The organism is Streptomyces spinosisporus, assembly GCF_022698145.1.
Taxonomy (GTDB): Bacteria; Actinomycetota; Actinomycetes; order Streptomycetales; family Streptomycetaceae; genus Streptomyces; species Streptomyces spinosisporus.
Genome location: NZ_JALDAX010000006.1, coordinates 171,905 through 399,320, shown reverse-complemented (window position 1 = coordinate 399,320; position 227,416 = coordinate 171,905). Strand labels below are relative to the sequence as shown.

Annotated in this window: 203 protein-coding genes and 3 pseudogenes; 104 read left to right on the top strand and 102 right to left on the bottom strand. The window is 71.1% G+C overall.

Annotated features, from left to right (window positions below):
* Window positions 1-11: 11 nt before the first annotated feature.
* The gene (locus MQN93_RS19200; RefSeq protein ID WP_242710472.1) at window positions 12-584 is read right to left on the bottom strand and encodes an Rv1733c family protein; all 573 of its coding nucleotides are present in this window, start codon (window positions 582-584) and stop codon (window positions 12-14) included.
* 280 nt (window positions 585-864) lie between these two features.
* Here MQN93_RS19200 and MQN93_RS19195 point away from each other — a divergent pair, with 280 nt between their 5' ends.
* Window positions 865-1,869: an Acg family FMN-binding oxidoreductase gene (locus MQN93_RS19195; RefSeq protein WP_242710471.1), complete on the top strand. Its 1,005-nt coding sequence runs from the start codon at window positions 865-867 to the stop codon at window positions 1,867-1,869.
* Between the two features lie 17 nt (window positions 1,870-1,886).
* Here MQN93_RS19195 and MQN93_RS19190 read toward each other — a convergent pair whose 3' ends face one another.
* On the bottom strand, window positions 1,887-2,279 hold the full coding sequence (locus MQN93_RS19190; protein ID WP_242710470.1) for an STAS domain-containing protein: 393 nt from the start codon (window positions 2,277-2,279) through the stop codon (window positions 1,887-1,889).
* Between the two features lie 240 nt (window positions 2,280-2,519).
* On the opposite strand from MQN93_RS19190, the gene MQN93_RS19185 reads away from it, so the two are divergent.
* From MQN93_RS19185 to MQN93_RS19170, 4 genes are all read left to right on the top strand, one after another.
* On the top strand, window positions 2,520-3,350 hold the full coding sequence (locus MQN93_RS19185; protein ID WP_242710469.1) for a universal stress protein: 831 nt from the start codon (window positions 2,520-2,522) through the stop codon (window positions 3,348-3,350).
* 141 nt (window positions 3,351-3,491) lie between these two features.
* Window positions 3,492-4,118, top strand: a complete 627-nt coding sequence (locus MQN93_RS19180; RefSeq protein WP_242710468.1) for a hypothetical protein — start codon at window positions 3,492-3,494, stop codon at window positions 4,116-4,118.
* 244 nt (window positions 4,119-4,362) lie between these two features.
* A complete protein-coding gene (locus MQN93_RS19175) occupies window positions 4,363-5,037 on the top strand; it encodes a pyridoxamine 5'-phosphate oxidase family protein (RefSeq protein ID WP_242710467.1) in 675 nt (224 codons plus the stop codon).
* Window positions 5,038-5,153: 116 nt separating this feature from the next.
* A complete protein-coding gene (locus MQN93_RS19170; RefSeq protein WP_242710466.1) occupies window positions 5,154-5,612 on the top strand; it encodes a pyridoxamine 5'-phosphate oxidase family protein in 459 nt (152 codons plus the stop codon).
* Here the strand turns inward: MQN93_RS19170 and narI are convergent.
* Genes narI through MQN93_RS19155 form a run of 3 tightly spaced genes read right to left on the bottom strand, consistent with a single transcriptional unit; the run spans window position 5,609 to window position 11,647 of the window.
* Window positions 5,609-6,352: a respiratory nitrate reductase subunit gamma gene (narI, locus tag MQN93_RS19165; RefSeq protein ID WP_242710465.1), complete on the bottom strand. Its 744-nt coding sequence runs from the start codon at window positions 6,350-6,352 to the stop codon at window positions 5,609-5,611. The genes MQN93_RS19170 and narI overlap by 4 nt on opposite strands.
* The gene (narH, locus tag MQN93_RS19160) at window positions 6,349-7,950 is read right to left on the bottom strand and encodes a nitrate reductase subunit beta (protein ID WP_242710464.1); all 1,602 of its coding nucleotides are present in this window, start codon (window positions 7,948-7,950) and stop codon (window positions 6,349-6,351) included. Before narH ends, narI begins: the two co-directional genes overlap by 4 nt.
* 1 nt (window position 7,951) lies before the next feature.
* Window positions 7,952-11,647 carry a nitrate reductase subunit alpha gene (locus tag MQN93_RS19155; RefSeq protein WP_242710463.1) on the bottom strand — a complete coding sequence of 1,232 codons (3,696 nt, stop codon included), beginning with the start codon at window positions 11,645-11,647 and terminating at the stop codon, window positions 7,952-7,954.
* Window positions 11,648-11,844: 197 nt separating this feature from the next.
* On the opposite strand from MQN93_RS19155, the gene MQN93_RS19150 reads away from it, so the two are divergent.
* Window positions 11,845-12,909 carry a universal stress protein gene (locus tag MQN93_RS19150; RefSeq protein ID WP_242710462.1) on the top strand — a complete coding sequence of 355 codons (1,065 nt, stop codon included), beginning with the start codon at window positions 11,845-11,847 and terminating at the stop codon, window positions 12,907-12,909.
* 295 nt (window positions 12,910-13,204) lie between these two features.
* Window positions 13,205-14,452 carry an MFS transporter gene (locus MQN93_RS19145; protein WP_372504389.1) on the top strand — a complete coding sequence of 416 codons (1,248 nt, stop codon included), beginning with the start codon at window positions 13,205-13,207 and terminating at the stop codon, window positions 14,450-14,452.
* Window positions 14,453-14,789: 337 nt separating this feature from the next.
* On the opposite strand, the gene MQN93_RS19140 is transcribed toward MQN93_RS19145, so the two are convergent.
* The 4 genes from MQN93_RS19140 to MQN93_RS19125 form a co-directional block, all read right to left on the bottom strand.
* A complete protein-coding gene (locus tag MQN93_RS19140) occupies window positions 14,790-15,035 on the bottom strand; it encodes a hypothetical protein (RefSeq protein WP_242710461.1) in 246 nt (81 codons plus the stop codon).
* Between the two features lie 173 nt (window positions 15,036-15,208).
* A complete protein-coding gene (locus MQN93_RS19135; RefSeq protein ID WP_242710460.1) occupies window positions 15,209-15,595 on the bottom strand; it encodes a hypothetical protein in 387 nt (128 codons plus the stop codon).
* Window positions 15,592-16,257, bottom strand: coding sequence for a DUF4389 domain-containing protein (locus MQN93_RS19130; RefSeq protein ID WP_242710459.1), 666 nt, complete (start codon window positions 16,255-16,257; stop codon window positions 15,592-15,594). The genes MQN93_RS19135 and MQN93_RS19130 overlap by 4 nt, the downstream gene beginning before the upstream one ends.
* 137 nt (window positions 16,258-16,394) lie before the next feature.
* Window positions 16,395-16,859 carry a pyridoxamine 5'-phosphate oxidase family protein gene (locus MQN93_RS19125; protein ID WP_242710458.1) on the bottom strand — a complete coding sequence of 155 codons (465 nt, stop codon included), beginning with the start codon at window positions 16,857-16,859 and terminating at the stop codon, window positions 16,395-16,397.
* 254 nt (window positions 16,860-17,113) lie between these two features.
* Between MQN93_RS19125 and MQN93_RS19120 the strand changes: the two genes are divergently transcribed.
* From MQN93_RS19120 to MQN93_RS19085, 8 genes are all read left to right on the top strand, one after another.
* Window positions 17,114-17,806, top strand: a complete 693-nt coding sequence (locus MQN93_RS19120) for a response regulator (RefSeq protein ID WP_242710457.1) — start codon at window positions 17,114-17,116, stop codon at window positions 17,804-17,806.
* Window positions 17,807-17,924: 118 nt separating this feature from the next.
* Window positions 17,925-18,953: a type I glyceraldehyde-3-phosphate dehydrogenase gene (gap, locus tag MQN93_RS19115; protein WP_242710456.1), complete on the top strand. Its 1,029-nt coding sequence runs from the start codon at window positions 17,925-17,927 to the stop codon at window positions 18,951-18,953.
* 122 nt (window positions 18,954-19,075) lie between these two features.
* On the top strand, window positions 19,076-20,803 hold the full coding sequence (locus MQN93_RS19110) for a sensor histidine kinase (protein WP_242710455.1): 1,728 nt from the start codon (window positions 19,076-19,078) through the stop codon (window positions 20,801-20,803).
* Between the two features lie 387 nt (window positions 20,804-21,190).
* A complete protein-coding gene (locus MQN93_RS19105; protein ID WP_242710454.1) occupies window positions 21,191-21,613 on the top strand; it encodes an Hsp20/alpha crystallin family protein in 423 nt (140 codons plus the stop codon).
* A 456-nt stretch (window positions 21,614-22,069) separates the two neighbouring features.
* Complete coding sequence (locus MQN93_RS19100; protein WP_242710453.1) at window positions 22,070-23,140, top strand: zinc-dependent alcohol dehydrogenase family protein; 1,071 nt, start codon at window positions 22,070-22,072, stop codon at window positions 23,138-23,140.
* Between the two features lie 126 nt (window positions 23,141-23,266).
* Entirely contained in the window at window positions 23,267-24,142 is an 876-nt protein-coding gene (locus MQN93_RS19095) for a universal stress protein (protein WP_242710452.1), read from the top strand.
* 43 nt (window positions 24,143-24,185) lie between these two features.
* Window positions 24,186-26,555, top strand: a complete 2,370-nt coding sequence (locus MQN93_RS19090) for a glycoside hydrolase family 65 protein (RefSeq protein WP_242710451.1) — start codon at window positions 24,186-24,188, stop codon at window positions 26,553-26,555.
* Between the two features lie 103 nt (window positions 26,556-26,658).
* Window positions 26,659-27,639, top strand: a complete 981-nt coding sequence (locus tag MQN93_RS19085; RefSeq protein ID WP_242710450.1) for an Acg family FMN-binding oxidoreductase — start codon at window positions 26,659-26,661, stop codon at window positions 27,637-27,639.
* A 68-nt stretch (window positions 27,640-27,707) separates the two neighbouring features.
* On the opposite strand, the gene MQN93_RS19080 is transcribed toward MQN93_RS19085, so the two are convergent.
* The 3 genes from MQN93_RS19080 to MQN93_RS19070 all read right to left on the bottom strand — a co-directional run bounded on the left by MQN93_RS19080 (window position 27,708) and on the right by MQN93_RS19070 (window position 29,744).
* Window positions 27,708-28,409, bottom strand: a complete 702-nt coding sequence (locus MQN93_RS19080; protein WP_242710449.1) for a response regulator — start codon at window positions 28,407-28,409, stop codon at window positions 27,708-27,710.
* Between the two features lie 187 nt (window positions 28,410-28,596).
* Complete coding sequence (locus MQN93_RS19075) at window positions 28,597-29,256, bottom strand: CBS domain-containing protein (RefSeq protein WP_242710448.1); 660 nt, start codon at window positions 29,254-29,256, stop codon at window positions 28,597-28,599.
* Between the two features lie 23 nt (window positions 29,257-29,279).
* Window positions 29,280-29,744 carry a cyclic nucleotide-binding domain-containing protein gene (locus MQN93_RS19070; protein ID WP_242710447.1) on the bottom strand — a complete coding sequence of 155 codons (465 nt, stop codon included), beginning with the start codon at window positions 29,742-29,744 and terminating at the stop codon, window positions 29,280-29,282.
* 210 nt (window positions 29,745-29,954) lie between these two features.
* Between MQN93_RS19070 and MQN93_RS19065 the strand changes: the two genes are divergently transcribed.
* The 8 genes from MQN93_RS19065 (at window position 29,955) to MQN93_RS19030 (ending at window position 40,202) form a co-directional block, all read left to right on the top strand.
* On the top strand, window positions 29,955-30,860 hold the full coding sequence (locus tag MQN93_RS19065; protein ID WP_242710446.1) for a universal stress protein: 906 nt from the start codon (window positions 29,955-29,957) through the stop codon (window positions 30,858-30,860).
* A gap of 25 nt (window positions 30,861-30,885) precedes the next feature.
* Window positions 30,886-31,770 carry a universal stress protein gene (locus MQN93_RS19060; RefSeq protein ID WP_242710445.1) on the top strand — a complete coding sequence of 295 codons (885 nt, stop codon included), beginning with the start codon at window positions 30,886-30,888 and terminating at the stop codon, window positions 31,768-31,770.
* 200 nt (window positions 31,771-31,970) lie between these two features.
* A complete protein-coding gene (locus MQN93_RS19055; RefSeq protein ID WP_242710444.1) occupies window positions 31,971-34,355 on the top strand; it encodes a phosphoketolase family protein in 2,385 nt (794 codons plus the stop codon).
* Window positions 34,356-34,519: 164 nt separating this feature from the next.
* The gene (locus MQN93_RS19050; RefSeq protein WP_242710443.1) at window positions 34,520-34,984 is read left to right on the top strand and encodes a Crp/Fnr family transcriptional regulator; all 465 of its coding nucleotides are present in this window, start codon (window positions 34,520-34,522) and stop codon (window positions 34,982-34,984) included.
* 179 nt (window positions 34,985-35,163) lie between these two features.
* Window positions 35,164-36,000, top strand: coding sequence for a sensor histidine kinase (locus MQN93_RS19045; RefSeq protein ID WP_242710442.1), 837 nt, complete (start codon window positions 35,164-35,166; stop codon window positions 35,998-36,000).
* Window positions 36,001-36,241: 241 nt separating this feature from the next.
* Window positions 36,242-38,932, top strand: coding sequence for a bifunctional acetate--CoA ligase family protein/GNAT family N-acetyltransferase (locus tag MQN93_RS19040; RefSeq protein WP_242710441.1), 2,691 nt, complete (start codon window positions 36,242-36,244; stop codon window positions 38,930-38,932).
* A 12-nt stretch (window positions 38,933-38,944) separates the two neighbouring features.
* Window positions 38,945-39,676, top strand: coding sequence for a CBS domain-containing protein (locus tag MQN93_RS19035; RefSeq protein WP_242710440.1), 732 nt, complete (start codon window positions 38,945-38,947; stop codon window positions 39,674-39,676).
* A 16-nt stretch (window positions 39,677-39,692) separates the two neighbouring features.
* Window positions 39,693-40,202, top strand: coding sequence for a flavodoxin domain-containing protein (locus MQN93_RS19030; RefSeq protein WP_242710439.1), 510 nt, complete (start codon window positions 39,693-39,695; stop codon window positions 40,200-40,202).
* 269 nt (window positions 40,203-40,471) lie between these two features.
* Here the strand turns inward: MQN93_RS19030 and MQN93_RS19025 are convergent, their stop codons facing one another.
* The 3 genes from MQN93_RS19025 to MQN93_RS19010 form a co-directional block, all read right to left on the bottom strand.
* Window positions 40,472-41,092 (bottom strand): CBS domain-containing protein, encoded by a 621-nt coding sequence (locus MQN93_RS19025; protein WP_242710438.1) that lies wholly within the window; start codon window positions 41,090-41,092, stop codon window positions 40,472-40,474.
* A complete protein-coding gene (locus tag MQN93_RS44215) occupies window positions 41,085-41,828 on the bottom strand; it encodes a hypothetical protein (protein ID WP_308404345.1) in 744 nt (247 codons plus the stop codon). The genes MQN93_RS19025 and MQN93_RS44215 overlap by 8 nt, the downstream gene beginning before the upstream one ends.
* Before the next feature lie 76 nt (window positions 41,829-41,904).
* The gene (locus tag MQN93_RS19010) at window positions 41,905-42,735 is read right to left on the bottom strand and encodes a universal stress protein (protein WP_242710437.1); all 831 of its coding nucleotides are present in this window, start codon (window positions 42,733-42,735) and stop codon (window positions 41,905-41,907) included.
* 166 nt (window positions 42,736-42,901) lie between these two features.
* Between MQN93_RS19010 and MQN93_RS19005 the strand changes: the two genes are divergently transcribed.
* From MQN93_RS19005 to MQN93_RS18995, 3 genes are read left to right on the top strand one after another with little or no spacing between them, the layout of a single operon-like run.
* On the top strand, window positions 42,902-43,807 hold the full coding sequence (locus MQN93_RS19005) for a universal stress protein (RefSeq protein ID WP_242710436.1): 906 nt from the start codon (window positions 42,902-42,904) through the stop codon (window positions 43,805-43,807).
* A 9-nt stretch (window positions 43,808-43,816) separates the two neighbouring features.
* The gene (ppdK, locus tag MQN93_RS19000; protein WP_242710435.1) at window positions 43,817-46,489 is read left to right on the top strand and encodes a pyruvate, phosphate dikinase; all 2,673 of its coding nucleotides are present in this window, start codon (window positions 43,817-43,819) and stop codon (window positions 46,487-46,489) included.
* 42 nt (window positions 46,490-46,531) lie between these two features.
* A complete protein-coding gene (locus MQN93_RS18995; RefSeq protein WP_242710434.1) occupies window positions 46,532-46,981 on the top strand; it encodes an avidin/streptavidin family protein in 450 nt (149 codons plus the stop codon).
* A gap of 94 nt (window positions 46,982-47,075) precedes the next feature.
* Here MQN93_RS18995 and MQN93_RS18990 read toward each other — a convergent pair whose 3' ends face one another.
* From MQN93_RS18990 to pflB, 5 genes are all read right to left on the bottom strand, one after another.
* The gene (locus MQN93_RS18990) at window positions 47,076-47,252 is read right to left on the bottom strand and encodes a hypothetical protein (RefSeq protein WP_242710433.1); all 177 of its coding nucleotides are present in this window, start codon (window positions 47,250-47,252) and stop codon (window positions 47,076-47,078) included.
* 375 nt (window positions 47,253-47,627) lie between these two features.
* The gene (locus MQN93_RS18985) at window positions 47,628-48,653 is read right to left on the bottom strand and encodes a 6-phosphofructokinase (protein ID WP_242710432.1); all 1,026 of its coding nucleotides are present in this window, start codon (window positions 48,651-48,653) and stop codon (window positions 47,628-47,630) included.
* A 178-nt stretch (window positions 48,654-48,831) separates the two neighbouring features.
* Window positions 48,832-49,080 (bottom strand): hypothetical protein, encoded by a 249-nt coding sequence (locus MQN93_RS18980; RefSeq protein WP_242710431.1) that lies wholly within the window; start codon window positions 49,078-49,080, stop codon window positions 48,832-48,834.
* Window positions 49,081-49,273: 193 nt separating this feature from the next.
* On the bottom strand, window positions 49,274-50,014 hold the full coding sequence (gene pflA / locus MQN93_RS18975) for a pyruvate formate-lyase-activating protein (RefSeq protein ID WP_242710430.1): 741 nt from the start codon (window positions 50,012-50,014) through the stop codon (window positions 49,274-49,276).
* A complete protein-coding gene (gene pflB, locus MQN93_RS18970) occupies window positions 50,011-52,269 on the bottom strand; it encodes a formate C-acetyltransferase (RefSeq protein WP_242710429.1) in 2,259 nt (752 codons plus the stop codon). Before pflB ends, pflA begins: the two co-directional genes overlap by 4 nt.
* 220 nt (window positions 52,270-52,489) lie before the next feature.
* On the opposite strand from pflB, the gene MQN93_RS18965 reads away from it, so the two are divergent.
* Window positions 52,490-53,017, top strand: a complete 528-nt coding sequence (locus MQN93_RS18965) for a hemerythrin domain-containing protein (protein ID WP_242710428.1) — start codon at window positions 52,490-52,492, stop codon at window positions 53,015-53,017.
* A 59-nt stretch (window positions 53,018-53,076) separates the two neighbouring features.
* Here the strand turns inward: MQN93_RS18965 and MQN93_RS18960 are convergent, their stop codons facing one another.
* Complete coding sequence (locus MQN93_RS18960) at window positions 53,077-53,991, bottom strand: PfkB family carbohydrate kinase (protein ID WP_242710427.1); 915 nt, start codon at window positions 53,989-53,991, stop codon at window positions 53,077-53,079.
* A gap of 172 nt (window positions 53,992-54,163) precedes the next feature.
* Between MQN93_RS18960 and MQN93_RS18955 the strand changes: the two genes are divergently transcribed.
* Complete coding sequence (locus tag MQN93_RS18955) at window positions 54,164-55,057, top strand: lysozyme (protein WP_242710426.1); 894 nt, start codon at window positions 54,164-54,166, stop codon at window positions 55,055-55,057.
* 41 nt (window positions 55,058-55,098) lie between these two features.
* Here MQN93_RS18955 and pepN read toward each other — a convergent pair whose 3' ends face one another.
* From pepN to MQN93_RS18940, 3 genes are all read right to left on the bottom strand, one after another.
* Complete coding sequence (gene pepN / locus MQN93_RS18950) at window positions 55,099-57,537, bottom strand: aminopeptidase N (protein ID WP_242710425.1); 2,439 nt, start codon at window positions 57,535-57,537, stop codon at window positions 55,099-55,101.
* A gap of 102 nt (window positions 57,538-57,639) precedes the next feature.
* Window positions 57,640-58,257, bottom strand: coding sequence for an exonuclease domain-containing protein (locus tag MQN93_RS18945; protein ID WP_242710424.1), 618 nt, complete (start codon window positions 58,255-58,257; stop codon window positions 57,640-57,642).
* 29 nt (window positions 58,258-58,286) lie between these two features.
* Entirely contained in the window at window positions 58,287-59,051 is a 765-nt protein-coding gene (locus MQN93_RS18940) for a TioE family transcriptional regulator (protein ID WP_242710423.1), read from the bottom strand.
* 58 nt (window positions 59,052-59,109) lie between these two features.
* On the opposite strand from MQN93_RS18940, the gene MQN93_RS18935 reads away from it, so the two are divergent.
* From MQN93_RS18935 to MQN93_RS18920, 4 genes are all read left to right on the top strand, one after another.
* Complete coding sequence (locus tag MQN93_RS18935) at window positions 59,110-60,342, top strand: erythromycin esterase family protein (protein ID WP_242710422.1); 1,233 nt, start codon at window positions 59,110-59,112, stop codon at window positions 60,340-60,342.
* A 190-nt stretch (window positions 60,343-60,532) separates the two neighbouring features.
* Window positions 60,533-61,654, top strand: a complete 1,122-nt coding sequence (locus tag MQN93_RS18930; RefSeq protein WP_242710523.1) for an MFS transporter — start codon at window positions 60,533-60,535, stop codon at window positions 61,652-61,654.
* Between the two features lie 37 nt (window positions 61,655-61,691).
* Window positions 61,692-62,003 carry a helix-turn-helix domain-containing protein gene (locus MQN93_RS18925; RefSeq protein WP_242710421.1) on the top strand — a complete coding sequence of 104 codons (312 nt, stop codon included), beginning with the start codon at window positions 61,692-61,694 and terminating at the stop codon, window positions 62,001-62,003.
* Window positions 62,000-63,490 (top strand): helix-turn-helix domain-containing protein, encoded by a 1,491-nt coding sequence (locus tag MQN93_RS18920; RefSeq protein WP_242710420.1) that lies wholly within the window; start codon window positions 62,000-62,002, stop codon window positions 63,488-63,490. Before MQN93_RS18925 ends, MQN93_RS18920 begins: the two co-directional genes overlap by 4 nt.
* A 24-nt stretch (window positions 63,491-63,514) precedes the next feature.
* Here MQN93_RS18920 and MQN93_RS18915 read toward each other — a convergent pair whose 3' ends face one another.
* On the bottom strand, window positions 63,515-63,970 hold the full coding sequence (locus MQN93_RS18915) for an SRPBCC family protein (protein WP_242710419.1): 456 nt from the start codon (window positions 63,968-63,970) through the stop codon (window positions 63,515-63,517).
* Between the two features lie 46 nt (window positions 63,971-64,016).
* On the opposite strand from MQN93_RS18915, the gene MQN93_RS18910 reads away from it, so the two are divergent.
* On the top strand, window positions 64,017-64,619 hold the full coding sequence (locus MQN93_RS18910) for a TetR/AcrR family transcriptional regulator (protein WP_242710418.1): 603 nt from the start codon (window positions 64,017-64,019) through the stop codon (window positions 64,617-64,619).
* A 27-nt stretch (window positions 64,620-64,646) separates the two neighbouring features.
* Here MQN93_RS18910 and MQN93_RS18905 read toward each other — a convergent pair whose 3' ends face one another.
* The 4 genes from MQN93_RS18905 to MQN93_RS18890 all read right to left on the bottom strand — a co-directional run bounded on the left by MQN93_RS18905 (window position 64,647) and on the right by MQN93_RS18890 (window position 67,688).
* Window positions 64,647-65,204 (bottom strand): cysteine hydrolase family protein, encoded by a 558-nt coding sequence (locus MQN93_RS18905; RefSeq protein WP_242710417.1) that lies wholly within the window; start codon window positions 65,202-65,204, stop codon window positions 64,647-64,649.
* A 67-nt stretch (window positions 65,205-65,271) separates the two neighbouring features.
* Window positions 65,272-66,693, bottom strand: coding sequence for an MFS transporter (locus MQN93_RS18900; RefSeq protein ID WP_242710416.1), 1,422 nt, complete (start codon window positions 66,691-66,693; stop codon window positions 65,272-65,274).
* Window positions 66,686-67,132: a MarR family winged helix-turn-helix transcriptional regulator gene (locus MQN93_RS18895; protein WP_016430528.1), complete on the bottom strand. Its 447-nt coding sequence runs from the start codon at window positions 67,130-67,132 to the stop codon at window positions 66,686-66,688. Before MQN93_RS18895 ends, MQN93_RS18900 begins: the two co-directional genes overlap by 8 nt.
* Before the next feature lie 79 nt (window positions 67,133-67,211).
* A complete protein-coding gene (locus MQN93_RS18890) occupies window positions 67,212-67,688 on the bottom strand; it encodes an Lrp/AsnC family transcriptional regulator (RefSeq protein ID WP_242710415.1) in 477 nt (158 codons plus the stop codon).
* A gap of 79 nt (window positions 67,689-67,767) precedes the next feature.
* On the opposite strand from MQN93_RS18890, the gene MQN93_RS18885 reads away from it, so the two are divergent.
* The 4 genes from MQN93_RS18885 to MQN93_RS18870 all read left to right on the top strand — a co-directional run bounded on the left by MQN93_RS18885 (window position 67,768) and on the right by MQN93_RS18870 (window position 70,759).
* A complete protein-coding gene (locus MQN93_RS18885; protein ID WP_242710414.1) occupies window positions 67,768-68,829 on the top strand; it encodes a Glu/Leu/Phe/Val dehydrogenase dimerization domain-containing protein in 1,062 nt (353 codons plus the stop codon).
* Window positions 68,830-68,879: 50 nt separating this feature from the next.
* Window positions 68,880-69,335: a PaaI family thioesterase gene (locus MQN93_RS18880; RefSeq protein ID WP_242710413.1), complete on the top strand. Its 456-nt coding sequence runs from the start codon at window positions 68,880-68,882 to the stop codon at window positions 69,333-69,335.
* Window positions 69,332-70,312, top strand: a complete 981-nt coding sequence (locus tag MQN93_RS18875; RefSeq protein ID WP_242710412.1) for an MBL fold metallo-hydrolase — start codon at window positions 69,332-69,334, stop codon at window positions 70,310-70,312. Before MQN93_RS18880 ends, MQN93_RS18875 begins: the two co-directional genes overlap by 4 nt.
* 222 nt (window positions 70,313-70,534) lie before the next feature.
* On the top strand, window positions 70,535-70,759 hold the full coding sequence (locus tag MQN93_RS18870; protein WP_242710411.1) for a hypothetical protein: 225 nt from the start codon (window positions 70,535-70,537) through the stop codon (window positions 70,757-70,759).
* A gap of 673 nt (window positions 70,760-71,432) precedes the next feature.
* Here the strand turns inward: MQN93_RS18870 and MQN93_RS18865 are convergent.
* The gene (locus tag MQN93_RS18865) at window positions 71,433-72,446 is read right to left on the bottom strand and encodes a LacI family DNA-binding transcriptional regulator (RefSeq protein WP_242710410.1); all 1,014 of its coding nucleotides are present in this window, start codon (window positions 72,444-72,446) and stop codon (window positions 71,433-71,435) included.
* Between the two features lie 244 nt (window positions 72,447-72,690).
* Here MQN93_RS18865 and MQN93_RS18860 point away from each other — a divergent pair, with 244 nt between their 5' ends.
* From MQN93_RS18860 to MQN93_RS18835, 6 genes are all read left to right on the top strand, one after another.
* On the top strand, window positions 72,691-74,514 hold the full coding sequence (locus MQN93_RS18860; RefSeq protein WP_242710409.1) for a glycoside hydrolase family 2 protein: 1,824 nt from the start codon (window positions 72,691-72,693) through the stop codon (window positions 74,512-74,514).
* Between the two features lie 63 nt (window positions 74,515-74,577).
* The gene (locus MQN93_RS18855; protein WP_242710408.1) at window positions 74,578-75,921 is read left to right on the top strand and encodes an ABC transporter substrate-binding protein; all 1,344 of its coding nucleotides are present in this window, start codon (window positions 74,578-74,580) and stop codon (window positions 75,919-75,921) included.
* A gap of 35 nt (window positions 75,922-75,956) precedes the next feature.
* On the top strand, window positions 75,957-76,862 hold the full coding sequence (locus MQN93_RS18850) for a carbohydrate ABC transporter permease (RefSeq protein ID WP_242710407.1): 906 nt from the start codon (window positions 75,957-75,959) through the stop codon (window positions 76,860-76,862).
* Between the two features lies 1 nt (window position 76,863).
* On the top strand, window positions 76,864-77,805 hold the full coding sequence (locus MQN93_RS18845; protein ID WP_242710406.1) for a carbohydrate ABC transporter permease: 942 nt from the start codon (window positions 76,864-76,866) through the stop codon (window positions 77,803-77,805).
* A gap of 57 nt (window positions 77,806-77,862) precedes the next feature.
* Complete coding sequence (locus MQN93_RS18840) at window positions 77,863-79,332, top strand: glycoside hydrolase family 43 protein (RefSeq protein WP_242710405.1); 1,470 nt, start codon at window positions 77,863-77,865, stop codon at window positions 79,330-79,332.
* Window positions 79,329-80,684, top strand: coding sequence for a family 43 glycosylhydrolase (locus MQN93_RS18835; RefSeq protein ID WP_242710404.1), 1,356 nt, complete (start codon window positions 79,329-79,331; stop codon window positions 80,682-80,684). Before MQN93_RS18840 ends, MQN93_RS18835 begins: the two co-directional genes overlap by 4 nt.
* Before the next feature lie 104 nt (window positions 80,685-80,788).
* Here MQN93_RS18835 and MQN93_RS18830 read toward each other — a convergent pair whose 3' ends face one another.
* Both MQN93_RS18830 and MQN93_RS18825 read right to left on the bottom strand, forming a co-directional pair.
* Window positions 80,789-82,150, bottom strand: coding sequence for an alkaline phosphatase (locus tag MQN93_RS18830; protein WP_242710403.1), 1,362 nt, complete (start codon window positions 82,148-82,150; stop codon window positions 80,789-80,791).
* A gap of 162 nt (window positions 82,151-82,312) precedes the next feature.
* Window positions 82,313-82,819, bottom strand: a complete 507-nt coding sequence (locus MQN93_RS18825) for a MarR family winged helix-turn-helix transcriptional regulator (RefSeq protein ID WP_016430514.1) — start codon at window positions 82,817-82,819, stop codon at window positions 82,313-82,315.
* A 39-nt stretch (window positions 82,820-82,858) separates the two neighbouring features.
* Here MQN93_RS18825 and MQN93_RS18820 point away from each other — a divergent pair, with 39 nt between their 5' ends.
* Window positions 82,859-83,788, top strand: coding sequence for a DMT family transporter (locus MQN93_RS18820; RefSeq protein ID WP_242710402.1), 930 nt, complete (start codon window positions 82,859-82,861; stop codon window positions 83,786-83,788).
* Between the two features lie 12 nt (window positions 83,789-83,800).
* Here the strand turns inward: MQN93_RS18820 and MQN93_RS18815 are convergent, their stop codons facing one another.
* Window positions 83,801-84,415, bottom strand: a complete 615-nt coding sequence (locus MQN93_RS18815; RefSeq protein ID WP_242710522.1) for a TetR/AcrR family transcriptional regulator — start codon at window positions 84,413-84,415, stop codon at window positions 83,801-83,803.
* A 145-nt stretch (window positions 84,416-84,560) separates the two neighbouring features.
* Between MQN93_RS18815 and MQN93_RS18810 the strand changes: the two genes are divergently transcribed.
* Window positions 84,561-85,469, top strand: coding sequence for a DMT family transporter (locus MQN93_RS18810; RefSeq protein ID WP_242710401.1), 909 nt, complete (start codon window positions 84,561-84,563; stop codon window positions 85,467-85,469).
* On the opposite strand, the gene MQN93_RS18805 is transcribed toward MQN93_RS18810, so the two are convergent.
* Window positions 85,457-86,419, bottom strand: a complete 963-nt coding sequence (locus tag MQN93_RS18805; RefSeq protein WP_242710400.1) for a squalene/phytoene synthase family protein — start codon at window positions 86,417-86,419, stop codon at window positions 85,457-85,459. The genes MQN93_RS18810 and MQN93_RS18805 overlap by 13 nt on opposite strands.
* A 32-nt stretch (window positions 86,420-86,451) precedes the next feature.
* A complete protein-coding gene (locus MQN93_RS18800) occupies window positions 86,452-87,435 on the bottom strand; it encodes a LysR family transcriptional regulator (protein ID WP_242710399.1) in 984 nt (327 codons plus the stop codon).
* Window positions 87,436-87,518: 83 nt separating this feature from the next.
* Here MQN93_RS18800 and MQN93_RS18795 point away from each other — a divergent pair, with 83 nt between their 5' ends.
* Window positions 87,519-88,280, top strand: coding sequence for a sulfite exporter TauE/SafE family protein (locus tag MQN93_RS18795; RefSeq protein WP_242710398.1), 762 nt, complete (start codon window positions 87,519-87,521; stop codon window positions 88,278-88,280).
* A gap of 50 nt (window positions 88,281-88,330) precedes the next feature.
* Window positions 88,331-88,921 (top strand): hypothetical protein, encoded by a 591-nt coding sequence (locus tag MQN93_RS18790; protein WP_242710397.1) that lies wholly within the window; start codon window positions 88,331-88,333, stop codon window positions 88,919-88,921.
* A 12-nt stretch (window positions 88,922-88,933) separates the two neighbouring features.
* Here MQN93_RS18790 and MQN93_RS18785 read toward each other — a convergent pair whose 3' ends face one another.
* Entirely contained in the window at window positions 88,934-89,878 is a 945-nt protein-coding gene (locus tag MQN93_RS18785) for a sigma-70 family RNA polymerase sigma factor (protein WP_242710396.1), read from the bottom strand.
* A 95-nt stretch (window positions 89,879-89,973) separates the two neighbouring features.
* Between MQN93_RS18785 and MQN93_RS18780 the strand changes: the two genes are divergently transcribed.
* On the top strand, window positions 89,974-91,377 hold the full coding sequence (locus tag MQN93_RS18780; RefSeq protein ID WP_242710395.1) for an MFS transporter: 1,404 nt from the start codon (window positions 89,974-89,976) through the stop codon (window positions 91,375-91,377).
* Between the two features lie 5 nt (window positions 91,378-91,382).
* Here the strand turns inward: MQN93_RS18780 and MQN93_RS18775 are convergent, their stop codons facing one another.
* Genes MQN93_RS18775 through MQN93_RS18765 form a run of 3 tightly spaced genes read right to left on the bottom strand, consistent with a single transcriptional unit; the run spans window position 91,383 to window position 94,456 of the window.
* Window positions 91,383-91,991, bottom strand: coding sequence for a TIGR03086 family metal-binding protein (locus tag MQN93_RS18775; protein WP_242710394.1), 609 nt, complete (start codon window positions 91,989-91,991; stop codon window positions 91,383-91,385).
* A gap of 33 nt (window positions 91,992-92,024) precedes the next feature.
* Window positions 92,025-92,705 carry a TetR/AcrR family transcriptional regulator gene (locus tag MQN93_RS18770; RefSeq protein ID WP_242710393.1) on the bottom strand — a complete coding sequence of 227 codons (681 nt, stop codon included), beginning with the start codon at window positions 92,703-92,705 and terminating at the stop codon, window positions 92,025-92,027.
* Window positions 92,678-94,456 carry a SpoIIE family protein phosphatase gene (locus MQN93_RS18765; RefSeq protein ID WP_242710392.1) on the bottom strand — a complete coding sequence of 593 codons (1,779 nt, stop codon included), beginning with the start codon at window positions 94,454-94,456 and terminating at the stop codon, window positions 92,678-92,680. The genes MQN93_RS18770 and MQN93_RS18765 overlap by 28 nt, the downstream gene beginning before the upstream one ends.
* Window positions 94,457-94,760: 304 nt before the next feature.
* Here MQN93_RS18765 and MQN93_RS18760 point away from each other — a divergent pair, with 304 nt between their 5' ends.
* Window positions 94,761-95,195 (top strand): ATP-binding protein, encoded by a 435-nt coding sequence (locus tag MQN93_RS18760; RefSeq protein WP_242710391.1) that lies wholly within the window; start codon window positions 94,761-94,763, stop codon window positions 95,193-95,195.
* 68 nt (window positions 95,196-95,263) lie between these two features.
* On the opposite strand, the gene MQN93_RS18755 is transcribed toward MQN93_RS18760, so the two are convergent.
* Together MQN93_RS18755 and MQN93_RS18750 are read right to left on the bottom strand one after the other, a co-directional pair.
* Window positions 95,264-96,151 (bottom strand): oxygenase MpaB family protein, encoded by an 888-nt coding sequence (locus MQN93_RS18755; RefSeq protein WP_242710390.1) that lies wholly within the window; start codon window positions 96,149-96,151, stop codon window positions 95,264-95,266.
* A 153-nt stretch (window positions 96,152-96,304) separates the two neighbouring features.
* Window positions 96,305-96,475: a hypothetical protein gene (locus MQN93_RS18750; RefSeq protein WP_037779908.1), complete on the bottom strand. Its 171-nt coding sequence runs from the start codon at window positions 96,473-96,475 to the stop codon at window positions 96,305-96,307.
* Window positions 96,476-96,669: 194 nt separating this feature from the next.
* Here MQN93_RS18750 and MQN93_RS18745 point away from each other — a divergent pair, with 194 nt between their 5' ends.
* The 3 genes from MQN93_RS18745 to MQN93_RS18735 all read left to right on the top strand — a co-directional run bounded on the left by MQN93_RS18745 (window position 96,670) and on the right by MQN93_RS18735 (window position 99,724).
* Window positions 96,670-97,614 carry a GNAT family N-acetyltransferase gene (locus tag MQN93_RS18745; protein WP_242710389.1) on the top strand — a complete coding sequence of 315 codons (945 nt, stop codon included), beginning with the start codon at window positions 96,670-96,672 and terminating at the stop codon, window positions 97,612-97,614.
* Between the two features lie 145 nt (window positions 97,615-97,759).
* Entirely contained in the window at window positions 97,760-98,800 is a 1,041-nt protein-coding gene (locus MQN93_RS18740; RefSeq protein ID WP_242710388.1) for an NAD(+)/NADH kinase, read from the top strand.
* Window positions 98,801-98,860: 60 nt separating this feature from the next.
* Window positions 98,861-99,724, top strand: a complete 864-nt coding sequence (locus MQN93_RS18735; protein ID WP_242710387.1) for an LLM class flavin-dependent oxidoreductase — start codon at window positions 98,861-98,863, stop codon at window positions 99,722-99,724.
* Between the two features lie 137 nt (window positions 99,725-99,861).
* Here the strand turns inward: MQN93_RS18735 and MQN93_RS18730 are convergent, their stop codons facing one another.
* The 3 genes from MQN93_RS18730 to paaI all read right to left on the bottom strand — a co-directional run bounded on the left by MQN93_RS18730 (window position 99,862) and on the right by paaI (window position 103,390).
* Window positions 99,862-101,394 carry a GntP family permease gene (locus MQN93_RS18730; RefSeq protein ID WP_242710386.1) on the bottom strand — a complete coding sequence of 511 codons (1,533 nt, stop codon included), beginning with the start codon at window positions 101,392-101,394 and terminating at the stop codon, window positions 99,862-99,864.
* A 221-nt stretch (window positions 101,395-101,615) separates the two neighbouring features.
* Window positions 101,616-102,875: a phenylacetate--CoA ligase PaaK gene (gene paaK, locus MQN93_RS18725; RefSeq protein ID WP_278190947.1), complete on the bottom strand. Its 1,260-nt coding sequence runs from the start codon at window positions 102,873-102,875 to the stop codon at window positions 101,616-101,618.
* Between the two features lie 83 nt (window positions 102,876-102,958).
* A complete protein-coding gene (paaI, locus tag MQN93_RS18720) occupies window positions 102,959-103,390 on the bottom strand; it encodes a hydroxyphenylacetyl-CoA thioesterase PaaI (RefSeq protein ID WP_016430494.1) in 432 nt (143 codons plus the stop codon).
* Window positions 103,391-103,558: 168 nt separating this feature from the next.
* Between paaI and MQN93_RS18715 the strand changes: the two genes are divergently transcribed.
* The 6 genes from MQN93_RS18715 (at window position 103,559) to paaE (ending at window position 108,682) form a co-directional block, all read left to right on the top strand.
* Window positions 103,559-104,782, top strand: coding sequence for a thiolase family protein (locus MQN93_RS18715; protein ID WP_242710385.1), 1,224 nt, complete (start codon window positions 103,559-103,561; stop codon window positions 104,780-104,782).
* A 153-nt stretch (window positions 104,783-104,935) separates the two neighbouring features.
* A complete protein-coding gene (paaA, locus tag MQN93_RS18710; protein WP_242710384.1) occupies window positions 104,936-105,922 on the top strand; it encodes a 1,2-phenylacetyl-CoA epoxidase subunit PaaA in 987 nt (328 codons plus the stop codon).
* The gene (gene paaB / locus MQN93_RS18705; protein ID WP_242710383.1) at window positions 105,919-106,212 is read left to right on the top strand and encodes a 1,2-phenylacetyl-CoA epoxidase subunit PaaB; all 294 of its coding nucleotides are present in this window, start codon (window positions 105,919-105,921) and stop codon (window positions 106,210-106,212) included. Before paaA ends, paaB begins: the two co-directional genes overlap by 4 nt.
* A gap of 9 nt (window positions 106,213-106,221) precedes the next feature.
* Window positions 106,222-107,055, top strand: a complete 834-nt coding sequence (gene paaC, locus MQN93_RS18700; protein ID WP_242710382.1) for a 1,2-phenylacetyl-CoA epoxidase subunit PaaC — start codon at window positions 106,222-106,224, stop codon at window positions 107,053-107,055.
* Window positions 107,049-107,564, top strand: a complete 516-nt coding sequence (gene paaD / locus MQN93_RS18695) for a 1,2-phenylacetyl-CoA epoxidase subunit PaaD (RefSeq protein ID WP_242710381.1) — start codon at window positions 107,049-107,051, stop codon at window positions 107,562-107,564. Before paaC ends, paaD begins: the two co-directional genes overlap by 7 nt.
* Window positions 107,564-108,682: a 1,2-phenylacetyl-CoA epoxidase subunit PaaE gene (gene paaE / locus MQN93_RS18690; RefSeq protein ID WP_242710380.1), complete on the top strand. Its 1,119-nt coding sequence runs from the start codon at window positions 107,564-107,566 to the stop codon at window positions 108,680-108,682. The genes paaD and paaE overlap by 1 nt, the downstream gene beginning before the upstream one ends.
* Before the next feature lie 84 nt (window positions 108,683-108,766).
* On the opposite strand, the gene MQN93_RS18685 is transcribed toward paaE, so the two are convergent.
* From MQN93_RS18685 to MQN93_RS18665, 5 genes are all read right to left on the bottom strand, one after another.
* On the bottom strand, window positions 108,767-110,458 hold the full coding sequence (locus MQN93_RS18685) for a DEAD/DEAH box helicase (RefSeq protein ID WP_242710379.1): 1,692 nt from the start codon (window positions 110,456-110,458) through the stop codon (window positions 108,767-108,769).
* A 103-nt stretch (window positions 110,459-110,561) separates the two neighbouring features.
* Window positions 110,562-110,765 carry a cold-shock protein gene (locus MQN93_RS18680; RefSeq protein ID WP_016430486.1) on the bottom strand — a complete coding sequence of 68 codons (204 nt, stop codon included), beginning with the start codon at window positions 110,763-110,765 and terminating at the stop codon, window positions 110,562-110,564.
* 156 nt (window positions 110,766-110,921) lie between these two features.
* Window positions 110,922-111,761, bottom strand: a complete 840-nt coding sequence (locus MQN93_RS18675; RefSeq protein WP_242710378.1) for a class I SAM-dependent methyltransferase — start codon at window positions 111,759-111,761, stop codon at window positions 110,922-110,924.
* 13 nt (window positions 111,762-111,774) lie between these two features.
* The gene (locus MQN93_RS18670; RefSeq protein ID WP_242710377.1) at window positions 111,775-112,653 is read right to left on the bottom strand and encodes a LysR family transcriptional regulator; all 879 of its coding nucleotides are present in this window, start codon (window positions 112,651-112,653) and stop codon (window positions 111,775-111,777) included.
* A gap of 12 nt (window positions 112,654-112,665) precedes the next feature.
* Complete coding sequence (locus MQN93_RS18665) at window positions 112,666-113,055, bottom strand: winged helix-turn-helix transcriptional regulator (RefSeq protein ID WP_242710376.1); 390 nt, start codon at window positions 113,053-113,055, stop codon at window positions 112,666-112,668.
* A gap of 121 nt (window positions 113,056-113,176) precedes the next feature.
* Between MQN93_RS18665 and MQN93_RS18660 the strand changes: the two genes are divergently transcribed.
* Window positions 113,177-113,920: an alpha/beta fold hydrolase gene (locus tag MQN93_RS18660; RefSeq protein ID WP_242710375.1), complete on the top strand. Its 744-nt coding sequence runs from the start codon at window positions 113,177-113,179 to the stop codon at window positions 113,918-113,920.
* Here MQN93_RS18660 and MQN93_RS18655 read toward each other — a convergent pair.
* From MQN93_RS18655 to MQN93_RS18640, 4 genes are all read right to left on the bottom strand, one after another.
* Window positions 113,910-114,809: a carbohydrate ABC transporter permease gene (locus MQN93_RS18655; RefSeq protein WP_242710374.1), complete on the bottom strand. Its 900-nt coding sequence runs from the start codon at window positions 114,807-114,809 to the stop codon at window positions 113,910-113,912. The two genes, MQN93_RS18660 and MQN93_RS18655, sit on opposite strands and share 11 nt — an antisense overlap.
* The gene (locus MQN93_RS18650) at window positions 114,806-115,969 is read right to left on the bottom strand and encodes a carbohydrate ABC transporter permease (protein ID WP_242710373.1); all 1,164 of its coding nucleotides are present in this window, start codon (window positions 115,967-115,969) and stop codon (window positions 114,806-114,808) included. The genes MQN93_RS18655 and MQN93_RS18650 overlap by 4 nt, the downstream gene beginning before the upstream one ends.
* Window positions 115,970-115,976: 7 nt before the next feature.
* Complete coding sequence (locus MQN93_RS18645; RefSeq protein ID WP_016430479.1) at window positions 115,977-117,221, bottom strand: sugar ABC transporter substrate-binding protein; 1,245 nt, start codon at window positions 117,219-117,221, stop codon at window positions 115,977-115,979.
* Window positions 117,222-117,304: 83 nt separating this feature from the next.
* A complete protein-coding gene (locus MQN93_RS18640) occupies window positions 117,305-118,363 on the bottom strand; it encodes a LacI family DNA-binding transcriptional regulator (RefSeq protein WP_242710372.1) in 1,059 nt (352 codons plus the stop codon).
* A 115-nt stretch (window positions 118,364-118,478) separates the two neighbouring features.
* Between MQN93_RS18640 and MQN93_RS18635 the strand changes: the two genes are divergently transcribed.
* Window positions 118,479-120,608, top strand: a complete 2,130-nt coding sequence (locus MQN93_RS18635) for an amylo-alpha-1,6-glucosidase (protein WP_242710371.1) — start codon at window positions 118,479-118,481, stop codon at window positions 120,606-120,608.
* Between the two features lie 73 nt (window positions 120,609-120,681).
* Here the strand turns inward: MQN93_RS18635 and MQN93_RS18630 are convergent, their stop codons facing one another.
* The 3 genes from MQN93_RS18630 to MQN93_RS18620 are packed head-to-tail and all read right to left on the bottom strand — an operon-like array spanning window position 120,682 to window position 124,043.
* The gene (locus MQN93_RS18630) at window positions 120,682-122,043 is read right to left on the bottom strand and encodes an MFS transporter (RefSeq protein ID WP_242710370.1); all 1,362 of its coding nucleotides are present in this window, start codon (window positions 122,041-122,043) and stop codon (window positions 120,682-120,684) included.
* Window position 122,044: 1 nt separating this feature from the next.
* Window positions 122,045-122,986, bottom strand: a complete 942-nt coding sequence (locus MQN93_RS18625; protein WP_242710369.1) for an amidohydrolase family protein — start codon at window positions 122,984-122,986, stop codon at window positions 122,045-122,047.
* A gap of 31 nt (window positions 122,987-123,017) precedes the next feature.
* Window positions 123,018-124,043 carry an amidohydrolase family protein gene (locus MQN93_RS18620; protein WP_242710368.1) on the bottom strand — a complete coding sequence of 342 codons (1,026 nt, stop codon included), beginning with the start codon at window positions 124,041-124,043 and terminating at the stop codon, window positions 123,018-123,020.
* A 176-nt stretch (window positions 124,044-124,219) separates the two neighbouring features.
* Between MQN93_RS18620 and MQN93_RS18615 the strand changes: the two genes are divergently transcribed.
* The 3 genes from MQN93_RS18615 to MQN93_RS18605 all read left to right on the top strand — a co-directional run bounded on the left by MQN93_RS18615 (window position 124,220) and on the right by MQN93_RS18605 (window position 127,668).
* Window positions 124,220-124,882, top strand: coding sequence for a response regulator transcription factor (locus tag MQN93_RS18615; protein ID WP_242710367.1), 663 nt, complete (start codon window positions 124,220-124,222; stop codon window positions 124,880-124,882).
* A gap of 3 nt (window positions 124,883-124,885) precedes the next feature.
* Window positions 124,886-126,289, top strand: coding sequence for a sensor histidine kinase (locus tag MQN93_RS18610; RefSeq protein ID WP_242710366.1), 1,404 nt, complete (start codon window positions 124,886-124,888; stop codon window positions 126,287-126,289).
* A 383-nt stretch (window positions 126,290-126,672) separates the two neighbouring features.
* On the top strand, window positions 126,673-127,668 hold the full coding sequence (locus MQN93_RS18605; protein WP_242710365.1) for a TAXI family TRAP transporter solute-binding subunit: 996 nt from the start codon (window positions 126,673-126,675) through the stop codon (window positions 127,666-127,668).
* A gap of 18 nt (window positions 127,669-127,686) precedes the next feature.
* Here the strand turns inward: MQN93_RS18605 and MQN93_RS18600 are convergent, their stop codons facing one another.
* The 7 genes from MQN93_RS18600 to mdlC form a co-directional block, all read right to left on the bottom strand.
* Window positions 127,687-128,541 carry a DMT family transporter gene (locus tag MQN93_RS18600; RefSeq protein WP_242710364.1) on the bottom strand — a complete coding sequence of 285 codons (855 nt, stop codon included), beginning with the start codon at window positions 128,539-128,541 and terminating at the stop codon, window positions 127,687-127,689.
* A gap of 125 nt (window positions 128,542-128,666) precedes the next feature.
* A complete protein-coding gene (locus MQN93_RS18595) occupies window positions 128,667-129,062 on the bottom strand; it encodes a peptidase inhibitor family I36 protein (RefSeq protein ID WP_242710363.1) in 396 nt (131 codons plus the stop codon).
* 20 nt (window positions 129,063-129,082) lie between these two features.
* A complete protein-coding gene (locus MQN93_RS18590; protein ID WP_242710362.1) occupies window positions 129,083-129,457 on the bottom strand; it encodes a peptidase inhibitor family I36 protein in 375 nt (124 codons plus the stop codon).
* Between the two features lie 143 nt (window positions 129,458-129,600).
* Window positions 129,601-130,824, bottom strand: coding sequence for an FAD-dependent monooxygenase (locus MQN93_RS18585; protein ID WP_016430467.1), 1,224 nt, complete (start codon window positions 130,822-130,824; stop codon window positions 129,601-129,603).
* Window positions 130,825-130,933: 109 nt separating this feature from the next.
* On the bottom strand, window positions 130,934-132,205 hold the full coding sequence (locus MQN93_RS18580; protein WP_242710361.1) for an MFS transporter: 1,272 nt from the start codon (window positions 132,203-132,205) through the stop codon (window positions 130,934-130,936).
* A gap of 58 nt (window positions 132,206-132,263) precedes the next feature.
* Entirely contained in the window at window positions 132,264-133,718 is a 1,455-nt protein-coding gene (locus MQN93_RS18575) for a benzaldehyde dehydrogenase (RefSeq protein WP_242710360.1), read from the bottom strand.
* A 70-nt stretch (window positions 133,719-133,788) separates the two neighbouring features.
* On the bottom strand, window positions 133,789-135,369 hold the full coding sequence (gene mdlC / locus MQN93_RS18570) for a benzoylformate decarboxylase (RefSeq protein WP_242710359.1): 1,581 nt from the start codon (window positions 135,367-135,369) through the stop codon (window positions 133,789-133,791).
* 95 nt (window positions 135,370-135,464) lie between these two features.
* On the opposite strand from mdlC, the gene MQN93_RS18565 reads away from it, so the two are divergent.
* Window positions 135,465-136,397 carry a LysR family transcriptional regulator gene (locus MQN93_RS18565; RefSeq protein ID WP_242710358.1) on the top strand — a complete coding sequence of 311 codons (933 nt, stop codon included), beginning with the start codon at window positions 135,465-135,467 and terminating at the stop codon, window positions 136,395-136,397.
* Window positions 136,398-136,962: 565 nt separating this feature from the next.
* Here the strand turns inward: MQN93_RS18565 and MQN93_RS18560 are convergent.
* On the bottom strand, window positions 136,963-137,925 hold the full coding sequence (locus MQN93_RS18560) for a threonine ammonia-lyase (protein ID WP_242710357.1): 963 nt from the start codon (window positions 137,923-137,925) through the stop codon (window positions 136,963-136,965).
* A 145-nt stretch (window positions 137,926-138,070) separates the two neighbouring features.
* Between MQN93_RS18560 and MQN93_RS18555 the strand changes: the two genes are divergently transcribed.
* The 4 genes from MQN93_RS18555 (at window position 138,071) to MQN93_RS18540 (ending at window position 141,106) form a co-directional block, all read left to right on the top strand.
* Entirely contained in the window at window positions 138,071-138,616 is a 546-nt protein-coding gene (locus MQN93_RS18555; protein WP_242710356.1) for a VOC family protein, read from the top strand.
* A gap of 49 nt (window positions 138,617-138,665) precedes the next feature.
* Complete coding sequence (locus tag MQN93_RS18550; RefSeq protein ID WP_016430460.1) at window positions 138,666-139,097, top strand: glutaredoxin domain-containing protein; 432 nt, start codon at window positions 138,666-138,668, stop codon at window positions 139,095-139,097.
* Window positions 139,098-139,108: 11 nt separating this feature from the next.
* Window positions 139,109-139,993, top strand: a complete 885-nt coding sequence (locus MQN93_RS18545) for a GNAT family N-acetyltransferase (RefSeq protein WP_242710355.1) — start codon at window positions 139,109-139,111, stop codon at window positions 139,991-139,993.
* Window positions 139,994-140,134: 141 nt separating this feature from the next.
* Window positions 140,135-141,106 carry an asparaginase gene (locus MQN93_RS18540; RefSeq protein WP_242710354.1) on the top strand — a complete coding sequence of 324 codons (972 nt, stop codon included), beginning with the start codon at window positions 140,135-140,137 and terminating at the stop codon, window positions 141,104-141,106.
* A gap of 41 nt (window positions 141,107-141,147) precedes the next feature.
* On the opposite strand, the gene MQN93_RS18535 is transcribed toward MQN93_RS18540, so the two are convergent.
* A complete protein-coding gene (locus MQN93_RS18535) occupies window positions 141,148-141,855 on the bottom strand; it encodes an HpcH/HpaI aldolase family protein (RefSeq protein ID WP_242710520.1) in 708 nt (235 codons plus the stop codon).
* A gap of 5 nt (window positions 141,856-141,860) precedes the next feature.
* Window positions 141,861-142,619, bottom strand: coding sequence for a GntR family transcriptional regulator (locus tag MQN93_RS18530; protein ID WP_242710353.1), 759 nt, complete (start codon window positions 142,617-142,619; stop codon window positions 141,861-141,863).
* A 91-nt stretch (window positions 142,620-142,710) separates the two neighbouring features.
* Between MQN93_RS18530 and MQN93_RS18525 the strand changes: the two genes are divergently transcribed.
* On the top strand, window positions 142,711-143,142 hold the full coding sequence (locus MQN93_RS18525) for a VOC family protein (protein WP_016430455.1): 432 nt from the start codon (window positions 142,711-142,713) through the stop codon (window positions 143,140-143,142).
* A 129-nt stretch (window positions 143,143-143,271) separates the two neighbouring features.
* Here the strand turns inward: MQN93_RS18525 and MQN93_RS18520 are convergent, their stop codons facing one another.
* Entirely contained in the window at window positions 143,272-145,875 is a 2,604-nt protein-coding gene (locus MQN93_RS18520; RefSeq protein ID WP_242710352.1) for a PA14 domain-containing protein, read from the bottom strand.
* 157 nt (window positions 145,876-146,032) lie between these two features.
* Here MQN93_RS18520 and MQN93_RS18515 point away from each other — a divergent pair, with 157 nt between their 5' ends.
* The 8 genes from MQN93_RS18515 to MQN93_RS18480 all read left to right on the top strand — a co-directional run bounded on the left by MQN93_RS18515 (window position 146,033) and on the right by MQN93_RS18480 (window position 156,555).
* Complete coding sequence (locus tag MQN93_RS18515) at window positions 146,033-147,046, top strand: LacI family DNA-binding transcriptional regulator (protein WP_016430453.1); 1,014 nt, start codon at window positions 146,033-146,035, stop codon at window positions 147,044-147,046.
* Between the two features lie 144 nt (window positions 147,047-147,190).
* Window positions 147,191-148,288 carry an ABC transporter substrate-binding protein gene (locus MQN93_RS18510; RefSeq protein ID WP_242710351.1) on the top strand — a complete coding sequence of 366 codons (1,098 nt, stop codon included), beginning with the start codon at window positions 147,191-147,193 and terminating at the stop codon, window positions 148,286-148,288.
* A 1-nt stretch (window position 148,289) separates the two neighbouring features.
* A complete protein-coding gene (locus tag MQN93_RS18505) occupies window positions 148,290-149,807 on the top strand; it encodes a sugar ABC transporter ATP-binding protein (RefSeq protein WP_242710350.1) in 1,518 nt (505 codons plus the stop codon).
* Window positions 149,800-150,762 (top strand): ABC transporter permease, encoded by a 963-nt coding sequence (locus MQN93_RS18500; RefSeq protein WP_016430450.1) that lies wholly within the window; start codon window positions 149,800-149,802, stop codon window positions 150,760-150,762. Before MQN93_RS18505 ends, MQN93_RS18500 begins: the two co-directional genes overlap by 8 nt.
* A gap of 23 nt (window positions 150,763-150,785) precedes the next feature.
* Window positions 150,786-151,790, top strand: a complete 1,005-nt coding sequence (locus tag MQN93_RS18495; RefSeq protein ID WP_242710519.1) for an ABC transporter permease — start codon at window positions 150,786-150,788, stop codon at window positions 151,788-151,790.
* Window positions 151,791-151,846: 56 nt separating this feature from the next.
* Entirely contained in the window at window positions 151,847-155,071 is a 3,225-nt protein-coding gene (locus MQN93_RS18490; protein WP_242710349.1) for a TIM-barrel domain-containing protein, read from the top strand.
* Window positions 155,072-155,148: 77 nt separating this feature from the next.
* Complete coding sequence (locus MQN93_RS18485; protein WP_242710348.1) at window positions 155,149-155,787, top strand: nucleotidyltransferase domain-containing protein; 639 nt, start codon at window positions 155,149-155,151, stop codon at window positions 155,785-155,787.
* Between the two features lie 231 nt (window positions 155,788-156,018).
* Window positions 156,019-156,555: a MarR family winged helix-turn-helix transcriptional regulator gene (locus tag MQN93_RS18480; RefSeq protein ID WP_016430446.1), complete on the top strand. Its 537-nt coding sequence runs from the start codon at window positions 156,019-156,021 to the stop codon at window positions 156,553-156,555.
* A gap of 852 nt (window positions 156,556-157,407) precedes the next feature.
* On the opposite strand, the gene MQN93_RS18475 is transcribed toward MQN93_RS18480, so the two are convergent.
* Together MQN93_RS18475 and MQN93_RS18470 are read right to left on the bottom strand one after the other, a co-directional pair.
* Window positions 157,408-158,175, bottom strand: coding sequence for a DUF4142 domain-containing protein (locus tag MQN93_RS18475; RefSeq protein ID WP_242710347.1), 768 nt, complete (start codon window positions 158,173-158,175; stop codon window positions 157,408-157,410).
* A gap of 114 nt (window positions 158,176-158,289) precedes the next feature.
* Window positions 158,290-158,637, bottom strand: coding sequence for a VOC family protein (locus tag MQN93_RS18470; protein WP_016430443.1), 348 nt, complete (start codon window positions 158,635-158,637; stop codon window positions 158,290-158,292).
* Between the two features lie 149 nt (window positions 158,638-158,786).
* Between MQN93_RS18470 and MQN93_RS18465 the strand changes: the two genes are divergently transcribed.
* Together MQN93_RS18465 and MQN93_RS18460 are read left to right on the top strand one after the other, a co-directional pair.
* The gene (locus MQN93_RS18465) at window positions 158,787-159,914 is read left to right on the top strand and encodes a WD40/YVTN/BNR-like repeat-containing protein (RefSeq protein WP_242710346.1); all 1,128 of its coding nucleotides are present in this window, start codon (window positions 158,787-158,789) and stop codon (window positions 159,912-159,914) included.
* A gap of 248 nt (window positions 159,915-160,162) precedes the next feature.
* Window positions 160,163-161,107 carry a hypothetical protein gene (locus tag MQN93_RS18460; RefSeq protein WP_242710345.1) on the top strand — a complete coding sequence of 315 codons (945 nt, stop codon included), beginning with the start codon at window positions 160,163-160,165 and terminating at the stop codon, window positions 161,105-161,107.
* Here the strand turns inward: MQN93_RS18460 and MQN93_RS18455 are convergent.
* The 4 genes from MQN93_RS18455 to MQN93_RS18440 all read right to left on the bottom strand — a co-directional run bounded on the left by MQN93_RS18455 (window position 161,104) and on the right by MQN93_RS18440 (window position 168,074).
* A complete protein-coding gene (locus MQN93_RS18455) occupies window positions 161,104-162,954 on the bottom strand; it encodes a glycoside hydrolase family 76 protein (RefSeq protein ID WP_242710344.1) in 1,851 nt (616 codons plus the stop codon). The two genes, MQN93_RS18460 and MQN93_RS18455, sit on opposite strands and share 4 nt — an antisense overlap.
* A gap of 105 nt (window positions 162,955-163,059) precedes the next feature.
* Window positions 163,060-165,348 (bottom strand): AbfB domain-containing protein, encoded by a 2,289-nt coding sequence (locus tag MQN93_RS18450; protein WP_372504393.1) that lies wholly within the window; start codon window positions 165,346-165,348, stop codon window positions 163,060-163,062.
* Between the two features lie 169 nt (window positions 165,349-165,517).
* On the bottom strand, window positions 165,518-167,038 hold the full coding sequence (locus MQN93_RS18445) for a glycoside hydrolase family 76 protein (protein ID WP_242710343.1): 1,521 nt from the start codon (window positions 167,036-167,038) through the stop codon (window positions 165,518-165,520).
* Between the two features lie 217 nt (window positions 167,039-167,255).
* Window positions 167,256-168,074 (bottom strand): VOC family protein, encoded by an 819-nt coding sequence (locus MQN93_RS18440; RefSeq protein ID WP_242710342.1) that lies wholly within the window; start codon window positions 168,072-168,074, stop codon window positions 167,256-167,258.
* Between the two features lie 102 nt (window positions 168,075-168,176).
* Between MQN93_RS18440 and MQN93_RS18435 the strand changes: the two genes are divergently transcribed.
* From MQN93_RS18435 to MQN93_RS18425, 3 genes are all read left to right on the top strand, one after another.
* A complete protein-coding gene (locus tag MQN93_RS18435) occupies window positions 168,177-169,352 on the top strand; it encodes a sensor histidine kinase (protein WP_242710341.1) in 1,176 nt (391 codons plus the stop codon).
* The gene (locus tag MQN93_RS18430; RefSeq protein WP_242710340.1) at window positions 169,349-170,008 is read left to right on the top strand and encodes a response regulator; all 660 of its coding nucleotides are present in this window, start codon (window positions 169,349-169,351) and stop codon (window positions 170,006-170,008) included. The genes MQN93_RS18435 and MQN93_RS18430 overlap by 4 nt, the downstream gene beginning before the upstream one ends.
* Window positions 170,009-170,132: 124 nt before the next feature.
* Window positions 170,133-170,771 (top strand): GOLPH3/VPS74 family protein, encoded by a 639-nt coding sequence (locus MQN93_RS18425; protein ID WP_242710339.1) that lies wholly within the window; start codon window positions 170,133-170,135, stop codon window positions 170,769-170,771.
* A gap of 136 nt (window positions 170,772-170,907) precedes the next feature.
* Here the strand turns inward: MQN93_RS18425 and MQN93_RS18420 are convergent, their stop codons facing one another.
* Window positions 170,908-171,828 carry a PhzF family phenazine biosynthesis isomerase gene (locus tag MQN93_RS18420; RefSeq protein ID WP_242710338.1) on the bottom strand — a complete coding sequence of 307 codons (921 nt, stop codon included), beginning with the start codon at window positions 171,826-171,828 and terminating at the stop codon, window positions 170,908-170,910.
* Window positions 171,829-171,911: 83 nt separating this feature from the next.
* Here MQN93_RS18420 and MQN93_RS18415 point away from each other — a divergent pair, with 83 nt between their 5' ends.
* Window positions 171,912-172,790: a LysR family transcriptional regulator gene (locus tag MQN93_RS18415; RefSeq protein WP_242710337.1), complete on the top strand. Its 879-nt coding sequence runs from the start codon at window positions 171,912-171,914 to the stop codon at window positions 172,788-172,790.
* Here MQN93_RS18415 and MQN93_RS18410 read toward each other — a convergent pair.
* Window positions 172,787-174,190, bottom strand: a complete 1,404-nt coding sequence (locus MQN93_RS18410) for an MFS transporter (protein ID WP_242710336.1) — start codon at window positions 174,188-174,190, stop codon at window positions 172,787-172,789. The genes MQN93_RS18415 and MQN93_RS18410 overlap by 4 nt on opposite strands.
* Before the next feature lie 78 nt (window positions 174,191-174,268).
* Between MQN93_RS18410 and MQN93_RS18405 the strand changes: the two genes are divergently transcribed.
* On the top strand, window positions 174,269-174,742 hold the full coding sequence (locus MQN93_RS18405; protein ID WP_242710335.1) for a MarR family winged helix-turn-helix transcriptional regulator: 474 nt from the start codon (window positions 174,269-174,271) through the stop codon (window positions 174,740-174,742).
* A gap of 12 nt (window positions 174,743-174,754) precedes the next feature.
* Here the strand turns inward: MQN93_RS18405 and MQN93_RS18400 are convergent, their stop codons facing one another.
* Entirely contained in the window at window positions 174,755-175,402 is a 648-nt protein-coding gene (locus MQN93_RS18400) for a DUF1062 domain-containing protein (protein ID WP_242710334.1), read from the bottom strand.
* 487 nt (window positions 175,403-175,889) lie between these two features.
* On the opposite strand from MQN93_RS18400, the gene MQN93_RS18395 reads away from it, so the two are divergent.
* The gene (locus MQN93_RS18395) at window positions 175,890-177,113 is read left to right on the top strand and encodes an MFS transporter (RefSeq protein WP_242710333.1); all 1,224 of its coding nucleotides are present in this window, start codon (window positions 175,890-175,892) and stop codon (window positions 177,111-177,113) included.
* Here MQN93_RS18395 and MQN93_RS18390 read toward each other — a convergent pair.
* On the bottom strand, window positions 177,092-178,477 hold the full coding sequence (locus MQN93_RS18390) for a hypothetical protein (RefSeq protein ID WP_242710517.1): 1,386 nt from the start codon (window positions 178,475-178,477) through the stop codon (window positions 177,092-177,094). The genes MQN93_RS18395 and MQN93_RS18390 overlap by 22 nt on opposite strands.
* A 272-nt stretch (window positions 178,478-178,749) precedes the next feature.
* On the opposite strand from MQN93_RS18390, the gene MQN93_RS18385 reads away from it, so the two are divergent.
* Window positions 178,750-179,688 carry a L,D-transpeptidase gene (locus MQN93_RS18385; protein ID WP_242710516.1) on the top strand — a complete coding sequence of 313 codons (939 nt, stop codon included), beginning with the start codon at window positions 178,750-178,752 and terminating at the stop codon, window positions 179,686-179,688.
* Between the two features lie 28 nt (window positions 179,689-179,716).
* Here the strand turns inward: MQN93_RS18385 and MQN93_RS18380 are convergent, their stop codons facing one another.
* The 6 genes and pseudogenes from MQN93_RS18380 to MQN93_RS18355 form a co-directional block, all read right to left on the bottom strand.
* The gene (locus MQN93_RS18380; protein WP_242710332.1) at window positions 179,717-180,070 is read right to left on the bottom strand and encodes a VOC family protein; all 354 of its coding nucleotides are present in this window, start codon (window positions 180,068-180,070) and stop codon (window positions 179,717-179,719) included.
* Between the two features lie 4 nt (window positions 180,071-180,074).
* A complete protein-coding gene (locus MQN93_RS18375; RefSeq protein ID WP_242710331.1) occupies window positions 180,075-180,935 on the bottom strand; it encodes an STM4011 family radical SAM protein in 861 nt (286 codons plus the stop codon).
* A gap of 10 nt (window positions 180,936-180,945) precedes the next feature.
* Entirely contained in the window at window positions 180,946-182,316 is a 1,371-nt protein-coding gene (locus tag MQN93_RS18370; protein WP_242710330.1) for an STM4012 family radical SAM protein, read from the bottom strand.
* On the bottom strand, window positions 182,313-183,158 hold the full coding sequence (locus tag MQN93_RS18365; protein WP_242710515.1) for an STM4013/SEN3800 family hydrolase: 846 nt from the start codon (window positions 183,156-183,158) through the stop codon (window positions 182,313-182,315). Before MQN93_RS18365 ends, MQN93_RS18370 begins: the two co-directional genes overlap by 4 nt.
* 159 nt (window positions 183,159-183,317) lie before the next feature.
* Window positions 183,318-184,409, bottom strand: a pseudogene (locus tag MQN93_RS18360) (STM4014 family protein); the annotation flags it as partial.
* A gap of 27 nt (window positions 184,410-184,436) precedes the next feature.
* Complete coding sequence (locus MQN93_RS18355) at window positions 184,437-185,396, bottom strand: STM4015 family protein (protein ID WP_242710329.1); 960 nt, start codon at window positions 185,394-185,396, stop codon at window positions 184,437-184,439.
* Between the two features lie 176 nt (window positions 185,397-185,572).
* On the opposite strand from MQN93_RS18355, the gene MQN93_RS18350 reads away from it, so the two are divergent.
* Together MQN93_RS18350 and MQN93_RS18345 are read left to right on the top strand one after the other, a co-directional pair.
* Window positions 185,573-185,899: a DUF8820 family protein gene (locus tag MQN93_RS18350; RefSeq protein WP_016430421.1), complete on the top strand. Its 327-nt coding sequence runs from the start codon at window positions 185,573-185,575 to the stop codon at window positions 185,897-185,899.
* A 145-nt stretch (window positions 185,900-186,044) separates the two neighbouring features.
* On the top strand, window positions 186,045-187,052 hold the full coding sequence (locus tag MQN93_RS18345) for a DUF6745 domain-containing protein (protein WP_242710514.1): 1,008 nt from the start codon (window positions 186,045-186,047) through the stop codon (window positions 187,050-187,052).
* Between the two features lie 41 nt (window positions 187,053-187,093).
* Here MQN93_RS18345 and MQN93_RS18340 read toward each other — a convergent pair whose 3' ends face one another.
* Window positions 187,094-187,723: an LUD domain-containing protein gene (locus tag MQN93_RS18340; RefSeq protein WP_242710328.1), complete on the bottom strand. Its 630-nt coding sequence runs from the start codon at window positions 187,721-187,723 to the stop codon at window positions 187,094-187,096.
* 194 nt (window positions 187,724-187,917) lie between these two features.
* A complete protein-coding gene (locus MQN93_RS18335) occupies window positions 187,918-188,139 on the bottom strand; it encodes a hypothetical protein (protein WP_016430418.1) in 222 nt (73 codons plus the stop codon).
* A 265-nt stretch (window positions 188,140-188,404) separates the two neighbouring features.
* Here MQN93_RS18335 and MQN93_RS18330 point away from each other — a divergent pair, with 265 nt between their 5' ends.
* From MQN93_RS18330 to MQN93_RS18320, 3 genes are all read left to right on the top strand, one after another.
* Window positions 188,405-188,815 (top strand): RidA family protein, encoded by a 411-nt coding sequence (locus MQN93_RS18330; protein WP_242710327.1) that lies wholly within the window; start codon window positions 188,405-188,407, stop codon window positions 188,813-188,815.
* 66 nt (window positions 188,816-188,881) lie between these two features.
* Window positions 188,882-189,736, top strand: a complete 855-nt coding sequence (locus MQN93_RS18325) for an alpha/beta hydrolase (RefSeq protein ID WP_242710326.1) — start codon at window positions 188,882-188,884, stop codon at window positions 189,734-189,736.
* Between the two features lie 242 nt (window positions 189,737-189,978).
* Window positions 189,979-190,224 carry a DUF5133 domain-containing protein gene (locus tag MQN93_RS18320; protein ID WP_242710325.1) on the top strand — a complete coding sequence of 82 codons (246 nt, stop codon included), beginning with the start codon at window positions 189,979-189,981 and terminating at the stop codon, window positions 190,222-190,224.
* Between the two features lie 21 nt (window positions 190,225-190,245).
* Here the strand turns inward: MQN93_RS18320 and MQN93_RS18315 are convergent, their stop codons facing one another.
* The gene (locus tag MQN93_RS18315; protein ID WP_242710324.1) at window positions 190,246-190,743 is read right to left on the bottom strand and encodes a pyridoxamine 5'-phosphate oxidase family protein; all 498 of its coding nucleotides are present in this window, start codon (window positions 190,741-190,743) and stop codon (window positions 190,246-190,248) included.
* A 123-nt stretch (window positions 190,744-190,866) separates the two neighbouring features.
* Entirely contained in the window at window positions 190,867-192,192 is a 1,326-nt protein-coding gene (locus MQN93_RS18310; protein ID WP_242710323.1) for a lipase family protein, read from the bottom strand.
* A 370-nt stretch (window positions 192,193-192,562) separates the two neighbouring features.
* Between MQN93_RS18310 and MQN93_RS18305 the strand changes: the two genes are divergently transcribed.
* Together MQN93_RS18305 and MQN93_RS18300 are read left to right on the top strand one after the other, a co-directional pair.
* Window positions 192,563-194,071, top strand: coding sequence for an MFS transporter (locus MQN93_RS18305; RefSeq protein ID WP_242710322.1), 1,509 nt, complete (start codon window positions 192,563-192,565; stop codon window positions 194,069-194,071).
* 56 nt (window positions 194,072-194,127) lie between these two features.
* A complete protein-coding gene (locus tag MQN93_RS18300; protein WP_372504383.1) occupies window positions 194,128-195,639 on the top strand; it encodes an MFS transporter in 1,512 nt (503 codons plus the stop codon).
* A gap of 302 nt (window positions 195,640-195,941) precedes the next feature.
* Here the strand turns inward: MQN93_RS18300 and MQN93_RS18295 are convergent, their stop codons facing one another.
* Complete coding sequence (locus MQN93_RS18295) at window positions 195,942-196,877, bottom strand: D-cysteine desulfhydrase family protein (RefSeq protein ID WP_242710320.1); 936 nt, start codon at window positions 196,875-196,877, stop codon at window positions 195,942-195,944.
* Window positions 196,878-197,246: 369 nt separating this feature from the next.
* On the opposite strand from MQN93_RS18295, the gene MQN93_RS18290 reads away from it, so the two are divergent.
* A complete protein-coding gene (locus MQN93_RS18290; protein WP_242710319.1) occupies window positions 197,247-201,521 on the top strand; it encodes a discoidin domain-containing protein in 4,275 nt (1,424 codons plus the stop codon).
* Between the two features lie 73 nt (window positions 201,522-201,594).
* Here MQN93_RS18290 and MQN93_RS18285 read toward each other — a convergent pair whose 3' ends face one another.
* The gene (locus MQN93_RS18285; protein ID WP_242710318.1) at window positions 201,595-203,154 is read right to left on the bottom strand and encodes a mucoidy inhibitor MuiA family protein; all 1,560 of its coding nucleotides are present in this window, start codon (window positions 203,152-203,154) and stop codon (window positions 201,595-201,597) included.
* A 4-nt stretch (window positions 203,155-203,158) separates the two neighbouring features.
* Window positions 203,159-205,228: a DUF4139 domain-containing protein gene (locus MQN93_RS18280; protein WP_242710317.1), complete on the bottom strand. Its 2,070-nt coding sequence runs from the start codon at window positions 205,226-205,228 to the stop codon at window positions 203,159-203,161.
* Window positions 205,229-205,400: 172 nt separating this feature from the next.
* On the opposite strand from MQN93_RS18280, the gene MQN93_RS18275 reads away from it, so the two are divergent.
* The gene (locus MQN93_RS18275) at window positions 205,401-206,195 is read left to right on the top strand and encodes an SDR family NAD(P)-dependent oxidoreductase (protein ID WP_242710316.1); all 795 of its coding nucleotides are present in this window, start codon (window positions 205,401-205,403) and stop codon (window positions 206,193-206,195) included.
* A 19-nt stretch (window positions 206,196-206,214) separates the two neighbouring features.
* Here MQN93_RS18275 and MQN93_RS18270 read toward each other — a convergent pair whose 3' ends face one another.
* Window positions 206,215-206,793 carry a TetR/AcrR family transcriptional regulator gene (locus tag MQN93_RS18270; RefSeq protein WP_242710315.1) on the bottom strand — a complete coding sequence of 193 codons (579 nt, stop codon included), beginning with the start codon at window positions 206,791-206,793 and terminating at the stop codon, window positions 206,215-206,217.
* Between the two features lie 267 nt (window positions 206,794-207,060).
* Between MQN93_RS18270 and MQN93_RS18265 the strand changes: the two genes are divergently transcribed.
* From MQN93_RS18265 to MQN93_RS18250, 4 genes are read left to right on the top strand one after another with little or no spacing between them, the layout of a single operon-like run.
* Complete coding sequence (locus tag MQN93_RS18265; protein WP_242710314.1) at window positions 207,061-207,639, top strand: (2Fe-2S)-binding protein; 579 nt, start codon at window positions 207,061-207,063, stop codon at window positions 207,637-207,639.
* The gene (locus MQN93_RS18260) at window positions 207,636-208,628 is read left to right on the top strand and encodes an FAD binding domain-containing protein (RefSeq protein ID WP_016430403.1); all 993 of its coding nucleotides are present in this window, start codon (window positions 207,636-207,638) and stop codon (window positions 208,626-208,628) included. Before MQN93_RS18265 ends, MQN93_RS18260 begins: the two co-directional genes overlap by 4 nt.
* Window positions 208,625-210,751, top strand: a complete 2,127-nt coding sequence (locus tag MQN93_RS18255) for a xanthine dehydrogenase family protein molybdopterin-binding subunit (RefSeq protein ID WP_242710313.1) — start codon at window positions 208,625-208,627, stop codon at window positions 210,749-210,751. The genes MQN93_RS18260 and MQN93_RS18255 overlap by 4 nt, the downstream gene beginning before the upstream one ends.
* Window positions 210,744-211,865 (top strand): XdhC family protein, encoded by a 1,122-nt coding sequence (locus MQN93_RS18250; protein ID WP_242710312.1) that lies wholly within the window; start codon window positions 210,744-210,746, stop codon window positions 211,863-211,865. Before MQN93_RS18255 ends, MQN93_RS18250 begins: the two co-directional genes overlap by 8 nt.
* A 21-nt stretch (window positions 211,866-211,886) precedes the next feature.
* Here MQN93_RS18250 and MQN93_RS18245 read toward each other — a convergent pair.
* Both MQN93_RS18245 and MQN93_RS18240 read right to left on the bottom strand, forming a co-directional pair.
* Window positions 211,887-213,803: pseudogene (locus MQN93_RS18245) on the bottom strand (SMI1/KNR4 family protein).
* Between the two features lie 67 nt (window positions 213,804-213,870).
* Window positions 213,871-215,388: a catalase gene (locus MQN93_RS18240; protein ID WP_242710311.1), complete on the bottom strand. Its 1,518-nt coding sequence runs from the start codon at window positions 215,386-215,388 to the stop codon at window positions 213,871-213,873.
* 319 nt (window positions 215,389-215,707) lie between these two features.
* On the opposite strand from MQN93_RS18240, the gene MQN93_RS18235 reads away from it, so the two are divergent.
* Entirely contained in the window at window positions 215,708-216,487 is a 780-nt protein-coding gene (locus MQN93_RS18235; RefSeq protein ID WP_242710310.1) for an oxidoreductase, read from the top strand.
* 36 nt (window positions 216,488-216,523) lie between these two features.
* Here MQN93_RS18235 and MQN93_RS18230 read toward each other — a convergent pair.
* Window positions 216,524-216,832, bottom strand: a pseudogene (locus MQN93_RS18230) (TetR/AcrR family transcriptional regulator); the annotation flags it as partial.
* 56 nt (window positions 216,833-216,888) lie between these two features.
* Between MQN93_RS18230 and MQN93_RS18225 the strand changes: the two are divergent.
* The 3 genes from MQN93_RS18225 to MQN93_RS18215 all read left to right on the top strand — a co-directional run bounded on the left by MQN93_RS18225 (window position 216,889) and on the right by MQN93_RS18215 (window position 218,388).
* Entirely contained in the window at window positions 216,889-217,590 is a 702-nt protein-coding gene (locus tag MQN93_RS18225; protein ID WP_242710309.1) for a hypothetical protein, read from the top strand.
* A 128-nt stretch (window positions 217,591-217,718) separates the two neighbouring features.
* Window positions 217,719-217,889 carry a hypothetical protein gene (locus tag MQN93_RS18220; RefSeq protein ID WP_016430394.1) on the top strand — a complete coding sequence of 57 codons (171 nt, stop codon included), beginning with the start codon at window positions 217,719-217,721 and terminating at the stop codon, window positions 217,887-217,889.
* Between the two features lie 187 nt (window positions 217,890-218,076).
* On the top strand, window positions 218,077-218,388 hold the full coding sequence (locus MQN93_RS18215) for a WhiB family transcriptional regulator (protein WP_016430393.1): 312 nt from the start codon (window positions 218,077-218,079) through the stop codon (window positions 218,386-218,388).
* A 242-nt stretch (window positions 218,389-218,630) separates the two neighbouring features.
* On the opposite strand, the gene MQN93_RS18210 is transcribed toward MQN93_RS18215, so the two are convergent.
* The 8 genes from MQN93_RS18210 to MQN93_RS18175 all read right to left on the bottom strand — a co-directional run bounded on the left by MQN93_RS18210 (window position 218,631) and on the right by MQN93_RS18175 (window position 226,372).
* Window positions 218,631-219,209, bottom strand: a complete 579-nt coding sequence (locus MQN93_RS18210) for a dihydrofolate reductase family protein (protein ID WP_016430392.1) — start codon at window positions 219,207-219,209, stop codon at window positions 218,631-218,633.
* A gap of 69 nt (window positions 219,210-219,278) precedes the next feature.
* Window positions 219,279-220,193 carry a hypothetical protein gene (locus tag MQN93_RS18205; protein ID WP_242710308.1) on the bottom strand — a complete coding sequence of 305 codons (915 nt, stop codon included), beginning with the start codon at window positions 220,191-220,193 and terminating at the stop codon, window positions 219,279-219,281.
* Between the two features lie 4 nt (window positions 220,194-220,197).
* On the bottom strand, window positions 220,198-221,256 hold the full coding sequence (locus tag MQN93_RS18200; protein WP_037779892.1) for a C40 family peptidase: 1,059 nt from the start codon (window positions 221,254-221,256) through the stop codon (window positions 220,198-220,200).
* Between the two features lie 236 nt (window positions 221,257-221,492).
* Entirely contained in the window at window positions 221,493-221,924 is a 432-nt protein-coding gene (locus MQN93_RS18195; protein WP_016430389.1) for a universal stress protein, read from the bottom strand.
* Window positions 221,925-222,153: 229 nt separating this feature from the next.
* On the bottom strand, window positions 222,154-223,122 hold the full coding sequence (locus tag MQN93_RS18190) for a PfkB family carbohydrate kinase (protein ID WP_016430388.1): 969 nt from the start codon (window positions 223,120-223,122) through the stop codon (window positions 222,154-222,156).
* Window positions 223,119-224,597 carry a purine-cytosine permease family protein gene (locus tag MQN93_RS18185; protein WP_242710307.1) on the bottom strand — a complete coding sequence of 493 codons (1,479 nt, stop codon included), beginning with the start codon at window positions 224,595-224,597 and terminating at the stop codon, window positions 223,119-223,121. Before MQN93_RS18185 ends, MQN93_RS18190 begins: the two co-directional genes overlap by 4 nt.
* A 54-nt stretch (window positions 224,598-224,651) precedes the next feature.
* Window positions 224,652-225,644, bottom strand: a complete 993-nt coding sequence (locus tag MQN93_RS18180; protein ID WP_242710306.1) for an ADP-ribosylglycohydrolase family protein — start codon at window positions 225,642-225,644, stop codon at window positions 224,652-224,654.
* Complete coding sequence (locus MQN93_RS18175) at window positions 225,641-226,372, bottom strand: GntR family transcriptional regulator (protein ID WP_242710305.1); 732 nt, start codon at window positions 226,370-226,372, stop codon at window positions 225,641-225,643. Before MQN93_RS18175 ends, MQN93_RS18180 begins: the two co-directional genes overlap by 4 nt.
* 203 nt (window positions 226,373-226,575) lie before the next feature.
* Here MQN93_RS18175 and MQN93_RS18170 point away from each other — a divergent pair, with 203 nt between their 5' ends.
* Window positions 226,576-227,352, top strand: a complete 777-nt coding sequence (locus MQN93_RS18170) for an SDR family oxidoreductase (RefSeq protein ID WP_242710304.1) — start codon at window positions 226,576-226,578, stop codon at window positions 227,350-227,352.
* Window positions 227,353-227,416 lie beyond the last annotated feature (64 nt).

Here is a 227,416-nt window from a genome sequence, read left to right as displayed (position 1 = left end):
GTAGGCGGGCGTCAGCCGGTCTTGTGCCCCCACCGCGGACCGATCATGGCCCACTCCCTGCTCCACATGCGGGCGCGTCGCCGGTCGAGCCCCAGCCGGGCCAGGGCGCCGGTGCCGAGCGTCAGACCCGTGACGGCGAACGCGGCGGCGGCGCCCAGTGCGGCCGATTCGAGGTCGGCCGCCGACGGGCTCGGCGGCTGGGCGGTCAGTTCACCCCGGGCGTCGGTGTGGACGACGACGTGCGATCCGGCCCGCAGCCCGGTGTCGACGAGCGTGTTCTCGGTGCGGGTGGAGCCGTCCGGGAGGGTCCAGCGGACCTTGGCCAGCGCCCGGTAGTAGCTCTTCGCCCCGGCTTGCGTCGTGTCCGAGACGAGGACGGCCGTCACGGGTATGCGCTCGGCCCGCTGCTGTGCGAAGACGGCGTCGGCGGCACGCGCGGTGACCACCCCGGCGAGCGTGCCACCCACCGCGACGATCACCCACATCGCCAGCACCAGCCAGGCCTCCAGCACGTCTTCGCGACGGCGCAGCGGGTTGGACCGCCATCGCCACAGCCACCGCTTCGTTCGCCTGCTCGCGCGCATCGGTCTGCACCTCCTCGTCGTCCCGATGCGCCCAACGTGACAGCCGCAGGCCCGGCGCGGGATGGGCCGGACAGGGGGAGTCGTGGGGCCGATCGGGCCAGGGCGGGGACGGGGGTGGGCCATTGGACCCCGGCTGCCCGCCGGGAACGTCGCCGCAAGCCTCCACAGTGACCTGTTGGGCCGCCAGGAGGGACCATCGGCCTCTGACCCGGGGCATGACGCGAGACCACGCTCGAGGGACATCAGCATTCGCTACGAGACCGTGCGGAAGGAGGGCCCCATGCGATCTGCGCCTCTCGACGCCCAGACCCTGGAAGCCTGCGTCGCCGCCGCCGTGGCCGCGCCCTCGTTCTTCAACACCCAGCCGTGGCGTTTCCGGCTGGACTCGGACACCGTCGCCTTCGAGGTGCGCGCGGACCCGGAGCGGAGCCTGCGTCACGCGGATCCGGTGGGCCGCGCCCTCCATCTTTCGGTGGGCACGTGCGTGTTCAACCTGCGTGTCGCCGTGTCCCACTTCGGCTGGACACCCGTAGTACGGCTGCTTCCCCGCCCCGACGAGCCCGGTCTGCTCGCCACCGTGCGGCTGACGGGCGGCACCGCACGGCGCCGCGCCGAACACCGTGAGGACCTTTACGACGCGATCTGGCGCCGGCACAGCAGCCGCTTGCCGTTCTCCGACCGGCCGGTTTCGCCCCAGGCACGCGCCGAGCTGGCCGAGTCCGCCCACCGGGAGGGTGCCTCGCTGAACTTCCCCGAGGCGCCCGAGACGGTGCGGTTGCTGCGAGTGACCGCGGAGGCCGAGCACCGCAACCGCCTCGATGCCGCCCGCGGCACGGAGAGTCGTCGCTGGGTGCACCCGGACGGGGACGAACGGCATGACACCGGTCTGCCGCAGACCGCGCTCGGCCCGCAGGACGCGCGGGAAGGCGTCCCCATGCGGGACTTCACCGCCGCGCGCCACCCTGAACGGCTGTCGGCCCAGGACTTCGAGACCACCCCGGTCATCGCCCTGCTCAAGACGGTCCACGACCGGCGCGCGGACTGGTTGCGGGCGGGGGAGGCACTCGAACACGTCCTGCTGGTGGCCACGGCCCTCGGCCTGCGCGCCTCCCTGCTGCACCAGCCGATGGAGTGGACCGACCTGCGCCGCGAGCTGAGCCCGGATCCCGAGCACACCGGCCATGCGCAGATGCTGATCCGGCTGGGCTACGGCCCGGAAGGCGCCGGCACCCCACGGCGTGCTCCGCGCGCCGTACTCGAAGTGGATGCCGTCCGACACGGCTGATCCCGCGGGCGGGCTGCTCAGCCCGCCGCGGCGGAGGCCTCGTCCTGTCGGACGGCACCGAAGAGGACCGCCGGCAGGTCGGGGTGGATCTCGAAGACACCTGCCAGACACGCAGCGCTCAGGATGCGCAGGAACCGGTGGCTGTCACCGACCAGCCTGACCCTGCCCTGCCGGGCCAGGACACGGTTCCGCGTCCGGCACAGCACCCGCAGGCCGCTGCAGTCGATGAATGTCACGGGACGCAGATCCAGCACGAGGTCGGGGTGGACGCCCGCGGTCAGGTGGTCGAGGCGCGCCATGAGTGGGGTTGCCGTGAAGATGTCGATCTCGCCGCGGACTTCCACCACGGTCGTGCCGCCGACGACGCGTTCCGTGTGGCAAGGCACGAGCCTTGCGTGGTTTGTGTCCATATGCAGAGCTAAGCCCCGTTGAAGAGGGGGCGGAAGGGGCCGGTCGGCCCATGCGGGAAGGCCGCCGGGCCCGCTCGGCCCCGCGCCCACCGTGCACGCGACGCCGAGGGTCGCTCTCCGGAAGGGAGGGACCGATGGCCCCGTTCCTCGCCGTACCGCCCGCCCGAACGTGGCATGTGGGCCCGTGCCGGGCCGCTCCGTGCGGATCGGCCGTACGGAGGCAGAGGAGGGAGCCTTGCCATGACATCCCCGCACGTGGCCGTCGGAGTGGACGGCTCGCTGACCGCCGTACGCGCCCTGGACCTGGCGGCGCAGGAGGCGGTGCACCGTGGCGTCGGCCTGCGCGTCGTCCACGCCGTCGCCGACCTGGACGAGGCGGGACCGGTTCTGGCGTCGGCCGTCTCGCGGCTCGACGCCCGCCATCCCCAGCTGCCGGTGACGGCAAAGCCGGTGGTGGGCGGTGCGGTGGAGGTCCTGCTGCGCGAGAGCAGGGACGCCGTGCTCACCGTCGTCGGCAACCGCGGGCTGGGCGGAATCACCGGGGCGCTCTTCGGTTCTGTCAGCCTGCGCCTGGCCGCGCACGCGCACGGACCCCTGCTGGTGGTGCGCGGCGACCACCGCTGTGACGAGGGCCGCGAGGTGCTCCTTGGCCTGGAGAGCGACGCCGACACGGACGCGGTCGCCTACGCCTTCGACGAGGCGGAGCGGCGCGGTGTCCGGCTGCGTGTCCTGCACTCCTGGTCCCACCGGCACGTCGGTCCGGAGCTGCCGTCGATGATCCCCGCGACGAGCCCGGGGCAGCGCGAACTCGCCCGGCGCGACGCCGCCGAGGAGGCCGTGCCGCGTTTCAGCATGGCCGAGCTGCGGGAGCAGCATCCCGGCGTCGGCGTCGAGTCGCACACGACGCGGACGGCCCCGGGTCACGCCCTGCTGGAGGCCACCCGCGAAGCCGGCGTCGTCGTCATCGGCGTGCACCGCCACGCGGACCTGCACGTCACACGTCCGGGCTCCGTCGCCCACACCCTGCTGCACCGTTCGCACTGTCCCGTGGTGATGGTGCCGACCGGCTGAACGGGCCCGTGCAGGAAGGACGTTCGGCCCCGGACGACGGGCCGCGCAGCCCCTCCGGCACCGGCTGCCGGAGCGGGACATTGAAGGCGCAACGAGAGACGTCAACAATCCGCGCATCACCCCTGGAAAGGGATGAACACCATGGCAGTCCACGAACACCCGCACCGGAACGTGCGGTTCCACCTCCCGTCCATGCGCCGGCCCGTGACAGCTCCGCGTCCCGCCGACGAGACGAACGCCGTCGTCCTGACGACGGCCGCCGCACACGTCCTCGCCGGGCTCCGTGTGCTGACCGGCTTCGTCTTCCTGTGGGCCTTCCTGGACAAGACCTTCGGCTTCGGCTACGCCACCGCGTCCGGCAAGGGCTGGATCGACGGCGGTTCGCCGACCAAGGGCTTCCTCAGCTCGGTCGCCGTCGGCCCGATGGAGTCCACCTTCCACGACTGGGCCGGGGCCGGCTGGGCGGACTGGCTGTTCATGCTCGGTCTGCTGGGCATCGGCGTCGCCCTGATCGCGGGCGTCGGCCTGCGGCTCGCGGCCGTCGCCGGCACCGCGATGATGGCGCTGATGTGGATGGCCGAATGGCCGCCCGCCAAGCACCTGTCCGACGGGTCGCTGAGCATGTCGACCAACCCCTTCGCCGACTACCACCTCATCTACGCCGTCGTCCTCATCGCCCTCGCGGCCGCGGGCGCCGGCGCCACCTGGGGGCTGGGCAAGGCCTGGGCGCGGCTTCCGTTCGTCAGCCGCAACCGCTGGCTGCTCTGACCTTGACGGCCACCGGCCGTCACGGTTCCCGAACGTCTCGCACCGGGGCACCGCCGCAGCGCTGCGGCGGTGCCCCACCCGTATGCCCGAAGGGGCTCGCGGTCGGCCACGGCTGTGTTCCGTCCGGTCGTGCAGGGGGGACCGACTGGCCCAAGCGCTCCCGGCCAGGTCCGGACAAGCTGAACCTACGGGGCAATCCCGGCACCGGGTCCATGCCCGGGCGGACGAGAGGAAGTGACGGGCCATGGCGGAGCAGGCACCGTCCCGAGCGACGGAGGACCAGGCGCGGGGCGACCTCGGCCGCCGTCTCGCGGCACGGCGCACCGAGCTCGGACTGAGCAGGGCGGAGACGGCCGCCCGGGCCGGTATGGTGCCCGGCTATCTCCAGTACCTGGAGGAACACCCCGGGGCCGCACCGGGCTCCGGCGTCCTGCTGAGGCTGGCCGACGTTCTGGAGACCACCGTGCGGGAACTGACGGGCGGCGACAGCGATGTGCCGCACGGACTGGGACGGCCCGCGCCGGCGGCCGGCCTCGTGGAGCTGAGCGTGCCCGAGTGCCGCGCCCTGCTCGGCACCCACGGAGTGGGGCGGCTCGCGGTGCCCACGGTCTCCGGACCCGTCGTCGTGCCCGTCAACTACAGCCTCGTGGGCGGCGCGATCGTCTTCCGGACCGAGCCCGGCAGCACACCGGCCCAGGCCGCCGGCTGCCAGGTCGCCTTCGAGGTCGACCGCATCGACGACGCCTTCAGCCGCGGGTGGAGCGTGCTGGTGCGCGGCCACGCCCGGACCGTGACGGACCCGGCCGAGGCCCGCACCCTCACCGAGCGCGCCCGCGGCGGCCCTTGGGCCGGTGGACGCCGCGACGAGTGGGTGCGCATCGAGCCGACGGTGATCACGGGGCGCCGTATCACGGTGTGATGCGGGACGTTCTCCGGCCAGACCGGGCCCGATGGTCCCTCGCCCCCGTGCCCCGGGTCCGCGGACGATGAAGGTAACGCTCCATCGCCGCACCCACGCGAGAGACGGACCGGCCCATGTATCCGAACGACGGTTTCCGCGAACTCGACCGGCAGGAGTGCCTGCGGCTTCTGGCGAAGGTGCCGGTCGGCCGCATCGTCCACACGCGTCAGGCCCTGCCGGCCGTACTGCCCGTCAACTTCTCCCTGGAGGAAGACGGCGCGGTGGTCCTGCGTACCGCGGCGGCCTCGGAGCTGGTCCGCGCCGTGGACGGGGTGGTCGTCGCCTTCGAGGCCGACGAGGTCGACGCGGCCACCCGCTCCGGCTGGAGCGTCGTGGTGACCGGCCCGGCCGGCGTGGTGACCGACCCCGGTGAGCATGAGCGGCTTGTGCGAACCGGCCCGCGCTCGTGGGTGCCGTGGCCCCAGGAGGTCTTCGTCCGCATCGAACCCGAACTGGTCACCGGTCGCGCACTCGTGGGCGGGCGCAGCCTGTACGGGGTGCGCCCGCCGAAGTGGATCCCGGCGCGGCGTTAGGCGGCGCGTCGGGAGGCCCCGGTGCTCGTCCGACGTGCCGGGAGAGGGGCTGCCGCGGGGCGCCGTCGGTAGACGAGGTACGGCCGGACCAGATAGCCGACCGGGACGCTCCAGACATGGACGAGCCGGGTGAACGGCCAGGCGGCGAAGAGGAGACAGGCGGTCAGGGCGTGCAGCTGGAACAGCAGGGGGGCACCGCTGACGGCGTCCGGCTGCGGCTGCAGAGTGATGACGCCCCGGAACCACACGGAGACGGTCTCCCGGTAGTCGTATCCGCCGCCGAAGACATTGTGCGCGGCGGTCGCGGCGATGCCCAGCAGGACGGTCGCCGCCAGCAGCGGGAAGAGCACCTTGTCACTGCGGTCGGTGGTGAGCCTGATCCGCCGCGTCAGCAGCCGCCGGGCACAGAGCATGCCGAGCCCGGTGACCATGGCGACGCCCGCGACGGAGCCCAGCCAGACCGCGACGGTGTGGTACGCGTGCTCGGAGATGCCGGCGGCCTGCGTCAAGGAGGCCGGTACGGCGAGACCGACCACATGTCCGGCGATCACCGCGAAGGCGCCGAGGTGGAACAGCGGGCTGCCCCAGCGCAGCCACCGGCGTTCCAGGAGCTGGCTGGTGTGGGTGGTCCAGCCGAACTGGTCGTGCCGGTAGCGCCAGACATGGCCGACGGCGAACACGGCGAGGCAGACGTACGGGAAGGCCACCCACAGGAGCAGGTCGGCGGTCGAGACGTTCATCGGTCGTCTTCCTGTCGGGTGGGCGTGACCGAGGTCGGTGCGGCCAGGGTCGGTGCCGCCTGCTCGGGCGGCGTGAAGGTGCCGGGCGGGGCGAACTCGCCGTGTCCGTACGGGTCCAGGCCCACCTCCTCGGCGGGCGGGCCCTCGGCGGCGAGCCGCGCCACGGCAGCCAGGTCGGCCTCGGTGGGCGGCGGCAGCAGGCCGCACAGGGCGGTCAGCAGATGCCGGTAGGGCGAGTCGGCGTCCACCAGCGCGCGCTGGATCAGTTCCAGACCGCGCCGGTGCTGCCGCAGCGGCGCCTCTCCCCGGCCGGGGCCGGCGAGCGCGGCGAACTCCAGCGCGCGCATGTACGAGCGCAGCGCGGTGAGTTTCATCAGCACCCCGGCGACCACGTCCGTGTCGCCCGCCGTGAACAGGCTCGCCAGATAGTCCAGCGGAATGCGCAGCCGGGTGACGGCGGCGAAGACGTGGTCGGGGTCGTCCTGGTCGCCGCCCGCCACGATGACGGCGTCGAGGACGGGTGAGAGGGGCGGGACGTACCAGACCATCGGGAGGGTGCGGTACTCCGGATGCAGCGGCAGAGCGACCTCGTACCGCATGACGAGGTCGTACACGGGCGAGCGCCGGGCGGCCGCCAGCCAGTCCTCCGGGATGCCCGACTCCCGTGCCGCCGCGAGCACTTCGGGATCGGTGGGGTCGAGGAAGACTCCGCGCTGGGCGTCCAGCAGGTCGTGCTCGTCCGGGGCCGCCGCGGCCTCGCCGACGCGGTCGGCGTCATACAGGAGCAGTCCGAGATAGCGCAGCCGGCCCACACAGGTCTCCGAACAGACGGTGGGCTGCCCGGCCTCGATGCGCGGGAAGCAGAAGGTGCACTTCTCGGCCTTGCCGGTGGCGTGGTTGACGTACACCTTCTTGTACGGGCATGCCGTGACGCACATCCGCCAGCCCCGGCAGCGGTTCTGGTCCACCAGGACGATGCCGTCCTCGACGCGCTTGTACAGCGCACCCGACGGACAGGCCGACACACAGGCCGGGTTGAGACAGTGCTCGCACAGCCGGGGCAGATGGAAGAGGAAGGTCTGCTCGAACTCGAACCTGACCTTCTCCGCCCATTCCCCGGTGAGGTTGGGGTCGGCGCCGGCGTGCTCCGGTGCTCCGCCGAGGCCGTCCTCCCAGTTGGCGCCCCAGGTGACGGAGGTGGGTCTGCCGGTGAGCACGGAGCGGGGGCGGGCGACGGGGATGTCCTGGCCGGCCGGGGCGCTGACGAGGTTGTCGTAGTCGTAGGTGACCGGCTCGTAGTAGTCCTCGATGGAGGGCAGGTCCGGGTTGGAGAAGAGGGACAGCAGGCGCTTCACGCGGCCGCCCGAGCGCAGGACCAGCCGGCCCCGCCTGTCGAGCATCCAGCCGCCCTTCCACTGCTCCTGGTCCTCGTAGCGGCGCGGGTAGCCGACACCGGGCTTGGTCTCGACGTTGTTGAACCAGGCGTACTCGACGCCGGTGCGGTTCGTCCACGTCTGCTTGCAGGTGACCGAGCAGGTGTGGCAGCCGATGCACTTGTCGAGGTTCATCACCATCGCGATCTGGGCCATCACGCGCATGTCAGTACTCCACCTCTTGGCTGCGACGGCGGATGACGGTGACCTCGTCGCGCTGGTTGCCGGTCGGGCCGTAGTAGTTGAAGGCGTAGGTGAACTGCGCGTAGCCGCCCGCGAGATGGGTGGGCTTGAGCAGCAGGCGGGTGAGCGAGTTGTGGATGCCGCCGCGCCTGCCGCTGACCTCGGTCCTCGGCACGTTCACCGTGCGGTCCTTGGCGTGGTACATGTACACCGTGCCCTCGGGCATCCGGTGGGTGACCACGGCCCGGGCGGCCACGACGCCGTTGCGGTTGTACGCCTCGATCCACTCGTTGTCCTGGACGCCGATCTTCTCGGCGTCCTGCGTGGACATCCAGATCACCGGTCCGCCGCGGGAGAGCGCGAGCATGAAGGCGTTGTCCTGGTACTCGGAGTGGATGGACCACTTGGAGTGCGGAGTCAGGTAACGCACCGTCACCTCCGCCCCGTCGTCGCGCAGTTCCTCGTCGCCGTAGTGGCGACGGGCGTCCAACGGCGGCCGGTAGACGGGTAGTTGCTCGCCGAGCTCGGTCATCCAGTCGTGGTCGACGAAGAAGTGCTGGCGGCCGGTGAGCGTGTGCCAGGGCTTCTTGTGCTCGGTGTTGATGACGAACGGCGAGTAGCGGCGCCCACCCGTCTCGCTGCCCGACCACTCGTAGGAGGTGATGACCGCCCGGGGCTGGGTGCGGGTGTCGGCGAAGGTGATCCGCTCGGCCTCGCGCTCGGCGGACAGCTCCACCAGGCCCTCGCTGCCGGTCTGCCGCTCCAGCGCGCGGAATCCCTCGGTGGCCAGGCGGCCGTTGGTGGTGCCGGACAGTGCGAGGATCGCCTCGCACATGTCGGACGCGGTGGCCAGGGACGGGCGACCGGCGGCCACTCCGTCGCGGACGGTGCCGCAGCGGCGACGAAGTTCGGCGAGCTCCTCGTCGGGCTTGACGGTCACGCCCTTGGTCGTCGTGCCCAGCGTGTCGAGCAGGGGGCCGACGGCGCGCATCTTCTCGGCGACGGCGGCGAAGTCACGCTCGATCGTGACCAGCCGGGGCATCGTGCGGCCGGGGACCGGCTCGCACTCGCCGGCCCTCCAGTCCCGGACCACCCCACCGGGCTGGGCGAGTTCGTCCGGTGTGTCGTGCTGGAGGGGCACCGCCAGGACGTCGGTGCGGGTGCCGAGGTGCTCGGCGGCCAGCTCGCTGAACCGGTCGGCGATCGTCAGGAAGGTGTCGTAGTCCGTGCGAGCCTGCCAGGGCGGCGCGATGGCCGGGGTGAAGGCGTGCACGAAGGGGTGCATGTCCGTGCTGGACAGGTCGTCCTTCTCGTACCAGGTCGCGGCCGGCAGGACGACATCGGCGAGCAGGCCGGTGGAGGTCATCCGGAAGTCCATGGCGACCAGCAGGTCGAGCTTGCCCTCGGGTGCCTCGTCGTGCCAGACCACGTTCTTCGGGCGGGCCTCGGGCGGGGCCTCCCGGCTGCGCACCGCACTGTCCGTGCCCAGCAGATGGCGCAGGAAGTACTCGTTGCCCTTCCCGGAGGAGCCGAGCAGATTGGCCCGCCAGACGGTGAGCACGCGCGGGAAGTTGGCCGGGTCGTCGGGGTCCTCGACGGCGAACCGCAGCTCGCCCGAGGCGAGTTGGTCGACGACGTGCTCGGTGACCGGCCGTCCGGCTGCCGCCGCCTCGTCGGCGAGGTCGAGGGGGTTGCGGTCGAAGCCGGGGTGGCCGGGAGTCCAGCCGAGGCGGACGGCCTGGGCCAGGCAGTCGGCGAACGCCTGGCCCTCGAACCGGCCCTCGCCCAGCGGGGAGGCCAACTCCTCGGGTCCGAAGGCCTCGTAGCGCCATTGGTCGGTATGGAGGTACCAGTACGAGGTGCCCGCCATGTGCCGGGTGGGGCGCTGCCAGTCGAAGGCGAAGGCCAGGTGCTGCAGGCCGGTGAGCGGGCGGATCTTCTCCTGGCCGACGTAGTGGGCCCAGCCGCCGCCGTTGACGCCCTGGCAGCCGGTCATCGTGGTCAGCGCGAGGAAGGCGCGGTAGATGGTGTCGGAGTGGAACCAGTGGTTGGTGCCCGCGCCCATGGCGATCATCGAACGGCCCCTGGTGCGCTCCGCGTTGCGTGCGAACTCCCGGGCGATCCGGGCCGCCTGCCCGGCCGGCACCGAGGTGATCGTCTCCTGCCAGGCCGGGGTGCAGGGCTGCCCGGCGTCCTCGTACGACGCCGGCCAGCTGCCCGGCAGACCGGGGCGCCCCACCCCGTACTGGGCGAGCATCAGGTCGAAGACGGTGGTGACGAGCCGTCCCCCGATCCGCCGGACCGGCACCCCGCGCATGATGACCGATCCGCCCTCGGTGCCGCCCTCGTCGAACCTGGGCAGGGCGATCCCGACCGTCTCCTCCGCCCGATCCAGAAGGCTCAACTCGGGCACCACATCGCCCAGTTCGAGATTCCAGCGGCCTCGCTCGGCCTCCCCCCACCGGAAGCCGAGCGAGCCGCCCGGGACCACCGGTTCGCCGGTGGCCCGGTCCAGAAGGACCGTCTTGAACTCGGCGTGCTCCTCTTCATGGCCGAGATCGGCGGCGGTCAGAAACCCGTCCGGGACGAGACCCCTGGCGTGCTCGCGCAGGGTCACCAGGAACGGCGCGTCGGTGTAGGTCCGCAAGTAGTCCTGGAAATAGGGCACTTCGCGATCGACCAGGAACTCGCGCAGAATCACGTGCCCCATGGCCATCGCGAGCGCCCCGTCCGTGCCGGGATGCGGGGCCAGCCACTCGTCGGCGTGCTTGACGTTGTCGGCGTAGTCGGGGCTGACCGCGACGACCTTGGTGCCGTTGTAGCGGGTCTCGGTGAGGAAGTGCGCGTCGGGCGTGCGGGTGACGGGAATGTTGGAGCCCCACATCACCAGATAGCCGGCGTTCCACCAGTCCGCCGCCTCCGGCACGTCGGTCTGGTCACCGAAGACCTGCGGTGAGGCGATCGGCAGGTCGGCGTACCAGTCGTAGAAGGAGAGCAGGGTGCCACCGATCAGCGACATGAAGCGGGCGCCGGCCGCGAACGACGCCATCGACATCGCGGGGATCGGGGAGAAGCCGGCGACGCGGTCGGGGCCGTACGCCTTGACGGTGTGGACGTGCGCGGCGGCGACGAGTTCGCTCACCTCGTCCCACTCGGTGCGGACCAGGCCGCCCTTGCCGCGGGCCCGCTTGTACGCCCGCGTCTTCGCGGGGTCGGAGGTGATCTCGGCCCACGCCGCCACGGGGTCGCCCAGGCGGCGGCGCGCCTCGCGCCACAACGTGAGCAACTCGCCCCGGACATACGGGTAGCGGACCCGGCTGGGGGAGTACGTGTACCAGGAGAACGAGGCCCCGCGCGGGCAGCCGCGCGGCTCGTACTCGGGGCAGTCGGCGCCGATCGACGGGTAGTCGGTGGCCTGGTGCTCCCAGGTGATGATGCCGTCCTTGACGTACACCATCCAGGAGCAGGAACCGGTGCAGTTGACGCCGTGCGTGGAGCGTACGACCTTGTCGTGCGCCCAGCGGTCGCGATAGAACCCCTCCCACTCGCCGTCGGCCTCGCCGAACACGGCACGGCCGTCGGCCGACACCTCGCGCCGGGTCAGCAGTCGTCGGGCGGCCAGCGGCCAGCCCTCGTCGGTGCGCCGACCGCGGGGCCGCGCTGCGTCGTCGTTCTCCATGGCACCGGACAGTAGGCGGCGGCAGACGGGAGTACCCGAGGCCGGGCGACCTCGGAAGGGGGGGGCCGAACGGCCCTACCGGCGCCCGCCTGCACGAGCAAACTCGGCACGGGTGGTGTGCGGAGACGAGCAGGGAGCGGGGGTCGAGTTCGGAGCAGTAGTCGAGTACGGAGCGGTAGTCGAGTACGGGGCGGACGATGGCGGCATCCGGGCACGCACCGATCGTGGTCGGGGTCGATCCGGGCCCGGCCCACCATCTGGTCCTCGCCTGGGGAGCCGACGAGGCGGACAGGCGTGAGGCGCCTCTCCACCTGGTCCTCGGACAGGGACGTCCGGCCGACGGGAAGCCGGCCCGGCACCTCGGGGACGGCGCGGTCCGCGAACGGCGCCGACTCGCGGAGCACGTCCTGCGAGACGCGGTCGCCTTCGTCACCGACCGTCATCCTCGGCTGGAGGTCCGCGCGCAGCTCGCCGCGGACGATCCCGTGCCGCTCCTGCGGCGGGAGGCGCGTACGGCTGCCGCCGTGGTGCTGGGCTCAGGCCGACCGAGCAGGCGAAAGGGGCGCTTCACTACGGCGTCGGTCGCACCGGCGGTCGTCGCGCGCGCCGCCTGCCCGGTGGTGATCGTGCGCCCACCATGCCGGGCCGCAGGACCGTCACGGCACTTCGTCGTCGGAGTGGACGTCGGTGTGGACGGCCGCCGTCACTCCGCGGCGGCCGTCGACCAGGCGTTCGCCGAGGCGGCTCTGCACCGCGCGGCGCTGCGGGTGCTGTACGTGTGGCAGCCACCCCTGCTGGGTGTCCTGGACGAGCACGCCGCCCTGCGGGAGTGCCGCGGGCTCCTGTCGGAGATGGTGGAGAGCCGTCGGGCGACGTACCGGGATGTGGAAGTGCGCCAGGAAGTGGTCCGCGGACGCCCCGCGCAGGTCCTGGCCCGCGAGTCCATGGACGCCCTCGGTCTCGTGGTCGGCCTCCGGGGCAGCGGTGGCTTCACCGGCCTGCTGCCGGGTTCGGTCGTGCACGGCGTGTTGCACCGCGCTTTGTGCCCGGTCGTGGTCGTCCCCCGGAGCGGGGGGCATCACCCCTGCCTGGTCCGTCCGCGCCTCAACCGGGTGGCTCGCCGGGCGCGCGCGGCCGCGGGGCGCCGCGCCCGGCTCCTCACCGGTGTGGCCCGTGCCTGGTCGGCGACGGTCCGCCGCGGCTGCCGGACACGCCTCCGGCAGGGCGGACATGTGTGCCGGGGCCTGGGAACACGCGGGTGACATGGCGTCCCGGTGCACGCGCCGGCCGATCGTCGCCTCCCGGTACCTCGCGGCAGACCCACCATGGCAAGTCCCTGAACGGCACCCCCTGCGGATCGGCCGGACGTCTGCCCAGGTGCCAACGGGCCGGTGCACCGGGACTGCCGGACCGGGTGCGGAGGAAGGTCGGCCCAGCGTGTCCAGGGGTGCGTGCAGCGGATAGTGACGGCGGATCACCGGTGCGCCGCGCGCTCCGGAGCCTGCGGACCTGTGCCGATGCCGGGGCCGCACCACCGCGAGCAGAGGAGGAGACGGCATGTACGAGCCGTCGACGAGGAGCAGCGGCACCGAGGGCGACCGGCCCGCCGTGTCCGCCAGGGCGTGGCTGATGCTGGCCCTGGCCACCGTCGGATTCGCCGTCAACTTCTGGGCGTGGGCGCTGCTCAGTCCGCTCGGCCCCCGCTTCAAGGACACCCTGCAGCTCACCTCCTTCCAGCAGTCGCTGCTGGTGGCCGTGCCGGTCGTGGTCGGCTCCCTCGGCCGCATCCCGGTCGGCGCGCTGACCGACCGCTACGGCGGGCGTGTGATGTTTCCGCTCGTCTCCACCGCCACCGTGATCCCGGTGCTCTACCTGGGACTCGCCGGGCACTCCTCACTCGGCGCGCTGCTGGCGGGCGGCTTCTTCCTGGGCATCGGCGGCACCGCGTTCGCCGTGGGCGTCCCCTTCGTGAACGCGTGGTTCCCGCCACAGCGGCGCGGTCTGGCCATCGGCATCTTCGGCATGGGCATGGGCGGCACCGCGATCAGCGCGCTGACCACCGTGAACCTGGTAAAGGCCCACGGCATGGCCGACCCCTTCCTGCTCACGGCCGCGGTGCTCCTCGCGTACGCGCTGATCGCGGCCCTGTTCCTGCGCGACGCCCCGGGCCGCACGGTGCCCGTCGAGGCGCTGTCGCGCCGGCTGGCGGACACCCTGCGCCTCGGCATCACCTGGCAGGCCACCGCCCTGTACGCGGTGGCCTTCGGCGGCTACGTCGCCTTCTCCGTCTACCTGCCGACGTACCTCAAGACCGGCTACGGCCTCACCCAGGCCGACGCGGCGAACCGCATGGCCGGGTTCGTGCTGCTCGCAGTGGCGATGCGACCCGTGGGCGGCTGGCTGGCGGACCGCGTCGGTCCCGTGCGGGTACTGGGCGTGGCCCTGACGGTCGTGGTCGGTGGTGCCGTGCTCCAGTCCTTTCCGCCGTCGCTCGTGCCCTTGGGCACCCTCGCCTGCCTGGTCATGGCCGCCGCGCTCGGCGCCGCCAGCGGCGCGGTGTTCGCGCTCGTCGCGCTCCTGGTCCCGGCGGGCAAGGTCGGCTCCGTCACCGGTGTCGTCGGCGCCGCGGGCGGCCTGGGCGGGTTCGTGCCGCCGCTGGTGATGGGGTCGGTGTACGGGGCCACGGGCTCGTACGCCCTGGGGCTGGTCCTCCTCGCGGTCGTGGCGGCAGCCGCCCTGGCCTTCACCGGCACCGGCGTGCGCAGGACGGTCGTCCGGCGGCGCCCGGCCGAGCAGGCCGGCTGAGCGTCGGACGCACGCATGGGGTTCGCCGCGGCCGCCGGCACATGAGGATCGTGACGGCACATGCGGACCGTGGCGGCCCCTGTGCACGCGATCGGCGGGGGACGGGTCCGCGCGGTGTGGGTCGCGCGGACCCGTGGCCGACGACCCACGCGCGGCCACGGCTCCTCCACGGGGGCCGTCCCCCTGGCGCGGCGCCGTCTCCGGTGGGGGACGGGGGAACTCCTCGCGGATCCGTCGGCGGCCTCCGCGCCTGATTCAAGGATCACTCTCCGGCCATGCCGAGAGGAGGGTTGACCAGACCTGTCTGCGGGCCGTTCGGCCCTTGCCCGAACCCGGGTCATCTCACATCCGGGCGCCGCCCGTTCGCGAGCGCAGCCATGCTCTCGCGATAGGCCGCCGCACCGATCAGACCGTGCAGCCGCTGCGCCACCAGCTGCCGCTCGGCCGCCTCCGGCGCGAGGCGACGCCGGCGGAGCCGGGAGCACGGCCGGCGTCGGCGCCCGGCCGGTGCCAGAAGGCGGACGGTGTCGTACAACGCGCCCGCGAGAATGAGCAGTTGGAGCACAACAACGACAGCAGTCATGACATCGGTCCTCGACCCGGCCAGGTCCGCCCGGCGGGCGGTCACTGTCAGCGTCGGCCGCCGCGGAAGCGGGGAGCAGAGGCTGCTTAGGCACTCCGAGGGCCGAACGGCCCGTGGCGTCCCTGGCCGGACCGCTGCCGAAGTGAACGCGCGCAAGACGCTGCGGTGGACGCTCAGTAAAGGGAAGCGGGCCAGGAACAGGCCACCGCGGCGATCACGCCCAGGTCCAGCAGCACGCCCACACTGAGCCACGGGTCGAACCAGACCGCCTTGAGTACCAGGCCGCTCGACGCGGCGACGAGGGCGGCCGTCGGCCACCATCCGGCGCCTGCCGCCACCCCGGAGCCGGCCACCACGTACACCACGGCCGTCCACCAGGCCAGCGTGAGCGCCGCCGTGGCGGCCGACGTCGTGGACACACCCGCGGACGTCAGCAGCCACGAATGCCCGGGAGTGAACGGTGCCGCGGCGCCGTCGGCCCGCTGCTGCGGCGCCGTCCACACTCCGGGATGCAGCAGCCCGTGCACGACGAGGAAGGCCGCCACCAGCAGGGTGATCATGCCTGGTCCTGCGGCTCGTGGGGCTCGCTTCCGCCCATGTCGAGACGGAACGGCGGATAGACGTCCGTCATCAGGCCCGCATAGGCGGCCACCCGCAGCACCCATCGGTTGAGCCCGAGGATCAGGTCGAACAGGCTCCGGGGGTACTTCTCGGTGAAGGCCAGCGTCACCCCCGCGATCACCGCCAGCACGGCGACCAGGCCGCCGTCCCACCAGCCGAAGTGGTAGCCGCCGAGGAAGAACCCGATGACGATGTAGTGGGGAATGGCCAGCAGCCACCACTTCACCAGCACCAGCCCCCGGGAGAGCCGTTCGGGATAGGCGATGTCCAGTCGCGCGGGGTAGTCGGGCTCCTCGCCCAGGCTGAACGGCGGATACCGATCCGTGCCCAGGGCGCCGTACGAGTAGTAGGCGACCCGCCAACTCCAGCGCAGGACGCCGAGGTTGAAGTCGAAGAGGGTTCGTGGATAGCGCTCGGTGAACAGGATGCCGAACAACGCGACCACGCTGACCAGGGTGAAGGCGATCCAGAGGAAGAACAGCACCACATAGTGGGGGATCACCAGAATCCACTTCACCAGCCACAGCCAGCGGGAGAGCTGCGGGTCGAGCACCGCGTTGACGCGCACGGGTCGGTCCGGCGCGCTCGCCAGGGTCGTCATGGCGATCAACTCCTTCGGCCCGTGGCGCCGCGGCGGCGACCTGGGCCCGAGTCCAGCGTGGCCGCCGTGCGCCGGGCCGTGCGAGGGTCGTTGGGGGTGGGTCCCGAGGCCAACGGTCCCGGCGGGAGCGGTTCGTCTCAGCCGGCCTCCGACCGGTTCCCCTCCGCGTCCACGAGGCGGATGCCGGTGACCAGATCGGGCCGGATACGGACGGCGTAGTCCATGGTCTGCTGCACCCAGGGATGCAGCAGCAACAGGAAGCGGGCCAGCTCCTTCGGGTCCGTCACCAGCTGTGCGTACCCGGTGGCCACGACGCTCCAGCCGAGGTGGGTGGCCGGGTCGATGGCGTCGGCCTCGTAGGCCACGACCACGCCCGGGTCGGCGGCCTCACGGGCGCGGGAGGTCAAGGCCGCGCCCTCGTGGGTGCGGATGACGATGTCGCCGTTGTCCAGCACATGGTTGACAGGCCGGATGGTCGGCAGGGCGTGCCTGGTGAAGACGACCCGGCCCAGGGACACGCTGCCGAGCAGACGCATCGCTTCGCTCCTGTCGAGCTCGATGCTCCGGCGCGGCCCCACGGGGGCTGGGTGGACGTGGCGCATGGCGGTTTTTCCGTACGGGTCGGCGGCTCGCGTCTGACGATCATTGGAACGCACCGCGGTGCACGCCGTCAGGGGCCGTTCGGCCCCTGTCCACGTCCGGTCGGCTCTGACGACGCGTTGACGGCACGGGGCGTGACAGGGGACGAGACGGGTAGCGGAAAGGACACACGCACGAGGACCGGTACCGACCGGCCCGCGCGGGTACCGGTGCCGGTGCAGGGATCCGGCGCGGAGCGCGGGAGAAGGAGCATCCGATGGCGGACGGAGAGCGGCCGGGCCCGGACAACCCGATCCGGGTCTTCCTGCTGGACGACCACGAAGTGGTACGGCGAGGAGTGCGCGAACTCCTGGAGGACGAGCCGGACATCACCGTGGTCGGCGAGGCCGACACGGTCGAGCAGGCCACGGTCCGCGTCCCGGCGCTGCGCCCGCAGGTGGCCGTGCTCGACGTACGGCTGCCCGACGGTGACGGCGTGACGCTCTGCCGGGACCTGCGCTCCCGCCTGCCCGAGCTGGCCTGTCTCATGCTGACCTCGTTCGACGACGAGGACGCCCTGCTGGACTCGATCATGGCCGGCGCGTCCGGCTACGTCCTGAAGCAGATCCAGGGCACGGACCTGGTGTCGGCGGTGCGTACGGTCGCCTCCGGCCAGTCGCTGCTCGACCCGAGCGCCACCACGAAGCTGATGGCCAGGCTGCGCGAAGGCAAGGAGCAGCAGGAGGAGCCGGAGGCACTGCCGGGCCTGACCCCCCGGGAGCGGGAGATCCTCGCTCTGATCGGCGAGGGCCTGACCAACCGGCAGATCGGCCGGCGGCTCTACCTCGCCGAGAAAACAGTGAAGAACCACATCTCCCGCCTCCTGGCCAAACTCGGCGTGGAACGGCGCATCCAGGCCGCGGTGATCGCCACCCAGGCCCAGGACCGGCAGCGGCACGAAGGCCGCTGACACGGACCGAACGGCCTCGGATCGCCCCCGTCCGGCCCAAGCCCCGCAAGCCCCGCGGTCCGCAGGCTGGCGGCAGACCCCGGACACATGCCGGGCGACGACCGGGAGGGCGAAGGACATGACCGTACGCGTGGGCATCAACGGTTTCGGCCGCATCGGACGCAACTACCTGCGCTGCGTGCTGGAGCGGGCGCAGAACGGCACCGGCACACCGATCGAGGTCGTGGCGGTCAACGACATCACCTCGCCGGCGACGCTGGCCCATCTGCTGGAGTTCGACTCGACCTACGGACGGCTGCACCGCACCGTCGAGCACGACGGGAACTCCCTCACGGTCGACGGCCACCGAGTCGCCGTGACCGCCGAACGCGACCCGGCCTCGCTCGCCTGGGGCGAGTACGGCGTGGACGTCGTCATCGAGTCCACCGGCCGCTTCCGCACCCGCGAGCAGGCCGGAGCACATCTGAAGGCGGGCGCCCGCAAGGTGCTGCTGTCCGTGCCGGGCAAGGACGTCGACGCGACCCTCGTCATGGGCGTCAACGAAAGCACCTACGACCCGGACACCGACCACGTCGTCTCCAACGCCTCCTGCACCACCAACTGCGTGGCCCCCATGGTGAAGGTGCTCCACGAGCGCTTCGGCATCGTCAAGGGCTTGATGACCACCATCCACGGCTACACCAACGACCAGGTCGTCCTGGACGGCCCGCACAAGGACCTGCGCCGCGGTCGCAGCGCCGCCGTCAACATCATTCCCACCAGCACGGGCGCCGCCCGCGCGGTCGGCCTCGTCCTGCCCGAACTGGCCGGCACCCTGGACGGTATCGCCGTGCGGGTGCCCGTCGAGGACGGTTCCCTGACCGACCTCGGTGTCGTCCTGGGCAGGCACGTCACCGCGGACGAGGTGAACGCCGCCTACCGGGAGGCCGCCGAGGGACCGCTGAAGGGGGTGCTGCGGGTCTCCGACGCCCCGATCGTCTCCCGCGACGTCGTCGGCGATCCCGCGTCCTGCGTCCTGGACGCCCCGCTGACCCAGGCGAACGGGGAACTGGTCAAGGTCTTCGGCTGGTACGACAACGAGTGGGGCTACACCAACCGGCTCCTCGACCTGACCGAGTACGTCGCGGCGCGCCTCCCGCGCGGCTGACCGGACCCGGAGCGACCGGATCCTCCCCGAACCCCGTACCGTCCTTCGCCCGGGACGATTAACGTGGCACGTGACCGGCGTGACCGGCCATGGGCAGCGTACGCGGAGCTGGAGGAACACCGGTGGGAAGCCATGAGGAGCCCCGGGACGCGCGCGTTCGCCTGCCCCAGCTGAGGCTGGACGAGCTGCTGGAGGAGCTGCAGGCCCGGCTCGACGCCGCCCGCGGCACCCGCGACCGGGTGCACAGCCTCCTGGAGGCCGTGCTCTCGGTCGGCCGCGAGCTCGACCTCGAACAGGCACTGCACAGCATCGTGGAGGCCGCGGCGACGCTGGTGGACGCCGAATACGGCGCCCTCGGCGTGATCGGCCCGGACGGCAAGCGGCTGTCGGCCTTCCACACGGTCGGTGTCAGCGAGAAGACGATCGCCCGGATCGGCCCGTTTCCCGAGGGGCACGGCATTCTCGGCGAACTCATCCGTCACCCCGAGCCGCTGCGGCTGACCAAGATCTCCCAGCATCCGGCGTCGTACGGCTTCCCTCCCCACCACCCCCCGATGAACACCTTCCTCGGTGTGCCCATCCGGGTCCGTGACCAGGTCTTCGGCAATCTGTACCTGACCGAGAAACGCGGCGGGGTGCAGTTCGACGAGGAGGACGAGGCGGTCCTCGCCACACTGGCCGTGGCGGCCGGCGTCGCGATCGACAATGCCCGGCTGTACGAGAAGTCCAGGCTGCGCGAGCGCTGGCTGCAGGCCAGTGCGGAGATCAATCACACTCTGATGTCCGGCGGTCCGGGTGCGGAGGTGCTCCGTCTGATCGCCGAGCGGGCCGGTGAGATCACCGCATCGGCCCTGGCGGCGGTGGCGCTGCCCATGGAGGACAGCGACCGGCTCTCGGTCGAGATCGCCGTGGGCGTGGACGCCGACGCGCACCGGGGCCTCGTGCTGCCCATCGACGCCAGCCTGATGGGGCTGGCCTTCTCCGAGGGCGCCCCGGTCACCAGCGAGGACGTCATCCAGGACGAGCGGATCTCTCCGGAGCCTGCGCGCTTCGAGGGACTCGGCCCCGGCGTCGCCGTACCCATCGGCTCGGCCGAGACGGGCACACGAGGCGTGGTCCTGCTGGTGCGCACGGCAGGCAGGCCGCCGTACCAGGCGAGGGAGATCGAACCCTTGCAGGCGTTCGCCGCGCAGGCCGCCGTGGCCATGGAACTCGCGGAGCGCCGGCGGGACGCCGAGGAGGTCGCGGTGCTCAAGGACCGGGACCGCATCGCCCGCGACCTGCACGACCTTGCGATCCAGCGGCTCTTCGCCACGGGAATGACCCTGCAGAGCGCGGGCCGCTTCATAGAGCACGAGGAGGCCGCCGGCCGCGTGGCGCGCGCGGTCGACGACCTGGACGAGACGATCAAGATCATCCGCTCGACGATCTTCGGCCTGCGGGCACGCGAGGACGGTGCCGGTGCGGGCCTGCGGGGCCGCGTGGTGCGCGTGATCGGCGAGGCGACCCAGGTGCTCGGCTTCGCGCCCAGCCTGCGGATGGAAGGACTGCTCGACACCGATGTGCCGCGGGAGGTCGCCGAGCACGTCGTGGCCGTCCTGTCCGAGGCCCTGACCAATGTCGCCCGGCACGCCCACGCCGACCGGACCGACGTCGTCCTGCAGGCGCACGGCGGCGAGATCCGGCTGACGGTGTCGGACAACGGCGTGGGCATCTCGCCCGAGGGCCGGCGCAGCGGCCTGCGCAACATGGCCGAGCGGGCCGAGCAGTTGGGCGGGGCACTGGAGCTCGGAGGCGGGCCCCAGGGCGGCACGGTGCTGGCCTGGCACGCGCCGGTGGACCCGCGGTAGCGGTTCTCACGCCTCCCGTCGTCGCAGGTCAACTCCGGCTGCTCCGTGGACGGTTGCGCGTTGTCGCGCAAGCTGCCGCCAGGCGGACGCGTGGCCGCCGCTCTCCGGCCCCTCGCGTGCCGGCAGCCCGAATCGGGTGATGTCGCGGTCGGCGGTTCGCTGCGGCCGGGCGATGACGTCGGTGTGCAGCGCAGGGGCGAAGAGTGCGCGAGGGCGTCGTCGACATGGACTGCGCCCCCTCGGGGCAATGAGTCGGCGCCCCAACCACCGACGGAGCAGGGGAAGTTGGGGCGCCAGGGCCGGCCGGGTCCGAGGGAGGACCGACCGGCTCATGCCTGTCCTCCGGCAGAGCGGGACGCTGGAATCAGCGAAGAAGAGGAGGGAGAAATGGCTGGCATGATCGAGCGGCTGCCGGGCTGGCCGACCCTGCCCGACCTGTTCGGCTGGGTGGAATCCGGCTTCCCCGGGGCGCACACGATCCCCGGACTGCACGGCATCCGTATCGAGGAGTTCCTGGCGGACGAGAAGTATGTGCTGCGGGCGGAGCTCCCGGGCATCGACCCCGCCAAGGATGTCGAGATCACCGTGACGGAAGGCGTTCTGACCCTGCGGGCGGAGCGCAGTGAGGAGACCACGAGGAAGCACCGCACGGAATTCCGCTACGGCACCCTCGCCCGCGCCGTCCGGCTGCCGGCCGGGGCCAAGGGCGAAGAGGCCACCGCCGAGTACAAGGACGGTGTCCTGACCGTCACGATCCTGGTGCCCGAGATGAAGACCGGCACGAAGACCATTCCGGTGCGGCAAGGCTGAGTGTGGCAGGACACTCGGACGCAACCGCCGTGCGCGGCCGGTACGCCGGCCGCGCATCCGTCTGTCCGGACCCGGGCACGTGCCCTGTCCGGGCCGGGTGTGAGCGGGGTCGGTCGTCACACGGCGGGACACGGCCGCCGGGATGCGGACATGAACGGCGGGAAGGGCGCCACCCGCTTCTCGCGGATCCTGATCGCGCGGTGCGCGGCTGCCGGCCGCTCCTCCGCGCCTCCTACGGGCCCTTCCCGTCACCTCCAGCAGAGCACGCGGCCATGGGACGCGAAAGGGCCACCAGGCCCTCGAGCCGGCCGACGCCGACCCGTCCGCCGACGGGACGCGCCGGACCCGCCGGGGCCGATCGGCCCATGCGGATCCCGTGGGTTGCGGCCAAGCTGGAAACCGCGAGGCATTCCCGGCAACTCCGGAAACCCGCCGATCAAGAGGGTGAGGTCGGACATGAAAGGCTACGTCTTCCACGGCCCGGGACAGGGCGCCTGGGAAGAGGTCGCGGACCCGGACCTCCAGGAGGCCACGGACGCGATCGTGCGGGTCGACGCCGTCACCATCTGCGGGACGGACCTGCACATCCTCAAGGGCGACGTCTCCGAGGTGCGCCCGGGCACCGTACTGGGGCACGAGGCGGTCGGTGAGATCGTCGAGGTCGGCAGCGACGTACGCAGCGTACGGCCCGGCGACCGGGTCCTGGTCTCCTGCATCAGCGCCTGCGGACGCTGCCGCTACTGCCGCGAGGCCATGTACGGCCAGTGCCGGGGCGGCGGTGGCTGGATCCTCGGTCACCTGGTCAACGGCACCCAGGCCGAGTACGTCCGCGTCCCGTTCGCCGACCTCTCTGTGCACGCGCTGCCCGGCTCGGTGGGAAACGAGGACGCCGTGCTGCTGGCCGACATCTTCCCGACGGCGTACGAGGTGGGCGTGCTCAACGGACACGTGCGTCCCGGAGACACCGTCGTGGTGGTCGGTGCGGGCCCCATCGGCCTGGCCGCGATCGCCACCGCCCAGCTGTTCGCGCCCGAACGCGTCGTCGCCGTGGATGTCGCGGCGCCCCGCCTGGAGGCGGCCCGGAAGCTGGGTGCCGAGGCGGTCGCCGACGCGAGCGAGGCGCCCGAGCAGCTCATCGCCGACCTCACCGACGGTCTCGGCGCGGACGTCGTCATCGAGGCGGTCGGCGTACCGGAGACCTTCGAGCTGTGCACACGCATGGTGCGCCCCGGCGGTCACGTGGCCAACGTCGGCGTGCACGGCAAGCCCGCGACCCTGCACCTGGAAGATCTGTGGATCAAGAACGTGACCATCACCACCGGTCTCGTCGACACGCACTCCACGCCCACGCTGCTGCGGATGGCGGCTGCCGGACGCCTGCCGACCTCCCAACTGGTCACCCACGGCTTCCCGCTCGACCGCATGGAAGAGGCGTACGAGGTCTTCTCGCGTGCCGGCGACACCGGCGCTCTCAAGGTCGTGCTCGGCGGGCCGCAGCGCGAGGTCGTACCGGTGCCCACGGCGTGACACGCCTGGGCCGAGCGGTCCCGCACGGGGGCCGAACCACCCCTGCCCGCGCCGGTCCGCCGGTGCCACGGTGAGAGTGAGTTCCGCGCAGAGTTGTTGCTCGGACCGACGAAGGCGGTGAGAAAGATGGAGCTGCCCCTGGTCGTGGGCGTCGACGGTTCGGACGGGAGTCTCGCCGCGGTCGACTGGGCCGTGGACGAGGCGGCCCGGCACGGCCTGCCGTTGCGGCTGGTGTACGCCTCGTGGTGGGAGCGCTATGAGGAGGCCGTGCCGTCCGACAGCCTGGACCGCCCCTCGGAGCGGGTGCTGGCGGAGCACATCACCGCCTCCGCCATGGAGCGTGTGAAGCTGCGCAACCCCGAGGTGCAGGTCTCCGCCGAGGTGATCCCGCACGAAGCCGTCCCCGCACTGCTGAGTGAAGGCCACAACGCGTCCGTTCTGGTGACCGGTTCACGCGGCCGCGGGGAAGTGGCGGGCCTGCTGCTCGGCTCGGTCGGCCTCGCCGTGGCGGCCCGTGCTCACAGACCGGTGATCGTGGTCCGCGGAGACAAGGCCGGCCTGGCGGGCACCCATGAGCGGATCGTGCTGGGCGCCGGGGACCCGGCGACCGGGGCCGAGGCCGTGCGGTTCTCCTTCCGGGAGGCCGAGGCCCGCGGATGCACCCTGGACGTGGTGCGCGCCTGGCGGTGCCCACCGCACGAGAGCGCCGACCGGACGAAGCCGGCTCAGAGCCCGGCGCACCGTCACGAAGAGCAGGCGTCCGCGCTGCTGGACCACCTGATCGAGGCCGCGGTCGCCGATCACCCGAAGGTCCGGGTCCGCCGGAACACCGTGGAAGGGCCCGCCCGCAAGGTGCTGCTGCACCGGTCGGGCGGCGCGGACCTGCTGATCGTCGGAGCGCGGCGCCGCAAAGGTCACTTCGGACTCCAGCTCGGCCTGGTGGCGCACACACTGCTGCACCACGCCGACTGCCCGGTGGCCGTCGTGCCGCAACAGGCGTGACGACGCACCGCCCCCGTGTCCCGGTCGTACGAGGAGGGCCGAAGTGACGGGCTGGACCTGGGAGTACGAGGGTTACGAACCCGCCGACGTCCGCCTGCGGGAGGCGCTGTGCACCCTGGGCAACGGCTACTTCGCCACTCGGGGGGCCCTGCCCGAGTGCACCGCCGACGAGGTGCACTACCCGGGCACCTATGTGGCGGGCTGCTACAACCGGCTCACCTCCGACGTGTCCGGCCGCCAGGTCGAGAACGAGGACATGGTCAACGTGCCGAACTGGCTGCCGCTGCGCTTCCGCCTCACCGACGGGAACTGGCTCACCCCTGACACCGCGACCGTGCTCGAACACCGGGAGACCCTGCGGCTGTCCGCGGGTCTGCTGGAGCGAACGACGCGGTACGGTCTGGGCGAAGGGTGTGCGCTGTCGGTGTGTCAGCAGCGGCTGGTGCACATGGCCGACCCTCATCTCGCCGCCCTGCGCACCGAGTTCACCGCCGAGGGCTTCTCCGGCCGGCTCGACGTCGAGTCGGCCCTCGACGGCTCGGTGACCAACGCCGGCGTGCCCCGCTACCGGGACCTGGACGGCCACCACCTCACGCATGTGCACACCGGTGCGTCCGCCCCGGACACCGTGTGGCTGCGCTGCCGCACCCGTACGTCGGACATCCGTATCGGCATGGCGGCCCGCATCGGCGCCGAAGCGGCGGCCACGGTCGTCCCCGAAGTCCCGCGCGCCGTGCAGCGGTTGACCCTGGACCTGGCGGCCGGACGCACCGCCACCGTCGACAAGACCGTCGCCCTGCACACCTCGCGCGACCCGGCGATCAGCGACCCGCTGTTCGCCGCGATCGACCGGGTGACCCGGGCACCACGCTTCGACGAGCTGCTGGAGTCGCACCTCACGGCCTGGGACCAGCTGTGGCGCCGGGCGGACCTGGAGGTCGACGGCGAGGCGGGCCGAATCCTGCGGCTGCACCTCTTCCACGTCCTGCAGACGCTCTCCCCGCACACCGCCGACCTGGATGTCGGGGTGCCCGCCCGCGGACTGCACGGAGAGGCCTACCGCGGCCACATCTTCTGGGACGAGCTGTTCGTACTGCCCTATCTCAACCTGCACTTCCCGGAGGTCTCCCGCGCCCTGCTCCGCTACCGTCACCGCCGCCTCGAACAGGCCTGCACCGCCGCGCGCGAGGTGGGCCGCCGGGGCGCGATGTACCCCTGGCAGAGCGGCAGCGACGGCCGCGAAGAGACCCAGCAGCTGCATCTCAACCCGCACTCGGGACGCTGGCTGCCCGACCACTCCCACCTCCAGCACCATGTCGGCTCGGCCATCGCCTACAACGTGTGGCAGTACTGCGAGGCGAGCGGCGACGCCGAGTTCCGGCACACCAAGGGCGCCGAGATGCTGCTGCAGATCGCCCGCTTCTGGGCCGACTCGGCCGTCTACGACGACGCGCTCGGCCGCCACCGCCTCAAGGGCGTGGTCGGCCCCGACGAGTACCACGACGCCTACCCCGGCGCGACGGAGCCCGGCCTCGACGACAACGCGTACACCAACGTCACGGCCGCCTGGGTGCTCGCCCGCACTCTGGAGCTGCTGGAATCCCTGCCCGAGCCGCGGCGGCGCGAACTCGAGGAGCGCGCAGGCCTGGACGGCGGCGAACTCGAACAGTGGGAGGACGTCTCCCACACCCTCCACGTGCCCTTCCACGAGGGCGTCATCAGCCAGTTCGAGGGCTACGGCGAACTGGCCGAGCTCGACTGGGAGGACTACCGCAAGCGATACGACGACATCCGACGGCTCGACCGGATCCTGGAGGCGGAAGGGGACACCGTCAACCGCTACCGCGCCTCCAAGCAGGCCGACGTCCTCATGCTCGGCTACCTCTTCGGGCCGGCCGAACTGCAGCAGCTGTTCCGGCGGTTGGGGCTGAGGCTGGACGAGGAGACCTGGCGGCGCACCGTGGACCACTACCTGCAGCGCACGAGCCACGGCTCCACGCTCAGCGGCCTCGTCCACGGCTGGGTCCTGGCCCGCGACCGGCGGGCCGAGGCATGGGAGTTCTGTGTGGAGGCGTTGCGAGGTGATGTCGCCGACGTCCAGGGCGGCACCACCGGCGAAGGGATCCACCTGGGCGCCATGGCCGGCACCCTCGACCTCGTCCAGCGCGGACTGACGGGTCTGGAGACCAGGGCAGGGGCGCTGTGGCTCGACCCGGTCCCCCTGCCGGAGCTCTCCTCGTACGGCTTCGCACTGCGCTATCAGGAGCACTGGGGAGTGCGGCTGAAGCTGGAGCGCGGGCTGCTGGAGATCGCGGTGCCGTCGTCGGACGGCTCACCGATCGACGTCCGGCTGCCGGACCGTGCCGTGTGTCTGCAGCCCGGCGACACCGTCCGGCTGGTGCTGGGGGAGTAGCGCCGACAGGGGGGAGCCCGTGCGGACGCCCCCGGGGACGGCGTGGGAGAAGGGAGCGGCCTCGATGAGCCGGAACGTACCGCCCGCCGACAAAGGTGCGCCCATGGCGGCGCAGCCATTCGACACGATGAAGGTGAGGGCCCTGGTGACCGCCGCCACGGCAGCGCCCTCGCTGCACAACGCGCAACCCTGGCGGTTCCGTCACCGCCGAGGGAGCGACATCCTCGAACTGTGTGCCGACCTCGAGCGGGCCATGCCGCTCACGGACCCCGACAACCGCGCCCTGCACCTCGGCTGCGGCGCGGCCCTGTTCAACCTCCGCGTCGCAGCGGCCGACGGCGGCCTGCACACCGACACGGTTCTCCTGCCCGATCCCACCGACCGCGAACTGCTCGCCGCCGTACGCCTCACCGGCACCGCCCGCCCCGACGGTGACCTGGCACGGCTGTTCCCCGCGATCGCCCGCCGGCACACCAGCCGCCACCCCTTCCAGGACAGGCCGGTGCCGGGGGCCGTCCAGGAGCGGCTGAGAAAGGCCGCCCGGCGGGAGGGCGCAGATCTGGTCTTCCCCGGCGAATGGCATGTGGAGGCCCTGCTGGAGCACGTCCGCGACGTCGAAGGGCGCGACAGCCTGGACCCCGCACGATTCGAGGACGTACGGCGGTGGACCCGTAGCGGGGAGGAGGCGGCAGTGGACGGAATCCCCGAGACCGCGTTCGGCCCCCGCAAGCAGGGCGGCCGCGCCCCGGTCCGCGACTTCGCCGGCCGTCGTGCCGTGCCCGGCCGTCCCGCGGCCGTCTTCGAGACGACGCCGCACCTGGCCGTGCTGGGTACCGTCCGGGACCGGCCGGACGACTGGCTGCGCGCCGGACAGGCCCTGGAACGTGTCCTGCTGCTGGCCATCCTCAACGGGCTTGCCACGTCGCTCACTTCGCACTCCCTGGAGCACGAGGACCTGCGGGAGCTGGCCCGCGACCCGCGCTCGGCCCTGGGGTTCGTGCACATGGTGCTTCGCCTCGGCTACGGCCCCGCCGGGACCAAAACCCCGCGGCGCCCCGTGGACGAGGTGCTGGAGATCCGCTGATCCGCGCCGAGGGCGTGGAGCAGGTTCAAGGCATCATCACGGTCGGCGAATTCACGGGCACGCGGCCGTCAGCGCGCGGGGCGGCCCTCCGGCTCGGGCTGGTCCAGGTGTGTGGCGAGCACCGCCGCCTGGACGCGGCGCTGGACGCCCAGCTTCGCCAGCAGCCGGGAGATGTGGTTCTTGACCGTCTTCTCGGAGAGATAGAGCCGCTTGCCGATCTCGCGGTTGGTCAGACCGTCCCCGATCAGCGCGAGGATCTCCCGCTCGCGCGGGGACAGGCCCGCGAGTTCCGGCGCGACGGCCGGTTCCTCGGCCGGCTCGGTGCGCAGGGAGCGCATCAGCCGCGCCGTGGTGGCCGGGTCGAGCATCGACTGGCCGGAGGCGACCGTGCGCACCGCCGAGACCAGGTCCGAGCCCCGGATCTGCTTGAGCACATAACCCGAGGCCCCGGCCATGATCGCGTCGAGCAGGGCGTCCTCGTCGTCGAACGACGTCAGCATCAGCACGGCCAGCTCCGGCATGCGGCTGCGCAGGTCGCGGCAGACGGAGATGCCGTCGCCGTCGGGCAGGCGCACGTCCAGGACGGCCACGTGCGGACGCACCGCGGGCGCCCGGACCAGTGCGTGCTCCACGTTGGCGGCGTCCCCGACGACGGAGATGTCCGGCTCCGCGTCCAGGAGGTCCGCCAGACCGCGTCGGACGACCTCGTGGTCGTCGAGCAGGAAGACACGGATCGGGTCCTGCGCTGAGAAGGTGCGTGCTTCGGTCATGTCGACCCCTTGATCCCGGGAGGTGTGACGCACGGACTGCGGGCCGTCCGTCACGACGATCATCACGCGCCGGGGCCGGTCGCACTAGGGCCGACCGGCCCCCACTCCGCGTCCTCACCGGCCGACGGCGCCCCTGGCTGGGACGGGAGCACGCCACCCGCTCCCAGGTGCTCCCGTGCGGCCGGGTTCAGACGGAGGACCGGTCCGGCCCGTCGAGCGCGAACTCCACGTCCACGACTCCCTCCACCGCCCGCACCAGACGCGCGGCGACCGGAACGGGCGAGGTGTCACGGACTCGGCCGGCGAGCGTGGCCACTCCGTCCCGGACCTCGACCAGCACCGAGGACTCCGGTGGGAAGAAGAGGTAGGAGACGACCTCCCGCCGGATCTGCTCGGCGATGTCCTCGTCATCGCGCAGGAAGACCTTCAGTAGGTCCGCCCGGCTGACGATGCCCTCCAGACGTCCGTCGGTGTCGACGACGGGCAGCCGCTTGACGCGAGCCCGCGCCATCTCCCGCGCGGCCTGCGCGAGCGTGGCGTCGGCCCGGGCGGTGAGGGCGGGGGAGGTCATCAGCTCCTCCGCGGTGAGCGAGCCGGCCTTGGCCAGGTCGGACAGTCGTCGCAGCTGGGTGTAGCGGTCGGGGTCGCTGTCGCGGAACTCCTCCTTGGGCAGCAGGTCGGCCTCGGAGACGATCCCCAGGACCTTGTCGCCGCGGTCCACCACGGGCACCGCACTGACCTTGCGGTCCTGCATCAGCCGTACGACGTCCTTGAAGGCCGTTCTGCGCTCCACGGTGGCGACGTCCCGGGTCATCACATCACTCACGATGTGCGGGGAGCCGTGCATCACGTCTCCTCGGCCGCTCGCGTTCACCGCGCGCCCCCACTGCCGTAGGGCCCGTACAGGTCCAGCAGCCGGATCCGGGCCGCCTGCAGCCGGTGCGCCACGACCATGCCCACCCACTCCGCCACCCTCCGGCCGAACTCGGGGTCCTCCGCGCAGATCGTCCGCACGGTGTTCGCGTCGAACTCGTACGCCCGCAGCGGGGAGGACGCCTCGGCGCCGAGATGCCAGGAGTGCGGGGGGAACAGCCAGGACCAGCCCAGGAGTTCGTTGTGTCCGAGGGACTCGATGACCGCCGCGCGGCGGCCGGGTACACGCATGTCGAGGTCGACCGTGCCGGTGCGGATGATCCAGAACCGGTCGGCGCGACCGCCCTCCTCGAACAGCCGGGCACCCAGGGGGAAGGACACCTCGTGGGCGAGCCGCATCAGCCGCTGCCGGTGCTCGGCGGACAGCGCCCGCGGCATGCTCATGGTTGCGGGAGCGTTCATGACGGGCCTCCAGTAAGGCGTACGGACATCCCACTGCCAGCGTGGTCCCGTCGCCTTCGCGGAACCAGGGGCCACTCGGCCCCGTGAACGGGCCGTCCGGCGGCCCGCGCCCCCGGGGGCCGGTCGGCCCCGGTCCGGGACCTGCGGCCCCTGCCGTACCGGCTCCCCGAGAACGCACGCTGAAGTCAGGTACCGATCAGGAGGCGAACCATGGTGCGCACCGTTGTCGCAGGTCTGGACGGCTCGACCGAGAGCCGCGCCGCGGTGGAGTGGGCGGCCCGCGAGGCGACACTGCGCGGCCTGCCGCTCAGGATCGTTCATGTCTGGGAGCCGGTCCCGCACCCCATGGCGCAGGCCCCGCTGGTCGGCGGCGAGACGGTGCAGCACTGGACCGAACGCATCCCGCGCGAGAGCGCCGAGGGCGTACGACTGCGCCACCCCGGCCTTGAGGTGACGACGCGACAGCTGACCGGCCGGCCCGCCCAGGCGCTCGCCAAGGAGGCCCAGGAGGCCGAACTGCTCGTCCTCGGCTCGCGCGCGATGGGCGGGATCGGGGGGTTCATGGTCGGCTCCGTCGGCCTCTTTGTCGTCGCGCACGCGGCACGCCCCGTCGTGCTGGTCCGAGCCGGCGAACAGGCCGCCGACGAGCACGAACCCGATCCGGCGGGCGTTCCCTCGGCCGCGGCCCCCTTCCGTCCGGTCGTGCTGGGCCTCGACACCGAGCACCCCGACGAGACGCTGCTCGGCTTCGCCTTCGACGCCGCCGTGCGCCGCGGGACGACCCTGCGGGTCGTCCACGGCTGGAACCCGCCCCCCTATTACGCCTACGGAATGTCGGGCGACCTGGCGGCGCACAACTCGATGGCGCTGCGCGAGTCCACTGCCCTGACCGATGCGCTGCGCCCCTGGCGGGAGAAGTACCCCGATGTCGAGGTCGGCGAGGAGTGCAGGTTCGGCAGCCCCGCCCTGCACGTCGTCAACGCCTCGGCCGGAGCCTCGCTGGTCGTGGTCGGCCGCCGGGTGCGCCGCAGCCCTGTCGGCGTCCACATCGGACACGTCACGCATGCCGTCCTGCACCACGCAGCGGCGCCCGTCGCCGTCGTCGCCCACCACTGACACCGCCTCGTGAGGAGCCGGACCGATGAAGGAACTTCCCCTGGCCGTGGGTGTGGACGTATCGGAGCCGAGCCTGCGGGCCGTGGACTGGGCGGCCGACGAGGCAGCGCTGCGCGGGGTGCCGCTGCGGGTGGTGTACGCCTCGCTCTGGGAGCGCTACGAGGGCGGCTCGCTCTCGGCGGACTTCGGCAAGCCGTCCGAGGAAGTGCACGCCCAGGACATCGTCGACCACGCGGCCCGACGCGCGCTCGCCCGCCATCCGGAGCTGAACGTGATCCGTGCGGTGCTGCCGGAGGAACCCCAGTACGCCCTCGTGCACGAAGGGCGGATGGCCGCCGCGCTGGTGGTGGGCAGCCGTGGCCGCAGCGGTGTCACCGAGTTCCTGCTGGGCTCCGTCAGTCTGACCGTGGCCGCGCAGGCCGACTGCCCGGTGATCGTGCTGCGCGGCAACCACGACAAGCAGGCCGTGCCGGGAACCCAGGGGCGGATCCTCCTGGGGGTCGGCGAGGAAACGGCGGACTCGCCGGCCGTGCGTTTCGCGGTCGACGAGGCGCGCCTGCGCGGGGTGCCCCTGGAGGCCGTACGGGCCTGGCGGTGCCCCGCGCACGAGACCACCGACCACCCGCTCATGGCCGGCGAACCCGCCCGGCTGCACGAGGAGCGGGCCGTGGAGGTGCTCGAGCAGGGCCTGAAGAACGTTCCGGGGGACGTCGACGTGCGCAGTCGGACCGTCGAGGGCCCTGCCCGCCGGGTGCTGGCGGACCTCTCGCGCCAGGCCGACCTCCTGGTGGTCGGGGCCAAGCGCCGCGAAGGGCCCTTCGGACTCCAGCTCGGCCGCGTCGCACACGCGGTGCTGCACCACTCCGCCTGTCCCGTCGCCGTGGTGCCGCAAAGGGCGCCGATGCAGTGAACCCTTACCGACAGGAACCGGTCGAAAGGCGCGATCTCTCCTGCGCCCGGTGGTCGTTCCCCCTACCGTTGGAACGACCACCGGGTGCACTCGCGCGGCAGCTCTTTCTCCTACGTTATGCGCGGCAACGCCGTCTCCTCCTGCCGGCCGTGCCGCTTCCCTTGCCCGTTGACCCACGTCGATGACTTCCGGAGCCTCCGATGCCCGAGTCCGCACAGCAGGACACCAGCACCGCACCGACCGACGAAGAACTGCACACCCTGGATCTGCACTGGCGCGCCGCCAACTATCTGGCCGCCGGTCAGATCTACCTCATGGCCAACCCGCTGCTGCGTGAACCCCTCAAGCCCGAGCACATCAAGCCGCGACTGCTCGGCCACTGGGGCACCTCGCCCGGACTGAACCTCGTCTACACCCACCTCAACCGCGTCATCAGGGCGCGCGGCCTCGACGCCCTGTGCATCTGGGGGCCCGGTCACGGCGGCCCCTCGGTGGTGGCGAACTCGTGGCTGGAAGGCACGTACAGCGAGACGTACCCGGACGTCGGCCGGGACGAGGCCGGCATGGAGCGGCTGTTCCGCCAGTTCTCCTTCCCCGGCGGGGTGCCGAGCCATGTGGCGCCGGAGACCCCCGGCTCCATCCACGAGGGCGGTGAACTGGGCTACTCCCTCTCGCACGCCTACGGCGCCGCCTTCGACAACCCGGACCTGCTGGTCGCCTGCGTGATCGGCGACGGCGAGGCGGAGACCGGGCCGCTGGCCGCCTCCTGGCACTCCAACAAATTCCTCGACCCGGTCCACGACGGCGCCGTCCTGCCGATCCTCCACCTCAACGGCTACAAGATCGCCAACCCTACGGTCCTGTCCCGGCTGCCCGAGCACGAACTCGACGAGCTGCTGCGCGGCTACGGGCACGTGCCGATCCACGTCAGCGGCGACGACCCGGCCACGGTGCACCGCGCGATGGCGCGGGCGATGGACACCGCTCTGGAGCACATCGCGCTGCTGCAGAAGTCGGCCCGTGAGGACGGTGTGGCGCAGCGCTCGCACTGGCCCGTGATCGTGCTGCGCACCCCCAAGGGCTGGACCGGACCCGCCGAGGTCGACGGTCTGCCCGTCGAGGGCACCTGGCGCGCCCACCAGGTCCCGCTGGCCGGCGTACGCGACAACCCCGAGCACCTTCGGCAGCTGGAGCGGTGGCTGCGCTCGTACCGCCCCGAGGAGCTCTTCGACGCCGACGGCCGTCCCGTCGCCGACGTCCTCGCCTGCGTCCCCGAGGGCGCGCGCCGCCTGGGCGGCACCCCGCACGCCAACGGCGGCCTGCTCGTGCGCGACCTGCCCCGCCCCGATCTCGACCGGTTCGCCGTACCCGTCGACAAGCCCGGCACAACCCTGCACGAGCCCACCCGCATCCTAGGCGACCTCCTCGAAAAGGTCATGGAGGACACCTCGGCCCGCCGCGACTTCCGCGTCGTCGGCCCCGACGAGACCGCCTCCAACCGGCTGCAGGCCGTCTTCGACGCCAGCGGCAAGGCCTGGCAGGCCGAGCTCCTGCCGGTGGACGAGCACCTCGACCGGCACGGGCGCGTGATGGAGATCCTCTCCGAACACACCTGCCAGGGCTGGCTGGAGGGCTATCTGCTCACCGGCAGGCACGGCCTGTTCTCCTGCTACGAGGCCTTCGTGCACATCGTCGACTCCATGGTCAACCAGCACATCAAGTGGCTGCGCACCTCCCGGCGGCTGCCCTGGCGCGCCCCGATCGCCTCCCTCAACTATCTGCTGACCTCGCACGTGTGGCGCCAGGACCACAACGGCTTCTCCCACCAGGACCCCGGCTTCGTCGACCACGTCCTCAACAAGAGCCCCGAGGTCGTACGGGTCTACCTCCCGCCGGACGCCAACACACTGCTCTCGGTCGCGGACCACGCGCTGCACAGCCGTGACTACGTGAACGTGATCGTGGCGGGCAAGCAGCCCTGCTTCGACTGGCTGTCGATGGACCAGGCCCGCGCCCACTGCGCCCGCGGGGCCGGCGTCTGGGACTGGGCGGGCAGCGAGAACGGCGGCGAACCCGACGTGGTCCTCGCCTGCGCCGGCGACGTACCCACACAGGAGGTGCTGGCCGCGGCCCAGCTGCTTCGACGCCACCTGCCCGACCTCGCGGTCCGCGTCGTCAACGTCGTCGACATGGCCCGGCTGATGCCGCGCGAGGAACACCCGCACGGGATGAGCGACTTCGAGTACGACGGCCTGTTCACGACGAACAAGCCGGTGATCTTCGCGTACCACGGCTACCCCTGGCTGATCCACCGCCTCGCCTACCGCCGCACCGGCCACCAGAACCTGCATGTACGCGGCTACAAGGAGTCCGGCACCACGACCACGCCGTTCGACATGGTCGTCCGCAACGACCTCGACCGCTACCGGCTGGTCATGGACGTCATCGACCGGGTGCCCGGGCTGGCGGTGCGTGCTGCGGCCGTACGCCAGCGCATGGAGGACGCCCGCCAGCGCCACCACGACTGGATCCGGGCCCACGGCACGGATCTGCCGGAGGTCGCTGACTGGACCTGGAACGGCTGACCTGCGGGGGCCCGCGGTGGTCGTCCCGCTGCCGCAGGGCCCCGTCGGCCCTCGTGACGGGGACCGATCGGCCCATGTGGTGTGTCCGGCCGTGACCGACGCTGAAACAGGCGACGTCCTCGCGACGACCGCCGCGCCGGTCCGGCACAGAAGGAGGCGCAGCCATGACCACCGCGATTACGCCCCGCACCACCAGGAAGCTTCCCGCCGTGTACCGGGGCAGGCTCATGGGCATGGCGCACGACGTGCGCTATCCGCCGGACACCCGGCTGTTCGACGAGGGAGGCCGGGCCGATCACTTCTGGATCATCGAGTCGGGCACCGTCTCCCTCGACATGCACGTGCCCGGACGGCGCGCCGCCGTCATCGACACGGTGGGTCCCGGCGAACTCCTCGGCTGGTCCTGGCTGTACCAGCCGCACCGGTGGCGGTTCGGCGCCCGGACGGTCGGCCCGGTGCGGGCCCACGAGTTCGACGCCGAGGCCGTACGGCGGATGTGCGAGGCGGATCCCGAGATGGGCCGCTCGATCACCCTCTGGGTCGGGGAGGCCGTGGCCCGCCGGCTCAACGCGGCCCGCACCCGGCTGCTGGACCTCTACGCGCCCTGCGGCAGCGGAGCGCGCGGCTGAGGAGAGCGGCTCTGGCTCGCGCACCCGGCACCGCGCACCCCGCACCGTGCTGCCTGTACTGTCCCCGCTCGCCCTGGTCAAGCTCGGCTGCCCACGGTGGTGCGCGTGGATACGATACGCACGGTCACACATGTCTTCCCGTGAGGCCTTTGTGTCCTTCAGCCCTGCGGGGGTGCGCTGTGGAATCTCCGACCGAACCCTGGCCGGCACTGGTCGATGAGGACGGCGACGGCGCCGGCTGGCAGTTCCGGCAGCCCGGCCTGGCCTCCAGGGCCGTGCCGTTCGGGCTCGTCGCCCTGGTCGTCGCGGTCAGTGTGCTGGTGCCGCACGGGGACGTGCGGTCGTGGCCGGAGTACGCGGCGAGCGTGACCCTTCTGGTCGCGTGCGCGGGGGCCTTCCTTCTGCCCTGGCAGCGGCTGCCTACGTGGACCCCGGTCCTGGTGCCGTTGCTCTACACCCTCTCCGTCATGGAGCTGATCCTGGCCTCGGGCGTGGCCTCCGGCGTGGGCCTGGTGCTGCTGGTTCCGCTGATCTGGTCGGTGCTCTTCCATCGCCGGTGGGAGTCGGCGTGTGTCGTGGTGGCGGTGGTGGCCGTCCAGGCCGTGACGTCGATCGCTCAGGCGACGCCGGGTGCGGTCGTTGCCCGGCGCGTGGTGCTCTGGAGTGCGCTCAGCGTGCTGATCGCGGTGGCCGCCCACGGTCTGCGGGACCGGATCAGGGGCTCGCTGATGGCCAACGCCGCGTTGCAGGCGGAAGTCTCCCTGACCCGGGAGCGGGACCGTATTGCCGCCGGCCTGCGCGACAGCGTGGTGCGCAAGATCTTCGATGCCGGACTGGATCTGCACGGCACCGCCGCGATGATCGGCGAGGGACCCGCGCGGGAACGGCTGATGCACGGCGTGGCCGAACTCGACGGAGCGATCTGGGCACTGCGCCAGAGCGTGTTCGACGTGGCCGACGACACCGACTCCGCCGTGGGCTCCCCCGAGAGACCTGAACCGGGCGAGCAACGATGACAGGCCCAGCACCGTTCTGACGTCTCCGCCATGTTCGGCCTTGGTACGTCGCAGCGGCGGGCGTCCCCGCCGAGTCTGCAATCGGTGGAAGTGGCGGCCGGACGATCGGCAGGACCGCCACTCCTCCCACCCCTGGACACCGAGGGCCGACCGGCCCCCTCGTCACCGCCGGTCAGCCCATGGGACCCCGCCTCCTTCCGCTGGACGCTCGAAGTGAACAAACACTTGGAGGAGACGGGCGATGACGGACGACAAGCGCAGTGGCCCCCCGGTCCACGCCCTGCTGGCGGACGGCACCACCGTGTGCATCCGTCCCGTGGCGGCCGGAGACCACGAACAACTGCAGGGGCTCTACGAGGAGATGTCACCGGAGAACCTGCGGTTGAGGTTCTTCGGCGTGAGCCGCCGCTCGGCCGAGATGGCCGCCGACCGCGCCTGCGCCGCCCCGCGCCCCGGATACCGGGCGCTGCTCGCCGAACGCTCGGGCCAGGTCATCGCTCTCGCCGAGTACGACACCGGCGGCACCGTAACCGAGGCCGACATGTCCATCGCGGTCGCCGAGGGGCTGCACCACCGCGGGGTGGGCACGCTCCTCGTCGAACACCTCGTGTCCGCCGCGCGTGCGGACGGCATCACGGCCTTCGCCGCGGACGCGCTGAGCGAGAACCGCGAGGTGCTCCGCCTCTTCGCCGACCTCGGCCTGCACACGGCCCGGCGGTTCGAGGGACCCGAGGTGCGCTGCACCATCGAACTCGCCCAGGACGACACCTACCTCTCGGCGGTGGAGGAACGCGGACGGGCCGCCGACGTGGCCAGTCTCCAGCCGCTGCTGCGGCCCAAGTCGGTCGCCGTCGTCGGCGCCGGGCGCACACCGGGGTCGGTGGGCCGCGCGATCCTGCACCATCTGAAGGCAGGCGGCTACACGCGCCGCCTGTTCGCCGTGAACCCCGCCGCGACCTCCATCCTCGGAGTGCCCAGCCACCCCTCCGTCAGCGCCCTGCCCGTGGCGCCGGACCTCGTCGTGGTCGCCGTACCCGCCGAGGGCGTGGCCCAGGTGGCCGAGGAGTGCGGGAAGGCTGGGACACGCGCCCTGCTCGTGGTCACGGCCGGGCTCGACGCCGAGCAGGCGCAGGCGCTCTTGACCGCCTGCCGCACCTACGGGATGCGGCTCGTCGGGCCGAACTGCCTGGGCGTGTCCAACACCGACCCGCAGCTGCGTCTGGACGCGACCTTCGCCGCCACCCACCCGCGCCCCGGCACCGCCGGTGTGGCGGTACAGTCCGGCGGCGTCGGCATCGCCCTGCTGGACGGGCTGTCGCGGCTCGGTATCGGCGTGTCCACGTTCGCCTCGCTGGGCGACAAGTACGACGTCAGCGGCAACGACATGCTCCAGTGGTGGGAGAGCGACCACCGCACCGATCTCGCCCTGCTGCACCTGGAGTCGTTCGGCAACCCGCGCGCCTTCTCCCGGACCGCACGCCGTGTGGCACGGCGCATACCGGTGCTGACCGTGGACGCCGGACGCACCGAAGCAGGCCGGCGTGCCGCCGCCTCGCACACCGCCGCGGCGGCCACCCGCACCATGACGCGCGGGGCACTGTTCACCCAGGCGGGCATCACCGCCACCCGCTCGGTGGGCGAACTCCTGGAAACAGCAGCCCTGTTGCACTCCCAGCCGCTGCCCGCGGGCTCCCGCGTCGCGATCGTCACCAACGCGGGCGGAGCGGGCGTGCTCGCGGCGGACGCCTGCGCCGAGATGGGGCTGGCACTGCCCGCTCCCGCCCCTCAACTGGTCGACGAACTGCTGGCGGAGCTGCCCGAGGGTGCCGCCGTCGGCAACCCCGTCGACGCGAGCGCCGCCGTCACGGAGGAAGAGCTCGCGCACTGCGTGGACCGGATCATGCGGCACGGAGGTTTCGACGCCATGCTGGTGGCCCTGGTCCCCACGGCGGTGGCTGCGGCCACGGGGGACGACCTCGTCCGGGCGCTCACCCGCGCCCCCGCCCGATGGACGAAGCCCGTCGCCGTCATACGGCTCGAGCAGGCCCTCCCCGTCGAGCTGCTGCAGGCCGAGTGCGGCACCGTCCCCTCGTACGCCGAACCTCACGCCGCGGCGCGGGCCCTGGCCCACGCGGTCGAGCGTGCCAACTGGCTGGCCCGGCCGGCCGGTTCGGTCCCCGTCCTCGACGGCGTCGAGACGCAGCGCGCCCACGCCGTCGTCGAGACCTACCTCGACGCACACCCCGACGGTGGCTGGCTCGACCCGCGCACCTGCGCCGAACTCCTCGGCTGCTACGGCATCCCGCAGTCGCCGTGGGCCTGGGCCGAGACGGAGGACGACGCCGTGCTCGCGGCCGAACGGCTGCGGGGCGCGGACGGACGCGTGGTGATGAAGGGCCACTGGCCCGGGCTGCTGCACAAGAGCGTCGAGCACGCCGTCCACCTCGACCTGCGGGGCGACGCCCAGGTGCGCGCCGCTTTCCGGGACCTGGAGACCCGGTTCGCCGGCCTGCTGACGGGCGTGGTGCTGCAACCGCTCGCCGACCGCGGCACCGAACTGTTCGCGGGAGTCGTCCAGGACCAGGTCTTCGGCCCACTCGTGCTGTTCGGTCTCGGGGGCACGGCGACCGAGGTGCTGGCCGACCACGCCGCCCGGCTCGCCCCGCTCACCGATCACGACGTGCACGATCTCATCACGGCCCCGCGCTGTGCCCCGCTCCTCTTCGGAGCCGACGGCGCGCGCCCCGTCGACCTCGAAGAACTCGAACGGCTGCTGCTGCGGCTGTCCCGGATGGCGAGCGAACTTCCGCAGCTCGCCGAGGCCGACTTCAACCCCGTACTCGCGACACCCGGCGGAGTGACCGTGCTGGACGCACGGGTGCGTCTGGTGCCGCGCCGCCCCCACGACCCGTATCTGCGCCGACTCCGCTGAGGAGGGAACGTCATGAAGCACAACAAGGTCGGCTCCGTGATGAGCACGGAGGTCGTCCGTGCCGAATACGGCACCCCGTTCAAGGAGGTGGCGCGCCGGCTCGGCGAGCACCGCATCAGCGGACTGCCGGTGGTCGACGAGGACGACAAGGTCATCGGGGTCGTCTCCGAGACCGACCTGATGGCCCGCCAGGCGGACACGCCCGATCCCTACGAGCCGAAGAAGCACTTCCGGCCGGTCGCCCTGACCCGGGGTGCCAGGAGGCGGGCCGCGAAGTCCAAGGCGCGTACGGCCGGGCAGTTGATGACCGAACCGCCCGTCACGGTGCACGCCGACGACACGATCGTGGAGGCCGCCCGGACCATGGTCCAGCACCGCGTGGAGCGGCTGCCCGTCCTCGACGAGGCGGACCGGCTGGTGGGCATCGTCACCCGCCGTGACCTGCTCACGGTCTTCCTGCGGCCCGACGAGGAGATCCGCACCGAGATCGTCGAGCAGATACTGGTGCGCGCCCTGTGGCTGCCGCCGCGCAGCATCGATGTCGCGGTGATGGAAGGCGTGGTCACACTCACCGGTCACGTGGAACGCAAGAGCGAGAAGGAGATCGCCCTGTCCATGACCCGGCAGATCGACGGAGTCGTCGCCGTGGTCGACAAGCTCACCTTCCGGCTGGACGACGCCAGGATCCAGCCCCAGGAACAGGCCCTGCACGGCGTGGCCGACGACTGGCTGCGCAGGCTGTGAGAGGAGGCGGACCGACATGCCCCGCACCGTGCTGGTCGCCTACGGGACGACCAACGGATCCACCGCACAGATCGCTGAGACCGTGGCCGAGGTGATGTCCAAGGAAGGACTGACCGCCGAGGCGCGACCCGCGGCATCGGTCGACGACGTGACGCGCTACGACGCCGTCGCGGTCGGCGGCGGGCTGTACGCAGGACGCTGGCACAAGGACGCCCGCCGGTTCGTGCGCCGCAATCGGCGCGAACTCACCGGACGCCCGCTGTGGTTCTTCAGCAGCGGCCCGCTGGACGCCTCGGCGTCCGAGAAGGACATCCCGGCCGTCCCCGGTGTGCGGCGCTCCATGACCCGGCTCGACGCCCGGGGGCACGTCACCTTCGGCGGCTGCCTGCAGGAGGGCGCCAAGGGACGCATCGCCCGGATGATCGTACGCAACGGAAAGGGCGGCGACTTCCGCGACTTCCCCGCGATCGAGGCGTGGGCGGCAGGGGTCGCCGGCGAGCTGATCGAGGAGCGGGGGAAGAACTGACCGCCGCAGCACGGAGTCCACGGTCACGGGGCGGCCGTCCGCCGGCGACACGACGTACGCCGTGAGCAGGCCCGGCCCCCCACGCGGGTGAGGTGGCGTACCGACCGTTCGTACCGTCGAGCGCGCCCTCGACGGCATGCGATGCGCATCGCCCGTATTCTTCTGCCACTTCAAGACCGCTGTCGGCGAATCGGCTCGTACCCGGTCCAGCCCATACTCGTCCAGGAGCCGTCGGTTCAGGACGGGATCCCGGTGCTCGTCGAGGTACTTCATCGGTGTGAGAGATCGAGCCGGACGTCCACGACCCCCTCCACCGCCCGCACTGCACGGGCCACGACGGGCACGAGGGTCCGGTCGGGCAGGGAGCCGCCCAGCGTGACCACACCCTCGGACACGCTGACGGTCAGGGGAGTGACGACCGGGAGTTGGTCGAGCACGCTGCGGCGGACCTCCGCGGCGATCTCCTGGTCGTCCCGGAGGAACACCTTCAGCAGATCACTGCGGCTGACCACGCCCTGGAGCAGGCCGACCCCGTCCACGACGGGCAGCCGCTTGACGTGCCGGCGTGCCATGATGCGGGCGGCCTCGGCGAGCGTGGCGTCGGCGTGCACGGTCACGGCGGGGGCGCTCATCAGCTCGCCCGCGGTCACCGCGAGGGCCTTCCTCCGCTCGGCGGGGTCTCCGTCCTCGATGTCCCTGAACTCCTCCTTGGCCATGAGATCGGCTTCGGAGACCACTCCCACGACTCGACCCTCGCCCGCCAGGACGGGCACGGCGCTGACCTTCCACTGGTCGAGCAGCTCGACGATCTCCTTGAAGGGCGCCTCGCTGCCGATGGCGACGACGGTGTGCGTCATCACGTCGCTCACGGTGTAAGGGTGTTCAGACATCGCGGCCTCCCGAAGCGTGTTCCGAGTCATGCACGACAGTGAGGTCGAGGAAGCGGGTGGAGCACGAGATGCACGGGTCGATGTTCCGGACCGCCCGCTCGCACAGCGCCGTCAACTCAACGTCGTCCGGGTCGTGTTCGCCGATCGCACGCGGGGCCAGCCGACGCAGGACGTCCTCGGTCGCGTGCTGGTTCTGTGCCGTGGGCGGCACGAGCAGGGCGCACCCGGGCAAGTGCCGGCGCGTCGGTGCGCAACCGCACGGCGAAGCGGACGCGGTGCGGTACACGAACGGCCGGAAGCCGACGCCCTGGACGATGCCCTGCCCGCGGAGGCGCCGCACGGTCATGCCGGCCTCCTCCTCGCGGTGCCCCGGTGCCGGGGCGATCTCGGACTCGACGGCCCGCACGAGCGGCTCCACGGCCGCCTGGACGGCGGGGGGAGAGGCAGGTGCTCGGCGAGGTGTCGGCGCCCTCCACGGCGTACACGACGAGATGCCCGCGCAATTGGCCGGGCACGCACGCGAGTTCGACCGCCTTCCGAGGCCAGGCCCGTGCGAGCTGGTGGCCGGTGGCTGCGCCACGTGCCCGCCGTCGCAGGTGACCGCCACGGTTCCCGGTGGCAGCGGTCGCCGCGTGACGCGCTCGCGCAGCCGGGCGAGCACGGCCCAGCCCACGCCGTCGTCGCGCCGGAACGCGTTGGCCACGCCGATGACGGCGATGCGTGCGGTCGTCCTCATGGTCCTCACGGTGCGCCGACGCCGTCGGACCGCGCATGGGCCGAACGACCCCAGGACCGGGGCCGACCCTCCCGGGTCAGGAGGGCACGACGGCGACCGGGCACCGAAGGTGTTCCAGCAGCCGCCGTAGCGTGGAGCCCGGAGCCGACTGCCGCCCGATCACGGCGAGTTCGGCGCCCTCCGAAGTGTGCCGGAGTGCGTCGGAAGGAGTGAACAGCAGGACGTCCTCCAGCACGGCGACGTCCGGATACTTCCTGCGCCACGGCCGCAGCGCATCGGACAGCAACTGCACCTCGTCGTCCTCCCAGGACGCGCGGTCCTCCTCCAGGGGCGGCAAGGGCGAGGCCTCCGCCCGGTCGGGCAGCTTCCAGGAGTGCACCGCGTGCACGCGTGCGCCGCGCAGTCCGGCGGCCTCGAAGGCGAAGTCGAGCGCGGCGGCCGACGGGTCGCGGACGTCCACGCCGACGGTCACACCGGTGGACCGCCCGGGGGGTGGCTCGCAGGGTTCCGCGCAGGGAACGAGGACCACCGGCGCCGCCGACTCCGCGGCCACGGCGGCCGCTGTCGAGCCCACCGCGAGCCCGGCCCCACCGCCCTCGCCGCGCCGGCCGAGCACCAGCACCTCCGCGTCCTTGCCCACGGCCAGCAGCGTCGGGGCGGGCGCGCCGGTGATGATCTCGGCGCCCGCCTGCAACGTCCGGTGCCGTTCGGTCAGTTCGGCCACGACATGATCGGCGACGGCCTCGGGCCGGTACGGCCACTGCTCCACGGGATCCATGGACGGCGGCGGCACCACGTGCACCACCCGCAGAGCCATTCCCCGCAGCCGCGCCTCCCTGGCGGCCCAGTCGGCAGCGGCACGGCTGCGCGCCGAGCGGTCGACGCCGACGATGATCTCTCGTTGCATGGTGCGCCGCCTTTCGGACCGTAGGTGCACCTCACCTTTCTCCCTCAACCCGCCGGTGCGCAGGGGCCGAACGGTCCAGGTTGCAGACCTGGCGGCCCATACTCGCCACCGGCCCACGGGACGACGCTGGTGATGAGGAACAGCCCGAGCGCTGGAGGTGCGCATCATGCTTCCGCCTGTAGTCGCCGCAGTCGACGGATCCGCCGAGAGCTTCGCCGCCGCGGAGTGGGCCGCCCGTGAAGCGGTACGCCGCGACCGGCCGTTGCGGCTCTTCCACGCCTGGAACTGGCACCCCCGTCAAGGGGACGGCGAACTGGCCACGGCCGCCCAGCGACACCTCGCCCGGCGGTTCCTGCGCGAGGCGGAGAACCGCGTCCGCCGTGCCTGCCCCGATGCCCGCCTCGTCCCGGACCAGCTGGTCGAGGGGCCTGCCACCGCCGCACTGCTGAAGGCCGCCGACGAGGCCGACCTGCTCGTGCTCGGTTCGCGGGGACTGAGCGGCTTCACCGGCTTCCTGGTCGGCTCGGTCGCGCTGGGTGTCGTGGCGCGCGCCGCCCGGCCCGTCGTCCTCGTCCGGGCTGGTGAGGAGGCCGCCGACGAGCACTTCCCGGACAGCGACGGAAGTGCGTCCACCCTCACGGGCTACCGGGACGTCGTCCTCGGCATCGACCTCGGCGACCCGTGCGACGAGGTGATCGGGTTCGCCTTCGAAGAGGCCCGGCTGCGCGGAGCACGGCTCAAGGCCGTGTACGGGTGGCAGCAGCCCGGCCCGGTCGGGCTCGGCGCGGGTGATCTCGGCCTGGTGGACCCTGCGCGACGGGCCGGGGAATGGCTCGGCTTCCTGACCGCCGTCCTGCAGACGTGGCGCGACAAGTACCCCGGGGTCGAGGTCGCCGAGACCGTGACCGAGGGCCGCCCGCAGTCCGTGCTGGTGAGGGCCGCCTCAGGAGCGAGTCTGCTCGTGGTCGGCCGCCGTGTCACCGAACGCCCCGCGGGCCCGCGCACCGGCCCCGTCACCCACGCCGCCATCCACCACGTCGACTGCCCCGTGGCCGTCGTACCCCACGTCTGAGAGGCCACCATGACCAAGCCGACGAAATACGTGTACGCCTTCGCCGAGGGAGGCCGCGACATGGCCGCGCTGCTCGGCGGCAAGGGCGCCGGACTCGCCGAGATGACTCGGATCGGACTGCCCGTCCCGCCCGGGTTCATCGTCACCACCGACGCCTGCAAGGTCTATCTGGCCACCGGCCAGGAACCACCCGAACTCGGCGTCGAGGCGGCTCAGGCCCTGGCCGGCCTGGAGCGGGCCATGGGCCGCACCCTGGGCGCCCCCGACGATCCGCTGCTCGTGTCCGTGCGCTCCGGCGCCCGTTTCTCGATGCCCGGCATGATGGACACCATCCTCGACATCGGACTCAACGACGAGTCCGTCACCGGGCTCGCCAAGGCGTCCGGGCAGGAGCGGTTCGCCTGGGACTCCTACCGTCGGCTCATCCAGATGTTCGGCCACACCGTGATGGGTGTGGACGGCGACCTGTTCGAGCAGGCCATCGCCACCCACACAGCACACGACCACGACCTCGGCATCGCCGAACTGGCGCATCTCACCGAGGAGTTCAAGGACATCATCCGCCGGGAGACCGGCGAGGACTTCCCGCAGGAGCCGGCCGACCAGCTCTCCCGCGCCATCCGCGCCGTGTTCGACTCCTGGAACACCGAACGCGCCCGCGTCTACCGTCACCGCGAACACATTCCCGACGACCTCGGTACCGCCGTCAACGTCCAGGCGATGGTCTTCGGCAATCTGGGCCCGGACTCCGGCACCGGTGTCGCCTTCACCCGTGACCCCGCCACCGGTGAGCGCGGTGTGTACGGGGACTACCTGCCCGACGCACAGGGCGAGGACGTCGTCGCCGGCGTCCGCGACGCCCTGCCCCTGAGCGAGCTGAGGACGCTCGACCCCCGCGCCTACGTCGAACTCGGTGACCACCTGCGGACGTTGGAGAACCACTACCGCGACCTGTGCGACGTCGAGTTCACCGTGGAACGCGGAAAGCTGTGGGTCCTGCAGACCCGGGTCGGCAAGCGCACCGCCGAGGCCGCCTTCCGTATCGCCCACGACCTGCGCGAGGAGCATACGATCACCGCGGACGAGGCGCTGGTGCGCGTCGACGGTGCGGAGCTGACCCGCCTGATGTTCCCCCGCTTCGACGTGAGGACCACCGACCGGCCCCTCGCCCACGGTGTGCCCGCGTCGCCGGGTGCCGCGGTCGGCGCCGTCATCTTCGACTCCGCCGAGGCCGTACGCCGTGCCGCGGCCGGCGAACAGGTGGTCCTGGTCCGCCGGGAGACCACCCCCGACGATCTGCCCGGCATGATCGCCGCACAGGCGGTCCTCACCAGCCGGGGCGGCAAGACCAGTCATGCCGCCGTGGTCGCGCGCGGCATGGGCAAGGTGTGCGTGTGTGGCGCGGAGGAGCTGGCCGTCGACACCGCCGCCCGGCGGTTCACGACTCCGTCCGGTGCCGTGGTCCGTGAGGGCGACGTCGTCTCCGTCGACGGCACCGCGGGCACCGTGCATCTCGGAGCCCTCCCCCTCACCGCCTCCGACGTCGGACGCGCGCTGGAGACCGGCGCCGCCACGGACACGCTCACCGAGGCCGTCCTCGGCGCCCTCGCCCATGCCGACTCCGTACGCCGCCTGGAAGTGCGGGCCAACGCCGACACCCCCGAGGACGCCGTGCGCGCCCGTGCACTCGGAGCGCAGGGCATCGGCCTGTGCCGTACCGAGCACATGTTCCTCGGAGAGCGCAGGCAGCTGGTCGAGGCGATGATCCTGGCCCGCGACGACGCGGCACGCGGTCGGGCGCTGGACGCCCTGCTGCCGCTGCAGCGGGCCGACTTCACCGCCATCCTCGAGGCCATGGACGGACTGCCGGTGACGATCCGGCTGATCGACCCGCCGCTGCACGAGTTCCTGCCCGACCGTACCGACCTCGCCGTCCGCCTCGCCCGCACGGGCCACCCGGACCCGCACGACCGCGAACTGCTCGCCGCCGTCGAGCGGATGCACGAGCAGAACCCGATGCTGGGGCTGCGTGGCGTCCGCCTGGGGCTGGCCGTGCCGGGCCTGATGGCCATGCAGGTACGGGCGATCGCCGAGGCCGCGACGCAGCGGCTGCGCGACGGCGGCTCACCACGCGCCGAGATCATGATCCCGCTCGTCGGAACGGTCGAGGAGCTGCGCCTGGCACGCGCGGAGGCGGAACTCGTGCTCGGTGAGGTGGAGAACGAGACCGGTACACCACTGCAGTGCCCGATCGGCACGATGATCGAACTGCCGCGGGCCGCGCTCACCGCGGGCCGCATCGCCGAGGCAGCCGACTTCTTCTCCTTCGGCACCAACGACCTCACCCAGACCACGTGGGGCCTGTCCCGCGACGACGCGGAAGCCTCCTTCTTCCCGCTCTACATCGACAAGGGCGTCTTCTCGGTGTCGCCCTTCGAGACCATCGACCGGGAGGGCGTGGGCCGACTCGTGGAGCTGGGCGTCGAAGCGGGCCGTGCCGTCAACCCACGTCTGGAGACCGGCGTGTGCGGCGAGCACGGCGGCGACCCGGACTCCATCCACTTCTTCCACCGGGCGGGCCTGGACTATGTCTCCTGCTCGCCGTTCCGGATCCCGGCGGCGCGGCTGGAAGCGGGCCGCGCGGCGCTGACCGGGACCACCGGGAGCAGCGACACGAGGTGAGTCCGCCCCCAGGAAGCGAAGGAGTCAGCGAAGGAGTCAGCGATGACCATCACCGGCGACTGGTACAACGAGTACGGCTCGCACATGCGGATCACGGCCGACCCGACCGGCTGCATCAGGGGAACCTACGTGTCGGGCGCCGGGCACGCGGTGGGTTCGTACCCGCTGGTGGGCCGCTATGAGACGGCCGCCTTCCCGGACCACGGGACCCCGCTCGGCCGGACGGTGGCCTGGCGCAACGGGAAGACCGACGCCTGCTCCGTGACCAGCCGGAACGGGCAGTACTACGCGGATGGCGGGGAGCGGATCTGCGTGACCTGGCTGCTCACGGCGTCCGCGACCGAGGCCAACACCTGGGAGGCCACGGCCGTCGGGCAGGACGTGTTCACCCGTGAACCGCCTTCCCGCGAGCAGGCCGAACGGCGTCTGCGGCAGGCCGGTGTCACCTCCCACCCGCACACCCTCAGCCTCGACGAGGTGACGCCGGTGTGAGGCACAGGTCATGCCGCACGGCCGTCGACGGACGCCGAGACGCGGCCCGGTCCCTTCGGGGACGGGGCCGCGTGCGGCATGTGCCCGCGCACCGTCAGGCGATGGTGACGCTCTCGTCCAGGTACACGTCCTGGACGGCGTGGAGGAGTTCGACGCCTTCGCGGGTGGGCCGTTGGAAAGCCTTGCGGCCGGTGATGAGGCCGGTGCCGCCGGCCCTCTTGTTGATGACCGCCGTCCGCACGGCCTGGGCGAGATCGTCCTGGCCGGCCAAGGCGCCACCGCTGCTCGGTGGTCAGCTCGCCGTACAGGAGCGGGTGGGTCTTGTCGAAGTCCAGCGCCCGGAAGCCGCTGTTGGTCTCCGGCTGCTTCTGCTTGACGATGTCGGCCTCGATGGTCACACCGAGACGCGGAGTTGCGCAGGTGGCACCACAGCACGGTGAACATGCCCGGTGCTGGACACTGCCGAGCATGACCTGGTCGTAGTGATTCGGGACGACGATGTTCTTCGGGTCGAGGTAGCGGGGGTCGGGCGCGAACGCGGAGGCCGCGGAGTGCTCGATGCCCTGGTCGACCGGCAGGATCGACATATATCCCGTGCCGGCCAGGATGTCGATCATCGTTTCTCCCCGAGAGGCGCTGAAGCGGATCAGCCGAAGAACACCTCGAATTCGTCGTACAACGACGGGTGCACCACCTTGGTCCGGCCCCTGGTCTCGTCGAGAGGGACACGGACGATCTCGGTGCCGCGCAGGGCCACCATCGTGCCGAAGGCGCCGTCGTTGACCGCGTCGACGGCGTGCAGCCCGAAGCGCGTGGCCAGCCACCGGTCGAAGGCGCTCGGTGTGCCGCCGCGCTGGATGTGGCCGAGGACCGTGGTGCGGGCGTCCGTGCCGGTGCGCTGAGAGATCTCCTGGGCCAGCCACTCGCCGATCCCGGACAGGTGCACATGGCCGTACTCGTCGCGGGTCCGGTCCTGGAGGATCATCTGTCCCTCCTTGGGGACCGCTCCCTCGGCGGCGACGACGATCGGTGCGTAGTTGGTCCTGAAGCGGTTCTTCACCCACGTACAGACCTGGTCGATGTCGAACGGCCGCTCCGGTACGAGGATCACGTTGGCGCCGCCCGCGACGCCGGCGTGCAGGGCGATCCACCCGGAGTGCCGGCCCATGACCTCCACCACGAGTGTGCGCATGTGCGACTCGGCAGTGGTGTGCAATCGGTCGATGGCCTCCGTGGCGATGCCGACCGCCGTGTCGAAGCCGAAGGTGTAGTCGGTGCCGGCCACGTCGTTGTCGATGGTCTTGGGCACGCCGACGAGCGGGACGCCCTGACGGCTCAGCTCGGTGGCCGCACCGAGGGTGTCCTCGCCGCCGATCACGACGAGTGCGTCGACGCCGTGCGTGGCAAGGGTGTCCTTGATCCGCCGCACTCCGTCCTCGTGCCGGTACGGGTTGGTGCGGGAGGAGCCGAGGATGGTTCCGCCGCGCGGCAGGATGCCCCGCACGGCGGCGATGTCCAGCGGCACCGCCTTGTCCCGGAGCGCGCCGAGCCAGCCGTCCCGCAGGCCGATGAACTCGAAACCGTACTCCTGGGTGCCCTTGCGCACGACGCTGCGGATGACGGCGTTGAGGCCGGGGCAGTCTCCACCGCCGGTCAGCACTCCGATCTTCATGGCTTCCTCCCGACAGAAGAGCTCCTGGAGAGCCATGGGGCCTCTCTCTCCATCATGGGCTCCGTCGCTCCCGGCGGCGACCGGCCCACGACCCGCCATCGAGGACCTTCGGCCACATGACCTCCTGCGGCGGACGTCCGATCATGCAGACGCCGACGGCGGATGCTCAGACGGTCTCTCACCTGGTCGCGTCCTGCGGAGGCTGCACGCGGAGCGAGGTCGTGTTCTGCTCGTGGCCGAACCGCGCGCCGGTGTCGGCCGAGAAGCAGTGGACGGCGTCCGGACGCACGGTGACGCGCAGTGCCGCGCCCTTGCCCCGGGTCGGCCGACCCGGAAGACGCACGACCACCGGGGTGAGGTCCTGGCCGACCTTCGCGGTCGTGTGCAGGCAGGCGACAGCGCCGGTGTCCTCGACCGCGTCGACCACGAGCTCCAGTCGGCGGTGAGCGGCAGCCGGAAGAGGTTCATCGCGGGCGACCCGATGAAGCCGCCGACGAACGTGTTCGCCGGGTGTGCGAAGACGTCTTTGGGCGTGCCCACCTGCTGCAGCACGCTGCCCCCCCATGGCGCCCGGTACGCGTGTGGCCGGGGCCGGAACGCCGGACGCTTCCCACCGCTCGTCAGTGAACCCGCACGCCATGTCCGCGAAACTGCTCCCGCACCCGCTCGACCGACGCCGGTGTGGGGCTCGGGGTGTCACGCAGCCGGAACGGCAGGCCGAGCGCCTCGTACTTGGCGGCGCCGAGCTTGTGGAACGGCAGCACCTCCACCCGGTCGACCGAACCGAGCCCGGCGACGAAGCGGGCAAGGCCCTCCACGGACTCCGGCTCGTCGGTCCAGCCGGGGACCAGGACGTATCTGATCCACATCGGGACACCGAGCCGGTCGAGACGAGTGGCGAAGTTCAGGGTGGGCGAGAGCTCACCGCCCGTCAGCCGCCGGTAGGTCGTGATGTCGAAGGACTTGATGTCCAGCAGGACCAGGTCGGTGCAAGCGAGCAGCTCGTCGGAGGCGCGGGCGCCGAGGAAGCCGGAGGTGTCGAGCGCCGTGTGCAGATGGGCCTCCTTGCAGCGGCGCAGGATCTCGCCGGTGAAGGCGGGCTGCAGCAGCGGCTCGCCGCCCGTGACGGTCACCCCGCCGCCGGCCGTGGTGATGAACTCCCGGTATTTCTCGATCTCCGCCATCACCTCCTCTACGGTCGCCACCCGTCCGTCCCGCATGTGCCAGGTGTCGGGGTTGGCGCAGTACAGGCAGCGGAGCGGGCAGCCGGAGACGAACAGGACGAACCGGGTCCCGGGGCCGTCCACGCCGGTGGACAGGTCCCAGGAATGGATCCGGCCGGTCCTCGTCGTCGTACTCACAACGATCCGTGGAAGGTACGGCTGATCACGTCCAGCTGCTGCTCACGGGTGAGCCGGACGAAGTTGACCGCGTATCCGGAGACCCGGATCGTCAGCTCCGGGTACCGCTCCGGGTGTTCCATGGCGTCCTCCAGGGTGGCCCGGTCGAGCACGTTCACGTTCATGTGGAAGCCCCCTGCGGCCATGTAGCCGTCGAGGATGCCGACCAGGTGCCCGGCACGCTCCGCCGGGTCGTGGCCCAGTCCCTCGGGCGTGATGGTCGTGGTCAGGGAGATGCCGTCGCGGGCCTGCGCGTACGGCAGCTTGGCCACCGAGAGCGCGGAGGCGGCGACCCCGTGCCGGTCGCGGCCGTTCATCGGGTTGGCGCCGGGCGCGAAGGGCTGTCCGGCGCGACGGCCGTCGGGAGTGTTTCCGGTGTGCTTGCCGTAGACGACGTTGGAGGTGATCGTCAGCACGGACTGGGTGTGCTCGGCGTCCCGGTACGTGGGGTGCTTGCGCACCTTCGCCATGAAGGACTCGACCAGGCCCACGGCGATGCTGTCGACGCGGTCGTCGTTGTTGCCGTAGGCCGGGAAATCGCCCTCCGTGCTGAAGTCGACGGCGAGGCCGGTGGCGTCCCGGATCACTTTCACGCGCGCGTACTTGACGGCGGACAGGCTGTCCGCGGCGACCGACAGACCGGCGATCCCGCAGGCCATGAAGCGGTGTACGGGATGGTCGTGCAAGGCCATCTCGAGGCGCTCGTAGGCGTACTTGTCGTGCATGTAGTGGATGACGTTCAGCGTGTTGACGTACGTCTCGGCCAGCCAGTCCAGGACCCGGTCGTACGCCGCCGACAGCTCGTCGTAGTCCAGGTACTCCCCGGTCAGTGCGGGCGCCGCAGGTGCGACCTGGTCGCCGGTCATCTCGTCCCGGCCGCCGTTGACGGCGTACAGCAGCGCCTTGGCCAGGTTGACCCGCGCGCCGAAGAACTGCATCTGCCTGCCCACCGCCATCGCCGACACGCAGCAGGCGATCGCGGTGTCGTCCCCGGTGCACGGGCGCATCAGCTCGTCGGACTCGTACTGCACGGCGCTGGTGTCGATCGAGACCTGGGCGCAGAACTCCTTGAAGCCGGCGGGCAGCCGCGGCGACCACAGCACGGTGAGGTTGGGCTCCGGGGCGGGGCCGAGGTTGTAGAGGGTCTGCAGGAAGCGGAAGGAGGTGCGGGTGACCAGCGTCCGTCCGTCGTCGCCCATGCCACCGATGGATTCGGTCACCCAGGTCGGGTCACCGGAGAAGAGGGCGTCGTACTCGGGAGTGCGCAGGAACCGCACGATCCGCAGCTTGATCACGAAGTCGTCGATCAGCTCCTGGGCGCGGGTCTCGTCGATGAGCCCGTCCGCCAGGTCCCGGTGCAGATAGACGTCGAGGAACGTCGAGGTGCGGCCCAGGGACATCGCGGCGCCGTTCTGCTCCTTCACGGCGGCGAGATAGCCGAGATAGAGCCACTGCACGGCCTCCTGGGCGGTGACGGCGGGGCGGGACACGTCACAGCCGTACGTCGCCGCCATCCGGGTCAGCTCGTCCAACGCCCGCAGCTGCTCGGCGAGTTCCTCGCGGTCTCGTATGACATCGGAGTCGGACGGGCACGCGTCCAGCCGGGCCCGCTCGGTCCGCTTCGCCTCGATCAGACGTTCCGTGCCGTACAGCGCGACCCGGCGGTAGTCGCCGATGATCCGGCCGCGGCCGTAGGCGTCCGGGAGGCCGGTGATGATGCCGGCCTTGCGGGCGGCACGCATCTGTGGGGTGTAGGCGTCGAAGACGCCGTCGTTGTGCGTCTTGCGGTAGGTGCCGAAGACCCGCGTCACGAACGGGTCGGGCTCGTACCCGTACGCCCTCAGGCCGCTCTCCACCATCCGCAGACCGCCATGGGGCATGATTGCCCGCTTGAGCGGGGCGTCCGTCTGCAGGCCGACGATCAGCTCGCGCTCGCGATCGATGTAACCGGGGGCGTGCGAGGTGATCGTCGAGGGCGTGGCGGTGTCGACGTCGAGGACGCCTCTGCGCCGTTCCTCCGGGAACAGTGCGCTGACCTTCTCCCAGACGGTGCGGGTGCGGTCGGTGGGCCCGGTCAGGAAGGATGCGTCGCCCTCGTAAGGCGTGCAGTTGGTCTGGATGAAGTCACGCACGTCGATGCGCTCGCGCCAGCCGGATCCGGTGAAGCCCCGCCAGGCACGCGCCGTCCGGTTGTCCAGTGTCACGGTGACGGTCATCGCCGGTCGCCTCTCGTGCTCGTTCGTGCCCGCATGCTTCCGTCCTCTTCAGCCTCGCGGTCGGCGACCACGGACGGGAGTGCCGACCAGTGCCCCGGCACGGGCCGAACGGCCCCAGGGACCCCTGGACCCCCTCAGTGGGGGCGGACGGCCCATCCGGTCAGCGTGGACGGACGGGGACAGTTGCAGCGTCGGCGCACTGAACGTGGAGGACGGCACGATGTGTGAGTACTGCGGCTGCCAGGCACTGGAATCGATCGATCAGCTGACCCTGGAGCACGAGACGGTGGTGACGCTCGTCAGCCGGGTCCGCGACGCCTACCGCTCCGGTGAGGTCACCTACATGGCCGAGCTGGCCCGCGAGATCGCGTCCGTTCTGGGTCCGCACACCCGGGTGGAGGAGCACGGCCTGTTCCCGGCCCTGACGTCCGAATTCCCCGAGAAGATCGCCGCGTTGGAGGACGAGCACCGTCGCATCGAGGCGGTGCTCGCCGAGGCGAGCGGGCCGTTCCTGACCGATCCCGGCTGGCCCGACCGGCTGATCGAGACGCTCGACCTGCTGCGCGAACACATCCTCAAGGAGCAGGACGGCGTCTTCCCCGCCGCCCTGGCCTTCCTGAGCACCGAGCAGTGGGAGCACGTCGAGACCGTACGGGTCGAGGCTGGTACGGGCATACGACAGTCCACCTTGCCTGTCGATGGAGCCCCGGCCGGTCCCACTGCGAGGACCCCGTCTCCGAGCCGTTGACCGCCGCCGGACCGTTCGGCCATGTCACTCGTGCTGCCCGACGCCCACGAGGACTGTCCTCACCCCTCCCGCATCCACGCCCGCGTCCCGAACGACGCGCACGCCCGCGAGGCCACAGCCGTCGCCCCACGCAGGGCCTCGGCGAAACCCTCCGGCGTCAGGGAATCCCGGGCCGCGCGGTGGTGGGTCCGGGACGCGAGGTGATGGGCCAGGGCACCGTGCAGGAAGTCGCCCGCGCCCAGCGTGTCCGCCACGCGGACGGCGGGCACCTCCACCGTGCCGCCGGCGCCGTCGGGGCCCGCCCATACGAGGGGCCGGCCTCCGCGGCTGACCGCCCGCCAGGTCACCCCGTGCTCGCGCAGGAACTCCAGGGTGTCGGTCACCGAGTCGGCCACGCCCGGTGGGTGGAAGTCGGCCGAGCAGACGGCCACGTCGATGTACGGCAGCAGATCCGGTGTGCCGTCCTTCCAGCTGCCCGCGTCCAGGAGGGTCAGCCGGCCCGCGGCGCGCGCGGCGTGGGCGGTGGCCAGCGCCAGTTCCATGTGGTGGCCGTCGAACTCGACGACGTCGCTCGCCGCCACGAGCGCGTCGAGCTCGCGGGGCGGGGCGAGCCGGTGGCCCGTCGCGTTGGTGGAGGCGACCGCTCGCTCCCCGCTGGACGCGGTCACCAGAATGGAGGACACGGCGGGCGGCTCGGCCGAGTCGGCCGCCAGATCGGTCACGGTCACGCCCAGTGCTTCGAGGTCGGCGGTGGCCGCGAGGCCGAGCGGATGGGATCCGACCGCGGTGAGCAGCCCGGCCCTGCCCCCCAGATGGCCGAAGGCCGCTGACGCGTTCGCCGCGGGACCGCCCGCGGCCACGACCTGCTCACGGGCCGTCAGCTTCTCGTCGGACGCCGGTACACGGTCCACCAGCTGGATGACATCCAGGGTGCACAGGCCCACGAACAGCCCGACAGGCCGCTCGCTCGCCATCGGCTCCACCCGCGCACACCTCTCTCTGCCCGGACCGGCGGTTCTCTGCCCGGACCGGCGGTCTTCCCGAATCTGCGGTCAGTGTACGAACCCGCCGCGAACGACAACACCGCCGTACCGGAACGCCCGTTGGGCGGTACCTGACGTGCGGTGCGGCCGGGCCGGGGTTCAGATGGATGACGTGCGTAGCTCTATATCCCCCCAGCTCGGCCGCTCACGCCGGCGTCTCGTCGCCGCCCTGACCGGCTTCCTCCTCGCCCTCTCCGGACTGCCGGCGGCGTTCGCGACGACCGACGCCGCGGCAGCCGAGCCCGACCCCGTCCCGTCCCCCGTGCCCCTCCCCGCCCCCGTGCGCGGCAGCGCGTACATGGGCATGGGAGTACGGGCCCACGACGGGATCGCCGCCTCGCCCGACGACATCGCCCCGACCGCGAGGGTCACCCAGGCCGAGGGCGTCGACGTGGCCAGCTACCAGGGCGATGTCGCCTGGCCCACCCTGTGGAGCGGCGGCGTCCGATGGGCCTACACCAAGGGCACCGAGGGGACGTACTACACGAACCCCTACTTCACCCAGCAGTACAACGGCTCCTACAACGTCGGCATGATCCGCGGCGCCTACCACTTCGCCACACCGGACACCACCAGTGGCACCGCGCAGGCCGACTACTTCGTCGACCACGGCGGCGGCTGGTCCAAGGACGGCAAGACGCTGCCCGGCGCCCTCGACATCGAGTGGAACCCGTACGGAGACGCCTGCTACGGCAAGTCCAAGACGGCCATGGTCAGCTGGATCCGTGACTTCCTGAAGCGCTACAAGGCCCGCACCCACCGTGACGCCGTCATCTACACGGCCACGTCCTGGTGGTCGTCCTGCACGGGCAACTACAGCGGCTTCGGCGCCACCAACCCTCTCTGGATCGCCCGCTACGCCTCCTCGGCGGGGACGCTCCCGGCGGGCTGGAAGACGTACACGATGTGGCAGTACACGTCGTCCGGCCCGACCGTGGGCGATCACGACCGCTTCCACGACACCGCCGACAAACTCCGTAAGTTCGCGACCGGTTGAGACTGGTTGCGACCGGTTGAGACCGAACAGGGCGTCGGCGGTCAGGCCGTGGCGGCCGTCCGGGAACGGAGCATCCGGCGGACGGCGTCCGAGCGTTCGAGGAGTGTCTTGCGGACGACCGGGGCCACCTCCTCGGCGGCCCGCCGGGCGGTCTCGATGTACGCGTCGTCGACGGAGAACGGCGCGAACAGACGGCCGGCGAAGACCATCGCCGGGATCATGCCGCCCTGGTCCAGCCGGGGGAGCACCTCCAGATAGCGCTGGGCGTACGGGGCCAGCAGGGCGTCCTGATCGGGGCGCCAGAAGGCCGCCATCACCTGACCGACCGCATGGACGGGGACGGCGCGGTCCACGACGACCCGCTGCCACACCTCCGCCTTGGCCGCGGCGTCGGGCCGGGCGGCCCGCACGGTGAGGGCGCGGATCCAGGCGTCGGGATCGGGGTCGCGCGCGAGCAGACGGTCGGTCTCGGACGTGACGTCCCCGCCGAGCTCCGCCTCGCGGACCAGGGCGCGCCAATGCAGGTCCACGTCGTCGCCCGCCTGTTCACGCAGCCAGGCCAGGTCGTCGCCGGCGGTCGCGGTACGGGCCAGGCCACGCAGGGCGACCTGGCGGCGGCCCGGATCGGCGGCGAGGCGCCGGCACACGGCGGCCAACTCCGCGGTGAGGGCGGGGCGTTCGGCGGGCGGAGCCCACAGTTCGGCGATGTCGGCGGCGAGTGTCAGCAGGGGCTCGATCACCGCGTCGGAGCTCTCGACCGCGAGAATCCCGGTGAGACAGCGCCCGGCCTCCACCGCCGTGGCCTCACCGGTCGTCAGCATGTCCCAGACCGTCGCGGCGGCCACGCCCCGGGAGATGGGGGTGGGCAGTTGGGCCGCCGTGGAGAGGAGCACGTCCCGGGTGGCGTCGTCGGGGCGGGCCGTGGCGAAGGTCAGATCGTCGTCGTTGATCAGCAGCAGGTCCGCGTCGGCCGGGAGGCCGGTGACGGCGGTACGGGCCCCGGTCACCTCGACACGGGCCAGCGCCGTACGCTCCAGCGCCTGTCCGTCGCGGCGGTAGGCACCGACGGCGAGCACCTGCGGACGCGCGGTGTCCGCGGCCACCAACGTGACCTGCTCACCGTCCCGTTCGAGGACGAACCGGTCGGTGCCGGCCGTGGCGAGCCAGGCCGTGCGCCAGGCGTCGAGGTCGCGCCCACTGGCCTCGGACAGGGCGTCGATGAGGTCCTGGAGGGTGGTGTTGTGCCAGGCGTGACGGGCGAAGTAGGCGGCCATGCCCGCGCGGAAGTGCTCTTCGCCGACGTACGTCATGAGCTGCTGGAGGACGGAGGCGCCCTTGGGGTACGTGATGTTGTCGAAGATCGACGCGGCCTGGGCGACGTCGTGGATGGGCTGGTGGATGGGGTGCGAGACCGGGCCCTGGTCGGCCAGATACGCCTTGAGCTTGTCGCTCACCAGATGGCCCGCCCAGGCGTCGGTGTAGCGGGTGGCGCCCTCGGCGGCCCAGTGGCAGGCGAACTCGGCGAACGCCTCGTTCAGCCAGAGGTCGTCCCACCAGCGCATGGTGACGATGTTGCCGAACCACATGTGCGCCATCTCGTGCAGCAGCACGACGGCCAGCAACTCCCGCTCGGCGGGCGTCGGATCGGCCCGCTGCAGGAACCCGTCCGACCAGGTGACACAGCCGTAGTTCTCCATCGCGCCGCCGAACTCGGGCATGAACACCTGGTCGTACTTGCGCTGCGGGAACGGCATCGCGAAGGCCTCGGCGTAGAAGGCCAGGCCCTGCCAGGTCAGGGTGAAGATCTCGTCGGCGTCGCGGTCGAGGACGTCGGCGAGCGAGCGGCGGGCGTAGAGGCCGAGGTCGTGGCCGTCGATCTCGCGGCGCAGTTCGTGGAACGGGCCCGCGTTGACGACGGTGTTGTACACGGCGAGCGGGGGAGTGTCGGGGAAGACCCAGCGGCGGGCCTTGTCCAGCTCCTCGACGCGCGCGTCACCGGAGTTGCTCGTGACGATCCACGTGGGCGGCGCCGTGACGGTGAAGGCGTGCGGGGCCTTGAGGTCGGGCTGGTCGAAACACGCCCACACGAACCGGGCCTCGTCCGGCTCGAAGCTCGTCCACACATACACCTCGCCGTCGGCGGGGTCGACCGCCTTGTGCACGCCCTCGCCCGCGGAGGTGTCGGCCTGGACGCTCTCCACCCGCAGCACGTTGTGCGCGGCCAGGTCGGGCAGGGGGATACGGCCGTCGGCGGCGGGCCGGAGCGCGGTGCCGTTGAGCGTGGCGCTCACCACCTCGGCCGCACAGTCCACGAAGGTCTCCGCCCCGGGCTCACGGCAGGTGAAGGTCACCGTCGAGACGCAGCGGACCTCGGGTCCCTCGGGCAGCGCGGTGAAGTCGATGTCCACGTCGTACCGTTCGACAGCGACCAGCGCGGCCCGGCGCTCGGCTTCACCCCGGGTGAGGCTCCTGATCCCCATGCATCCTCCTTCGACAGACAGCGGGCGCAAGCGTATGCCGCAGAACGGTGAAGGACGCAGAGGGTTTTCCCTGGACCTGCGCGGCGCGCAGATCCGTACGCGTCAGCCGGGCTGACCGGGGACGGGCGAGAGGGTGCCCTCCGGCAGGCGGTGGCCGGTGCGGGACAGATGCGTGACGGCGGCGGCGAAGGAAAGGCAGTCGAAGAGGGCCGAATGCTCGTTCCCTGCGGAGGGCTTGGGGAGTTGGAGCATCTGCCAGAGGCGGCCCACGTTGGCGTTCGCGGTGACCGGCGCGACGCTGTTCAGCCACGGCCGGATGTTCAAGAAATGGGCGCCGAGGAAGCCGTTCTTGACCTCTTCGCCGCGAGCCCTGGCCCAGCCCACGTTCTCCCCGAGGACGACCATGTCGTTGCCGTAGGAGAGCACGGCCTGTCCTTTGCAGAAGCCGAGAAAGTCACCGAGCGCCTCGGCCGGGGTCAGCCCTTCCCGGTCGACGGTCTCCTGGTCGATCCCGGTGAGTTCGGTGAAGTAGGCGGACAGCCGGGGGTTGGTCACGGGCCGGACCAGCGCCTCGTACTCCTCCGCGACGGAGAAGTCCTCCCGCAGGCGCAGCGCGCCGATCTGCACGATTTCACGGAGCTGTCCGGGCGCCGCCCAGTCGTCCTCGAGTGCCCCGGGCCAGGTGGTGAATTCAAGATCGAACAAGACGAACGTACGCAACGAACCGGTCCCTTCCGACTGGGTTGTGGTCAGGCTAGTTGCTGCTCCCGCCCGTCCCGCACATACGTTTCCAGCGCGGCGGCCCCGGTCAGCAGCGCGCGGCCGCGGGCGGACAGCCGGGCGTGCCAGTCGCGCAACGTGGCCTCCAGCGGTTCCGGCCCGCCCGCCTCCCGTACATGGGCGATCAGCGGGGCGATCCGCTCCAACGGATAGCCACCACGCCGGAGTTGGTGGGCCAGCCGGGCATCCCGTACGGCTGCCTCGTCGTAGACGCGGTACCCGGTCTGCGGATCGCGCCGCGGGCTCACCAGCCCGGCCCGCTCCCATTTGCGCAAGGTCGCGGGCCGGATGCCGAGCTGCCTGGCCAGTGATCCGATGAACCGGTCGGACGCGGCCAGGCGCACGAAGCTGTCGGCCGCGGCGGGGGCCTCGGACGCCGCGAGGGGCTTCAGGTCGCGCAGGGCGCTCTCCACGGCCCGGAGGGTCGCGCGGTCGTCGAGGAGCTGGGCATGGCTCTCGTCGATGAGGCGGAACGCCTCCTCCGTGGCGTCCTGGTTCACCGCCCGCATGATCGACGCCGCCGTCCCATGGCCGTGACCGGGCACCAGGGCGAGGAAGGCGCGCAACGCCAGCGCATGCACGGGGGTGTAGGTGCGGTAGCCGTGGGGTGTGCGGCCGGCCGGCGGGAGGATGCCGGCCTCCTCGTAGTTCCTGACCGCCTGGGTGGACAGACCGTGCCCGCGCGCCAGATCCACCGGCCGCAGTCGTCTGCCACTTTGAAGGTTCCGGTCCATGCTCCTGCCGATATCGCGCGAAAGTTTCAATCGTGGGTTCAACGATAGCGTTCAAGGCATGGCTACTCACATCACGGACACCGTCCGTCCCGTCGAGGCCGCCGCCGTCATGGAGCTGCTCCCGGCGCGTCCGCGGCTGCTCGCCCTGGGCGAGCCCGCACATGGCGAGGACACTCTGCTCGGCCTGCGCAACGAGCTCTTCCGGCAACTCGTCGAGGAGGAGGGCTACCGGACGATCGCGATCGAGAGCGACTGCTTCAAGGGCCTGCTCGTGGACGACTACGTCACCTCGGGCACGGGCACCCTCGACGAGGCCATGGAGCACGGATTCAGCCACGGCTGGGGCGCCTTCACCGGCAACCGCGAACTCGTGCGCTGGATGCGCGCCCACAACGACGGCCGGCCCGAGTCCGAACAGGTCCGCTTCGCCGGGTTCGACGGCCCCCTGGAGATCACCGCCGCCGCGAGCCCCCGGCAGACCCTCACCGCACTCCACGCATACCTCGCGGACCGCCTGGACGCGGACCTGCTGCCCTGCACCGCGGAGACACTCGACGGCCTGCTCGGCAGTGACGACCGGTGGATCGACCCCGACGCGATGATGGATCCGGCCCGGTCCGTGGGGCAGTCGTCCGAGGCCGGTCGGCTGCGGCTGCTCGCCGACGACCTGGTCGCGCTGCTCGACACGCAGACGCCGTATCTGACGACGGCGAGCCCACGGGAGACGGCGAGTGCGCGGGAGACGGCGAGTGCGCGGGACGAGTTCGACCGGGCACGCCTGTACGGCCGCACCGCCACAGGGCTGCTGCGCTACCACCACTGGATGGCCGACACCTCACCGGCGCGCATGACACGGCTGTGCGCGCAGCGGGACCTGATGATGGCCGGCAACCTCCTCGCCCTCACCGAACGGGGCCCGGCACTCGTCAACGGCCAGAGTGCCCATTTCCAGCGGGAGTTGAGCACGATGCAGATGTGGCAGGGGCCGGTCCGGTGGTGGAGCGCCGGTGCGCTGGTGAGCGCCCGGCTCGGGGACGCGTACGCCTACGTCGCCACGGCCCTCGGCACCATCCGGCACCAGGGAGTGGACACCCCGCCACCGGACACCGTGGAAGGGCTCCTGTACGCACTCCCCGAGGACCGCTGCGTCATCGACCCCCGCCGTCTGGCCACCGCCCTCGGCGACACACCGCCCGCACCCCGCACCTCCCCGTGGTTCGGCTACGCCCCGCTCGACCCGGCCCATCTCGCGGACCGGGACGGCATCGTCTTCGTCAAGGACGCCACATAGAGCAGGCGACCACCTGGGACGATCCCGTTCGCCGGCCCGAGGAAATCGGTTGCGGTGGGGCCGGTGATCCGGGTGAGGTGATGGCATGGGCGGTGCCACGGAACAGGCGCTCCGGTCGAGCACAGCGAGTGACCGGGTGCCGGAGCGGCGACCGACTCCGTGGCAGCGGCTCGCGGTGCTCGGGGCACTGATGCTGGCCGCCTTCACCTTCAACACGGCGGAGAACCTCCCGGTCGGTCTCCTGGAGCTGATCTCGCACGGCCTCCGGGTGTCCGTGCCGGCCGTCGGCCTCCTGGTGACCGGCTACGGCGTGACGGTCGCGGTCAGCTCCGTGCCCATCGCCCACGTCGTACGCACCGTTCCCCGCCGCCATGTGCTCACCGCGCTGCTGGCCGCACTCGCCGTGTCCAGCCTGGTCGCGGCACTGGCGCCGACGTACTGGCTGCTCCTCGGCGCACGGCTGCTGACCGCGCTCGCGCAGGCCCTGTTCTGGGCCGTGATGGGTCCGGTCGCGGTCGGCCTGTTCCCGCCGCGGGTGCGCGGACGGGTGGTCGGGGCGCTGTCCGTCGCGGGCTCGCTCGCCCTCGTGCTCGGCGTGCCCGCCGGAACCTGGCTGGGGCGGCGGACCGCCTGGCAGGTGCCGGTCGCCGCCCTGGCCGCGCTCGCCGCGGTCTCGCTCGTGACCGTCGCGACGCTGCTGCCGACCTCGCGCCCGGAAGAGGAGCCCGCCGCCTACGGGACCGGCCCCGACGTCCGCCGGTTCGCCACGGTGCTGACCGCCGGGGCCCTGTCCGCCACCGGCGCGTTCGCGGGATTCACCTACATCGCGAAGTTCCTCGGTGACGTGGGCGGGTTCTCGCCGGGTACGGTCGGCCTGCTGTTCGTGGTGTTCGGCCTCGCGTGTCTGGCCGGTGTGAGCATCACCGGCGCACTGCTGGACCGCTTCCCGCGCTCCGCCCTGTCCGCCGCCGTGGCGACCCAGGCGGTGGGCCTGACCGGCCTCTACGCGACCGGAGACCGGCCCGTCGCGGCAGTGGTGTTCCTGGTGCTGATGGGCGGTGCGCTCGGACCGGTCTTCATGACCACCCAGAACGAGATGCTGCACTGCGCCCCGGGCCGCACCGACCTCGCGCTCGCGGCCAACTCCGGTGCCTACAACGCCGGAATCGCAGCGGGCGCGGCCCTCGGCGGGCTGGTGCTCGCCCTGGCCGACGTACGGGCCGCGTTCCTCGCGGGCGGGCTGATGACGTGCGCGGCCGGAGCGGTGCTGCTCGTGGGCCGGCTGCTTTCCTCCGATGCGTCACGCGCATGAGGCATGAGTTCTACGTGGTAGCTTCCGCATCGTGGGCATGAGTCTTGAGGAACGTGTGCGGTCCGCGGTGGCAGCCCTGCTGCACGCGACCGGTGAGTCGCAGACCGAGCTCGCCGCCGCCCTGGGAGTGAGCCAGGCACAGGTGAGCCGTCGCCAGTCCGGCTCCGCGACGTGGAGCCTGACCGACTGCGATGCCGTGGCCGCGCACTACGGCATCGACGCCCTCGACCTCCTCGCGGGGCCCACCCGCGCCACGGAGGCGCTTCCCGTCGGACGGCGCCGCGTCGTCGGCCGTCAGACCGGGTCCCCGTCGCCGGCCGCGGCCGTACCGGACGGGGGAGCGCGATGACGGACTTCGACGCCATCGACGCGCTGCTCGCCGGGGCCAGGAAGGAGGTCCCGCTGCCGCCCGCGCAGGAGCGGCGGGCGCTGCGCGAGGAGCTGAACGTCTCGCGGGCCCAGCTCGCGCAGGCCCTGGGCGTCGGACCCTCCACGGTCGGCGGCTGGGAGTCGGGCCGCGACCCGAGCGGTGAAGTACGGGAGAAGTACGCGTACTTCCTCTCGGGAGCGCGGAACAAGCTGGCCGCCGAGGAGACGGAGGAGGCCACCGTCGAAGAGGCCGGGGACGGACCGGCCGCAGCGCCCGAGGACGCGGTGTGCGCGGACGAGGAGGGGAGTGCGGGACCGGACGGCGAGGTCGCCGTCCTCGACGCGCCCCAGCCCTGTGTGCTGTGCGGACAGCCCGCGCGGCATCAAGTCGCGGGATTCGCGCAGCACTTGGACCCCGCCGAGTGCGGCACGGCCGAGCCTCCTCGGTCCCGGCGGGAGCCTCGTTCGCCCGCACGCGCAGGAGTCAAGGTCGTTCCCGTCGGCCGTCGTATGCAGACGGCCGACAGCCCCGACCTGATCGGCGCGGCGGTCACACGCGCCCTCGACGAGCACGCAGGCGATGTGGAAGCGGCGACCAAGGCGCTGCTGAAGCGGGCGATCCCGGACGCGATGGCGCTGCTGGACCACAGCCGCAAGGGTGGCCGCTACGACGTGATCGCGCACCCCTGGCTGCCGGACATCCTGCGCAAGCAGACCGCCCGCGGCGCGGACCAGGTCTGGGAGGCCCGCCCCAAGTGGAGCAGGCCCGAACTGCCGCCCGGGGAACACGAGGTGACCGCGCTCGACATCAACGGCGCCTATCTGTCCGCCCTCAAGACCCACCTGCCGCTGGGGCAGTTGGAGCACTCCACCGGCAACCACCACGACCGGCGCCGCTCCGGCATCCATCTGATCACCCCGCCCGCATGGGAGCACGACGCGTGTCTGCCCAACCCGATCGGCAGCCGCGACGAGCCGGGTCCGCTGTGGGTGACCGAGCCGACGCTACGCATGCTGCTGCGGCTGTCGGGCCCGAAGTACGGTCTGTGCGATCCGCCGGAGATCCATGAGTCGTGGACGTCCGGGGCGACGGAAGGGCTGCTGGAGAAGTTCCGTGTCGCGCTCAAGGACGCCCGGGACCGGGCGATCGCGACCGGTGACGAGGTGACGCTGGAGTACGTCAAGGCCATGTACTCGAAGTTCGTCTCCACGCTGGGGGAGTCGAACTACAACCGCGAGCTGTACCGCACCGACTGGATGCACATCATCCGCTCGCAGGCCTTCGCGAACCTGTGGTGGAAGGCGCAACGCGCCTACGACGAGGGGTTGTTGGTGGTGCGTGCGATGGGCACCGACGAACTCCACGTCATCGGCGACTGGCGCGCGGTGTTCCCTGAGGGGCGCGGGGTCGCCGAGGTGAAGGTCAAGGACGTCTACACCGTCGGCACTCCGGACAGCGCGGGCTGACTGGGGGCCGCCGGGTACCGCGCGTCAGGAAGCGGCGTAGCGCGCCAGTTCGGTGGCCAGGCGTTGCATGACCGTACGGTTGGCGCGTCGCATCGTGGCCCGGACGACGGGAGCCAGCAGGCGGTCGGGGAGTGGGGCGCGCACCCAGGAGTAGGTGAAGGCGACCCGGCTTCCGCCGTCCGGCAGGGGCTCGATGGTGTAGGTGCCGTGGGCGAGGCGCCGGCCGGCCGCGCTGACGTTGCGCTCCATGATGCGGCGGGGTGCGTCGACCTCGACGACCTCGATGGTGACCTCGGTCTTCGTGCCGCCGAGCGCGGCGGTGACCGTGGCGGACGAACCCTTGCCGCGGTCGGGGCCGTTGTAGCGCCAGTCGGTCAGGTAGTGGTCGGTGAAGCGCTCGTGGTGAGCCATGACATCGAGGAAGTCGTAGACCTGCTCGGGCGTCTGCGGAACGTCGATCGACACGGTGACGGGCTGCATGTACCACACGGTACATGTACCGTGTACCAATTGGTACACTCGCGAAGTGACGAGTACGGGCGACTCAGGCTCCGAAGGTGCGGGCGGCAAGGACGGGGACCGGCGCGCGCAGCTGGTGGACGCGGCGGTCGACCACGTCGCGGCGCACGGCATCGGGGACCTGAGCCTGCGCGGCCTGGGCGCGGCGATCGGCGTCAGCCACCGGATGCTCATCCACTACTTCGGCTCCAAGGAGCAACTCCTCGTGGAGATCGTCCGCGCCTCCGAACAGCGCCAGCGCGATCTGCTGTCCCGGCTGCGAGCCGAGCCCGGCGTCTCACCGGTCGACGCCGCGCGACTGCTCTGGCGGCAGTTGACGGATCCGCAACTCGCCAACCAGGAACGGCTGTTCTTCGAGATCTACGGCCAGGCACTGCGCGGCCGCCCCGAGGCGGTGCCGGTCCTCGACAACCTGGTGTCGGACTGGCTGGAACCCCTCGTGGCCGCCGAAGTCACCGCCGGCACGGACCCGGCCACGGCCCACAACCGCGCCAGACTCGGCCTCGCCACCGTCCGCGGCCTCCTCCTCGACCTCCTCGCCACCGGCGACCGCGAGGGCGTGGACGCGGCGATGGAGGAGTTTTTTCGGCTGTATTACGGCCCGGGGTGACCTGATGTTTGTGCGGCCGTACGGCAATTACGCGCCCGGCGTCAGCGTCTCCGCCCACTCCTTCGTCGTGGTGACGTCGCCGCGGCGGTTGAGGAGTTGGGTCAGCAGGGTGTTGTGGAGGGCGGGGTCGGGGTCGGCGCAGGCGTCGGAGAGGACGGTGACGCCGTAGTCGAGGTCGGCCGCCTGTAGTGCGGTGGACAGGACGATGCCGCTGGTGGCGATGCCGGTGAGGACGAGGTGGTCGATGTCCTGGGCGGCGAGTATCTGCTGGAGGTTGTTGCCCGCGAAGGCGCTGACGCGGTTCTTGGCCACGACGATCTCGTCGCCGTGCGGGGCCAGGTCCGGATGGATCGCGGCGTTGGGGTCGTCCTCGGTGAACAGTCCGGAGGGCAGGGCGCCGAAGATCTTGTTGCGGGGATGGACGTCCACGTGGCCGGGGCGGAGCCGTAGGACGACGTGGATGACGGGGATTTCGGCGGCTCGGGCCGTTTCCAGTGCCCGGCCTGCGGCGGGCAGGTAGTCGTCGGGAACGTGGGCGAGGTTGGCGACCTGGTGGTCCATGGAGAGCAGGGCGGTGCGGGGCATGGTTCGGCCTTTCGCGACGGGAGGGGGTGGTACGGGTGCTGGGTTTTCGTACGGGGCCGCGGAACGGCTATGCCGTGCGCGCCGGTTCGGCCGGGTCGGCCGCCAGGCGGCGCAGGCTGCCGTCGAGGACGGTGATCAGGAGGTACAGGACCCCGGCGCCGAGCATGATCCAGGCCAGATGGTGCATCCCGGAGGTGCCGGCGTGCTGCCCGAAGGACGCGGCGGTCGCGGAGGAGGCGACCATCGAGCCCAGATAGGCGAACGTCCGCAGCAGTCCCGCGGAGGAGGCCGTGCGCTCCGGGTCGGACTGGAAGTAGACCGAGTTCTGCAGGGCCAGGTTGTTGGACCCCTGCGGCACTCCGAAGATCACGGCAAGGAGGAGCAGCGTCCACAGCGGGCTGTCCGCGGTGAGGGTCAGCATCAGCGCGCAGGCCACGATCTGGCCGGTGCCACCGAGCAGCAGCTTGCCGAGGACCCCGCGGCGGCGCCCGGCCACGACGGAGACGCCGATGCCCACCAGGAACATCGGGATCTGCACGAGCCCGGCGTGGAAGGGGTCGAGCCCGTAGCTCTCCTCCGTCCACTGGGTGAAGCCGTAGAGGAAGGCGTACGAGACGACGTAGGCCACCAGTGCACGGCCGTAGGTGGCCAGCAGCGGAGCGTTGCCGCTGAGCACCCGTAGATCGATGAAGGGTGTGGCGGCGCGCAGTTCGCGGACGGCGAAGGCGGCCCCGGCGGCGACGGCGATCACCGGCAGGTACCAGGTGCTCGCGTGCAGGTTCATCAGGAACAGCAGCAGCGAGAACAGCATGGCGGCGAACAGGGCCATGCCCGGCAGATCGATCTGCGCGGTCACCCTGCCGCGGGCCGTCGCGTCGGTGCGCGGCTGCTTCGGCAGCCGTAGCGCGCCGAGGGTGACCGCGACCACGGCCAGCGGGATGTTGAGCGCGAACGTGGAGCGCCATCCGCCGAGCCCGATCAGCAGACCGCCGAGCAGGGGGCCGATCACGGCGATGGTCTGGTTGGCGACCGCCAGCGCGGTCAGCAGACCCGCCGGGCTGTCCTTGCCGGTCCGCTCGGCCTCGCTGCGCAGCAGGGCCATGGCGGCGGGGTAGCCGGCGCAGGTGCCGAAGCCGAGCAGGACCCGCGCGCCGATCAGGACCGCGAGATTGGGTGCCAGGGTGCCGACGATGCCGGCGACTCCGACGAGGCTGGTGCTGGTGAGGAAGAGGCGGCGCGGGCCGAAGATGTCGATGAGCCGGCCGACGATCGGCTGCCCGAGCGCGGTGGCCAGATAGAGCGCCGAGACCAGCCAGGCGGTCTGTGCGGGCGGCGCCCCGAACGCGGCGCCGATGGGCACGAGCGCGACGGCGATGACGGTGGAGTTGATCGGGTTCAGGACCGAACCCAGCATCATCGGGGGTATGAGCCGACGGTCGATGCCTGCCGTGCCGGTGGCATCGCGTGTCACGGTGGTCCGGTCAGTCATGGAGCAGTCGCTCCAGTACCGCCATGGCCGTGATCACGGTCTGCCTCTCTTCCTCGGTGCACTTCTTCTGCAGCTGGTCCGCGAGCCACTCACCGCGGGCCTGTCTCGCCTCCTCGGCGCGCCGCCGCCCCTCGGCGGTGAGGGCGATCAGCATGCGGCGGCCGTCCTCCGGGTCGCGGCGCCGCTCGACCAGCTTCAGGCCCTCCAGCGCGGCGACCGTGCTCGCCATCGACTGGTGCCGCATGCCCTCGATCCCGGCGAGATCACTGACCGACAGCCCGTCGTTGTCGATGAGGCGGGCCAGCACCGATGCCTGCGTGAGGCTGATGTCCCCCGTGTCGGCGGCGGCGCGGATACGTCGCCGCAGGCGCCCGACGACGGTCCGCACGTCATGTGCGGCGCTGACGGCCGAGGGCGACGGTGCACCGTGATCGCTCATGCACCCCACTGTAGGAACGTCAGTCCAAGTTGTCCAGTTTACCTGCGCAGCTAACCTGGACAACTGGTCGGAGGCGTCGTCAGGTGCGTTGATCGGCCGTCGGAGGCAGAGGTCCGAGCACCGGATTGGTCAGGTGCTGGTAGATGATCGAGGTGCGGAAGCTGATGATCTCGCGCCTCTCGGTGAAGTGGTCCAGCAGGAACGCGTGCAGGTGGTCGATGTCCTGCGCGGTGACGTGGACGAGGAAGTCGTCGCTGCCGGCCATGGTGTAGACGGAGACGACCTCCGGCAGCTGCGTCACGGACTTCTCGAAGGCCGCGACCACCTCCCGGCGCAGCGGCCGGATCTGGGTGGCCACCATCGCCTGGACCGGGCGGTTGAGCGCGCGCAGGGAGACCTGCGCCCGGTAGCCCTGGATGATGCCGCGCCGGTGCAGAAGTCGCGTACGTTCCAGGCATGTTGAGGGTGCGATGCCGAGTTTCTCGGCGAGCGCGCGGTTGGACAGCCGACCGTCCAGCTGCAGATGGTGCACGATCGCCGAATCAACTTCGTCCATGACTACTCCCGTTCCGAACGCGCCGAATTAAATTCGGCGGATCACTGAATGGCCCGCGCATCAGCCTAGCTTCTGACGCATGAGCCAAGCATTTGCGCATGAAGAGGTCGTCATCCGGCGCGGCGGCCGATCCAGGCTGCCGCTGATCGTCGCCATCCACTCCCGGGCCCTGGGCCCGGCGGTCGGCGGCTGCCGGCTGCGCCACTACGACAGCTGGCAGGACGGACTGGCGGACGCGCTGCGCCTGTCCGAGGCCATGACCTACAAGGCCGCCGTCGCCGGTCTGGACTTCGGCGGCGGCAAGAGCGTGATCGCCCTGGACAAGGACACCGAACTCACCGCGGACCGGCGCCGGTCGGCGCTCGAGGACCTGGGCGAGCTGATCGCCTCCTTCGACGGGTCCTACCGCACCGGCCCCGACATCGGCACGGGCCCGCAGGACATGGTCGTCCTGAAGCGGTTCTCGCCGTACGCGTACTGCACTCCCGAGGAACACGGCGGCACCGGCAACTCCGGTGCCCCCACCGCCGCCGGTGTCCTGGCCGCCCTGCGCGCGGGGGCCCGGCACGTGTTCGGCGACGCGTCCTGCGCCGGCCGTACCGTGGTCATCAGCGGTTACGGTTCGGTCGGCGGCGGCGTCGCGGCAGGCCTCGCCGCCGAAGGCGCACACGTCGTCGTCTCGGACGTGGAGCGCTCGCGCAAGGACGACGCACTGGCGCGCGGGTACGGCTGGGTGGAGCCCGACGAGGCCCTGTCCGCCCCGGCCGACATCCTCGTCCCGGCCGCCGTCGGAGGCGTCCTGAACGACGAGACGGTGCCCCGCCTCGCCGCACCCCTGGTGGTCGGCCCGGCGAACAACCAGCTCACCGACGAGTCCGTCGCCGACGCCCTCGCCGAGCGCGGCATCGTCTGGGTGCCCGACTACGTCGCGGGCGCCGGCGGCATCGTCTACGTCCTCAGCCGCGAATCGGAGGACTACGGCCACGAGGCCGCCGGGAAGCGGGTGGAGGGCATCGGCGACACCGTCAGCCGTGTCCTCGACGTGGCACGCTCGACGGGTGTCACTCCGCTGCGGGCGGCCCGGCAGATCGCCGAGCGCAGGCTGGCGGTCAACGGCGGCGGTGATGCGAAGGCATCGTAGTGATGCGTGGTGAGGCGAAGTGATGCGAGGGCATCGGCGGAGGAGAGCACGTGGAAGACCAGGGGCAGCAGGAGCAGGCGAGCCCGGAGGTGCACAAGCGCATCCAGGACAGCTTCGACCGGCAGGGGCTGATGCGCCACCTCGGTGCGCGGATCTCGCACATCGCGCCGGGCCGCGTGCACATCGTGCTGCCCGCCCGCCGCGAACTCACCCAGCAGCACGGCTACTTCCACGCCGGGGCCACCAGCGCCATCGCGGACAGTGCCGGTGGGTATGCGGCCTACACCCTGTTTCCCGAGGACTCCGAAGTGCTCACCGTCGAGTACAAGATCAACCTTCTCGCACCCGCCATCGGTGACCACATCGAGGCGGTCGGTACCGTCCTGAAGTCCGGACGCACCCTTACCGTCTGCCAGTTGGAGGTGCACGCGGTCCAGGACGGTCGGCGCAAGCTCGTCGCCAACGGCCAGCAGACCCTGATCCGCGTCAACAGGCCCGAGCGGTGAACGCGCTGCCAGCCGGGGCGACTTGGTGGCAGCGGCCGTTCCCCGACGCGAACGTGCTGCTGCTCCATGGGCGGCAACCGGCCCTGGTCGACAGCGGGTTCGTCGGCCATGCCGAGGAGACCGCTGCCTGGGTCCGCGGAATGTCGGCGCGCCATGGGGGAGAGGTCGCCCTGGTCGTGAACACCCACTGGCACTCCGACCACGTCGGCGCGAACGGGCTCCTTCAGGCGCGGGGCGCCGGCATCGCGGCCGGCGCCCCGGAGGCCGAGGCCGTCGTCCGCAGGGACGCGGGATGCTGCGCGGCCGAGTACCTCGACCAGCCGGTCGCCCCGTACACGGTCGACCTGTCCCTCGACGACGGACAGATCCTCCGGCTCGGGGACACGGACTGGGAAGTCGTCCGCACCCCCGGGCACACCCCCGGCCATCTCGCCCTGTGGCAGCCGGAGGAGCGGCTCCTCGTCGTCGGGGACGCGCTGTCGGACTACGACGTCGGCTGGGTGAGCCTCGCCCTCGACGGCCCCGAGGCGGCCCGCACCGCACTCACGTCCCTGCAGCGGATCGCCGCCCTCGAACCCGCGGTGATCCTCCCCTCCCACGGCCCCGTCCCCGCCGACACCGCCGCGGCCTTCACCGCCGCGCTGCGCCGGGCCCAGCGCCTCGTCGACGACCCGGAGGGAGCGGTCTGGTACGGCGCCCGCCGGATCTTCGCGTTCGCGCTGATGATCCGCGAGGGGATGCCGTCCGCCGAGGTCGAGCCGTATCTGCAGGCACGGACTTGGCTGACCGACGCCGCCCGGCTCCTGAGCCGCACCCCGGAGACCCTCGCCGCCGAGCTGGTGCGCACGATGCTCGCGGGCGGCTCGGTCGTCCTCCGCGACGGCCACCTCCACGCCGCCGCCGACCACACCCCCGTAACGGCCGAGTCGCTACGGGTGCCCTACCCCCGCGAGTGGCCACCCCCGAAACCGCGCTGACGGGGAGCCCCTCCGGGCGGGCCCCCGGATACGCAGCGGCACCACGCGGGCCGCTCCCGCGGAACCGCGCCGTCACCCAACCGGCCGAGCCCCGCACCCGCCCCCACACCCCGGACGACCACCACGACCCGACGCCACCCGCGCTCCGCGCACGCCCCTTGGCAGGACCTTGGCACCACAGGCCCGCATGCGCGCCCCCGCCACACGGCGCACCCTGGTCCCGTGGCCAGCTCCCAGCCCGTCGTGATCTACCCGCCCGCCGAGGACGGCGGACGGCGGGTCCGCGTGGGCGAACAGTTCCGCGGCATGGCGTACGGCCTCCTGGACATCGTCGAATTCCTACGCCTGGCCGGCCTGGACGACGTCGACGACACCTGGGTACGCCAGTCGGGCCTGATCGAGTGGCGGGGCGGCGGGCCGGAAGTATGGGGGCGGGAGGCGCAGTGACGGCGCCCTTCATGGTCAATCGCGCGGTCCCGGTGACGCCAACGCACCGGTCCCCGCCGGTGGCCTCAACCGCCGGCGCCCTTCCGCATGATGACCCGGCGCCTCACCACTGCAGCGCGGCGGCCCGGGCGCACCAGGGAAGCGGTGAGCGGAGCGGGAGGGGCGGCGCCGTGACGGCGCCCTTCGGCGTCCGTCGCCCCTGCCTGGCCCGCCGCACTTACCTGCCCATCCGCGTCGATCGCCCGCACCGGAGGGGGCTTCAACCCCCCGATGGTTCTCGCACGATCGCCCGAACCTCACCACCTGGTCTGTCGACTCCACCGCGTCCGGTGCGTCGATGCGTCCCAGGAGTAAGGACCTGGCAGTCCTGCGTGAGCGAGTGGCGGGGCGGCGGCCCGGACGTGTGGGGCAGTAAGGGGAGCGGGGGCGGCGTCGTGACGGCGCCATTTGGCGCCAATCGCCAGTGGTCTTCCGCGCGATGACCCGAAACTTCATTCCTGCCTGATCGCGTGGCTGCGACGGCCGGGCGTACCGGAGGCGGTGAGGCCAGCGGGAGGGCCGACGTCGTGAGGGTGCCTTCGGCATCCGTCGCCCGTGCTCGGCCCGCCGCCCCCCAGGGGCCCATCCACGTCAATCGCCCACCCCCGGAGGGAAGCACCCCCGGAGGGAAGCCTCACCCCCCGGTGCTCTCCCGCACGATCACCCGATGCCCCACCACCTGATCCCGCAACTCCACCGCATCCGGCGCCTCAATACGTTCCAGAAGCAACGCCACCGCAGCCCGGGCGATCTGGTGTTTGTCCGGGGCGACGGTGGTGAGGCTGGGCACGCTGAATTGGGAGGCCTCGATGTCGTCGAAGCCGATGACGTCGAGGTCGCCCGGTACGGAGCGGCCCAGGTCGTGGAGGGCTCGTAGGGCGCCCAGGGCCAAATGGTCGTTGAGGCACAGCAGGGCGTCGGGGCGGGGGTTGCGCTCCATGAGGGCGGCCGCGGCACGGGCCCCGTCCCGCCAGTGGTAGGCGTCCACGGGGAGCACGAGGTCCGGCTCGAACGGCAGTCCGGCCTTCTCCATGGCCTCGCGGTACCCGTCGGTGCGCAGCCGGTCGGTGCCCTGGCGGCCGCGGACGGCGCCGCCGATGACGGCTATGCGGCGGCGCCCCCGGGACAGCAGGTGCTCGGTCGCCTCGCGGGCCGCCGTGACGTTGTCGATGCCGACATGGTCGGTGCCGCCCTCGGCCGGACGCTCGCCGAGCAGCACCACCGGCAGGCGCCGGTCCCTGGTGGCGAGGTCACGCGGGTGCAGGGCGAGCGGGCTGAGGATCAGCCCGTCGGAGAACTGGGCGTCGAAGCCGTGCAGCGCCGCCAGTTCGCGCTCGCGCACGGCGCCGGTCTGGTGGATCAGGACGGTCCGTCCGCGGGCGTCGGCCTCGGCCATCACATGCTTGGCCAGCTCGGCGAAGTACGCCACGTCGAGCTCCGGCACGGCAAGGGTGATCATGCCGGTACGGCCCTGCCGCAGCTGCCGCCCCGCGATGTTGACGCGGTAGCCGAGGGCGTCGATGGCCTCCTGGACGGCGGCGCGGGTCCGCTCCGAGACATGCTCGAAGTTGTTGATCACGTTGGAGACGGTCTTGGGCGAGACACCCGCGTACTCCGCCACGTCCTTGATCCTGGGTCTGGCCGCCACGCTGTTCTTCCTTCCGCCTGCCCGTGATCGTACCGACCACCAGAAATCGCTTGCGGGCCGAACCGGTTTCTGCCGACCCATTTACAACGATGTAATCGCCATGGTGACATAGCGCCGCACCAACCCGCACCACCCCACTACGCAAGCCCCCAGCACCACCAGGCAACGCAAGCCCACCACCCGCAACGCAACCCCAGCACCGCACGGCGCAAGCCCAGCACCACCACAAGGCGCAAGGAGACCCATGCCCTCCCCCCGTCCCTCGGATCCGCCCCGCCCGGAGTACCCCAGGCCGCAGTTCGTGCGCGAGGCCTGGCTGAACCTCAACGGCGAGTGGCAGTTCGAGATCGACCGGTCCGACACCGGGCTCGAACGAGGACTGCGCGAGCGCGAGCTCGACGACCGCATCGTCGTCCCGTTCTGCCCGGAGTCGACGCTGTCCGGGATCGGCGAGACCGACTTCCTCGAAGCCGTGTGGTACCGGCGCACCGTCACCGTCCCCGAGGACTGGGCGGACTCCCGGGTCCTGCTGCACTTCGGCGCCGTGGACCACGACACCACCGTGTGGGCCGACGGCGTCGAGGTGGCCCGGCACCGGGGCGGCTTCACCCCGTTCACCGCCGACCTCGGCGAAGTGGCCGTCGCAGGACAGGAGTTGACGCTCGTCGTACGGGCCCGCGACAGCCGCCACGGCGTCCAGGCCCGCGGCAAGCAGGCCACCTGGTACGCCAACTCCCACTGCCACTACACCCGTACGACCGGCATCTGGCAGACCGTCTGGCTGGAGCCCGTCCCGCGGGCCGCCGCCCTCGGGCGCCCACGCATCACCCCCGACCTGGCCTCCGGCTCCTTCCACCTGGAACTGCCGCTGACCGCGAACCTCCCCGGCCACCGGGTGCGCGTCACCCTCGCCGACGACCGGGGCGAGATCGTCACCACCGAGACCCGCGCGGACCTCGACCTCGCGCCCCGCCTGGTGCTCACCGTGCCCGCCGACCGGCTGCGCCCGTGGTCACCGGCCGACCCGCACCTGTACGACCTCACCCTGCAACTCCTCGACGCCGACGGGCAGATCGTGGACACGGCCACCTCCTACGCCGGTCTGCGTTCGGTCTCCGTCCGCGGCAAGCGGCTGCTGCTCAACGGCGAGCCCGTCTTCCAGCGCCTCGTCCTCGACCAGGGCTACTACCCCGACGGCCTGATGACAGCGCCCACCGACGCCGACCTGGCGCGCGACATCGAACTGGGCCTGCGCGCCGGATTCAACGGCGCCCGGCTGCACCAGAAGGTCTTCGAGGAGCGCTACCTGTACCACGCCGACCGGCTCGGCTACCTGGTCTGGGGCGAGTTCGGCGACTGGGGCTGCGAGACCGGCGTCCGCGACGACAACCAGCGCCCCGACGCCTCGTACGTCACCCAGTGGCTGGAGGCACTCGAACGCGACTACTCGCACCCCTCGATCGTCGGCTGGTGCCCGCTCAACGAGACCTATCAGCCGCTGCACGACCGCATCACCCGGCTCGACGACGTCACCCGCGCCATGTTCCTGGCCACCAAGCAGGCCGACGCCACCCGCCCGGTCATCGACGCCTCCGGCTACGCCCACCGGGTCGCCGAGACCGACGTCTACGACTCCCACTGCTACGAGCAGGACCCGGCCGCGTTCGCCAAGGCGATGTCCGGGCTCGCCGAGGACCGGCCGTACGTCAACGCCGCGCCCGACGGACGGCCCTGGTCGGTGCCGTACCGCGGACAGCCGTACTTCTGCAGCGAGTTCGGCGGCATCTGGTGGGACCCCGAGGCGGCGGCCGCGGCCGGCGACCAGCGCGACGCCTCCTGGGGGTACGGCGAACGGCCGTACACGGAGGAGGAGTTCATCGAGCGCTTCGCCGGGCTGACCGCGGTGCTGCTCGACGACGCGGACATGTTCGGCTACTGCTACACCCAGCTCACCGACGTCTTCCAGGAGCGCAACGGCGTCTACCGCTTCGACCGCTCCGAGAAGCTCGACACCGCACGGCTGCACCGGGCCCAGACGCGTCCGGCGGCGTACGGGAACACCCCGTAGCACCCCTTCGTACGAAGCACACACCCCTGCCCAGAACTTGCATCGATGTAAAGAGGGAGCACCATGACCGGCACACCCGCACCCGTCGGTCCCCCCGGCCTGACCCGGCGCCGTGCGCTCACCGCCGCGCTCGCCACCGGGACGGCCGTCCTGGGCGCCGGCGCGCTCAGCGGCTGCGGGTCCGCGCAGGCCGCCGACGCATCCACCGTCCGCCTGTGGGACCTGTTCAGCGGCGCCGACGGCGGTCTGCTCAACGACATGGTGCGCGCCGCGGGCCCCGACATGCCGGGCACGCACATCGAGCGCACCGTCCTGGAGTGGGGAACGCCCTACTACACCAAGCTCGCCATGGCCTCCGCCGGGGGGCGCGGCCCGGACGTCGCCGTGGCGCACATGTCACGGCTGGCCGGCTATGCGCCCTCCGGGCTGCTCGACCCGTGGGACCTGGACGTGCTGGCCGAATACGGCATCAGGCGCGACGACTTCACCGACGCCGTGTGGGCGCGCACCCAGTACCGCGGACACACCTACGCCGTCCCTCTCGACACCCATCCCTTCATCGTCTTCTTCCACCCCGAACCGGTCGCCAAGGCGGGCCTGCTCACCAAGGACGGCACGCTGGACGCGGACGCCTTCTCCTCGCCCGACCGCTTCCTCGCCGCCGGCAAGGAACTCGCCAAGGCATCCGGCAAGCAGGGCGTCGCCTTCGGCTACGTCAACGACACCGCCCAGGGCTGGCGCCTGTTCTACGGCCTCTACAAGCAGACCGGCGGCATCTTCGAACTGCCCGAGGGCGGTCCCGCGAAGGTCGACATCGACCGCATGACCGAGGTCATCGCCTTCATGGCGAAGCTGTGCGACGGCAAGGTCAACCCGGGACGGCTCGACTACCCGGCAGCCATCGCGGCCTTCGCCAACCGCCAGACCGCGATGATCCTCTCCGGCGAATGGGAACTCGGCACGTTCCGCGCCGCGGATCCGAAGGTGAGCGCCGCACCGTTCCCCACCGTCTTCGACACCCCCGCCATCTACGCGGACTCGCACTCCTTCGTGCTGCCCCGCCACCCCGACCTCGACCCCGAGCGCCGCCGCCGCACCCACCGCGCCGTCGCGGCCCTGCTCAAGGCCGGCCAGATCTGGGCCACCGCGGGCCACATCCCCGCCTACGGCCCCGTCACCCGCACCGCCGCCTACCACCGTCTCAAGCCCCAGTCCCACTACGCGCAGGCCCAGGACCATGTCGTCCTCGACCCCACCGCGTGGTTCGCGGGCGCCGGCTCCGACTTCCAGAACGCCATGTCGCAGGTCCTGCAGCAGGCCCTGCACGACGGCCTCGCCCCCGACCGTGCGGCGCGCGCGATGGTGCGCCGCCTCAACACCTTCCTGTCCAAGCCCAGCCCGGCCTGACCCGATCGCGCACCCCCTCGCCCAGGAGCACAACGATGTCCTCTCCGCATGCCGCGCCCCGCCCCGGGGCCACGCCCGTGCGCCGAGCGGTCCCGCCCGGCCTGCTGTTCGCGCTGCCCTTCCTCGTGCTGTTCGCCGTCTTCATGGTCTGGCCGCTGGTCCAGGGCCTGTGGATGAGCCTGACCGACACCTCCCTGTCGGCCCACGCCCCGAGCTTCATCGGCCTCGACAACTTCACCGAGGCGTTCGGGGACGCCGAGATGTGGCGCGCCCTCGGCCACACCGTGTTCTTCACCGTCATCTCGACCGTGCCGCTGGTCCTGGTCGCGCTCGTGATGGCGCTGCTCGTCCACACCGGCCTGCCCGGCCAATGGGTGTGGCGGCTGGCGTTCTTCGCCCCCTACCTGCTGCCCGTCGGCGTCGTCAGCCTGCTGTGGATGTGGCTGTACCAGCCCGACCTCGGCCTCTACAACCATCTGCTGGACGTGGTGGGCCTCGGCCAAGTGGCCTGGCTCAGCGACGAGTCGGTCGCCATGTGGGCCATCGCCCTGGCCACACTGTGGTGGACGGTCGGCTTCAACTTCCTGCTCTATCTGGCCGCGTTGCAGGCCGTCCCGGACCATCTCTACGAGGCCGCCGCCCTCGACGGCGCCGGTGCCTGGCGACGCCTGTGGTCGATCACGCTGCCCCAGCTGTCCCGCATCACCGTGGTGATCACCGTCCTGCAGATCCTGGCCTCCCTGAAGGTCTTCGACCAGATCTATCTGCTCACCAAGGGCGGCCCGAACGGCTCCACCCGCCCGATCGTCGAGTACGTCTACGACATCGGCTTCACCGGCTACCGGCTCGGTTACGCCTCGGCGATCAGCTATGTCTTCTTCGCCCTCGTCCTGATCGCCTCCGCCGCCCAGTACGCCGCCCTCCGCCGCCGGGAGAAGTGACATGACCTCCACCGAGCTGCCCGTCCGCACCGCCCCGGCCTCGCAAGCAGCGGGCCCCATCAGGGAGTTGGCCATCACCCGGCGCGCCCGCGGCGGCCGGACCAACCTCACCCTCGGCGAGAACCGCGTCAGCCGCGTGCTCGCCCTCGGCGCTCTCGCGGTCCTGGCGCTGGTGTGGCTGCTGCCGGCCTCCTGGGCGCTGCTGACCGCGTTCAAGTCGGAGGCCGACGCCAGCGATCCCGCGCACTGGTTCTGGCCCCGGCACGGCTTCACGCTGCACGGCTTCAGCACCGTGTGGGAGCGCGGCGACCTGCCGCTGTGGATGCTCAACAGCCTGCTCATCTCGGCCGCCGTCACGGTGATCACCGTGCTGGTCTCGGCGATGGCCGGATACGCCTTCTCCCGCACCCGATTCCCCGCCCGGCGCCCGCTGTTCGTGCTCACGGTCGCGGCCGTGCTGGTGCCGCCGCAGATCCTGATCGTGCCGTGGTTCCAGCAGATGCTCACCCTGCATCTGCTCGACACCTACGCCGCGGTGATCCTGCCGCAGACCGTGGCGCCCGTGATGGTGTTCATCCTGAAGAAGCACTTCGACTCGCTGCCCGACGAACTGGAGGAGGCGGCCCGCATCGACGGCGCCGGTCACTGGCGGATCTTCTGGTCGGTGCTGCTGCCGCTGTCCCGGCCGATGCTGGCGGCCGTCGGGATCTTCGTGTTCATCGGGGCGTGGAACAACTTCCTGTGGCCGTTCGTGTCGACGTCCGACCCCGCGCTGATGACCCTGCCGGTCGGCATCACCTCGGTGAAGGACGCCTACGGCATCCAGTACGCCCAGACCATGGCCTCCGCCGTTCTCGCGGCCCTGCCGCTGGTCGTGGTCTTCGTGTTCTTCCAGCGACACATCGTCAAGTCCGTGGCCACAACGGGTCTGGGCGGTCAGTGAGGTCGCTGGGACACTTCGAACCGTGCACTCGCCTACATCGATGTAAAGGAGCCGTCCATGCGCGTCAGACCGCGCATCACCCCCCTCACGGCCGTCCTCTCGCTCCTGGCCGTGCTGCTCGGACTCGTCGCCGTCGCACCGGCCTCCGCCCGGCCCGCCGCGCCCCCTTCCGCGCCGGCGAAGGCGGAGGCCGCGGCGGGCACCTTCCGCAACCCGCTCAACACCGGCCCGGACCCGTTCATGACGAACTGGAACGGGAACTACTACCTGACCACCACCCAGGGTGACAGCATCCGCATGTGGCGCTCGCCCTCGCTCGGCACCCTGCTGACCGCCGACCCCGTCACCGTGTGGACGGACAGCGACGCCTCCCGCAACCAGCACATCTGGGCACCGGAGTTCTACCGCTTCGGCAACCGCTGGTACCTCTACTACACGGCCGACGACGGCACCGACGACCACCACCGCATCTACGTCCTGGAGTCCGACGGCGACGACCCAGCCGGCTCCTACCACTTCAAGGCCAAGCTGGCCCCGCCCAACCACGCCTCCGACTTCGCCATCGACCCGGGCATCCTGCAGCACAACGGCCGTCTGTATCTCGCCTACGCGGGCATCAACCAGTACCAGCACAACGGCATCAACATCGCCCCGATGTCCAACCCCTACACGGTCTCCGGCGACGCGGTCGCGATCAACGCCGCGGGCGGCTGCGCCGAGGTCCGCGAGGGACCGGAGTTCCTGAACCGCAACGGCCGTACGTGGATGACGTATTCGACCTGTGACACCGGCAAGCCCGACTACCAGGTCTGGATGATGTCGCTGGCCGACGGCGCCGACCCGCTCGTGCCCGCCAACTGGCAGCAGCACTCGGGCCCGGTCTTCTCGCGCGCCGACGACCACGGCGTCTACGGCCCCGGCCACCACGCCTTCTTCCGCTCTCCGGACGGCACGGAGGACTGGATCGTCTACCACGCCAAGTCGACCTCGGCGTACACCTACACCGACCGCACCACCCGCGCCCAGAAGATCACCTGGAACGCCGACGGCAGCCCCAACCTCGGCCGGCCGCTCGCCATGGGCGCGACCCAGGACCTGCCGTCGGGCGACCCCGGCTCGGGCACGTACTGGATCAACGACGACGGCCGCTCCAGCGGTGACGGCACTCTCGCCTACACCGGCACCTGGAACTCAGGCACCGGCTGTGCCACCCAGTGCTTCTGGGGCGACGACCACTGGATCGACCAGGCGGGCGACACCGCGACCTTCACCTTCACCGGCACCCGGATCGCCCTGCTCTCCGTCCGCGACACCGGCAACGGCATCGCCGCGATCAGCGTCGATGGCGGCGCCGAGCAGCGCGTCGACTTCTACGGCTCGATCCGCACCGGAGAGACCCTGCAGTACCTCAGTCCCAAGCTGGCGTCCGGCCGGCACACCCTGCGGGTCCGGGTGACCGGCGAGCGCAACGCCTCCTCCCAGGCGGCGTTCGTGAGCATCGACAGAGCGGAGGTGTACACCAAGTGAGCGCATTCATACGGCACTTCGGACGTCTCGCCGCGACCGTGACGGTCCTGGCCGCCGCGACGCTCGGCCTGACCGCGTCACCCGCGGCCGCCTCGGACGGCGCCCGCCTCGTCATGGACCGGGACTTCGCCGACCCCGACGTGGTGCAGGTGGGCGGCACCTATCACGCCTACTCCACCAACTCCGACGGCAAGTACATCCAGCACGCCACCTCCACCGACCTGCTGCACTGGACGATGGCCTCCACCGACGCCCTTGCAGGAGTGGGTAGTTGGGCGAAGCCGGAGCGCTCCCTGGTGTGGGCGCCCGACGTCTTCGACAACGGCGCCGGCTTCACCATGTACTACGTCGCCCGGGACCGGGCGAGCGACCGGCAGTGCATCGGGGTGGCCCGATCGGCGTCCCCGGACGGCCAGTTCAGCCCGGTCGGTGACGCTCCGCTGGTGTGCCCGGCCGCACAGGGCGGCGCGATCGACCCGTCGACGTACACCGAGAACGGCCACCGCTATCTGCTGTGGAAGAACGACGGCAACTGCTGCGGCCAGGACACCTGGCTGTATCTGCAGGAGGTCGCCTGGGACGGCACCCGCACCACCGGCAGTGCCGTCCCGCTGATCCGCCAGGACCGCTCCTGGGAGGGCGGCCTCGTCGAGGCGTCGACCCTGGTCAACCGGGCGGGTCACTATGTGCTGTTCTACTCGGCGGACTTCTACGGCGACGACCGCTACAAGACGAGTTACGCCGTGGCCGACAGCCTCACCGGCCCGTACACCAAGGCCGCCGCCCCGCTGATGACCACCGACTCCTTCTCCGGGACCGTCCACGGACCCGGCGGACAGGACGTGGTGACCGGACCCGACGGCCGCGACCGGATCGTCTTCCACGGCTGGAACGCCGACCGCACCCACCGCTCCCTGTACGTCGCGGACCTCGGCTGGGCGAACGGCTATCCGGTCGTCGACGGCAGCAAGGTGATCTACCAGGCGGAGAACGCGTCGGTGCACGACGCCGCCGTACGGGACGCCGCCGGTGCGCTGGACGGCCGGGCCGTCGGGCACATCGACAACGACGACAGCTATGTGGAGTTCTCGGTCTTCACCCCCGCCACCGGATCGCACACCCTCACGGTCCGCTACGGCAACGGCTCCCTGAACTCCGCCGGTTCACCCGCGAGCTCCTCGCACCGCCTCACCGTGAACGGCACCGCCGCGGGCGAGGTCCGCTACCCGTACACCGGCTGGGACAACTGGCAGTACACGGCGGTCTCCGTCGATCTGCACGAGGGCTGGAACACGATCCGTCTCGGCAAGGGCGAGCTGTACGCGGAACTGGACAGCATCGAAGTCGCCTGACGGCGGATCGCACCCGTCCGACGTGACAGGACGGGCATCTGCCTGGTGCGGCAGGACGAGGGGGAGACCAACGGCAAGTCGCCCCCTCGTCAGCTCCACCGGCCTCAGCGCAGACGCAGGGCCTCGCGCATCGTCGTGAACAGGTCGGTCTGGTTGGTGACGGCGAGGACACGGTAGGCCAGCGGGCCCTGCGCGGCGATACGGACCTCGGTGCCCGTGTGCTCCTGGGACTGACCCGGGGTGTTGGTCGAGTAGTTGACCTTCAGCTGCTGGCCCTCGTCGGTGACGAGGGTGGAGGACAGGCCGGGCGGGGTGGCCTCCAGCGGCACGATCTGGCTGGTGTGGCCGTGGTCGGCGGAGGTGACCACCAGGGTGTCGGGGTGCTTGGCGGCGTAGTCGCGGGCGACCTTCACCGCGCGGTCGAAGGCGGCGGTCTCGCCGATCTGGCCGCAGGGGTCGGCGGCGTGGTCCTGCTTGTCGATCGAGGCGCCCTCGATCTGCAGGAAGAAACCCTGCTTGGAGTGCTTGGACCGCTGCTTGGCCTCCAGCAGCTGGATCGCCTTGGCGGCGGAGTCCGCGAGACTCGGGGTCGTCGAGGGGCGGCCCGGGTTGGAGGTGACGCACCGCTGCGGGTCGGTGCCGCCGACCGCGGCGGCCTTGCCGGTCCACTCCACGGGCACGTTGCCGGAGGCGAGCAGGCCCAGCACCGGCTTGCCGGACTTCACGGACTTCAGGCCCGCGCTGTCGGTGACGACCTGGTAACCGAGCCGCTGCGCCTGCTCGGTGACGGTCAGGCCCTTGTACGTGCCGTCGGTGACCTTCTGGTCGAAGCGCTGCTTGCCACCGCCGATCAGCACGTCGACCTTGTGGTTGACGGACTGCTCGGCGATCGAGCCGGGTCCGCCGGCCGCGATGGTGTCGGCCGGGCAGTTCGCCATGTCGGCCGGGCCCTGGCAGGACCGGTCGGTGACGTGCGAGGCGAGCACGGCCGGGGTGGCGTCGGTGAGTTCGGACGTCGTCACGCTGCCGGTGGCGTAGCCGTTCTTCTGCGCCAGCTCCAGGATGGTGCGCACGGGCCGGTCGCTGCCCGGGGTCTTGGAGATACGGCCGTTGACCGTCTTGACGCCGGTGGCCCAGCCGGTGCCGCTGGCGGCGGAGTCGGTGACGTAGTCCGGCGTGCCGTCCTGGTGCACCGCGTACGTCGTGTAGGCGCCGGTGAGCGGGAACCTGTCCATGTTCAGGCGGCCGTCGGCGCCGACGGTGTAGTCCCGGGCGAGGGTGATCTCCGAGTCGCCCATGCCGTCGCCGATGAGCAGGATGACGTTCTTCGCCTTCCCGCCCTGGATCGCGTTCCTCACGTGCTGCGAGCTGTCGAAGGCGCCGGCGGCGGTCGTGACGGCCACGGCGGCGGAGGTCGCGGTGACCACGGCGGTGGCGATCGTGAGGCGGCGGGTGAGTCTGGGCATGAACTGCGCTCCTTGAAACGTCCGGCGTCCCGCATGAGTGCGTGCGGTGACCAACGACGGCCACACCACCAGGCATGGGCAAAGCAGGGGTAAATGGATGGTCGAGTTCCCACAACCGGGACATGACACAAGCGCGGGACCGCGCCGGACGCGGCGGGGGCGCTACGACTGCGGCGGCTCCACCCGGCCGAGCCAGGCCGTGAGGAGTGCCTCCAGGTGTGCCGCCTCCTCGGCGGTCAACGCGTCCAGCAGGCGCCGTTCGTTGCGCATGTGCTCGGTGAAGGCCGCGTCGATCAGCTCCCGTCCGGCATCGGTCAGTGCGACGACGCGGCCCCTGCCGTCGGTCTCGGAGCGCCGTCGGCTCACCAGGCCCGCGCGCTCGAGCCGGTCGATCCGCTTGGTCATGGCGCCGGTGGTCACCATGGTGTGCTCCGACAGCTCGCTCGGGGCCCGCTCGTAGGGCTCACCGGCGCGCCGCAGCGTGGCCAGTACGTCGAAATCACCCTCGCTGAGGCCGAACCGCCGGTAGACGACGCACAGTTGCTCGGTGAGCAGCCCGCCGAGGCGATGGAGGCGGCCGATCACGCCCTGCGGGCGCACATCGACGTCCGGGCGTTCGCGCGCCCACTCCGCCTGGATCCGGGCCACATGGTCGAGGTCGTCAGCCATGGCTTCACTATATCTTCCAAGGAAGCTATATTACCTTCCATGGAAGCTACCTTGCGCTGGACGGCCGTCACGGCGATCGCTCCCGTGGCCTGGGGCACCACCTATTACGTCACCCACGAGTTCCTCCCCGAGGGAGATCCGCTCTACGGAGCGGTCATCCGGGCGCTGCCCGCCGGCGCCCTGCTGCTGGCGGTCGCCCGCCGGCGCCCGCACGGCTCCTGGTGGTGGAAGTCGCTGGTCCTCGGCGCGCTCAATACGGGCGTCTTCTTCTTCCTCGTCTACGTCGCCGCCCAACTGCTCCCCACGAGCCTCGCCTCGACGATCATGGCGACGTCACCGCTGGTGATGATGCTGACGGCGTGGCCGCTCCTGGCCGAGCGCCCGGCGCCACGCCACCTCGTGGGCTCGGCCGCCGGGATCGTGGGCGTGTGTCTCATGCTGCTCACCGGTGTGACGCGAGTGAACGCGCTCGGTGTGCTCGCCTCGGTCTCGGCGCTGATCCTGTCGTCGCTGGGATACATCCTCGCCAAGCGCTGGAGCCACCAGGTCGACGTCCTCGCCGCCACCTCCTGGCAGCTCATCGCGGGCGGCCTGCTCCTGCTGCCGGTCGCCGTCGCCGTCGAGGGAGCGCCCCCCGCCCTCGACGCGTCCGCCGCTCTCGCCTTCGGGTACGTCACGACGGTGGCCACGGCGCTCGCCTTCGCCGCCTGGTTCGCCGGACTGCGCCGACTGCCCGCCGCGACCGTCGGACTGGTCGGGCTGCTCAACCCCGTCACCGGTGTCCTGCTCGGTACGGTCGTCGCCGGTGAGGCCCTGACCCTGCAGCAGGCGGGCGGACTTGCCCTGGTCCTGACCGGGGTCGTGCTCGGCCGACCGGTGGGCGAGCGCGCGCGGGAGACGGTGGCTGTGCCCGACCCGGCGCCCCGCGCGCCGGCGTCCACCGGCGCCCGCACCGGTCACGGCGCATGACGGTGACGCGGCCTACGTCCCGGCCGGAGCGGTCTGCTTCCCCGGTCGGCGTGCTGCGAGCGGGCGGTCGCTGATGGCCGCGTCGAGGACGGCCTCCGCCTGCTCGCGGGCGTGACCGATGGGGTCCGGGAAGATGGCCAGGCCGTGCGCGACCAGCGCCCCCTCGTGGAGCAGCATGAGCGTCCGGGCCAACCGGTCGGAGCCCGCCGGTACGGCGTCCGTCAGGAGGTCGGTGAACAGGCCGAGCATCCACTGCTTCTGCCCGACGATGATCGGGTGCGCCGGATGCGAGGGATCACTGATCTCCGCATGCGCCTTGACCATGCTGCAGCCCTTGGCGCTGTGCCGGCGCACCCAGTCCCGGGAGGCGTCGAAGACGGCCGCCACGCGGTCCCGCGGCTCGGGTCCCGCCTCGTCGAGCCGTTGTGCGAGGAACGCCCTCCACCGCTCGTCGCGGTCCGCGAGGTACTCCACGACGATCTGTTCCTTCGAGCCGAACCGGTCGTAGAGGGTCTTCTTGGTGACCCCGGCCTCCGCCGCGATGAGGTCCACGCCGACGGCGTGGATCCCGTGCTCGTAGAAGAGCCGCGCCGCGGCTTCCAGCGCCCGGCGCGCCGCCGGTGTCATGTCGATCCGACGCACCCCCTGCACCTGCATCGCTTCCGACCGCACTGCTTCCGGTCCATCCATGCCTCCCGAGTATACAGATCTGTATAGTGGGCGGCGAGTATACCGATCTGTTTAGTCGTCTGGTCCGACGTTCGGAGGCGAAGTGAACATCCTGCTCTCGGTCGCCTTCGTGCTCTGCTGGAGTTCGGGGTTCATCGGGGCGAAGCTCGGCTCGGGCAGCGCACCGGCGGCCACCCTGCTGATGTGGCGGTTCCTGCCGCTGGTCGTGATCCTGCTCGCCGCGAGCGCGGCCCGCGCCGCTCGCTCCGCCCGCGCCGCTCGCTCGGCCCGTCCCACGCTGCCGGACCTCGGCCGCCAGTGCCTCGTCGGGCTGCTCTCGCAGAGCGGCTATCTGCTCACCGTCTACTACGCCATCCAACTCGGCGTCTCCAGCGGCACCACGGCCCTGATCGACGGCGTCCAGCCCCTGGTCGCCGGTGCCCTGGCGGGACCGCTGCTGCGTCAGTACGTCGCTCCCCGGCAGTGGGTCGGCCTGTGTCTGGGGCTCACGGGAGTCGCGGTGGTCACCAGCGCCGACGCGGCCACCGGGACCGCCGACGCGTGGTGGGCGTACCTCATCCCGCTGCTCGGCATGCTCTCCCTGGTCGCGGCCACCTTCATCGAGAACAGGTCGCGTACGCCGGTCGCACCGTCGGTGTCGATGACCGTGCACTGCCTCACCAGCGCCGTGCTCTTCACGGCACTGGCGGCCTGCACCGGCACCATGACGCCGCCTTCCGACATCGCGTTCTGGACCGCCGTCGCCTGGCTGGTCGCCTTGTCGACCTTCGGCGGGTACGGGCTCTACTGGCTCATCCTGAGGCGGTCGGGAGTCACCGAGGTCAACACGCTCATGTTCCTGATGGCCCCCGTCACCGCGGTCTGGGGAGCCCTCATGTTCGGCGAACCGCTCGGCCTGCAGGCCCTGTTGGGGCTGGCCGTGACGCTCGCGGCAGTCGTCGTCGTGCAGCGCGGCAGGTCAGGCCCTGTCCGCCGGCCTCACCCGGACTGACGCCGCGGTCCCGGTCGACGCCGCCGTCGTCGAGCAGCTCGGTGTTGGCGCACCAGCAGCCCTACGGTCGCGAGTACGTCCGGACGCGCGCCGTGTGTCAGCAGCGCGGCACCCCTGCGCTCCACGTCCCGCAGACGCAGGTGCTGGACCGCGATCAGCGTTTCGAGAAACGGCTGCTGCTCCGGTTCGACGAGGTGCGGGAGGTCCCGGCAGGAGTCCAGCGCGGAGGCGGCCAGACGCGCCTGGGCGGTGACCAGACGTTCGACGGCGGGGAGATGATCGCCCGACCCGCGCGTCAGGTCCGTGGTGTCGAGGCCGAATCGGGCCAGCGTGTCACACGGAACACCGATCCGGCCCTCGGCGGCGTCCTCGGACAGATCCGCCAGGAAGTCGATCCGCTGCATGGCCTCGATCAAGGTCCTGCAGCCGTCCCGGAACGTCAACTTGTCGGCGGATGGCGACAGTTCGAGCAGCGAGGCCGTGAGCATGAGGGCGGGCAAGGAATAACTGTCCACGTACGCCTGGAATGCGTCCTCGGTGTCGAAGCCGGACCAGGCGACCTCCGTCGGCGCACCGTCGAGGAAGTCCCGCACGCGCGCCGCCATGAACGGATGCCGGCGAGCGGTGTCCCCAAGGGCCCTCAACACGGGCAGCGCGGGCTGCTCGGCGCGGACCTGCTGCCCGAGCGCGGCCGTGACCTGCTCGTCCCAGGAGCGCAGCGCCGCCTGCCGGGCGCTCGTCTCCCCACTGTCGATGCGCTCGTCGGTCTCGTGCATGAACGCGACGGCCGCGACCACGGAGGGGTGCAGCCGCGGCGGGAGGAGCAGCCGGACCGCGAGGTACTTGGCCGGTGCGAACCGCCGGACCGCCGAGCGCTGCAGGCCGTAGTCCCTGCGCAGAGCGGGATCACTGATGCCGCACTGGTCCAGGGCGGTCGACCACCTGCTCACATGTCTCCTTGGCTTGCGGGCCGTTGCGTCGGTCAGGGGCGCGTCAGCGTATCGGGCTCCTGCCGAGCGCCGGGAGCCACGTCCCGGTCCGCCGGCTCTCGGCGGGCGGTACGGCCGGACGGTTCGGAAAGGGCCGCCTCACGCAGATGGCGGGCCAGAGCCCGGGTGGCGGTTGCACGGCGGTCGTCCTCCTTGACGCCCCAGGCGAGCAGGTGGTCGCGGTGGGCCCACGGATCCTGCAACTCGCAGACGTCGAGCGACACTTGAGGGTCGATGGCACGGCGCGGCACGACGGCCAGTCCGACACCGGCGGCGGCGAGCGCGACCACCTGGTTCAGCCCGGCGACGGTGGTGCGATGGCGCACGGCCGGAGCATGCGGACCCACATGCGTCTCGATCCAGCGGCGCAACGACGAACCGGCGGCGAGACCGACCATCGGATGCTCCGCGGCCTCGGTGTACGTGACCGCGCTGCGCCCGGCGAGGATCCCGCCGGCCTGCCCGATCACCACCAGCGAGTCGTCGCCGAGGAACTCCGTCCGCAGACCGCAGTCACGGGCCTCGTCACCGACGAGCACCCCCAGATCCGCCTCACCGTCGGTGAGCAGGCGCACGGTGTCCGGGGTGCGGCTCTCGGAGACCGCCACATCCACGTCCGGATGCGCCCGCAGGAACGAGACCAGCGCCTGCGGCACCAGCTGGTGCATCGCCGAGCCGCCGCCCAGCAGGATCAACGGGGCTGCCGGAGAACGGGTGTAGCTCGCCACGGCGCTGTCGAGCCGCGCCGTCTGGGCGAGCACCTCGCGCGCGTGCCGGGCCAGCGTCGTCCCGGCCGGCGTGGGCCGCACACCGCGTCGACCGCGGACGAGCAGGTCCACCCCTGCGTGATGTTCCAGGGCCCGCACCCGGGCGCTGGCGGAGGGCAGGCTCAGATGCATCCGGCGGGCGCCACCGGTGATCGACCCCTCGTCCACGATGCCGAGGAAGAGCCGAAGGTCGTCCAGGTCGTAACGCACTCCCTCAGCCTAAGGCACAGCCTTAGGCTGCGTGCGCGGATTACGCATTGTGAGCGCTGCCGTCACGGGGAGATGCTCGGCAGATGTCGCCGTTGCTGCTCCTCCTTCTTGCCGGTTGTGTCGCCGGTGCACTCAACGCCGTGGGCGGGGGAGGCACCTTCGTGGCCCTGCCCGCGCTCGTCTCCGTCGGTCTGTCACCGGTGACGGCGAACGCGTCCTCGACCATCGCTCTCGTGCCGGGCGCGGTGGCCGGTGCCTGGGTGTACCGGCGTGATCACATACCCGTAGGGCCAGCGCCCACCTGGGCGTTGACGTGTGTGAGCGTGGTGGGCGGGGGCATCGGAGCGGGCGTCCTGCTGTTGCTGCCCGCCTCGTCGTTCGAGGCTGCGGTGCCGTGGCTGCTCGCCTTCGCGACGGTCCTCCTCGCATTCGGACGCCATGTCTCGCGCGCCCTGAGCGATGCGCTGGGCCGGCCGCTCGGCATGAGTTCCACGGCCGTTCTGATCGGTCAGCTGGTCCTCGCCATGTACGGCGGATACTTCGGCGGAGCCGTAGGCATCATGATGATGGCCCTGTGGAGCATCGGCCTCGGACTCGACACGGCCGCCGCCAACCCGATGCGGATCACACAGCTCGCGGCCGTGTATCTCAGTGCGACCGCGCTCTTCGTCGTCGCCTCCGACGCGCTGAGCAGTGCGCACTTCCTCGCGGCCCTGCTGATCGGAGCGGTGGCCGGCGGTGCGGGCGGAGCGCACCTCGCGCGCCGGCTTCCTCCCTGGCTGCTGCGGAGCGTCATCCTGACCAGCGCCGTGACCATGACCGTCCTGTATTTCGTACGCGGCTGACGCTCGGGGGAGCGGTGACGGCATGAGCGAAGGTGGGGTGTTGAAACACCATGAGCGCAGGTGACATCGAAGCCGCGGCGTCGTTCTCGGACGCGGCGCGGGCACGGCTGGCGATGGCCTACGAGGCCTGCGAGCTGTCCGACCTGGCACGCGCCGCCGTGCCGATCGACGAGCGGGAGCTGAGCCGCGACGGCACCCCGGGCACACCGGGTGCCGCGCTGGCCCGCGCAGCCCAAGTCCTGCTGGCCGCCCACCGGTTGCTCGACGCCGCCGTCGTGTTCGAACGCGCCGGAGGCGCGACCTGGGACACCGTCGGCGCCGCGACCGGCACCTCGGCCCACGCAGCACACCAGCGGTTCGCCCCGGCCGAGACCCGCTTCCGGCAGGCGCTGCACCCGACCGCGAGCCCCGACGCCGCGAGCAGCACTGGCGCCACGAACGCCCCCGACGCCGCGGGCACGCCCGACGCCGCAAACGTCCCCGGCGACCTCGCATGGTGGCGGTCCCACCTGATCAGAGAACCCCTGGAAGCGGCCCTGGACCTCGACGACTGGGTCCTGCGCCACAGGGACGGGGACGACGACCTCGGTGCCGCGCCGGTGTCCGGGGGCCTGGGAGCAGGCCCGCTAGCGACCGCCTAAGGCAGGACGCGGTCAGTGCCCGATACGCGCGGGCAGCCCGAAACGGCGTACGAGATCGGCGTCATGGAAGGCCGTGACCTCGGCGATCGCCGGACCGCGCAGGGTGAGGACCTGAACGGAGAAGGCCTCACCTGCTGCATACATGGCGAATCCGGGCTGGCCGTTGGCGCGCACGGGGATCAGCCGTGCCTGCTTGCGATGCAGTCGGGCTGTGAGCAGTCCGACGACCTGCGAACGCCCGGAGAACCAGGACGGGTTGGGCGGCATCTGCCAGACCGCGTCCTCCGTCAGCAGGCGGGTCAGTGCGGGGATGTCGGCCCGTTCGAAGGCGTCGGCGTAGCGGTCGAGCAGCTCGCGCTGCTCCTGTTCGGTGGGCTCGGCGATCTCGTCGGCGTCCGGGGCCAGCCGGTCCAGCCGCGCCCGGGCACGCTGCAGCGTGCTGTGCACCGCGGCCGGGCTGACCCCGAGCACCTCGGCGGCCTCCTCCGCCGACCAGGCCAGCACGTCACGCAGGATCAGCACCGTCCGCTGCTGCGGAGGCAGATGCTGCAGGGCGGCGATGAGGGCCAGCCGCAGACCGGCCCGTCCGTTCACGATGGCCGCGGGATCGGCGCGCTCGTCGGGGATCGGCTCCAGCCAGGGCAGTTCCGGCTGCCGCTGCGCCAGTGCGGTCGGATCGGTGGCGGGGGCGCCGAGACCCGCGGGCAGCACCCGGCGGCTGCCGTGCCGCAGGGCGTTGAGACAGGCGTTGGTGGCGATCCGGTACAGCCAGGTGCGCAGCGAGGCCCGGCCCTCGAACTCGCCGTACGAGCGCCAGGCCCGCAGATAGGTCTCCTGCACCAGGTCCTCGGCGTCCTGCAGCGACCCCAGCATCCGATAGCAGTGGGTCAGCAGTTCACGCCTCAGCGGCCCGGTCAGGCGGACGAACTCGTCATGCTGCTGTTTGATCACGGTCACGCGCTTTCCTCCCTTTCTTGTACAGACCCGCCGGGCCCGCGGAATTCGTCGGGTCGGGCCCGGCCAATCGAAAGAGGCCGCCGGTCGGTACTGGCATGGACAGAAAATGGGTTCTGGGGCTCGCTTCCGCGGCCTCGGTGATGGTGGCGCTCGACGCCACGGTCGTGACGACGGCACTGAGCCGGATCCGGCTCGATCTCGACACGTCGATCGAACAGCTCGAATGGACGGTGAACGCTTACAGCCTGACCTTCGCCGTTCTCCTGATGACCGGTGCCGTACTGGGCGACCGGTTCGGCCGCAGGCGCATCTTCACGATGGGGCTCGTGCTGTTCACCGCCGCCTCGGCGGCCTGCGCGCTCGCGCCCGGTGCGGGCTGGCTGATCGCGGCCCGGGCGGCGCAGGGCGCCGGTGCCGCTCTGGTGATGCCACTGGCGATGGCCCTGCTCAGCGCCGCCTATCCGCCGGCCGAACGGCCGCGCGTGCTCGGCCTGTTCGCCGGGCTGACGGGACTCGCGGTGGTCGCGGGTCCGGTGGTGGGCGGCGCCGTGACCCAGCGGCTCGCCTGGCAGTGGATCTTCTGGCTGAACCTGCCGATCGGCCTGACCGTCATCCCGTTGGTCCTGCGCCGGGTGCCGGAGAGCCGGGGCGCCGCGGGACGCGTGGACGCGGCAGGCCTGGCAGTGGTCACGGGTGCCGCGCTCGGGCTGGTGTGGGGGCTGATCCGCTCACAGGCCGCCGGCTGGGGCAGCGCGGAGGTGATCGGCACCCTGCTCGGGGGTGCCGCCTGCACGGCCGCGTTCATCGGCCAGCAGCGGGTCGCCGATCAGCCGATGATGCCGCTCGGCCTGTTCCGGCTCCCCGGCTTCGCGGCGGGCAACACCGCCGCGCTGTTCCTCTACGCCTCCCTCTACGGGTCGCTGTTCTTCGCCGCGCAGTACTTCCAGACCGGGCGCGGCGACCGGCCGCTGGCGTCCGGGCTGCATCTGCTGGCCTGGACCGCGTCGGTGACGGTCGTGGCACCCGTCGCGGGACGGCTGACCGGCCGTGTCGGCGCCCGACCGCTCGCCGCGCTCGGGCTGGCCCTGCAGGCGGCCGGCATGGGATGGCTCGCGCTCACCGCCACCCCCTCCGTGCCGTACTGGGAGCTGGTCGCCCCCATGCTCATCGCCGGTGCCGGCGTGAGCATGGCCATGCCTGCCACGCAGACCGCCGTGCTCAACGCCGTCGCCCCCGACCAGATCGGCAAGGCGTCCGGCGTCTACAACACCGGCCGCCAACTGGGCGGCGTGTTCGGCGTCGCCGTACTGGCGCTGGTGTTCAGCAGGTCCGGCGGCTACTCGGCACCGACCGCCTTCACCGACGGATTCACCGCGGCCATGGCGGTCAGCGCCGCCCTCTCCCTGGCGGGTGCGATCGCCGCCCTGGGCATCCCGTCTCGTAGCCGCACCACATCGTCGACCAAGACTCCGGCACCGGTGCTGACCGCGAAGCGCTGATCCGCTCAGTGCTTGGGCACCCTCCCCAACAACCGCAGCGTCTCCTCCAGCGGTCCGGCCCCCGCGGGCACTTCCACCGCGGGGGCGAAGGCGAAGCCGGGCCCCCTGCGAGCCGGGTCGGTCGGGACGCGCCGGGCGACGGCGAGTGCGGCACGGAGCACGTCGTCCGGCAGCTCCACCCCTACGCCGAGGGTGGTGGCGACGTCCCAGGAGTGCACCACGTAGTCGACGAAATGGAAGCTGATCGCCCTTTGTCCCGGAAAGCTCCCGCCCAGTTCCGGCAGCGCGAACTCCAGCTCGTCCGCCCCCGGTTCACCGAAGGCGTCGAGTACGTCCGCGGCAGCCGACCGATGAATCCGCGCGGGCTCGCTCATGTCCTGCGGTTCACGCCAACGGGCGGCATCCTGCCCCGCACCCCGCGCGGCGGCCGCGAAGCCATGGTGTTGAGCCGTCATGTGCGCCACGAGCCGGCGCAACGTCCACCCCGCACACGGAGTGTCCCGCTCCCAGTCGTCGCTCGCCGCCAGATCCACCACCCGGACCGCCTCCCGCACGGCGATCCGGTCCAACTCGACGATGTCCGCTCCGGTGATGTCCGCTCCAGTGACAGTCATGGGCCCGAGCGTAGAACTGTACGAACGGTCGTGCTAGTTGTTTTCGTCGACCGTCACGCTCCGAAGACGTGCCGCGATCCCCGTCCGCGCCCGGCGGTAAGCCGTCTCCTCGCCGTGCAGGACGGCGACCCCGTTGGCCATCTCCATCAACGCGACAAGTTCGAAGGCGAGTTGGGGTACGTCGAGGTCGGCGTGCAGCTCGCCCGCGTCACGCGCCTCGGCGATGGTGCGCTCCACGTAGGCCGACCAGTCCCGCTGGGCCTTGACGACCGCGTCGTGCACCGGCCCCGTTCTGGCGTCGAACTCGGCGATGATCTCGTAGAAGAAGCAGCCGCCCGGAAAGACCCGGCCCCGCGAGTACTCCAGCCATGCCTCGCACAGCCGCCACACGCGCCGCACGCCCGCCGGCTCCTCCTCCACCGGCCGGATCACCCGCTCGGCGAAGATGCGTCCCGCTTCCCGGACGGTGGCGAGCTGCAGCTCCTCCTTGGAGCCGAAGAGCGCGAAGACGCCGCTCTTGCTGAGCCCCAGCTCCGTCGCCAACCGGCCGACGGACAGCGCTTCGAGTCCCTCCACCGACGCGATCGCGACGGTGCGCTCCAGCACCGACTGCCGTGTCCGGTTGCCGCGTTCGACCCGCCCGTCCGGTCGGCCGTCCGGACGCCCCGTGGATATGCCCTCGCCTGTCACGCCGGGAACAGTAACGCGCGGCATCGCTCACCGCCTGCGCGCGGGCCCCCCGGATTCCGGCCCCGGTGAGGGGTGCGCAGGGCGAGAAGCGCGACGTCGTCGTCGTTGCGTGCGGGGCGGACGCGGTTCAGGAGCTGGTCGGTGAAGGAGGTCAGGGGACGGTGGACGAGAGCGGCGGCATGCCGCCGCAGCCGCTCCAGGCCCACGTCCAGGGTGAGGCCCGGGTCCTCGATGAGACCGTCGGTGTACAGCACCAGGGTGGATCCGGGCGCGAGGGAGGCCGTGGCGTCGGTACGCTGCCGTCCGGCGCCGGTGCCCAGCAGGATGCCGTGACCGTCGGTGAGATAGTCCGCCAGACCGTCGCGGCTGATCAGCAGCGGCGGAGGATGACCCGCGTTGGTCCAGGTCAGCTGCCAGGTGCCGTCGTCCATCGCCTCGATCCGGGCGAAGATCATGGTGGCCATGTCGACGTCGGTGATGTGCTGGACCGCCTCGTCGAGCCGCTCCACGATCCTGCCGGTCGGCTCCTCCTGGGCCCAGGCGTAGGCGCGGAGCATGTTGCGCACCTGCGCCATCCCCGCCGCGGCCTCCAGGTCATGGCCGACCACGTCCCCGATGGCCAGCGCGGTGGACCCGTCGGCCAGGGGGAAGGCGTCGTACCAGTCTCCGCCGACCTGGGAGGCGTGCGGTGCGGGCAGATAGCGGGCGGTCATCTGCAGGCCCGGGACGCCCGGCATCTGGGGCAGCAGATGGTTCTGCATGGTCTCGGCGACCTTGCGCTGGCGCTGGTAGAGCCGGGCGTTGTCCAGGGCGAGTCCGGCGCGGCGCGCGATGTCCTCGATCAGGGGCAGGTCCGCGGGGTGGAAGGCCACCGGGTTCTCGGAGCGGCCCGCGGTCAGCGCGCCCAGTACCTCACGCGTGCTGCGGATGGGGGCGATGGCGACGGAGTGCATCTTGGTGGCCTCGAACAGCTGGCGCTGCTCGACCGCGATCCCGGAGTCCGGCACCCCTTCGTAGGTCTGCGGCCCGGCCAGGGTCGCGGCGACGCCGCGCAGGGCCCTGGACAGGGGCATCTGCGAGGTCTGCGGGACCGGCGGCATGGGGCCCTGCAGATCGTCGCGGTGCACCAGGACGCCGTCCTCGGCGTGGACCACGACGGCGCGCCACACCTCGTCGAGGTCGGTGATCAGGTCGATGACCACCCAGTCCGCCAGCCTGGGCACCAGCAGGGCCACCAGCCGGCGCAGCGCCTCGTCGACGTCGAGGGTGGAGGTCAGCTGGGTGGTGGTCTCGGCGAGCAGCGTCAGCCGTTCCAGTTCGTTGAGGGTCCCGGTCACCGGCTCCGGCCGCGGGCCGTCGTCCTTGTCGGGCTCTGCGCCGTGGAAGACGACCAGCGTGGCGCTGATGTCGCCGAAGGCGTACGGGGTGAGCAGCCAGGAGATGCGCAGCAGCGAGCCGTCTGCGCGGGCGAAGTAGTCCTCGTCGGACTGCGCCGTGTGCCCGGCGTGGAAGGCCTGGCGCATCGTGCACTGGGTCCTCGGCAGCGGGCGGCCGTGCGGCCCGCGGTGCAGCAGGTCGTGTGCGTCCTGGCCGACGAGCTGCTCGACGGAACGGGCCAGGAGCCGTTCGGCGCTGCTGTTGGCCGCGATGATGCAGCCTTCCTCGTCCACGACGTAGGCACCGGCCCTGATGGCCTCCAGAGCACTCGTGAGGTCGCCGGAGACTGTGCCCGCAGGGTGCTTCCGCGTGCTCTGCGCGTCCTTCCGCCCTGCCATCGTCTCGCCTCCCTGCCGATCGGCCGCTGCCCGTTCCCGCCGCACACATCCTCGTGCCCTTTCATATGTGCCCCTCCGGGCGGCTGAAACGTCATGGTGGTGCGTCGAGACGCCCGTCTGCAGTCGGTCCGGGGACGTACGCAGAGGTCACACCCGACCCGCGCGGCCCAGCCCGCGTGTGACGGCGCATACATTTTCCTGTGGCTCAGGAGTACCGCGGATATTGCGGGGTAGCCGCGCGCCCATGAACGGGGTACTGCAGATGATCGGCAGGGAGCCTGTGCCGCCCGAGGAGTGTCTCCACATGCCGGATGCCGCGCCAGCGGATGTGACCATCGCCCTCGACGGGGCGCACGGCTGTATCGCCGACGCGCGCAACGAGACGGTGAAGTTCCTGACGCGGGCCCGGGCCGAGTGGGGGCTGCCGGTGGCGTCCCGCGCGGTGGACCTGGCCCAGCTGGTGGTCAGCGAGCTGATCACCAACGCGCTGAAGTACGCGCCCGGACCGGCGCTGCTGCATCTGCACATCGACGGCGCCACGGTGGAGATAGAGGTGTGGGACACCGATCCGGCGCTTCCCTGGGCCCGCGCCGCCGACGCCGGACGGATCGGGCAGCACGGCCTGGAGATCGTCATGGCGGTGGTGCGCGACTTCGAGGCGCGGCGTGAGCCCGTGGGTAAACGCATCACGGCCCGCCTCGCGCTCTTCGACGAACCGCCGCACGGGCTGGGCGGCTGAACGGGGGTTCGGACTCTGCCGCCGTGACGACCGAAGCCGTTCACTGCCCCCGTGACGACCGAAGCCGTTCAGCCCCCACTTGAGACCGTCGCCGGACGAAGAGGTGCCATTGCCCAGCGCACCGCGGAGGTGACGGCCACTCCCAGAGGTCGTACGCACCACTCGTCCAGGATCGGCAGCCGTGGCAGGTTCAGCTCCCGGGCGGCCCAGGACGGCAGCAGGGAGACGGCGTTGGCGGCCAGGACGGCGTAGGGGAGCCGGGCCGCCGCCGGTACGGGCGGATTCAGGAGCAGGAAGCGTGCGGCGTCCCGCGCCTGCGCCGAGGCCCGCAGCTCCGGACGGTAGTCGGCGAGCAGCCGCGCCAGCTCCGCGCGGTTGCGCGGCGGATCGAGTACGCCGAGCTCGGTGGCGACGCGGGCCGTGTCGGCGACGTATGCGTCGCAGCCCTCCTCGGAGAGGGGCTGCGTGCCGTAGCGCTGATGCGCCCGTAGAAAGCTGTCGATCTCGGCGGCATGCACCCAGGCGAGCAGATGGGGATCGGCGGCGTGATAGGCGTCGCCGTCGACGGTGACCCCGCGGATCCGCTCGTGCACGGCCCGGACCTGCGCACAGGCCTGCTGTGCGTGTGCTTCAGTGCCGAAGGTGGTCGTGGCCAGGAAGGTGCTGGTGCGCTGCAACCGGCCCCAGGGATCTCCGCGATACCCGGAGTGGCCCGCCACCGCCGCCATGGCGAGCGGGTGGAGGGACTGCAGCAGCAGGGCGGACAGTCCGCCGATGAACATCGAGGCGTCGCCGTGCACCCGGCGTATCGGGCGTTCCGGTCCGAACCAGCGCGGGCCCGGGGCGCCATGGATACGGGCGCGGTTGCGGGGGCCGTCGGGGCCGGCGACACGGGCGAACAGGCCTTTGCCCAGCTGCTGTCGCAGGTCGGGTCCGCCGGATCGTATGAGTCTCATCTACGCGGGGCCTTCCTCCTGGTCGGTCCTCCTGGTCGGTCGCGTCACCGCACGGCGCGGGGCCGGTCTCCAGTGTCGCGCGGACACGCACGAGCGGGTCCCGCGGGCTCAGCGCCCGCGGGACCCGCTCACTCGCCGCTGTCGGTATCGGCTCTACCAGCGATACCAACGGCTCTTCCGGCCACCGTGCCCGGCGGGCCTGACCACGAATCCCAGCAGCCACACCACGAGAACGATGACCGCAATCCACCACAGTGCCTTGAGTGCGAAACCAGCACCAAAAAGGACCAGGGCAAGCAGTAGAACGAGAAGCAAGGGCAACATTGTTTATTCCACCTCCGCCGCATCTAGTGCCCCGGCGAATGCGCCTCACGCACGGAATTCCGGCTGTTTCTCGGGGGAGTTTCCGGGAATTCGAGATTGTTTCGCGGTCGTTCGGACAGCGGCCTGCCGGGCTGCGCGGAAGGGGCCGGAAAACGGTTCGAGCGCTTCGCGCCGTCCTGGCACAGTGGCCCACCATGGATGACTCCGGGCGCGTGACCGCTGCCGATGTACAGCTCATGCAGGGCCTTGCCCGGCACGTGACGGCCGTCCGGCCCGACCTGGTGAACAGCGACGCGTCGGTGGGCGAGCTGGCCTGGATCTGGGGCAAGGGGCAGGCGAGCGACGGCGGGAGCTGGCGGCGCCGACTGTGGTTCTCCGGCGGCGAGTTGGTGGCCTGGGGCTGGGCGACTCTGCCGCGGCGGATACGGCGCAACGACGGTTCGGTGAAGGACGTGACCAGCGCCTATCTGGCCCACCAGATCCATCCCGGCCACAGCGGGCTGCTGGACGAGGTGATCGAGTGGTACGACGGCGTGGCGGCCGGCGTCCGCCGCACGGTGATGGCGCAGGCCGCCGACGAGTCCGCCCTCGAACGCTGGGCGGCGCACGGCTACGAGACCGATCCGTCCTCGCTCGGCGCCACCGGCTCCTGGACCCAGCTCAACCACCGCGACCTCACCGACCTGGAACAACCGAAGCTTCCGGAGGGATTCCGGTTCCGTACCGCAAAGGAGGCCGGACCCCGGGCCGCGGTCCAGGCCCATGTGGACGCCTGGGCACCCACGGGGTACACGGCCGAGTCCTACGAGGGCGTACGACGCACACCGCCCTACCGCGGCGACCTCCACGTCCTGGTGGAGGCGCCGAACGGCACCATGGCCGCGTCGACGATCATGTGGCTGGACGAGGACAACAGGACCGCGGAATTCGAGCCCGTCGGAACCCACCCGGACTACCGGCGCCTCGGGTTGGGCCGGGCGATGCTGCTGCACGGGATGCGTCTGGCCCGGGACGCCGGGGCCCGGCACATGACCGTCGCCTGCCTGGGCTCGCCCGGGCACCCCGCGGCCCGCGGGCTGTACTACAGCGTCGGATTCCGGCAGTTCACCCGGGACGCGCCACTCGTCAAGGCCGGGTGACCCCACCCACCCCGGCCGTCCGGCCGCCTCTGTCCGGGCCGCCCCACCCACAGCACACCGGCCCGCGATGCCCCGTGGCACCGCTCCCGGAATGCTGTGACGATGGCGTACAGCCCGCAGACCCGACGGCAGCGTGGGAGATGACATGCCGATCAGCCGGTTGGGACTCGTCGTGCACGGAGGCCGCCCCGAGGCGGTGTCCGGAGGGGAGACCGTGCGCCGGTGGTGCGCACGGCAGGGCATCGGCTGCTTCGACATCGACGTCTGGCAGGGCCAGGGGAGCCGCCGCAGCGGGCGCGACGAGGTGCGGGCCGCGGGCAGCCCCGACCTCATCGTGACCCTCGGCGGAGACGGCACCTTCCTGCGCGGCGCCCGGATCGCCGCGAAGAAGAACATCAAGGTGCTCGGCGTCGACCTGGGCAAGGTCGGCTTCCTGACCGAGACCGCCGTGACCGAGGTCGAGCAGGCACTGGACGCCGTGCACGCGGGGCGGTCCGAGTGCGAGGAGCGCATGACGCTCACCATGCGGGCGTCGAAACTGCTGGAGCTCCCCACCGACCTGGAGCAGTTCCTCTGCTACGGCCGCGGGCCCGCCCTTCCGCCGCCACCCCCGCAGCCCGATCCCACCCAGGACGACGGCTGGGGCATCGCGCTGGACGTCACCGCCCTGAACGACATCGTCGTGGAGAAGCTGGCGCGGGACCACCAGGTCGCCCTGGGCGTCTACATCGCGGGCCGGCTGCTGGCCTCGTACTCGGCCGACGGCGTCATCGTCGCCACCCCGACCGGTTCGACCGCCTACAGCTTCGCCGCGGGCGGACCGGTGCTGTCACCCCGTATGCGAGCGGTGATCTTCACCCCCGTCGCCGCGCACATGGCCTTCAACCGCACGGTGATCGCGAACGCGGACGAGCCGGTCGTCCTTCGCGTGCTGCCGCACTCCGGGCGCGCCGCGGTGAGCGTCGACGGGCAGCCACGGGGCATCCTCGACCCCGGGGACTGGATCGGGGTGACCGCGGCACCGCAGCCCCTGCGCCTGGTCAGACTGAACCCCGCCAACTTCTACGGCCGCCTGCGCGAGCGCATGCGACTGACCGACGCACCCGCCACGGCCGCCGACGGCGAGGCGCCCCTGTTCCTACCCGGCAAGCCGGCACCCGACGACCGCCACCCGCGGGTGCGGTAGGTGTGCGCATGATGGGCACGGAGTGCGTCACGACGTGAGTCGCCTACGACCGGAGGAACGATGGACATCGGAATCGGCCTTCCCAATACAGTTCCCGGTACCGAACCGCAGAGGCTGCTGGACTGGGCCCGCCAGGCCGAGGGGGCGGGGTTCAGCACCCTGGGCACGATCGGCCGCCTCGTGTACCAGGGTTACGAGGAGCTGATCGCTCTCACCGCTGCCGCCGCCGTCACCAGCAGAATCCGGCTGACGACGAGCGTGCTCCTCGCCCCGCTGTACGAGAACGCCGTCCTGCTGGCCAAGCAGGCGGCGTCCCTCGAACGCATCTCCGGCGGACGCTTCGTGCTGGGCGCGGGGCTCGGTGGCCGCGACGACGACTTCGCCGCGAGCGGGCTGTCCACCAAGGGCCGAGGGCGCCGCTTCGAGGAACAGCTGCGGGAGATGAAGCGCGTCTGGTCGGGGGAGGAGCGTGGATTCGCCGGCGGGATCGGGCCGAGGACCGTGCGCGACGGCGGCCCCGAGCTGATCCTGGGCGGTGGGACCGCGGCCAGTTTCCGGCGCGTGGCGGAGTTCGGCGACGGCTGGATCATGGGCGGCGGCACACCGGAGATGTTCGCCGAGGCGGCGGTCGGCGTGGACGCCGCGTGGCGGGAGGCCGGGCGCCCGGGCAGCCCCCGCAAGCTGTCACTGGCCTACTTCGGACTCGGCCCCGACGCCCGCGCACAGGCCGACGGCTACCTCCTCGACTACTACGGCTTCCTCGGCGACGTCGCGGGACAGGTGGCCGCGGGCGCGGCGGTGAGCCCCGACATGGTCAAGTCGTATGTCTCCGCGTTCAAGGAGAGCGGCTGCGACGAACTCATCTTCGTCCCCACCGGTTCGGGGCTGGAACAGATCGAACTGCTGGCGGCGGCGATCGCCTGACGACCGACGCGGCTCGCGGGCCAGCGCGCCACGTCATCCGGGCCACGTCCGCCTCAGCAGGAGACCGTGCCCCTGCGCAGGTGAACGCTGAACGAACCGGTCCGACGACCGCCGTCGGACCGGTTCGATGACCGCGGTCAGAAGAACAGCAGGCTGATCGGCTGCAGCAGGATGATGGCCACGACCGAGGCCAGGGACACGCCCATCGTGCAGGTCTTGAGGGTGCCGCGGGTGGTCTGCCCCATCAGTGACTGCAGCAGCCAGAACGTGTTGCTGGTGACGTGCACGGCGAACAGCGAGCCGGTGCCGGCCGCGAGAGCGATGAGCACGGGGTCGATGCCCAGGCTCGGGGCGAGCGGCGCGAGGATTCCGGCGGCGGTGATGGCGGAGATGGTGACCGAGCCGACCGCGATGTGCAGGACCGCGGCGATCGCCCAGACCAGCAGCAGGGGAGCGAAGGACTCGGCGCCGAAGTAGCCGCGCAGGATGTCGCCGAGGCCCCCGGCCGCGACCACGGCGGCCAGCGATCCGCCGACGGCGGTGAGGATGAGGATCTGGCCGCTGTCCTTGAACCCGCGGGCGATCGCGTCCTCGACGCGCTTGCGTCCCATGCGGATCCGGCCGACGACCACGGTGCCGACCAGGCCGACGAGGAGAGCGACCACCGGGTCCGCGAGGAAGGCGAGCACACGGTTGTGGAGGTCCGCGGCATCCGCGATGGCGCCGGTCGCGATCATCAGCAGGGCGAGCAGGAGCGGGGCGAAGCTCAGCAGCAGATGCGGGGCCTCGGAGGCGGACTGCGACGGGTCCGTGTTCTGCCGATCGCCGTCGGCGGGGGTGTCGAGCGTCGCGGTGGCGGTCGCGCCGGGCGTGTCCGCTCCGTTGGCGTCCGGCCCGTTCGTGGTGCTGGTCGTGGCCGCGGCGTGCTCGGAGGTGTGCGGCACCGACGAGTGCCGCTGCTCGGACGAGGCGGCCTCAACGCTCGTTCCGGCATCACCGGCCTCGATGTGTGCGGTGTGCGTCTGAGCGGCCTCGTCGGTGGCCACGTTCCAGAGGCCCTTGCGGAACAGGAAGGTCATCAGGGCCACGGAGATCAGGATGGTGGGGATGATCAGTACGAGGCCCCACAGCAGCATCGTGCCCAGCGGCACGTGCAGCAGGGCCGCCAGGGCCAGCGCTCCGACGCCGGGGACGACCAGGACGATGCCGCACTCCAGGCCGATGGCCATGGCGACGGCCATGCGGGGAGTGCCGAGCGGACCGATGCGGCGGGAGGCGGAGCGGGCGAGCGGTGCGGAGATCACCAGCAGGACGTCCAGGTAGATGGACTGCAGCAGAGTGCCGATGGTCAGGGACAACGAGTACGGCAGGCGCTTGGGTCCGAACAGCCCGATCAGCCGGTGGACCAACTGCTCGATCGTGCCCATTTCCTGGAGTATCGCGCCCATCAGGACGCCGAAGGCGATCAGCAGACCCACCTCGGCCATGATGTCGCCGAAACCCTTGGTGATGGTCTGGACGGTCTTGTCGAGGCCGAGTTTGGTCGTGAGCCCCAGGTAGAGGGAGCCCAACACGAGGGAGATCACCGGGTTCACGCGGAATCTGACGATCAGTACGACCGTGGCGACGATCGCCACGGCGGTATTGACCAGGACCGGAACGTCTGACATACCGCTCGCTCCTTGCGGGGACGGGGGCGCGGTGGCAGACGGTCGCTCGGGGATGTGACGCCGGTGTCACTGCGGGGGACGGGGCACTGCATCAGACCTTGTGGGTTGAGGACTCATCATGAGGGTGGATTTCGGCCAGGTCAATGGTTGTTCTCGAATCCAAATTGACCAAAGGTTCGATCCTGTTACTCGCATGATGGATCTCGAACCCACATTCTGGGTCACACCCCGCGTTCGTCCTTGACCCTGCGGAGCTTGCCGAGCGAGCGCTCCAAGGTCTCGGGATCCACGATCTCGACGTCCACGCTCACGCCGACACCGTCCTTGACCCCCTGGGCGATCGCCCTGGCGGCCGACTCCCGCTGCCCGGCCCCCGCGTCGGGCTGCGCCTCGACGCGGACGGTCATGTGGTCCATCCTGCCGCGCGTGCCGAGCCGGATCTGGAAGTGCGGCGCCACACCGGGCGTGCGCAGCACGACCTCCTCGATCTGGGTCGGGAAGACATTGACCCCCCGCAGGATGATCATGTCGTCGCAGCGACCGGTGACCTTCTCGATACGACGGAAGCCGGTACGGGCCGTGCCGGGCAGCAGACGGGTCAGGTCCCGGGTGCGGTAGCGGATGACGGGCAGCGCCTCCTTGGTGAGCGAGGTGAGGACCAGCTCACCGCTCGCGCCGTCGGCGAGCACGTCGTCCGTGACGGGGTCGACGATCTCCGGGAGGAAATGGTCCTCCCACACGTGCAGGCCGTCCTTGGTCTCCACGCACTCCTGCGCGACGCCGGGGCCCATCACCTCGGACAGGCCGTAGATGTCGACCGCGTGGATGTCCATGCGCTCCTCGATCTCCCGGCGCATCTCCTCCGACCACGGTTCGGCGCCGAAGATGCCCACCTTCAGGCTCGTGGAGCGCGGGTCGACGCCCTGACGCTCGAACTCGTCGAGCAGGGTGAGCATGTAGGACGGCGTCACCATGATGATGTCGGGCTCGAAGTCCCGGATGATCTGCACCTGGCGTGCGGTCATGCCGCCCGAGGCGGGGATCACGGTGCAGCCGGCCCGCTCGGCGCCGTAGTGGGCGCCCAGGCCGCCGGTGAACAGGCCGTAGCCGTAGCTGATGTGGACCTTGTGCCCCGGACGTCCGCCGGCCGCGCGGATGGAGCGGGCGATCAGGTCCGCCCAGGTCGACAGGTCGTTCTCGGTGTAGCCGACGACGGTGGGACGGCCGGTCGTACCGCTGGAGGCATGGATGCGCCGCACCTCGGACATGGGGACGGCGAACATCCCGAAGGGGTAGGTCTCGCGCAGGTCCGCCTTGGTGGTGAACGGGAAGCGCGCCAGGTCCTCCAGAGTCCGGCAGTCCTCGGGCCGCACATCGGCCTGGTCGAACTTCTTGCGGTACAACTCGACGTTGTCGTAGGCGTGTTGAAGGGTCTGGCGCAGCCGCTTCAGCTGGAGGTCCCGCACCTCCTGGCGTGTCATCCGCTCGGCGTCGTCCAGCAGGTGTGCCGGAAGCGGCTCACCGCGGCGGGCCGGGCCCGCCGCCGACGTCTCGATGTCGCTGATCACTGCGGCTCCTCGGGTTGCGCGTCGCGGAAGGTGCGGCTGCGGCCGCGGAAGACCGCGACCACGGCGTCACCGCGCCGCACGCTCACGTCGTAGACGCCGCTGCGGCCGAAGCGGGTGACCTCCTCGGCGGTGGCCGTCAGGACGTCGCCCTCGTACGCGGGCGCGACGAACGTGACGTCGGCCCCGGACGCGACGGTGACCGGGCCATGGCTGTTGCAGGCACAGGCGAAGGCGGAGTCGGCCAGCAGGAACACATAGCCGCCGTGGGCGATCCCGTGGCCGTTGACCATCGCCTTCGTCACCGTCATACGGAGTACGGCGGTCCCCTCGCCCACGTCGACGAGTTCGATGCCGAGGCGTTGCGAGGCCTCGTCCGCGGCGAACATGCGCTCCGCGGGTGCCGGAGACGCCTGCGCGGCTTCCGTCATGTTCACACCACCTTGTCTACCGACCGACCATTCGGTTAGCGTGCGGCACGGCCAAGAAATCAAGCCGCCCCATGGGCTGTCAAGGGGCGGGCCACAGGGCGGACGGTGTCCCGGGATGCCCGACTCCCACGCCCGGCCCGTCGCCGCCACGACCGAGGAGTCCGCCTGATGCCCGAAGACGTCTATCTGATCGACGGAGCCCGCACCCCGCAGGGCCGCTACGGTGGTGCCCTCGCCTCCGTACGCCCCGACGACCTGGCGGCGCTCGTCGTCGGCGAGGCCGTGCGCCGCTCCGGCATCCCGGCCGAGGCCGTGGACGAGGTGATCCTGGGCGCCGCCAACCAGGCCGGTGAGGACAACCGGGACGTCGCGCGGATGGCCGTCCTGCTCGCCGGGCTGCCGCACACCGTGCCCGGCTACACGGTCAACCGGCTCTGCGCCTCCGGGCTGACCGCCGTGGCCTCGGCCGCCCAGGCGATCCGCTCCGGCGAGGCCGACCTGGTCGTGGCGGGCGGCGTGGAGTCGATGACCCGGGCCCCTTGGGTCATGGAGAAGCCGGGAACCCCCTGGGCCAAGCCCGGAGAGGCGTACGACACCTCGCTCGGCTGGCGCTTCACCAACCCCCGCTTCGCGGCCGCGGACCGTGCCGTCCCCGCCGAGGCCGGGCCCAAGGCGCCGAAGGTCACGCTGTCGATGGGGGAGACGGCCGAGGAGGTCGCCGCCCTGGACGGCATCACCCGCGCGGACTCCGACGCGTTCGCGCTCCGCAGCCACACGCGGGCCGTCGCCGCACGGGAGGCGGGCCACTTCGACCGAGAGATCGTGTCCGTGCCGGTACGCGACGGTGAGGTCGGCCGCGACGAGGGGCCGCGCCCTTCGACCTCGCTGGAGAAGCTGGGCACCCTGCGGACCATCTTCCGCAAGGACGGCATCGTCACCGCCGGCTCCTCCTCGCCCCTCTCCGACGGCGCCGCGGCCCTGATCGTGGCGAGCGCCTCGGCGGTTCAGCGCCACGGACTCACCCCGCGCGCCCGGATCGTCACCTCCGCCTCGGCCGGAGTCCAGCCCAACCTGATGGGGCTCGGACCGGTGCCCGCCACCGAGAAGGCCCTCGCCCGCGCCGGGTGGCAGACCGGCGACCTGGACGCCATCGAGCTCAACGAGGCCTTCGCCGCCCAGGCCCTGGCCGTCATACGCCGCCTGAAGCTGGACGAGGACAGGGTCAATGCCGACGGCGGCGCCATCGCGCTCGGCCACCCGCTCGGCTGCTCCGGAGCCCGCATCCTCCTCACCCTCCTCGGCCGCCTGGAACGCGAGCACACCACCCGGGGCCTCGCCACCCTGTGCGTCGGAGTGGGCCAGGGGGTGGCGATGCTGGTGGAACGGGTCTGAGGGCGGTGCCCGCCCCGGGGCGGGCACCGCAGACGGCAAGGTGGGGGCCGTCGAACCGCACGGCCAATTGATCGGCCCCCGGCACTTGCCGAAACCCGGGATGCTCGGCATATCATGGACCGAACGAACGGTCGGTTGGGATTGGTGGTAGGGATGACGGCACAGCAGGCCGACTCGTCGGCCGCGCACGATGCACCTCCGGCGCTGCAGGAGCACTTCGAGGCGACGATCGCGCGGGACCAGCGGATCGAGCCGCGTGACTGGATGCCTGAGGGCTACCGCAAGACCCTGATCCGTCAGGTGGCCCAGCATGCGCACTCGGAGATCATCGGCATGCAGCCGGAGGGCGAGTGGATCACGCGTGCCCCGTCGCTGCGCCGCAAGGCGATCCTGTTCGCCAAGGTGCAGGACGAGGCGGGACACGGCCTGTATCTGTACTCGGCGGCCGAGACCCTCGGCGCCGACCGCGCCGACCTCACCGAGCGGCTCATCGAGGGCCGCCAGAAGTACTCCTCGATCTTCAACTACCCGACACTGAGCTTCGCCGACGTGGGCGTCATCGGCTGGTTCGTGGACGGCGCCGCCATCTGCAACCAGGTGCCCCTGTGCCGCTCCTCCTACGGGCCGTACGCGCGCGCGATGGTCCGGATCTGCAAGGAGGAGTCCTTCCACCAGCGGCAGGGCTACGAACTGCTGATGACGATGATGCGCGGCACCGACGCCCAGCGCGAGATGGTGCAGGACGCGGTGAACCGCTGGTGGTGGCCGTCCCTGATGATGTTCGGCCCGCCCGACGACGCCTCGCCCAACTCCCGCCAGTCCATGGCCTGGAAGATCAAGCGGCACAGCAACGACGAACTGCGCCAGCGCTTCGTCGACATGACCGTCCCGCAGGCCGAGAAGCTCGGCGTCACCCTGCCCGACCCGGACCTGACCTGGAACGAGGAGCGCGGCCATCACGACTTCGGCACCCCGGACTGGGACGAGCTGATGCGCGTCATCAAGGGCGACGGCCCCTGCAACAGCCAACGGATCCAGCGGCGACGGACCGCTCACGAAGAAGGCGCCTGGGTGCGCGAGGCAGCCGTCGCACACGCTGCCAAGCAGGCCGCCCGCGCCGAGAAGGGAACGGCGGCATGACCCCCGACACACACGGCTGGCCGCTGTACGAGGTGTTCGTACGGGGCAAGCGCGGCCTGAACCACGTCCATGTCGGCTCCCTGCACGCGGCGGACGACACGATGGCGCTCACGCACGCACGCGACCTGTACACCCGCCGCAACGAGGGCGTGAGCATCTGGGTGGTGCGCTCCGAGCACATCGCGGCCTCCACCCGCGACGAGAAGGACCCCTTCTTCGCCCCCAGCGCCGACAAGGTGTACCGCCATCCCACCTTCTACGACATCCCCGACGACGTCCCCCACATCTAGGAGCTGGGCATGAGCGACGACCACGTCTACATGTCCCTCGCCGAGGGACACGACGACGGCGACGCCCGCTGGGCCTTCGGAACCGGCTTCGAGGACCCGCTGCACGGCATCAGCACGGCCGTCCCCGACGCCGTCGACCGGGGCGAACTGGCCGCGACCTGCCTGGAGTTGGCCGACGACGCCCTGGTCACCGCCCAGCGACTGGCCGAATGGACCACCCGCGCACCGGAGTTGGAGGAGGAGGTCGCCCTCGCCAACATCGGGCTCGACTTCCTCGGCCAGGCCCGTCTCCTGTACGCCCGCTGCGGCCAGGTCGACGGCAGCCAGCGCGGCGAGGACGCCTACGCGTACTTCCGCGACGCGGACGACTTCCGCAGCGTACGCCTGGCCGAACTGCCCAACGGCGACTTCGCGTTCTCCATGGCCCGGCTGCTGGTGTTCGCCGCCTGGCGTCTGGCCCACTTCGAGCAGCTCGCCACGCACGCCGACCCGGTGCTGGCCGCCATCGCCGCCAAGGGCGTGAAGGAGATGACGTACCACCGGCAGTACGCGGCCGAGTGGGTCGTCCGGCTCGGCGACGGAACGGACAAGTCCCACCGACGGATGCAGGCAGGCCTCGACCAAGTGACCGCCCACCTCGGCGAGTTGTTCGCGGCCCACGACGCCCGTACGGCCGTGCTCGCCGTGCTGCGGCAGGTCACCGAGGCCGCCGGCCTGACCCTGCCGGACGTCCCGCCGACACCGGTCGGCCACGGACGCGAAGGCGACCACACCGCACACCTCGCCCCGCTCCTCGCGGAACTGCAGAGCGTGGCCCGCGCCCATCCGGAGGCGACATGGTGACCACGCTCACCGACGCCCGGCGCGCCCGCCGCATCGCCGAGCAGGTGCCCGACCCCGAGCTGCCCATGCTGACCCTCGCCGACCTGGGCGTGCTGCGGGACGTCACGCTGGCCGCCGACGGCACGGTCGTCGCCGAACTCACCCCGACCTACTCCGGCTGCCCCGCCATGGCCGAGATGCGCGCCGGTGTCGCGGCCAGGCTGGCCCAGGCGGGCTACGAGCACGTGGAGGTCCGTACGGTCCTGGATCCTCCGTGGTCCACCGACTGGATCACCGCCGAGGGCCGCCGCAAGCTCGCCGAACACGGCATCGCACCGCCCGGACCGGCACCGCGCCCCTCGGCCGGACCGGTACCGCTGGTCCTGTCCACCACCCGGCGCGCGGTCCCCTGCCCCCGCTGCGGTGCGACGGACACGGAGGAGACCTCCCGCTTCGGCGCCACCTCCTGCAAGGCACTGTGGCGCTGCCGCGCCTGCCGGGAACCGTTCGAGTACGTCAAGGAGATCTGATGGAAGCCCTGCCGGCATCCGGCACCGCCGCTCCCTCACCGGTGCGGCGAGTTCGTCGCCGACCGGCCTTCCACGCCCTGCGGGTCGCGGACGTGCAGCGGCTGTGCGAGGACGCGGTCGCCGTGAGCTTCGACGTCCCCGGAGAACTGGCGGAGGAGTTCGCCTTCGAGGCCGGACAGTCGCTCACCCTGCGCCGAGAGATCGAGGGCCGGGACGAGCGGCGCTCGTACTCGATCTGCTCCCCGGCGGGTGCCCGGCCGCGGATCGGGGTCCGGGTGGTGCCCGGCGGACTGTTCTCCTCATGGCTGGTCAACGAGGTCAGGCCCGGCGACACCGTCGAGGTCATGGGCCCGGTCGGCGGCTTCACTCCCGACCTGAGCACGCCCGGACACCATGTGCTCATCGCGGCCGGCTCGGGCATCACACCCATGGTCTCCATCGCCGAGTCCGTCCTCGCCGCCGACGAGAACTCGCGCGTCACGCTCTTCTACGGCAACCGCCGCACCGACTCGGTGATGTTCGCCGACGAACTCGCGGACCTGAAGGACCTCCACCCCGCCCGGTTCCAGCTCGCGCACGTGCTGTCCCGGGAACCGCGCGAGGCCGAGCTGCTCAGCGGCCGCCTCGACGCCGACCGTCTGAGCGCGCTCATCGACGGCCTGGTCGACGTCTCCGCGGCCGACCACTGGTGGCTGTGCGGACCCCACGGCATGGTCCTGGACGCCCAGAAGGTCCTGGCGGAGCTGGGGGTGCCCGAGGACCGGGTGCACCAGGAGCTGTTCTTCGCGGGCGAGGAGCCGTTCGCGCCGGTGCTGCACGAGGAGGGCAGGGCCGACGGTCCCGTCAGCCAGGTCACCGTCGTCCTGGACGGCCGCTCCACCACCTCCGCGCTCTCCCGGGAGTCCACCATCCTGGACGCTGCCTCCCGCGTACGCCCCGACCTCCCGTTCGCCTGCAAGGGCGGCGTCTGCGGCACCTGCCGGGCCCGGATCACCGACGGCGAGGCGGACATGCGGCGCAACTACGCGCTGGAGACCGCCGAGGTCGACGCCGGCTATGTGCTGACCTGCCAGTCGTTCCCGGTCTCCGAGACGCTGACGGTCGACTACGACACCTGACGCCGCGAAAGGCCTGTCGCCGAGCCCGGAACGAGCACCGCGCGGCAAGCCGGACCCCGTCACGGACGTGCGGCGGATTGCACCCTAGGTGGCGGAAGCGCGCCGTCCGCCACCTCGGCCCCCGGTCGTGCCGGTGCCGCCCTTGCCTCCTGCGGACGTGGCGCGTCGGCCCGAGCCGCGCGCGGGTTTGCCGGACGTACCGCTGGTTGCTTTGCCGGGCGTGGACTGGCGCTCCGGGCCACGGCCGCCCGCGCCGACGGCACCGCTCTTGGTGCCGCCGGACCTGGCTCGGCGGGCGGGGGCACCGGAGGTTCCGCCCTGGGCTGCCGCACCCTCTGTGGTCCGACGGCCCGAGCCGCGGCTTCCTGTCGCGGGGGCTGCGGAGGTTCCGCTGCCGTTGCGGCGGCGCCCGGATCGTCTGCTCGGGGCGGTACCCGGCTTGCGGGCCGGGCGGGAGGCCTTCGGGGTCTCCTGCTGGGGGACCTCGATGGTGACGGCGACGCCGGACGGCTCGCGGGCGCCGGTGATGGTGGACAGTTCCGCGTCGCTCGACGTGACCCGGGACGTCCTGGGGCGGATGCCCGCGTCCGACATGAGCCGGGTCATCTCCCGCTTCTGCTCGGGCAGGACGAGCGTGACCACGCTGCCGGAGCCCCCGGCGCGGGCCGTGCGGCCGCCCCGGTGGAGGTAGTCCTTGTGGTCGGCGGGGGGATCGACGTTCACGACGAGGTCGAGGTCGTCGATGTGTATGCCCCGGGCCGCCACGTTCGTCGCCACCAGCGCGGTGACCTGGCCGTTCTTGAACTGTTCCAGGGTGCGGTTGCGCTGCGGCTGGGAGCGGCCGCCGTGCAGGGCCGCCGCGCGCACGCCGACGGCCAGGAGCCGCTTGGCGAGCCGGTCGGCGGATCTCTTGGTGTCGAGGAAGAGGATCACCCGGCCGTCACGGGCCGCGATGCGCGTGGTGACGGCCTTCTTGTCGGTCTCGTCCTGCACATGGAGCACATGGTGCTCCATGGTGGTCACCGCGCCCGCGGACGGATCCACGGAATGCGCCACCGGATCGGTCAGGAACCGCTGCACCAGACGGTCGATGTTGCGGTCCAGGGTGGCCGAGAACAGCATCCGCTGCCCGTCGGGCCGCACCTGCTGGATCAGCTTGGTGATCTGCGGCAGGAAGCCCATGTCGGTCATCTGGTCGGCTTCGTCCAGCACCGTGATGCGTACGTCGCCGAGGACGCAGTCCCCGCGTTCCACGAGGTCGTTGAGCCGGCCGGGGGTCGCCACGAGCACCTCGGCGCCGCGCCGCAGCGCACCGGCCTGCTTGGTGATCGACAGCCCGCCGACCACGGTGGCCAGCCGCAGGTTCACCGCCGTCGCGTACGGAGTCAGCGCGTCCGTCACCTGCTGGGCCAGTTCCCGGGTGGGCACCAGCACCAGCGCGAGGGGCGCCCTGGGCTCCGCACGCAGCCCCGCAGTGCGGGCCAGCAGCGCCAGCCCGAACGCGAGGGTCTTGCCGGAGCCGGTGCGTCCCCGCCCGAGCAGATCACGGCCGGCGAGCGAGTTGGGCAGGGTGGCCGCCTGGATCGGGAAGGGCGTGGTCACGCCCTGCGCGACCAGGGTCTTCAGCAGCCCCGCGGGCAGGTCCATACCGGCGAAGTCCTCGACGGCGGGAAGTGCGGGCGTCGTGCTCTCCGGCAGCCGGAATTCCCGACGCGACGACGCGGACGGCTGGGGCGACGAGACGCGTCGGTTCGGCTTCTGGGACCTGCGGGACATGCGGTTGTCTGCCTTCCTGGAAACAGCGCAAACCTGGGAACAGCACAAACCGGGGTCCGCACCGCGACGGTGCGGACCCCGGTGAGCGGATACGCGTCCGCGATCAGGCGGGAACGATGTTCTCGGCCTGCGGGCCCTTCTGGCCCTGCGTGACGTCGAAGGACACCCGCTGGCCGTCCTGAAGCTCACGGAAGCCCTGGGCGGCGATGTTCGAGTAGTGGGCGAAGACGTCCGGGCCGCCGCCGTCCTGCTCGATGAATCCGAAACCCTTTTCGGAGTTGAACCACTTCACGGTTCCCTGTGCCATGACATTTCTCCTTCTGTAGGCAGAGGCCCCATCCGGAGATGCCGGAAACAAATAATGCGCCTGAAGGAGAAACATTCCCGTCAGGCGCACATAGGTTCATGGGTACCACAACTGCAACGCGTGAAACTCTACCACAATCCGGCGGTCGGCGCGTGATCAGCGCTGTTCGGTCCGGAAGAGCGTGATGTTGAACATCCCGCGCAGCAGCCGGTCGGCGAGGGGCAGCAACAGCCGGAACCGCAGCGGGAGTCGGGCACGGAACGCGCGAGGCGGCCGGGTGACGGAGGCCGCCTCCACCACCCGCATCCCGAGCCTCTCCAGCGACCGCGGATCGTCGCAGGACCAGGCCCAGCGGGCCTCCATCTGCTTGTGGACCGCCTGCTCGTGCTGCTTCTCCAGCAGCCGCTGAGGATAGGTGTCGAGGGCCACCAGCGCGCCGGGAAACCGATGCGCGATGCGCGTGAGCGCCTGGGCCGCCTCGTTCTGAGGGAGATAGACGAGTACGCCCTCGGCGACGAAGAAATAGGGGCCGGGGCATTCCTCCACCGTGCGCAGCCATTCCTCGTCCAGCACGGACGCGGCGACCGTACGGCGGCGCTCGCTGTCCGCGAAGAACCTCCGGCGCAGCGCGATCGTGTCCGGGAGATCGAGGTCGACCCAGTGCACCGTGCCGTTGTCCACCCGCTCGAACCGGGTGTTGAGCCCCGTGCCGATCTCCACGACCGTCCCCGCCGGATGCTCGGCGAGGAACGCCCGCACCCAGCTGTCGACGATTGCCGTACGCAGGACCGTGATCGACGAACCGGGGCCCGGCCCGTACTTCTCCACGGGGTAGTCGATCTCGCCGATCATCTCCACGGCCTTCGGATCCCGCAGCAGCGGTCGTCTCTTGGCCGTCTCCCGGGCCCGCGCGGCCAGGGGGATGAACAGCGTCTCCTGTACGGCGCCTAGTTCCACCGGACGCTTCCCGCCGCTCGCGTTGCTGGTACCAGGCATGGTGACCATTACCTCACAGTTGTGCCGCCGGCAGGGCCGCTTCGGCGAGCGCCGTGAGTACGGCGGCCACGGCGGGCGGATCGGGCGGGTCGCCGTACGTGGCGGCGTAGATCCGGCGGTGGAAGCCGGTGAGTTCGGTGGCGTGGACGTCGGGCCGGCGATGGGCCCGGAGCGCGAGGCCGGGCAGGATGGCGACACCGATGCCGGCGGCGACCAGGGACTGCACCACGACCATGTCGTCGCTGAGCGAGGCGATCCGAGGGGTGAAGCCTTCGCGCCGGCAGACGGACGACAACTCCGCCTGGCATCCGGCGCACCCGCCGATCCAGGCGGAGTCGCGATGGTTCGCGAGGCTGTCGTCGGGCTGCCGGCTGATGAGGTGGATCGCGTCGTCGCCGATGTGGAGGAGGCGGAATCCCTCGTCCTCGGCGGGCGCGTCGGCGTACCGGAAGACGAGCGCGATGTCGATCTCGCCGTGCCGTAGGGTCTGCAACGCCTCGACCGGGTGACGGTCGATCAGGCTCAACTCGATGCCCGGATACGTCTGCCCGAGTGCGGTGGCCGCCCTGGGCACGATGGTGCTCAGCGTCGAGGCGTTGGCGGCCAGCCGGACCCGCCCGGCCTGCAGGCCGACCTGTGCCGCGAGTTCGTTGGTCGCCGCGTCGACCCGTCCCACGATCTCGGCGGCGCGGTTGGCCAGCAGCCGCCCCTCCGGTGTCAGCCGGATCCCGCGTCCGGCCCGCTGGACGAGCTTGACTCCGGTGGCCGCCTCCAGACGGGACAGATGGTGGCTCACCGACGGCTGCGAGTAGTGCAGCTCTCTGGCCGCCTCGGTCACCGACTCGTGTCGGGCCACCGCGGCCAGGACCTTGAGATGAACAAGGTTGAGCATAGACAGAAGATTTTAATGTGGGGCGCGGTCGCGGGCATCGTACGAGGCGCGGGCCGCGTCGATGTGGGCCAGGTGCTCGATGCTCCACTCCAGCAGGGGCGCGGTGGCCTCGCGGAGCGTCCTGCCCATCGGGGTGAGCTCGTAACTGACGTGCGGCGGCATGACGTTGCGGACGGTCCGGGTGAGGATCCCGTCGCGTTCCAGGCCGCGCAGGGTGACCGTGAGCATGCGCTGGCTGATGCCGTCGATGGCCCGCTTGAGTTCGGTGAAGCGGCGCGGCCCCTGGCTGAGATGGCGCACGACGAGCAGTGACCACTTGTCCCCGACGATGTCGAGCACCTCACGGGTCCGGCACCCGTCCTGCTGCTCGCCGGATCCCGGCGTGCTGTCCGCTGCGCTCATGGTTACCTCCTGGGAACCGGGGCACCGAAAAGTGCCTTATTGATCTCCACGCGGTCGGCGCACCACGATGAGGACGGTTCACGGTTCTCAAAGAGTACCGAGGAAGGAAAGGTAACCGTCCATGTCGACATTTCTGCTGGTGCACGGAGCCTGGCACAGCGGTCGCTGCTGGGAACGGGTGGTCCTGCTGCTGGAGTCGGCCGGGCACCGGGTGTGCGCGCCGTCGCTGACCGGCTACGGCGACCGGGCACATCTGCTCGGCCCCGAGGTCGGGCTGGACACACACGTCGCGGACGTCGTCACACTGATCCGCGAGCAGGACCTGACCGATGTGGTCCTCGTCGGACACAGCTACGCGGGGCTGGTCGTCTCGTCCGTGGCCAACCAGGTCCCCGACCGGATCGCGGAACTGGTGTACCTCGACGCCATGGTCCCCCGGGACGGCGAGACGGCGGTCGACGTCCAGCCCGTCACGCAGCAGCTGATCGACCTCGCGGCGCGGTCCGGGAGCGGATCGCGCATACCGCCGCTGCCCGAACAGCCCGCGCCCCTCGGCCTGTTCGGGGTCACCGACCCGGCGGACGTCGCATGGCTGCGCTCCATGCTCTCGGACCAGCCGGTGCGCTGCCTGCAGCAGCCGGTGCGGCTGGACAACCCGGCCGCGGATGCGATCCCGCGCACCCACATCCACTGCGTCGGCGGTCAGCCGGAGGGCATCACCCGGCGGCCCGTACCGCCGATGCAGCCCAATGGCACACCGGCCCAGGTGTGGGAGCTGCCGACCGGGCACGACTGCATGATCACGATGCCGGTGGAGCTGACCGACCTGCTGCTCAAGCTCGCCCCCGAGCCGGCTACTCCTTGACCGCCCCGGCATTGGCGCCCTGGACGAAGTAGCGCTGGAAGCAGAAGAACAGCGCGGCGACGGGGAGTGTGGCCAGGAGGGCCGCGGCCAGTTTCAGCGGGTACTGCGTGCCCCCGCCGAGGCCACCGGAGACAAGGCGGGCGAGACCGGTCGTGAGGGTCTCGTACCGGCTGGACTGGGTGGCCACGAGGAAGTGCGTGAACTCGTTCCAGGAGCCCTGGAAGGAGAGCACGGTGAGGGTGAGCAGCGCGGGCCGGGCCATGGGCAGGACCACCGACCAGAAGATGCGGAACACTCCGGCGCCGTCGACCCGGGCGGCCTCCTCCACCTCACGCGGGATCGACTCGAAGAACTGCTTCATGATGAAGATGCCCGCCGCGTCGACCAGCAGCGGCAGGATCATGCCGGTGTAGGTGTCGAAGAGGCCGAAGGTGTTGAGGACCAGGAACTTGGGGATCAGCAGCGCCACACCGGGCACCGCCATCACCGAGAGCACGAAGGCGAAGAGCACGCCGCGGCCGGGGAAGCGGAGCCGGGCCAGGGCGTAGCCGGCCATTGAGTCGAACAGCACGCGCCCGGCGGTGACGACGACGGCGACGAAGGCGGAGTTGCCCAGCCAGCGAAGGAAGGGCACCCCTTCACCGGCCTGGCTGAGCCCGAACAGGCGCTGGTACGCGGCGGTCGTGGGCGTCGTCGGGATCAGGCCCAGCGGATGGGCGGCCGCGTCCGGGTCGGTCTTGAAGCCGGTGACCAGCTGGAGCACGAACGGCACGACGTAGAGCAGCCCGAGGGCGATCACGGCCGTGTAGCCGAGAATGCGCAACGGCGGGGAGAAGCGGCCGAGTACGGGACGTCCCTGGCTGCGGACGGCCGGGGTCTGCGTGCTCATCGGCTCCTCCGGAAGCGGGGCGCGCGCTCGCGCAGCGCCAGGCGCTGCAGGGCGGTCATGACGAGGATCAGGGCGAGCAGGATGAAGGCGATGGCCGCGCCCTGGCCGTAGTCGGCGTCGCCGAAGGCGCTGCTGTAGGAGAGGAAGGCCGGGGTGAGGGTCGTGTTGCCCGGGGCGCCCTGGCTCATGACGTACACCTGGTCGAAGACCTGCCAGGTGGCGATCAGGCCGAGGGTGAGGACCAGGAAGAGGACGGGCCGCAGGGCGGGCAGGGTGACGTGGCGCAGCAGTTGACGCCGGTTGACGCCCTCGATGGCCGCCGCCTCCTCCAGCTCGCGGGGGATGTCCTGCAGCGCGGCGAGGAAGATCAGCATGAAGGTGCCGGAGGTCGTCCAGACGGCGAGCAGGATGATGGTGCACATCGCGACCGACGGTCCGGACAGCCACTCGAACCAGGACAGACCCATGAAGGAGTGGTCGGCGAGCACACCCGAGGGGTGGCCGGTGTCGACCAGGCCCACGCCGCCGAGGAGCAACGACAGTACGCCGCGCGGGTCGTTGAACCAGTTCGGGCCCTTCACCCCGACCCAGGACAGCACGGTGTTGACGGCGCCGCTGCCCTGGAACAGGAACAGGAAGATCGTGGACACGGCGATGGAGCTGGTGACCGAGGGGAAGAAGAACGCGGTGCGCAGGACGCCGCGGCCGCGCAGCATCCGCTGGTTGACGACCAGGGCCAGGGCCAGCGCGAGGATCGTCTGCAGCGGCACGGTCAGCAGCACGTAGTACAGGTTGTTGCGCAGGGCGGTCGCGAACAGGGTGCGGTCCAGGCCGTCCCGGGTCAGCAGGGCCCGGTAGTTGTCGAGCCCGACGAACTCGGTCTGCCCGTTGAACGGGTTGGACTGTCCGTCCCAGTGCAGCAGGCTCACCCACAGCGCCATCAGAATCGGCAGGACCAGGAACAGGCCGAGCACGATCACCATGGGGCTGACGAACAGCCAGCCCCAGCGGCCTTCGGCGCGACGCCCCACGCGCGGGGCTGACGTGGTGCGGGGCGTCGCGCCCGGGCCGGCGGCACCGGGCGTGTCAGGTGGGCCCGGCCGGGCGGCCGCCGGAGCGGCGCCTGCTGCCGTCGTGGGGGTGGTGTCTTGGCGTGGCATCGGTGGTTCAGTCGCCCTTCGTGAGGGCCTGTTCGCCGTTGCGCTGGAGGTCGGCGAGGATCTTCGCGGGGTCGGTGCTGCCCAGTGCCGCGAGGTCGGTGTTGAACTGGGCGAGGACCTTGTCGAACCCGGCCACGGTCACCGGGCCCTGCGCATACGCGCCGGCGTCGACCCAGGCCTTGGCGGCGGGGTTCTTCGCCGCGTACTCCGCGAGGGCGCTGGTGCGGGAGGGCATCACCCCGAACGCGGCGGCGTTCTTGACCTGTTGGGCACGGGTGGTGAGGTGTTCGATCAGGTCCACGGCGGCCTTGTGGTGGGCGCTGTCCTTGGCCACGCCCCAGCACTGGCTGAAGGCGAGCGTGCCCTTGCCCGCGGGGCCCGCCGGCAGCGGAACCACCGTGTATTTCACCTTGGGGTAGTCGGCCTGCATGCCCCCGGCCAGCCAGTTGCCCTCGATGGTCATGGCGGCCTTGCCCTTGCCGAGGGCCTCACCGCCCCAGTTGGTGTCGACTTGGGTGGCGTACTTCATGGAGCCGGACTTCAGCAGCGAGCGCACATAGGTGAGGGCCTCGATGTTCTGCTTGCTGTCGGCGGTCATCTTCGTCTGGTCCTTGTCGGTGATCCAGCCGCCGGCCTCCTTCATGAAGACACCGAGGCGCGCGTACTCACCGTTGACGACCAGCCCGGTGACGCCGCCCTTCGTCAACTTCGCTGCCACGGACTTCAGTTGGGCCCAGGTGGTCGGGTAGTCCGCGGCGGTCAGCCCGGCCTTCTTCCACAGCTCCGTGTTGATGGCGAGGGCGAGGGTGGAGGTGTCCTTGGGCAGACACATCAACTTGCCGTCGTAGGTGAAGGAGTTGCGCAGCTGGGCGGCGAAGTCGTCCGTGTCCTTGATTTGGTCGCCGTAGGGGTAGAGGGAGCCGGCCTTGGCGTAGTTGGCGAACTGGTCCGAGTTGACGTAGAACGCGTCCGGCGGCTTGTGCCCGGCGAACGACTGGGCGAGCTGCTGGTTGATGTCCTTGGCGACGTCCACGGTCACGGTGTTGCCGGACTGCTTGGCCCAGGCGGTCGCCGCCTCCCTGACGGCCTTCGTCTCCGCGTCTCCCGAAGAGGCGATCAGTACGTTGAGGTGCTGTTTGCCGGCGGAGTCCTGGGCCGTCTTCTGATCACTGCCGAAACTCGACGAGCAGCCGGTGGCGGTCAGGAGTGCCGCGGTGGTGACGAGGGCGGCGGCAGCCGTGCGGTGGGGCATGGAATCCTCCGAGGATTCGGGGAGTGCGGGACGGGAGGCCGGTTCAGGGGTGCGGCGGGCGGGGGACCGCCGCTCGGGGTCGCTCAGCGTGCTGCGCCGTGCGGTGCGGCCGCGGTGCTGTCGCGTACGACCAGGGACGGTTCGAGCAGGAGCCGCTCGGGCGGCGCGTCGGGGGAGGCGATACGGGCCAGCAGCAGCCGTACGCACTCCCGGCCGACCTCCTCCAGCGGCTGGGCGAGGGAGGTCAGCGTCGGGGAGAGGAGTTCGGCGGCGGGCGAGTCGTCGAAGCCGACGACACTGACGTCGCGGCCCGGCAGGGCGCCTCGCTCGCGCAGCATCTGATAGCAGCCGAGGGCCAGCATGTCGCTCGCGGCGATGACGGCGGTCGCACCGCCGTCCAGCAGGGGTTTGACGGCCATCCGGGCCGCGTCGGTGTCGTTGACGCTCTGTCCGCGCCGTCCACGGGTGGACAGGCCGTGCCGGCGCATCGCGCGCTGCCAGCCCTCGGCGCGGTCGTCACCGGCGCCGGAGACGCCGCGCTCCCAGCCGAGGAAGGCGATCTTGCGGTGGCCCTGGGCGACCAGGTGCTCCACGGCGGCGTCCGTGCCCGAGGCGCCGTCGACGTCGACCCAGTCGCCGATCTGCCGTCCCGACCACATCCGGCCGAAGCCGACGAAGGGCACACCGCGCCTGGTCAGCCAGGCCTGGCGCGGATCGCCCCGCTCGGTGCCGCTGAGCACGAACCCGTCGACCTCGTGCTGACCCAGCAGTTCCTCGTAGCCGTCCAGGGCGGGGCCGCCGGACGGGGAGGCGAACAGCAGGATCCGGTAGCCGGCCTCGTCCGCCGCCTGGGAGAGCGCGTGCAGAAAGCGGTCGAGCACCGGGCTGCTCGACAGCGCGGGCTGGATGCCGTAGCCGATCAGTCTGCTGGAGCGGGTGCGCAGGGTCTGGGCGGCGCGGCTGGGGCGGTAGCCCATCTCGTCGATCGCCCTGCGCACCCGCTCCAGGGTCTCGGGCCGCAGCATGTCAGGGGAGTTGATCGCGTTGGAGACGGTCTGCGCGGAGACCCCGGCCCGGCGGGCGACCTGGGTGAGCGTCACCGGGCCGCCCTTGGCGGCGGACGGGTTGCTGGAGCGGGGCATACGGTCTCCGGCGTTCACTTGCATCGGCGGTTTTAGCGTTCCAAAAGCATTGCAAGCGCTCTGACGAGTCACTTAATGTCTTTGGAACGTTCGAATGCTGAGAGGTTCTACTCCTTTGGACTCCACTGTCAAGCCCCAGGACACCGACGCCTCGACGGCCGAGGCGCCCTCCGCGGCCGGAGGTCTGCAGCCGTTCCTGCACGACGCGGTCGTCACGCTGCATGCGCCGAGCCTTGCGATCTCGTCTGCGGACGGGCAGTTCAGAGGAGGCGTGGACGGCTTCTACCACGCAGACCGCAGAGCGCTGTCCGAACTCACCGTCGCCGCCGAGGACATCCCTCTCGCACCCGTGCAGGGCGCGTTGAGCGGTGCGGACCGGGCGGACTTCAGAGCGGTCCTGCGCGGTCTCGGCGAGACGAGCCCGGACCCGGCCGTCGCCCTGCACCGGCGCCGGGTGACGGGGGCCGGACACATGGAGGAGGTCCTCGAGGTCACCAACTCCGGTGTCCGGCACGTCGGTCTGCGGCTGACGGTGACCGCGGGAACGGACCTCGCCACCATGGAGCAGGTGAAGTCCGGGCGGCCCCCGCAGACGCTGACGCCGCAGGCCGCCGACGCCGACCGGGTCGGACTCTCCTGGGCGGCCGACGACTTCACCGTCCAGCTGACCAGCGAACCCGCACCTCACGCGGTTCATCTGCCGGCGGGACGGCTGTCGTACGACATCGAACTGCCGCCAGGCAGTTCGTGGAGCGTGGCGCTTCACTGCAGCGCCGACTATGCGGACGGCGATCAGTTCCCCGCCCCGCCGGAGGGCCAACTCCCTTGGCGCACACCCGCCTTGCGCAGTGCGGACCGGGGCCTCGACCGATGGGTCACCCAGTCGCTGGCCGACCTGGACCGGTTGCGTCTGACCGATCCCCGCTCGCCCGACGCGGACCGACCGGACACCTTCCTGGCCGCCGGAGCGCCCTGGTTCCTGACGCTCTTCGGCCGCGACTCGCTCTGGGCCGCTCGCATGCTGCTGCCGCTCGGCACGGATCTCGCCGCGGGGACCCTGCGCACGCTCGCCCGCCGCCAGGGCGCCGTGACCGACCCGGCCACGGAGGAACAGCCGGGCAAGATCCTGCACGAAGTACGCCGGGAAACACTGAAGGTGGGCGACCAGCTCGCCCTGCCGCCCGTGTACTACGGCAGCGTCGACGCGACCCCTCTGTGGATCACCCTCCTGCACGACGCCTGGCGCTGGGGCCTCGATTCCGGGGAGGTCGAAGCGCTGCTGCCGCACGCCCAGGCGGCGCTCGACTGGATGCGCAGCCAGGCCGACGCGAGCGGCGACGGCTTCCTCAAGTACGTCGACCACAGTGGCCACGGCCTGTCCAACCAGGGCTGGAAGGACTCACACGACTCCATCCGCTACCGCGACGGCCGCCTCGCCGCCGCCCCGATCGCCCTGTGCGAGGTGCAGGCGTACGCCTACGAAGCGGCCCGCGGCGGGGCCGCGTTGCTGCGCGCCTTCGGCCGCCCTGGAGCCGATGCGTGGGAGGAGTGGGCCGAGCGGCTGGCCGACCGGTTCCGCAAGCACTTCTGGGTGGAGGACGAGCACGGCCCCTACCCCGCCGTCGCCCTGGACGGGGACGGCCGCCCGGCGGACGCGGTGACCTCGGGGTTCGGTCATCTCCTCGGCACCGGACTGCTCGACGCGGACGAGAGTGCCCTGCTGGCCGCCCGGCTGACCCGCCCCGACCTCGACGCGGGCCACGGCCTGCGCACGCTGAGCGGCGACGCGGTCGGCTTCAACCCCTTCGGCTACCACACGGGTTCCATCTGGCCGCACGACACCGCGATCGCCGTGCACGGCCTGGTCAGGTCCGGATTCCCGGACGCCGCCGCCTCCCTGGCGCAGGGACTGCTGACCGCGTCGGCCGCGTTCGACTCCCGTCTTCCCGAACTGTTCGCCGGGCACGGCGGCGAGACCGGCTCCCGGCCCGCCCCCTACCCGGCGTCCTGCCGCCCGCAGGCCTGGGCGGCCGCCTCCTCCGTCCTCGTGCTCCGGTCCGCCCTCGGTCTCGACGCGGACGTCCCCGCCGGGACGGTCACGGTGGCGCCCGCCTTCGCCTCGGCCTACGCGCCCCTGACGGCCACTCAACTCCAGGTCGGACAGGACCGGTTGGACGTCACGGTCGCCGCCGACGGGAGGGTGGACGTGAGCGCGCCCGAAGGGCTGGACGTGGTCACGCGATAAGAGGGACGGGCCGTCCCGAGGTGCTCGCATCGCGCCTCGGGACGGCCCACAAAAGCTTCAACACACTACGCCGCTACGGCACTTGCACGACCTCCTGGCGCGGCTTCTGCGTCGCCCCGCGGGCCTGGCGGGTCAAGGGGCCGAAGACGGCAAGGGCCACGGCGCCGAAGAGCCAGGTCGCGGCGATGAAGTAGAAGACGCTGCGATAGCCGTGCCCCTGGTAGAGGGACGCGACGATCAGGGGACCGGCGGCGTTCGACAGCCGGCCGAGGCCGTAGGACACACCGGTGCCGAGCGATCGGCCGCGGGTGTCGAAGAGTTCGGGGGAGTAGGCGTAGGCGAGGGCCGTGTAGCCGCGCTCGAACATGTTGACCAGGAAGCCGAAGACGACGATCAGGACCGGGTTGAAGGTCAGCCCGTACAGCAGGCCGCACAGGGCGATGACCGTGCCGAAGGCGGCCAGGCACCACTTGCGTTCGAAGCGGTCGGTGACCAGCGCCGCCAGATACGAGCCCAGCGGTGCGCCGACCGTGGTGAGCGCCACGTAGAACACGGACTTCTGGACGCTGAAGCCCTCCTTGGCCAGCAGGGTGGGCGCCCAGCTGGAGTAGCCGAAGAAGCCGATGGTCTGGGTGACCCACAGCACGGTGAGCAGCAGCGTCGGGATGAGGTACTTCTTCTGCAGCAGCAGCTTCAACGGCGCCCGGGTCTGCGGCGCTTCGTCCACCGGAGGCGCCGGCTCGGGCAGCGGGCCCTTCTCCGCGGCCACGCTCGCCTCGATCTCCCGCAGCACCTCGTCCGCCTTGGCGTGGTCGCCGCGGCTCTCGTACCAGCGCGGGGACTCCTTCAGCCGCCGGGTGAACAGCACGAGCAGGATGCCCAGGGCGCCCCACAGGTAGATCAGCCGCCACGACCAGTCGTTGAGCGGCACGATCGCGCTGGCGACGAGATTGGTGGCCGGGGTGCCGCAGATGCCGATGACGATGGCGTACGCCTGGAACTTGCCGCGTACGGCGGCGGGGTAGAGCTCGTTGACGTAGATGACCGCGACGACGGTCATCGCGGCCAGGCCCGCCGAGGTCAGCACGCGGAACACACCGAGCGAGACGATGTCCCAGGAGAACACCGACGCGAAGGAGAAGACGCCGAACCACAACGTGGTCACCAGCAGGGCGCGTTTGCGGCCCCACCGGTCGGCCATGGTGCTCGCGACGATCGACCCGAGGAACATGCCGACGAAGGACATCGAGGTGACGTAGGCGACCTGGTCGATCGTCACGCCCCACAGCTTGATCAGCTTGGGCGCGGTGGTGGCGAAGGTGTTGATGTCGGCGAACTCGAAGAAGTACGCGAAGGACACGGCGAGCAGCGTGACCTTGTGGAAGCGGCCGATCGGCAGCCGGTTCAGTCTGTTGAGGGCGTTGGAGTGCTGCATCTCAGGCCACCTCCGTGGTGGTTTCGCCGGGCCAGTACAGGCGCATCGGGTTGTCGACGAGCAGCCTGCGCCGCTGTTCGGTGGTGACGGCGATCTGCGGCACCTGGTCGACCAGGAGCCCGTCGTCGGGCATGTGGTCGGTGAGATTGGGGTGGGGCCAGTCGGTGCCCCACAGCACGCGGTCGGGGAACTCCTCGACGACGCGGCGGGCGAAGGGGACGACGTCGGCGTAGGGGTGCCGTTCGCCGTTCAGGGCGGCGGGGCCCGTCACGCTCAGGCGCTCGGGGCAGGTCACCTTCACCCAGACGTCGTTGGCGGCGACGAAGCGCAGGAACCGGGAGAACTCCGGTCCGTCCACGGGCCGGGTCACATCGGGCCGGCCCATGTGGTCCACCACCAGCGGAGTGGGCAGCGAACCGAAGAAGTCCTCCAGGTCGGGCAGGTCGACGCTCTCGAAGTAGAGGACGATGTGCCAGCCCAGCGGGGCGATCTTCTCGGCGATCGTGCTCAGGGCGTCCGCGGGCGAGGCGTCGACGAGCCGGCGTACGAAGTTGAAGCGCACGCCTCGTACACCCGCCTCGTGCAGATCCAGCAGCTCGCGCTCGCCGACGTCCGGGCGGACGGTGGCGATGCCGCGTGCCCGGCCGTCCGACGCCTGGAGGGCATCGACCAGGGCGGAGTTGTCCGCGCCGTGACAGGTGGCCTGCACGATGACGTTGCGGGCGATGCCCAAGTGGTCGCGGAGCGCGAACAGTTGCTCCTTGCTCGCGTCACAGGGCGTGTACTTGCGTTCCGGAGCGAAGGGGAAGACGGCCTGCGGGCCGAAGACGTGGCAGTGGGTGTCGACGGTGCCGGGCGGCAGCGTGAACACCGGCGAGGACGGGTCGGGATGCCAGTCCAACCAGCCTTCGGTCACGGGGGAGTTGGGGACAGCGGTGGGCACGGGTGGGTCTCCTTCAGGGGTGGAAGGTCAGTCAGCGGCCCTGGCGCCTGAGCAGGGCGTCGAGGCGCGGGTACACGGCGCGGGCGTTGCGTTCCTGGACCGCGGCCAGGGCCTCCGCGCCCAGCCCGGCCTTCTCGACGTAGCGGCGGGTGTCGTCGAAGTGATGGCCGCTGCACGGGTCGATGTCGCGGACGGCGCCGATCATCTCCGAGGCGAACAGGACGTTGCGCGTGGGGACGACGTCGAGCAGCAGGTCGATGCCGGGCTGGTGGTAGACGCAGGTGTCGAAGAAGACGTTGCCGAGGACGTGCTGCTCCAACTCCGGCTTGCCGAGCGCCATCGCGAGCCCGCGGAAGCGGCCCCAGTGGTACGGCACCGCGCCACCGCCGTGCGGAATGATCAGCCGCAGGGTCGGGAAGTCGGCGAACAGATCGCCCTGCACGAGCTGCATGAACGCCGTGGTGTCGGCGTTGAGGTAGTGCGCACCCGTCGTGTGGAACGCCGGGTTGACGCTGGTGCTGACGTGCACCATGGCCGGGACGTCGTACTCGACCATCTTCTCGTAGAGGGGATACCAGTAGCGGTCCGTGAGCGGCGGGGCGCTCCAGCGTCCGCCGGAGGGGTCGGGGTTGAGGTTCACCGCGACCGCGCCGAACTCCTCGACGCAGCGGGTGAGTTCGGGCAGACAGGTGGCGATGTCGACGCCGGGCGACTGCGGCAGCATCGCCGCCGGGACGAACCGCTCGGGGTACAGCCGGCTGACGCGGTGACACAGTTCGTTGCAGATGGCCGCCCACTCGGCGGACGTCTCGAAGCCGCCGATGTGGTGCGCCATGAAGGAGGCGCGCGGCGAGAAGACCGTCAGGTCGATGCCGCGCTCGTCCATCAGCCGCAGCTGGTTCGCCTCGATCGACTCGCGCAGCTCGTCGTCACCGATGCGCAGATCCGCGCGGGCGGGGGCGGCGGCCGGGTCGGCGAGCGAGGCGATCTGCCGCTGCCGCCAGGCCGCCAGGGCCGGGGGCGCGGTCGTGTAGTGGCCGTGGCAGTCGATGATCATTGCTGCATCCATTCGCGGTCCGGTACGTCGTCGTCGACCGCTGCAGACTCACTCCGCGCCCGGGAGGCCGGGGAGACGTCCCGGCACGGAACTAACGTGCCCTTAACATTGGCGACCCCCTCCTGACCTCGTGGTCTACATTCGTGGCCACGACCGAAGGCGAAAGGAGGTGGCGTATGCAGCTGCTGCTGGCCGAGGACGACGACGGGGTGGCCGCGGCCCTCGTGGAGGTCCTCTACGACCACGGCCACGACACCCGCCGGGTCAGATTCGGCAACGACGTCATGACCTACCACCGCAGCGCCGACCTTCTCCTGCTCGACCTGGGCCTGCCCGACGTCGACGGCCTGGAGGTGCTGCGCGGACTGCGCGCGGTGAGCGATCTGCCCGTGGTGATCCTCACGGCCCGCGGCGACGAGCGCTCGGTGGTGCGCGGGCTGCGGCTCGGCGCCGACGACTACCTGGTCAAGCCGGTACGGCTGACCGAGCTGCTCGCCCGTATCGACGCCGTCACCCGGCGGATCAGGGCCCAGGGGGCGAAGCCCGGGGTGCGGGTCGTGCGCACCGACGACGTCGAGGTCGACCTGGACGCCCGGCGCGTGCGGGTGGCCGGGGCCGAGGTCGAGCTGACCGCCAAGGAGTTCGACGTCCTCGCGGTGCTGGCGCGCCGGGCGGGCACGGCGGTCAGCCGCGAGCAGCTCCTCGACGAGGTGTGGGGCGACGCCCGCCACACCACCTCCCGCTCCCTCGACGTCCACCTCACCCAGCTGCGCGCCAAGCTGGGGCGTCCCGAGCTGCTGACCACGATCCGCGGCTTCGGCTATCGCTTCGGGGACTGAGGCGTGCGTACCCGCGTCCAGGCCGTCCTGCTGCTGTTCGGAATCCTCGCGGCGGCCGCCTTCGCCATCCCGCTGCTGCTGTTCACCGCCTCCGACCGCACCCAGCAACTGGTGCTCGCCCGCAGTTCCGACCTGGACCGCTTCGCCTCCCTCATGGACCAGGCGGCACGCACCGGCGACACCTCCCAGGTGGCCGCCGAGGCCCGCCGCTACACACAGCTGTACGGGGAAGCGCTCGTCGTGACCGACATCCGCCGCAGCCCCGTCGTACAGACCGGCGGCATGCGGGCCGACCAGCCCGGCGTGGCCCGGCTGATCGACGCGGCGCTGCGCAACCAGAGTGCCCGCCCCGCGACGGCGCTGCGTCCCTGGTCGCGGGGGCACCGGACGTTCGCCGCGCCCGCCGGGACGGGAACCCAGGTCACCGGTGCGGTTGTGCTGCGCGCTTCCGTGGCGACCGCCGCGGGGGACATCACCCGGCGGTGGGCGGCCGTTCTCGCCGGAACGGCGCTCGTCGCACTGGCCTGCACGGCGCTGGCGCGTGTCGCGACCCGCTGGGTGGTCAGTCCGCTGCGCCGCCTCGACCGGGCCGTCGGACAGCTCGCCGCCGGGCTGCCGCCCGAACAGACCCGCGCCTCGGGCCCGCCCGAGCTGCGGCAGCTGGCCACCGGCTTCAACCGCATGGCGCGCACGGTGATCGCCGCCCTGGAGCAGCAGGGCCGGCTCGTCGCCGACACCTCCCACCAGATGCGCAACCCCATGGCGGCGCTCCGGCTGCGGGTGGACGCCCTGCACACCCATCTGCCGCCGTCGGCCGAGCGCACCTACACCGGCGTCACCACCGAGCTCGACCGCCTGGAGACGCTCCTCGACGACATGCTCGCCCTCGCCACCGCCGAGCACCGGGCCGGGGAACTGACGGTGACCGACGACGCGGACGCCCGCTGCGACGCCGCCGACGTCGCCCTGTCCCGGCACCGGCTGTGGAAGCCGGTCGCCGACCGCGCCGGAATCCGCCTCACCACCGACGCCGGCACCCCCGTGCCCGCCCTCTGCACCGACCGTGAGCTGGCCCAGGTCATGGACATCCTCCTGGACAACGCCATCAAATACGCAGGTCGGGGTGCCGAGATCACCCTGACCTGCACCGCCGAAGGCCCCTGGGCACGCATCACGGTGACCGACACCGGCCCCGGCCTGACGGCCGACGAACTGACCCGGGCCACGGAGCGATTCTGGCGCTCGACCCGACAGACCGGCACCACAGGCACGGGCCTGGGCCTGGCGATCGCCCAACAACTGCTCACGGGCCGCGGAGGCCGACTGGAACTGGGGCAGGCGCGGGCGGGGGGCCTACGGGTCACGGGATTCGTGCCGCTCGCCGCAGCCGATGGGGGTACGCGATGACCGGGCCCGTCGTAGACCGCCGTTACCGGGCTGAGCGGCGCGCTGCACCTTGCGACCGGCGAGCCGCCGACAAACATGCCGGGTGCGGCAGCCGACGTCGGTGTGCTCGGCAGGTCACTGGGCTGGGGCTGCGCCTCGCGGCGGGTGAGCCGGTGGCGTTCGCACCGCGGGTCGCGGCCGAGGGGGTGTGCGATGACCGGGCCTGTCGTTGACCGTCGTGCCGCGTTGCGTGCCAGTCGTGCCGGTGTCGGTGTCGTGGCGCTCGGAGGAGTGCTCGTCGGGGACGCGACCTGGCGGAGCACCGGGCCGAGCGGTCTGGTGCGCCCTGTGATCGGTGAGCCGGTGGCGTTCGTGCCGCGTGCGGCAGTCGGCGGTGGTGTGCGATGAGCGGGCCCGTCGTGGATCGCCGTGCCGCGTTGCGTGCCGGCGTCGGGGTGGTGGCTGCGGCGGCGCTCGGGGGTGTGCTTGTTGGCGATGCGTCGCGGCAGAGTACCGGGCCGAGTGGGGTGCTGCGGCTGGCGACCGGTGAGCCCACGGCGTTCTACGCGGCCTTCGGGCGGCTTCTCGCCGCCGAGATCGAGGGGGCATACCCGGAGCTGAGCTGCCGTATCCGCACCACCGCGGGGAGTGTCACCAATCTGGAGCTGCTGCGCGACGGGCACGTCGATCTCGCGCTCGTTCTCACCGACACCGCGCGGGCGGCTCAGGACACGACGCTCTTTCCGCGCCCGGTGCCGTTGCGTGCGATCGGCAGGCTGTACGAGACCTATCTGCAGTTCGCGGTCCGTGCGGACTCCTCCGTGCGCAGCGTGTCGGGCCTGGCCGGGCACACCGTCTCGCTGGGTGCCGTCGGCTCGGGGGCGGCCCTGCTCGGGGAACGGCTGCTGCGCGCGGCGGGCCTGACGCCGGGCACCGATGTCCCCGTACGTCATCTGCGGCTGGCGGCCGCGGCCGACGCGGTGCGGGCGGGGACGGTCGAGGGGCTGCTGGTGGCGGGCGGTGTGCCGCTGCCCACGCTCACGGACCTGGACAAGGACCCGGGCCTGCGCTTCCTGCCGCTCACCGATCTGCTGCCCCGCCGCGGCGACGGCGAGGGCCTGGCTGCCGCGGGCCTGGAAGAGGTCACCTTCCCCGAGAGCGCCTACCGCACGGCGGGCGGCGTCGCCACCGTCGGCGTCTCCAACCTCCTCGTGTGCCGACCCGACCTGGACATCAACGTCGCCGAGGCGATCACCCGCCTGCTGGTGCTGCGCGCCAGCGAGCTGGTGCCGGGCAGCGCGGTCGGGGCTCAGTTCCTGGACGTACGCAGTCTGATCGGTACGGGGAGTGTGGCGCTGCACGCGGGAGCGGTGAGGGCGTATCGGGCGCTGCACGGGTGATGTCTCGGCCCCGTGGGGTCAGCGCCCGGTGTCGACGATGTTCTGCACCGCCCGGCTCAGGGCCAGCACACCCGCGATGATCAGCAGGGCGCCCAGGAGCACGGGCAGCAGCCACCAGCCCGTGCGGATCTTCTCGTCGAACAGGACGATGCCCAGGGCCAGGCTCACGGTCGCGTCGCCGATGGTGAGCGCGGGCTGGGACGCGGCGAGCGGGCCCACCTGGAGGGCGTTCTCCAGCAGGACCACCGCGCTCACGCCGGCCAGGGCGAAGCCGTAGGTCTGCCAGGCGGTGAGGAAGGCCGTGAAGCCGTGGTCGGCGAACGTGCCTGTCGCGGACTTCAGCAGGGCGGCTGTGAGGGCGTTGCCGATCGCGGCCGCGGCCCCGAGGAGCGCGGCCCGCAGGGCCGGCGGACGCCTTCGGCCGGCTGTCAGCACCGCCCCGGCCATGGCGCCCACGCAGAGGACAAGTACCGGGACCCAGCGCGTCAGGGGCGCCTCGTCCGTGGCGCCGTGCGGAGCGGCGGACGCGAGGGCCAGCGCCAGACCCGCCACCACACCGCCCACGCCCCACCAGCCCCGCCCGGGCAACCGGCGATGCATCAGCGACGAGGCGGCGAGCAGCGCGAAGGGCAGTTCCAGGATGAACAGCGGCTGTACGAGGGCGAGGGGGCCGTTGACCAGGGCCAGGCTCTGGAAGACGGCGGCGCCGATCACCCCGGCCATGCCGATCACCCAGGCGGGCCGGCGCACGAGTTCCGCGAGCAGCCGCAGCCCGCTACTGCTGGTGGTGGCGGCCGCCTTGCGCTGGAACGCGGTCCCCACGGCGTTGCTCGCGGCTCCCGCGACGGCGAAGAGCGCGGCGAACTCGATCATCAGCCCACAGCTTACGCAGCGCCCGCTGCTGCGGCACACGGGGCGACGGGACAGCGCGGCACGGCGCCCGGCCCGGAACTCCCCGGGACGGGCACCGCGCTTCGCTCAGCACCTCGGTCGGGACCTCAGCACTCGCCGCGCCACACGACCCGGGTGATGGTGAGCCCCGCCTCCGCGTTGGCCTTGTAGCGGCCCGGGCCGGGGTTGTAGTGGAAGCAGTCCGTCGACGGCTGCCCGCCCAGGTACGACGTCACGTCGACGTGGTCGGCGCCCGGGTACCGGACCCCGTTGTTGAAGATGGAGCCGACCGCCAGATTGCCGGACCAGTTGCCCGGCACCGCCAGCAGGAGCCGTCCGGTCTGGTTGGCACCGCTGTAGGCGCAGAAGTACCCCTTCGCGCAGCCGGGTGGGCTGGCCTCCGCGGACGCGGTCGGGGCGGTGGCGAGGACACCGGTGAAGGCGACCGCCAGGGCTCCCGCCCCCAGTGCGCCGAGCCGCTTGCCGTTGATCATGGTGCGCATGGTGCGCGTCCCCCCTGTGGTCAGCACTCGCCGCGCCACTTGACCTTGACGAGGTGGGTGCCCGGAGCGGCGTTCCCCTTGTAGACGCCGGGACCCGGGTTGTAGTGGAGGCAGACGGTCTCCCCTCCGCCCTCGACGGCGTACGTCATGTCGACGTGGTCGGCGCCCGGGAAACGGACGCCGTTGTTGAACGCCGACTGGAAGACGACGTCCCCGCTCCAGTTGCCGGCGGTCTTCAGGACGAGCTGACCGGTCTGGTCGGGGCCGCTGTAGGCGCAGAAGTATTCCTTCGGGCAGCCGGGCGGGTTGGGTTCCGCGGACGCACCCGGCGCGGTCGCCAGGACGGTGGTGAAGGCGGCCGCCGCCACCGCTGCGAAAGCAGCACGTTTACGCATGCCGTTGTTCCCCCTGTTGGTCGGTACTGCGCAGAACATGGTCGCGTGCGTCCTCAGACTGCCCGTCACCGACGCCGCCGGCCAGATGATTCGACCCTCGTCGAAAACGCCAGTTGACGCCGTTGCCGGGAACTGACTGTGCTTCAACCTGCCGTCGGCGAGCCGGTGTTGACGAGCGCCGCCTCGGCGTCATGGCCGTAGATCCAGCCGTTGGTGACCAGCGGGTCAAAGGCCGTCAGGGCGGCGTCGCGGGAGCGCTGGGCGGGGCCGTCGGGCAGGTGGTTGCTGTCGCGGCGGGCGTGCGAGACCTGCTGGAGCCGGGTGGTACGGCCGATGCGGGCCGCCTCGTACCGCTTCAGTGCCCGCTCGGGCTCGTCCGGGGCTTCGGCCAGGCAGCGGGCCAGTACGGCGGCGTCCTCGACGGACTGGGCCGCGCCCTGGGCGAAGAACGGGAACATGGGGTGTGCGGCGTCGCCGAGCAGGGTGATCCGGCCGCGGCTCCAGTGCCGTAGCGGCGCGCGGTCCAGCAGGGCCCAGCGGCCCGGGACGCCGCCGGCGGTGATGAGGTCCCTCACGCGGGCGTCCCACCCGGCGAACTCGGCGTGGAACTCCTCGGTGGTGGCGGTCGCGCTCCAGGACTCGTCGGTGAAGTCCCCGGCCGGGGCGAAGGCGACCACGTTCACCATGGTCCGGTCGGCGATGGGATAGTGCACGAAGTGCCGTCCGGGTCCCAGCCAGATGGTCTGGGCGGGGCGCAGGGCGAACGCGGGCGCGGCGTCGGCGGGCACGACGGTGCGGAAGGCACAGATCCCGGAGTACTCCGGAGGTTCGGACTCCGTCACCGCGCCCCGGACCACGGAATGGAGACCGTCCGCACCGATGACGACGTCGGCCTCGACACGCGTGCCGTCGGCGAAGTGCAGCAGCGCGCCGTCCGCGGCCGCCTCCACGGCCGTGCACCGGGCGCCGAGACGGACCCATTCGGCGGGCACGGCCGACTTCACGGTGTCCAGCAGGTCGGCCCGGTGGACGACGTACGTCCGCTCCCCGTAGAGCCGCTCGCACACTCCGGTCAGCCGCTCGACCGACAGCACACCGCCGTCCGCCCAGCGGCGGAACTCCCAGCCCCACTCCAGTGGTACGGCCCGCCGCAGAAAGCGGTCCAGCACACCGAGGCGGCGCAGCAGCCGCACCGCATTGGGTGCCATGACGAGCCCGGCGCCCACCTCCCTGAGGGCGGGCGCCTGCTCGTACACGGTGGCGGTCAGGCCCGCGCGGCGCAGAAAGGCAGCGGCGGCGAGCCCGCCGATACCGCCTCCGACGACGGCGATGCGCGGTCCGTGCGTACGGTCGTGCCTGTCCTGCATGGAGCCTCTCCTCCTGTGCGAGGCCTTGCGCGAGGTCCTGTGCCAGACCTTGCGCAAGGCCTGCGCGAGGGCCAACGTCCTTGCAGCATCTCGAAGTTCTCGCGCTGTGTCAGACGGCAGGCTCAGGCTCCGCCGCCTCGGCCGCGGCTCCGGCCGCCCGGCCGGGCAGGGTGAGGACGGCCAGGAAAGCGGCGACGGCGACGGCGGCGAAGAAGTAGAACCCCCACGGGTGGCCGATTCCGGCGCTGACGAGTGCGCCGGTGACGGTCGGGCCGACGATGGAGCCGATACGGCCGATGCCGGAGGCGGAGCCGAGGGCGGTGCCGCGGACGGCCGCCGGGTAGTAGTGGGTGACGTAGGCGTAGACCAGCACCTGGGCCGAGAAGACGAACACGCCGGTGAGGAAGACGACGGTGTCGAGCAGCAGATCGCCGTGCATCTTCACGCTGAGGCAGGCCAGCATGACCACCGAGAGGGCGAACCAGCCGAGCGTGGTGAGCTTGATGCCCCGGCGGTCGGCGACGAAGCCGCCCAGCACCAGGCCGACCACCCCGCCGACGTTGAGGACGAGCAGCTGGGTGACCGCGGTGGGGACGGGGTAGCCGGCGTCGTTCATCAGCTTGGGCAGCCAGGTGTTGAGGCCGTAGACGAGCAGCAGACCCATGAACGAGGCGACCCAGACGCCGATGCCCGCGCGGAGGTAGGCCGGCTTGAGCAGTTCGGTGAACGGGACGCGCTGGGAGGCGGGCGCCTCCTTGGCGCGGACGTAGGCCTCCGACTCGGGCAGCTTGAACCACTGGAGGACCGCGATGCCCAGGCCGGTGATGCCGAGAACGTAGAAGAGGATCTGCCAGCTGCCGGTGACCTGCAGGGCCAGCAGCGAGGTGATGACGGCACCGGTGTGGTAGCCGGTCATGGTCAGGGTGCTGGCGCGGGCCCGTCGTGCGGCGGGCATGTGCTCGGCCATCATCGTCAGCGAGGCCGGCATACAGGCGCCGAGGCCGATGCCGGCGACGAGCCGCAGGGCCGCGAACATCGTGACGGAGGAGGCCAGCGGCACCAGCAGGGTGAAGACGGAGAACTCCACCACCGAGCCGATGAGCAGCAGCCGCCGCCCGAACCGGTCGGCGAGCGGACCGACCGTGACGGCGCCGATGGCGACACCGACGAGGGACAGCGTGGCGACGGTGGTGGCGTCCCCGGCCGTCATGCCGAGGTGATGGGTCTTCAGGAGGGTGGGGATGATGGCGCCGAGGACGACGAGGTCGTAGCCCTCCAGCAGAACGGTGATCCAGCACAGGACGACGGTCCAGGCGTTGCGGCCGTCGGAGCCTGTTCTCGTGGTGGTGCCCGGCGCGTCGGCCGATGTGGTGGGTGCCATGACGATCCCTCTGGAGCGGCTGCGGGGGACGGGGTGGGGACGGGGGAGAACGGGGGTGTCAGAACGGGTAGTCGGCGATCTCGGGGCGGACGGTGACCCACTGGGTCTCGGTGAAGGCCTCGACGTTGGCGGCGGCTCCGCCGAACCGGGACCCGGTGCCGGAGGCCTTGACGCCGCCGAAGGGGGCGTTGGGCTCGTCGCTGACGGTCTGTTCGTTGATGTGGACCTTGCCGGAGTCGATCCGGTCCGCGAGTTTCATCGCCGTGCCGACGTCGCCGAGGATGCCGACGGACAGGCCGTACTCGCAGTCGTTGACGATCCGCGCGGCCTCTTCGAGGGTGCCGAAACCGATCACGGGCGCCACGGGTCCGAAGATCTCCTCGCGCCAGGCCGGCATGTCGGTGGTGACCTGGGTCAGCACGGTGGCCGGGTAGCAGGCGCCCGCGATCTCGCCGCCCGCGGCCAGGGTTGCGCCCGCCGCCACGCTGTCGCTGACGATGCCGTGCACCCGCTCCAGCTGCCGACCGTCGATGATCGGGCCGAGCGCCACGTCCTCCTGCGCGGGATCGCCCACGGGCAGCGCACGGGCCTTCTCGGCCAGTACGGCGCTGTACTCCTCCAGCAGCGACTCGTGCACGATGTGGCGGCCGGTCGTCATACAGATCTGCCCCTGGTGCAGATACGAGCCGAACGCGCCCGCGGACGCCGCCTTGTGCACATCCGCGCCCGGCAGCACCACCAGCGCGTTGTTCCCGCCGAGTTCGAGGTGGGCCCGCTTCAGCAGCCGGCCGGCCTGCTCACCGATGGCCCGTCCGACCGGGGTGGACCCGGTGAAGGAGACGACCCGCACCTCGGGCACCTCGACCACCGCCCGGCCGACCGAGCCGTCGCCGGGGAGCAGGTGCAGCAGACCGGAGGGCAGCCCGGCCTCCTCGAAGACGCGCGCGATGACGACGCCGCCGCTGACCGCGGTGCGCGGGTCCGGCTTGAGCAGCACCGCGTTGCCGAGCGCCAGCGCGGGCGCCACCGAGCGCAGACCGAGGATGAGCGGGAAGTTGAACGGGGCGATCACACTGACGACACCGGCCGGGCGGCGCCGCGCGAACGACCAGCGGGCCTCCTCCGACGTCAGCACCTCACCCTGCGGATGCGTCGGCAGCGCCGCGCACTCGAAGCACTCGCCCAGCGCCAGCTGCACCTCGAACGACGCCTTGGAGCGCACCGAGCCCGCCTCGCGGATCAGCCAGTCCTCGATCTCGGCGGCATGCTCGGTGAACAGCTGGCCCGCGCGGCGCAGGACGGCCGCGCGCTGCTGGGGAGGGGTCGCCGCCCAGTCCCGCTGCGCCTCGGCGGCCCGGGCGGCCGCGCGCTGCACGTCCTGCGTCGTGGCCAGGCCCACGGTGCCGAGCCGGGAACCGGTCGCGGGCTCGGTGACCGTGTGCTCGCGGGTGGCGTCCCGCCAGCCGTCGCTGAAGAACTTCTTGCTCCAGACGGAGCCGTTCAGGAGTGTCATCGAATTCCCTTCCGTCACCCAAGGGGTGGTGCGTTCTTTGAGGAGGGGGCGTGCGATCGTGGCGGGCCCGTCAGGACGGGGTGGTGAGCGCGGTGTCGACCTGGACCAGCCGGGGGCCGTCCGGGCTCCGGGACAGAACGGCCCGCAACTCCTCGACGCCGTCCACGTGTTGGGCGGCCACCCCGTAGCCCTCGGCGATACGGGTGAAGTCCAGGCCCGGGATGTCCGTGCCCGGCGCGTCCGGCACGCCGAGGAGGTCGCCGAACCAGCGCAGCGCGCCGTACGTGCCGTTGCGCAGCAGCACCACCGTCAGGGGCAGGCGCTGCTGCGCGGCCGTCCACAGCGCGGTGATGCCGTAGTTGGCCGAGCCGTCCCCGATCACGCCGACGACCGGCCGGTCGGGCTGGGCCATGGCGACGCCGACCGCGCCCGGCAGGCCGAACCCGAGACCGCCTGCGGCCGGGAAGTAGTAGGAACCGGGCCGGCGCAGATCCATCTGGCGCCACCACGAGGAGTTCGTCGAGGTCGACTCCACCACATAGGCCGTGTCACCGGGCAGTTCGTCCCGCAGGGCCGCGAAGACCTCCTCGGGATGCAGCCGCGGACCCTCCGCGGTGAGCGGCGCGGGCACGGGCCGGTACTCCCCGGTGGGCGTCCCGGGCCCGCCGAGTGCCTTGAGCAGCAGGTCGATCACCGCGCCGGGATCGGCGACCAGCGCCTCGCCCATCGGCGCACGTGCGGCGGCCGAGGCGTCCTCCGTCACCTGGATCAGGCGGGTGCCCTCGGGCAGATACCGGCCCGGCAGGTACTCGTGGTAGCGGAAGACCGGAGCTCCGAGCACCAGCACGAGATCGTGGCCCTCGAAGGCCCGCGAGACGGGCTCGATCCCGGCGGGCAGCACACCCCGGAACTGCGGATGCCGGTTGGGGAAGGGCAGCCGGAACAGCGAGGGCGCAGCCCACACCGGACCGCCCAGCCGCTCGGCGAGCCGTACCGCGTCGTCGAAGAGCCCGGCCGTGTCGATGTCACCGCCGAGCACGAGCACGGGCCGCCGTGCCGCTGCGACCGCCTCGGTCAGCAGCCGCGCCTGCTCCCCGCCGGGCACTGCGGCACGCTGCACCTGCCGGTCCAGCACGGCCGAGGCGTTGTCGCCGGCGTCCACCGCCCAGTCGTCGTAGGGCACGGAGAGATACGTCGGCCGGCGCTGCAACTCGGCTTCGAAGACGGCCTGGGCGAGTGCGCGGGGAACGTCCTGGGCGCACGCCGGTTCGGCGGCCCAGCCGACGAGCGGCTTCATCAGGGACGGGGCGTCGACGTTGGAGAGGTTGGCCTCCGGCCCGATGGCCGGCCGCACCTGCTGACCGGCCACGACCACCAGGGGCGTGCGCGCGGCGACGGCGTTGGTGAGCGCGCCCATCGCGTTGCCGGAGCCGGAGGCGGCGTGCAGATTCACGAGCACCGGGCGGCCCGTGGCCTGCGCATATCCGTCGGCCATCCCCACCACGGCACCCTCGTGCAGCCCCAGGACATACCGGAACCCGTCCGGCAGGTCGGCGAGGAAGGGCAGCTCGTTGGAGCCGGGATTGCCGAAGACGGTGGTCAGTCCCCGGCGCTCGAGGAATTCATGGGTGATGCGACGCACGGATGGCACAGGCGGTCCCTTTCGAAGTGACGCAGCACACGCTAGGCACCGCACGACATGCCGACCAATAGATGTTGTCGGAGCGCGATATAGACTGCATCGATGTGGGCAGCTTCGATCTCAACCTCGCGCGGGTCTTCGTGCTGCTCTACGAGACCGGCAGCGTGACCGCCACGGCCGAAACACTGCACGTCACACAGCCGACCGTGAGCTACAGCCTGGCCAAGCTGCGTCGTCACTTCGGCGACGAGCTGTTCCGCCGCACCGGTCGCGGTCTCGCTCCGACCGCGGGTGCCCAGCGTCTGTACGAGCCGCTGCAGAGGGCGCTCGCCGTCATCGACACGGCGACCGGCCAGGGCGACGACTTCGACCCGGCGACCATGTCGGGCCGGTTCACGGTCGCCCTCTCCGACCTCGGCGAGGCGACCCTGCTGCCCCGCATCGCGGCCGCGGCCCGCGACCGTGCGCCCGGAGTGTCCTTCACCGTCCGCCCGCTGGACGTGGACAACGCCGAGAGTTGGCTGCGCCGCGGCGAACTCGACGCCTTCATCGCCACACCGGTCCTCACCTCGCACCGCACCGAGCGCATCCCGCTCTTCCACGAGCGCTACGTCGGCATGGTCGCCGCCGACCACCCCCGCGTCCGCGGCGCGTCCGTCACGCTCGCGGAGCTCAGGGCCGAGCGGCACGCGACGGTCTACGGCCCCAGCGGCCATGTCGTGCCCCGGGCCCTGCTCGCCAACCACGGCCTGCTGGACCGGGTGAGCGTCGAGGCCACCCGCTTCTCGATGCTGCCCTACCTACTGGAACGCACCGACCTCATCGCCATCGTCCCCGAATACGTCGGCGAGGTCTTCACCGCCTCCCATCGCCTCCGCCTGGTCCGCCTCCCCTTCGAGACCGAGCCCATCGAAGTGGCCCTCTACGCCCGCCACGAATCCTCCCGCAGCCCCTCCCAACGCTGGCTCGTCGCCTTCATGTCGGAGGTACTGGGCGAACTGGTCAGCCCGGCGCAATTGCCGCCGAGCATCGGGTGAGGGTGTTCCTTGGCGGGGGGCGCTGTGCAAGTTGCGGTGGGGTGGGGGTGGTTGGGTGTGGCTGGGGGACTTGCTTTGGCGTTGGGGCGAGTGGGGCCGCACGTCGAACGTCCCTCGGCGTGGGGGTGGTTGGGCGTGGCCGGGGGATTTGCTGTGGCATCGGGGCGCGGGGGTCTGGCCGGGGAACTTCCTCCGGTGTGGGGGTGATCGGGCGCGGCCGGAAGGCTCGCCCCGGTGTAGGCCAGGTGGGTCCGACCGGTCAACTCCCTTCGGCGCTGGGGTGATTGGGTGCGACCTGGGCCGCGCTCCAGCGTCGCGGTGATGAGGCCCGGCGGGCAACTCCCGTCAGTGTGGCTGTGGTTGGGTGCGGCTGGGAGGCTCGCTCCGGCGTTCGGCCAGGTGGGCCCGGTCGGCGTCCTTGAGAATAGGGTGATTGGGTGCGTTCGGGCGACATGCTCCGGTGCGGGGGCAGCAGGTGGTTCCGACCAGGTAAGCGCCCCCCATGCAGGGGCAGTTGAGCTCGACCTGGCGCCAATCAGGTCCTGTGTCCGGGCGCGCAGCGGCCCTAATGCCCCACCCAGCGTCGATACGCCTCCTTGTCGACATTGCTGCCGCACACGATGGTCACCACATGCCGCCCGGCGAAGCGGTCGCGGTCTTCGAGGAGGGCCGCGATGCCGAGTGCCGCCGACGGTTCGACGACGAGTCCGGCGCGGTCGAGGAGCAGCCGCATGCCGGCCACGATCGATGCCTCCCGGACCAGTACGGCGTCGTCGGCGACCAGGAGGAGGTCGTCCAGGACGGCCGGGATGGGACGCCGGCCGGCGACACCGTCGGCGATGGTGTCGGTGAACTCGGTGGTGACGACGCGCCCTTGGCGCCATGACCGGGTCATCGCCGGCGCGCCCACCGGCTGTACGCAGATCACCTCGACGCCCGGCGCGAGGGCCTTCATCACGTGACCCACGCCCGTGGCCAGCGCCCCACCGCCGAGGGCGATCAGGACGGCGTCGAACGACGACCGGGCCTGAGCCAGTTCCAGGCCGATCGTCGCCGCGCCCTCGCAGGTCTCGATGTCCAGGCTGTCCTCGACCAGCCGGATACCGTCCTGCAGCGCGATGGCCGCCGCCCGCTCACGGGCCAACTCATGGTCGCCGTCGACCAGTTCCAGCCTCGCGCCCAGGGCGCGGATGCGATCGAGCTCGGCCGCGGTCGCGTGGCGCGATGCCACGACGGTGACGTCGAGCCCGCGGCCGCGAGCGGACCACGCGAGGGCCTGGCCGAGGTTGCCGGCGCTGGCGCACACCGCGGCTCGCGAGCCTTCGTCGGCGAGCAGGCTCGTGACCAGTTCGGTGCCGCGGGCCTTGAAGCTGCGTACGGGGTTGGCCGTTTCGAGTTTGATGCTCACGGCGCATCCGAGGTCGGGCTCCAGCGCCTCGCAGCGGTACAGCGGGGTGTCGAGGAACACGGGGTTGATGACCCGGCGAGCCGCCCGGATCCGAGCGGTGTCCAGACGCGTCTCCTGCATGACATCGCAGCGTAGCCGCGCCGATGCCCTGCGACGTAGGCGCGGTGCCGGTGCTCGGGGCAGGTGTAGGACAGCTCCCGACCTACACCCGACCTAAGGTTTCGGCAATCGACAACCGACAACCGACCTCGGCGAAGGGATCGCGATGTCCGACCAGACCGGCGCCGCACCGCAGGGCTACACCACCGTCGCCCCTTGGGTCGTCACCGACGACACGGGGGCGTTCCTCGACTTCGTCACCCAGGTGTTCGGGGGTGAGGAACTGTCGCGGGTCCGGACCGAGGACGGCCTGATCGGCCACGGCGAGATCCGGATCGGCGACACCGTCGTGCTCGCCTTCGACCGGCGCGCCGAATGGCTGGCCATGCCCAGCCTGCTGCGCGTCTTCGTCCCCGACGCCGACCTGGCGTTCTCCCGGGCCGTCGCAGCCGGCAGCCAGATCGTGACCCCGGTGGCGAACGACGCCTTCGGATGCCGCGGAGGACGCGTCAAGGACCCCTTCGGCAATATCTGGTGGGTGGTCGGCCGGGTCGAGGAGGTCTCCGAGGACGAGATGTGGAAGCGGCTGCAGGAGCCCACGTACGCCGAGGTCATGCGAGTGGCGCAGGAGACCCTCGACGCCGAACTCGGGGGACGAGCCGGCGGACGGGCGGGGGGACGCAGCAGCGCTCCGATCCGGACGACGGAGTGACGGCAGCCCGCCGCACCTCTACGACGCGGTGACGGTAGCCTGCGACATCATGATGCGCGCCTGGACCCTGCCGACGTTTTACGTGCTCTGCGGATCGGTCGCCGCGGCGGGACTGATCCTCACGGGAAGCCCCGGCGCGGGCGCGGTGCTGCTGGCGGTGTTCGTGCTGCTCGGCGCCGCCCACTCGCCGCTGGTCTTCCCGAGGTCCCTCGGCGCGCTGGAGGCACAGCGCCTCAGTGCCGTCGACGGGAAGCCCGTCGTCTACTGGCGGCCGGGCTGCGCCTACTGCATGCGGCTGCGCATGCGGTTGGGCCGTCGCGCCCGTCAGCTGTACTGGGTCGACATCTGGCGCGACCCGGCCGGAGCGGCGGCGGTCCGGGAGGTCAACGACGGCAACGAGACCGTGCCCACGGTGTTCGTGGCGGGCCGCCCACACGTCAACCCCGACCCCGGGTGGCTGCGGGAACGGCTCTCTTCCTGAGATCATGCGGCATGCGCCCGGATGACTGGCACGTGGACGAACAGCCGCCGTACGACTGGCAGTTGACCGACAACATCGACGACTTCCTCGCCCGGGCCGGAGACTTCCTGCGCGCGCAACCGGCCCTGCACACCACACCGCTGACGACGATCGAGAAACTGCGCGAACACCCCGACGCCTACGGCCCCGAACCTCCGCTCTTCGCTCTGCTGGAGTCCGCGGGCGAGGTGCGCGCCATCTGCCTTCTCCTCGCGACCCGCCGCGTGACCCTGACCCACCTGTCACCCGAGCAGGCCGACGCCCTCGCCGTACGCCTGGCCGCGTTGCACCGTCCCCTCGCGGGGGTTACTGCGGACCATGACACCGCCACCGCCTTCGCCGAGGCATGGCAGCGGCACACCGGGGCGACGCCGGAGGCGCACTGGTGGGGCCGTCTGCACCGGCTCGGCACGCTCACCCCGCCCGAGCCGCGCCCGGCCGGTCGGGGCCGCGCCGTTACCGCGAGCGACCATGAGCAACTCATCCGATTCTGCAACGAGTTCGCCGCCGAGGTCGGAGAGCCCGCCACCCTGGACGTCGGCTCCTGGCCCCACTCGCGCTTCGCCGACAAGCACTTCACCTTCTGGCAGACCCCGCAGGGCACGCCGGTCTCCATGGCCGGCTCGACGTCGATGTGCGCCGGGATGATCCGGGTGGACCCCGTCTACACCCCATCCCACCTGCGGGCCCGTGGCTACGCGGGCGCCGTGACCGTCGAGGTGACCCGGACCGCGCTGGCGGCGGGCGCGACGGACGTCGTCCTGTTCACCAACCCGGCCAACGCCACCAGCAACGCCCTCTACCGGCGCATCGGATACGTCCCGCTGGCCGACTTCACCGGGTATCGCTTCTGCTAGGACGTACCGCTTCTCCTAGGACGTACCGCTCCTGCCGAGACGTACTGCTTCTCCCGGGGCATACTGCTTCTCCCGGGACACGACGGCAGCCGTTGTATACATGGGCCGGGCGCAGCTACTCACGAGGCGCATGGAGGGTGAATGGCCCACACGGTCACCGTGTTCACACTCGGTGGGACGATCTCCGCCGCACAGGGAGGCCCGGGGCGGCTGTCCGGCGCGCAGGTGCTGTCCGAGCTGACGCTCCCCGACGACGTCGAGATCCGGCTGCGGGACTTCAGGCGGGTCCCCAGTTCGGCGCTGACCGTCGAGGACGTGGCGGAACTCGCCGGGTTGATCGACGAGGCCGGAGCCGATGGTTCGGGTGCGGTCGTCGTCCAGGGGACCGACACCATCGAGGAGTCGGCCTTCCTCCTCGACCTGCTGTGCGCACACCGGGAGCCCATCGTGGTCACCGGCGCCATGCGGCGTCCCGACGCGCCGGGGGCGGACGGTGCGGCGAACCTGTCGGCGGCCGTCGCGGTGGCCGGGGATCCGCGGTTCCGCGACACGGGCGCCGTAGTGGTGATGGCGGACGAGATCCACGCGGCACGCCATGTGCGCAAGGCGCACACGACCTCGGTCGCGACCTTCGCCTCGCCCGGTGCCGGTCCCCTCGGCACGGTGACGGAGGGGCGGCCCCGCCTTCTGCTCCGGCCCCCGGCGCACACCGTGCCCGCTCCGCTGCGCCTCGACCGTGCGGTGCGCGTCGCGCTGGTCACGCTGTCGCTCGGGGACCGAGGAGAGCTCCTGGACGCGGTGGACGACCGCTTCGACGGGCTGGTCGTGGCGGCCTTCGGCGCGGGGCACGTCCCGGCCTGGCTGGTCGATCCGCTGGCGCGCCTCGCCGGCCGCATGCCGGTGGTCCTGGCCTCCCGCACGGGCGCCGGACCGATCCTGAGCAGCACCTACCTGGGGCCCGGATCGGAGTCCGACGTCCTCGGCCCGGGACTGATCTCCGCCGGCCCCTTGGACGCCCCGAAGGCACGGCTGCTCCTGCACGCCCTGCTGGCCGACGGCGCGGACCGCGCCCGCGTCGAGAAGACCTTCGCGGCCTTGCGAGGAGAACGCTGAAGACGGTCGCCCGACCGGCCACGGAGCTGAACCTAGCCGAGCTAGCCGAGCGTGCCCACCCCGTCGATCAGCAGATCCCGGTCCGAGCGGGCCGCCACCACCTCGAACCCCAGGGCCGCGAGTTGCCGGGCCCGTGCCGGACTGCCCGCGTACACACCGGGGATGACGTCACGGGCCCGGCACGCGGAGACGACGGACTGCAACTCGCCCTTGTCGCCCGCGATGAGGGCGTCGAGAGGTGTGCCGAGCGACAGGGCGAGGTCGTAGGGTCCGACGAAGATCATGTCGACGCCCGGTGTCGCGGCGATCTCGTCGACGTGGTCGAGTCCGGCCCGGGTCTCGACCATGACACCGCACACCACCTGGCGGTTGGCCTCCTCGACCCCGACCTCCGCGCGTCCCCAGTACGGGGCGAACGGCCCCCAACTGCGGCTGCCGACCGGGGGATACCGTACGGCGGCTGCCGCGCGAGCGGCCGTCTCCGCGCTCTCGATCATGGGGACGACGACGCCTCGCGCCCCGGCGTCGAGCGCACGGCCGATCTCGCCGGCGTCGAGAGAGCGCACGCGCACCAGGACGTCGGCCGCGGTGACGGCGTGCAGCGTGTCGCGGATCGACCGGTCGTCGTAGAAGCCGTGTTGGGCGTCGAGACCGATCCACCCGGGGCTGCCGTGGCTGACGGCCTCCGCCGCTGCGGCTCCCAGGAGTGACCACACCCCCGTGCCCGACACCGGGGCCCACGTCGTCATTCGCGTCACGCCTGCGTCTCCTCGTGTGCGATGTGCTGGTTCGAACCCGAACCCGAACCCGAACCCGAACCCGAACCCGAATCCGAATCCGAACCCGAACCCGGCTCAGCGGAACCGGTGATCACGTCCACCGCGTGGCGCCGGTGCCGGGCGAAGAGTTCGAGGGCGGTGTCGGTGTCGCGGGCGCGCAACGCGGCGAGAAGTTCCCGGTGTTCGCGCGGGATGCGGTCGAGATAGCCCCGGGTGCTGCGGCCGATCCGGGTCAGCAGGAACAGGTGCACCTGGCAGCGGATGCCGTCCCATGCCTCGGCGAGGCGCCGGTGTCCCGTGGCGGCGAACACCGCGTCGTGGAAGGCGATGTCGCAGCGCACCATCTCGTGCGCGCCAGCGGCCCGTTCCATCATGTCGGCCGTCTTCGCGATCGACGCGAGGTCCTCGTCGGAGGCCCGTGCGATCACCTCGCGGACGGCGAGGTCCTCCAGCGCACCGCGCAGACTGTCCAACTCGGCCACGTCGTCGGGGGTCAGCGACGTCACCGTCGTCCCGCGGTGCCAGGCACAGTGGACCAGCCCCTGCCGTTCCAGCAGCCGAAGGGCCTCACGCACCGGGCCCCGGCTGACGTCCATGTCACCGGACAGCTCCACCTCGCGCAGCTGCGCGCCGGGAGCGTACGTCCCGTCGAAGACGGCCTCCCGGATCCGGTCGGCGACCTCGTCGGCCAGACCCCGGCGCCGGGCGGGAGCCACCCGGCCCCGTTCGCTCATCGTCTGCACCCCCTGACGCCTCCAAATGTAGGAATGTTAACATTCACCTCGCTCTCAACACAGTGACTCCTACGACCAGGAGGGCGGTCCCGTGAGCGAACTCGACTCCCCGATCCCGCGGTTCCATCTCGCCATGCCGGTCGACGACCTGGCCGCCGCCCGCCGGTTCTACGGCGAGGTGCTGGGCCTGGAGCAGGGCCGCAGCGCGGACACCTGGGTGGACTGGAATCTGCACGGCCACCAGTTCGTCACCCACCTCGCCCCGGAGCGTGGACAGCGCATCCACAACCCGGTCGACGGCCACGACGTCCCGGTGCCGCATTTCGGGCTGATCCTGACGGTCGACGCATTCCACCGACTCGCCGACCGTCTGCGTGCGGCGCGCGTCGAGTTCGTCATCGAGCCCTACGTCCGCTTCGAGGGTCAGAAGGGCGAGCAGTGGACGATGTTCCTCCACGACCCGGCCGGCAACGCCCTGGAGTTCAAGGCGTTCGCCGACGACTCACAGGTCTTTGCGGCCTGACCAGCGCGACAGTGCGGTTCGCCCGCCGCTCCAACGGCGGGCGAACCGCACCCCTTTGACGGATCCTCACGGATCAGCGAAGGACACTCGGCGCGGCGCGGGGAGGCGTTCGCCGAGTCCGGGCGGGTGTCAGGCGCACCCGGCCGGAGTGGCCCGCGAGGCGTCGGAGATCAGCGCCTGCTGGGCCGCCTTGAGCCGTTTGACGTCGGGCTTGACGACCTTGCGGTCGTACGTCAGCAGGCCGTTGAGCTCACCTTCGACATCCGAGATCTGGGTGTAGACCGCGCCGTTGCCGCCCTTGCAGGCGAGCGCGTGGACCTCGTCGAGCTTGGCGAGGTAGTCGTCGGTGTAGGTGGCCGGGTCGACGTCGACGTAGGACTGCTGGACCGACCAGGCATGTCCCGGCACCGCGAGCCCGAGACCGCCGTACTCACCGCTGACCAGGGCGCGTTGACCGTCCGGCTGCGGCGGCAGGGCGGGACTGGGGTAGCCGTGTTCGTCCATGATGTCGCCGGTGCCGCCGTCGGCCCCGAGGTTGAGCCCGGACATGGAGTTGACCAGCCGGGTCGGGTCCCAGGACTTGGCCTGGTCGGCGATGCGGGCCATGTCGTACTGGCCCCAGCCCTCGTTGAAGGTGACCCACATGATGACGGACGGGCTGCTGATGTGCTCGTCGATCATCTGCTTCATCTCGCGCTCGTACTCGGCGCGCGCGGCGGTGGACGGGTTCACTCCGGCGGTCATCGCCGGCATGTCCTGCCACACCATCAGGCCCAGTCGGTCGGCCCAGTAGAACCAGCGGTCGGGTTCCACCTTGATGTGCTTGCGCACCGAGTTGAAGCCCATGTTCTTGTGCATCTTCAGGTCGTACGCGAGCGCCTCGTCGGTCGGCGCCGTGTACAGGCCGTCCGGCCAGAAGCCCTGGTCGAGCGTGGCCATCATGAAGATCGGCTTGCCGTTCAGGACGGTGCGCGGAACGCCGTCGATCTTCTCGACCTTGATCGACCGCATGCCGAAGTAGCTGCCGACACGGTCGGATCCGACGCTCACCTTGAGGTTGTAGAGGTAGGGGTCGTCGGGCGACCACAGGTGCGGCTTGCGGAGGTGCAGGGTCAGGGCCTTGCCGCTGCGGCCGGTGACCGTGGCGACCTTGCGCTTGCCCTCGTAGGCCGTCGCCGTGACCGGCACTCCGTCGCGTACGCCCTGCGGTTCGACGGTGAGTGTGCCGTCGTCCACGTTCGGGGTGAGCTTGAGCTGGTCGACGTGGTCGGCCGCTACCGGCTCCATCCACACCGTCTGCCAGATGCCCGAGGTCGGCGTGTACCAGATGCCGCTGGGGTCCAGGCGCTGCTTGCCGACCGGCGGGTTCTCGCCGTTCGCCGCGTCGGTGGGATCGTAGACGCCGACGATCAGTTCCTGGGTGCGGCCCGGCTTCAGCGCGTCCGTGATGTCGGCGCTGAACTTGTCGTAGCCGCCCTGGTGTTCGGCCACCTTGGTGCCGTTGACGTACACCTCGGCCTTCCAGTCGACCGCGCCGAAGTTGAGCTGCAGCCGCTTGCCGGAGCCGACCTTCCAGCCGGCCGGCACGGTGAAGGTGCGCCGGTACCACATGCGGTCCTCGTGCCGCTCCAGACCCGACAGCTGCGACTCGACGGGGTAGGGGACGAGGATCTTCTCGCCGAGGTTCTTGCCCACCGGCGGCTGCTCTCCCGCCTTGGCGGCGGCGAACTGCCAGGACCCGTTGAGGTTCTTCCACGAGTCACGGGTCAACTGCGGCCGCGGGTACTCGGGGTGGGCGTTGGAGGGCGAGACGTCGTCGGCCCACTTGGTGCTGAGTTCGTATGTGGACTTGTTGGCGCCGCTGCTCCAGAAGGAGCTGACAACGTTGCCGTCCGTGCCGGTCAGACCGCCCTTGCCGTCGTAGCGGACGTCGGCGAGGCCGGACGCGGTGCCGGACTTGTTGCCGACGACGGGCTCCTTCAGCGAGACCAGCAGCCTGTGCGGGTCGGCGGAGTCCAGCCGGGCCGTGCCCAGGGGCCAGGTGGCGCCCCCGATCACCGCGTCGAGGTGGTCGGTGAGACCGGCCGGCGGTGCGGCGAGCGGCTGCGCGAACTCCATCGCGAGCGTACGGCCGCCGGCCTGGACGTCCGTGGAGATGGCGCCGTCGTAGTCGTAGCCGTCCGGCAGACGGAACGCGGACTGCGGTACGGCGGTCTTACTGCCGCCCGGCGGGGTCCAGCGCAGATGGAGGTTGGAGCCTCCGTAGTGCTCGAAGTACTCGACCTTGATGTCGTAGGCCTTGCCCGCGGTCAACTCGACGGGCTGGCCGGTCTGTTCGGTGTCCCAGTCGTCGACCCAGTGGTCGATGACCAGCTTCCCGTCGACCCACAGCCGGAAGCCGTTGTCACCGATGATCGAGAAGGTGGTGTTCCCGGTCTTCTCCGGGACGACCTTTCCGGTCCAGCGGACGCTCACGTCGTCCGCCTGCCCGGTGGCGAAGTTCAGTCGTGGTTCGAGGGTGTCGAAGTCCAGGTTGGGGTCGAACCCGGTGGCCTTGAGCTCGTGAAAATCGAAGGCGCCGGGTGCCGACTGCGTGTAGTACTCGCCCTTGAGGCCATGGACCTCGACGGGATCGTCTGCCGCACTCGCGGCAGGCGTCACGGCAAGGCCCGCGGCACCGAGGGCCGCGGCCACGAGCAGGGCGAGGCGTTGGCGGATCGGTCTGATGCGCACGAATCCTCCTTGGCTGAGGAAGGGTGGCGGCTCGCTGCTTCAGTCTGTACAACGTTGGAAGGAACGGCAGTTGGCATAAGAGCACGGCTCCCGGCCTCTGTCCAGGGGCATGACAAATCCCTGAGGATGAGGCACCCATCGATGCTGAGGAGATCCCTTGCGGGCCAGCCTGAAGGACGTGGCGGAACGCGCGGGCGTTTCGATCAAGACCGTGTCCAACGTTGTGAACAACTATCCGCACGTCACCCCGGCCATGCGGGCCCGGGTGCAGGCGGCGATCGACGAGCTCGGCTACCGGCCCAATCTGACCGCGCGGCATCTGCGCAAGGGCCGGACGGGGATCATCGCGCTGGCCGTGCCCGAACTCGGCAACCCCTATTTCGCCGAGCTGGCCGGCGCCGTGATCGACGCGGCCGCCGAGCACGAGTTCACCGTCCTGCTCGACCACACCCGCGGCGACCGCGAGCAGGAGATCCTGGTCAGCCAGGGGTTCCGGGGCCGGGTCATCGACGGGCTGATCCTGAGCCCGCTGGCCCTGGAGGCCGAGGATCTGCAGGGCCGGTCCGACGACGTACCGCTGGTGCTGCTCGGCGAGCGGGAGTACGACCTGCCCTTCGACCACATCGCGATCGACAACGTGGCCGCGGCCCGGTGCGCGGTGCGGCATCTGCTCGGGCGCGGCCGGACCCGCATCGCCTACCTCGGTGTGCGCACCGACTCCGTGAACCGGCCCGCCCACCTGCGACTGGACGGCTGGCGCGAGGAGTTGGCGGCGGCCGGTGTGCCCGCGCCGGACAGCCTGGTGGTCCCGGTCGGCGGGTGGGACCGGGACGACGGGGCGCGTGCGATGGCCGAGCTGCTGGACTCCGGCGTGCGCCCGGACGCCGTCTTCGCGTTCAACGACCTGATCGCGATCGGGGCGATGCGGGTGCTGCACGAGCGAGGGCTCCGGGTGCCCTGGGACGTGGCGGTGGTGGGGTTCGACGACATCGCCGAGGGGCGGTTCGGCGCCGTCACCCTGACCACGGTCTCCCCGGACAAGCACGCCATCGCCAAGATGGCCGTCGCCTCGCTGCTGCGCAGCCTGTCGGGCCGCGAGGAGCCCGGCGGACGCGAACTCACCGCGAAGTTCGAGCTCGTGGAGCGCGAGAGCACCCTGGGCCGCCGCTGACGAGATTTCGGACGGAGGTCTTTACACGGGTCTTTCAACGATGTAAAAACCTCCTCTGAACGACGTGCCACACCGAGTTGACCGCAAGAGCCAGCCTCCCCGAGAGCGCTCTCAGCTCCGGGGCCGCGCCGTTTGGGGACACCCATGAAGCCCATCGCAGTTGTCCGTCGCACCTCCGCAAGACACCTCCTCGCCGCCGGCCTCGTGACGAGCCTCGCGCTCGCGACCGGATGCACCAAGTCCGAGGACGACTCGGACAACAAGCCCTCCGCCTCGCAGCAGGACGACGCCGGCCAGGTGGTGGCCTCGCCCGCCGCCGGCTCCGGACCGACCTGCACCATCGACGCCTACGGCGGCCAGAAGCTCGACCTCAAGGGCGCCACCGTCGGCTTCTCCCAGTCCGAGAAGGAAGCCAACCCCTTCCGGATCGCGGAGACCGCCTCCATCAAGGCCGAGGCCAAGAAGCGGGGCATCAAGCTGCTCACCGCCAATGCCCAGTCGCAGTTCTCCAAGCAGATCAGCGACGTCCAGGACCTGATCGCGAAGGGCGCGAACCTGCTGGTCATCGCCCCACTCAACTCCGACGGCTGGGAGCCGGTGCTGCGCACCGCCGCCGCCAAGCACATCCCGATCGTCACGATCGACCGCAAGATCAACGCGACCGCCTGCAAGGACTACGTCAGCTTCATCGGCTCCGACTTCGTCGAGCAGGGCAAGCGGGCCGCGGACCAGATGATCGAGGCGACCGGCGGCAACGGCGAGATCGCCATCCTGCTCGGCGCGGCCGGCAACAACGTGACCACCGAGCGCACCAAGGGCTTCGAGGACCGCATCAAGGAGAAGGCCCCCGGCCTGAAGATCGTCTTCAAGCAGACCGGTGACTTCGCCCGGGAGAAGGGCCAGTCGGTCACCGAGAACCTCATCCAGTCCAAGCCCGGCATCACCGGCATCTACGCCGAGAACGACGAGATGGGCATCGGCGCCGTCAACGCCCTCAAGGGCGCGGGCAAGAAGCCCGGCGACGTCAAGATCGTCACCGTCGACGGCACCCGCAACGCCGTGCAGCAGATCGTGGACGGCTGGATCTCCGGCGTCATCGAGTCCAACCCGCGCTTCGGACCGCTCGCCTTCCAGACCCTCGACACCTTCACCAAGGGCGACAAGGTCAGCCAGGACATCGTTATCAAGGACAGCTCCTACTCCAAGAGCAACGCCCAGTCGGACCTGAACAAGGCCTACTGACGTGCTCTCGGTCAGCCACCTGTCCAAGACCTTCCCCGGCGTGCGCGCCCTGTCCGACGTGGACTTCACCGCGCGCGCCGGGGAGGTGCACGCACTCGTCGGCGAGAACGGCGCGGGCAAGTCGACCCTCATCAAGGTGCTCACCGGCGTGTACCGGCCCGACGCCGGCGAGGTGACGTACGACGGCGAACCGGTGCGCTTCAGCACGCCGTTGCAGGCCCAGCAGGCGGGCATCTCCACCATCTACCAGGAGGTCAACCTCGTCCCGCTGATGAGCGTGGCGCGCAATCTCTTCCTCGGCCGCGAACCGCTCGGCCGGCTGGGCCTGATCGACTTCCGGCGCATGCACCGCGAGGCCGACGAGGCCCTGCGCGGCCTCGGTATCCGCGTCGACGTGCGCAGGCCGCTGCGCGAACTCGGCGTCGGCGCACAGCAGATGGTCGCCCTCGCCCGCGCCGTCGCCGTCGACGCCCGCGTCGTCATCATGGACGAGCCCACCTCGTCCCTCGAACCACGCGAGGTCAAGACCCTCTTCGGGGTGATCCGCATGCTGCGCGAGCGCGGTGTGGCGGTCGTCTACGTCAGCCATCGCATGGACGAGCTGTACGAGATCTGCGACACCGTCACCGTGCTGCGCGACGGACGCGTGGTGCACACCGGCCCGCTCGCCGACCTCGACCGGCTGCGGCTGGTGGCCATGATGCTCGGCCGTGAGATCGGCGAGGTGCGCGAGGAGGGCATGACCAAGTTCACCGGTTCGCACGACACCGAGGCCGAACCGATCCTGCGCGCCGAGGGACTGACGGTCAGTCACCGGCTGAGCGACGTGTCCCTCGCGGTGCGGCCCGGCGAGGTCGTCGGCCTCGGTGGACTGCTCGGCTCAGGGCGCAGCGAGACCGCGAAGGCCATCGCGGGAGCGCTGCCCACCGACGCCGGACGGGTCGTCGTCGCCGGCGTACCGGTGCGGTCGGGCTCCACCGCCGCGGCGATCCGCGCCGGCATCAGCCTGCTGCCCGAGGACCGCAAGGCCGAGGGCATCGTGCCCGGACTGTCCGTGCGCGAGAACATCGCGCTCGCCGCCCTGCCCGCGCTGTCCCGCTTCGGCCTCGTCGACGACACCCGCGTCGACCGCATCGTGGAGACCTTCATGAAGCGGCTGCGCATCAAGGCCGCAGGACCGCACCAGAAGGTCGGCGAACTCTCCGGCGGCAACCAGCAGAAGGTCCTGCTGGCCCGCTGGCTCGCCCTGCACCCCAAGGTGCTGCTGCTCGACGAGCCGACCCGCGGCATCGACGTCGGCGCCAAGGCGGAGGTGCAGGCCCTCATCGACGAACTCGCCGACGACGGTCTGGCCGTGCTGCTGATCTCCTCCGACACCGAGGAGCTGATCGAGGGCAGCGACCGCGTGGTGGTCCTCAAGGACGGTGTCGTCGTGCGCGAACTGACCGGCGACGCCGTCACCGAAGACGCCCTGATGCGCGCCATCGCGGCCGTACCCGCTGGAGGGAGCGATGACTGAACTCGCCCTGTCGCGCGGCTCGTTGGACCGCGACCGGCTCCTGCGCCTGCTCCAGGACTACGGCGTCTACGCCGGCGTCCTGGTGCTGCTGCTCTTCAACTTCGCCTTCACCCCGCACTTCGCCTCCGCGGAGAACTTCCGCACCCAGGCCGTCCAGGTCGCCCCCGTCCTGATCGTCGCGCTCGGCATGGCCCTGGCGATCGGCACCGAGGGCGTCGACCTGTCGGTCGGCTCGGTGATGGCCCTGTCCACCTCCCTGCTCTCGCTCTACCTCGGCTACGGCCCCTGGATCGCGGCCCTGACCGCGGTGATCGGAGGCATCGTGGTCGGCGTCGCCAACGGCGCCCTCATCGCCTTCGTCGGCGTCCAGCCCATCGTCGCCACTCTCGCCCTGATGGTCGCCGGACGCGGACTGGCCCTCGTCCTGCTGCCCCAGCTCAAGGACGTCCGCGACCCCGGCCTGGCATCCCTCGGGTCCGGCGACGTCCTCGGTGTGCCGTACCTGGTCCTCATCGCGGCGGTGCTCGCCGTGCTCGTGGCCTTCGTGATGCGCCGCACCACCTTCGGCCGGCAGGTCCTGGCCATCGGCGACAGCCGCCCGGCGGCCCGGCTCGCCGGACTCCCGGTGCGCCGGGTCCTGATCGTGGTCTACGTCTGCTCCGGCGCCCTCGCCGCGATCGCGGGCGTACTCGCCACCGCCCGCCTCACCGCCAGCGACCCCACCTCGCTGGGCAACCTGATGGAGCTCTCCGCCATCACCGCCGTCGTCGTCGGCGGCACCCCGCTCAGCGGCGGGCGGGTGCGCATCGGTGGCACCGTCGCGGGCGCCGTGCTCATCCAGCTGCTCACGACCACGCTCATCAAGCACGATCTGCCGCCGTCGTGGACCCAGATCGCCCAGGCCGTGGTGATCGTCCTCGCCGTCTACGCGGCCCGGGAACGAGGCAGGCGATGACCACGCAGACCGAAGAGGCCGGCATGCCGGCGGACACCGCGAGCCCCAAGGACGACGACGCCGGGCGCACCAACCGCTCCGAGCGGCTGAGCGCGCTCGCACAGCAACACGGCGCCCTGGTCACCCTCGTGATCGCCATGGCCGTGGCGTCGCTGAGCTTCGACACCTTCCTGACCGGCGACAACCTCGAGAACATGGCGCTGTCCTCGGCGTTCCTCGCCGTGGTCGCCCTCGGCATGACTTTCGTGATCGTCACCGGCGGCATCGACCTGTCGGTCGGCTCGCTGTTCGCCCTCGGCGGTGTCCTCGCGGCCTGGGGCTCGCAGTACGGCACCGCGGTGGCCCTGTTGCTGCCGCTGGCCGTGTGCGGGCTGATCGGCCTGGTCAACGGGCTGCTCATCGCACGCGTCCGGCTGGCGCCGTTCATCGTCACCCTCGCGGCGATGCTGGGCGCCCGCGGCATCCTGCTGGCCATCACCGACGAGGGCTCGAAGACCTACCTCGTCGACAAGGACTCCTTCTTCGCCACCCTCGGGCAGGGCTCACTGCTCGGCATCGGTGTGCCGGTGTGGATCACCATGGCGCTGTTCGTGCTCGGCGCCGTCGTGCTGCGCGGCACCCGGTTCGGACAGTACGTCTACGCCGTCGGCGGCAACGAGGACGCGGGAGCCCTGATGGGCGCCCCCGTGGCCCGTACGAAGATCTCCGTCTACACGCTCTCGGGCCTGTGCGCCGGACTCGCCGGCGCGCTCAACGCGGCCTGGCTGGTGTCCGGCGTGACGATCCTCGGCAGCGGTATGGAACTGGAGGCGATCTCCGCCGTCGTCATCGGCGGCACGCTGCTCAGCGGCGGTTTCGGCTTCATCAGCGGCTCCCTCGTCGGAGTGCTGCTGCTGAAGGTCATCCAGAATGTGATCAACCAGATCGGCTCGCTCGACTCGGCCTATCAACAGGTCGTCAGCGGGGCGTTCTTGGCCTTGGTGGTCATTGCCCAGACATGGCTGGGCCGGAGACGGAGAGTGCTGTGAGACCTTTCTCGTCCAGATCCCGCCGAACGGCGGCTGTCGTCGCGGTCGGTGCGGTGATGGGGCTGAGCCTGGCGGACCCGGGCGTCGCGACGGCGGGCACCGCACACCAGCGGCCCCACCCCGCCACCGTGACCGTCGAGGACGCCCGGTTCGAGGTCCTGTCACCGACGTTGATCCGGACCGAATACGCCGGGGACGGGCACTTCGAGGACCGGCCCACCTTCAACGCGGTCGGCCGGGACTCCTTCACACCGCCCCACTACACCTCGTCGGTCGACGACGGCGTCCTGACCATCACCACCAGCGCCATGACCCTGCGCTACCGCGTGGGCTCGGGGCCCTTCGACGCCGACAATCTGACGACCTCCCTCAAGGCGGGGCAGACGCCGGTGCTCGCCGCGCCCTGGCAGCACGACGTCTGCGCCGTCGGCGCCCTGTGCGAGGCGGAGGACCAGCGTTACGACGGACCCGGTCTGGCCACGGACCACGGCGGGTTCACCGGGAAGGGCTTCCTCGCCGGCTTCGAGGTCGACAACAACTCCCTTGCCGCCGACGTCCGGACGACGTCCGCCGGCACCTATGATCTCGCGGTGCGCTACGCCAACGCCGTCGGCGCCGACGGCAAGCACGAGGCGCGCACCCTCAGCCTCGACGTCGACGGCGGCGCCGACAAGACGTTCACGCTTCCCGCGACGGCCGACTGGGACACCTGGGGCGTGGCCCGGCTGCCGCTGACCCTCGGCGCCGGTCCGCACACCGTCAGGCTGGACCGCGCCGCCGGCGACTCCGGCCAGGTCAACATCGACAGCCTCGCGCTGCTCAACTCCGGCGCCGACTACCCCTCCCGGGCCAAGAGCACGGTCAACGGCTGCCGTTTCGGCACCAGTTGCGAGGCCGAGGACGCCCTCCTGTCCGGCTCCGCGACCATCGCCACCGACCACAAGAACCACGCCGGCTACGGCTTCACCGCCGAACTCAACCAGGGCTCCAGCGTCTCGGACCGGATCACCGGCATACCCGCCGACGGCACCTACCTGCTGAACCTGCGCTACGCCAACGGCACCGGCAGCGACGGCCTGCACCAGCCGCGGACGGTCGAGGTCGCCACCGGCAGCGGGGCCTCCCGCACCCTCACGCTCCCGGCCACGGACAACTGGGACACCTGGCAATCGGCCTCCATACCCGTCCAGTTGAAGGCGGGCACCGACCAGGTCACCCTGAACTGCCCGGAGGCCGGCAGCTGTCACGTCAACGTCGACACCCTGGCGCTCGGCCGCGAGGGCGATCCCGCCCCCGCACCCCACCTCGCCCTGGGCGGCTACCGCCGCAGCCTCGACGGACTCAACGGCGACAACGACCCCACGCCCTGGACCACACCCGGTCTGCTGCACCGCGACGGCTGGTACCTGCTCGACGACACCGCCTCCGCCATCTACGACTCCGCCGCCAAGAAGGCCACGGCACGCCCCTCACACGACGGCAAGCCCTACCAGGACGGCTACCTCTTCGGCTTCGGACACGACTACCAGCAGGGCCTGTCCGACCTCTCCACCCTGACCGGACCCTCCCAGCTGCTGCCCCGCTGGGCCTACGGCGTCTGGTACTCCGAGTACATCGACCGCACCGCGAGCGACTACGAGAACACGATCCTGCCCGCGTTCCGCGCCGCGGACGTACCCCTGGACGTACTCGTCACGGACACCGACTTCAAGTCGCCCAACACCTGGAGCGGCTGGAACTTCGACCCGGCCAAGTTCCCCGACCCCAAGGCCTTCTTCGACTGGTCCACCAGCCAGGGCTTGCACAACACCCTGAACGTGCATCCGAGCATCCTCGGCACCGACCCGCAGTTCGCCAAGGCCCAGAGCACGGCCAAGGGCAAGCTGCGCAAGGGCGGTTGCGCGGGAGGCGCGGGCTCGGACTGCTACACCTTCGACTTCGGCGACCCCGACCAGCTCAAGGCCTACCTCGACCTGCACCGTCCGATGGACGCGGCCGGCAACGACTTCTGGTGGCTCGACTGGTGCTGCGACGCCTCCCGCTCCTCGCAGGCGGGCGTCACCCCGGACGCGTGGATCAACCAGAAGTACGCCGAGCTCACCTCCGAGACCAGCGACCGCGCCTTCGTCCTGTCCCGCGCCTACGGATCCCTGCAGGCCGGCGGCTACAGCGGCGGCGTGGGGCTGCCCACCGGCCCGTGGGCCGACAAGCGCAGCACCCTCCACTTCTCCGGCGACACGACCTCCAACTGGGGCACGCTGCACGCCGAGATCGGCTACACGCCGGGGGAGTCCGCCGCCACCGGCCTGTCCAACGTCAGCCATGACATCGGCGGCCACAACGACGGATACGGCATCCCGGGCGCGGAGACGTACACCTCCGGCGGGCAGACCCACCGCACCACCAAGCTGCCCGACGACCTGTACGCCCGCTGGGTGCAGCTCGGCACCTTCCAGCCCATCGACCGGCTGCACAGCAACCACAGCGACCGGCTGCCGTGGCAGTACGGCGCCGACGCGCAGAAGTCCGCCGAGAAGTTCCTCCGGCTGCGCGAGGCGCTCGTGCCGTACACCTACACGCTGGCGCAGCAGGCCAACACGACCGGTACACCCATCGTCCGGCCGCTGTACCTGCAGTATCCGGAGGAGGAGGCCGCCTACACCAAGGCGGACGACGAGTACCTCTACGGCCCCGACATGCTGGTCGCCCCGGTCACCGAGCCCGGTACCAGCGCCACCACGTCGGTGTGGTTCCCGCCGGGCCAGTGGACGGACTACTTCACCGGCCGCACCTACACCGCCCCCGCCGGCGGCGCCACGCACGACGTCACCACCACACTGGACACCATGCCGGTCTTCGTCCGAGCGGGCGGCATCGTCACCACGCGATCCGACAATGTGGCCAGTGACGCGAAGAGCCCCCTCGACAAGGTCACCGTCACGGTGGCCCCGGGAGCCTCCGGCACCTTCTCCCTCTACGAGGACGACGGCGTCAGCTCCCACACCTCCGGCCGTACGGCCACCACCCGCATCCGCTACACCGAACACAAGGACACACACCTGCTGCAGATCGCACCCACCAAGGGATCCTTCCGGGGACAGGTCAACCGCCGCACCTGGACGGTCTCCTTCCTCGGCGTGGATCAGGCTCCGAAGCAAGTACACGCCGGCGACCGCAAGTTGACGGCCTCCGCCTGGCACTACGACACCACCACGCACACCCTCCGCATCACCTTGCCGTCGCACAGCATCCACAGTGCGGTGAGCATCCGGTACCAGTAGCAGCTGCGCTGAAGGGGCCCGCGCGTCGACGAACGCACGGGCCCCTTCGCCACGTTGCACGGAGCTACGTTGTACGAATGACGGACTCCCTGCCGCCCGGCGGCGCCGTTTTCGGGACGGACGAGCTCAACGCCCGGTGGGCGAGGGCGTGGCGTCCGGAGCAGGTCACGGAGCGACTGGACGGGGTCCGGGCACCGTGGTGCGTCGCGGCGGGATGGGCGCTTGACCTCTTCCGCGGGGAACAGACCCGGCCGCACGGTGATCTGGAGATCGCGGTGCCCTCGACGACCTTCCCGGAAGTGCGGGACCGCTTCCCGGAGTACGTGTGGGACGCGGTCGGTTCGGGCCGGGTCTGGGCCGCGGCGGGGCCCGAGGCGCTGGCCGCCACGCATCAGACCTGGCTCCGGGACCCGGCCACGGAACGTTTCCTGTTCGACGTCTTCCGCGAGCCGCACGAGGGGAGCACGTGGATCTGCCGCCGGGACGCGAGCCTGCGGCTGCCGTACGACTCCGTCATCGCGTGGACGCCGGACGGAATCCCCTACCTGGTACCGGAGTTGGTCCTGCTGTTCAAGGCGAAGGACGCGCGTCCCAAGGACGAGGCGGACTTCGAGGGGACGCTGCCGCGGCTGAGCGAGGCGCGCCGGGACCGGCTGGGCGGGTGGCTGGAGCGTGTGCACCCCGGGCATCCGTGGTCGGCGAGGCTGCGGGCGTAGGGCGCCTGCGGGCCCTCCGACGGTCCAGTACGTCGTCCGATCCCGTGATCGAGTGCCGCTCACTCATGGGCGCTGCGTACCGGACCGCCGGCTGGGGGACCGGCGTGATTTTTGCACAGTGCAACTGGGGGTCGCCACCCGGTGGGTGTTGCACGATGCCATGGTCATGAAAAGGAAAACCTGTTCCCATCATGCGAGTGAGCAGCGACTTCGGCACGGTAGAAAGGACATATGCCGGAGCACGAGAGCCCCGCGGGGGCCATGGACGACGTCGACGCGGTCACCCGGGCGGTCCTGACCGCCTCCCGCCTGCTGGTGGCCGTCTCCGCCCGCTCGCTCGCCGAGTACGAGGACCGGGTGACACTGCCGCAGCTCCGGATGCTGGTCGTACTGGAGACCCGGGGCGCCACCAAACTGGTCACCCTCGCCGACCTGCTCCAGGTGGCCCCGTCGACGGCGATGCGGATGGTCGACCGGCTGATCGCGGCCGGGCTCGCCGACCGGCAGACCAACCCCGAGAACCGCCGCGAGACCCTGCTGCAGCTCACCGACGAGGGCCGGCGTACCGTCGCGCATGTCACGGCCCGCCGCCGCACGGAGATCGCCACCATCGTCGAACGCCTCACTCCCACCCAGCGCCTCGCGCTCATCGAAGCCCTCAACGCCTTCAACCGGGCCGGAGGCGAACCCCCGGCCTCGGCCGCGGACGGCCCGGAGCCGCACCCGCTCGACCCGGCCGCGGACGGCGTGGTGGCGCACGACGCCTGACCTTCCGACTCCAGTACGGAAAGCCCCTTTGACGGCCCTTCAACCAGGCCCGGCAGATTTTGCATAATGCAAGGCACTGGCGGGCGCCGCACGAGCGGTGACCGAAGGACCGGAAAGGACACGGGGCGTGGCACGCATGCACCGAAGACGACAGCCCTGGTCCTCTCACGAGCCCCATCTCATGGGGCACCTGCGCGCCGCTGTCTGGGGTCCCGCGGAGTTCGTCGGTCTGCCGCCCTGGTGGCTCGTGGCGGAGGGGCTGCTCGTGGGACTCCTGGGAGCCGGCGCGATCATCGGCACGACGCTGTACGGCGCCTGGACGGGCCGCCCGGCCCTGGCCGACGGCGAGTCGGGCCTCGTCTGCGCGGCAGCCGTTGCCCTCTATGTGTCCCTGATGGGGGCCGGGCGTGCCCTGGTCGGCATCGTCGCGCTGCTCGGCGTGTGCCTGGCCCTGCAGACACCGCAGGCCGCGGCGGGTGTCGTGCTGGCTGAACGGGGTCGAGTGCAGTCCGTCGTGGTGACATCGGTCGAGGAGGGCCGGCTGGCGGACGGCGGCCGTGAGCGGTATCTCTGCACGGTCGCCGACGCCGACGGCATCCCGCTCAAGGTCCGCATCTGGCGCGGCTGCGGACGCGCGACCCGGCCCGGGGACGCGCTCTCGGTTCGCTACGACCCCCAAGGCCGGGTGCGTCCGCGCGGTGTGGAGACGGGAGCCGCCGCCCCGAAGCCGCTGCGTGATCTGGCGCCGTGGACCGCCGCGCTCGTCACGTCAAGCCTGATCGCCGTCGTGCGCTCCTTCCGGCTGTCCGGCCCTCCGGGACCCGAGGGCGAGGATGTGACGGGGCGTCGAGGTCACCCGACCGTCGCGGAACCGGACGGAGCGGCCGGCGCGGCCGGAGCGGCGGGCCCCGTGGGAATTCCGTCGGCCGAGACTCCGGGCGGCGGAGTGAGGACGACCATGGGCACGCCCGACTGAGGCACCGGTGGGGTGACCTGGTCGGACGGAAGCTTCTGCGGGTTCGTCTGCTGGGCGTTGACCTGGTCGAAGTTGACCAGCCCGGAGCCCTCCATCTGTGTGATGTGGTCCAGGACCACGTCGTTGGCCTGGTCCGCGAGTTGCCGTACGAGGGTGTTTCTGGTGGTGGAGCGGATCTTGGCGATGGTGCTGAAGATCGAACCGTGGGTGACGCGCAGGATGTTGGCGAGATCGGAGTCGAACTGCTTGCCGGTGTCCGACTGCAGGGTCACCAGAAAGCCCTGCTGCTGCGGCGAGGGCTGGTTGGGGATGGTGATGTTCAACTCGGGAGCGATCTTCCGGCAGCTGGCGTCGAGTGCGGCGTGCCCGATGATCAGGTGCCGTCCGGCCTCGCGTACGGCCTCGGTCGTGCCCTTCTTCACCGCCAGCTCGCCGGAGGGGAACTCCCACAGCCCGGCGGCCCGTACCGCCACCACGAAGTTGCGGTCGGCCTCGGTGAGCGGGCCGAAGCGGGTGTGGGCTATCACGCGGGCGCCGTCGCTGGACGTCTTCTGAACGCCGAGCAGGCTCGGGTACGCCAGGGCTGCGGCGGTCACGGCCAGGGCGCCGCCGACGAAGACGGATCCAAGGGTGATGCGGGACATGGGCGGGGCACCTCCGGTGCGGGCGGGCGCGGACACCAGGAGATACGTGCCAGAGCGTCCATTTACTCTTGCGGCCGGTAAAAATTGCACTGTGCCAACCCCGCCGCCCCGACGTCACCGATGGTTCAGCACGTTGATCACGCGGCCGTTGGGGTCACGCACGAAGAAGCGCCGCACCCCCCACTCCTCGTCCTGCAGGGAATGAACGATCTCCGCACCGCTCTCCCGCATCGCCGCATAGGCCGCATCCACGTCATCGACCTCCACACTCACGTCGGGCACGACCGGAGCGGTCCTGTCCTCGCTCATGACACTGACCTGCGCCATCGGACTGGACGGCGAGGCAAGCGTCATGATCCACCCGAGATCCATGACTTCCCGAAACCCGAGCAGCCCATAGAACTCCCGACTCTCCTGCGCAGCCTCCGACCGAATAACAGGCATGACACGACGAACAGCCATCAACAACTCCCCACGCGAACAGCCACAAATCCCTGACGCTCCAGACGTACTACGCCCCGTCCGCCGATGCACGCGCATTCGCCCTGCGCACCGGCTTTCGTACTTTTTACGCATGTTGCTCACTTCCTAAGCCAATTAGCGTGCCGAGGATGGGAATTGCGTTACTTCGGGCCACTCTGCGCATAGCTGCTGTCGTCGGCCTCGTCCTGGCATTGACCGACCCGGCTGTGGCGTCATCGGCGTCGGGATCGGGGCACCCGGCGAAGTTGCCGTCGTGGCGTTTCGTGCACACCGCGACGACAAACACACTGATCGCCGTTGACGCCGTGGACCGCTCTTCGGTCTGGGCGGTTGGAGGCGGGTTCCAGGGGGAGGTCGGGGGTGCCGTGGTGCGGACCGTCGACGGTGGTCGCACATGGGAGGACGTGACGCCTCCGGGAGGCGCGCGCGATGAGTTCCGGGACGTCGAGGCCTTCGACCGCGATCACGCGCTCGTGCTGGCCCTCAGCGATGAGGCAGCCGGCATACCCGCGCGCATCTACCGGACCGCTGACGGTGGAGCAAGCTGGCGGCAGGTGTTCCGCGCCGCGGATCCCCACACCTTCTTTGCCTGCATGGCCTTCTTCGACCGCCGTCACGGTCTCGCCGTGGGTGACCCGACAGGCACCAGGTTCGCCCTGCTGAAAACCGCCGACGGCGGCCGCAGTTGGCACCCGGCGCCCACCTCCGAGCTGCCCGAAACCGCCCCGGGTTCGGGTGTTCTGGCAACCGGTACGTGCCTGGTCACAAAGGGGCGTCGCGACGCCTGGTTCGGAACGATCGGCGTCATCGGGAACGGGAACAACCCGCAGGTGTTCCACACACGGAACCGTGGACGGACCTGGACGGTGACCGATACACCGATTCCGGGCACGACATCCAACATCGCCTCTTTGTCCTTTCGGAGCCCTCATCGCGGCCTGGCGGTAGGGGGCAACTTCAGTCGAGCGGACAACGTCGATGTCGGCGCGGCGGCCCGCACACACGACGGCGGTGCCTCATGGAAGCCCGGTGGTACCCCGGCCGGCTTCAGGAACGGCGTCACGTGGATACCCGGTCGCAAGAACACCGCGATCGCGGTCGGTCCGGACGGAAGCGACGTCACGACCGACGGTGGACGGACGTGGTCGCGCTTCGACCGGAGTCTCCTCCTCGGCGTCGACTGCACGCGACACGGCGGCTGTTGGGCCGTGGGTGGTAACGGAAGGGCAGCTCGGCTGGCATTCTGGCATCCGTGAAGCGATCAACGGGGGACCGCAGGCGTGCAGCCCTGGCCGGACGGGCGTGGCCGGTCGGGGTCGTGGCAGTGACGACCGCCGGTCTGTTGCTGGGTGGCTGTGGTGCAGGTGGTTCCGATGTGGGGGTCGGGAGTCGGGAGGGTGAGTATCGGCGCGTCGTTGAGGATCCTCATCCCCGTCCGGCCGATGTCGTCGAGGCGGCTGGGGCGCCTCTTGGTGTGGTGCGTGCGGGGGACGGGGCGTTGCTGGTGACGTACTACGCCGGCAATGTCGAGGATGACGAGGGGCCGGCTGCCTTCGCCTGGCGGATCATTGGGCCCGATGGTCAGCTGGTTGCCGAGCATGCGGAACACGCGGACGCGGAGGCGACACCGCCCGTGTTCAAGGGCGTGCCCGGGGGCTTTGTGCGGGTGCCGTCAGGGGAGGGGGCTGCCGGAGCGTACCTCCTCGACGTGCACGGGAAGCGGCGCGAGGTCGTCAAGTCCCGCACCGCTCTTCGGGCCCGCCCCGGCGACCTCCTGGTCGCCGAGCCGGAACCCAACCTCATCTACCGTCCCGCCACCCGCACCGTGGCGACCCCGGCCGGAGTGCCCGACAACGCCATCCACCTCGCCGTCGACGAGCGGGGCACGGTCTGGAGCCTGGTACAGCACTTGAGTGACGATCCCGACCGAGTTGTACGGCAGCGCGACGGCCGCACTCTCGGTTCCGAGGCCGTTCCGAAGCCGTACGCCGGGGGAGTGCTCACCGCACGAGATGGTGTCGCGGCGCTGTCGCTCACCCGGGGCGAGGCCGTACGCGGGGTGATGGTGACGACGGACGGCGGCAGCCACTGGCGGACCGTCCTCGGCGGTGGCATCGCCTGGAGGGACTTCAGGCGTGGTCCGGAGTCGCTCGTCCTGGAACTCCTCGCGGACGGCCGGCTGCTGGTCGGCGAGGAAGGCGGCCGGTACTGGCTCGCCGACGACCCCACCGACCGCACCTTCCATGAACTCGATACGCCCGCCAGGTTCACCTCCCTGACCGTCGACGGCACGACGCTCTACGGCGTCGCCGACGCGACGACCGCGACGTACGACCTGGTGAAGGGCGAGGGACTGTGGATCTCTCGCGACGGTGGTCACGAGTGGCGGCACGTCATGTCGGCGGGCGAGGAGGGAGGCGGCCGGACCGCCTCCCCGGACCGCACCTAGAACCGCGCCGCTGCCGTCAACGCCTCCAGTGCGCTTGCCTGGGTGCGCCAGTCCCAGGTGTTGGGGCTCGTGCCCGACCAGCGCTGGCCGAGGCGGTTGAGGGAGTCCCGGTCGGTGGCCCAGACGGAGTCGGCCTGTTTCCTGACGTACGCCTTGTAGGTCGCGGACCCGGTGGCGTCGGCCAGGTCGGCGAAGTGGCGGATGAAGATGCCCTTGAACTGCTTCTGGTTGTCGTCGCAGGAGGCCGTGCTGATGTCGCACGACTCGGTGAGCACGCCGTCGCGGGTCAGTGCGGAGGACGACATCGCCGCGTCGGCCAGCCGCTTCGCCGTGTCCAGGTATCGCCCGCTGCCGGTCGAACGCCACAGCTGCGTGAACGCGCCGATGGCGAGGCCCTGGTTGTAACTCCACACCGTCTGCCCGTTGTTGGCGCAGCTCGCGGTCAGTCCGTCGTTGACCAGACCCGAGGAGTTGATCAGCCCACTGGCCAGATACCAGTCGGCTGCCGTGGTCGCCCGGCTGCCCCACACGGTGTCACCGGCGATCCGCTGGTGCAGCGAGGTGGTCAGCCACAGATACAGCCCGTTGGTCACGGCGTTCTTGTAGGTGCGCTCCCGGTTCCACCACACCCCGCCACCGCACGAGCCGGTGTCCCAGTAGTGGTGGACGTAGTCGGTGATGGTGACCGCCTCGTCCAGATAACGCTGCTCGCCCGTGTAGTCGTAGGCCGTCAGCCACGCCACCGCCCACCACGCCGCGTCGTCGATCGCACGGCTGATGAAGTGGCCCTCGATCGGGTCCGAACTGCGCCCGCCCGCCGGGAAGACGCCACGGTTCTGCTCGAAGGTACGGGCGATCGCCCAGTCGTAGTCGTGCCGTCCGCTCTGCTCGGCGAAGTCGATCAGCGCGGTGAGCGCGACGGCCGAGTTCCACCAACTGCTGCGCCACCAGCCCTCGTTGGTCTGGTACGACGCCATCAGCGCGTCTGCGCCCGCGCGCGCCCGGGTCGGTGCGGGCCGGACCCAGGCCGTGCAACTGCCCTCCTGGTGGGAGGCCTCACGCCCGCAGGCGCGTACCGCACCGCCGTAGAGCAGGCCGCGCGGGTCCCGGGTGGCGAACATGACGGTCCTGGTCGAGGAGGCTCCGGACGGCACGCTCGTACGGCCGAGGGACGAACCCTCGGGCCAGCTCGCGCCGTTGTCCCAGGACCGGTCGAGCCAGATCTCGTCGCCCGCGCCGCCGCCGGCGATGACGCCCCAGGCCGTGCCGCCCTGTTGGTCGACGTGCAGGCTGATGGTGCGTCCGTAGAGGGTCGTCGAGGGGACGGGGGTGTCGTCGCCCGCCGCGGTCGCGGGGTCGGCGCCGTCGCAGGACGTGCCGTCGCACACCTTCGGGTACACCCAGTCGGTGCAGGCGACGCCGGCGGCGTCACCGCAGGCGCGGACCCAGCCGCGGCGATGCCCGACCGGGTCGGTGATGTTGTACATGAGCGTGCGGGTGCCGGTCCAGGTGCTTGGGATGCTCGCCTTGCCGAGCAGCGGTTCCCAGGTGGCGCCACGGTCCCAGGACCGGTCCAGCCAGACCGAGTCGCCGCTCACGCCGTCGTCGATGCTCGCCCAGGCCATGTCGTCCAAGTCGGAGACGTGCAGCCGCAGCGTGCGGCCGTTGATGTTCCTGCTGGGCACCGGGAAGGTGTCCTGCTGTGCCTTGGAGGGGTCCAGGGTGTCGCAGGCCAGGGCGCAGACCGCCGTGGCGGCATGGGAGGGAGTGGGGAGGGCGACCAGGCCGGTCAGGGCGAGGAGCAGGGCCAGGAGGCCGCCGATGGCGGGGTGGGTCCGCGCTGACATGACGTACCGCCTCTCTGTGAGGGCCGTGCGCGGAAAGAGGGGTCGGCGGCCGCCCGGGGAGGTGGGCGGCCGCCTGGTGGTGCGGTTGTTCCTCGACGTCTGCGCTCAGGGAGCCCAGGGCGCCGTGATCGCCCAGGTGGTGTCCGGGACGAAACTGGACGGGTTGTCCCAGGTGTGCGTGCCGCCCTGCTGCGCCAGCCAGAGTTCGGCGTTGATGTGCCGCAGGTACTGGCCAGGGAAGCCCGCGGCCGACAGCCGGATGCCGCCGTCGCCCTGCACCGGGCACCAGGTCGCATCCGCCTTGTACAGCGCGGAGTTGTCGTTCGCCTCGCGGCGGACGCGGAATTCGCGGTGGCGCAGGTATTCGCCGGGGTAGTTGCGGGACTCGAAGGAGTAGCAGAGCTTGTTGGCGAGTCCCTGCTTCACCTTCCAGGTGGCGTCCGCCTTCAGCAGGTCGGTGCTGCCGGAGTTCACGACCTCGGTGAAGCCGAGCCCGTCGTAGTGCCGGACGTAGCGGTCGGTGTAGCCCGGGGTGGTGACCCTAATCGAGACGTACTGCTCCAGCGGCAGCTTGACCGTCGGACCGACCGAGCGGGACGCCGCGATGAGTGCCTCGTTGGCGCTGCGGACGCGGGCCTCGTCGACCTTGACCACCTGGCGGTCGTAGGTCATCAGGCCGTTGGCCTCGTTCTCCACGTCGGTGATCTGCGTGTAGACGGAGGCCGAAAGGCCGCCCGCGGGCATGGAGTTGGTCCGCATGCCGTCGAGCAGGCCGGCGAGCCGGTCGTTGAGGGCGGACAGGCTCGGCTGGTCCTCGTAGCTGAACCCGCCCCCGGGGTACCACTCATGGCCCGCGACCTTGAAGCCGAGGCCGCCGTACTCGCCGAGCACGGACGCGCGCACCGTCTCCGTCGGGGTGTTGCCGGGACCGACGTAGTTGTGGTTGTCGACGACGTCGCCGTTGCCGCCGTCCTGGGCGCTGCAGCAGTTGACGCCGCTCATGTTGTCGACGAGGCGCGAGGGGTCGTACGCCTTGACCATGTCGGCGATACGGGCCTGGTCGTACTGTCCCCAGCCCTCGTTCTGGTCGACCCACATGATCAGCGACGGCGAGCTGCGGTGCTGGTCGATGATGGCGCGGAACTCGTTCTCCCACTGGGTGCGGGCCGCGGTCGACGGGCTCTTGCCGGTGTCCATGGCGGGCATGTCCTGCCACACCAGCAGACCCAGCCGGTCCGCCCAGTAGAACCAGCGCTGCGGTTCGACCTTGATGTGCTTGCGGACCATGTTGAAGCCGAGGTCCTTGTGCTTTTGCAGGTCGTACTTGAGTGCGGCGTCGGTGGGCGCGGTGTAGATGCCGTCCGGCCAGAAGCCCTGGTCCAGGGTGCCCGTCTGGAAGACGAACGAGCCGTTGAGCACCGGCCGTTGCACGCCGTCGACGTTCTTCACCGCGATGGACCGCATGCCCGCGTACGAGCCGACCTTGTCGGCGCCCGCGCTGCCGGGGAGTTCGGCCGTGACGTCATAGAGGAACGGGTCGTCCGGCGTCCACAGACGGGCGTCCGGCACCGGCACGGAGAACTGCTGCCCGACCGTGCCGGTGGCCGTCCCGACCTGGGTGCCGCCGGTCGAGACAGTGACCCTCGCGTTCGCACCGTCGGCACCGGCCGCGCGCACGGTCACCCGCAGGGTGTTGTCCTGGAGGTTCGGCACCATGTCGAGCCGAGTGATGTGCGCCGCGGCGGTGGGCTCCAGCCACACCGTCTGCCAGATCCCTGACGAGGCCGTGTAGAAGATGCTGTTCCCGGAGTGCGGCGCCACGTCCTGGATGCGCTGCTTGCCGACGGCCCCACCGCCGGTCTGCGTGGCGTCGTACGCCGAGACGACGATCGTGTTGGTGCCGCCGTTGAGCAGCGGCGTGATGTCGTACGAGAACGAGTCGTAGCCGCCGCGGTGGACAGCCCCCGCCTGCTGTCCGTTGACCCAGACCGTGGTCTCCCAGTCGGAGGCCCCGAAGTTGAGCTGGACGTGGCGGCCGTCCCAGCCGCTCGGCACGGTGAAGGTGCGCTTGTACCAGAGCTTGTCGTTCTCGGTGATCTTCCGTTTGATGCCGGACAGCGCCGACTCGGGCGCGAACGGCACCCGGATCTGCTCGCCGAACGTCGCCGGCTGCCCGGCGTCGCGCGAGGTGACGGCGAAGTCCCAGATGCCGTTGAGATTGGTCCAGTCGGGCCGGGTGAGCTGCGGCCTCGGGTACTCCGGCAGCGGGTTGTCGACCGGGACCTGATCGGTCCACGGTGTCGTCATCGGTGAGGGTTTCGGCGTCCAGGCCGCCGGGGCCGCACTGGCGGGGGCGGCGCCGGACGCGAAGAGCGTGGTGACGGCGAGGATCAGAACCGCTGCGGCCGTGGTGAGGCGTCGCCGGCCGGGTTTGTGTCTCAGCACGTGATCGCTCCAGGGTCAGGGGGAAGGAGCGTTGTCCGCACGTGGGGCGGGACCGCTGGGTCGGGACCACGTGCGGACAACGTTGTCGAACCGTACGGAGGTGCTGTCAACGCCCCTGTCAGGGCGCCGCGTTGAGCAGATCGAGCGCACTCTGCTGCCGTGCCGCGTCCACCTTGTCGACCGGTCCTGACCAGCGCAGTCCGTACTGGTCGAGGGCGTTGCGGTCGCTCGTGTACGCGCGGTCCGCCTGCCGTCGCAGATAGGTGGTGTACGGATGGTCCGCCAGCGCGGCGTTGAGCTTGCCGAGACCGCGCACGTCCGCGCCCTTGAAGGACGGCCCGTCGCCCCCGCAGTCGCCGCCCTCGCAGGGATCCCGGAGGATGCCGTCGGACGTGTGGAGCGAGGAGGTGGTGGTTGCGGCGTCGGCGATCTGCCGCGCACGGGTGAGCAGCGAGCCGTCCCCGGTGGCCCGGTTCAACTCGGTGAGTGCGCCGAGGAGGACGCCCTGGTTGTAGGACCAGACCGCCTGGCCGTTGTTGCGGCACGTGCCCAGATCGATACCGTCGTTGACCAGATTGGAGCCATTGATCATGCCGGTGCCCTGGAACCAGCTCCAGCCGGCGCGTGCCCGCTCCAGATAAGCCGTCTCACCCGGGATGCGGTTGTGCAGGGCCGCATTGAGCTGGATGTAGAGGGAGTTGGCAATGGCGTTCTTGTACGTCTTCGCCGTGCTCCACCACACCCCGCCGCCGCAGGTGCCGTCCCAGTACGCCGCCATGTGATCCGCGTCGGCGCGCGCGGTGTTGAGGTAGCGGCTGTTGCCGGTCAGGTCGTAGGCGGCGACCCAGGCGAGCCCCCACCAACCGGTGTCGTCGATGTAGTCGTTGCGGAACTGCCCGCCCTGCGCGTTCAGGTTGAGGTCGTACGTGCGGGAGATCGCGTACGAGTAACTGCCCATCCCCGACACGCGGATGTTGTCGATGACGGCGGTCAGGGCGTTCGCGGAGTTCCACCAGCCGGTGGTGTCGAACAGGCCGGTGGAGTTGTTGTAGAGGGTCATCAGCCCGGTGGCCGCCGCGGTCCGCCGGTCGCCGGCGTTCCAGGTGGTGCGGGCCCACGGGGTGCAGGCGATCTCGGCGCGGTCGCCCGCCTTGCCGCAGGCGCGCAGGGCGCCCACACCGTGGTTGTTCCAGTCGTCGACGTTGTACATGAGCGTGCGCCAACCCCGCTGACCCGACGGGACGTTGGTGTCGCCGAGCTTGCTCCCGGAACCCCAGGTGCGGCCGCCGTCGAAGGAACGGTCGAGCCAGACCTCGTCGCCCGGGTTGCCGTTGTCGATGGACGCCCAGCCCATCGCGTCGGTGTCGTCGAAGTGCAGGGCGACGGACCGGCCGTAGATGGTCGCGGTGACCGGGGAGCGGTCGCCGGGGGAGAGGGCGGGGTCACGCGCGTCGCAGTACTTGTTGCAGATGGTCGCGGCGAGGGAGCCGCCGGTGCCGGCGGCGGATGCCGGTTGCGGGGCGAGGCCCACGAGGAGAGCGAGGGCGAATGCCGCGGCCGACGATGCGAGAGTGAGGGGTCCGAATCGGTGGGGTCTTCGGGTGCGTCGGGGCCGTCGAGGTCTTCGTACGGGAGTCATGGGGCCTCCCCATCGGCGCAATGCTCTCCTGGCCTCGCTGTGGGCCTGCCGACGCCGCTTCGCGGAATGCGTCGGTGACGGTGACTGCGACGGCCCGGAGAGCATGCTGTGGATGAAATGTGAGAGCGCTCTCAGAAGGTAGTGACGGGGAGACGGAGCGTCAATGGGTTGGGGTGTACGAGAGTTGAGGGAGGGGGGAGCGGGACGTGTAGGTGCCTCAGTGCAGGGCGAGGACGCAGAACTCGTGGCCCTCCGGGTCGGTCAGACACGTCCACGGGACGGCGCCCTGGCCGAGGTCGAGATCGGTGGCGCCGAGGGCGCGCAGCCGGCTCACCTCCGGCTCCTTGTCGTCACCGGCGTGGGGCAGCAGGTCGAGATGGACCCGGTCGGGCATGGTCTTCGCGTCAGGTGTGCGGATGAACTCGACGTAGGGGCCGACCCCTTGAGCGGACCGGAACCGGGCGTAGTCGTCACTCACCTCGTGCAGGGTCCACTCCAGCGCCTCGTCCCAGAACCGGGCCATGGCCCGCGGATCCGCGCAGTCGACCACGATCGCGGCGATCGGCCCGGTGTCCCGGTAGACCTCCCGCGGCTCCAGCACACAGAATTCATTGCCCTCGGGGTCCGCGAGAACCGTCCACGGCACAGCGCCCTGGCCCACGTGCACCGGGGTCGCCCCGAGGGCTTCGAGTCGGGCGGTCAGCTCCGCCTGGTGGGTGGGGGAGGTGGTGGCGAGATCGAGGTGCACACGGTTCTTCGTCGGCGACTTGGGCTCCGGGACGGGGACGACGTCGATGCCGACGGCGACCGGGTCCGGCCAGACGAGGGTGTCGCCCGGCTCGGATCGGGGTTCGGAGTCGGCCGCGGATCCGGGCAGGGGGTCGGCTGCGGATCCGGACAGGGGGCCGGGTCCGGGGGCGACGTAGGTCGTCACGCCGGGGCTGTGAGCGGTCCAGCCGAGTGCCTGCGCCCAGAACCGGCCGACGGCCGAGGGGTCGAGGGCCTTGATGTTCACCTGTACGGGTCGCAGCGCCATGTCGGGAATCCTATGCAGGTGGTCGGTCGCTGGGTGCAGTGCCGAGTCGCGGGGCCGGCCTCGTTGAGCTGTTCGGTTCTCGTCGCTGGATAGGGTCGTGGCGTGGAGCGCAGCAGCAAGCAACCGGAGGACGCACACGCCGGGGAAGCGCAGGGTGAGCTGTCGCCCCGGACGGTCCGGGCGTTGTGGTGGGGCTCGGCCGGTCTGGTGCTCGGCGTCGTCGGCACTTCGGTGGTCGTCGCCGGTGCGGAGCACGGGTGGAGGCTGCCCGTGGCTGTGGTTCTGGTTCTCGCGCAAGCGTGTGTCCTGAAGTGGCAGGCCAGTGCTCCCGTCCCCGTCCTGGCGGTGAACGCGGTGACGGGGCTCGCGATGTGGAGCCTGCTGCCCGAGGTGTCCCTCACCGGCGCGCTGCTCGCGGCACAGATCACCCTGTGCGTGCTGTCGGCCACCCGGCCGCGGCGGGTGTCGGTGCGTGCGCTGGCGGCGCTGTGCCTGCCGGCGGTGGCGGCCTTCGGTGCGGGCGGCTTCACCGGGCTCGCGATCTATCTGCTGACGGTGGTGCTGGCCTGGACCGTGGGGCAGTGGCGCCGGGCGCAGCAGGCGCGGATCAGGGCGGAGGCCCGCCGCGCCGTGGTGGAGGAGCGCGCCCGGATCGCGCGCGAGGTACACGATGTCGTGGCGCACACCTTGTCGGTGATGGTCATTCAGGCGGGCGCCGCCGACGACGTGTTCACCGAACGGCCCGACCAGGCCCGTACGGCACTGCGGGCCATCGAGGCGGGCGCCCGCTCCGCACTCGGTGAACTGCGCCTGCTCCTAAGGGCGTTCGGGCCCGCCGCGGGAGGCGACGGCGCCGGGGAACGCCCGGACCAGGAGCCCTCACTCGCCCGTCTCGACGAGCTGGCGGACACCGTGCGCGCCACCGGGATGAACGTCCAGGTGCACCGAGAGGGTGACGAGGAACTGCCGTCCGCTGTGGATGCGGCGGCGTACCGGATCGTCCAGGAAGCCCTCACCAACACCCTGCGCCATGCGACCGGCGCCGACGCGGTGAGCGTGCACGTAACGACGGCTGAGGAGTGTGTGAAGGTCACGGTGGTCGACAACGGGCGTACGAGGCAAGGCAGTTCGGTGATGGCCGGATCGGGACGGGGGCTCGTGGGGATGAAGGAACGTGCACGGCTCGTGGGCGGCAGCCTGCGCGCCGGACCGCTGCCCGGAGGCGGGTTCGAGGTGTCGGCGCGACTGCCGGTGGAGCGCGTGGAGCGCGCCTCATGACACTGCGCGTGGTGGTGGCCGATGACCAGGCCCTGGTCCGTACCGGATTCCGCATGATCATCGACGCCCGGGACGACCTGGAGGTGGTCGGTGAGGCGTCCGACGGCGCCGAGGCGGTACGGCTGACCCGCGAACTGGCGCCCGACGTGGTGCTGATGGACGTACGCATGCCTGTCGTGGACGGCATCGAGGCGACCCGGCAGATCGTGGAGGGCGGCAGCCGGGCCAGGGTGCTCGTGCTCACCACCTGGGACATGGACGCGCACGTGGTCGCCGCCCTGCGGGCCGGGGCCGGCGGTTTCCTGCTCAAGGACATCCGCCCCACCGAACTCGTCGACGCGATCCGCCTCACCGCGCGCGGCGACGCGCTGCTGGCGCCGACCGTGCTCAGCCGTGTCCTCGACCAGTTCCTGCGCACCACGACCGACCCGACGCCGCCACCTGCCCTGAAGGATCTCTCCGGCCGCGAGCGGGAGGTGCTGACCCTGATCGGGCAGGCGTTGTCGAACGGGGAGATCGCCGAGCGGCTGCGGCTGTCCGAGGCCACCGTCAAGAACCATGTCACCGCGGTGCTGCGCAAACTGGGGCTGCGGGACCGTGTGCAGGCCGTCGTCGCCGCGTACGACCACGGGCTGGTGGAGCCACGCCGCCCCTGAGGCCCACCTCCTCTGCCGTCTCCTCCTCAGGGAGGAGGCCGGGCCGCGATCCTCCTGTGTTCCCAGTGCGGGACCGCTCGCGCGGCCGATCCGCGGGCAGGGGCGCCGACCGTAGCGTCGAGATGTGATCGACGACCTGCCCTGCCTCATGTATCTGCTCGCCCACGACGAAGCGGCCGAAGGCCCCTACGACCGCTCCAGGACACAGCTTCTGCTCCGTGCCGCCGCTCTGGTCGACCTCGCCTCGCGCGGCCGGCTGGGGGAGGACGGCGGCACGGTCACCGTGTCCGGCGCACAGCCGACCGGCGACCCCGTCCTGGACGGCGTGCTCGCCGACGCCGCCGCCGGACACAGCTGGAGACATCTCGTGCGCACCCACCGCAAGCGCACCCTGACGGAGGTCGAGGACCGGCTCGCCAGAGCGGGACTGCTCGCCGTGCGAGAACCCCGCACCCCGTTCGGCACGCGGCGCGTGAGCGTGACGGACCGGGCCGTGCCCGCCGCCCTGCACGCCCGTATCACCGCGGCGCTGCACGGGGACGGTCCGGTGACGGAGATCCCCGCCGCCGACGCCGCACTGCTGGCACTCGCCGCGGCGGGGGGTGTCCGCTCGGTCGTCTCCCGGCGGGACGAGAAGACGTACCGGAGCCGGATCGACGCCTGCACGGCGACTCTCGCCGCCCTCGCACCCGGCCTCGAGAAGGCCGTACGCAACCTGCCGATGACCATGATTGCCGCACAGGGCGGCATGGGCGGCAGCTGATCGTGTGAAGCGTCATGACGCAACTGGCGCAGATCGGCGAGGCGTTCAACCGGTCCACCGCCCGTCACGACGCACTGCGGCTGTTCCGGGTCCAGCAGCGTGCCATCGGCAGCTGACAGTCGGTTGGCGCGGTCGGTCAGTATCGCCCGACGTCACCCGCACCCTGGACGATCGGCACGGCGCGCCCCGTGACCCGTGTGCGGGTGTTCTCCGGGTCGACGTCGATGAGCAGATCGCTGGGGCGGCCCATGTCCTCGCCCTGGCGGATGGTGATCCTGGCCGGGGAGGTGACCAGCCCGAGGGTGCGGAGATACCCGCCGAACGCAGCGGCGGCGGCCCCGGTGGCCGGATCCTCCACGACGCCCCCGACAGGGAACGGGTCACGGGCGTGGAAGCGCTCCGCCGACTCGCGCCACACCAGGTGGACCGTGGTCCAGTCGTGGCGCCGCATCACCTCGGTGAGCCCCTCGAAGTCGTAGTCGAGGTCCGCCAGACGCGCCCGGGAGCCGGTGGCGAGCACCAAGTGGTCGTTGCCGCCGAACGCCACATGAGGCGGGAGTGCGGGGTCCAGGTCCTCGGGAGCCCAGTGCAGCGCCTTCAACGTGGCCTCCAGTTCGGCGCTCGTGGCGGGGCGTGAACGGGTCGGCACGCTGGTGAGGGTCGCCAGCGCCGTTCCGTCGTCGTCCACCCTGATGTCCACGGGGATGTCTCCGGCGGGAGTGTCGAGGACGATCTCGCCGGGGCCCAGCTGTGCGGCGAGGGCGACGGACAGGGCTACGGTCGCGTGTCCGCAGAAGGCGACCTCGGCGAGCGGGCTGAAGTAGCGAACCCGGAACCGGCGTGCCGCGTCGTCGCGTCCGGTGACGAAGGCCGTCTCGGAATAGCCGACCTCTGCGGCGACGGCGAGCATCTCGGCATCGTCGAGCCCGGAGGCGTCGAGCACGACCCCGGCGGGGTTGCCTCCCGCGGGATCGTGGGTGAAGGCGGCGTAGCGCAGGATCTGTGTGTTCGGCTTCGCGTGGTGCACGGGGCTCGTCCCGCTCGCGTCGGTGGTCATGACTCCACGCTGCCACCGTCGGCCGATCGCGTCCAACGATGGATGGCGATCCGGTCCATCGACGTATCGCATACCATGGCGTTGTGGACACCCGCCTGCTGGACACCTTCACCACGCTCGCCAGAACAGGCAGCTTCACCGCTGCCGCCGCCGAGCTGCACATGGCCCAGTCCACGGTCACCGTCCATATCCGGGCCCTGGAAAGGGAGTTCGGTACGCGGCTCTTCGACCGTCTGCCCACGGGCGCCCTGCTCACCGATTCCGGGCGGCGACTGCTGGAGAGGGCCGAGGACGTGCTGGACGCCGTCGCCCGGCTGAAGGCCGACGGCGACGGCGCCGCGGGCGGACGAGTGGTCGTGGGCGCTCCCGAGTCGCTGTGCTCCAGCCGGCTGCCGGAAGTGGTCGCAGCGCTGCGCACGAGCCGCCCCGAGGTGGAGATCAGCCTGTACGCGGCCGGTACGGCCGAATGCGTCGAGGGGCTGCGATCCGGACGCCTCGATCTGGCGCTGCTGCTGGAGGAGGCGGCCGACTTCCCCGATGTGACGACCGAGCCGATCGGCCGCGAGCCCCTCGCTCTCGTCTGCGCTCCCGGCCACCCGCTCGCCGCAGCCCCGCGTCGGGTGACCTGGGAGCACCTGGGCGCCGAGGACTTCTTCCTGCTGGAACAGGGCTGTTCCTACAGCGACGACCTCGAACGGCGGCTGCTGGCCGTGCCCGGTGCCCGGCCGCGGCTGACCCGCTTCGGCAGCGTGGACGCGGCGCGCTCCTGCGTCTGCGCGGGGCTGGGACTGGCCCTGCTGCCGCTGACGACCGTGGACGAGCACCTGCGCCAGGAGCGTCTGGTCCGGGTGAACGGACCGGGATTCGCCGATGTCCCGGTGCGGCTGGCCCGCCACCGCAGACGCTGGACGGCGCCCGCAGCCCAGGCCTTCACCGAGGCACTCAGAGCACACTCCGATTAGGCCTCGCGAGGACGCGACCCCCTCGGTGAACCGAGAACGAGCAGCAGCGAGACCAGCGCGCACACCACGAGGAACGTACCGATGGTGGCCATGCCCTCCTGCAGGCCGACGGTGAAGCCCGAGCCGCTGCCGCGGACGATGATGCCGAGTACGGCCACGCCGAGCGTGCTGCCGATCTGCCGGAAGGTGTTCTGCACGGCGGAGGCGGAGTTGCTCAGCCGGTCGGGCACGCTGGAGACCGCCAGATTGCTGATCGAGGAGCTGAGCAGCCCGCAGCCGATGCCGACGAGGGCCAGCCGCCACTCGATGCCCGCGAGCGTCGCACGGGAGGCCGCCGCCAGCAGCAGCGATCCGGCAGCGGTGACCGCGAGACCGGAGATCATCACGGGAGCGGCGCTGTAGCGGGCCATCAGCCTGCCGGTGACGGGCGCGACCAGCGCCATGACGAGGGTCATGGGCAGGAAGGCGAAGCCGGCGGCCAGGACCGAGTAGCCGCGCTGGTCCTGCAGGTCGAGGCTGTAGAAGAACAGGACCCCGAAGAAGACCGCGAAGTAGGCGAAGCCGCCGACATTGGCGGCGATGAACGGCCGGCTGCGCCAGACACCCATCGGCATCAGCGGGTTGCGCCCGTTGCGGCCCTTGCTCAGCTGCGTGGCGATGAAGACGGCCAGGCCGAGGAGGGACAGCGCGAGCGCTCCGAGCACCCGCGGCGAGGACCAGCCGGCGGTCTCGCCCTCGCTGAGCGCGAAAACAAGTGAGGCGAGGGTGACGGCAGCGGTGAGCGAGCCCGCCACGTCCAGCGTCCGGTGCCCCTCGGGGCGGCCGTGCCGCTCGACCGGGATCGACCTGCGCCCGAGCAGACAGGTGACCACGCCGAGCAGCACCGTGAGGGCGAAGGCGGCTCGCCAGGTCGTGACGCTGAGCAGGGCCCCGCCGACCACCGGACCGGCCGCCAGCCCCAGGCTGGCCACGCCCGCCCAGGCGCTCACCGCGCGGGCGCGCTCGCGAGGGTCGGTGAACTCGTGCACCAGGATCGACAGGGTCTGCGGGAGCATGATCGCCGCGCCGAGCGCCTGTACCGCCCTGGCGCCCAGCAGCAGCCCCGTCACCGGAGCGAGCGTGCACAGCAGGGACCCGGCGCTGAACACGAGGACGCCGAGCAGGAACGCCGTACGCCGCCCCCACCGGTCGCCGAGGGCTCCGCCGAGCAGCAGGGCGGCGGCGTAGGTGAGGGTGTAGATGGTGGCGACCCACTGCAGTGACGTGTCCGAGGCGTGCAGCGAGCGGCCCAGGTCCGGCAGGGCGACGTTGGTCATCGTCGAGTTGAACATGCTCAGCATGAGCCCCAGGCACACGGCCAGGAGGACCAGTTTCTGGCTGCTTCGTTCACGTATCGCCATGTCGTTCCTCAGTTTTATAGGTAGCCTAACTATAAAACATCGATGTGTGAGGATCGATGCGTGAGGACGGGGCGACGGATGGACAAGCCGACGGACGAACCGACGGGCGAGCCGGCACACGTGCTGACGGATGAGCTGACGGACGAGACGCGCAAGAGGCTGTTGCGGATCGGCCAGGCGATCCGCCGCGACGCCGCGAGCCTCCCCGTCACCACCGCGCAGGGCTCCGCGCTGAGTCTGCTCAGCGGCGGAGCGATGACCGTCGGACAGCTCGCGCAGGCCGAGGGGGTGCAGCCGCCGACCATGACGCAGCTCGTCAACCGCATGGAAGCGGCAGGGTGGGTGACCCGCTCGGGCCCCGCGCGCAAGGGAAGCACCGTGCAGATCACGGCACTTGGGGAGCAGGTCGCCGAGGACGTCCGCGCGAGCCGCAACCGTCTGCTGGCACAGCGGATGGCCGAACTGACCCCTCATGAACGCGAAGCCCTGGAGGCGGCCCTGCCCGTCTTCGACAAGATGTTTGGCCCACCGCTCTCCCCTCCGCGGCCCTGACATCCCGTCAACTCACCGCGTGGGGCTGGCGACCCGATGGACCCCTACGATCACCACCTTTGGTCGGTGCAGCGGCAGGGGAGCCGGCGGAACCGTTCCCGTCACGGTGAGTTCGAAGTCCCGACGCGTCCTGGCACGCGGGGCCAGCGGCAGTTGGATGCGCGCGTCCGCGACCAGGCGTCGTATCGCGGTCCGGCTGAGACCGAGCCCGACCATGAGCAGCCGTTCGACGCGGACCGGCGCAGGCAGCTCGAACCTGACCTGCACGGCGAGCGGCCTCGGGTCGTCGAGGTCGGGCTGAGGCGTGTCGCTCTTCAGCTCCCACGCACCGGCCCGGTCGAGGCGGTACTCGTTCTTCGCGGCGAGCGACGCGCTCATCGCCAGTTCCCGCACCGCGGCGAGGTCGTTGGACTCGTACGCCACCAGGCGGGCGGGGTCCAGCGACGACACATGGGCGCGTTCGTGGACGGGCACTTTCGAGGTCCGGCCGCAGCCCGCGCAGTGCAGCAGCAGCCATACGTCGAGGAGCTTGCCGTTCGCGTTGACACGGAACCTGCCCGAGGGGCGGTGCCGTGTGCCGGGGCAGTCCGGGCAGGGCCGCACGACCATGGGCAGGGCGGACTGGCGCACGGCCCACAGGGCCTTGCGTTCGATATTCATGGATGTGGTGGATTCTCTGGCTCAGCAGGAGCGCTCGCGGGGTGGGCCGCGGCTCCTGGGATCTGGCGGATGCACACGAGGGCGCGGCAGCGACCCCCGGGCCGAGTCGTCAGGCTCCGAGGTCGATCGCGCGACAGGTGACTGTGGGTACGTGGCAGCCGTTACAGATCCATGCGGGCGATCCTCTTCGAGACAGCGCCACCGGGCAACTCCTTTTACGCTTCGGCGCACCCGGACGGCATCGGCACCGGTCGGGATGGACATCCCCGGCCCCGGCGGTGACAATGACCGCGGTTCACCACCACTGAAGACACGCACAACCACCAACAGCACACCGAGACTTCTGCCCGGTGACGGAGTCGGTGCGGGGCGAGTGTCCCCTCTCCGCGCCAGCACTGGACGGTTCCAGACGGAGACCACGGGTCGGTACATCCGGGCACCGACGACCCAGGTGGGCCGTCCCGCCGGGCAGCGAACAGGACTCGCCGTGCCATCGGCGAACTACCGTTCCCTGCTGCGCACCCCGGGTGCAGCGGCCTTCTTCCTGCCCGCCTCGCTCGGACGCGTCGGCGTCGCGATGACCGGCCTCGGCATCGTCTGGCTCGTGCACAGCCACACCGGCACCTTCGCGGCGGCCGGCCTGGTCGGCGCCGGGTGCGCGGTGGCCGAAGCGCTCGGAGCGCCCCAACTGGCAAGGCTCGTCGACCGGTTCGGCCAGACGCGCATCCTGCCGCCCGCCCTGCTGGCCCATGCCCTGGCCGTGGCGATCCTCGTGTCCCTGGTCGCCGCGGACGCCTGCGCCGCCCTTCTGGTCCTGGGCGGTGCGCTGGTCGGAGCGACCCTTCCGCAACTCGGCGCGCTGTCCGCCGCACGCTGGGCGGCGCTCCTGCGCACCGACAGAGCGGCCGAACTGCCCACCGCCTTCGCGCTGGAGGCCGTCAGCAACGCGGTGGGCTACCTCCTCGGCCCGACCCTGGTCAGCGCACTCGCTGCGGCCGGACATCCCGTGGCGGGCACTGTGTCGGCCGCCTCCCTGTCGGTGACCGGAGGCCTGGTCCTCGCCGCACAGCGCGGCAGCGCGCCAACGCCGACGAGCAAGGACAAGCACCGCGCCCGCAAGACCACGGACCGGTCATTGCTGCGCGGCGGCATCTGCCTACTGATGGGCCTCAATCTGGCCATCGGGGTCTACTTCGGCGCCATACAGGTGTCGGTGACCGCCTTCGTGGTGGAACACGGCCCACCGAATGCCGCCGCCGTGATCTTCGCCGTCTCCAACTGCAGTGGGCTGCTGGCCGGTTGGCTGTACGGCATGCGACGGTGGCGCGCCGAACCGCCCGTGCAGTTGCTCGTGGCGACGGCCACCCTGCTGCTCGGCACGCTCCTTCTGCCGATGGTCGGCTCACCGTTCGGACTCGGAGCGGCCATGATCCTCACCGGCGCCACCGTCCCGCCCCTGCTCGCTCTCTTCTCACTGCTCACCGAGTCAACCGTCCACCCGACCGTCCTCACCCAGGCCTTCTCCTGGCTCGGCTCGGCAAGTGCGGCAGGCTCGGCCGCCGCGGCAGCCCTCTCCGGCCGAGCGATCGACACACTCGGCCCCCACGGCGGCTTCACGGTCACCACGACGTCCGCCGCCGCGATGACCGTGCTGAGCCTTGCCGGGCTACGGCTGTTCCGGCTCTCGGATCAGTTCACGTCGAAGAAGTAGTCGTACGGTGCCAGTTGGGCGCCGGAGCGCGTCGTCGCGTGGACCGTGAGATAGGCGAAGCCGCTCGAGGGCGGTGTCCAGTCGACACGTGCGGCGTGGTGGGCGCCCGCGGGGACCGTGACCTCCGGGTCACCGTTGAAGGAGTACGTGTACGACACGATCCCCTTGACCTTCGGCGCGAACGTGAAGGCGCCCGGGACGCCCGCACCGCCGCCGGAACCGTTCTCGGGGTACACGTCCGAGGTGACGGTCGGTGTGGTGTCGTAGTCGATTCCCCACGACGTTTTGTCACTGACCCAGCCGTTCGCGCTCTTGCTGGTCACCCAGAGGCGCTCGCCGTAGATGCCGTCCAGCGTGAGCTCCGTTCGGGCCGTGCCGTCCGCTCCGGCCGGGACCTCCACGGTCCTGTCACCGCCCAGGGCGCCGTCGGACCGCACGGAGTAGCTGACGACCGGGCTCGTCGACTGGAGAGCGGCGTCGGGCCGGAAGGTGAACATCGTCGGTTTGCCGTACTGCGGTGACGGGACGTCCGGAGTGACGGTGGGTGTCGTGGAACTGACGCGGAACGTGTAGCTGGTCCTCGCCGACGCGTGGTAGGCCCGGTCCAGACTCTGCACCCACAGGGTCATCACGCCGGAGCCGGTCGGCGGGATCAGGCTGAGCGTGGCCGAACCACCCAGGGTGTCGGCGCGCTTGAAGTACCGGGTGTCCGCGTAGGGGTCGACGGGCTGCGGAATCCCGTGGTCGCCGATGCTGGTGCCGATGACCGGAAGGTCGGACTGCCAGGAGAACTCGAACCCGGCGACATCGTCGACACCATTGGCGTCCAACGTGAACTCGACCGGCTCGCCGCCCTGGTTCCACGCGTCCGGCGGGTAGTTCGGCGAGGAGACGGTGGGCACGTCGGCCGGGCCGGTGTTGTCGATGGTGACGTAGCAGGGGGCCGACCAGTCCGAGGCGGTGTCACCGGAGACGGTCTGCGCCTGCCACGCGTAGGTCTCTCCGTCGGCGAGGGCGTCGGCGGGCAGGGTGCCGGGGGCCTCGTCACCGACGGTTTCATGGTCGCGAGTGACGGTCGTGATGTTCGTCGGGTCCGTGACCGGCCAGGCCTGGTACCGCACCCCGACCCTGGGGTCGGTGGTGTCGGTCGCTCCCGGAATGCCCTCGACCACCAGGCCGTCTCGGGCCCCGAGATACGTGGGCCGGTCCGCGTCCGTCGAGCAGTTCCGGTATCCGTTGAACAGCTGCGTGGGCGTGGTGGGCGTCCCGGAGGCTGCGTTCGCCGGGGAAGCGGCGGTGGCCAGTACCAGGCCCAGGGGCCCCAGCACAGCAAGAACGGCACGCGGACGCGTGCCGAAGGACATCGTCAAGTGATCTCTCCTGTTGGGATGCCGCAGACCGTGCACCGATGGGCACTGGTGTGCGGGTGGCGGTGAGATCGTATGAGGTGACGTGCGAAGCCGCAGGCAAGTTTTGGGACATGCTTTACGCGCTGCAGGAAACTCCCACCCTGGTTGGCGCAGTCTGACAGTAGGCAAGGTTCATCCGGGCCGGAGAGCTGTTGAAGAGCAAGAGAGTGGAGCAGGGCGTGCGAGGGCGCAAGGGCGGCATAGGGGTCGCGTTCGTCACGGTTGCGATGCTGGTGGGCACGAGTGCCTGCGGTGGGGGCAGCGGTGACAAGGCGAGCGATGACATCGGGAAGGGGTCGGGGAAGCCGAGTGCGAGCGCCTCGCCCTCGCCGACGAAGCCCAAGGGACCGCCGATGCTGCTGGACACGATCACCCCGCAGACGGGAACCACCGTCGGTGTGGCCATGCCCATCTCGGTGGTCTTCACGAACCCCGTGGCCGCCAAGGCGCGGGCCACGGTCGAGAAGCACATGAAGGTGAGCGCCTCGCAGCCGGTGGAGGGCGCCTGGCACTGGTTCGGCGACCGGCGCGCCGACTGGCGCCCGAAGACGTACTGGCCCTCCGGCACCACGGTGAAGATCGACGCCGACATGACGGGCGTCAGCAACGGCAACGGACGCTACGGCGTGCACGGCTACACGCACACCTTCAAGATCGGTGACGATGTGCGCGCGGACGTCTCCGTGGCCGGCCACACCATGAAGGTGACCCGCAACGGCAAGCCGGTGCGCACCCTCTCGATCAACGCCGGCAGCCCCCAGTTCCCGACCTGGAACGGCACGATGGCCGTCATCGACAAGCAGGAGAAGGTCCACATGACCTCCTGCAGCGTCGGCATCAGCTGCGACAAGGGCAGCCCGAACTACTACGACCTGACCCTGCCCTGGGACGTCCACCTCACCCAGTCCGGCACGTACGTCCACTACTCGACCGGCGACCCCAACCCGGGCAGCGGCAGCGCCCGCGGCTCGCACGGCTGCGTCCACCTGTCGATGTCGGACGCCAAGTGGTTCTACGGCCAGGTCAAGCAGGGCGACCCCATCACCATCACCGGCTCGCCGCGTGCCAAGGCCCCGGCCGACAACGGCTACGCGTCCTTCAACCTGAGCTGGGACCAGTGGCTCGCAGGCAGCGCGTCGGGCGCGTCGACGACCGCCACCCTGTGACACAGCAGCCGGCCCGACCCGACCGCGGTCAGGCCGGCTGCCACAGCTCGATCCGGTTCCCGTCCGGATCCGTGACCCAGCCGAAGCGCCCGACGCCTTCCATGTCCTGCGTCTCCTCGGCCACATCCGCACCCTTGGCACGCAACTGCGCGAGCATCGCGTCCAGATCGCGCACCCGGAAGTTCAGCATCGTCTGCTGGGCCGCGGAGCCGAAGTAGTCGGTCCCGGACTCGAACGCCGCGAAGACCGTCGGCCCGCTCTCCTGACTCCACAGACCGTTCTCGTCGGCGTCCAGCCCCAGGCAGTCGCGATACCACGCGCTCAGGGCCGCCGGGTTCGTGGCGCGCAGGAAGTAGCCACCGATTCCAAGCACACGTTCCATGCCGTCATCCTGCCAGGACATCGACGGGACGGCCCGGGATGCGTTCCAGCACCCCGCCCGCGAAGACGTCGTACAGCGGCAGCGTCTCCAGATGGACGTAGCCGATGTGGCAGTCGCAGGTCGTCAGCGGACAGGGGCGCGGGCGCAGGGCGGTGCGATAGGAGCCGTCGTAGAGGTTGCCCAGCTCGGCACGGACGAAGTGGCAGCGACGGACGGTGCCGTCGCCGTCGACCGAGACCACGGACTCGCCCGTGCGACAGGGCAGACCGGCGCTCGCGTGAGGGTGGCGGCTGTACGGGAAGAGGGGGTCGAGCCCGGTCCACTCGTCGGCCTCGGCGTCCCGGTAGGTGTGTCCCTCGGCGGCGTTGATCCACAGGTAGACGTGCGCGGGCAGGTCGGCGCGCAGCCGGCGGGCCGCCTCCAGATGCTCGGGCAGGCCCACGACGCCCACGCTGAAGCGCACACCACGCTCGGCCAGGTCGCGGCACTTGGCCAGGAAGGGGTCGTAGGGGGTCTGGCCCGGGTGGTACGTGCACCACAGCGCGAGGGTGTCGAGGTCGGCCCCGGCGAGCCAGTCGGTGCGGCAGCTGAGGTTGGTCTGGATGGCGACCCGGCGGATGTGCGGCAGGCGCGACAGTTCGGTGAGCGTGCGCCGGTACCAGGAGCGGACCAGGCCCTCGCCCCAGGGTGTGAACAGCAGCGACAACCGGTCGTCGCTGTCCGCGGCCCACTGCGCGAAGCGCTCCAGGGCGGCGCGGTCGGCGCGGAGTTGGGCGGTCGTGTCGCGCCGCTTGGCGAACGGGCAGTACGGGCAGTCGTAGTCGCAGGAGGCGAGCGGACCGCGGTAGAGGACGGTCAGATCCATGGCGGGCCGGTCACTTCCTCTCGTACGCGGCCATGGCGGCCCGGACGGCGGGGGAGAACAACTCGGGTCCGATGGCGTCCGAGTGGGCGAGTCCCTCCGGGGTGAGCCGCAAACGGGTCGTGTCGGACTCGGCGTCGGCGTCCGCGTCGACGTCGGCGTCAGTCAACCAGCCGCGCTCCGCGAGTAGTTGGAGCTCCGGGCCGAAGTCGTCGAGCGGTCCCGATCCGAAGCGGGCGCGGTAGTCGTCGACCGCCAGACCCTCGGCCTGGAGGAGGGACTGGAGGAGATGGCGGCGGCGCGCCTCGTGGGCGTCCATGCGGTAGCCGACCTCCGCGCGGGCGAAGTCGACTGTGGCGACGTAGTCGTCGATGATCCCGCGGATCTCGTGCATCCCCACCGCATAGTCGAAGGAGTAGTGCAGACCGGTCGTGTAGGAGCGGGCGCCGCAGCCCAGGCCGATCATGCCGTCGGTCTGGCAGGCGTAGTCGTCGGCGCCCTGCCGCGGGGCGTCGGCCCTCCGGAACATCCGCATCGACTGCTGGGTGTAGCCCCGGGCGAGGAGGTGGTCGCGGCCCGCGCGGTACAGGCGCAGCCGCTGGGCGTCCCAGGCCTGGTCGGGGTCGCCGGTGTCGGTGCGGTGACGGTCGAGGCCGGTCAGGGGGCGGACGTAGAGCGGGTACAGGTACAGCTCCTCCGGCTGCCAGTCGAGGGCGGCGTCCAGCGAGCGCAGCCAGGTCTGTTCGGTCTGGCCGTCGATGCCGTAGATGAGGTCGATGTTGAGGACCGGGATGCCGGCGTCCCGGATGCGGGCGAGTGCGGCCTCGACGTCGGCGCGGCGCTGCGGGCGTACGGCGGCTCTCGCCTCGGAGTCGACGAAGCTCTGGACGCCGAGGCTGAGCCGGGTGGTGCCGCGCTCGGCGAGGACGGCGAGACGGTCGGCGGTGGCCGTGGCGGGCGAGGCCTCGACGGAGAGCGGGATCGCGCGGAGGTCGGCGCCCATGCGGTGTTCCGCGATGTCGCAGAGGCGGTCCAGTTCGGCTGCGGTCAGAAAGGTGGGGGTGCCGCCGCCGAACGCGGCCGTGACGAACCGCACTTGCTCCCCGTGCCCGAGAGCCTCGCGCACGGCGCCCGCCTGACGTTCGAGTGCGTCGAGGTAGGCGCCGGTCAGGTCGTCGGGAGCGCCGATGCGCGTGAAGAGGTTGCAGAAGCCGCAGCGGACCTCGCAGAACGGTATGTGCAGATAGAGGGAGAGGGCACTCTTGTCCTCGGCCGCCCACAGGGACCGCAGTGTGGGCCGGTCGGGGAGCTCTCGGTAGGCGGTCTTGTGCGGGTACGCGTACACGTAGTGCTGATACGGGCTGGTGAGCTGGGCGGTGGTCATCGGACGGCCTCCGCGAGGTCGGTCTCTGAGAGGTCGGTCCCCGCGGGGTCCAGGAAGAAGTGGGCGTACGGCACGGTCCATACGGACTCGTGGCCCAGGCGGTGACCGGTGTAGCCGTCGTCGCCGTAGGCGGTGCCGTGGTCGGAGCAGACGATGGCGAAGCAGCGGCGCCGCAAGCTCGCGGCGGAGAAGAGACGGCCGATGTGCCGGTCGACGTACTCCAGGGCGGCGGCATGTGTCTCGCGGGTGTCGCCCGCCTCGCGGGTCGCGCCGGGCAGGTGGAACCAGTTGGGCTGGTGCAGGGCGGAGACGTTCACGAAGAGGAACAGCCGCCGGTCGACGGGGAGTTGCGCGACGACCTGCTCGGCACGGGCGACCTGGTTCTCGAAGGAGTGCGGCGAGGTGACGCCGAACTCCCTCTCCCAGTGCGCCTCGTGGAAGAGACCGGGCAGGACCGTGCCGAGCGGCCCCTGCTGATTGAAGAAGCCGACGCCTCCGATGCAGACCGTGTGGTAGCCCACCTGCGCCAGTCCGGAGACGAAATCCGGGGTGTCGTAGACGAAGGTGCCGTCGGCGGTCGTCTCGCTCCCGGCGAAGCTCGCCGCGAACAGCCGCGGATGCGGGCCCGGTTCGGCCGGAGTCGGCAGGAATCCCGCGAAGATCGCCTGATGCGAGGCGTAGGTGAAGCTGCCCGGTGCGTGGCGCTTCTCCCAGCGGCCGCCGGGGAGATGGCGGGCGAGGTTCGGGATGCGCCCCTCGGCCGCCAGCTCGACGGCCACGTCGTGGCGCAGGGTGTCGAGGGTGACGAGGAGGATGTCGTGATGGCCGACGACCTCGTTCATGTCGGGCTCAGGCATGGGGTGTTCCTGTTCTGTACGGGTGGAGCGGGCCGGGCGCGGTGGGCTGTGCAAAGCAGATCCGGAGGGGCTGTGCAGAGCAGACCCGGTGGAGCTGTGCACGGCAGACCTGACGGAGCTGCGCAGAGCAGGCCCGGTGCGCCTGCGCACAGCGGCGGCCACCTGCGCGGCGTAGGTGTCCTGGCCCTCGGCACCGCTGCCGGGCAGGCCGGTCAGCCGGGGCAGCAGGTCGCCGAAGGCGTTGACCTCGCCGACGAAAACCCTGCGCCAGCCCACGGCCGGCAACAGGTCAACGCCGACGCAGAGGGTGCGCGGGAAACACGACGCGGCGCGCTCGCACACGTCCAGCACGTCGGCCCAGCGCGCGCCCGCCGCCTCCACGGCCTCACGGGCGGCGCCCAGGTCGCCCCGGCTGCCGCCGAGATGCAGATTGGTCAGCGGAGTGCGGCTGGTGCGGACCACGGCGTGGGTGGCCCGGCCGGCCACGACCACCACCCGCAGGTCGGCGGCGCGGCCCTGCTGGGAGGCCTTCGGCACCCAGCGTTCGAGATGCAGCCCGTCCGGCGCGAGCGCGTCGACCATGGCGGCGATGTCCCGTTCACTGTCGTAGCGGCGCACTCTCAGCGAGTTGTGCAGCGCGCCGTCCGGGGCGAGTTCGACGGACGTGGTCGCCTTGATCCGCCCGCCGCCCGACTCGACGGCGAGGACTCCCGACGCCGACGACCCATGGGCGAGCTTGACGAACAGCCGGTGCATACGGTGCTCGCGCATCAGCCTCCGTACATCGTCCCAGCCGCGCACCGGCGCGCCGCCCGGGCCCGAGGTGGGCGAGGCGGGGACGGGCACTCCGGCCGCCTCCAGCACGGAGTGACAGGCGCGCTTGTCGAACAGCACGGCGAGATCGCCGGGGTCGTCGAGGCGGATGCCGCCGCGCATGGTGCGCAGTGCGGCGGTGAACCCGGCGTACCAGCGGGCGGAGCCCTCGACCCGGGTGGGATCGAGGGAGCCGCGCAGCAGCCGGTCGACCTCGGAATTCTCGCCGGGCGAGTCGATCCGTACGATCTCGTCGTCGGCGAACTCCGCTCCTCGCTCGCGCAGGACGTCCGCCCAGGCGACGACCCGCGGACCGGGCAGGCCGGCCGCGCGCACCGCGTCCGCGAAGAGGGACACCCGGCGGTTGTCGGGATTGCCGACCACGGCGAACCGCGGCCCGCCGAGGGTGGCAGGACGAGCCATCGGGGAAGTACTCACTGGAGGAAGTGCTCACTCGCCGACGGCGACGTAACGCCAGACCGTGCCGTCTTCCTCCGTGTCCTCCTCCGCGTCGTCGCGGTCGAGGTCGACCTCGACGCCTGCGGGCTCCAGGGTCTCGCGCACCCGCTCCTCGACGGGCTTGCTCAGATAGTGGTGGTGCAGATCGAGCTTCTTCAGGTGGGTGAGGGGCTGACCGCCCAGGAGCGCGACCGCACCCTCGTCGGTGAGCACGCCCATGGACAGGTCCAGCACCTCAAGGCGCTCCACGATCGGAGCCGCGGCCACGGCGGCAGCCACCGCGTCCTGCATCTCGCTGTTGCGCAGGGCCAGATGACGCAGGCGCGGTAGCCGGGCGCCGGACAGGATCGGCTCCAGGTCCGCCGCCTCGCTGTCGCCGCCGTAGTCGGGCGTTCCCAGCCACAGGTCGAGGTGCTCCAGGGCGGGCAGGTCGCTCGCGCCGATGCCGCGCACCACCTCGGCGGGCAGCCCGCCCGTCTCGACCACGAGCCGGCGCAGCGCGCCGTGTTCGAGCGCGGTGAATCCCAGGCCCGACCCGCCGCGCACACCGAACTCCTCCAGCGCGGGGAACCCGGCGAGGAGCGGGCCGACGTCGGTCTGGTTGATCCAGGAGATCTCGCACTCCTCCATGACCATGTCGCCCAGGAACAGCGCGCGCAGCGCGGGGAAGCGGTCCCGGGCGGCGAGCAGGGCCGCGATGACGGCGTGAGGGTCGGAGTCGTAGGCCTCCTGCCAGGCCCCGACGATCAGGGCCCGCACCCGGGTGGTGTCGACGGCGGCACAGAAACGGGCGAAGGCGTCCGGCCAGTCCTCGTTGGCGTCGTACACCTCGCTGCTGATCCGCCAGGCCACCGCGTCCGGTTCGGGCAGCTTGTCCGTGGGTGCGTCCGGCCCCGGGAATGTGTGGGAGGGCAGCCGGTAGAGCGAGCTGAGGTGGTCACCGATGGTCATGCTGCCGCTCCTGGGGAGAAAGGGAAGTGTGTGCGATGTGTGATGACCGCAGTTCTACCAACAGCGACTGACAACGGCGCTCGGCGGGGCGGGAATTCGGGGCGTTGTCAGTGGTGCCGCCTACGGTCGTGGTCATGAGGCCGGTGCGCGGTGCACCCGGCGGTGAGGGGACAGTTATGTACCGACAGGGAGACGTGCTGATCGTGCCGGTGACCGAGGAGGCGGTGCCGGCGCATGTGGCGCACGCCCCCAGGGAGCAGCGTGACGGGCGGGGCCGGCTGGTGCTGGCGCTCGGCGAGGTCACGGGCCATGCCCACGCGGTCGTGGGGCCGGGGGAGTTGGTGCGCGAGCCGGGACCGTACGGCCCCTTCCTGCTGCATCTGCCCCAGGGCGGCCGGGTGGTGCACGAGGAACACGCGGCGATCGCCCTGCCCAAGGGCTGGTACCGCGTGATCAGACAGCGGGAGTACGTGCCCGGATCCGTCCGGATCGTGGCGGACTGAACAGCGGATGACGGAGGGACAGGGGCACCTGACCGGGACGGACATCGAAGAGACCGTGAAAGAGAACGCCTCTTTGGAGGGGAGTGTCTCCTTGAAGGAGAGCGGGTCCTTGAAGGAGAGCGTGTCCTCGGAGGAGAGCGTCTCCATGGAGGAGTTGGGCCGGTGGCGCGCATGGGCCGCCGCGACCGGTCCCGCCGATCGTGCCGCCGCCGAGGACGGCGTGCGGCGGGCCTACCGGCTGGCGGGACTCGCGGAACCGGAGCGCGTGGTGTGGGTGGGCTCGCCGAAGGCCGCCGTCACGCTGATCCGTGAACTGCCGGACCGCGGGCCGAGCGTACGGGACGCGGTGCGCAGCGCTCCGTGGGCGCGGGAGCGGCGCAGACTGCACGCCGAGTTGGGGGCGACGGGCTGGTCCGCGCACTGGGCGGCGACGGGCAGACGGCTGTGGGACTCGACTCAGGCCCTGGTGGACCGGATTCACGCCGGCGTCATCGAGGACCTGGTCGGCAGGGACGCGGGCAAGGAGGCCGCGCAGGTCCGGCTGCTCCTGCTGGACGCCGTGCTGGGACAGCACGACGCTCCGTGGCTCGCCGCGTTCCCCTGCGAGGACGGCGCCCTCGGCGCACTGGCCCAGGTGTGCCGCAGCGCCGGCTGGTGGTGGCCCTTCGCCCGCGTGGCCGTCCTGTCGGAGCGGCCCGTCGCCCTGCACCGCGACGAGGCCGGACGGCTCGACCACGGGGACGGCCCGGCCCTCGCCTATCCCGACGGCTTCGCCCTGCACGCCTGGCGCGGCATGCCCGTACCGGCGGACTTCCTGGCCGAACTGCGCACGCTCACACCGGAGCGCATCCGCAGCGAGGAGAACGCCGAACTGCGGCGCGTGATGCTGGAGTACTACGGCTACGACCGCTATCTCGCCGACTCGGGCGCCCGACCCGTGCACCAGGACGAGACGGGCACCCTGTGGCGGATCGACCTGGTCGACGACGAGCCGGTGGTGATGGTGGAAGTCCTCAACTCCACACCGGAACCGGACGGGACCCGGCGCACGTACTGGCTGCGCGTACCGCCGTCGACCCGGACCGCCAAGCAGGGCGTCGCCTGGACGTTCGGACTGCAGCCCGAGGCGTACGCGCCGGTGCGGGAGACCTGAGCCGGGCGCTCGTCCCGAACCTCCAGGCTCCCGGCGGGGGATCAGAATCCGATGGCTTCGCGCAGCAGCAGGACGGTACAACGGCCGGGCCGGGGTTCGGCGTTGAGGACGAGCAGACGGTTGATGGCGCTGGGCCACCCGTAGGCCTCCTGGGTGCGGGCGCTCTCCAGCGGGAGACAGTGGTCCTCGACGCGGCGCAGCGCGGTGTCCAGGTCGGGCACCAGCTTCTGCGCCCCGACGACCCAGATCGCGCAAGCGGCGCCGCCGGCGTACGCGGGCAGTTGGCTTCCGCTGCCCGAGGCGATCACCAGCGAGCCGGTCTCGGTGAGCGCGGCGACGCTGCCCACGACGACATCGGGGGCGGCGAGCAGCCGACGGATGTCGTCCGCGCCGGTGACACGGTCCATGGCCAGCACACGTGGCTTGATGGCCTCATACCGTTCGCCGGCGTTGATGTCCTCGTCGATGCCCGACAGCCGGAGGGTCTCGCTGGCCGCGGTGAACACGGTGGCGCCCTTCGGTATCAGCTCCTCGACGCGGGTGCGTGCGGCAGCGGCGTCGTCGAGGATCTCCACGGCGAAGCCGTGCGCGGTCAGCGCGGCGGCAGCCCGCTCCAGGCGCGGTGCGGGCGCGGGGTCGGCGAACGGGACGGCAGGCAATGAGGTGGTCATGGTGGCCCTGAGCTTCCTGGTCGGCGGATGACGGGTTCCTCTCATCCGTCCGACACCGCAGGCCCCCGGAATGTGAGGCGGCGCAGTCGCCCGACTCGTCCTCCACGACGCGCTGCCTGCCGGTAGGGAGGCGGAGGAGGAACTGCACGGAACACAGCCCTCCTCTGCCTGCCCTCGACTACGCGGGACGCGCGTCACGCACAGATGTTGGCGGTTCCGTTGCAGTCGCCGTCGTCGTCCCAGTCGCCCCAACCGCCCCAGCCGTCGAAGGCGGCGTTGCTCGGGCCGGACTGGACCGTTGCGGTCTTCGTGGCGGAGTGAACGGCTGACGGTGCGGCCAGCGCGGAGCCGGCCGTCATCATCCCGGTTGCGAGAGCGAGGCCGAGTACGGTGCTTATCGCGCATGCACGTGACATGGATATCTCCAGTCGGTTTTGGGGTGTTGCCTTCATGCGGACGACTCTGCTTGCCCCTGCTGCCGCTTTCATTTCGGGCGCCGCCAATCGGGTGACTCCACAGCACGGGCTCGAGCGCCCTGCGAAGCGACGCTTGCTCAGCGGCCGACGCGTCGGGGATGAACGCGGACTCGGCAACAGCATTAATGGCGAGCGGCATTGACTAGCCCTCAGATTCAATAGCGCTCAACACCCCCAACGCCCCATGGGAAAGGACCCCACGACCGTGACTCGTGCCGTCACCCTGATCCGCTCGGCATCCCTGTCCGACATCGCCGAATACGCCTACGCCGCCACCGCGCCAGCCGATTCCCGCCTCATCTTCCTTGCCGGATCCTGTCCGTTGAACGAGGACGGCACCACTGCTGCGATCGGCGACTACGCGGGTCAGGCCTCGAAAGCCGTGGAGAACATGCGGACTGCTCTCGAGGCCGCGGGCGCCTCACTTGAGGACGTCATCAGCACGAGGGTTCTCGTCGCGTCGGCCCGGCGCGAGGATCTGGTGACGGCCTGGGCAGTGGTGCGGGACTCGTTCGCCGAGCATGACGTCCCCAGCACCCTGATGGGCGTCACCGTGCTCGGTTACGAGGACCAGCTCGTCGAGATCGAGGCGGTCGCTGCCGTAGTCGATGCCTGAGGTGGTTCCGTAGGCCCTGATGGGCGGTGGTGTGCGGAATGCCGGTGTCTCGTAGGGTGAAGCCAAATGACACTTCTGCATACGCACGACTATGGGGGCCACGGTCCACAACTGGTTCTGCTGCACGGCTACGGACGGTCTCACACGGACTGGGACACCTCGGCCGCCCTGCTCACCGCCGGACACCGCGTTCTCGCCGTCGACCTTCCCGGGCACGGCCGCTCTCCCGCCGTCTCTTCCTGGAAGATCCCTGCCGTGACGCGGCACATCACGGACACGCTCGACGCGCTCGGTGTGTGGGAGGCGGTCGTGGTGGGCCATTCCCTCGGCGGGCTCGTCGCGGTCGAGTACGCCCGGGCCGACCCGAAGCGGGTCCGGGCCGCCGTGAATCTCGACGGCTTCTGGTGGGGGCCCGACGAGCCGGACGCGGAACGCGTGAGCAAGGGGCTGCTGGCGTCGGCCGGGACCGTCGCGCCGCCCGAGTACATCGAGCAGCAGATCGCCAACTCCGCCAGATTCGGGATCCCTCGCGACCGCGCGGAGGCAGCCGCCCGCGCGGCCGTGCGCCCGTTGCCCGACGGCAGCTGGCAGACGCTTCCGGAGCGGGCGGCGGCACTGGAGATCGTCGACGAACTGCACAGACTCGGCGCACTCGGCGTGACCGCATGGCTGGACGGGATCGACCGCCCGCTGCTGCTGGTGCAGGCCGGCCGGCGGCTGCCGCCCTCGCCGGGCATGGAGTGGTTCGACGACTTCAACGCCCGTTTCGCACAAGGGGTTTCCGACGACCTGGCCGTGCTCTCCCGTAGTCGGCCGACGATCAGCGTCACCCGCATCGACGCCACCCATCCCATGAACCTGGAGGCTCCGGAGGCAGTGGCGACGTTGGTCGAGGAGTACGTCCGCGGTCTGCCGGACTGAACCGTCCGGGAATGCCCCGTCGGGCGGCGGCGTCCACCCCCACGTCGCGCGGGCGCGGCGTCATTGCGCCATGCGATGGATGTTTGACCCTTGCAGGTATGTATCCCTCACGACGGGGCAGTTGGGGGTGTACCCGACGCCCCTCGGCGTCGCCCAGTGACAACGACGCCACTGATGAAGTCCGAAACCTCGCGGTGGCGTTTGCCCGCCTGCGAGCTGTGCTGTGTGGGAGAGGAATCACCATGATGGTGCCGGCGGAGAAGGAACTGCGTGCGGTGCTGGCCCGGTTCGCGGAGGCGCGGATCGAGCACGACGTGCGTCCCAGCGGCCGTAGCAGCGCTGCCCTGGAGGACGTCACGTACACACTGTGCGTGATGACCGGTTGCCGTGACGTGGAGCAGGCGCTGCGCACGGCGGACCTGCTCATGGAGCAGTACCGCGCCGACCGCGCGGTGATCGCCCGCGAGGGCGAGACCCTGGCCGCCTAGGGTCTTCGCGGGTCCCGATCGTCAGGCCCGCCGGCGCTCCGCTCGCCGACGGACGAGTTCCTCCACCGCGCTGGGCAGGGTGGTCTCGAAGTCGATCAGCTTCGCCCAAGTCGGCGTCACGACGATCCGGACCATGCTGTCGTACAGCGAGCGGATCTCGGCCTCCCACTCGACGCGTTGCTCGGGCGTCATCTCGTAGGTCCCGTTCGCCTGGAGGTACTCCTCGGGGATCCCCTCGACGAGGTCCAGCTCGGCACGGCCGCGCAGCAGCAGGATCTTCGGCGGGTGCACCTCGGTGTCGATCGTCAGGGCGACCATGGGGTTGTGGCGCAGGGCGTGCAGTTTCGGGGCGTTCGGCGCCGTACACATGACGATCTCCGAGCCGTTCCAGGTGAACCCGATCGGGACATTGCGCGGAGTGCCGTCCTTGGCGACGTACGCCAGGCGGGTCAGGTCGCGGGCCAGCAGCTCCTGGCTGAGCGGACGGGCGAGGATCTCGGCGATCTCGTCGGGCTGCATGACGGTTCCTCCTGTGGTCGCAGGGTGATCGGGCCGGTGACGGCCTCTGATGTCCCTGGGACGGAGCCGGCCGGCTCTTTTCGACATCGGCACACGGGCCGATGTCGAAAAGAGCCGGCGCGGTCAGGAGAGGTCGGGCAGCGCGGCGCAGTTGGAGGTGGCCGGCTTGGCGTCGAAGCGGTCGGTGAGCCAGGAGATGGCGGCGCCCTGGTCGGTGAGCAGGGGAGTGAAGTGGTTGATCAGGGCGCTGCCGAGATTGAGCTCGGGGACGGGCTTGTAGGTGATGTCGGCGCCCTTGGCGCACCAGTCGACGGCGAGCCGGCGGGCCTGTGCGTGCGGTACGAGGTTGTCGCTGGTGCCGGTGGCCAGCCGTACCGGTGACGCGGGCTTCATGGTGCCGAGTCGCTGCTCGTCCAGGAAGGCGGTCAGCGCCGGCTCGGACCGGATGATGTCGCTGATGGTCCGGCCGTCCGTGGTCCACTTCGTGCTGTGCGCACCGCCGTAGCCGAAGAGGGCGTCGCCCACGCACATGGTCGACAGGTCCTTGAGGGCCGCCCGGCCCGCCGCGTTGAGGTGGGCGTCGGCGATCGGCTGCAGCGCGGGGTCGGACTCCAGGAACCCGTTGACCGACCAGCCCAGGGCGCCTGCCAGCTCGCTGCCGTCGATGGCCTTGGTGACCTCGACCAGATCGGCCGGCGGAGCGCCCGCGTAGGTCCCGGACAGGGTGATCTCGGGAGCGTACGTCGGCTGCAGTTCGGCGGCGGACGCGGTGGCGCCGCCGCCCTGGCTGTAGCCGAACAGGCCCACGCGTGAGGCGGGCGTGAGGGACGTCCCGTCGAGGGAGCGCGTGGCACGGACGGCGTCGAGCACGGCGTGGCCCTCGTCGACCCTGTTGACGTAGGTGTGCAGGCGGTCCGTCGCGCCCAGCCCGGCGTAGTCGGTGACGACGACGGCGATGCCCTTGGCCAGCAGGCGGTAGATCGCCAGGTCCTCGTAGCCGATGGACACCGTCCGGCCGTTGACGGTCAGGGGGTGTTCAAGGCCGAGGGAGGCGGCGCACTGGTCGCCCTGGCCCATGGTGCCGGGCGCCACGGCGACCAGCGGACGGTCGCCGCTTCCCCGCCAGGCGGCGCTGGGTTCGATGTAGGCGCCGGTGACCGCCACGGGTTCGCCGTTGGAGTCGGTGGACTTGTACATCAGGCGGGTGGCGGTGCCGGGCAGCGGTCCGTCGATGCCCGGCAGGCTCAGTGCCAGGGGGAGGGGTTCGCTGCGTACCAGGGCGCCGTCGGCGGACGGCAGGGCGGAGGGCGGGTTGTAGAACTCCGGGATCGTGACACCGCGGGAGACCACGGCGTCGGTCTGCGGTCCCGCGACTGCGGGGAGCGCGGTGGTGCCGAGGCATGCGGCGGTCGTGACGGCGACGGCCAGTATGCGGGCGGATGCGGGCATGACGGTCTCCGGTGTAGGGGAGGCCGAGCCTCGACCTGCGGCTCGGTCGGCTGACGGCCTGGTGGGGCCAGGCCGGTGGGGGAGCGGCCGGCGGTACGGGACCGCGGTCGTCCCGCCGCGTCCGCACCTCTCGCCACTCTTAGACGAAGTGTCAGGACGGTACCCGCGAGGGTGTTACCTGCGGTAGCGCTCTGAAGGTTACGTTTCAGTAATATGACGCCCCGTGAGCGGCGCCCCGGACGGGTCCGTCCCGCCCACCTGGGTACTCGAAGGGGCTGACGACCGTTTTTCGGCCGCTCCCCGGTTTGCGGCAGCCATCGGTGAGCAGACGATCTCGCGGCACCCGTGCCAGGCTGAAAGGAGCGTGCTCATGACCGACAACGAGTCCGGTCTCCTCGCCGGCGACGCGGACCCTGAAGCGGTCAGACGACATCGCACCCTGTTCAGGGCCGTGCGCCGGCGCAAGAACCCGCCGCTGCGCCGCACCGACATCACCGTCACCGACGAGGCCGCCGTCAAACGGGCGGTGAAGGCGGCGTCGCTCGGAAACGCCATGGAGTGGTTCGACTTCGGGATCTACAGCTATCTCGCGGTCACCATCGGACATGTCTTCTTCCCGTCCGGGAACGACACCGTCCAACTGCTGTCGTCGTTCGCGACCTTCGCGGTCGCCTTCTTCGTGCGTCCCCTCGGCGGCATGTTCTTCGGACCGATGGGCGACCGGATCGGTCGCAAGAAGGTCCTCGCCCTGACCATGATCCTCATGGCGATCGGCACCTTCGCGATCGGCCTGATCCCCTCGTACGCCGCCATCGGCTTCTGGGCCCCGGTCCTGCTGATCTTCTTCCGGCTGATCCAGGGCTTTTCCACCGGCGGCGAGTACGGCGGCGCGTCCACCTTCATCGCCGAGTACGCGCCCGATCTGCGCCGAGGCTTCTACGGCAGCTTCCTGGAACTGGGCACCCTCGCCGGTTACGTCGGCGCCGCCGGACTCGTGACGATCCTGACGTCGGTGCTGGACAGCGGCGGCATGGAGGCATGGGGCTGGCGGGTGCCGTTCCTGGTGGCCGGTCCCATCGGACTGATCGGTCTCTACCTGCGGCTACGGCTCGACGAGACACCCGCCTTCCAGAAGCTGGAGGACGGCTCGATGCACCGGGCGTCCGACGCCGCGTCCACGGTGGAGACGACCACCACGGGTGACCTGTCGAAGATCTTCCGCAACTACTGGCCGACCCTGATCCTGTGCATCTGCCTGGTCGGCGCCTACAACATCGCCGACTACATGCTCCTGTCGTACATGCCGACCTATCTGTCGGACGAGATGGGCTACTCCGAGACCCACGGGCTGCTCGTCCTGATCGCCACCATGATCGTGCTGATGCTGATCGTGAACCAGGTGGGGCGACTGTGCGACCGGCTGGGCCGAAAGCCCCTGCTGATGACCGGGATGCTCGGCTTCCTCGTGCTGTCGCTGCCGGCGTTCCTGCTGGTCAGGCAGGGCAGCCTGGTGGCGGTGTCGGCCGCGATGCTGATGCTGGGGCTGTCGCTGGTGTGCCTGCTCGGCACCATGTCCGCGACCCTCCCGGCGCTGTTCCCGACCGAGGTGCGCTACGGCTCCCTGTCCATCGGCTACAACTTCGCGGTCTCCCTGTTCGGCGGCACCACGCCCTTCGTCATCACCGCGCTGATCTCGGTGAGCGACAACGAGCTCATGCCCGCCTTCTACGTCATGGGCGCCTCGCTCATCGGCGTGATCGCCGTGGCGTGCATGCGGGAGACGGCACGCCGGCCGCTGGCCGGCTCGCCACCCTCCGTAGCCACATCGGAGGAGGCCGACCGCATGGTGGAGGCCCAGGCGCCGACGCCCAGATTCTGATACGCGGATTCTGATACGCGTACGCGTGGTATGTCCGCCTACGGGCGGGGGCCCTGATGGAATTCGGCCCATGGGCGGGCGAAGGAGGAGCCGTGCCGACGCAGGCGGACGACGGAACGGACCCACGGCGCTGGAAGGCGCTGTGGGTCACGCTGGTGGCCGGGTTCATGAGCCTGCTCGACGTCACGATCGTGTCCGTCGCGCTGCCGTCCATGCAGCGCGACCTCCACGCGTCGGCCCCCGCCATCCAATGGGTGGTCTCCGGCTACGCCCTCGCCTTCGCCCTGGTGCTGGTGACCGCGGGGCGGGTCGGTGACGCGATCGGCAGGCGCCGTATCTTCCTGATGGCCCTGGCGGCCTTCGTCCTGTGCAGCGCGGCGGCGGGCGCGGCGCCCACCATCGCCTTCCTGGTCGCCGCCCGTCTCGCCCAGGGCGTCGCGGCGGGCTGTCTCGCCCCGCAGAACTCCGCGCTCATCCAGCAGATGTTCCGCGGAGCCGAACGCGGCCGCGCCTTCGGCCTGTTCGGCGCGGTCGTGGGCGTCTCCAGCGCCGTGGGCCCCATCGCCGGCGGGCTCATCCTCGCCCTCGCCGACGGACCGCAGGGCTGGCGCTGGATCTTCTACGTCAACGTCCCCGTCGGCGCTGTCGCCCTGCTGCTGGGCTTCCGGCTGCTGCCCAGGACGACGCCGGGCCGCCGGGGGCAGCTCGACCTGGTCGGCGTGGCCCTGCTCGGGTGCGGAGTCCTGGCGCTGATGCTGCCGCTGGTGCTGGCCGAGTCCGGAGGCGTACAGCGGCTGTGGTGGCTCTTCCTGCTGGGCGCGGTGTGCCTGGCGGGCTTCGTGCAGTGGGAGCGGCGTGTCGCGGCAGGCGACGGCCAACCCCTGCTCGACCCCCGGCTGGTGACCTCCACGCGCGGCTATGCCGTCGGTGCCTCCATCGGCACGCTGTACTTCGTCGGCTTCAGCGGAGTGTGGCTGGTCTTCGCCCTGTTCTTCCAGAACGGCCTGGACTACTCGCCCCTGCGCTCGGGGCTCGCGGTGACGCCGTTCGCGATCGGGTCGACCCTCGGGGCGGCGGCCTCGGGCCGGCTCGTGGACCGACTGGGCCGGCTGCTGACCGTGTGCGGCCTGGCCGCCGTGGTGCTCGGCCTGGGCGGTACCGCGCTGATCCTGCTGCTCGAACCCGCGCACGTGGCCATCTGGCTCATCGCGCCCCTCCTGTTCGTCGGCGGCCTGGGCAGCGGCTGTGTCATCTCCCCGAACATCACCATGACCCTGCGCGACGTGCCGGTGCGGATGGCGGGCGCGGCCGGAGGCGCACTGCAGACCGGGCAGCGCCTCGGCGGATCGATCGGCACGGCCGCCCTGCCCGGCCTCTTCTACGTCGTGCTGGGCTCCGGCACCCACAACTACCGCACCGCCGTCGCGACTTCCGTCGGCCTGGGCACCCTCCCCATCGTCTGCTCCCTCGCCCTCGCCATTCACGACTGGCAACGCGACCGCCGCGCCGACGGGCAGCCGTGCCCACCGGAGGTCTCGAACAGCCACTTGCATGCGGGCCAGGGCTGAGCCCGAGTGCCGTTCTTCAGCCCTCGGGGTGCTCGTCAGCCGAGCAGCCGTTCTGCGTGGGCGACGGCCGCCGGGTGTCCGAACAGGCCCGGTAGTCCGCCGGTGTGGACGAAGACCGTGGTCTGTCCTCGGCTGATCTCGCCGTCCTTGACGGCCGCGACGAGCCCGGTGATGGCGCGGCCGGTGTGGGTGGGGTGGAGGATGGTGCCCTCGGTTGTTGGCCGGCCCTCGCGATCCTACTGTTGCTGCACGCGTGTCAGGGCTGAGGCCCGCGCGCCGTTCTTCAGCCCCCGGGGTGCTCGTCAGCTGAGCAGCCGTTCTGCGTGGGCGACGGCCGCTGGGTGTCCGAACAGGCCCGGTAGTCCGCCGGTGTGGACGAAGACCGTGGTCTGTCCTCGGCTGATCTCGCCGTCCTTGACGGCCGCGATCAGCCCGGCCATGGCGCGGCCCGTGTAGGTGGGGTCGAGGATGATGCCCTCGGTGCGTGCCGTCAGCATCAGTGCGTCGGTGGCCTCGGGCGTGTAGGTTCCGTAGCCCGCGCCGATCTGGTCCCGGATGCGAAGTGCCTTTGCCGCGATGGGGGTTGGCGAGAGCGGCCGGGCGAAGGTGGTCACCGCCTCGGCGGGATCGGGGCGTGCCCCCACGTCGACCCCGAGGACGCGCTCCACTCCCAGACGGGCGACGAGCCCCGCCATCGTCCCGCCCGATCCGAGGGCGACCACGACATGAGCCAGGTCGGGCACCTGCCCTAGCAGTTCCTCCGCGCAGTCGACATATCCCTGTGCGCCGACCGAGCTGGATCCCCCGAAGGGGATGAGGGCAGGGTGGGCGCCGGCGGCCTGCAGTTCGGCGACGACGTTCTCGGCGGCCTCGGCGAGAGCGTGGGCGGCGACCTCACCGCTCCAGACGATGCGGGCACCGAGAAGACCGTCGAGGACCAGGTTGCCCGACGACGACCCACCGGGACCGCCGGGGAAGACGAGCACGGCCTTTATGCCGAGCTTCGCCGCCACGGCCGCGGTGAGCCGCGCGTGATTGCTCTGCGGGGCACCGGTCGTGACCAGCGTGTCGGCACCGTCGCGGTGCGCGAGACCGGCGGTGTACTCGAGCTTGCGTACCTTGTTGCCGCCCCCGCCGATGCCCAGCAGATCGTCGCGCTTGATCCAGAGGTCCTCCGGCCGCAGGCCGATGGCCTCGGCCAGTCGCGGCGCGGGCTCGACCGGCGAGGGAAGCGTCACGAGGGCAACGCGTTGAGGCTGGCCGTTCACAAGGGTCCTCTCAGGTGGGCGAAGTACGGACAGCGCAAATCCTAGTCGCCGAATGACGCACTGCTGCGCAAGAAATTGCGTCCCTTGCGTTCGCTTGCAATGTGCGACGCAAGGTGTTCGGCGCCTCAACCCCACGGCTGGGGTGCAGGTGTTGGCGGTGAAAAATGCGGCGCCGCGGCAGTAGACGTGCTCACATTGCTCTGCAATATTGCGATGAAACAATGCAAGAAGCTGCGCACGCACTCCCTGCAGGGAACGTGTGCGCCGTCGCTCTGCCCAGGAACGAGCCGTTCTCGCCGCCCTTTCCGGCGCGCGCACCTTCGCAGGGAGTGACCACGCATGATTCGACACAAGCCGAGATCCTTCAGACGGCGCGCGGCAACGGCCGCACTCGCCTCCGCCGTCCTGGCTCTGGGCATGCCCACCGTCGGCGCGCACGCAGCCGGCGGCCCCAACGCCGCGGCCGACGCGGCGACCAAGGCCGGCAGCGCCCTGCGCGCACACTCGGCCGCCAACATCACCGACGGCGACACCGGCACCTACTGGCAGGCGGGAAAGAAGTCGGCCCAGTGGGTGCAGACCGACCTCGGGAAGACCAAGCGCGTGCGCCAGGTCGTGCTGCGGCTGCCCGAGCGGTGGCAGACCCGCAAGCAGACGCTGGCACTTCAGGGCAGTGCGGACGGGAAGAGCTTCGCCACCCTCAAGTCGTCGGCGCAGTACGTCTTCAGCCCCGGCAACGACAACACGGTGAAGATCTCCTTCCCCGCGACCCTCGCCCGGTACGTACGGGCCGACTTCACCCGCAACTCGGTCGCCGAAACCGCCCAGCTCGCCGAGATGCAGGTCCTCACGACCACCGCCTCGACCCCCAACCTCGCCCAGGGCAAGCCCTTCACGGAGAGCGGCCACGCCGACGTCTACGGCGCCGCCAACGCCGGTGACGGCAACCGCGACACCTACTGGGAGAGCAGGAACAACGCCTTCCCGCAGTGGCTCCAGGTCGACCTCGGCTCCTCGGTCAAGGTGAACCAGGTGACGCTGCGCCTGCCCGGCGGCTGGCCGAGCCGCAGCCAGACCCTCAAGATCCAGGGCTCCACCGACAACCAGAACTTCACCGACCTCACGGCCTCGAAGGCGTACACCTTCGACAGCGGCAACGACCAGTCGGCGACCATCAGTCTCGACACCACCACGACGCGCTACGTCCGTGTGCTGATCACCGCCAACACCGGCTGGCCCGCAGGGCAGTTGTCCGAGCTGGAGGTCTACGGACCCGCGACCGGCGACACCCAGGCACCCACCGCGCCCTCGAACCTCAGTTACACCGAACCGGCCACCGGGCAGATCAGACTGGCCTGGAGCGCGTCCACCGACGACACCGCCGTGACGGGCTACGACATCTACGCCGACGGCCAGTTGCGGGCGAGCGTCGCCGGGAACGTGCTGACCTACACCGACACCCAGCCGGCCGGCAGCGACATCACCTACTACGTCCGCGCCAAGGACGCCGCCGGCAATGTCTCCGCCAACAGCAACACCGTCACCCGCAAGGGGGCGGGCGGCGACACCCAGGCCCCCACGGCGCCTGCCAACCTCGCCTACACACAGTCCGGCAGCGACGTGAAACTCACCTGGCAGGCGTCCACGGACAACGTCAAGGTCACCGGCTACGACATCTACGCCGATGACCGGCTCGTCAAGTCCGTGGCGGGCGACATCACGACGTACACCGACACCCCGTCCGCCGCCGCGACGGTCACGTACTACGTGAAGGCGAAGGACGCCGCTGGAAACGTGTCCGTGGCCAGCAACAGTGTCACCCGGCCCGGCTCGACCGACGGCGGCTCTAACCTCGCCGAGGGAAAGCCGATCGAGGCCTCGTCGTACGTCTTCACCTACGTCGCCACCAACGCCAACGACGGCCAGACCAGCACCTATTGGGAGAGTGCGGGCGGCGCCTACCCGGCCACCCTCACCACGAAGCTGGGGGCGAACGCCGACCTCAGCCAGGTCGTCGTCAAGCTCAACCCGGACGCCGCCTGGTCCACGCGCACCCAGAACATCCAGGTGCTCGGCCGCGACCAGGACGCGACGTCCTTCAGCAGTCTCGCCGCCGCGAAGGACTACACGTTCAACCCGGCGAGCGGGAACACCGTGACCATCCCGGTCTCCGGCTCCGCCGCCGACATCCAGCTCAGGTTCACCTCCAACTCCGGTGCCCCGGGCGCGCAGGTCGCCGAGTTCCAGGTGATCGGCACGCCGTCCGCCAACCCGGACCTCAAGGTCACCGCGATCACCAACTCGCCCTCGGCGCCGGTCGAGTCGGACGCCATCAGCCTCTCGGCGACCGTCACCAACAGCGGTAGCAAGGCCTCGAAGGCCACGGATCTGAACTTCACCCTCGGGGGCACGAAGGCCGCCACCGCGGACGTCCCGGCCCTCGCGGCCGGCGAGTCCAAGCCCGTCACCGCGAGCATCGGGACCCGGGACGCGGGCAGTTACCCGGTGGGGGCCGAGGTGGACCCGTCGAACAAGGTCATCGAGCAGAACGAGGCCAACAACGCCTTCACCCGCTCCGACGCCCTCGTCGTCAAGCCGATCTCCAGCTCCGACCTGCTCGCCGCCCCGGTCTCCTGGACCCCGTCCAGCGCCTCGGCCGGTGACGAGGTCGAGTTCACCGTGGCGATCAAGAACCAGGGGACCGTGGACTCGGCCTCCGGCGGCCACGACGTCACGCTGACCATCCAGGACGCCAAGGGCGCCACCGTCAAGACGCTCACCGGCTCCTACAACGGCGCCATCGCGGCGGGCCGCACCACCGCACCGGTCGACCTCGGCTCGTGGACGGCCGCCAACGGCAAGTACACCGTGAAGACCGTCATCGCCGACGACACCAACGAACTGCCGGTCAAGCGGGCCAACAACACCACCACGCAGCCCCTGTTCATCGGCCGCGGCGCGGACATGCCGTACGACATGTACGAGGCCGAGGACGGCACGGTCGGCGGCGGCGCCAAGGTCGTCGGCCCCAACCGCACCATCGGCGACCTCGCCGGCGAGGCCAGCGGCCGCAAGGCGGTCACCCTCGACGCGACCGGGCAGTACGTCGAGTGGACCACCCGCGCGGCGACCAACACCCTGGTCACCCGCTTCTCGATCCCCGACGGCACGAACACGACCCTCGACGTCTACGTGGACGGCCAGTTCCTCAAGGCGATCGACCTCACCTCCAAGTACGCCTGGCTGTACGGCAACGAGACCTCGCCCGGCAACTCACCCGGCTCCGGCGCCCCGCGCCACATCTACGACGAGGCGAACCTGCTCCTCGGCAAGACCGTGCCGGCGGGCTCCAAGATCCGGCTGCAGAAGGACGCCGCCAACACCTCCACCTACGCCATCGACTTCGTCAACACCGAGCAGGCGACGGCCGATCCCAACCCCGACCCGGCCGCCTACGCGGTCCCGGCCGGCTTCTCGCACCAGGACGTGCAGAACGCGCTCGACCAGGTCCGCATGGACACCACCGGCAAGCTCGTCGGCGTCTATCTGCCCGCCGGTGACTACGAGACGTCCAGCAAGTTCCAGGTCTACGGCAAGGCCGTCAAGGTCGTCGGAGCCGGGCCGTGGTTCACCCGCTTCCACGCCCCCTCCTCGCAGGAGAACACCGACGTCGGCTTCCGCGCCGACGCCACCGCCAAGGGCTCGACCTTCGCCGGCTTCTCCTACTTCGGCAACTACACGTCCCGGATCGACGGTCCGGGCAAGGTGTTCGACTTCTCAGGCGTCTCCGACATCACCATCGACGACATCTGGGTCGAGCACATGGTGTGCCTGTACTGGGGCGCCAACACCGACAACATGACCATCAAGAACTCCCGCATCCGGGACATGTTCGCCGACGGCATCAACATGACCAACGGCTCCACGGACAACCACGTCGTCAACAACGACGCCCGCGCCACGGGAGACGACAGCTTCGCCCTGTTCTCCGCGATCGACGCCGGAGGCGCCGACGAGAAGAACAACATCTACGAGAACCTGACCTCGACCCTCACCTGGCGGGCGGCCGGCATCGCCGTCTACGGCGGCTACGACAACACCTTCCGCAACATCCGCGTCGCCGACACCCTCGTCTACTCCGGAATCACCATCTCCTCGCTGGACTTCGGCTATCCGATGAACGGTTTCGGTACCGAACCCACGACGATCGAGAACGTCTCCCTGGAGCGGACGGGCGGCCACTTCTGGGGTTCGCAGGTCTTCCCCGCCATCTGGGCGTTCTCCGCCTCGAAGGTCTTCCAGGGCATCCGGGTCAACGACGTCGACATCGACGACTCCACCTACGGAGGCGTGATGTTCCAGACCAACTACGTAGGAGGTCAACCGCAGTTCCCGGTGAAGGACACCATCTTCACCGACATCTCCATCACCGACTCGAAGAAGAGCGGTGACGCCTTCGACGCCAAGTCGGGCTTCGGCATCTGGGCCAACGAACTGCCCGAACCCGGCCAGGGCCCCGCGGTCGGCGAAGCCACCTTCCGCAACCTGCGGATGAGCGGCAACGCCCAGGACGTCCGTAACACGACCAGCACATTCAAGATCAACATCGAGTAGGTCCGGCAGCAATACGGATCGGTGCATGCATGCATGCGGTGCGGGGCCACCCCCGGTCGGGGTGGCCCCGTGCTCACAGCCCGGCGACCTTGCCGCTCGCGGAGATCTCGTAGACCAGAGTGACCGTGCGACGGCCGCCGGGTGCCAGGCGCAGGTCCCAGCGCGCGATGCCGTCGGCGTCGATCGTGTCGGGCTCCGGTGCGCAGGCCTCCTTGCGCAGTCGTACCTCCACGGCGGACACCTCGGAGACCGGGATCCGTTCGCGTACGGCGACGACCTGCTCACCCTGTTCTCCGGGTGCGGAGAAGCGGGACACATGCAGGCGTACCGTGCGGGTGATCAGAGTCCGCTGGGTCAGCGTCGCGGTGTCGCGGGACTCCTCGGCGTGCCGGATCACGCGGTAGTCGTCGTGGCTGCCGAAGGCGAGCTCGACCGGGGCGCCCGGAGCGGTGAACTCCAGTGTGCCGCGGCCGGTGAACCCGCTGCCCCGTACGAGGTCCACGGGTCCGGCCAGCAGCGCATGGCCGGATGTGTTGTCGAACCGCACGACCTGGGTGACCAGCGGCGACAGTTCCGGGGAGCAGGAGTACTCGCTGCTCGCGGCAGTGGTGACAGCGGTGAGCGGCACCCGGTGGGCGCGGCCGTCCGTGGGGACGGAGACGGGCGCGGGGGAGTGCAGGACACGCGTCTGTCCGCCGTCGTCCACGCCGGGGAGACCGAGCACCGGGGCCGGACCCAGGTCGGCGATCTCCTCCTCCCGCAGCTCCACCTCGACGGTGCGGCGCTCGGCGGCGGAGCGGTCCCGGAGGGTGAGACGGTCCTCGGTCAGCCGCGGCGGGTCGGTGGTCAGCGCCGAGCGGGCCGTCGACAGGGTGAGGCGTACGTCCGACCAGTCCTCGCCCGTGCGCTGCCAGACCATCGCGTCGGTCTCCAGCGTCAGCGAGCCCGCGTCCAGTACGGCACGGTAGGCGGGGCGCCACAAGGCGCACGAGGTGAGGTGGGTCAGACGCAACCGGGCCGGTCCGGCGACCTCCGCCTGCACGGTCAGCTCGACATCACCGACCAACTCGGCGGGCTGCTCCTCGGCCACGTCGAGGGCCCGCCGGGTCTCCGTGAGTTCGTCGGCCAGCACCTTCAACCGGGCTTCGGCGGCGCGGAGTTGCTCGCCGTGCGACGCACGTTCGGCGTCGATGCGATCCAGCTCCCGGGTCCAGCGGGCCTCGTCCGTCTCCCCGAAGCCGGTCCCCTCGGCGATGTCCCGCAGCAGATCGGCGGCGAGTTTGCCGAGCAGGTCGAGGCGGGTGCGCAGCCGGTCGACGCGGTGGCCGAGGGCCTGCTGTTCCTCCTCCAGGGCACGCATCCGCCGGCGCAGCGCGGAGTCGTCGGCGGAGGGCAGCGGGCTCCGCGGTGTCCAGGTGCGGACGATCCGTGCGTCGAGGACCGTCGCCCCGTGCTCGCCCGTCAGCTCCGCATGCAGGGTGCGGTCGACCGCGAGCGCGCTGATCGGGCCGAGGCGCAGCTGCTGGATGCCCGCGCGCAGATCGAGTCCGGTGGTCCGCTCGACGTGGGCGCGGTCCTCCAGACAGGTGACGGCGGTGACGGGCAGGGGGATCGGCTGGGTTTCCGTGGGCATGGTGTCAGCTCCTGCGGTTGCCGCCGACCAGGGCCTTGGCGGCCGGGACGCGGATCTCGTAGCCGCCGTCGAGGGCGGCGCTGCTGCCGGCGGGCAGGTCCACCCGCCAGATGCGGGTGCCCGGGGCGTGGCGATCGGGTCCGGAGTCCTGCTCGGGGGTCGTCCAGTCGGCCCGCTCCTCGATCCGGACGTCCGGTTCGGAGGTGACCGGGACCTGTTCGTGTACCTCGACGGTGACGGCCTTGGCGAGCCGGTTGGCCAGTTCGACATGGACCTGGTGGTCGAGCACGGTGGTGCTGCCCCGCAGACCCGCCGTCGACTCGCGCAGATTCGTCCGGCGGGTGACCCGGACGCCCTCGGCCGGTCCCAGGCCCATGCGGCGCACCCCGCCGGGGGCGAGGGTGGGCAGGGCGGCGGTCAGCAGGAAGTCCTCGTCGACGGTGACCTCCACCGGGCCCGCCAGCAGGGCCTGTTCGGTGGCGTTGGAAAGGACGAGCGTGGCGTAGACCGTCTGTTCCACGGACGGCACGCACACGTACTCGGTGCGCAGACCGACCGGGATCTCGGTCACCGTGACGGTGTGCCAGGTGCCGTCGGAGGGGATGTCGGCGCGGGCGACGGCGTCGAAGCGGTGGTCGAAGGAACCCGCCGACTCGCGCGGCCGCACGGCGTGTCCGGGCAACGGCAGCGCGGACACCGCGTCGGCACGGCGGCGGTACTCGACCGCCACGGGGTCGTACGCCACCTGCGGGAAGAGCCTGCCCCTGCGGCCCTCGGGCTCGTCGGCACCGGACAGCACGAGCGCGGCGTAGTCCAGCTCCGCGCCGCTCGGCCGGGGCGGACCGTTCACCACCGGTGGCGCGGGCGGCGGCGCGCTCATGCCCGGGGCCGCGGGGGCGAAGGAAGCGGGAGCGGCAACGCGCTTGTCGGCGGCCGGAGATGCGCGGCGCGGCCGTCCGGACTGCGGAGGCGGCGCCATGGCGGGCATGGCCTCGTCGAAGTCCTCCTCCATGGCGACGCCGAAGCCGGGCTCGTCGGGTGCCGCGGGCGCCGCCATGCCGTACGCCTGTCCGGGCGGCGGTGGCGGTGGCGGCGGCAGTGGCGCGGAACCGGCTCCGGCTGCGCCCACGGCGACGGGCATCGCGGTCGAGGCCGGGCGGGGACCGGCCGCGTCGTAGCCGGAGAAGAGGTCGGAGAGACCCGCGGGAGGCTCGCGCCAGCCGGAGGGCGCGGGGGCGGGCTGCCGGCGGCCGACCCGGATCGAGCGCAGCCTCGGCAGGTCGGTGCGGCGCCGCAGATCCGCAGTGGCCAGGGCGATGCGCACCCCGGTCCAGTCCTCTCCGGTGCGCTGGGCGACCGAGGCACGCAGCACCAGCGTGCCGCTGTCGTCGTCCTGGCGGTGCGTCAGGCGGTAGGCCGGGACCCAGACGGCCCCCGGCACGCCGTACTCGATCTCCAGCTCCACCGGTCCGGAACCGTCGAGGGTCAGCAGCGCGCCGACCGTGGTGTCCACGGGCCCGGACTGTGCGGCGGTGGAGGCGCTGTACCAGCGGTCCGTGGCAATGGAGAGCTCGTGCTGGGCGCGCCGGAGCTCCTCCTCCAGCTCGGCGAGCCGCTGATGCAGGCCGCGCAGCCGCTCGTCGACGAAATCCGCGAGCCGCAGCCATGCGTCGGCGGGTGTGCGGCGCGGCGGGTCCTCGCGCTTGCGGCCCGGCGGAACCGGGCGCAGCGCCGCGACCTCGGCGATCCGGCTCAGCTGCCGGTCACGGTGCCCCTCCACGGCGGCGTACGCGTCCCGCAGCCGTTCCATCTCGTGCCGCAAGCTGTCGGCCGTGTCGGTGTCGGACGGTTCGGCGTCCACCTCCACGCGTACCTCGGTGACCCGTACGCCACTGTCACCGACGACCTTGGCGCGCAGCGAGCCCGGGTCCATCGAGCGGGGCAGCCCCGTCACCCGCACCCTGCCGCCCTCCGGCACCGTGCCGCCGGCCACCCGGGTGCAGAGCGCGCCCTGCGCGTACACCACGACCGCGTCGAGCGTCGACGCCCATCGCTGCACCTCATCGGATTTCATGCACTCCGCCCCCGTCGTGTCCGTGCCGTGCCGGACAGTATCCGGTGATCATCGGGCCGGACAAGGCAATAGGAAGCGGTGCGTGGACGTGCGGTTCGGGCGGCCGGCCAGCTGAATGGGTACAGGGCTGCGGGACACCCGCCTGAGCGGCGCACACGAAAGGGCGTACGAGATGCGTATCGATCTGACCGGTCGCACGGCACTGGTCACCGGCTCCACGCAGGGCATCGGCGAAGCGATCGCCGCCGGGCTCGCCCGTGCCGGTGCCCGGGTCGCCGTCAACGGCCGCAGCGCGGAGCGTACCGAGGAGGCCGCGGACCGGCTGGCCCGGCAGGTGCCGGGAGCCGAGCTGGTGCCCGTGGCGGCGGACGTGACCACCCAGGAAGGAGCGGAGCAGGCGCTCGGCGCCCTGCCGCAGGTGGACATTCTCGTCAACAACCTCGGGGTCTTCGGATCCGCCGACCCCCTGGACATCACCGACGACGAATGGCGCCGCTACTTCGAGGTGAACGTCCTCGCGGCCGTCCGGCTGACCCGCCTCTGCCTTCCCGGCATGACCGAGCGGGGCTGGGGACGTGTCCAGTACATCGCCAGCGACTCGGCCGTCGTCATCCCCGCCGAGATGATCCACTACGGAATGTCGAAGACCGCCCTGCTCGCAGTCGGCCGCGGCTTCGCCAAGCAGGCCGCGGGCACCGGTGTGACGGTGAACTCGGTCATCGCGGGTCCCACCCACACCGGCGGGGTCGAGGACTTCGTGTACGAGCTCGTCGACCGTGACCTGCCCTGGGACGAGGCGCAGCGCGCCTTCATGCGCGAGCACCGTCCGCAGTCCCTGCTGCAGCGGCTGATCGAGCCGGAGGAGATCGCCAACATGGTCGTCTACCTCAGCTCCGACCAGGCGTCGGCCACCACGGGCGGTGCGCTGCGGGTCGACGGCGGATACGTCGACGCCATCCTGCCCTGAGACCCCGTTCCGCCCCGGTTCAGGGGCGCGGGGCTCCGGCCTGCAGGCCGTCCATGACGAGGTCGAGGAGCCGGGCGGCGCGCGGCCGCCAGTCCTCGGCGGGGGTCAGCTGCCACACACCGGCGATGGCCAGCAGGAAGTCGTCGCCGGTCAGCCCCGGCCGGACGGTGCCCGCGTCCTCGTTGGCGCGCAGGAGGAGTTCGGCCGCGTCGGTGACGGGGGTGTGGGCGGGCTTGGCGGGGCCGCCCGGGGCGCTCGTGGCGAGACGGAACGCATCGGCGAGGCCCGCCTTGGTCATGGCGAACTCGGCGAGCCGGTCCATCCAGGTCCGCAGTGCCTGCTGCGGCGGCAGCTGTTCGAGCAGCTGGGCCGCGTTGTCGGCGACCTGCTGCATCTCGTGGCGGTAGATCTCCAGGACGAGCGCCTCGCGGTTGGGAAAGTTGCGGTAGAACGTGCCCTGCCCGACGCCCGCCTTCTTGGCGATCGCGCTGAGGGGTACGTCCGGGCATCGGGTCAGCTCGACGAGGGCGACGTCGAGAATGCGCTCACGGTTGCGCTGCGCGTCGGAGCGCAGGGGCGCGTCGTCGTTGTGCTGCACTCGTCACTCCTCGCGGGCCCGGACCGAAACCCGACCTTGCTAAGCGGACAGCTGTCCGTTAGGTTTGCTGTGTAGCGGACAGTTGTCCGGTTGTGTCCAGCATAGTCCTGCTCGCGACCGTACGGCAGTCCGCGTCCACCGTCACTCGGCGGCGCACAGCCGACCCCCTGCCCCCCCTTCCTCCCTGCCTTCCTCGGTCCTTGCCCTGCCCTGCCGCCAAGTCCCTTGGCCGGCTCCGCCGCGAAAGAACTGCGAAAGAAGTGGCTCATGGCCGTATCGACGTCCAGCGTCATCACCCTGCACATCAACGGCGAGAAGTTCACGCTGCCCGTCGACCACCGCACCACGCTCCTCGACGCACTGCGCGAGCGGCTCGATCTGACCGGTACCAAGAAGGGCTGCGACCAGGGCCAGTGCGGCGCCTGCACGGTCCTGGTGGACGGACGCCGGACCGTCTCCTGTCTGCAGTTCGCGATCGCCGCCGAGGGGCGTGAGATCACGACCATCGAAGGCGTGGCGGACGGTGACCAACTGCACCCCGTCCAGCAGGCGTTCCTCGATCTCGACGGCTATCAGTGCGGCTACTGCACGCCGGGACAGATCTGTTCGGCGATCGGCATGCTCGGCGAGCACGCCGCCGGATGGCCGAGCGCCGCGACCGAGGACGTACGACCGGAGGTGGGACCGCCACCCCTGACCGTCGACGAGATCCGCGAACGCATGAGCGGCAACCTGTGCCGGTGCGCCGCCTACGCCTCGATCGTCGAGGCCGTCGCACGCGCGGCCGAGACCCCCGCCGCACCGCTGATCGACGCCCCGCAGGACACGAAGGAGCAGGCCGCATGAGGGAGTTCGCCTATCAGAAGGCCGCCGACGTGTCGGGCGCCGTCGCGCTGCTCGACGCCGACCCCGAGGCCCGCTTCCTCGCGGGCGGCACCAATCTGGTCGACCTGATGAAGAGCGGCGTCGAGCGGCCCACCCGACTCGTGGACGTACGGCAGCTGCCCCTGGACCGTGTCGAGAGCACACCGGACGGCGGTCTGCGCATCGGTGCGACCGTCACCAACAGCGACCTCGCCGTCCACCCCGACGTGCGGCGCCGCTACCCGATGCTCGCGCAAGCGCTGCTCGCCGGTGCCTCCGGCCAGCTGCGCAACATGGCCACCGTCGGCGGCAACCTCCTGCAGCGCACGCGGTGCGGATACTTCACCGACCTGACCAAGCCGTGCAACAAGCGCACCCCCGGCAGCGGTTGCCCCGCCATCCGGGGCGAGCACCACAACCACGCCGTGCTCGGCGCCTCCTCGCACTGCGTGGCCGTGCACCCCTCCGACATGGCCGTGGCCCTGGCCGCCCTCGACGCAGTCGTGCACTTCGAGACCGCCGACGGGCCGGACGCGTTGCCGATCGGCTGGCTCTACCTGCCCGTCGACGAGACCCCGCACCGCGAAACGGCCCTGCCGCCCGGCGCGTTGATCACCCACGTCAGCCTGCCGCCGGCCCCGGTCGCGGCCCGCTCCCGCTACCGCAAGGTGCGTGAGCGCGCCTCCTACGCCTTCGCCATCGGCTCGATCGCCGCAGCGCTCGACGTCCGCGACGGCGTGGTGCACGACGTCCGCCTGGCGTACGGCGCGGTCGCCTCCCGCCCCTGGCGGGCACAGGCGGCCGAACGCGTCCTCGCCGGTGCGAGCGCCGACGCGGAGACCTTCGCGGCCGCCGCGGATGCCGAACTGGCGGCCGCCAGGCCGCTGGCCCACAACGAGTACAAGGTGACCCTGATGCGGAACCTGACGGTGGCCGTTCTGAGCGAACTCGCCGAGGAGGCCGGCCGATGACCACGACCACCGTGACCGCCGCGCCGGTCCGCGCCGTCGGCAGGGGACACGTCCGGGTCGAAGGCCGGGACAAGGTCACCGGAGCGGCCCGGTACGCGGGCGAGGTCCCCTTCGCCGGGCTCGCCCACGGCTGGCTGGTGCTCTCCTCGGTCGCCCGCGGCCGCATCGAGGAGATCGTCACCGCCCCGGTCCTGGAGATGCCCGGCGTCCTCGCCGTCCTCCACCACGGCAACGCCCCGCACGTGGAGACCGACTTCGTCGGCATGATGGGCACCAGGCCCGATCCGACCTGCGCCGTCTTCCAGCACGACCGGGTGCCGCACCTGGGCTGGCCGGTGGCGCTGGTCGTCGCCGAGACCTCCGAACAGGCGCGGGAAGCCGCGGAGTCACTCGTCGTGCACTACGACGAGCAGCCCCACGACGTCGAGTTCAGTGCCGAGGACCCCGACGCCCGTCACGTGGACGGCCATATGCCGGCCGTCACCGACAAGGGCGACCTGGAGGCCGAACTCGCCGCCTCCGCGGTCGTGGTGGACGTCGAGTACACCACGCCCGAGGAACACCACAACCCGATGGAACCCCATGCGGCCATGGCTCGCTGGGACGAGGGCCGGCTCGAACTGATCGACTCCAACCAGAGCGCCACCTGGGTCGTGGGCGACATCGCGCAGCTCTTCGGTCTCGACCCGGCGTCCGTCCACGTACGTTCCGAACACGTCGGCGGTGGCTTCGGCAGCAAGGGGGTACGCGCCCACCAGGTGGCGGCCGTCATGGCCGCGCGAGTCCTGCAGCGCCCGGTACGTGTCGTGCTGACCCGCCGTCAGATGTTCACGCTGGCCGGCCATCGCAGCCCCACCATCCAGCGCGTCCGCCTCGGCGCCGAGGCCGACGGACGGCTGCGCGCCCTGGACCACCGCTCCCTGAGCCGCACCTCCACGGTCTACGACTTCGTCGAACCCAGCGCGGGCGTCGCCCGGGTGATGTACGACGCGGACGCCCATCACACCGAGAACCGTGTCGTACGGCTCGACGTCCCGAGCCCGACATGGATGCGCGGCCCGGGTGAGGCGCCGGGGTCCTTCGCCCTGGAGGCCGCACTCGACGAACTCGCCGAGAAGTGCGGCCTCGACCCCATCGAGCTGCGCCTGCGCAACGAACCGGACAAGGGCCCGGTGTCCGGCCTGCCGTTCGCCGCCCGGAACCTGCGCGCCTGCTTCGAGGAAGGCGCCCGCCGCTTCGGCTGGGACCGGCGCGATCCGCGGCCCGGCGTGCGCCGCGACGGGCGCTGGCTGCTCGGCAGCGGCACCGCGGGCGCGTCCTTCCAGGCCGGCGCCCTCCCGTCGACCGCCACGATCACCGCCGAGGCCGACGGCACCTTCACCGTCCGCATCGCCGCCGCGGACATCGGCACCGGCGCCCGCACCGCGCTCACCCTCGTCGCGGCGGACGCCCTCGACGTACCGACCGACCGGATCCGGGTCCGGATCGGCGACAGCGCCTTCGGACCGGCGGGGATCGCCGGCGGTTCCATGGGCACCCGCTCCTGGTCCTGGGCCGTCACCGCGGCGTCGAGCGAGCTGCGGGAACGGCTGGTGCCGGGCATGGAGATCCCCGCGCAGGGCATCACCGTGCGCTCCGACACCACCGAGGCCGTCGCCGCGCTCGCCCGGAAGGAACGCCACTCCTACGGCGCCCAGTTCGTCGAGGTCGCCGTCGACCCGGCCACGGGTGAGGTACGGGTGCGGCGCATGCTCGGGATCTTCGCCGCGGGGCGCATCGTCAACCCCCTGACGGCGAAAGGGCAGTTCACCGGCGGCATGATCTGGGGCCTGTCCATGGCCCTGCACGAGGAGGCGGCCCGCGACGCGTACTTCGGCGGTCCGGTCGGCGCCGACCTCGCGGGCTATCACGTGGCCACGCACGCCGACGTCCCGCACATCGAGGCGGACTGGGTGGAGGACGTCGATCCCGAGGACCCCGTCGGCATCAAGGGCATCGGCGAGGTCGGCATCGTCGGCGTCGCGGCCGCCGTGGCCAACGCCGTCTGGCACGCGACCGGTGTACGCCACCGCAGCCTGCCCATCCGCCCGGACCGCATCCTCACGGCGGGCAACGGTGCTTGATCTGGCACCGGAGCTGAAGCGCTGGCTCGACGAGGACCGCGCTGTCGCCGTCGCCACCGTCGTGGCCGTCGGCGGCAGCGCCCCGCGCGGGCCCGGCGCCTCACTCGCCGTCGACGAGGAGGGCACCGTCATCGGGTCGGTGTCCGGCGGCTGTGTCGAGGGTGCGGTCTACGACCTGTGCGTCGAGGCGCGCCGCAGCGGCCACAGCGTGCTGGAGCGCTTCGGCTACAGCGACGAGGACGCCTTCGCCGTGGGGCTGACCTGCGGCGGGGTCCTCGACGTCCTCGTCACACCGCTGCCCGTGGACGCGCCGCTCAGAGCCCTGGTGCACACGGCGCTGAGTCTCGCGGCCAAAGGTGAGCCGGTCGCGCTCGCCCGCGTCGTGCGCGGACCGGAGCCCTACCTCGGCGCCGGTCTGCTCGTCCACGCGGACGGCTCGTTCGACGGCACGCTCGGCGGTGACGCGGCGCTGGACCGCACCGCTGCCGCCGAGGCCGGGGCCGCGCTGGACGCGGGCCGCACCGGCACCTTCGAGGTCTCGGAGGACGGCTCGCACTGCCCCGGCGGGCTCACCCTGCTGGTCGAGTCGAGCGTGCCGCCACCCCGGATGATCGTCTTCGGCGCGATCGACTTCGCGGCAGCGCTGGTCAGGGTGGGCAAGTTCCTCGGCCACCACGTCACCGTGTGCGACGCGCGGCCCGTCTTCGCCACCCGGGCGCGCTTCCCCGAGGCCGACGAGATCGTCGTGGACTGGCCGCACCGCTATCTGCGCCGCACCACGACCGACGCCCGCACCGTGCTGTGCGTACTCACCCACGACGCCAAGTTCGACGTGCCCCTGCTCGAGGTCGCGCTGCGGCTGCCGGTCGCGTTCGTGGGTGCCATGGGTTCATCGCGCACCCACGCCGACCGCAACCGCCGCCTGCGCGAAGCCGGTCTGACGGACGCCGAACTGGCCCGCTTGCGCTCGCCCATCGGCCTCTACCTCGGCGGCCGTACCCCCGAGGAGACGGCCGTGTCGATCGCGGCGGAGATCGTCGCGAGCCGCCGCGGCGGAACGGGCGCTCCGCTGACGGGCTCCGGCACCCCGATCCACCGCACGGGCATCGCCTGAGGTGGTCGCCGGTACCCCCCTTCAGCGCCGGTGGCGTATGAAGCTGAGCGTGGCGTAGACCTCGCCCTCACGGGGTGCCCGGGTCCAGGAGCAGGTGGTGAAGGTGGGGAGCCTGCCTCGGGTCAGTGCGAAGCGGGGGAGTGAAAGGCCGAGTTCGGTGTGCAGGGCCTCCAACATCCGTAGTTCGCCGTCCTGTTCGGTGTCTTCCGCGCGGAAGAGCCGTGCGGGGTCCAGGGTCTCGGGTATCTCGCCGGAGCGCTGGATCTCCGCACCGCGCACGGTGAACGCGTAGAGCTCCACGCCCCGTTCGGCCACCGACAGGTGGAACGCCGCCGACCGGCCGCCCGGGGCCGAGGGTCTCGACTCCCGCCAGACCACCACCGCGCGGCCGGACGCGGAGGCGGCCTGAGCGGGGGACACGAACATCGTGTTGAGGTAGCGGGACGAGTGGCCGTCAAAGGCGAAGGCCCACCCTTCGGCGGTGCGGCCGACGGAGACCAGCGTCCGGTCCTCCCAGGGTTGCAGGTCCTCCCGGTGGTGGGGCCTTGGCCCACGCCAGAACGCCATACGAGTGTCGACGGGCGCGCTCAGCTCGGCGCCGTCCTCGCCGATCAGGGCGGGCAGCCGGGTGGGGTCGACCCCCTCGACCCAGACGCATCGGTACCCTTCGAACGCCTGCCGGTTGGGCGCGGTCTCGGTGAGCCAGGCGAGACCCGGTGGGTCGAGATCGGGCACCGGCTCGGGTGCCGGCCCCTCATGCCCGTCCCGCGGTGTCGCGAGGATCTCCCGGCCACGCTCGGGGGTGACCAGCGGGCCCAGGACCGGATCGGAGAGCAGGCCGACCGGGGCGATCAGCAGGGGCCCGGGAGCGCTCCAGTGTGGAAGCGCGGCCCGCAGCACCCGCCACGCGGCGTCACCGGCTCCCCAACGGGCCATCTCCCGAGCCTCGTTGACGGCCCGACCCCACGGGCCGTCCGGTGCGTAGCGATAACTGCCGTCCCGCATCGCGCTCAGCACGGCCTCCGCACTGTCCTGGGGGACTCCGCGGGCGGCCATCATCCTCAGCCAGTGGTCGTCCTCGCCCGGCCGCCGTTGACGGGTCGTCTGCGCCATGGCCTCGACGGGCAGAACCTCGGGCAGGTAGAGCGGGTCGGCGACCAGGAAGCCGTAACCGCAGGCCTGGTCCAGACGCATGAAATGCCGCAGTTGGTCGTAGAGGGCGGCGCTGCGCGGTCGTCCGAAGGAGCGGGCCTCCTCGAGCAGAGGCAGGGCCTCCTCGTAGCGTCCGCGCAGGGCGAGCAGCCGGGCCTCGTCCACATGAGCGTCCTAGGCGCGCGTGGTCGCGTTCACGAAGTCGCTGTCCTGTGCCCGATCGGCGTGGAAGTGGCGGTACATGGCCTCCATGTACGCGCGGAACGACGGGTAACGGGCGGGCAGTTCACCACCCCAGCCCTTGTAGACGTACAGCGCCCATTCGCCGTCCGGGCCGACGTCACCGGGGTCGAGCAGGGCGTACGACATGTCGGAGTCGGTCTCCAGCTGCAGCGCCCGCTTCCACATCCCGGCCAGCCGCACCTCCTCCTCGCGCGGGTCGGCGCCCAGGTTCTCCTCGTACAGCGAGGTCATGTCGTGCGGGTCCCCGAACCAGCGGATGTCGGCAGCGCCGCCGAGCTGATAGATCCCGGCCGTCTGATCCACGTGCCAGCCGTCGCTCACGGCCAGGAACGCGCGGTACGACGGCGGCAGTCGCCGTCCGAGCCGCTCCTCGGCCGCGGCGATCGCCGCCTCGTCCGCACCGGGTCTGCCGGGAGGGACGACGGTCTCTCCGTCGTCCTCGTACGCCTCCATGTCCAGGTCGTCGCGCGGAACCCACTCCTCCTGCCAACGACCCAGGAACTCGTGCCAGAACACACGCCAGTTGAAAGACTCTCCGCTCATGGCCAGAGAATCTCATCCGGCACTGACAACGCCGGTGCCGGATGGCGGCAGCCCGACGGCCGGGCCGTCAGGCCTTGTCCTGCATGCTGCTCCGCGCGGGGTTGGCCTGCTCGGCGGCCTTTGGGTCCTTCTCGCCGGCCTTGGCGCGCACCCCCTGGGCGATGCGGTCCCCGATGGTCTTGTCGATGTTCGACCAGTACTCGAAGGCGCGCTTGAGGACAGGCTCCGTCACGCCGTTGAGGAGATGCCCCACGACGTTGTCGACCAGACGATCGCGCGCGGCGTCGTCCATGACCTCGCGCACCAGCGTGCCGGGCTGGCCCCAGTCGTCGTCCTCGGGATGACTGACGTAGGCGGCACGGGTGATCGCACCGTCCGCCTCCCAGCTGGGCGGGGTGTAGCGGGCGCTATCGGCCGCGGGTCCGCCCTTGGAGTTGGGGGCGTAGACCGGGTCGGTGGTGTTCCGGTACGCCATCGCCCCGTCCTTGGAGTACGTATGGACGTCGACGACGGGGGCGTTCACCGGAAGCTGCTGGTAGTTGCCGCCGATGCGGTGGCGGTGTGCGTCCGCGTAGGAGAACAGCCGGGCCAGCAGCATGCGGTCCGGGCTGGGGCCGATGCCGGGGACGAGATTGTTGGGCTGGAAGGCCGCCTGCTCGATCTGGGCGTGGTTGTCGGTCGGATTGCGGTCGAGCGTCATCCTGCCGACCGGGATGAGCGGGTAGTCGCCGTGCGGCCACACCTTGGTGAGGTCGAAGGGGTTGAAGCGGTAGTGCGCGGCGTCCTCGTACGGCATCACCTGCACCTTGAGGGTCCAGCTGGGGAAGTCGCCGTCGCGGATGTGCTCGAACAGATCACGCGTGTGGTAATCCGTGTCGGCCGCCGCCATCTGGTCGGCCTCGTGCTGCGTGAAGCACTCGATGCCCTGGTCGGTCTTGAAGTGGTACTTCACCCAGAACCGCTCGCCCGCCGCGTTGATCCACATATAGGTGTGCGAGGTGTAGCCGTTCATGTGGCGCCAGGTCCGCGGAATGCCGCGGTCACCCATCAGCCAGGTGACCTGGTGGGCGGACTCGGGGGAGAGCGTCCAGAAATCCCACTGCATGTCGTGGTCGCGCAGGTTGTTGTCGGCGCGGCGCTTCTGGGAGCGGATGAAGTGCTGGAACTTCATCGGGTCCTTCACGAAGAACACCGGCGTGTTGTTGCCGACCATGTCGTAGTTGCCCTCGCTGGTGTAGAACTTCACCGCGAAGCCGCGCGGGTCGCGCCAGGTGTCCGGGCTGCCGCGCTCACCCGCGACGGTCGAGAAGCGGACGACCAGGTCCGTGCGCGTGCCCGGCTGGAAGAGGGCCGCCTTGGTGTAGGCGCTGACGTCGTGGGTCACCTCGAAGTGCCCGAACGCGCCGCTGCCCTTGGCGTGCGGCTGCCGCTCGGGGATCCGCTCCCGGTTGAACTGCGCCATCTGCTCGATCAGATAGGCGTCCTGCAGCAGGATCGGCCCCCCGGGTCCCACAGTGAGCGAATGCTCGTCGCTCTCGACCGGGGCACCGGAGTCGGTCGTGGTGGCGGGCGGGATTTCCGTCATCAATCTGCCTTTCGTCGTACGGGGGCAGTCGTGTGCCGGTCCCACGTCATCGGGAGACCGGCACGTCCCGGTATGCGGGGTGACCCTGACGGGCGCGTGCAAACGTCGCCGCAGCGACAGATGTGCACGGTGCGCGGGGTCGTCTCCTGATCACCGGCGCACACCTCACCAGCGTGTGCCCGCTCGCCCGGGGGCGCCACCCGGCGGACGAGCCGAGGCATTCGCCCTGCAGCGCCGCGATGGGCCTGACACCGTGGGTGCCGGGCCGGGCCGCCTGCCGGGCGTGCCGGGATCCCACCCACTTCGAGGAGCCGATGTCATGGGCAACGAACTGCAGGGCAGGACCGCCGTCGTCACCGGTGCGAGCAAGGGCATCGGGCTGGCGGTGACCCAGGCTCTGGCCGGGGCCGGAGCGACCGTGGTCGCAGGGTCCCGTACGTCGTCGAAGGACCTGGACGTGCTGGCCGAGCAGGCCCCGGTGACCTGGGTGTCCGTCGACCTGGGCGAGCCGGGGGCGGCCGAGCGGCTCATCGAGGCCGCTCGGGGACGGGTGGACGTCCTCGTCAACAACGTCGGCACGGCTCCGACCCGCACCGGCGGCTTCCTCACGGTGACCGACGAGGAGTGGCGCCGCACCCTCGACCTGAACCTCCTCGCCGCCGTACGCGTCACACGAGCCGCGCTGCCACTGATGCTCGCGGCGGGCCGGGGCTCGGTCGTCACGATCGCCTCGGTCAACGCCACCCTGCCCGACCCCCTGGTGATCGACTACAGCGCCGGCAAGGCCGCGCTCGTCGCCTTCTCCAAGGCCCTGTCCAAGGAGGTCGGCCCCAAGGGCATCCGCGTCAACACCGTGAGCCCGGGTCCGGTGGAGACGGATCTGTGGCTCGGCGGGGGAGGAGTGGCGGACACCGTGTCGGCCGCGGTGGGCACCACTGCCGAGGACATCGTGGCCGAGGCGCGGTCGTCCATGGTCACCGGCCGCTTCACCACGCCCCGGGAGGTGGCGGACCTCGCCCTGTTCCTGGCCGGGGACCGCTCGGCCAACATCACCGGCAGCGATTTCGTGATCGACGGAGGCATGATCCCCACGTGGTGAGCCCGGGCCGCAGTCGATGTCGGCCCGTCGCTTCGTCTACGGCTGCTCCGCCGACACGGCACGCCGGACGCTCTCGCGCAGCAGGGCCCGACGCTGCTCGTGCACCTCGGCCGGCTCCTGTGCGGTCGCGGCGTAGACATTGCTGACCGGGGACCAGGCCATGGACATGGCGATCACCAGAGCCATCACGTCGAACGGGTCTCCCTGGCGCACCAGACCCGCGGCCTGTGCCTCGGCGATGGCCTGAAGTTTGCCGTCGTCGAGGCGGTGGGGGTCGTCGACCAGATGCCCGGCCGGGCGCCGCTCCAGTCGCGCCCAGGTGGCCAGCCGGATGAGGTCGGGGCGGCATCGGCGGCCACCGGTGGACCGTCGGAGGCGACGCGGGGTACGTACGGTTCAGGGTGAGCACCGCCGACGAGTGGTGGGACGTCGACCTCGCGGCGCCCAGCGGTGAGCAACTCCGGCCCGGCGTCTACCGCAACGCGGAGCGCGCCGCGTTCCGCACCGGGCGGTCACCCGGACTCGACGTCTCCGGAGACGGCCGCGGCTGCAACGAGGTCTACGGACAGTTCTCCGTCAACCAGATCGAGACCGACACGTCCGGGGCGATCACCGTCCTGGACGCCACCTACACCCAGCACTGCGAGAGCGCCGACGCTCCCGCCCTCAAGGGCGTCATCAAGTACCACGCCTACCCGCTCTCCTACGCGTACACGAGCGACTCCGGCGACTACATAGGCCAGGGCGCCACCCAGACGCACCAGGGCGCCACCAGCACCTTCTCGCTCACGTCCTACGGCGACGGCGTCCAGTACAACGTCTCCGGCAAGCGGGAGTACTGGACCGCGCTGCTGACCCCGCCCGACGGCGAGCAGTTCGAGGCCGGACACACCTACCAGGCGGAGCGCAGCCATGGTGCCTCGGTCGCAGGACTGGACGTGTTCGGCAACGGACGCGGCTGCAACACCGTCACCGGCGAGCTCACGGTGACCAGGCTCGCCCGCGGTGACGACGGTGCCATCAAGGCGTTCGCCGCCACCTTCGTGCAGCACTGCGAGGGCGGCGGGCCCGCTCTGCGCGGCACGATCCACTACTACGCCTGATCCCCTCACGGCCCTGCCGGAGCGGGAGTTGGCCCCGGCAGGGCCGCCATCGTACTCAGTGTGTTCCGTCCGGTCGCGGGCATCCGGAGTGCACACAGCTCTGGCAACTCACCGGACGGACGGACATCATGCTCGCGATTCTCTCGGCGGTCCTGTTCTTCATCGCGTTCCTGATCAACGCGGCGGACATCTCCACCAACGACACCTTCAGCTCGACCAATGTGATGCTGCTCGGCCTCACCGCGCTGGCCCTGCACATGGCCGGGATCGGAAGCGGATGGCCCTCCCGCAGGCGCTGAGGGATGAACTCCCCTTAGCGCCGCAGCGCTTGGAGGGCAATCACCGATCACTCGAAGGTGTGACGCGTATGGCCGACGAAGGAACGATTCCTCGAACGGCGTGGTCACATATGCCCGTTGCCCTCGCACAAGGCAACTCATCAGACACACGCCACACGCAGGCCAGGGGAGAGGACGGCATCACCGGATGATGGACACCAACTGGGGCGAACAAGGGCTGTGCCGTACAGCCGACCCCGACGAACTGTTCGTCAAGGGAACCGCGCAGAACCGGGCCAAAGCACTGTGCGGCGGCTGCGACGTCAGGACCGAGTGCCTCGCCTATGCCCTCGATCAGCGCATCGAGTACGGAGTATGGGGCGGCATGACCGAGCGCGAGCGCCGGGCCCTGCTGCGCCGACGGCCGACCGTCACCTCCTGGCAGCGACTGCTGGAAGCGGCCCGCGCACAGCACGAGCGCGCCCGACGCGCCACCGTGGGCGCCACGCAGGCGAGTTGACGCCGGCACGGCCGGCCGGGGTAAGGCTGGAACCGCTGCGTGGACCGCGACGGCTCCAGCCCCGGGCCTCCGGTCGCGTCGCCGGCGGGTACTCCCGCATCGCCGACGTAGGGAGGACCGTGCGCAAGGAAGAGGAGAGGGGAGCCTCGTTCCTTACGCCGACGGCGGTGACCCCGCCGCACCTTGTCGAGCAGTAGCGATGTCTTCGACGGTACGCCTCATCGCGGGAGGCCGGGAGGGGCTCAGCCGTGCAGCGTCGGCCGGTACACCAGTTCCTGGATGTGCCCGTCGAGGGTCCGCTGCTCGATCAGTTCCAGGTCGAAGTCGGCCGCGCCCTGGAAGATCGGGGCGAAGCCGGTCCGGCCGGTGATCACGGGGAAGAGCGTCACCTGCACGCGGTCGACGAGCCCTGCGGCCATCAGCGCCCGGTTCAGCGACAGGCTCCCGTGCGAGCGCAGCGGTACTTCGGACTCCTCCTTGAGCCGGCCGACGACCTCGACGGCGTCCCCGCTCACGACGGTCGCGTCCGGCCAGTCGAGGGCCTCTTTGAGGGTGCTCGACACCACCGTCGCCGGCATGTTCCTCATCTTCGTGACCCAGGGGTCACGCACCTCGGACTCCTCGGTGCTCGACGCCAGCATCTGCACGAACTCCCGGTATGTGGTGGCCCCGAAGACCATCCGCTGCTCCTCGCCGTAGAGGGCGAGGCGGTGGTCGAGGAGCTCGGGGCCCTGCTTGCCCCAGTAGCCGGTCCAGTCGCCGCCCGCGGCACCGAAGCCGTCGAGGCTGCAGAAGACGTCGAACGTATAAGTGGCGGTCATGGTGATCTCCTCAGCTGTCGATGGTCACGCTTCGCAGTTGAGACCGGCCACCACGACGAAACTCATCGCTCAGGGCGCCGACCCGGCGGACCGTCCGGGCCGCCGGGTGAAGCGCCGCAGGCCGCGTCGGGTGGGCTTGAGGGGCTTGTCCTCGGGGGCGACGGGGCCCTCGCCCGCGGTCACGGCAGGCGGTGCGGCCAGGCCCGCAACGGCCTGGCCGTGCCGTTCGAGGCGGCTGCGGACGGCCTGGGCCATGGCCTGGTGGGACGGTTCCAGCAGCAGGCCCTCCGCGGCCAGCCGCTCCCACATGTGCTGCAACTCCTGGCCCCGGGTGGTCACTTGGCGCTCGTCGAGCAGCCGCTGCCAGGCCGCGGTGGCGCGGGCCACCTCCGGTGCCGCACGGTTGAGGTCGGTACGGCAGCGGATACGGGCGACGGTCAGCGCGAGGACGGTGGAGAGCATGTAGTCGCCGCGCAGATACGCCAGATACGCCTCGATCGCCCGTGCCTCCAGGGAGAGTTCGTCCTCCGCGCCCCTGCGCAGCGTGAGGTGCTCCCGCAGCGCGCTGGCGAGGACGAAGGCGGCGTGCAGCTCCTCGCGCTGGGCGTGCTGGATGATGCGCTCCACGCGGGCCAGCGGTGGGAAGGCCGCCTCCTCCGCGGCGGTGCGCTCGCGCCCGGGCGGCAGGTCCTCGTCGTCGGCGATGGTGCGGCTGGACCCGTCGGGGTGCACCCGCAGGCGTGCCACCTGCATGACGGAGCGGTCGATGACGGTGGCCGCGACCGGGGCTCCCAGGGTGCGGGCGAACATGGCGATGGCATCCAGGATCGCCTCGTTCGGCTGCCGCATGCCGCCCATCTCCAGCAGATGACCGTTGACCACGGTGGAGCCGTCCTCGGCCACATAGGCGTCGAGGCGGATCAGCGGAGGTGCGCCGAGCGCCGGCAGATTCCCCTTGTCGCGAGGGGTCAGTTCGCTGCTCATCCGCTCAGGCTCCGGGTCGTACGACGCCGAGGATCGGCATGGAGGCGGCCGGCGCGATGGTGACCGTCCGTCCCGGCCGCGGGGCGTGGACGATCTGCCCGCCCCCGATGTACATGCCCACATGCGTGGCGTCGCTGAAGTAGATGATCAGGTCACCGGGGCGCGCGGAGGCGAGAGCGACCCGGTGCAGTCCGTGCCACTGTGCCTGCGAGGTACGGGGAATGGGGTGCCCGGCCGCTGCCCACGCCGTGGAGGTCAGGCCCGAGCAGTCGTACGACGAGGGGCCCACGGCGCCCCACACGTACGGCTTGCCTCTCTGCGCCATGGCGAAGTCGACGGCCTTCGCGGCCGCTCCGGTGGCCTTGGTCCTGCCGCCGCCCGCATCGGAGCCCGTCCATCTGGACTTGGCCCGCTCCGTGTCGTCCTTCTCCAACTGGGCCAGTCTGCGGGCCTGTTCCTTCTGCAGCCCGGCCTCGATCTGCTCGGCCCGGGTGATCCTCGCCTCGATCTTCTGCTTCGCCGCGGCCTTGTCCGTGCGGCTCTTGTTCAGCTCGCGCAGCTTCTTCGCGGCGGCGTCGGTCTGCCGGCTCACCTCCGCGCGGGCACTCTTCTGGAGGTCCGAGACGCTGACCAGGTTCCGCAGCGCCTGGCGGGCCTGCGAGGCCTCGTCCAGGGCGTCGTCGGGGTGGTCGCCGAGCAGCAACTGGATGCCGGTGGAGGCGAGATCACCCCCGCGGTACTGCGTCCGGGCGGCGGCACCCGCGAGGTCGTGCAGATCGCTGACGCGGTTCTCGGCGCGCTTCAGGTCCTTGCGGAGGGACGCCAACCGCTTTTCCTGCTCGGTGGCCTTCTCGTTCGCGGCGTTGTACGCCTCGGTGGCCACCTCCGCCTGCCGGTAGAGGCCGTCCAGCTCGGCGCGGATCTCCTCGACGGTCCTGTCGTCCTGCGGGTCGGGTTCGTTCGGTGCGGCGTAACTGGGGCCGGGTAACAGGGCGATCCCGCAGACGAGCGCTGCTAAGACGGCCCGACTCCGCGGCGGTCTGCCGCCGGTCGACACGTTCATCAACTCCACTTTCAAACGTCGCGTGCGGGCGGCTCGGACAGCTGACGTGCCCCTTCCGGAACCCGACGCGAAGCCCAACACGGGCCGTACGAAGGGCCGTTCAAGACTCGAACACACTACCTTCACTCGAAGGCACGGCCTCACTGTCCCCCCGCGTGTCGGCCTGCCCGTACGCAACGTCACCACCACCATCCGGCCACGCCCGGCCCCTTACAGCCGGGACGCGTACGGCGTGGTCAGGTCTGGTCGGGGCCTTCCGGAGCGAGCAGCACGGCGGCACCGGTGTGATGGGCGACGGCGTCGCTGACACGCGGCTGGAACAGTGCCTCGAGGGCGTTTCGGTGGTGCGGGCTCAGCACGATGAGGTCGGCGCCGAACTCCGCGGCCGTCTCGGAGATGGCCTCCGCGATCTGGGTGGTGAGCCCCTTGGCGAGGGTGCCCTCCACCGTGACTCCCTGCTCGCGCAGGGCGGCGACGGCTTCGTCGAGGACGGCCTTCGCCTCGGCGTCGTCCTCGAGCGGGACGATCGCGGCGACGGAGGCGGCCTGCGCGGCGACGTGTATGACGCGGACCTCGGCGCCGTGCAGCTGTGCGAGCTCACCGACCAGTCGTACGGCGGTGTGGCGGGCGGGGCTGGGATCGACGGCGACGAGGATGCGCTGGAACACGGACACTCTTCTTCCCCTTTCGCGGGGGCGGCAGGTCGACCCGCTGATCCGGCACGCCGGTCAACGGCCTGCCGCATCGGCGCGTCCGGCGCCGAACGAGTACGTCCACCCCCACATGGCGTGATCTTCTCACCGACCCCGGGCCTTGCGAACGTCGGGTCCATGTAACGGACATTGAATTGATGTCGGACAGCCGGTGACGTATGGCCGACGCCGACGCCCACTCGGTTCAGCGGGTGCGGGGACCGGCGATCTTTTCGGCCAGCGGATGGTCGCCGAGGAACTCGACCAGTTCCGTACGGCTGGGGGCGGTGGCCGGACCGCGCTGGGTGACGGCGTAGGCGGCGGCCGCGTTGGCGGCATGTGCGGCCGTGAAGGGGTCATGACCCTGACCGAGCAGAGCCAGGAAGGCACCGGTGTGGGCATCACCCGCACCATTGCTGTCGACGCTGGTGACGGGGAATCCCGGTACGTGGGTGGGGAGTTGACCGGCGGTGGCCAGCAGGCAGCCGTCCTTGTCGGCCCTGACGAGCACACCCGCCCCGGAGGCCAGTCGCTGCCCGAGCGCGGTCGCCGCGTCGCGGAGGTCGTCACGGCCGGTCATGATGCGGGCCTCGCGGGCGTTGACGCTGAGCCAGTCCGTACGGGCGAGGACGGGGGAGAGGAGGCTCTCGGGAATGTCGGCGACGAGGGGTCCCGGATCGAGGCACAGGGTGGCGCCGGAGGGCAAGGTGGCGGCGAGGCGGGACAGCAGGGGACCGTTGCCCGGCAGGACCAGCCCGTAGCCGGAGAGTTGGACGAGGTCGTCGGGGCGCAGGTCTGCCGTGATGGCGGACGTGTCGGCCGCGTCCAGGGTGGCCTCGGCTCCGAAGCTGGTGACGAAGGTGCGTTCGCCGCCGGAGTCGATCAGGGCCACGGTGAATCCGGAGTCGCGGTCCGTGCGGGCGGGCAGAAGCGCCGCGATGTGTTCCTCGGCCAGCGCCTTGCGGACGAGTTCGCCGTACGGTCCGGTGCCGTGCAGCCCGGCGTAGACGGCCTCGGCATCCAGGCGGCGGGCCGCGACCAGCGTGTTGAACCCGCCGCCCGGGGTCGCCCCGGTACCCGTGCCGATGACGTCGCCGCCCCGTTCGGGCAGATGGGGAACCTCGATCACCACGTCCACGATGACGTTGCCCGCGAGGACGACCCGGCCGCTCACCGTTCGGCTCCCTGAAGGTCGGCGGGGGCGGGTGCGCCGCCGGCATCGGGACCGGGTGACGTACGGCGGCTGCACAGGGCGTACACGGCGGCGCCGACGGCCATCGCGACGGCCCAGCCGAGGCCGTTGACCCCGAACCAGGTGTCGGACAGCGGACCGGCGAACCAGACGTCGCTCGCACTGGTCGACGCCTTGGTGAAGAGCAGCCCGGCGACGATGGCGAGGACCCAGCCGAGGACCGCGGGCAGATGCAGGCCGCGGGTGTACCAGTAGGCGCTCGTGCGGGTGGTGTCCATCAGGGCGTCGGGATCGTAGGTGCGGCCGCGCAGCGAGTCCACGGCGATCACGCCGATCCACGCGGAGATGGGCACCGCCAGCAGCGTGAGGAACGTGGAGAAGGGGCCGTAGAAGTCATCGGCGATGAGCATGAAGTAGATGCCGCCCAGGAACATCAGGACGACGTCGAGAGCGACGGCGTAGGCGCGCGGCACCCGCAGGCCGAGCGTGATCATCGTGAGCCCGGCGGAGTAGGTGGACAGGTGGTTCGACATCAGCAGTCCGCCGAAGGCGGCGATCAGATAGGGGATCGCCATCCAGGAGGGCAGCATCGCGTTGATCGCCGCGACCGGGTCGGAGGCCGTGACCAGGCTTCGGTCGCCCGCCGAGAGCAGCGAGCCGAGCGAGATCAGCAGCATGAGCGGGATGCCCGCGCCGAACGCCGAGGCCACCACGAGCCGGCGGCCCGGGATCGAGCGGGGCAGGTAACGGGCGTAGTCGGCACCGGCGTTGGCCCAGCCGATGCCGGTGCCGGAGGCGATGAAGCCCACACCGGCGACCACCGCGCCGGCCGGTCCGGCCGGGGCGTCGAGGACCCTGGACCAGTCGACGGTCTTGATCAGGAACCCCATGACGACCAGGTTGAGCACGCCGAAGAGGACCGTGGCCCACTTGTTGATCCACATGATGGTGGCGTGGCCGAGACCGCTGATCAGCAGCGTGCAGGCGATGAAGATCAGCAGGCAGACGAGGGTGAGCACCGTGTTCTGGCGGATGCCGAACGCCGTGTCGAGCAGCGCCAGCAGCGCGTAGGCCGCGGTGGTCGTCGAGATGGTCTCCCAGCCCACCCGGCTCAGCCAGGAGATCAGCGTCGGACCCGCGTTGCCCCGCTGACCGAACACCGCGCGGGAGAGCGTGAGCGCCGGGGCACCGCCCTTCTTGCCCGCCAGGCTCAGGGCGCCCACCAGGGCGAACGAACCGAACGAGCCGAGCACCGCGACGAGCACGGCCTGCCAGATGGACAGTCCGCGAAAGGCCACCAGGGTGGCGCCCAGCGGCAGCCCGAGGATGCTGATGTTGGCGGCGAACCAGGTCCAGAACATCTGGCCCGCGTGCCCGCGACGCTCGCTGTCGGGGACCGGCTCGATCCCTCGGGTCTCGATGGCACCGACGCGATCGTTCGTCTTCGAAACGGTCATGACGGAACCTCCTTGCATGGTGGGTGGGGGAACGGCAGGGGTGGACGTCCGGGTTCAGCGGTAGGTGAGCAGACGGGCCGTGAGGGGTTCCAGATCGAGTGAGTTGACGGTGCGCAGGGTCCGGACGGCCTCGGCGGGCAGCGCGGACAGGCCGGCCACCGCCCCGGCGACGGCACCGGCGATCGCGCCGATGGTGTCGCTGTCGCCACCGAGGTTGGCGGCGAGCAGCGCTGCGCGCCACGGGTCGCCGTCCGCGACGGCGAGCACCGCGAACGCGGCGGGCACCGACTCCTGGCTGGCCACGCTGGTGCCGACGAGCGCGACGATGCGATCCAGGGCCTCGGCCTCGGGCAGGTCCCGCACCAGGTCGTACGCCCACTCGATACGGGAGGCGATGTCGGCCCCGGCGATCCAGTGCCCGCGGAGGGCACCGGCGTGGGCGGCGGCCACGGCGGTGCCGACGGCCTCCGTCAGGGACGCGCCGTCGATTCCGGCGCTGACCGCGGCGGCGACGGCTGCCGCACCGGCGATGCCGAGGGTCGTGTCGTGCGTGACCTGGCAGGACTCCACGACACGGTCGACGAACATGTCGAGCGGGTCGGCGGCGAAGGCGATGCCGACGGGAGTGGCGCGCATCGCGGCGCCGTTCGTGGTGCCGTTCCTGCCCGCCTCGCGCGGGGGCACGCCACGGGCCACCGCGTCCAGGGCGGCCTTCGTGGAGGGGCCAAGGAGATCGAAGGAGCCCTTGGCCCTCATCTCCTTCTCCCAGTCGAGCAGTTCGTGCGCCAGACGCAGTGGATCGATGTGGCCGCGGCCCTCGTCGATGAGCCGGGCGACGATCACGGCCTGATCGGTGTCGTCGGTGACGGAACCGGCCGGCATGCCGGCGCTGACCGGGTTGTCGGGCCGTGCGGGCTCGAAGCCGGTGAGGGTGCCGTAGACGCGGACGACGTCCTGCCTGGACATCACCTGGGTGGGCATCCCGAGGGCGTCGCCGAGGGCAAGTCCGTAGAAGGCGCCCAGGGCGCGCTCCAGCCGGGTGGTCACGAGCGACCCCCGCGGCCCGAACTCACGTGCAGTTCGAAGCGGGCGGGATCGAGCAGACTGCTGACCTGCTCGACCACCGAGCCGTCGGCGGCCCGGTACACCTGGTCCAGGTGGAGGAAGGACTCGCCGGGCTGCCGGTGCAGCGCGTCCGCCTCGGCGTCGCCCAGCCCGCGCACCGACACGGTCCCCTCGCCCGAGTCCGTGATACGGCCGGCCGCGATCAGCGTCCGGCTGAGCGAGCCGCCGTCGAGACCACGCCCGGGCAGCCCGGCCAGGCTTCCCACGGCGGGCACCCTGCTGTGCTCCAGCGAGACGCCCAGCCCCTCGGGCAGTCGCCTGACCCGGTCCAGCGCGATGAACGCGTCCGAGGGGGTCCGGAGCCGGCCGGCCAGTTCTGGATCACTCACCTCCTCGAAGCGGAGGATCTCCGTCGTCAGCTCGGTTCCCTGCTCGGCAAGGGCCCGGGTCCAGCCGAGCCGGTGGTCGAGCGGTGTCCCGTCGAACGTGACGAACGAGCCGATGCCCGCGTGCGTGGCGATGAGTCCCTCCTCGCCGAGCACCTGAAGGGCCTGCCGCAGGGTGGTGCGACTGACCCCGAAGCGCTCCCGAAGAGCGTGCTCACCAGGGAGTCTGCTGCCGTCGGCATGGACTCCGGAGCGGATCTCGTCGGCGAGGACGCGGGCGATGCGATGGTGCTTGTGTACTTGCTTCTGTACCTGTCCAGGCATGTCTAGACAGTAGATGAACAGGTCGCCGCCGTCCAGAGCCTGCCCCGCTGGGATGCCGTACGGCTTCGGGCCCATAGGGCCTTCCTATAGGCCGTGCTGTTCTTTCGTCTTTGCCTCGCCTTCTTTTCCATACGTACGGTGAAACAGCTCGACGAGGATATTCGCCCCGAGCGCACTGATACATAATGGAAAGGACCGGTGGCATGACCACTGTCGACAATGGCTCGGAAATGCGGGAACTCGCAGGAAAGCGGGCCCTGGTCACGGGTGGCTCCCGCGGGATCGGAGCGGCCGTCGTACGGCAACTCCTGGATGCGGGTGCCGAGGTACTCACGACCGCCAGGTCGGCGACGGGCCCGGCACCGGAGGGTGCCGCCTTCGTGCAGGCGGACGTGCGGACCCGGGCCGGTGCGGAGTCGGTCGCCGAGGCAGCGCGCAAAACGCTCGGCGGGGTGGACATCCTGGTCCACAACGCAGGCGGTGCGCGACCGCACAAGGGTGCTTCCGCCATCCCCGACGAAGAGTGGCAGGACGCGCTGGACCTGAACTTCCTGGCGTCGGTACGGCTGGACTCGCTGCTGGTGCCGGGGATGCGGGAGCAGGGTTCGGGGATGATCGTGCACGTCTCCTCGGCCGCGGTGCTCACCCCGCTGGGAGCGTTCCTGCACTACACGGCGGCCAAGGCGGCACTGGAGAACTACAGCAGGGGGCTGGCCCTGGAGCTGGCCCCGTCCGGAATCCGGGTCAACACCGTGAGCCCCGGCAGGGTCGCCACCCCCGGCGGCGAGGCCACAAGGGAGCAGTGGGCCCAGCTGGCCGCCGCTCCGGCCCAGGTCAACGCCGACGACTCCACCCCGCTGGGGCGCGACGGCCAACCCGACGACATCGCCCACGCGGTGCACTTCCTCGTGTCCGACCGGGCGGGCTGGCTGACCGGGAGCAATCTCATCGTGGACGGCGGTGAATTCCCCAGGGGCTGACGCCGACGGAATCCCGGAAAGTGGATTCTGTGAAAAGGCCGGCTCAGTAAATTCAGTGGACGGT

Bases quoted from the DNA above. Each gene is read 5' to 3' on its own strand.
- MQN93_RS18670 (WP_242710377.1), bottom strand. From the start codon at position 112,653: ATGCTCAACCTTGTTCATCTCAAGGTCCTGGCCGCGGTGGCCCGACAC.
- narI (WP_242710465.1), bottom strand. From the start codon at position 6,352: ATGAACGTCTCGACCGCCGACCTGCTCCTGTGGGTGGCCTTCCCGTAC.
- MQN93_RS18615 (WP_242710367.1), top strand. From the start codon at position 124,220: ATGCAGCTGCTGCTGGCCGAGGACGACGACGGGGTGGCCGCGGCCCTC.
- MQN93_RS18480 (WP_016430446.1), top strand. From the start codon at position 156,019: ATGCCGGAGCACGAGAGCCCCGCGGGGGCCATGGACGACGTCGACGCG.
- MQN93_RS18900 (WP_242710416.1), bottom strand. From the start codon at position 66,693: ATGACTGACCGGACCACCGTGACACGCGATGCCACCGGCACGGCAGGC.
- pepN (WP_242710425.1), bottom strand. From the start codon at position 57,537: ATGGGGATCAGGAGCCTCACCCGGGGTGAAGCCGAGCGCCGGGCCGCG.
- MQN93_RS19180 (WP_242710468.1), top strand. From the start codon at position 3,492: ATGGCAGTCCACGAACACCCGCACCGGAACGTGCGGTTCCACCTCCCG.
- MQN93_RS19170 (WP_242710466.1), top strand. From the start codon at position 5,154: ATGTATCCGAACGACGGTTTCCGCGAACTCGACCGGCAGGAGTGCCTG.
- MQN93_RS18920 (WP_242710420.1), top strand. From the start codon at position 62,000: ATGACGGACTTCGACGCCATCGACGCGCTGCTCGCCGGGGCCAGGAAG.
- MQN93_RS19140 (WP_242710461.1), bottom strand. From the start codon at position 15,035: ATGACTGCTGTCGTTGTTGTGCTCCAACTGCTCATTCTCGCGGGCGCG.
- MQN93_RS18915 (WP_242710419.1), bottom strand. From the start codon at position 63,970: ATGCAGCCCGTCACCGTGTCGATCGACGTTCCGCAGACGCCCGAGCAG.
- MQN93_RS18475 (WP_242710347.1), bottom strand. From the start codon at position 158,175: ATGTCCCGCATCACCCTTGGATCCGTCTTCGTCGGCGGCGCCCTGGCC.
- MQN93_RS18780 (WP_242710395.1), top strand. From the start codon at position 89,974: ATGGACAGAAAATGGGTTCTGGGGCTCGCTTCCGCGGCCTCGGTGATG.
- MQN93_RS19175 (WP_242710467.1), top strand. From the start codon at position 4,363: ATGGCGGAGCAGGCACCGTCCCGAGCGACGGAGGACCAGGCGCGGGGC.
- MQN93_RS18765 (WP_242710392.1), bottom strand. From the start codon at position 94,456: ATGGCAGGGCGGAAGGACGCGCAGAGCACGCGGAAGCACCCTGCGGGC.
- MQN93_RS19190 (WP_242710470.1), bottom strand. From the start codon at position 2,279: ATGGACACAAACCACGCAAGGCTCGTGCCTTGCCACACGGAACGCGTC.
- paaB (WP_242710383.1), top strand. From the start codon at position 105,919: ATGACCCCCGACACACACGGCTGGCCGCTGTACGAGGTGTTCGTACGG.
- MQN93_RS18960 (WP_242710427.1), bottom strand. From the start codon at position 53,991: ATGGCGAGCGAGCGGCCTGTCGGGCTGTTCGTGGGCCTGTGCACCCTG.
- MQN93_RS18645 (WP_016430479.1), bottom strand. From the start codon at position 117,221: ATGCCCCACCGCACGGCTGCCGCCGCCCTCGTCACCACCGCGGCACTC.
- MQN93_RS18740 (WP_242710388.1), top strand. From the start codon at position 97,760: ATGCCGATCAGCCGGTTGGGACTCGTCGTGCACGGAGGCCGCCCCGAG.
- MQN93_RS19070 (WP_242710447.1), bottom strand. From the start codon at position 29,744: ATGAACGCTCCCGCAACCATGAGCATGCCGCGGGCGCTGTCCGCCGAG.
- MQN93_RS18965 (WP_242710428.1), top strand. From the start codon at position 52,490: ATGTGTGAGTACTGCGGCTGCCAGGCACTGGAATCGATCGATCAGCTG.
- MQN93_RS18790 (WP_242710397.1), top strand. From the start codon at position 88,331: ATGAGCGCAGGTGACATCGAAGCCGCGGCGTCGTTCTCGGACGCGGCG.
- MQN93_RS18445 (WP_242710343.1), bottom strand. From the start codon at position 167,038: ATGACTCCCGTACGAAGACCTCGACGGCCCCGACGCACCCGAAGACCC.
- MQN93_RS18540 (WP_242710354.1), top strand. From the start codon at position 140,135: ATGGCCCACACGGTCACCGTGTTCACACTCGGTGGGACGATCTCCGCC.
- ppdK (WP_242710435.1), top strand. From the start codon at position 43,817: ATGACCAAGCCGACGAAATACGTGTACGCCTTCGCCGAGGGAGGCCGC.
- MQN93_RS18275 (WP_242710316.1), top strand. From the start codon at position 205,401: ATGCGTATCGATCTGACCGGTCGCACGGCACTGGTCACCGGCTCCACG.
- MQN93_RS18285 (WP_242710318.1), bottom strand. From the start codon at position 203,154: ATGCCCACGGAAACCCAGCCGATCCCCCTGCCCGTCACCGCCGTCACC.
- paaK (WP_278190947.1), bottom strand. From the start codon at position 102,875: ATGACACGCCAGGAGGTGCGGGACCTCCAGCTGAAGCGGCTGCGCCAG.
- MQN93_RS18200 (WP_037779892.1), bottom strand. From the start codon at position 221,256: ATGAACGTGTCGACCGGCGGCAGACCGCCGCGGAGTCGGGCCGTCTTA.
- MQN93_RS18555 (WP_242710356.1), top strand. From the start codon at position 138,071: ATGTCCGACCAGACCGGCGCCGCACCGCAGGGCTACACCACCGTCGCC.
- MQN93_RS18400 (WP_242710334.1), bottom strand. From the start codon at position 175,402: ATGAATATCGAACGCAAGGCCCTGTGGGCCGTGCGCCAGTCCGCCCTG.
- MQN93_RS19080 (WP_242710449.1), bottom strand. From the start codon at position 28,409: ATGACCGAAGCACGCACCTTCTCAGCGCAGGACCCGATCCGTGTCTTC.
- MQN93_RS19145 (WP_372504389.1), top strand. From the start codon at position 13,205: ATGTACGAGCCGTCGACGAGGAGCAGCGGCACCGAGGGCGACCGGCCC.
- MQN93_RS18750 (WP_037779908.1), bottom strand. From the start codon at position 96,475: ATGTTGCCCTTGCTTCTCGTTCTACTGCTTGCCCTGGTCCTTTTTGGT.
- MQN93_RS18770 (WP_242710393.1), bottom strand. From the start codon at position 92,705: ATGCCGCGCGTTACTGTTCCCGGCGTGACAGGCGAGGGCATATCCACG.
- MQN93_RS18335 (WP_016430418.1), bottom strand. From the start codon at position 188,139: ATGTCACGTGCATGCGCGATAAGCACCGTACTCGGCCTCGCTCTCGCA.
- MQN93_RS19095 (WP_242710452.1), top strand. From the start codon at position 23,267: ATGGAGCTGCCCCTGGTCGTGGGCGTCGACGGTTCGGACGGGAGTCTC.
- MQN93_RS44215 (WP_308404345.1), bottom strand. From the start codon at position 41,828: ATGAGGACGACCGCACGCATCGCCGTCATCGGCGTGGCCAACGCGTTC.
- MQN93_RS18280 (WP_242710317.1), bottom strand. From the start codon at position 205,228: ATGAAATCCGATGAGGTGCAGCGATGGGCGTCGACGCTCGACGCGGTC.
- paaC (WP_242710382.1), top strand. From the start codon at position 106,222: ATGAGCGACGACCACGTCTACATGTCCCTCGCCGAGGGACACGACGAC.
- MQN93_RS18665 (WP_242710376.1), bottom strand. From the start codon at position 113,055: ATGAGCGCAGCGGACAGCACGCCGGGATCCGGCGAGCAGCAGGACGGG.
- MQN93_RS18300 (WP_372504383.1), top strand. From the start codon at position 194,128: ATGGAATTCGGCCCATGGGCGGGCGAAGGAGGAGCCGTGCCGACGCAG.
- paaI (WP_016430494.1), bottom strand. From the start codon at position 103,390: ATGACGGAAGCCGCGCAGGCGTCTCCGGCACCCGCGGAGCGCATGTTC.
- MQN93_RS18205 (WP_242710308.1), bottom strand. From the start codon at position 220,193: ATGAGCAGCGAACTGACCCCTCGCGACAAGGGGAATCTGCCGGCGCTC.
- MQN93_RS19030 (WP_242710439.1), top strand. From the start codon at position 39,693: ATGCCCCGCACCGTGCTGGTCGCCTACGGGACGACCAACGGATCCACC.
- MQN93_RS18385 (WP_242710516.1), top strand. From the start codon at position 178,750: ATGCTGGTGGGCACGAGTGCCTGCGGTGGGGGCAGCGGTGACAAGGCG.
- MQN93_RS18380 (WP_242710332.1), bottom strand. From the start codon at position 180,070: ATGGAACGTGTGCTTGGAATCGGTGGCTACTTCCTGCGCGCCACGAAC.
- MQN93_RS18240 (WP_242710311.1), bottom strand. From the start codon at position 215,388: ATGACGGAAATCCCGCCCGCCACCACGACCGACTCCGGTGCCCCGGTC.
- MQN93_RS18890 (WP_242710415.1), bottom strand. From the start codon at position 67,688: ATGGACGAAGTTGATTCGGCGATCGTGCACCATCTGCAGCTGGACGGT.
- MQN93_RS18825 (WP_016430514.1), bottom strand. From the start codon at position 82,819: ATGGCTGACGACCTCGACCATGTGGCCCGGATCCAGGCGGAGTGGGCG.
- MQN93_RS18795 (WP_242710398.1), top strand. From the start codon at position 87,519: ATGTCGCCGTTGCTGCTCCTCCTTCTTGCCGGTTGTGTCGCCGGTGCA.
- MQN93_RS18260 (WP_016430403.1), top strand. From the start codon at position 207,636: ATGAGGGAGTTCGCCTATCAGAAGGCCGCCGACGTGTCGGGCGCCGTC.
- MQN93_RS19060 (WP_242710445.1), top strand. From the start codon at position 30,886: ATGAAGGAACTTCCCCTGGCCGTGGGTGTGGACGTATCGGAGCCGAGC.
- paaA (WP_242710384.1), top strand. From the start codon at position 104,936: ATGACGGCACAGCAGGCCGACTCGTCGGCCGCGCACGATGCACCTCCG.
- MQN93_RS18320 (WP_242710325.1), top strand. From the start codon at position 189,979: ATGATGGTGCCGGCGGAGAAGGAACTGCGTGCGGTGCTGGCCCGGTTC.
- MQN93_RS18595 (WP_242710363.1), bottom strand. From the start codon at position 129,062: ATGCGCACCATGATCAACGGCAAGCGGCTCGGCGCACTGGGGGCGGGA.
- MQN93_RS18315 (WP_242710324.1), bottom strand. From the start codon at position 190,743: ATGCAGCCCGACGAGATCGCCGAGATCCTCGCCCGTCCGCTCAGCCAG.
- MQN93_RS18170 (WP_242710304.1), top strand. From the start codon at position 226,576: ATGACCACTGTCGACAATGGCTCGGAAATGCGGGAACTCGCAGGAAAG.
- paaD (WP_242710381.1), top strand. From the start codon at position 107,049: ATGGTGACCACGCTCACCGACGCCCGGCGCGCCCGCCGCATCGCCGAG.
- MQN93_RS18235 (WP_242710310.1), top strand. From the start codon at position 215,708: ATGGGCAACGAACTGCAGGGCAGGACCGCCGTCGTCACCGGTGCGAGC.
- MQN93_RS18775 (WP_242710394.1), bottom strand. From the start codon at position 91,991: ATGACTGTCACTGGAGCGGACATCACCGGAGCGGACATCGTCGAGTTG.
- MQN93_RS18405 (WP_242710335.1), top strand. From the start codon at position 174,269: ATGGACAAGCCGACGGACGAACCGACGGGCGAGCCGGCACACGTGCTG.
- MQN93_RS18925 (WP_242710421.1), top strand. From the start codon at position 61,692: ATGAGTCTTGAGGAACGTGTGCGGTCCGCGGTGGCAGCCCTGCTGCAC.
- MQN93_RS18675 (WP_242710378.1), bottom strand. From the start codon at position 111,761: ATGCCTGGTACCAGCAACGCGAGCGGCGGGAAGCGTCCGGTGGAACTA.
- MQN93_RS18585 (WP_016430467.1), bottom strand. From the start codon at position 130,824: ATGCAGGACAGGCACGACCGTACGCACGGACCGCGCATCGCCGTCGTC.
- MQN93_RS18290 (WP_242710319.1), top strand. From the start codon at position 197,247: ATGATTCGACACAAGCCGAGATCCTTCAGACGGCGCGCGGCAACGGCC.
- MQN93_RS18310 (WP_242710323.1), bottom strand. From the start codon at position 192,192: ATGCCCGCATCCGCCCGCATACTGGCCGTCGCCGTCACGACCGCCGCA.
- MQN93_RS18715 (WP_242710385.1), top strand. From the start codon at position 103,559: ATGCCCGAAGACGTCTATCTGATCGACGGAGCCCGCACCCCGCAGGGC.
- MQN93_RS18175 (WP_242710305.1), bottom strand. From the start codon at position 226,372: ATGCCTGGACAGGTACAGAAGCAAGTACACAAGCACCATCGCATCGCC.
- MQN93_RS18830 (WP_242710403.1), bottom strand. From the start codon at position 82,150: ATGCCCAGACTCACCCGCCGCCTCACGATCGCCACCGCCGTGGTCACC.
- MQN93_RS18305 (WP_242710322.1), top strand. From the start codon at position 192,563: ATGACCGACAACGAGTCCGGTCTCCTCGCCGGCGACGCGGACCCTGAA.
- MQN93_RS19185 (WP_242710469.1), top strand. From the start codon at position 2,520: ATGACATCCCCGCACGTGGCCGTCGGAGTGGACGGCTCGCTGACCGCC.
- MQN93_RS18860 (WP_242710409.1), top strand. From the start codon at position 72,691: ATGCCCTCCCCCCGTCCCTCGGATCCGCCCCGCCCGGAGTACCCCAGG.
- MQN93_RS19135 (WP_242710460.1), bottom strand. From the start codon at position 15,595: ATGATCACCCTGCTGGTGGCGGCCTTCCTCGTCGTGCACGGGCTGCTG.
- MQN93_RS19050 (WP_242710443.1), top strand. From the start codon at position 34,520: ATGACCACCGCGATTACGCCCCGCACCACCAGGAAGCTTCCCGCCGTG.
- MQN93_RS18840 (WP_242710405.1), top strand. From the start codon at position 77,863: ATGCGCGTCAGACCGCGCATCACCCCCCTCACGGCCGTCCTCTCGCTC.
- MQN93_RS18440 (WP_242710342.1), bottom strand. From the start codon at position 168,074: ATGGCGCTGCGACCCGTACAGGTGAACATCAAGGCCCTCGACCCCTCG.
- MQN93_RS18745 (WP_242710389.1), top strand. From the start codon at position 96,670: ATGGATGACTCCGGGCGCGTGACCGCTGCCGATGTACAGCTCATGCAG.
- MQN93_RS18325 (WP_242710326.1), top strand. From the start codon at position 188,882: ATGACACTTCTGCATACGCACGACTATGGGGGCCACGGTCCACAACTG.
- MQN93_RS18680 (WP_016430486.1), bottom strand. From the start codon at position 110,765: ATGGCACAGGGAACCGTGAAGTGGTTCAACTCCGAAAAGGGTTTCGGA.
- MQN93_RS18850 (WP_242710407.1), top strand. From the start codon at position 75,957: ATGTCCTCTCCGCATGCCGCGCCCCGCCCCGGGGCCACGCCCGTGCGC.
- MQN93_RS19025 (WP_242710438.1), bottom strand. From the start codon at position 41,092: ATGTCTGAACACCCTTACACCGTGAGCGACGTGATGACGCACACCGTC.
- MQN93_RS18650 (WP_242710373.1), bottom strand. From the start codon at position 115,969: ATGCCACGCCAAGACACCACCCCCACGACGGCAGCAGGCGCCGCTCCG.
- MQN93_RS18510 (WP_242710351.1), top strand. From the start codon at position 147,191: ATGAAGCCCATCGCAGTTGTCCGTCGCACCTCCGCAAGACACCTCCTC.
- MQN93_RS19010 (WP_242710437.1), bottom strand. From the start codon at position 42,735: ATGCAACGAGAGATCATCGTCGGCGTCGACCGCTCGGCGCGCAGCCGT.
- MQN93_RS18220 (WP_016430394.1), top strand. From the start codon at position 217,719: ATGCTCGCGATTCTCTCGGCGGTCCTGTTCTTCATCGCGTTCCTGATC.
- MQN93_RS18215 (WP_016430393.1), top strand. From the start codon at position 218,077: ATGATGGACACCAACTGGGGCGAACAAGGGCTGTGCCGTACAGCCGAC.
- MQN93_RS18760 (WP_242710391.1), top strand. From the start codon at position 94,761: ATGCCGGATGCCGCGCCAGCGGATGTGACCATCGCCCTCGACGGGGCG.
- MQN93_RS18935 (WP_242710422.1), top strand. From the start codon at position 59,110: ATGGCTACTCACATCACGGACACCGTCCGTCCCGTCGAGGCCGCCGCC.
- MQN93_RS18420 (WP_242710338.1), bottom strand. From the start codon at position 171,828: ATGACCACCGACGCGAGCGGGACGAGCCCCGTGCACCACGCGAAGCCG.
- MQN93_RS18370 (WP_242710330.1), bottom strand. From the start codon at position 182,316: ATGACCACCGCCCAGCTCACCAGCCCGTATCAGCACTACGTGTACGCG.
- MQN93_RS18390 (WP_242710517.1), bottom strand. From the start codon at position 178,477: ATGTCCTTCGGCACGCGTCCGCGTGCCGTTCTTGCTGTGCTGGGGCCC.
- MQN93_RS18685 (WP_242710379.1), bottom strand. From the start codon at position 110,458: ATGTCCCGCAGGTCCCAGAAGCCGAACCGACGCGTCTCGTCGCCCCAG.
- MQN93_RS18640 (WP_242710372.1), bottom strand. From the start codon at position 118,363: ATGCCCCGCTCCAGCAACCCGTCCGCCGCCAAGGGCGGCCCGGTGACG.
- MQN93_RS18600 (WP_242710364.1), bottom strand. From the start codon at position 128,541: ATGATCGAGTTCGCCGCGCTCTTCGCCGTCGCGGGAGCCGCGAGCAAC.
- MQN93_RS18655 (WP_242710374.1), bottom strand. From the start codon at position 114,809: ATGAGCACGCAGACCCCGGCCGTCCGCAGCCAGGGACGTCCCGTACTC.
- MQN93_RS18185 (WP_242710307.1), bottom strand. From the start codon at position 224,597: ATGACCGTTTCGAAGACGAACGATCGCGTCGGTGCCATCGAGACCCGA.
- MQN93_RS19195 (WP_242710471.1), top strand. From the start codon at position 865: ATGCGATCTGCGCCTCTCGACGCCCAGACCCTGGAAGCCTGCGTCGCC.
- MQN93_RS18995 (WP_242710434.1), top strand. From the start codon at position 46,532: ATGACCATCACCGGCGACTGGTACAACGAGTACGGCTCGCACATGCGG.
- MQN93_RS18940 (WP_242710423.1), bottom strand. From the start codon at position 59,051: ATGGACCGGAACCTTCAAAGTGGCAGACGACTGCGGCCGGTGGATCTG.
- MQN93_RS19005 (WP_242710436.1), top strand. From the start codon at position 42,902: ATGCTTCCGCCTGTAGTCGCCGCAGTCGACGGATCCGCCGAGAGCTTC.
- gap (WP_242710456.1), top strand. From the start codon at position 17,925: ATGACCGTACGCGTGGGCATCAACGGTTTCGGCCGCATCGGACGCAAC.
- MQN93_RS18255 (WP_242710313.1), top strand. From the start codon at position 208,625: ATGACCACGACCACCGTGACCGCCGCGCCGGTCCGCGCCGTCGGCAGG.
- MQN93_RS18560 (WP_242710357.1), bottom strand. From the start codon at position 137,925: ATGCAGGAGACGCGTCTGGACACCGCTCGGATCCGGGCGGCTCGCCGG.
- MQN93_RS18345 (WP_242710514.1), top strand. From the start codon at position 186,045: ATGGAGGAGTTGGGCCGGTGGCGCGCATGGGCCGCCGCGACCGGTCCC.
- MQN93_RS19130 (WP_242710459.1), bottom strand. From the start codon at position 16,257: ATGACGACCCTGGCGAGCGCGCCGGACCGACCCGTGCGCGTCAACGCG.
- MQN93_RS18845 (WP_242710406.1), top strand. From the start codon at position 76,864: ATGACCTCCACCGAGCTGCCCGTCCGCACCGCCCCGGCCTCGCAAGCA.
- MQN93_RS18500 (WP_016430450.1), top strand. From the start codon at position 149,800: ATGACTGAACTCGCCCTGTCGCGCGGCTCGTTGGACCGCGACCGGCTC.
- MQN93_RS18815 (WP_242710522.1), bottom strand. From the start codon at position 84,415: ATGACACCGGCGGCGCGCCGGGCGCTGGAAGCCGCGGCGCGGCTCTTC.
- MQN93_RS18375 (WP_242710331.1), bottom strand. From the start codon at position 180,935: ATGGATCTGACCGTCCTCTACCGCGGTCCGCTCGCCTCCTGCGACTAC.
- MQN93_RS18630 (WP_242710370.1), bottom strand. From the start codon at position 122,043: ATGCAGCACTCCAACGCCCTCAACAGACTGAACCGGCTGCCGATCGGC.
- MQN93_RS19120 (WP_242710457.1), top strand. From the start codon at position 17,114: ATGGCGGACGGAGAGCGGCCGGGCCCGGACAACCCGATCCGGGTCTTC.
- MQN93_RS18465 (WP_242710346.1), top strand. From the start codon at position 158,787: ATGGGAATTGCGTTACTTCGGGCCACTCTGCGCATAGCTGCTGTCGTC.
- MQN93_RS18580 (WP_242710361.1), bottom strand. From the start codon at position 132,205: ATGGCACCCACCACATCGGCCGACGCGCCGGGCACCACCACGAGAACA.
- MQN93_RS18430 (WP_242710340.1), top strand. From the start codon at position 169,349: ATGACACTGCGCGTGGTGGTGGCCGATGACCAGGCCCTGGTCCGTACC.
- narH (WP_242710464.1), bottom strand. From the start codon at position 7,950: ATGCGCGTGATGGCCCAGATCGCGATGGTGATGAACCTCGACAAGTGC.
- MQN93_RS18955 (WP_242710426.1), top strand. From the start codon at position 54,164: ATGGATGACGTGCGTAGCTCTATATCCCCCCAGCTCGGCCGCTCACGC.
- MQN93_RS19100 (WP_242710453.1), top strand. From the start codon at position 22,070: ATGAAAGGCTACGTCTTCCACGGCCCGGGACAGGGCGCCTGGGAAGAG.
- MQN93_RS18470 (WP_016430443.1), bottom strand. From the start codon at position 158,637: ATGGCTGTTCGTCGTGTCATGCCTGTTATTCGGTCGGAGGCTGCGCAG.
- MQN93_RS19040 (WP_242710441.1), top strand. From the start codon at position 36,242: ATGACGGACGACAAGCGCAGTGGCCCCCCGGTCCACGCCCTGCTGGCG.
- MQN93_RS18530 (WP_242710353.1), bottom strand. From the start codon at position 142,619: ATGAGCGAACGGGGCCGGGTGGCTCCCGCCCGGCGCCGGGGTCTGGCC.
- MQN93_RS18660 (WP_242710375.1), top strand. From the start codon at position 113,177: ATGTCGACATTTCTGCTGGTGCACGGAGCCTGGCACAGCGGTCGCTGC.
- paaE (WP_242710380.1), top strand. From the start codon at position 107,564: ATGGAAGCCCTGCCGGCATCCGGCACCGCCGCTCCCTCACCGGTGCGG.
- MQN93_RS18930 (WP_242710523.1), top strand. From the start codon at position 60,533: ATGCTGGCCGCCTTCACCTTCAACACGGCGGAGAACCTCCCGGTCGGT.
- MQN93_RS18575 (WP_242710360.1), bottom strand. From the start codon at position 133,718: ATGACACTCCTGAACGGCTCCGTCTGGAGCAAGAAGTTCTTCAGCGAC.
- MQN93_RS19200 (WP_242710472.1), bottom strand. From the start codon at position 584: ATGCGCGCGAGCAGGCGAACGAAGCGGTGGCTGTGGCGATGGCGGTCC.
- MQN93_RS18490 (WP_242710349.1), top strand. From the start codon at position 151,847: ATGGGGCTGAGCCTGGCGGACCCGGGCGTCGCGACGGCGGGCACCGCA.
- MQN93_RS18605 (WP_242710365.1), top strand. From the start codon at position 126,673: ATGAGCGGGCCCGTCGTGGATCGCCGTGCCGCGTTGCGTGCCGGCGTC.
- MQN93_RS18365 (WP_242710515.1), bottom strand. From the start codon at position 183,158: ATGAACGAGGTCGTCGGCCATCACGACATCCTCCTCGTCACCCTCGAC.
- MQN93_RS18820 (WP_242710402.1), top strand. From the start codon at position 82,859: ATGGAAGCTACCTTGCGCTGGACGGCCGTCACGGCGATCGCTCCCGTG.
- MQN93_RS18340 (WP_242710328.1), bottom strand. From the start codon at position 187,723: ATGACCACCTCATTGCCTGCCGTCCCGTTCGCCGACCCCGCGCCCGCA.
- MQN93_RS18495 (WP_242710519.1), top strand. From the start codon at position 150,786: ATGCCGGCGGACACCGCGAGCCCCAAGGACGACGACGCCGGGCGCACC.
- MQN93_RS18355 (WP_242710329.1), bottom strand. From the start codon at position 185,396: ATGACCATCGGTGACCACCTCAGCTCGCTCTACCGGCTGCCCTCCCAC.
- pflB (WP_242710429.1), bottom strand. From the start codon at position 52,269: ATGACCGTCACCGTGACACTGGACAACCGGACGGCGCGTGCCTGGCGG.
- MQN93_RS18735 (WP_242710387.1), top strand. From the start codon at position 98,861: ATGGACATCGGAATCGGCCTTCCCAATACAGTTCCCGGTACCGAACCG.
- MQN93_RS18730 (WP_242710386.1), bottom strand. From the start codon at position 101,394: ATGTCAGACGTTCCGGTCCTGGTCAATACCGCCGTGGCGATCGTCGCC.
- MQN93_RS19035 (WP_242710440.1), top strand. From the start codon at position 38,945: ATGAAGCACAACAAGGTCGGCTCCGTGATGAGCACGGAGGTCGTCCGT.
- MQN93_RS18485 (WP_242710348.1), top strand. From the start codon at position 155,149: ATGACGGACTCCCTGCCGCCCGGCGGCGCCGTTTTCGGGACGGACGAG.
- MQN93_RS18535 (WP_242710520.1), bottom strand. From the start codon at position 141,855: ATGACGACGTGGGCCCCGGTGTCGGGCACGGGGGTGTGGTCACTCCTG.
- MQN93_RS19065 (WP_242710446.1), top strand. From the start codon at position 29,955: ATGGTGCGCACCGTTGTCGCAGGTCTGGACGGCTCGACCGAGAGCCGC.
- MQN93_RS18550 (WP_016430460.1), top strand. From the start codon at position 138,666: ATGATGCGCGCCTGGACCCTGCCGACGTTTTACGTGCTCTGCGGATCG.
- MQN93_RS18895 (WP_016430528.1), bottom strand. From the start codon at position 67,132: ATGAGCGATCACGGTGCACCGTCGCCCTCGGCCGTCAGCGCCGCACAT.
- MQN93_RS18985 (WP_242710432.1), bottom strand. From the start codon at position 48,653: ATGAAGATCGGAGTGCTGACCGGCGGTGGAGACTGCCCCGGCCTCAAC.
- MQN93_RS19085 (WP_242710450.1), top strand. From the start codon at position 26,659: ATGGCGGCGCAGCCATTCGACACGATGAAGGTGAGGGCCCTGGTGACC.
- MQN93_RS18410 (WP_242710336.1), bottom strand. From the start codon at position 174,190: ATGGCGATACGTGAACGAAGCAGCCAGAAACTGGTCCTCCTGGCCGTG.
- MQN93_RS19075 (WP_242710448.1), bottom strand. From the start codon at position 29,256: ATGCACGGCTCCCCGCACATCGTGAGTGATGTGATGACCCGGGACGTC.
- MQN93_RS18350 (WP_016430421.1), top strand. From the start codon at position 185,573: ATGTACCGACAGGGAGACGTGCTGATCGTGCCGGTGACCGAGGAGGCG.
- MQN93_RS19155 (WP_242710463.1), bottom strand. From the start codon at position 11,647: ATGGAGAACGACGACGCAGCGCGGCCCCGCGGTCGGCGCACCGACGAG.
- MQN93_RS18590 (WP_242710362.1), bottom strand. From the start codon at position 129,457: ATGCGTAAACGTGCTGCTTTCGCAGCGGTGGCGGCGGCCGCCTTCACC.
- MQN93_RS18455 (WP_242710344.1), bottom strand. From the start codon at position 162,954: ATGTCAGCGCGGACCCACCCCGCCATCGGCGGCCTCCTGGCCCTGCTC.
- MQN93_RS19055 (WP_242710444.1), top strand. From the start codon at position 31,971: ATGCCCGAGTCCGCACAGCAGGACACCAGCACCGCACCGACCGACGAA.
- MQN93_RS18885 (WP_242710414.1), top strand. From the start codon at position 67,768: ATGAGCCAAGCATTTGCGCATGAAGAGGTCGTCATCCGGCGCGGCGGC.
- MQN93_RS19105 (WP_242710454.1), top strand. From the start codon at position 21,191: ATGGCTGGCATGATCGAGCGGCTGCCGGGCTGGCCGACCCTGCCCGAC.
- MQN93_RS18265 (WP_242710314.1), top strand. From the start codon at position 207,061: ATGGCCGTATCGACGTCCAGCGTCATCACCCTGCACATCAACGGCGAG.
- MQN93_RS18905 (WP_242710417.1), bottom strand. From the start codon at position 65,204: ATGCCCCGCACCGCCCTGCTCTCCATGGACCACCAGGTCGCCAACCTC.
- MQN93_RS18755 (WP_242710390.1), bottom strand. From the start codon at position 96,151: ATGAGACTCATACGATCCGGCGGACCCGACCTGCGACAGCAGCTGGGC.
- MQN93_RS19150 (WP_242710462.1), top strand. From the start codon at position 11,845: ATGGCGGCATCCGGGCACGCACCGATCGTGGTCGGGGTCGATCCGGGC.
- MQN93_RS18620 (WP_242710368.1), bottom strand. From the start codon at position 124,043: ATGATCATCGACTGCCACGGCCACTACACGACCGCGCCCCCGGCCCTG.
- MQN93_RS18855 (WP_242710408.1), top strand. From the start codon at position 74,578: ATGACCGGCACACCCGCACCCGTCGGTCCCCCCGGCCTGACCCGGCGC.
- MQN93_RS19125 (WP_242710458.1), bottom strand. From the start codon at position 16,859: ATGCGCCACGTCCACCCAGCCCCCGTGGGGCCGCGCCGGAGCATCGAG.
- MQN93_RS18545 (WP_242710355.1), top strand. From the start codon at position 139,109: ATGCGCCCGGATGACTGGCACGTGGACGAACAGCCGCCGTACGACTGG.
- MQN93_RS18210 (WP_016430392.1), bottom strand. From the start codon at position 219,209: ATGACCGCCACTTATACGTTCGACGTCTTCTGCAGCCTCGACGGCTTC.